Raw genomic sequence first — 230,686 nt, forward strand, 5'->3', positions numbered from 1 at the left:
CAAGTTGATATTCCAGTAACGGTTACTTACCCTGATGGTTCTTCTGAAGTTACTTCAGCTAAAGTTGTTGTTGAAAAACCTGCTGACAAACCTGCTGGTAAGACTCAAGCTGATGACAACACACCTGGATATAGTTCTAAGAATCAAGGTCCTACAACAGTTAAACCTGGTACATCTACTCATATCCCACAAACGGGTGATAAAGAGTTACCACCTGGTACGAAGTTTGAAATACCTTCAGACAAAGTTCCAAGTGGATGGACTGTAACTGTAGATCCTAATACTGGTGACATCACAGTAATTCCACCTAATGATGTAACACCTGGTACAAAGGTTGATATCCCAGTAACTGTTACTTACCCTGATGGTTCTAAACAAACTGTAACTGTTGGTGTAGTAGTTGAAAAAGCTTCTGATAGCACAGATGCTGGTTCTAACAATATGTATGGTATGGATAGCAAAGCTGATGATCATCATGCTGGACATATGGCACAAACTGAACAACAACAAAACACTAGCGGTACAGAAAGTTCTAAAGATAACATGATGAATAAAGGAAACAATACTCAAGCAAATGTATTACCAGACACTGGTGAAACACCTGCTGAAAATGCTACTTTATTCGGAAGCTTATTCGCAGGACTTGGCTCATTATTCTTATTTGGTCGTCGTAAAAAAGAAGAAGAACAATAAAATATAATGAGTAATGAGGGTCTGGAACTTTAATGTTCCAGACTCTTCATTTTTAATTTTAATTAAAATTAAATGAGCATTTTTATATTTGTCTATACATATTTGAATACAGATTGAAAAAAGGTTTATATACATATATTGAAGTTGAAAGGAATGAAAGCACGTGAATATTAAAGAGCAAATCAAGCGTATAATAAATGATCATTCAGATTATGAAAGATTATTTATAAGTATTGGCTATCCTAAAGTTAAAGCCGTTGTTAAAAGCTTTAAATTATCGAACAAGAACCAAATGATTAAATTTATAGAAACATATCGTAAGAAGAGTGGTAAAGCAGCTAAATGGATTAAAATTGATATTGTGACATCTGTTGAAGACATTCCATTTGATGAATTAAAAGAAGATTTGATCCATACAACTAGAAATCATGTTGAGTATGGTTTTACATTAGATTACAACTGGAACCTTGCATTTTTACCAGAAGAAATAAACAGCAATGCTTTTATTAGACCTACAAATGAGAAAGGGATATTCATACTTTCTGAGAAAAATATCAATCATTATTTAAGAAAGTATAAGAAGAATTACAATTTATATTTACACAAAGATTATGCAGGCAAAGTAGTTCAGAAATTCTATACAAAGAGTTTCTTTATTGAAGATGAACAGGTTATAAATTTAGAACAAGAAGGCTATAAGAAAGGGTTAAGACCAGTAGATGATCTTCCAGTTGAAATTGATCGTATGATTCAAACGAATACAGATTATTTGATGAATCTTATACAAGATAATGGTAAGTATCATTATGGCTATTTTCCACACTTTGATATCAATATCAACGCTTATAACAACCTATGTCATAGTTCAACAACATATGCGTTTATCAAATCATTATCTTATTTGAAGAAGAATGTGAGTATTGCTAAGAAACCAATAGATTACATTATTAAACATTATTTATATAAACACGAAGGTGCAACATATGTATTTGATGATACAAACTATATAAATGAAATTAAATTAGGTCAAAATGCTGCATTTATACTAGCTGTATGTGGTTATATACAATACGGTCGTTCGAATAAGAAGTATTTAAAAGCAGCTCAAAATGTTGCGAAAGGCTTAGTAAACATGATTGATGAGAATGGGGAAACAACCCATGTGTTAAACTATCCAGATTTAACAGTTAAAGATTCATTTAGAGTGATTTATTACGAAGGTCAAGCAGCACTAGCGTTATTAAAATTATATCAACTTGATCAAAAGGAAGAATGGTTAAATGTTGCAAAATTACTTTATGAAAAATTTATTCAAAAATCATATTGGAAACACCATGACTATTGGTTAAGTTATAGTACAGAAGTATTGATTCAAATAGAACCAGAAGAAAAATATTATCAATTTACTTTTCAAAATTTAGAAGAACATTTGAAAAACGTACAACAACGTCAATCTACAGATCCATTATTACTAGGCATGTTAATGGCTACATATAATATAGTAGAAAGTGCGAAACAACGTGACAAAACTGACTTGGTTGAACAATTTATAGACGTTGATCTATTGATAGATACGATTCACAGAAGAGCAGATTATATGAGAACAGGTTATTTTTATCCTGAAGTTGCAATGTATTTCCAAAATCCAGAGCGCATATTAGAAGCATTCTATATTAAACATGAAGGTTATCGTGTCGAAATAGATGATATCGAACATTACTTAACAAGTTATGTAGAGTATTTAAAAGTATTCAATCAATAAGAAAATCCTACCTTTTCCATTGTAATGGAGTAGGTAGGATTTTTATTGGATTTGTATGAAATTATTCGCTAATCTTACCATTTCTATACATTGATTTAGCAATGTAACCAAATGGTACGTTAGATAATGTTGTGAGCAGTTTTAAGAAGTATGTCGTAAAGAATATTTCAAATACAACATTGTTCGGTAAGTTACCATAGAACGCAATCAATACAAAAATTGCTGTATCTACAATTGAACTTACAACTGTACTTCCATAAGCTCTTATATAGAAGGTTCTATCTGATGAGAATTTCTTCTTAATTAATGTGAATAGTAATACATCTAAATGTTGACCAATGATATATGCAATGATGGATCCAAGTGCAATTCTTGGTACAATATTAAAGATTGTTTCAAGCGCTTCTTGAGAGATATCTTCCTGTGCAGGAATAAACGCTAAAGAGCACTGTAATAATATAACCATGACGATTACTGAAGAAAATCCAAGCCAAACTGCTTTTCGTGCTTGTTTTCTACCATAGATATCGTTTAATATATCTGTTGCAAGATAAATTGATGCAAACATAACATTTCCAAGTGTTGCACTAACTGAAAAGAGTTCTACTGTTTTAATAACCTGTATATTTGCTATAATAGTACCTATAGCAACCCAAACAAACAGACCAGTCTTCCCAAAAATTCTGTATAGAACGAGCATCAATATAAATGTAACGAAGAAAGTTCCAATACCTATTAATTCATTATACATAACTTTGTTCCTCCTAAATTTTGATATAGCGGGTGTTTAGAAACCGCGATAATCGAACTTATCTATTATACGGCTCAAAGTTATAAAAATCAATAAGCTTTATCGTAAACAATTTGTATGATGAATGTTATAATAACGGTCTAGTAAGGGAGTGACACTCATTTTAGCTCAAGAAGAGAAACAAGCAATTAAACAAATAGACCAATTGATGGAAACATACTGTAAAGGGTGTTTATTAAAGACGCACTATAGGGAAACAAAAGGTAAACATCAAGCCCATCAGTATTGTATATCGGAATGTTCTATCGGTATACGCATTAAACAATTAGGTAACAAGTTGCAATAAGGAGGATATTATGGAAATTGTTAGAGTTGAACCGACACCAAGCCCAAATACGATGAAAATCGTTTTATCTTTTAAGAAAGAAGATAGGTCTTCAAATACTTATACTGAAGTGAATGATCATAATCCAGAATTCATTAACCGTATTCTTCAATTAGATGGTATTAAATCTGTATTCCATGTTATGGACTTTATCGCTGTAGATAAACGTCCAAAAGAAAACTGGGATACTTTACTTAAAGATGTTACATCAGCCATCTCAGGTTCAGATCAAGAAGGGGACTTTGCTGAAAATCAAGTAAATGAACATTTCGGTGAAGTAAAAGCTGAAGTCTTAAAGTTTAAAGGTATACCTTATCAAATTAAATTAACAACTCAAGAAGAAGAAAAACGTAAACAACTTCCTGAAATTTATATTGATAGTATGCTAAAAGCAACGAAAGACTCAGATAACGTTGTCTTTTTAAGAAAATGGGAAGATTTAGGTGTACGTTACGGCGAAGTAGAGGAAGTATTAGCAACCGTTCAAGAAGAAATATTAGCTTTGTACCCTAAAGAGAAATTAGAGGCTTTAGTTGAAGAAGCTTTAACAAGTGACATTACCATTCCTGAAAAGCAATTTGTACATGTTGATAAAGAAACGTTTGAACAAGAAGAGGATTGGAAAGTAAAATTAAGAATGTTAAATGACTTTCCAACACCAACAGAAGACGATTATCCATTATTAGATGTCGCGTTAAATGATGAAAAGCCTCAAGTACGTAGAATGGCAATCGTGCTATTAGGTATGATTGAATCAAAAAAAACATTACCTTATTTATATAAAGGTATGAAAGATAAAGTTGTTTCTGTTAGAAGAACAGCTGGTGACTGTCTAAGTGATTTAGGTTTTAAAGAAGCGTTACCAGTAATGATAGAAGCATTAGAAGACCCTCAGAAAATTGTAAGATGGCGTGCAGCTATGTTTATATTTGATGAAGGTGATGAAACTGCATTAGAAGCATTGAAAAAAAGACAAGACGATCCAGCATTCGATGTTAAATTGCAAGTACAAATGGCAATTGAAAGAATCGAAAATGGTGAAGAAGCATTAGGTTCTGTTTGGAAACAAATGGCTAATAGAAAGAAAGAGGGATAAAATATGAATGCATATGAACAATACATGAAAGAACTCGCTCAACCAATGAGAAGTGAATTAACTGGACAAGGCTTTGAAAGTTTAGAATCAGCAGAGTCAGTTAAAGAATATATGGAGAACGCACAACCGAATGAAACAACATTTATCGTCGTAAACTCTGTATGTGGATGTGCAGCTGGTTTAGCACGTCCTGCAGCTGTTACAGTATCCCAACAAAATGATAAAAAACCTTCTAGAATTGCTACAGTATTTGCTGGACAAGATAAAGAAGCAACTGAAACAATGAGAGAATATATCGCACAAGTACCATCAAGTCCATCTATGGCATTATTTAAAGGTAATGAGCTTAAATACTTCATGCCACGTGAACATATTGAAGGAAGAGATATCCAAGAAATCTGTTTGGATATTAAAGACGCTTTTGATGAATACTGTGACTAATATTCGTATCACAACTGCCGTTAAAACTAATGCATCTCTCTACAAACAAGTAGAAGATGCATTTTCTGTGTTATCTAAATTAAAAACCATACAGAATGTCCAAATCATAAAGCGAAGAAAATTAACGATTAATCAATTGTTTCAACGAGATACGATACCATTAATTGTATTTGAAAGTAGTGGACCTAAACTATATTTCACGCCAGATACACCAATATATTTTCATTTAGATACTGTCAAAGTTAAATTGCATATGATGAAACAACATAAGATGCCCGTACTAATTGAAATGTTAGATGAAATAACAACAGACTTTAAAACATTTAATTTCATAGATGGCACAATGGGATTTGGGCGAGATACTTATTTAATATTAAAGCATTATCAACAAGCAAATGTATATGCAATAGAACAAAATCCACTTATCCATTATGTTATTTCTGAAGGCATGAAACGCTATTTAACAGAAGATGAATTAAGACGAATCCATTATATAAATAATGATTATCACAATTGGATTAAACAACATCCCGAATTGGTCGACATCTTATATTTAGATCATATGTTTGAACAGACACTTGATGAAAACGATAGAATGGGGGAACTTTCACGCAATATTGAATTACCTTCAGAAATCAAAAGTGTATCTCACTTCAAATATTTAATCGTAAAAGCACATTATAAAAGTGAGATTTTCAAAAAGTTTAATACGACACAATGTATTAGGAAAAGTACTAAAACACATTATGGACTGAAAATAAATCAAGATTATAAATATGAGTGATGGTGGAGAATAATATAAGAAAGTCTTCGTGCGCTATGGCCTGTTTTAGTACCTAGTCGCACGATATCTTTGAGTCTTCGTGCGCTATGGCCTGTTTTGGTACCTAGTCGCACGATATCTTTGAGTCTTCGTGCGCTTACATTCATAATTTAAACATCACTTAATTCTATACCATTATATACAAAAACTGGGACAATCTCTTGTCCCAGTTTTTGTATATTACCCCTTATTTATACTATTCTGTAATGCACATACTGATCATATAGCATAATAATAAGAAAAAGCCTAAAGTAGCAAAAATTTCATTCATTGAAATAGCCTCCTTCGTTTTGTTAGCACTTTGTTCATTTATAACCATTATACCTAATAATCAGGAAATTTTCTATATTATATCAGTAGTAAATTATCGCTAATTTCGTTAATATAGTAACAGGAGAATATTAAAAAGAGGTGCTCAAATGAATAACTTTGATAAAGCGTATCACGATTTATGTAAAAGGGTATTAGAAGAAGGCGAGAATAAGGACGATAGAACGGGTACCGGTACGATTTCTATATTTGGTCACCAAATGAGATTTGATTTATCTGAAGGTTTTCCGTTATTAACAACTAAAAAGGTTTCTTTTAAATTAATTGCAACTGAGCTTTTATGGTTTATTAAAGGCGATACAAATATAAGGTATTTATTACAATATAAGAATAACATTTGGAACGAATGGGCTTTTAAAAAATGGATTGAAAGTAATGACTATGATGGTCCTGATATGACGGACTTTGGTCGTCGCTCTTTAGTAGATGATGAATTTAACGAACAATATAAAGCACAACTTGCGATATTCAAAGATAAGATTCTGAATGACGATGATTTTATGATAAAATACGGTGACTTAGGCAATGTTTATGGTAAACAATGGAGAGATTGGAAGGATCAAGATGGTAAACGATTTGACCAACTTAGGACTTTAATTGAAAATATTAAACAAAATCCTAATTCAAGACGCCATATTATTTCTGCTTGGAATCCAACTGAAATAGATACAATGGCATTACCACCATGTCATACATTATTCCAATTTTATGTAAAAGACGGAAAATTAAGCTGTCAATTATATCAACGAAGTGCAGATATTTTCTTAGGTGTACCTTTTAATATTGCGAGTTATAGCTTATTAACACATTTAATTGCTAAAGAATGTGGATTAGAAGTAGGCGAGTTTGTCCATACGTTTGGAGACGCGCATATTTATAAAAACCATATAGACGCAATCAATGAACAACTTTCAAGAGATTCTTACGATGCACCTAAACTTAAGATCAACACTGATAAATCATTGTTTGATATTGAATACGAAGATTTAGAAATTGACGGTTATGAATCACATCCAAGTATTAAAGCACCTATTGCAGTTTAAAAAGGAGTAATTTAAATGAAATCAATAATAGTTTGTCATGATCAAAATCGCGTAATTGGCTTAGACAACAAGATGCCATGGCATCTACCAAATGACTTAAAAAGAGTTAAAGCATTGACGACTGGAAATACGATCGTGATGGGAAGAAAAACATTTGATTCTTTAGGTAAGCCATTACCGAATAGACGTAATGTTGTATTAACGACAAATCCATCATTTGAACACGTTGATGTCGATGTGATTCATTCTTTAGATGAAATCGATCAACTCGAAGGACATATCTTCATCTTTGGCGGTCAAGGTCTTTATGAACAAATGATGGACCGCGTTGATGATATGTATGTAACAGTAATAGAAGATAAGTTTCAAGGTGATGCCTTTTTCCCTCCATACGACTTCAAAGATTGGACGGTTCTTTCATCTGAATCTGGCGAACTCGATGAAAAAAACACTTTACCACACACTTATATGCATTTGGAAAGGAAAAAATAGTATGTTAAGAACGACGAAAACACTTGGTTATATTGTAGGTTATGCTGCACTTGTATCTTCACAATTAAATAAAGTTAAGCATAAGAAGTCATTGATAAATGATATCCGTAAACAAGATGAAATGATCTTTTTATATGCGAAAAGATGGGCTTCACGTATTCTAGATTCAGCTGGTGTTACAACACACTTGTCTGGCAATATAGAACCATTTGATGAGCCTGTATTATACATTTCAAATCATGAAGGTAATTTTGATATTCCTGTATTAATTAATCATTTACCGCAACCATTTGGATTTATTTCAAAGACTGAAGTTCAAAAAATTCCGTTTTTAAATCCATGGATGGAAGAAATGAACTGTATATATTTAGATCGTTCAAATAGACGCGCAAGTTTACAAATGATAAAAGATGGTATTAATAAATTAAAAGAACAACATTCTTTATTAATTTTTCCCGAAGGTAGTAGAAGTAAAGGTGGAGAAATGCAAGAATTTAAAGCAGGTTCTTTTAAATTAGCTAAATCAGCTAAAGTCAAAATTGTACCTATTGCGATTTATGGGACATCTAACATTATGGAAGCTCAAGATTCTAAAAAAATGGTCCCTGGTGATGTTTATGTACACATTCTAGACCCAATTGAGCCTTCAATTTTTGAAGATAAGACCATGCAAGAAGTAAGCCAATTTGTACAAGGAAAAATTAGTAATACTGTTCAATCACTAAAGGAGAATCATTATGTCAAAAATTAAAATAGTTGTTGATTCGACGACAGATTTATCAGCAGAATATTTAGAAGAAAATAACATTACTGTCGTACCCCTAAATATACTTATCGATGGTGTTACGTACGTAGACCAAGAGGATATTAGCTCAACAGAATTTCTAGAAAAAATGAAAGACGCTAAAGAATTGCCTAAAACAAGTCAGCCTCCAATTGGTAAAATTGTTGAAACATATGACGCGTTAGGGACAGATGGTTCTGAAATTATTAGTATTCATATGACTTCTGAGTTATCGGGTACATTTAGTGCAGCTCAGCAAGCAGCTCAAATTACAGAAAGTAAAGTTACAGTTGTGGATAGTAAATTCATTTCATTAGCTTACGGATTCCAAATTGAAGAAGTCGTGAAGATGATCAACGCAGGCAAAACTGTTGAAGAAATCGTCGAAGAAATTGAAGTGATTAAAAATAATTTAAGACTATTTGTAGTCATTGGTAATATCGACAACTTAATTAAAGGTGGTAGAATCGGTAAAGCGAAAGGCTTACTCGGTTCATTGATGAATATTAAACCAATCGGCGAATTGATTAACGGAAAAATCGAAATGATGCATAACGCAAGAACGCAAAACGCTATTGTTAAATATTTAATGAAAGAATTGGATGTCTTTTTAGAGAAGAAAGAACTTATAAAAATAGGTATTGCTGATGCGAATGCAGAACAATTGATGACGAAATTGATGAATACAATTAAAGAAAAGAAAAATTTCCACTTATTTGATACTGCAGTGACGACACCAGTCGTTTCTACGCATACTGGTGAAGGTGCTATTGGCGTGTTCTTCTATGGAAAATAAACATTGGATGAATCATAGAGCTTGGTTTTATGCTTTTATTATATTAATTATTCTAATACTTGGTGCTCTAGCTTATGTATGGTCTCAAATTTCAGACGATACAAACCATCAAACAATCAACACAGAACAAACTAAGAAAGATTTCACCATTTCTTTTGATAATGCACAATTAGAATCGTTAATGAATGCGTCTATGAAAGATTATGACATTCAATCACGCATTACAAAAAAATCATTGTCATTTGATACACGTACTAAAATTTTAGGTAAAGCTATTGATATAACACTTCAAACGAAACCTAAAAAGTTAAATAACGATACAATCTATTTCAAAATTCAATCGATAGATATTGGGAAATTAAATATTTCAAATCCATTTATTCTATCTCAAATCAATAAATATAGTGAACTTCCACCATATATTCATGTAAATCCTAAAGATGAATCATTCAATTTATCTTTAAATCAGTTGGAGATTGATAATGTTGAGTCTATACAAATTCAAACATTAGATATTTCAGACAAAAAATGGTACTTTGATATTAAGTTAAAGTAACTTAACATCATTAAAGGAGGTACAACTATGGCTTATGCTACGTTAGCTGGGGGATGTTTTTGGTGTTTAGTTAAGCCTTTTAATGAATTCCCCGGTATTATTGAAGTGACTTCCGGATATAGTGGTGGTCATGTTGAAAATCCAACTTATGAAGAAGTTTGTACAAATCAAACTGGTCATGTTGAAGCTGTTCAAATTGAATACAATGAAGATGAAACAGACTTTGAAGCTATATTAGATATATACTTTAAGACCTTTGATCCCACAGATAATAAAGGTCAGTTCTTTGATAGAGGCGAAAGTTATGAACCTGTTATTTTCTACCACGATAAAGAACAAGAAGAAATAGCGCATAACAAAATCAATCAATTAAATGAACAAAATATTTTTGATAAACCAGTCATTACGCCAGTTAAACCTTACAAGAACTTTTACCCTGCGGAAGACTATCATCAAGATTATTACTTGAAGAATCCAGCACATTATCAAGGGTATCAACAAGGTTCTGGACGTAAAGCATTTATAGAAAAGTATTGGGGGCGTTAAAATGCTAAAAAAAAGTAAAGATGAATTAAATGAAATGGAATATCTCGTAACACAACAAAATGGTACAGAACCACCTTTTCAAAATGAATATTGGAATCACTTTGAAAAAGGTATTTATGTAGATAAATTATCTGGTAAGCCATTATTCACTTCAGAAGAAAAATTTGAATCTGATTGTGGTTGGCCAAGTTTTTCAAAAGCATTAGATGATGAAGAAATCATCGAACTTGTTGATAAAACACATGGCATGATCAGAACTGAAGTACGCTCTGAAAATTCAGATAGTCATTTAGGTCACGTCTTTAATGACGGTCCTAAAGAATCTGGTGGCTTAAGATATTGTATTAATTCAGCTGCTGTACAATTTATTCCATATGATAAATTAGAAGATTTAGGGTATGGAGAATTAGTAAATCATTTTAAAAATTAGAGGAGTCGATTGTAATGTTTAAAAAATTATTTGGCGGTAACAAATCAAAAGATACAAATGTTGAAGTATTTGCTCCAATTTCAGGTGAATATGTAGCAATTGAAGATATTCCAGATCCAGTATTTGCTCAAAAAATGATGGGTGAAGGATTCGGTATTAAACCAACAGAAGGTGTAGTAGTTGCACCATTTGATGGAGAAGTTGTGAATGTATTTAAACCTTCAAATCACGCTGTAGGTATTAAAGCAGCAAACGGATTAGAAGTATTGGTACACGTAGGTTTAGAAACTGTTCAATTAGGTGGAGAAGGCTTTGAAGCACTTGTTAATACTGGTGATACAGTTAAACAAGGCGACGAGTTATTAAAATTCGACATCGAAACAATCGAATCAAAAGTAAAATCAGTAATCAGCCCTGTTATTATTACTAACACAGATGACGCTGAAGAAATTAATATCGAAAAATTAGAAAGTCTAGTTAAAGGTGAAACTAAGGCTATTGATGTGAAAATGAAATAAATGAAACAATATTCTTTCTATCAATACGCACTAACAAAACGAAGTGAAAAAAGCGAAGTAGGTAAGTTGGCAGATTTAATCTTCCAAGACTTATCATTTCCAAAATTCACAAACGATTATCACACACTTTCAGATTACTTAGAAACAGAAGCCATGTTCACACAACCAATGAGCGTCTTCGATGACTTATTCGAATCATATGAAGAATGGTTGAAATTCTAAGGTAAAATAAAACACCTCATTTTCAAGCGGAAATGAGGTGTTTTTTCGGTTTGTGTAGTTGGATGATGGGGGCTAACTATCATTATTCTGAATTGTGGTAATTAGAACGCTGTAACTTCCATTATTCTGAATTCTGGCAATTAGACGGGCCATTCTTAGAGACATTTCTCAGAATTTCGTCCCTAACAGAACCCGTAATACTCACGATATGAACATTTTTCCATATTAATTCGTTCACTTTGCTGTTTGTCACACCAAAGTGTTTTTATTTATATGATTTAACTGTTAAAATAAATTATATTTGACAAGAAAGTTGTGAGTAAATGAAACCTTTTAAAAAGAAACAAAGTCGACAAATAACGCTTCCTTTATATAAGTTATTAATCATATTATTTGTTACGGTCTTATTAACTGCTGTTGTGTCTTATGCTTCGTATAAATTTGGTTTATATTTTGGCAATGACCAACAAAAAGAGCTTAATAAGATTGAAGAGGCTTATAAACAAATTAATAACGACTATTACAAAGATGTTGATGACGACAAATTAACTCAAGGCGCTATTGATGGTATGATCAAATCTTTAGATGATCCTTATAGTGAATACATATCCGCTAAAGATACAACAAGTTATAACGAAGAAATTTCTGGTGATTTTGTTGGAATTGGTGCAGAAATGGAAATGCACGATGGCTACGTTAGAATTACTAGTCCTATGAAAGATTCTCCTGCTGAAAAAGCTGGCGTAAAATCTTTAGACGTCATTACGAAAGTTGATCATGAATCGATTAAAAATAAATCGTTAAATGAAATCGTCAATAAAGTAAGAGGTAAAAAAGGGACAACTGTTACGTTAACAATTAAACGAGAAGGTAAAGAACCTTTCGATGTTAAGATTAAACGTGACAAAATCCACCTTACAAGTGTCGATTATACGAAGAAAAAAGACACTGGCATAATTGCAATTTCTAAGTTCCAAAATAAAACAACGAAAGAATTACAATCTGCATTGAAACAAGCGAAAAAAGACAAAGTAAAACATGTCATTTTAGATTTAAGAAACAATCCAGGTGGTCTATTAGATGAAGTCGTGACGAGTGTTAACTTGTTTGTTGATAAAAATAAACCTGTTATATATTTAGAAACGAAAGGTGATAAACCACAAGCAGTTGAAACTGAAAACGACAAAATGTCTGGCATAGGTGATATGGACTATACAGTACTCGTTAATAAAGGGTCTGCAAGTGCTGCAGAAATATTCGCTGGCGCATTACAAGATTACAAAATTGCAGATGTCCTAGGTACAACGACTTTTGGTAAAGGTATCGGACAAGTTCATAAAGAATTTAGCGATTCTAGCATTTTAAAATATACAAACATGAGATGGTTAACACCTAATAAATCTTATATTCATAAAAAAGGTATTCAACCAGATAAAACCATTAAAGCACCTAAATATGAAGAAATAGAAATAATCGATCCGAGCAAGACTTATCAAGAAGGCGATCAATCTAAAGAAATTAAATCAATTAAGATTGGTTTGAACGCTTTAGGGTATAATATTAACAATGAAAATGACCAATTTGATGCCCAACTGACATCACAAGTTAAATCATTCCAAAGTGACCATGATTTAACTGAAAATGGTATTTTCACAGATGATACAACAAAGAAATTTATTGAACTTTTACGCAAGAAAATCCGTAGTGAAGATAAACAACTTGATGAAGCAATTCAATATATGCATAAGTAATGGGGGAAAGTAGTTTGAGAAAAGCAACAAGATCAGATATTCAACATATTAATAAATTAACAGAAATGGCTAAATCTATTATGGAACACGATCAGAACCCTCAATGGGATCATCGTTATCCATTAGAGAAGCATTTCTACGAAGATATAGATAATGGAGACTTATATCTATATGAAGAAAACAATGACATTGCAGGATATATATGTGTCAATCAAGTACAAGCCGAATGGTATAAACAATTTGACTGGCCAGCTCGTACTGACCAAGCATATGTTATCCATAGAATGGCTACAAATCCTGAATATAAAGGTGTCGCAATGAAGATGATGCAATTTGCAATTGATATTGCTACTGAAGCAGGCACACCAATTATCATAACGGATACATTTTCACTTAATAAACGTGCACAAAGACTGTTTGAAAAATTTGATTTTATAAAAATGGGTGAATATGAAACAGATGAGTTTCCATTTGATAAGAATGCACCATTTTATGCATATTATAAATTGATAGAGAACGAGGAGAAATAAACATGAAGAAGATAGCATTTACCGGTGGCGGTACGATAGGACATGTTGCAGTCAATTTAGCACTAATCCCTGAAGCACAAAAACGTGATATCGAAACAATATATATTGGATCTAAAAACGGTATCGAAAAAGAAATGATTACTGACTCTGCCAAAGATACGAAATATATTCCGATATCAAGTGGTAAGTTACGTCGATATTTATCTTTTGAGAATTTAAAAGATGTCTTTAAAGTATTAAAAGGTGTATTAGACGCTAGAAAAGTATTAAAGAAAGAAAAACCAGATTTAGTCTTTTCTAAAGGTGGATTCGTCAGTGTTCCAGTTATTATCGCTGCCAAATCATTAAAAATTCCTTCAATTGTACATGAATCAGATGTTACACCTGGTTTAGCAAATAAAATATCCATGAAATTTGCTAATAAAATGTATACAACTTTTGAAGAAACTTTAAAATATGTACCTAAAGAAAAATCAGATTATATTGGTGCTATTATTAGAGAAGATTTAAGAGATGGCTCTAAAGAAGAAGGCTATCAATTAACAGGCTTTAATGATCAATTACCTGTACTACTGATCATGGGTGGTAGCTTAGGTTCTAAAGCATTAAATAAAGCGATTCGAGATAATTTAGATTATTTAACAAAGAAATATCAAATTATTCATTTAACTGGTAAAGGTCATGTTGATCAAAATATTAAAAACGCCAATTATGTTCAATATGAATTTGTTTCAAATGAATTGATGCACTTCTATGCGATTACTGACACTGTCATCAGTAGAGCAGGCGCTAACGCTATTTATGAGTTTGCGACAATGAAGTTACCAATGTTATTAATACCACTTGGTTTAGATCAATCAAGAGGCGATCAAATTGATAACGCTAAAATTTTCGAGAAAAATGGATATGCTAAAGTATTACAAGAAAAAGATGTGAACCAATCTAATCTGATCAGTCAACTTGATAAATTAGAAAACGAACGAGAAGATATTATTGACAAAATGTCACATTTCAAAGAAAGTTATACGAAAGAAACACTATTTAACAAAATTGAATTAGACATAAAGTAAAGGGGGCAATCGAATGAGCCAAGCAAACCGTACTTTACTATTACTCATATTTAGTTTGATATTTGGAGTCATCGCGTTTTTCCATGAATCCAGACTCGGTAAATGGATAGATAATGAAGTTTATAACTTTATTTATTCAACTGAAAGCTTTATAACGACTTCTATAATGCTTGGTTTTACTAAATTAGGAGAAGTTTGGGCTATGATTGCCTTATCACTCATTGTGATTTGTTACTTAAAACTTAAAAAATATAACATTGAAACATTATTTTTTGCAGTTACGATGATTTTATCAGGTACATTAAATCCACTTCTTAAAAATATATTCGACAGAGAAAGACCAACTTTACTTAGACTGATAGATATATCTGGATTTAGTTTTCCGAGCGGACATGCAATGGGATCCACCGCATTTTTCGGGTCACTTATATACGTAATATTCAGAGTGGCAAACAAATCTATACGACCGTATTTGATGGGATTATGTGTCATTTGTATCGCAATGATATCATCGTCACGCGTATACTTAGGTGTTCATTATCCAACTGATATAATCGCAGGCATTATCGGCGGTGTCATTTGTATATTGTTAACTCAAAGTATGTTACGAAAGAAATTATAGATAAGTATGGAACAGCATGAGCTGTTCCATACTTTTTTTGGATTAAATAGGGGATGTGCGGATGTTATTTCGGGCGAGGTAAATAAAGTAGTTCCGTTATGAACAAGTTTGACGAGAAGTGTTCATAAGAGCGCTAGTATTTACACTTCTTATGAGTTTTGTAAATATGGCCCCGTTATTTGCAGTTCTAACCCGAACTGCTCATAACGCTCTCTCATTTAAATAAATCCATACAAAAAACAGCCACAGTGATTTGGACAGAATCACTGCGGCTATTTTACTTTTATGGGCATAAAAGGGGGTTATAGAAAATGTTCAATCCATACTTAGAGGGGGAACTCTTTTATTTGATTGATAATCATTTTCAATTACTATTATAACCAATTGAGAATGAATGTCAATTAGTTATTTAAAATTTTTACTATTTTAAATGATAAAATAGTGATGCTCATATATAATGAACATGTTAAACTCGAAAATGTTATCTTTTACTAGAGGGGGAACTCTTTCATTGATAATCATTTTCAATTACTATTATAACTAAATGAGAATCATTGTCAATTGAAAATTGAAAACTTTTATAATTTTATTACGAGGTGGCATTATGAAAAAAATACTCATCATAGAAGATGAACAAAATTTAGCGAGATTTATAGAATTAGAACTTAAGCATGAGGACTATGAAGTGGAAATATGTAATGATGGAGAAAGTGGGCTAGAGCAAGCTTTATCTGAAGATTACAATTGTATATTACTAGATCTCATGTTACCGAAAATGAACGGTCTTGAAGTATGTAGACGTGTTCGTCGTGAGAAAGATACACCGATTATTATGATAACAGCTAAAGGCGATACATATGATAAAGTTATTGGTCTTGATTATGGCGCAGATGACTATATTGTTAAACCATTTGATATTGAAGAATTATTAGCGAGAATTCGCGTTATTATTAGAAGAAATGTCACGGTTGAACCAGTAAGTCATACAATTACTGTTAATGATTTAACAATCGATAAAAATGCTTTTTCCGTATCTATACATGGTGAATCTGTTGATTTAACGAAGACTGAATACGAATTATTATTATTACTAGCTGAAAATCAAAATTTCGTCTTACAAAGAGAACAGATTTTAAATCATGTTTGGGGTTACGAATCAGAAGTTGAGACAAATGTTGTGGATGTATATATTCGTTATTTGCGTAATAAGCTTAAACCATTCAAAAAAGAGAATATTATCGAAACTGTTAGAGGAGTGGGATACGTGATTAGATCATGAAACAACAATCATTAAAAACTAAATGGATGATGCTCACTACGACGATTACGTTTATTATATTTGCTTTATTTAGTATGTTTATCATTTATTTCATTAGTTTATATTTAAAAGACCAAGAAACAAGCACAGCAACAAGAAGCACATATGACACAATCAATTTATTAAAGACTAAGACACTCGGTCAAATTACTTCAACTGATATAAATGCAACGATTACGGATAATCAAAAGCTTGTTCTCTATGATAGATTTGGTAAACCCATTTTTGAAGAAACACACAATAATGATTTGGATTATACACCTAAGTTTGAACGTGTGAATCAACTTAAAATTTATGAAACGAAACAAGATAATAAATCATATATTGTGGTTTATACACCTGTAAACACAAGTTATTTCAGTGGATATGAAGCCGTTGTTCATCCGCTAGCAAATTATGATGCCATTATTAAATTTATGATTATATTAGCAACTGTGTTTGGATTAACGGCATTATTCTTAATTGCATTAATTAGTTATGTATTCTCATCGCAAATTACAAAACCTATTACGATATTGTCTGATAAAATGAAACAAATTCGTAGAGACGGTTTCCAAGAAAAACTTGAAGTACCCACAAACTATGAAGAAACCGACGATATGATCCAGACCTTTAATAGAATGATGGAACAATTGGAAAGTTCTTTTGACCAACAAAAACAATTCGTCGAAGATGCTTCACATGAATTGAGAACGCCGCTGCAAATTATACAAGGGCACTTAAACCTCATTCAAAGATGGGGTAAAAACAATCCAGAAGTATTAGAAGAATCTTTAGATATTTCTATTGAAGAAATGACACGCATCACGAAACTCGTCGAAGAATTACTTTTATTATCGAAAGATGCGAGATCTAGTACTGGTGATGAAATTGATATTGTCGATATCAATTACGAAATAAATTCTAGAATCAAATCATTAAAGAAATTGCACCCAGATTATACATTTAATTTCGAATCAAATTACAATGCTATTAGAATGAATATCAATCGATTTCATTTTGAACAAATGTTATTAATCTTTATTGATAACGCTATGAAATATGATAAGAAAAATAAAAACATTGAAATTGTTACCAACTTAAAAAACAGAAATATTACAATAGATATTATTGACCATGGTGTGGGCATACCTCAAAAAGACTTAGAATTCATATTTGACCGCTTTTATAGAGTTGATAAATCACGTTCAAGAAAAGAAGGTGGCAATGGACTCGGCCTTTCAATTGCTAAGAAATTAGTCAATTCTTATGATGGAATTGTGAAAGTAGAAAGTGTTGTGAATGAGTACACAAAAATATCAGTTGTATTTAAAGAATCTTTTATAAACAAATAAGTTCAATATTGTCAAATTAGCCTTTAACTCAATACTGTTAAGTGCTAAAATGGAAATGTAAACGGTTTATAATTTTCTTGGAGGGTGGAACATGAAGAATGATAATCATGTCGAAGCACCTGTAAGATTTGGAACTAACTTAGGGTTAATGTTAGAAATGTATGATAATTACGTTAATGATCCAGAGTCAGTACCGGAAGACTTGCAAGTGTTATTCGATGAATTAACAAGTAACAACACAGGCGCTGGCCTACAATCAAGTACTGGGGTGGACAACTCAAGTGTCAAACGTGTAATGCGTTTAATTGATAATATCAGACAGTATGGACATTTAACTGCAGATATTTATCCAGTGTACCGTCCAGAAAGAAAAAACGTACCTAAATTAACACATCAAGACTTTGGACTATCAAAAGAAACTTTGGAAAAACTTCCAGCAGTTATCGTATCAGATCACTTTGATGGAGAATTTAACAATGCATATGAAGCAATAGAATATATGACTTCTTGTTACCAAGGTCCTATCGCTTTTGAGTACACGCATATTAATAATAATGAAGAACGCGTATGGTTGAAGAGATATATCGAATCAACACATACGATTGAAATTTCTAAAGAAGAAAAAATCGAACTATTAAAAAGTTTAGCTGAAGTAGAAGGCTTTGAAAAATATATCCATAAGAATTTCGTAGGCGCTAAACGCTTCTCAATCGAGGGTGTAGATACATTAGTACCAATGTTACAAAGAGTCTTAAAACGTACGAATGCGGCAAACATACCAAACATCCAAATTGGTATGGCGCATAGGGGTAGATTAAACGTTTTAACTCACGTATTAGAAAAACCATATGAAATGATGATTTCTGAATTTATGCATAAGAACCCACTTATTTTCTTACCGAAAGATGGTTCATTAGAAATCACAGCTGGTTGGACAGGCGATGTTAAATATCATTTAGGTGGTACGAAGACAACAAGTAAATACGGTATCCAACAATCGATTACTTTAGCCAACAACCCAAGTCACCTAGAAATCGTTTCTCCAGTCGTTCTTGGTAAAGCGAGAGCTAATCAAGATACAACAGTTGATGCTGGAAGACCAAGTCAAGATGTTAACAAATCACTTGCTATCTTAATTCATGGGGATGCTGCATTCCCTGGACAAGGTATTAACTTTGAATCTATGAACTTAAGTAACTTAGATGGTTACACTACTGGTGGTTCATTACACATCATTACAAATAACAGAATTGGTTTCACAACAGAAGCAGAAGATGGACGCTCAACAACATACTCAACAGATGTTGCAAAAGGCTATGACTTACCAATTATCCATGTAAATGCAGATGATGTTGAAGCAACTGTTAAAGCAATTGAAATGGCAATGGACTTCAGAGAGAAATTTAACAAAGATTTTGTAATCGATTTAGTTGGTTATAGACGTTATGGACATAACGAAATGGACGAACCATCTATTACAAATCCAATGATGTATAAAGCCATTAAAGAACATCCATCTATTGAACATATTTATGGTAAACAACTTGTCGAAGAAGGCATTATTACAGAAGACGAAATGAATGGCATTTTTGACGATGTAACGAAACGCTTAAGAGCTGCTCATGACAAGATTGATAAAGATGCTGAAATGGATAATCCAGAAATGACTTTACCTGACAACATCAGTGAAGGACAAGATTATGAGTTAGCAAATGCTACTTATGAAGAATTAAAAGCGATTAATGATGCAATGTTTGATTATCCAGAAGATTTCACGGTATTCAAGAAGTTAAACAAAGTATTAGATAGACGCCGTGAACCATTTGAAAAAGACGGTCTTGTAGACTGGGCACATGCAGAACAACTTGCATTTGCGACAATTTTACAAAATGGTACACCAATTCGTTTAACTGGACAAGATTCAGAACGTGGAACATTCGCACATAGACACGCTGTGTTACATGATGAGAAAGATGGAAAGTTATTTATTCCATTACATCACGTACCGAATGGAAAAGCATCATTTGATATTCATAACTCACCATTATCTGAAGCTGCAGTAGTTGGTTTTGAATATGGTTATAATGTTGATCATCCACAATCATTTAATATTTGGGAAGCACAATATGGTGACTTTGCAAATATGGCACAAATGATATTCGATAACTTCTTATCAAACAGCAATGCTAAATGGGGAGAAAAGAGTGGTTTAGCTTTATTCTTACCACATAGTAATGAAGGACAAGGTCCTGAACATTCATCAGCGAGATTGGAAAGATTTTTACAATTAGCTGGAGAAAACAACATGACAATAGCAAACTTAACAAGTGCTTCTAACTATTATCACTTATTAAGAAGACATGCTAAATATCTTAACACAGATAAAATGAGACCATTAGTCTTAATGTCACCAAAAAGCTTGTTAAGAAACAAAATTGTTTCTCGTCCAATTGAGGAGTTCACTAAAGGACAATTCGAACCAATTTTAGTTGAACCGTACAAGAAGACTAAAGTTAAGAAAGTAATTATTTCATCAGGAAAAATGTTTATTGACTTAAAAACTGAATTACAAAAAAATCCTAACGATGAACTTTGTTTAATTGCACTTGAACAACTTTATCCATTCCCTAAAGAAGAGATAAAGAACGTTCTTTCTGAATTCAGAAATCTAGAAACAGTTCGCTGGGTTCAAGAAGAAGCTAAAAACCAAGGCGCTTGGTCATTCGTTAGCTTAAAACTTCAAAACATTCTAGAAGATCGCAAAGTAGAGCTTGAATATCACGGTCGTAAAGTACGTTCTTCAACTGCAGAAGGCGACGGCGAAATATACAAACTTATACAAAGTAAAGTAATCCAAGAAGCTTTAAAACATAATTAGGGGGAAATGAATCATGTCAGAGGTAAAAGTACCAGAATTAGCAGAATCAATTACAGAAGGAACAATTTCAGAATGGCTCAAATCAATTGGTGACCAAGTTGAGAAAGGCGAAAATATCGTCGAACTTGAAACTGACAAAGTAAATGTTGAAGTCATTTCAGAAGTTGCAGGTGTTCTAACTGAAATCAAAGCTGAAGAAGGCGATACTGTTGAAGTAGGTTCAGTCATTGCAGTCGTTTCAGACGGAGAAGCACAACCGGCTTCAAACGATGCTAAACCTGAAAAGCAAGAAGAACCATCTAAAGAAGATGCAGGTAAACCAGAAGCAACAGATACTAAAGAAGAATCAGCATCTTCAAATGAAAGAATTCAAGCAACACCATCAGCACGTCGTTTAGCACGTGAAAAAGGTATCGACTTAAGCAAGGTTAAGACTCAAGCAGGTGACGTTATTCGTCCAGAAGACGTTGAAAGTGCAGCTAAACCTCAACCACAAGCTAAACCAGCTGAGAAAAGCCAACCAGCACAAGCTAAATCTAATGACAATCCTTCTAAACCTGTTGTTCGTGAGAAATTATCACGTAGACGTCAAACAATAGCTAAGAAATTATTAGAAGTATCTAATAACACAGCTATGTTAACAACATTTAATGAAGTTGATATGACAAACGTAATGGAATTACGTAAACGTAAGAAAGAAAAATTCCAAGAAGACCATAACGGTACACGTTTAGGATTCATGTCATTCTTCACTAAAGCAGCAGTAGCAGCATTGAAGAAATATCCTGATGTAAATGCTGAAATTGATGGTACTGATTTAGTACTTAAACAATTCTATGATATCGGTATTGCCGTTTCTACAGAAGAAGGTTTAGTAGTACCAATCGTTAAAGATTGTGATAAGAAAAACTTCGCTGAAATCGAGCAAGATATCGTAGACTTAGCTGTTAAAGCTAAAGATAAAAAATTAGGCTTAGATGACATGATGGGTGGATCATTCACTATTACAAATGGTGGCGTATTTGGTTCATTAATGTCTACACCAATCATCAATGGTACACAAGCTGCTATTTTAGGTATGCACTCAATTGTTACAAGACCAATTGCAATTGATAAAGATCGTATGGAAAATAGACCGATGATGTACATCGCATTAAGCTACGACCACAGAATTATTGATGGAAAACAAGCAGTAGGATTCTTAAAAACAATTAAAGACTTAATTGAAAATCCAGAAGATTTATTATTAGAATCTTAAAATAGCAATATGGAAAAATACAACGACGGAAATCGTCGTTGTATTTTTTTGTTTTATAAATTACCTCAAATCTGAGTTGTGGTTTTATTTTTAATTGAAAATGGCTTACTATAAAGAAAGTATTGAATTAAAACAATAATTTTAAATGAGGGATAATATGGTTCAAGTTATTTGTACTTTGAGCCAGAACTACTTATAACGGGGGACATATTTACAATACTCGTAAGAAGTGTAAATACTGGCGCTCTTATGAACACTTTCGACCAAACTTGTTCGTAACGCGGCTCATATGAACACTTTCAACCAATCTTGTTCGTAACGGCGACCACACAACCCAAAAATATATTTTTCATTATTCTCAATTTGATTGATTTGTCATACTTTGAATTTATTTGATATAATTTATAAGAACTCATATATAGGAGAGATATTCATGAATGGACTAAGAAGTGTTACATTATGGACTTTTGATATTAAAGAAACAGAGTCATTTTATAAAGATATTTTAGGGCTTAATACCTTGATGAACCATGAAAAGAATATCTTACATATCGGTGATGCAAAATTAGCGCCTGGTACGAGACTGATTTTCAAGCAATATTCTGGTGATTCAGATCAATTAGATACGCATTTTCACGGGATTGCTTTACGTGTACCAACTGATTACGCATTATATGAATATAAACAACAATTTGATAATCATCAAGTTAAATATGAGTCTGTACAACAATTAAATGGTAAGCATCTGTTTAAATTTTATGATAATAATGGACATGCGTTACATCTTATTTCTGATGAACAAAATTCTGGTGTGCCACTTGGAACTGCTTATGATGGTGGTCCAATTAGTCCTATTCATCAAATTCAAGGATTAGGGCCGGTCATGGTTAAATCACCTGAGACTCAAGCAACTGGCTCATTATTAAATAATATTTTTGAGTTGCAATTGTTTGCCGAATACAAGACAATAGATGATGAGTCAGCTATCGTATTTAAAGTCGGTGCTGGTGGAAATGGCGGAGAGTTACATTTGATTGATTATCCAGATGCGATTGAGTCATTAAATCCACCTATCGAAAGAGTAGCAATCTCCATTGATGATATCGATCATTTTGAAAAAATTGTTAATCACGTTAAAGAAATTGAATTGGAACATCATATTATTCAACATGAAGCCGGCTTAATTTCGTTATATGTGCGTGACTTAACTGGCATCATCATTACAATTACATATGACACAGTGAATTAAAGGAGCGGTTTATTTATGTTACATGAAACTTGGAAAGAAAATCACGTTATTAAACAAGTAGAAGTTACACATACAGATGCACAAAAATTTAAAGTATCTGATATGTTAACAGTAGGTAAAACATATGATGTCGTTAATGAAACAGAAGAATATTATCAAATCATTGATAATTCTGGTCATGTTGGCGGCTACTACAAAACATACTTTAAAGAAGTATAAATATACGATAAGAGTCTGATACATCTATATGTTCCGGACTCTTTTTTAAGTTTATAAAATGTACTAAAGGAGAACACAATGGCTAATTTTAATAAATATTTAAACAACGATGAAACAATATATGATGATGCTTTGTCTATGATAAAGCTTAATAAGAATATACTTTTAAAAGGACCGACTGGTTCTGGTAAAACGAAACTAGCTGAAACACTTGCGAGAGATTTAAACAAACCGATGCATTCTGTAAACTGTTCTGTAGATTTAGATGCAGAAAGTTTATTAGGTTTCAAAACAATTGAAACAAACGAACAAGGTCATCAACAAATCGTATTTATCGACGGACCTGTTATTAAAGCAATGAAGAATGGCGATATATTATATATTGATGAAATCAATATGGCGAAACCAGAAACGTTACCTATTTTAAATGGTGTATTAGACTTTAGAAGATCGTTAACGAATCCATTTACAGGTGAAGTCGTACAAGCTAAAGAAGGCTTTTCAGTTGTTGCTGCAATCAACGTAGGCTATATCGGAACATTACCAATGAACGAAGCATTAAAAAACAGATTCGTTGTCTTGGATATTGATTATATAGATGGCGAAACTTTAAAAATGATTATTAAAGAGCAAAGTGCATTACAAGATGATGAAATTATCGATTCAATTGTTCAGTTTAATAAAGACTTACGCATTATGTCGAGCCAAGGTCAAATTTCAGAAGAGTCAGCAAGTATAAGAGCATTGATTGACTTAGCTGATTTAGCGACTGTTATTCCAGTTAGACGTGCAATTAAACGCGCTATTATAGACAAAATAGACGACGAAAGAGAACAACAAGCTATACAAAATGCAATTGAATTAATTTTCGAGTAAGGAGAATATCATGAGTGATCGTTTTATATTATTTAATGACGAACAAATCGATGCACAACAAATAATGATGTTAACTGATTTAGCAAAATTATTACTTGAAGATCCAAACGTTAAAGTTTCTTTCCAAAAATTCCAACACTATGATCCTATCAACAATACTTGTAATGTTAGTTTCACTTGGTTACATCGACCTGAACACATTATTAATGCAGGACTAAAATCCGACATAATGTTAGATACTTTAGGATTTAAACATACAGATCCAGCTATTTATAAAGAAGTATTAGATGAATCATTTGATCATATGAGCTTTTTTAAACAATTATTTATGCTCATTGAAGAATACCGTCTTTCAAATCTGATTATGGTTAAACGTCCAGTCACTAAAAAGTTGTTCAAACATAGACTGAATGTCAAAATCAAACAAAATAATAGTCAAATCCATGTTTATCAAACGAAGACAACTTATACAGACTTATTATTTTTAGCAATAGAACATGCTATTTTAAATGAAAATTTCATAAACAATATTTCAATAAATGATGACTTTGATGATGCACTTGTACAAGTGTTTAATCGTTTAACGCAAATATTCAACTTGCAATCATCAGAAGATAGTTATGATTTAGCTGTAAGTATCATGATTTTAGTGGATTATTTGTTAAAAGAAGATATGCTCAACCAGTATTATCATATACCTGAGCGTATTTATCGTTCTTATGAAGAAGAATGGACTTTAGAAGATTTAAAACGTCAAGATGTGGCTAACACTGATCAAAGTCATAAACAAGAACATAATCCTGACGATATTGAAACTGAAGATGCTAAAACAAAGACAAACGATAGTCAAACTGACAGCACTTCTTATTTAGAAATGGAACTTCACGAAGGCGAAAATAGCGACATTCTTACAGACAACGATAGAGAAGGTGACGCTGGCGATGATATGACGGATATGATGGAGAAAAAAGGTAAGGGTTCTAATAATACTTTAAATGATGAAGAAGGCGGCGCACAAGGTCTTAATCAGCAATATCAACTTAAAGGTATTAACCAAAATGTTTCTCTTACTTTCAATCGACCAGATATTTTACCGGCGCATGTGTCAGCCTATAAAGAAGCTGTCAATAGTGTTCAGTTTGAAATAAAAGACTTAACAAGCATTATCCAAAAATCAATGAATCATCAATATAGTGATATTAGAGAGAACTTAACTAAAGGTAGATTGCAAAAGAACTTACTAAATTGGTTTATCGATGATCAATATAAACTATTCTTCAAAAAGGATGCATTTAGTAGAAAATTAGATGCAACATTCACATTATTAGTTGATGCATCAGCAAGTATGCACGATAAAATGGAAGAAACTAAAAAAGGTGTCGTCCTATTCCACGAAACACTTAAAAATTTAGATATTAAACATGAAATTCTAGGTTTTAGTGAAGATGCTTTTGAAGCTGATAAATTAAATCAACCTAATACAATCGAAGAGCTCATCTTATATAATGAATCAACACTTAAACAAAATGACGCAAGAATTATGACACTTGAACCACAAGATGATAATCGTGACGGTGTCGCTTTAAGAGTTGCAACTCAACATTTACTTCAACGATCTGAGACACAAAAATTCTTAATTGTATTTTCTGATGGGGAACCTTCAGCTTTTGATTATGCAGAAGACGGCATTATAGATACACATGAAGCTGTGATAGAAGCAGATAAACAAGGAATTTATGTCTTTAATGTATTCCTTAATCAAGATGTGATCGATGAAGCCACGAAAAAGACTGTTCATAACATCTATGGTAAACAAAGTTTATTTGTAGAAGGTGTTGAAAATTTACCATACCAATTGGCACCGTTATTAAAAAAATTACTGTTGCAATCTATATAATTAGCAAAACTAAATAATAACATTCTTTTTTAAATTTTCAGAAATTTCATATAGACGAAAACAAACTCCAATGATAAAATATAAATTATTGTTAGACGCAAAAGGAGTAAAATATATGAACAAGAATATTTTTGTAGTAGGGTTTATGTTATTCGCGATATTCTTTGGTGCCGGGAACCTAATATTCCCACCAGCATTAGGATTATCGAGCGGTCATTTCTTCTGGCCAGCAATATTTGGTTTTGTAATTACGGGAATCGGTTTACCACTTATTGGTGTAATCGCAGGTTCAATTGAGGACAAGGGATACAGAGTTTCATTAAGTAAAATTCATCCAGTCTTTGCAATTATATTATTAATTGCAATTTCTTTAACGATAGGACCACTATTCGCAATACCACGTACGGCAGCAACATCTTTTGAGATGGGTATTACACCAATTTTTGATACAAATAGTTCAATGGCTTTATTTATATTCTCACTTATTTACTTTGTGATTGTTTTTTACTTAAGTTTCAACTCAAGTAAAATGGTCGATAAAGTCGGTGCGATATTAACACCTTTACTATTAATCTCGATTACAGCACTAATTATTAAAGCATTCTTCACATTAGGTGGAGGAGCTACAGTTGAAGGTGATCCTGCAGTATATAGTAGTGCTGGAACAAGCTTTGGTAAAGGTTTCGTTGAAGGTTACTTAACAATGGATGCCATCGCAGCTATTGCTTTCTCACTCATTGTTATTACAGCAATTAAGAGTAAAGGTGTAACGAGAGAAACAGGATTATTCAAACAAACAATTTATGCAGGTGTTATTGCAGCCATTGCACTTGGATTTATTTACATCTCATTAGGTTGGATCGGAAATCACATGAATGTTTCAGCTGAGACACTAAAAGAATTAAACGATAACGGTCAAAATATCGGTACATATCTCTTAACAACAGCCGCGCAATTAGCATTCGGTGAATTTGGTAAATATTTAATCGGTATTATCGTTGCATTAGCTTGTTTAACAACAGCTACAGGTTTAATCGTGTCAGTAAGTGAATTCTTCCATGAAATTATACCTAAAATTTCATACAAATGGTTTGTAACAATCTTTACATTAATTAGTTTTATCCTTTCAAACCAAGGTTTAACTACAGTAATCAAAGGTTCACTACCAGTATTATTAGTGTTATATCCAATCGCAATTACAGCTGTATTATTAATTGTTCTTGCTAAATACGTTGGAACACCACCAATTGCTCAACAATTATCAGTAGCACTTGTAACAATTATTTCATTAATATCAGTTGTAAACCAAATGGGTTGGGCTAAAATTGGATTTATTCAACAATTACCATTATCAACTTACCAAATGGAATGGATACCTTTCGCAATCGTAGGATTCATCATTGGATTTATAATCGGTAAAGTTAAGAATCAAGCACCAATCACATATTCGTAAGTTGTATAAGAATCTTCAAAATTATTTTGAAGATTCTTATTTTTTATGTCATCATATTGATAACAAAATAAAAAGGGGTTGGTATTCATGATATTAAATGCATTCATAAACAAAGATGAAACATGGCTTTTGTGGGCAATTCTAGTAGGTATTGCAGCCATTAGTATCTTTTTAGAACAGAGATATCAATTTGCAGCAAAACTAACAGGCGCTATCATTGCATTAGTTGGTGCGATGATATTATCCAATCTCAATATCATTCCGATTGAATCACCTGTCTATGACCAAGTATGGGAATATGTCATTCCATTAGCAATACCTTTACTTTTATTTAGATCAAACATATTTAAAATTTGGAAAGAAAGTAGAAGACTTTTATTCATATTCCTAATCAGTTCAGTAGGTACTGTAGTAGGTGTTGGAGCAGGATTTTTATTACTTCACCAATTCATACCTGAACTAGATAAAATCGGTGCTATGATGACTGGTAGTTACATAGGTGGTGGTGTAAATTTTGCAGCACTTAGCACGAAATTCCAAACACCAGGCGAATTAGTATCTGCAACTGTTGTAGCCGATAATAGTGTAATGGCATTCTACTTCATTGTACTGATTACGCTACCGAATATGACATTTATTAAAAAATATTTTAAAAGACTTTATAATTCAAACGATGATGCAAACAGTAATCAAGCAGAAGCATATTGGAAACGAAATGAAATAAGTTTAAAAGATATTGCTTATTCAATTTCCATAGCATTTGTATTAGTTGCGATTAGCTTTAAAATTTCAGAAATTGTTAATGAATACATTCCTAAAAACAATCACTTTATGGAAATATTAGTAAGTATCATAGGTGACCAATTTTTATTATTAACGACATTAACACTTATTACAGTGGCTATGTTTAGTAAATTCTTTGAGAATTTAAACGCTTCTGATGAACTCGGTACATTTTTAATATATATTTTCTTTGTCGTAATAGGTGTACCTGCATCTATACCAATCATTATCAAAACAGCACCATTATTATTTATTTTCGTCGCCGTAATTTTGATTTTCAATTTATCTATAACATTATGCTTCGGTAAATTGTTCAAATTCAATATTGAGGAGATGTTACTAGCTAGTAATGCAAATGCCGGAGGACCAACAACAGCAGCTGCATTAGCGATTTCTAAAGGGTGGCAAGGATTAGTGGGACCCATTTTAATCATCGGTACTCTAGGTTATGTAATCGGAAATTACGTCGGAACATTAATGGGGTATTTCTTAAGTCAATTTATGTAAGAGGGTGTAGGGATAAGTAGAGTGATGTAGGAGATGTGAGTTTGTTGGGATTTAACACAGATCTAAAACTATCTCTTGGCTTTATATAGCACTTAAGCCACAACTTAGGCTATCTCTTTGCTTTACTCGGTACTTAAGCCACAACTTAGGCTATCTCTTGGCTTTATTCAGTACTTAAGCCACAACTTAGGCTATCTCTTGGCTTTACTCGGTACTTAAGCCAAGACCTCTACTCCAAAATCATTGTATTGAAATAGCCATTTTCTAATATAGGAAGTATCTATATTGTATTTTTTCGATAAGATATTATATCCTTCGTTTCCACTTTTATATTCTCGAATCAATTTTAATTTGAAATCTAAACTATATTTTTAATTCATAAATAAACACCCCTAAAGTTGAATTTTAGTTCAACTTTAGGGGTGCACTTAATTGTTGGTGGGTCTATTATTTATGATTTAAATGTATTTCTCAATTGCTGCTGTTCGTCTTTGAGTTGTAATAATTTTGTTTTTAAGTCTTGTTCTAAGCTTTGTAATTCTTGTTCTGCTTGCTGACGTTTACGTGTGCCGTCTTCTTGTATGCGTAGTGTTTCTTGAATTGTATCTACTATATTAGTTTGAGTCGTCTTCAATGTTTCGATATCAACGATGCCTCGTTCATTTTCTTCAGCTGTTCTAATCGCATTCTGTTTCAACATTTCAGAGTTCTTCAGCAATAATTCATTAGTTGTATCTGTTACTTTTTTCTGAGCTTCTGAAGCGCCTTGTTGTCTTAAAAGTGTTAACGCGATTGCCATTTGATTTTTCCATAATGGGATACTCGTTAAAATAGAACTTTGAATTTTTTCTGCTAAAGTTTGATTAATATTTTGTATCATTCTGATTTGTGGGGCAGATTGTAATGTGATTTGTCTAGAAAGTTGTAAGTCATAAATTCTTTTTTCTAGTCGATTAATATATTGTTGTAAATCTGCTAGTTCTTGTACATCCATTTGGTTATTTGATGCTTTAACTTTTTGTTCTAATTCTACAAGATTATGTTGTTTCAACTCGTCGCGTTTCTTTTCTGCTGCTGCGATATAAATATTTAATGCATCAAAGTAAGCTTTATTTTCTTCATATAATTGATCTAATAAGCCTACATCTTTCATTAGCATATTTTGTGATTTCTGAAGTTCTACAGATATTCGATCGACTTGTGCACCAACAGATTGATATTTACTAAACATTTCATTTACAGAACGTTCAGCTCTTCTAAAAATGCGTTTCAATCTAGATTGATTTTGTTTTTGTAATTCATCTGGATTTACTTCTTTTAATTTATTCATTAAATTTCTTAATGAATTACCAATAGGTCCTACATCTTTAGATTGTACTTGTGTAAGCATTTGATGTGAGAACTGTGATAATTTATTTTGTGCTTGTTGACCATAGAGTAGAAGACCATCATTATCTAATGGTTTAATTTGCTTAGCAATTTCATCAATTTTACGTTGATCTTCATCTGAGAATGTCTTTTCGTAAGTTGATGTTACATCAGAAGGGGTCTGTTGTTCTGTAATTTCTGAAGTTTGTGGTGTTAATGCTTCTGATGAATCTTTAAATGGGTCATCAATAAGGTCGTCAAATAAGTTCTTATTCGTTTCAGTCATTGTTACGCTCCATTTCATATTCATATTTTTTATGAGTTTTTGTTAAATTTACTTTTTCTTTCGTTGATTCTGGAATGCCTTTTCTATAGCTATTTCTTTGTTTAGCAATATCAGCAAGTTCCATTTCAATATCTAATTGATGATAACTCGATTCATTTAATTCTTTTAAATCTGCAACGAGTGTTCGTTTATTTTCATCAATTGTAAGCTTCGTTTGTTTAAGTTTAGCTTTTTCTTCTTTAGATTTATTCGGCATACGTTGTAAAAGTGTGTAATTATCAATTAAATTCACAGTATTATCTAAGTGAGAGTAGAAGAAGCTTTCGACTTTATAAAATTTCTCAGGTGACTGTTTAACTGTGTTATAAATTGTACGTGCTAATTTAGCTACTTCGTTTAAGTTCTTGAATTCTTTATATGATCTGATTCGCATATAATTTTTATAAAGTCTTTTCAATTTTGGTTGCGCTTCGTTTAATTGTTTTCTAATAAAATGAAATTCTCGTCGTGTTAAACCCATTTCTTTCAAATAACGTCGTGAACTATACCATTGTATTGGTAAAAAGCTAATAACGTAAGTACCTGCAAATACAGCCATATCGATAAGATAATTTAAATCTAATTGAAAAACACTAAATAAAAAAGCAATAAATGATATAGGTACTGCTAATAAAGCACCTAATACATATGATAAATTATATTTCATTGTCATCTTCCTAATTTATAACGTTTTGAAATGCTTAGTTTTTTCGTCTAAAGTGGTATCTTCGATTGTATAATTTTCTACAACTGAAGCTGGCGCTACTCCCTGGATAACACCATTAACAAATTGTGATAATTGTTTTTCTTCGCCACTTGCGTATATTTCTACATAATCGCTGACATTTTCAACGGTACCAACTATTTTATGTTTCTTAGCGAGTTGAGCAGTGAAAAATCGAAACCCAACACCTTGTACGCGTCCAAAAACTTTTATATGTTTTCCGTTCATATTTATCACCTCATATCTTTATTATAAAGGGTTCAGTGTAAAAAAACTAATAATTAGAAACAAATCGACAAGCTATTTTCTTGATTTAATAATCAATAAGATTTAAATTAACTCTAGGGTAATTTTCTAAATAGGGGAGATTTTAAGATGTATAAAATCGTAACAATCCGAACAGATTATGAGGGATGGTGGCTGTTTGACGATTGGAAAGACTATATCATTAAAGAAATTGAATGTCATGACTATGAAGAAATGGTCAATCAATATCATAATCTACTTAATCAATATCAAACGAAGTTTACTAATGAACTTGTAGGTAAACATAACATACATGCTTTCTATAATAATTGTGATCTATCTTACTGTGAAGACTGCGAAGAAGATATGCAAATATTTTATAGTATTCTTATATTAAATGACAATTCAATTTATACACCATTACCAAAATAATAAATTCTGAAAATATCTTAAATGGTATTGCATTTGAATATTCTGTGACGTATAATAAGTAATAGCAATATCGTTATTCCATATTGCAAATAACATTATTAATTAATTGTGTTTTTTGTAATATGCGAATATCGCATATTGAATTTTAGTCTTGGAGGTTTCACAATTATGAAACAAGGTACAGTTAAATGGTTTAACGCAGAAAAAGGATTTGGCTTCATCGAAATCGAAGGAGAAAATGACGTATTCGTACATTTCTCAGCAATTAACCAAGAAGGTTACAAATCTTTAGAAGAAGGTCAAGCAGTAGAATTCGAAGTAGTTGAAGGCGACCGTGGCCCACAAGCTGCAAACGTTGTAAAACTATAATATATATGAATTTGAACGACTAAAAAGAAACCCTAACGATGTTAGGGTTTCTTTTTGCGTTATCATATTGTTATTATTTAATAATAAATTTCATGATTTCAGCTTATTATTTTACGTCATTCATAATCAATTGTTTTAAAGTTTGTCTCTTAATAACTTCTCTTGCTTTTCCATCTTTAACAAATAGAACTGAAGGTTTAAGCATTTGATTATAATTTGAACTCATAGAGTAATGGTAAGCACCTGTAGATAATACAGCTATATAATCACCGATTTTTGTAGATTTAGGAAGTTTCATATCTCTACCAATTAAGTCGCCTGATTCACATAACTTACCAGCAATTGTGACTTCATGTGTATCTTCATCATTTCTATTCACTAACAACGCTTTATATTGTGCATCATAAAGTGCCGTTCTAATATGATCACTCATACCACCATCAATCGATACATACGTATTAACATTAGGAATCTCTTTAATCGTTCCTACTTGATACAACGTAACGCCCGCTTCACCAACAATTGAACGGCCTGGCTCTATAGAGATTTCTGGAATAGCCATGTCATATTTTTGACTATTTTCTTTGATCGCATCTGTAATCAACTTAATACCATCTTCAATAGGGTAACTTTTATCCGCTTCAGTATATTTAATACTAAATCCGCCACCTAAATTTAATATATCAATCTCAATATCATGTTCTTTTAACCATTCAAATACAATTTGGATGGTGTTGATTGTACCATCCGCTTCAAAAATTTGTGATCCAATATGGAAGTGAATACCTTTGAAGTCTATTTTATCTGATTCTTGTAAAGCACTTACACCTTCAAGTGCCGTACCGTGTTTAATAGACAAGCCAAATTTACTATCTTCTTGACCCGTTTGGATAAATTCATGAGTATGTGCTTCAACGCCAGGATTAACTCTTAAAACAGCTTTAATAGGCTTAGAAGCTAATCTATTAATACGTGTGATTTCATCTAAAGAATCAATTACGAAATATTCAACGCCGCTTTCAATAGCATATTCAATTTCTTCATTCGTCTTATTGTTACCGTGAAAATGAATTTTACTTGGATCAAATCCACTTGCTAAAGCTGTATATAATTCACCTTCAGATACGACATCTAGACCCATTTCTTCTTCTTCCATCAACTTAAACAATTGAATACTACTAAAGGCTTTAGAAGCATAAGAGATATTATATGATAATCCACTTTCTTTAAAAGCTTCATGGAATCTTCTACATTGCGTTCTAATTTGTTCCTCATCATATACGATAGTAGGGGTACCAAAACTTGCAGCTATCGTTTGTAATGATACATTGCCTATTGTGAGAACACCTTGGTCATTATATTTAACTGTCATTATCTAATCTCCTTTATTAATGAATGATGGTTTAATGCACTGATTTGCTCAGAATTTGCACCAACACCTTTAAATGTAAATTCATCAATCCTAATATCGTAACCATACATAACGACTTGATCACCACTTTGGATTGTATCATCTACTTCAACGAACATGTGACTCATCATCAACCCTCTAATTGGATAGCGCTTTTGATTAATAAGCGCATCATGTTTCGCTCTTGTCTTAAGTATACCGTCTCCATAGCCAATATCAACTACAGCAATGTTACAATCTTTATCAGCTTTATATTGGAAACTATAACCACAAGTTTCTCCTTTTTTAATAGGGCGAACTTGTATCACATTTGCTGTGACTGTAAAGTTTTGTTCTGTAAGGGAAGTAGGGAGGGTACTATAAGGTCTTGAACCATAAAGTATAATACCGAGACGAGCGTGCGTATGTTGATTTAACAATCCGTCTTCTCGTACATAACTTGCACTATTTTGTGCATGAATAAATTTAAAGGCATAACCTTGGTCTAATATAAATGATAAACAATTAACCCAAGCTTGTCTTTCTGTTTCATATTCATCGCCACCGAATTCATCCGCATATCCGAAATGTGTCCAAATACCTTCCATAATCGCTTGCTCTGCAATAGGTAAGCTTTCATTATGTTTGAGTACTTGCAACATTTCATCTTGGTCTTTCAAACCAGAACGGTGTAAAAGATTTTCAAGTTCTAAATGTAATTTAATGCCCGCTAAATCTTCAATATGTTCATGATAGAATGTTAATGATGGTAACGTCATCGCAATGTTATGTGTCTTTAATGTTTCAAATTCAATAGAAGGGTTCATCAAAAAGATATTCACTTGTTTATCTATTTCACGAATTCTTACCGCTTCATGAAGTGATGTTGTACTGAATGTTTGAATACCTGCTTGAATAAAGGATTTAACTGCGAATTCTAGTCCAAAATGATAAGCATCGTTTTTCACGACAGCCATAACTTTGTTATCTTTAATAACATTTTTAGCATTTTTTATAAAATTTTGTTCATCAATCGTAATACGTGCTACCATTATTTGTCCGCTCCTTGATTTAATAGTGCTGTATAGTAATCAGCGACACTGATTAATACTTCTTCATCGAAATTGAGTCTATTTGTATGTAGACCATAAATATAATCTTTTTCAACATTGCGTGTTCCAAAAAAGACAAAATAACTTGGTGCTAATTGACGATAGAAACTAAAGTCTTCACCAAATAAATAAGGCTTTTCTAGTTCATGTAGTGTTAAGTCTAGGCTCGTTAAAGCTTCTTTAACACCCTCATATAATTGTGCATCATTTGTAGTAGGTGGATACCCTTCAGCAAAATCAACCGTACATGTCACACCAAATAACAATTCAACACTTTCTGCAATTTTTTGCATTTGATTTTTAACAATTTCAAGATCATTCGTATCATATGTACGAATCGTACCTTCTAAGTAACCATTCTCTGGAACGGTATTAATGGCTTCACCAACATTGAACTGTCCAACATGAACAATATTGCGATTTAAACCATTTAAATGAAATTGCTGAATTTGTGTAACTTGAGAAAGGACATGCATCATCGCTTCTGATGCTGCTTTACCATCTTCTTTACTGGCAACATGACTCGAGCTTCCTTTTAAGTAAAATCGATACTCTGTTGCACTAGCTGTAATTTCATCATTTTTAAAGGCTACTGTGCCAACATCTTCAAATGGCATAATATGAACGCCATAAATTTTCTCTATATGATATTTATCAAACACGTTTGATTGGATTAATTGATTTGCACCGGCTTCAGTTTCTTCTGAAGGTTGGAATATAAATACTACATTATGAGGTAATTTACCTTTATCATATAAAGCTTTACAACGTTGCGTAAAAAGCATTAACGCTGTCGTATGACCATCATGACCACATGCATGCATAACTTGATCAACCGTACTTTTATAAGGTACATCGTTTACTTCTTGAATAGGTAAGGCATCGATATCCGCTCGATACGCAATAGTATGACTCGAATTGCCTTCTAAATAACCAATGATACCCGTTTGAATAGGGCGTTCGTAAGGAATATTTAATTGTTTTAAGAAGTCTTCAATGTATGCAGTTGTCTCATATTCTTGCATACTTAACTCTGGATGTTGATGTAAGTATCTTCTTGTATTTTTCACAAATTCTAATTCAGACATTTAACTCAGTCCTTTGTATTATGTATAGAAAGAGGGAGCGGGATAGAAATTTCATTTAAGGAAAATGATATCGCAGTCCCGCCCCGACTAAAATGATATTATTGATTTAAATTACGTAAAGCAGATACAATTTCTTTTTTACCGTCTTGAACATCTGCTGATTGTTTAATAACTTTAGCCGGTGTACCAGCTACTACTGCACCAGCCGGAACATCTTTAGTTACGATAGCACCAGCTGCAACGATTGCACCTTTGCCGACTCTAACACCTTCAAGGATAACAGCATTTGCACCGATTAATACGTCATCTTCAATTACTACAGGTGATGCACTTGGTGGTTCAATAACACCCGCTAATACTGATCCAGCACCAACGTGTACATTTTTACCAGTTGTTGCACGTCCACCTAAAGTAGCATTCATATCTACCATTGTACCTTCACCAACAACAGCACCGATATTGATTGTAGCACCCATCATAACAACCGCACCGTCTTCAATAACTGCATGTTCTCTAATGAAAGCACCTGGTTCGATTCTTGCATTTGTATTCGTTAAGTCTTTTAATGGAATTGCTGAATTGCGACGATCATGTTCAATTTCTAAATCTGTAATAGCTGATTGATTCTCTTCATAAAAGCTCTTCCAATCTTTAGCATCACAGAAAATTGTTTTAGATGTTTCAGAACCAAATACTTTAAATGACTCTGGGAATTCAACATTTTCAAATGCGCCGTTTACATAAACTTTTAAAGGCGTTACTTTCTCTGCCTCACTAATATATTGTATAATTTCTTCTGCCGTAAAATCTTTAACCATGTTAAATTCTCTCCTCATTTAAATTATTGTATGTGTAATATCCGTTTTCTTTATTGACTAGAACATCTGCTACATTAATTGCGCCATTAGCGAAGATATCTTTAGACTGCGCACGATGTGTGATTTCAATCGTTTCGTCATGGCCAGCAAATAATACTTGATGTTCTCCAACAATTGTACCACCACGTTGTGAACTAATGCCAATTTCTGCAGGTTCACGTTTAGTAGTTGATTCATGTCTATCATAAACTGGTACAGATTGTGCTCTTTTTTCTTTAATTGCATCATATAGTTGAACGAGTGTACCACTTGGTGCATCGACTTTCTTATTATGGTGCTTTTCTAACATTTCAATATCAAAGTCTTCTAATAATGGTACTGCATATTGAATAATTTCTTTGAGTATATGCACGCCATAGCTCATATTTGCGCTGAAAAATACAGGCATATTTTGAGATTTTTCTTTTAACTTTTCTATGATTTGTACTTTTTCACCAGTCGTTGCGATAACTAAAGGTAATGTGAAGTCTTCTTCTAATAATGGCAATAATAACTCAGGATTAGAAAAGTCTATCGCCACATCCGCTTCTGGCGCTTCTGAAATAGATTCAAAAGCAGGGTAGGGATATGATTTAGTTGAATCCTTCACGACAACACCAACTATTTCGTTGTCTCTTTCTTCTGCTAATCTTGCGACGCGTTCATTCATTGCGCCATATCCGATTAATAATATCTTCATTGTTTTACACCATCTTTAAACTTAGTAAATGCTTCACTTAAAACTTTTCTTTCTTGTTCTTCCAATGTAACAAGCGGTAATCTTACTTCATAACGACCGAAACCTAATTCAGACGTTAATAACTTAATCGGCACTGGATTAACATCTACACTTAAGTGATTAAGTAATTCTGTAATATCACGATTTAAAGTGTTTGCTTGTTCTAATTGATCATTAACGACATAATCATATAATTGTTGTGTTTCTTGTGGTATAGCATTTGCTACAACTGAAATTAATCCCGCTCCGCCTAATTGATAGTAATCCAACATATTGTCATCATTACCACTATATAATGCAAAGTCACTTGGTAATTGTTGTTTTAAAGTTTTTGCATATTCTAAATCTCCTGTCGCATCTTTTAAAGCCACGATGTATGGATTTTCACTTAGTTTAAGCACCGTTTCAATATCTATCGTCATATTTGTTCTTGATGGGACATTATAAAGTACAACAGGTAATGCAACTTCATCCGCAATTTTTGTGAAATGCGCGATTAATCCACGCTGACTCGTCTTGTTGTAATAAGGTGTGATTAACATAATCGCATCAGCACCTAATTCTTTAGCTTTTATAGAAGCATCGATAGAAGCTTGCGTATTGTTTGTACCTGTACCTGCTATAACTGGAACACGGCCATTGACTTTTTTAATCCCACATTCTAATAACGTATTTCTTTCTTCTGTTGTAAGGGTAGGGTTCTCTGCTGTTGTTCCGTTAATAATAATACTTTTAACACCATTATCTATTAAAAATTCTATATGATTTTCAAAGGCTTCGTAGTCTACATCCTCATTTGTAAATGGTGTTGTAAGGGCAACGCCCACACCGTTAAAAATATGTGACATACTGAACACTCCTCATTATTTTTTATTTAATTCTAATACTTGTTCTAGCACTTGAACGGCATTTAAACTTGCACCTTTTAATAAGTTATCTGAAGTACACCAGATGTGGAATGTATTGTCTAAAGAATCATCTTTACGAATTCTTCCAACGAATACTTCATCTTTACCAGTAGAATGAATCGCTAGTGGATATTCATTATTTTCTACGTTATCTACTAAGACAACACGGTCATCTTCATTAAATAAGTTACGAATATCTTCAACAGCGGCTTCTTTATCTAAAGTTACGTTGATATGCACACTGTGGCTATCTTGAACAGGTACACGCACACAAGTTGCTGTTACATTTAAAGAAGGTTGATCTAAGATTTTTCTAGTTTCATCGATCATTTTTTGTTCTTCTTTTGTATAACCATCTTCTAAGAATACATCTATATGCGGTAACACATTATTATAAATTGGGTGAGGGTAGTTCTTTGGTGCTTCTCCTTTTTCACCATTAGCTAAATCTTCACGACCAGCTAAACCGGATCCTGATACAGCTTGATATGTTGTATAAGCAACACGTTTTAATCCGAATTGATCTAATAAAGGTTTTAAAGGTACAACTGATTGAATTGTTGAACAGTTAGGGTTTGCAATAATTTTACGATTTAATTTAGGTACATTCACTTCCGGAACGATTAAATCAATATCTTCATGCATACGCCATTGACTTGAATTATCGATTACAATTGCACCATGTTGTTCAAATAGTGGGGCGAATTTCTCGCTTGTACCACCTCCAGCACTCATAATAACGTAATCGAAATTGCCATCAGTTTTCTCTTCTGTCAATGCTTCAACCGTATAAGTTTTTCCTTGGAATTCGATTTTTTTGCCTGCTGATCTAGGTGATGAAAATAATACAAGTTCATCAAATGGTACTTTTTTTCTATCTAATACTTCTAATACTTTTTCTCCTACTAAACCTGTTGCGCCTACAACTGCTAATTTTGTCATTTTGTTCACTCCATCATTCATTATATATTAAATGCTTCACTTAAAGTTCGAACGGCAGTTTCTCCTAATTCACGATCAACAACATAAGAAATACTAATCTCAGAAGTTGTTGTTTGATAGAAGTTAATGTCATGACTAATTAAAGTGCGGAATGCTTTTGAAGCTATTCCTGACATATCTCTCATACCTGTTCCTATTACTGAAAGTTTAGCGTAGTTATCTCTCATTTTATAACGTAAATGAGGGTATTCCTCAGTAAGTTGTTCAATGATTTGTTCGATTTGATATACGTCTGAATCTTTAATCGTAAACGAAAGCTGTAATCCTTGTTGATTTTCAATTTGAGATATCATATCAACATTCATTGATTGTTCTTCTAATGAATCAAATAATTTCTGTAACAATGCAAAGTTTTGCATCGGATAAGTTAAAGTAACATGAATCATATGTGTATCAAGTGCGACTCCTGTAACTGCTTTTTTCTCTAATATCTCTGTTTGTGGCATAATCCATGTTCCTTTCACGTTTGATAATGTTCTACCAAGATATAATGGTATGTTATAATTTTTTGCAATTTCGACACTTCTAGATTCTAATACACCAGCACCTAAAGCACTCATTTCCATCATTTCTTCATATGAAACTTCATTGAGTAACTTTGCTTCTTTATAAATTCTAGGATCTGTTCCATATACACCATCAACATCTGTATATATTTCACAAGATGTATCTATACTTGCTGCAATGGCTACTGCAGTTGTATCAGAACCGCCGCGTCCTAAAGTCGTAATTTCTAGATGATCATTCACACCTTGAAATCCTGCAACGACAAGAATGTCATTTGTTTCAAAAGCTTCTTCAAAACGTAGTGCATCAATTTCTGCAATTTTACTTTTCAAATGATGACCAATCGTTTTAATTCCTGCTTGATATCCTGTCATTGCTTTCGTTTGAACACCAATATCATTCAATACCATTGATAAGTATGAAATGGTTTGTTGTTCTCCCGTCGTTAAAAGCATCGCTAAATGCTCATCTTTAGGTTGCGAAGTAAGTGAACTAATATTTTCAAGTAAAGAATCTGTCGTCTTACCCATAGCACTTACAACCACTACTAATTGTTCTCCATTATCAACACGTGATTTCAACATATGTGCGATATTTTTAATTTTGTCAAAATCACCAACGGACGTACCGCCAAATTTTAAAACACTCTGACTCAAAATAATTCCTCCTATAAATCGGAGACGAACGCTGTAATATAAATAAAAAAACAAGTTCGGCATTCGAACTTGTTTTAATTTATATATACAAGTGATGCACTCCATTATTCTTAAGATAATGACAGACAACTAGCTCTTAACCTAAATGTCCAACACCATATTTCTGCAAAAATACAATGTTTCGGCATCGCACCCTTTCACTCCTTTAAGATTGCAGTCCAGTAGGGGAGTTACTAATGATTGATGCGCCTCATCAAAAACATATTCAATTGGTATGCATTCATTATACATACAAAGAATATTGATGTAAAGAGAGAAAACTGATAATTTCAAAAAGTTCTTACTATTTAGACGATAAGCCCTACAAATCAATATTCATTCATATTCATTTTAGAAGATAATGAGGCTGTGTATGTATTTTTTAAGATTGGAGGATGTTGATAAGAAAAGTAGGATTGTATTTATCTTGTTTGATCAGTCTTGATAAATAGGAGGACTGAACATTGCAAGTCAGCTCTCACTTGCAACATTGAACACTCGAACATTGCAAGTCGGCCCTCACTTGCAACATTGAACACTCGAACATTGCAAGTCGGCCCTCACTTGCAACATTGAACACTCGAACATTGCTAGTCGGCCCTCACTAGCAACATTGAACACTCGAACATTGCTAGTCGACGCTCACTTGCAACATTGAACGCCAAAAACACCCCACATTACCTCATTTCCCCATATAAAAAAGCTAGGACTTATAAAAATGTCCTAGCTTCTCTATATGAAAATTAGTTATAAACACCTTGATCTCTCAAGTATTCTTCATAACTGATTTCTTTAGAAATTGCGCCGTCTTCTTTGATTTCAATTACGCGGTTGGCGATTGTATTGATAAATTCAAAGTCATATGAAGTAAAGATTAATGATCCTTTGAAATTCTTCAAGCCATCATTGACTGCAGTGATACTTTCTAAGTCTAAGTGGTTTGTTGGTTCATCTAGTAATAATACGTTAGAGTTTGATAACATCATTTTACTTAACATACATCTTACTTTTTCTCCACCTGAAAGGACACTTGCTTTTTTCTTAACTTCTTCACCACTAAATAACATACGTCCAAGGAATCCTCTTAAGAATGTTTCTGTTTGTTCTTCTGGTGGTGCATACTGTCTTAACCAGTCAACTAAGTTCATTTCAATACCTTCGAAATAATCTGAGTTATCTTTTGGTAAGTATGATTGTGTTGTTGTAACGCCCCATTTAACTGTTCCTTCATCTGGTTCAAGTTCACCAGCTAAAATACGAAGTAGGGTTGTTTTAGCAATCTCACTTTCTCCAATTAATACAGCTTTATCATTTGGATTCATTGTAAATGAAACGTTATTTAATACTTTTTGACCGTCAATTGTTTTTGAAACACCTTGAACTTGTAATAAGTCGTTACCGATTTCTCGTTCAATTGTGAAATTAACGAATGGATAACGTCTTGATGATGGTTGAATGTCATCGAGTTCAATTTTTTCAAGCATTTTCTTACGGCTTGTTGCTTGTTTAGATTTAGAAGCGTTCGCACTAAATCTAGCAATAAAGTCTTGTAATTCTTTAATGCGTTCTTCTTTTTTCTTGTTTTGGTCTTGAGCCATTTGAGAAGCAAGTTGACTTGATTGATACCAGAAGTCATAGTTTCCGACAAATAGTTTAATTTTGCCGTAATCTAAGTCAGCTATATGTGTACAGACATTGTTTAAGAAATGTCTATCATGTGATACGACGATAACTGTATTCTCAAAGTTAATTAAGAAATCTTCTAACCAAGCAATCGCTTTAATATCTAAACCGTTTGTAGGCTCATCGAGTAATAGAACATCTGGCTCACCAAATAAACTTTGAGCAAGAAGTACTTTTACTTTTTGGTTGTTTTCTAATTCAGACATCATTTTGTCATGTAATTCGTCTTTAATACCTAAACCTGAAAGTAATACAGATGCATCCGCTTCTGCATTCCATCCGTTCATTTCAGCAAACTCACCTTCAAGTTCTGCTGCACGCATACCATCTTCATCTGAGAAATCTGGTTTCATATAAATTTCATTTTTCTCAGTCATAACTTGCCATAATTTTTCATGACCTTTTAATACAACATCAATCACTTTTTCATCTTCATGCGCAAAGTGATCCTGTTTTAATACTGCTAAACGTTCATCTTTACCAAGTGAAACATGACCTGATTGAGAATCTAATTCGCCTGATAATACTTTTAAGAACGTTGATTTCCCAGCTCCATTAGCACCGATAAGTCCGTAACAGTTACCTGGTGTGAACTTAATATTTACATCTTCAAAAAGCTTACGATCACCGAAACGTAAACTTACATTCGTAACTTGTAACATTAAATGACTCCTTTTCATTAATACTTCTACCGATGAATTATATCATAAATGAAACAAAAATGGGCAAGAGTTTGAACAGTCGTTACACGAAGCAAAATGCATGTTATAATGAATAAACGAAAAACATATGAATGGAGAATGACATGGCACACGAAAAAGATACGCTTGTAGGTCGCATAGACTTTCTAAAAGTGGATAGATTGGAAGGTTCAACTTATCATTTACTTGGACCAAATAGCGAACCTATTAAAATGAATGCTTCAGAAGTCGAAGATGACGATCAATTAGAAATCGGTGAAGATTATAGTTTCTTTGTATATCCAAGCCGATCTGGAGAATTATTTGCAACACAAAACATGCCAACTATTACAAAAGACCGTTATGATTGGGTAAAAGTATTGAGAGTAGACCGTGATGGTGCTGCAGTAGATGTAGGATTACCTAGAGAAGTACTCATTCCATGGGAAGATCTACCTAAAGTTAAAGAACTATGGCCACAAAACGGTGACATGATATTCTGTACACTTAGAATAGATAGTAATAGTCAAATGTTTGCGAGATTAGCAACTGAAACAATCGTTGATACGATGTACAAAACAGCTGAAGAATCTATACTACATCAACATGTAACAGCAAGACCATATCGTTTATTAAGAGTAGGTACTTTCCTCCTATCTGAAGATGGTTATAAAATCTTTGTACACGAATCAGAACGTAAACATGAACCAAGACTAGGTGAAGAAATGGACGTTAGAATCATCGGCGTAAAAGAAAACGGTGAATTAAATGGTTCATTCTTACCATTGGCACATGAAAGACTTGATGAAGATGGCCAAGTGATATTTGATTTACTTGTAGAATATGACGGAGAATTACCATTTTGGGATAAATCAAACCCAGAAGCGATTAAAGAAGTCTTTAATATGAGTAAAGCAAGTTTCAAACGTGCTATCGGTAGATTATACAAGCAAAAACTGATCACAATCGAGACTGGTAAAATTACCATTACCAAAAAAGGTTGGGCTCAAGTTAAAAAAGAGGACTAATCATATAACCAAACCGACTCTTCAAAATGAAGTAGGTTTGGTTTTTTAATGCATTTATATTCCATTTAATTACAATATTGACATAATTTAAAAAGCGTTGTAAATTATAAATGTAACAATATCGAACATTAATAAACAATTAAATATTTGGATCGTGACTATTCAATTAGGCGAAAACCACAATTCTTGAGGTGCATCAATCACCTCTAAGTCTTGTGGTATTTTTTATTTCAAATGATTGGAGGTATTGCTGCCTATGATAATCAAACAAGTCCTTAACAATAATGTTGCTATTGCCATTACTGAAAATGGTGAAGAAGTTATCGCGATGGGAAAAGGAATTGTGTTCTCAAAAAAGAAAGGTGATTTCTTATCTCATCAAACACCCGAGAAAATATTTAGACTCGATAATCAAGAAGTGAGATTTCATTTACAGTCTTTAGTTAATGATGTCCCCGTATCTATTATTACGACATGTTGTGAAATCATAAATGATGTTCAACTTAAATTTGATTTTACGTTTCAAGATTATATTTATGTCACGTTAACACACCATTTGCATCACGCTGTTAATATTCATCAAAACAATCAAAAAATACAGACATTTTCTATTGATGTTAAAAGCATTCATCCTCGTGCATTTGAATCTAGTTTATACGCATTGACGATTATTAAACGAAATTTAAATATTTCTTTCCCAGCATATGAAGCAAATAATCTAGCATTACATTTTATCAATGCTGAGCAACCTGAAGGTATCGAAAATCAAACTGCTTATAAGAATAAAAATATTCAACTGAACGATTTAATCAATTGCTTAAATCAAATAGGTATTACTCGGAATAAGTCCAATGAATATTATTATGATAGATTCATCCAGCACTTAAAGTATTTAACAGAACACATTCTTGATTATTCTGAAGACTTATCTCAACAAGTTGATATATCATTCCAACAGCATTTAAAAACACACTATCCAAATTCTTATTTGTACGCAAAAGACTTATATCATGCCATATCAAGAAAGTTCAATATTGTTATTAATCAACATCACTTGTTCTATTTTCAGTTGCATATAGAACGCATATTATCATCACAAAAAGGAGGCACAACAAGAGATGAGTAGAGAAGAAAATATGATGGTAGGTTTCACCATTGTTGCGATAGCTGGGGATGCAAGAAGAGAAGTTATGGCGGCTATGGAAAAAGCTAAAAATGGACTATTCGAAGAAGCACGTAGTCATATTGAAAGTGCAAATACATATATAACGGAAGCACATAAAGAACAAACCCAATGTTTAGCTCAAGAAGCAAGTGGTGAATCATCTGAGTTAAGTTTTATTATGGTACACGGTCAAGATCACTTAATGACAACGATGGCACTACGTGATTCTGTAAATTACATCATTGATATTTATGAACAACTTCAAACTTTAAAACAAAATGGGTGATACTTGTGAATAAGATAATTAAATTTATTGAAAAGATGAAACCATTTTTTGAGAAAGTGGCTTCTAATCCATACTTAACGGCAATTAGAGATGGCTTCGTTGCATTAATGCCAGTTATTTTATTTTCATCATTATTTATTTTAGTTGCTTACGTACCGAACGTTTGGGGATTCCATTGGCCAAAAAATATCGAAACAACCATTATGAAAGTGTATCAATTCACGATGGGTATGTTAGCACTTTATATGGCAGGAACCGTTACGAAATCATTAACTGACAATAAAAACTTAAAATTACCTAAAACGAACCAAATCAATGTCATTTCAACATTCGTAGCTGCTGAATCTTCATTACTAATTGTAGCGATGAACCCCGTTAAAGACGGTATAAGTATTGACATGCTTGGTACCAAAGGACTTATCGCGTCATTTATTGTAGCATTTATAATACCAAATATTTACAAATTCTTTATTGGTAGAAATATCACAATCAAGATGCCTCCTCAAGTACCCGGTAATATCGCACAAGCGTTTAAAGATATGATCCCGTTTGCCGCTTCTGTCGGTTTATTCTGAATTATTGATATCGCGATCCGTCAAATTGCGAATGGTAACTTAGCAGAATTGGCGACAATTATACTGTCACCATTATTTACTGCTGCGAATGGTTACTTAGGATTTGCGATTATCTTCGGATTTATTGCTTTCTTCTGGTTTATTGGTGTACATGGACCATCTGTAGTAGGTCCAGCTGTTATTGCAATTATGTATAACAACCAAGTTGAAAACTTAAGATTATTTAGAGAAGGTCAACATGCACATATTGCATTAACACAAAGTACGCAAGACTTTGTAGCACTTATTGGAGGTACAGGTGCCACATTCTTAGTTCCATATATATTCATATTCTTGTGTAAGTCTAAAGAACTTAAAGCTGTTGGTAAAGCGTCATTTATTCCTACAACATTTGCTGTAAATGAACCTTTACTATTTGGTGCACCAATAATTTTAAACCCAGTATTCATGATACCTTTTATTGTTACACCAATTCTAAACTCATGGGTATTGAAATTCTTTGTAGAGAATTTAGGTATGAATGGTTTCATGCATTTCTTACCATGGCCGACACCAGGACCTATAGGTATTTACATGGCATCTAACTTCGCGCCATTATCATTATTATTAATTGCCGTTATTATGATACTCGACTTTGTGATTTGGATGCCATTTATTAAAGCGTACGATCGCATAAAAGTGAGTGAAGAACGCGGTACGATTGAATGTCAAAATATTGTACAGCCTCAATCAAATGCAGAGTCAAACGAAAATAGTCAGTTAGAAACAACTGATACTATAGTTCAATATGACATTAAAGATCACGTCAATGTATTAGTCGTATGTGCTGGTGGTGGTACAAGTGGTATACTCGCTAATTCGTTAAATAAAGCTGCTAAAGAACAAAACATTCATTTAAATGCTACTGCGAGGGCATATGGTCAAGATATGGATTTAATTAAAGATATGAACATTGTTATATTAGCCCCTCAAATGAATTCAATGAAAAATGAAATGAAGAAATATACTGACCAACATAATGCTCTTCTTATGACAACAACAGGTAAAGAATATATTGTTCTTACAAGGGATGGAGAAGCAGCAATAGAGAAGATATACAAACTACTATCAGAAGAAAAATAAAACAAAGGAGTATAAGCATGTTAGAATTACCAAAAACTTTTGTACTAGGCGCTGCAACAGCAGCATACCAAGTCGAAGGGTCAAGCAAAGTAGATGGAAAGGGACGTGTGCTTTGGGATGAATTTTTAGAGAGACAAGGACGATTTAGCCCAGATCCAGCAAGTGATTTTTATAATCGATATGAAGAAGATATTAAATTAGCTTCAGAACATGGTATTAAAGCGTTAAGAATTTCTATTGCTTGGTCTCGCATATTTCCAAAAGGGTATGGGGATGTTAATCAAAAAGGGGTAGAATATTATAAAAATGTATTTGCGACGTGTCGTAAATATAATATCGAACCATATGTGACTTTACATCATTTTGATACGCCTGAAGAACTATTCAAAAAAGGGGATTGGTTATGTAAGGAAAACATCACGCATTTTGTGAACTATGCAGCATTTTGCTTTGAGACATTTAAAGAGGATGTTCAATATTGGATGACAATTAATGAACCTATCGCATATACTTTAGGTCAATATGTAATAGGCGCGTTTCCACCTGGTGAACAATATCAAGTCGTCAAGTGTCTCCAAGCTCAACATAATCTTATTGTTGCGCATAGTAAAGTAGTTAAACTATATAAAGAGAAAGGTTATAACGGAGAAATCGGTATTATACATGCTTTAACTCAAATATATCCAATTAATCAACAACCTGAAAATGTAAAAGCTGCTAAAATACAGGATACATTTATAAATGGACTTTTATTAGATGGTACATTTTTAGGAGAATATTCTAGTGAGAAAATGGAGGTCATTCATCATCTACTCAATATATATGATGGTTCATTAGATCTGACGGAAGAGGAAATGACAATCATTAAAGAAGCTAGTCAATTACAAGATTTCTTAGGTATCAATTATTATCAAAGTAATTGGGTTAAATCAAATGAAGCGGATAGCTTAATACATCATAATGGTACTGGGGATAAAGGTAGTTCGATTTTTAGACTTAAACAAATAGCTGAAATTGTTAAAAACCATGACGTTCCAACGACTGACTGGGATTGGTATATATATCCTAAAGGTTTATATGATATGATTATGCGCATTAAAGAAGACTATCCAAATTATAAAAAGCTTCTGATCACTGAGAATGGACTAGGGTATAAAGATCAATTTATAGATGAACAAACCATCATCGATGATCAACCACGTATAGACTATATAGCTGCTCATATAGAAAGCATTAGTGATGCGATTAAAGATGGTGTAAATGTAGCAGGTTATTTTGTTTGGTCATTGCAAGATATGTTTAGTTGGTCTAATGGTTATAATAAGTGATATGGATTATTCTATATAGACTTTGAAACACAGAAAAGATATATCAAGAAAAGTGCATTATGGTATAAAGCACTATCTGAGTCAATAGAGAAAGAAACAGAATAAAAAATTATATTAAACCCCGCTTCTAGATTAAATAGAAGCGGGGTTTTTAATTAACTTATAGCTGTTGCATATTGTTCAATCATTTTATTTAAATTTTGTATATTGGTTATACCTTCATTATTTAACCAAGCTTTGCATCCTTGTTCACCATCTTTAACATATACTCGAGTAGCGCCTGCCCATGTTGCTCTTCCACATAACACACCGTTAAATTTAGATTCTGATTCATAAGCAAATTTTAACGTTTCTTGGAATAAAGTAGGTGATACGCCTGCACTTAAAAAGATAAATGGTAAATGTGTTGCGTCTGATTGTTCTTTAAAATACTGTTGAGCTTGTGCTTTAGTATATACTGGATAATCTCCAAATCCTTCTACAAAATTCATATTAATTGGCACTTCCACTTTTAATACATCTACTTTAAAACGGTCTTCTGAGAATAATTTCATTGCATCAATAACTTTATGAGGTTTAACTTTTGCGTATGCTTCGCTTAAATTATCATCATTTGTTGCGTCATATGACACGATTTCTAAGAAAAATGGAATATCCAATGCGACACACTCAGCACCGACTCTTTCTACAAAGGCTTCTTTTTGTGCGTTGATTTCTTGTGATTCATCAATATCAAAATAAACGAGTAATTTAATGGCATCTGCACCTTGTTCTTTCAGTGCATGTGCAGACCATGTATTTAATAAATCAGGTAATCGACCAGGTGTCGCTTTATCATAGCCAGTCTTTTCATAAGCTAAGATTAAACCGCAATTAGGATGTCTTTCTTTTGAAGCGGGTAATCCATACTCAGGATCTAATAATATACTTGAAGAATATGCCGTTAATGTCTTAGATATTTGTACTTTAAAATCTTCTATCATTTCTGATTCTACATTTTCACCAAGCATTTTCTTTAATGCACCGCGTTGATCAATGGCAAGTGCAGCAATTTGGCCTAAATCGTTTGTGAGTTTTGATAAATTTTTAACCATTTAAAAACACTCCAATTGTTCAATTTTTATTTTTGCTAAATAATACTCAAAATTCTCTTTCGTTAAGAATCCAGTTTTCTGTTCTAAAGCATTAGCAATTCCAGCAGCCATTGCTGATTTAACAGCATAGTGAACATCTTGTTTATGTATGAGTCCATAACTAAATCCTGCTATAGAACTATCACCAGAACCAACTGCATTAACAGCTTTAATTTTAGGAATATTTACTTTATAAATTTGATGCTGATATTTATATAGTGCACCATTAGAACCAAGTGAAATCATGACACATGAAATTTGGCTTAAAAGAGGGGATTTCAATGCGTTTATAATCTCTTGATGATTATCTTGATCTTTCACATTAAAAAGCTGAGCCAATTCTTCGATATTAGGTTTAATTAAATAAGGTAAGCTTTGACCTTCATGATTTAATAAATCTTTTAAAGTATGACCATTAACGTCCAACAATACTTTCTTACCATGACTAACAGCGATATCGATAAGCGTCTGGTAAGCTTCAACGTTCATGCCTGGTAAAGCACTACCTGATATCGCAATCATGTCATGCGCTTGAATGAGTTCAGTCACATGTTGAATCAATAACTGAATATCTTCTTGCGTAATTGAATCTCCCGGTTCTAGTAATTCTGTTTGATGCGCTCCATTTAAAATCGCTATACATTGTCTCGATTCAATATTTGTTTCATAAAAATCATGTTTAATATGATCTTGATCTAAATCACGTTTAATAAATTCACCAGTAGTACCGCCGATAATGCCAGTTGCTAAATGATCAATGCCTAAAATGTTTGCCACTCTCGTAACATTCAATCCTTTGCCACCAGCCGTTTTAATAACAGTTTTAACGCGATTCGTACGGTTCAATTCAAAATGGTCTATCTGATAGGCGATATCCACTGAAGTATTTAATGTAATTGTTAATAATTTCAATGTTTCACCTCATCCACATATTCTCCTTTATTCCATTTATCAATATATTTGTTAAACTGATTCGCATCATATTGAACTTGGTCGTTTGTTAATAATTGATTCATACGTTCTATTAATTGATCTGATTCCGTTGTTTGGATATACTCTGCATTTATAAAGGTCTCAACGATATCTTTGATTAAATCAATGCCTGAAATCGTTCCACCGACACCGATAATATTGCAATTATATTTTTCTTTCGCTAAACGAGCGCTTGTAATGTCACGTACGAGCGCAACTCTCGCATTAGGTACTTTATTTGCTGAAACACTAATACCTACACCTGTACCACAAAGTACAACACCTAAGTCAGCTTTTCCTTCTGTCACAGCTTTTGCGACATTTACACCATAAATAGGGTAGTGTGTTCTTTGATGATCATAAGTTCCAACATCTATCACTTCATGACCAATACTTTTAATAAAATCTGATACTTTGATTTTTTCATCCGTAACGATATGATCGCATCCAATAGCTATCTTCATTTAACTTCCTCCTTAACACAAACTATTTAACATATCTATTCTGATTTGATGGCGGCCAGCATCATAAGATGATTCACCAAATGCTTTAGCACAATTAACCGCTAGAGTAGGGCCAACAATATCAGAAGCAAGGATCATAATTTTTGTATTGTTGTGACGTGCTGTCATACAAGCAGAACGATCATCTGAAACTGAAGCAGCAATTACATTTTTATGTTTGTTCGCGATAATGAAAGGTGCAATACCATAATCATCGATGATTAAAGCCTTAGCATCTTCATTATTTTTAATTGCTTCTATAGTATTTACAGTTACAGCAAACACATCGTCTTCAAGTGTTTCATCATACAAATCAATCCATTCAATGTTAGAATGAGATAGTTCCTGAATAATCTTGTCTTTTAAAGGGCTGGATTTACGAATACAATTAATAAAAACTTTCATATACATCCTCCTGTGTTTGTAATTGTTCGTTTTTGTTAATTATAATATAAAATCAAACATACTTTCTGTCAACAAAAAAAGCAATATAAAATAGCGTTATGCTATTCTATATTGCTTTTCTTTTTAATATTCATTTTATAACTACTTAATCTTGTTTGGATATGTGTTTAATATTTTTTCACTTACATCATCATCTGATATAACAGCATCGACATCGTTAATATTATAGAAGTTATATAATGCTTGAACACCAAATTTTGTGCTGTCTGCTGTGATATATTTAAGCTTTGCATTTTCTAAAATGATATGAATGCCTTTGCCTTCTTCTTCATTAGCAGTTGTTAATTTCTGACCATATATACCGTTAACACCGACAAATGCTTTTGCTACATGAAAGTCTTCCATCATTTTGTTCGCAAAGTGTCCGATAAATGTACCCGTTTTGGATCTAAATCGACCACCTACGAGTAATACATCAATGTTTGATAAATCTTTATATTGTAAGAATATATCAAGCGAATTCGTAAATATGCTTAAGTTCTTGTCTTTTATAAAATCAAATATAAGTTCATTTGTAGAACCTGAACCGATAAAAATAATATCTTCATTATGAATGAGTTCGCCACACTTTTGAGCGATTTTCATTTTATTAGAAACATTGATGGTTTGCTTTTCTTTATGTGACTTTTCATTATATAAGTTATCTTCAATTAATTTAGCGCCACCATGAATTCTATTTAACAAACCATTGTTTTCTAGTTCTTGTAAATCTCTTCTTATTGTCATTTCAGCAACGTTCATCTTCTCTGAAAGGGAAGATACTTTCACAGACATATTATTTTTAAGTTCATCCATTATAAAACGGTGCCTATCAACTTTTAATTTCACTTGTGATCCTCCTATATATTAACTTTTTAATAAGTTCGAATTTGTTTGATTATATTGTAACACAAATAATATTAAAATTAGAATAATATATAATACGGTTATTTAATAAGGAATGTTTATATTAGACATGAATAGCTTATGACATAAAAATGTAGAGACTGACACCATAAGATGTCCTAGTCTCTACATTAATCTTAGATAAGATATTATTCAATTTCGTTTGTGAGTGATTCTAGCTCATCAATTAAGCGACCGATATACGCGATTGTTTCTTTAAGTGGTTTATCTGTTGTAATATCGATACTTGCCATTTGAGCAAGTTCAACAGGAGATATAGAGCCACCAGCTTTTAAAACGTTTAACCAATCTTCAACAGCAGGTTGTCCTTCTTTTTCAATTCTTTGACTCATAGCAGTTCCTATCGTTAAACCTGCAGAATACGTATAAGGATATAAGCCCATATAATAATGTGGTTGGCGCATCCATGTTAATTCTGCACCTTCTGTTATTTCTACTTCGTCTCCCCAGAAATCAGAAATAACTTGTTTCTTAATACTATTTAAAAGTGGGGCAGTGAGTGCCTCACCTTTATCAACGTGTCTATAAACTTCTCTTTGATATTTAGCTTCTAACAAATGTGTAACCATATTATGATAGTACGTTCTTGAAATAATTGAGCTAATAACCCAACGTTTAAATTTCGGATCATCTGATTTCTTCAATAAACTATTAGCCATTAACATTTCATTCATTGTTGATGGTGCTTTTACAAAATACATAGAACAATCAGCTTGATATACATTTTGATGTGCATTTGCTAAATTAAAGTGTCCTGCATGACCAAGTTCATGTGCTAATACAAATACTTCAGTCATCTTACTTGTCCATGAAATAAATATGAATGGGTTAACACCGTATGGGCTTGCGCAATAAGCACCTGTTTGTTTCCCTTTGTTTTGAGGGAAGTCAATCCAACGTTTATCATAACTATCATTAACCATTTGCATATAATCTTCACCAAGCACACTCAATGCTTCTTTAATATATTCTTTAGAACCTTCAATTGATACATCTGGTTCATAAGTAGGGTCTAACGATATACGTAAATCTTCAAATTTCAATTTATCTAGGTTATTTGTACGTTTAAGTAATTGCGCATATCTTCTCATATGTGGTGCTAATTCTTCTGAAATAACATCAATTTGACGATCGTACATTTCTCTCGTTACATCTTGTGATTCTAATAAGAAATCAATAACAGAATCATAACCACGTAATTCAGATTCAATTTTTTCTTTTTGAACATGAGCGTTGTACGTTGCTGCAGTCGTATTTTCATAACGGCGTAGCGACTCACTAAATTTCTTGAATGCATTACGTCTAACTTCTGTATTAGACTCAACTTCGTAATCACCTTCAAATGATACATAATCTAAAGGTATTTCTTCTCCATTCGCTTCAAAAGTACCAAACTCAATATCTAACATCTTCGTAATACCATATAATTCATATGGCGCACCAAAAGTAGGTGAGAAGGTTGCTAACGCTTTTTCTACTTCAGGATGTAATGTATGTTCTTTTTGACGTTTTAACAACGTTAAATATTTAGGATACTCAGACTGCTTAATTAAAGCATTGAATGCTTCATCATCTAATTGCAAAATTTCTGACTCTACAAATGATAATAAACCAGCTACTTTTCCATATGTAGTAGAAAATTGTGCAGCTACTTTTTGACTTTGTTCATCTGTCGTATCAGTCGAATAAAGTAATTCTGCATATGTACTTAAGTGAATAATACTTACGATAAGATCAGCTTGTTCACGTAAAGCAGATTCAATCGTTGATATTTCATTTAACTGATTCACATATTTGCTATTAAATGCTGTAACGTTCTCAACTAATTCATTTAATGCACTAAAAAATGCATCATTGTCTTGATACAAACTTGAAAGATCCCATGTTTCTTGAACAGGAACTTCACTTCTTAATAATTGTCCCATCAAATCACCCTTTTTTAAAATTTACTTATTTATGTACTTATGTACATATTATACATGTAAACATCTTCTACGTCATATGATACAACGTACCATTCGAACAATTCATCTTGCTCATCATGGTCATAATTGTGCGCTTATGTCCGTAAAATTTAAACAAAATTGCAAATGTACAATTAAATTTATATGAATAAATCAAATTTCTATCTATAATGTAATTAAACATAAATAAAAGGGGTATAGACCAGTACAACTAGATAAAGGAGGCGTGCATCTTGAACATTTTTGATTTTCCAAACTACTTATGGATTTCATTTGTCGTCGTTATTGTTTTTTCTGTATTATCATCATTAATACTAAAAAAACACGTCATCAGTGCAATTTTGACATTTGTCGTATTAGGTATGATCGCATTTATATTACCTAATTTTTATGATATTACATACGAACCATTATTAGGCTATGCCGCATTTATGGCAATCGTAAGTTTATTTGTATGCTTATTAACATGGTACTTAATGAGAAAGAATCAAAAAAGATTAGCTGAAAAACATAGTCAAGATGAAACAATAGAAGATGGACGTCAATTTAATGAATTAAAAAGACGTAATAAATAGGGAGCGGGACAGAAATCTAATTTAGATAAAAAGATTTCGTAGTCCCGCCCCGGCAAGGATGACTAGAATTGAAAAAAGCTTGGTACAAGCGCATTTTCAATTCAGACACCTATTGCCAAGATACTAGAAGAGTCTGAGACATTACATTATGTCCCAGACTTTTTTGATTGATTGGTCGGGCGTTGTCAACACTTCTGGCTAAACTTGTTTATAACAGGGCTCTTGTGAACACTTCTCGCCAATCTTGTTCGTAACGGGGGCGTTATTTACAAAACTCGGCTGAACTGTTACTAAGGATACCCATAGTTACAAAAGTCGGTCGAAGTGTTACTATGGACCGCTATAATTACAAAACTCAGCTGAAGTGTTACTAAGGATAGCCATAGTTACAAAACTTGGACGAACTGTTACTAACACACTCGTTATTTGCACTTCTTATCAAAACTGCTAATAACAACTGAGATATTTCTATATATCCCAGTCGCTTTTTCTTTCTTTATTTAAAATATACAGGTGTCGTGATTGCATAGAGTGCTTCGTTAATAATATTTTGTTGGTCTGCGCTTAAATCTGAGTTCTTTAATGTTCCTTCTCGTTCATACCCACATCTTTCAATGGTGTTAATGCTTCTTATATTTTTAACATCTATGTATGCTTCTATTCTTACAAATCCATGGTTTTCTATAACATGTTGTGTAATATATTGAATAGCTTCTGTTATATAACCTTTGCCTAGACCTGAATTGACTGCCCAATAGCCAATTTCACATGATGGTAATCTTAAATCGATATCTTGAAGGACAACTGATCCTACAAATTGCATCGTATCTTTTTCAAAGATAAAATATCTAAAATATTCTTTGTTATACTGTGGGTCAGTTGATTTATTAAGAAAATCAGTCACTTTATATTCATCGAATTGATAATTGAAGAATGCTACCCAATCTTTCAATGTATTAACTGAGTTAAGCATTTCGTCCTTTATTGTCTCTTTATATGAAAAAACTTGTTCTCCAGCTAGTAGTATTAAACGAGATGTTTCTAATTTTGATTCAAGTTGTATCTCTTTATTCATTATAAAACTCCTGACTTACGTGATATTCTATATGTATTATAACATGTACGAAATTGACTTTATTTATTTTTTTGATTATATTGTTGACTCTAACGTAACGTAAGACTTTATAGTAGGGTTATGAGGAGGTTAAGTAAATGGAAATGACTGTTAAAGAAATTGCTCAATTAGTCGGTATAAGTGTGCGCACGCTTCACCATTATGATGAAATTAATTTACTAAATCCGTCTAATGTATCATCATCTGGTTATCGATTGTATTCAGACGAGAATGTAGACAGATTACAGCAAATTTTATTTTTTAAAGAGCTTGATTTTCCTCTCAAAAAGATAAAAGAAATTCTTGATGATCCTTCGTTTGATAAAGAAGAAGCATTAAATATGCATAAAAAGATGCTCATCAATAAAAGAACAAGAATTGATCAAATGATTCAAACGATAGATCAAACGACTAAACATATGAAAGGAGAAATTAACATGACGAATGAAGATAAATTTATAGGATTTGAGTTTAATCAGAATGAATATGAAGCTGAGGCACGTGAAAAGTGGGGGAATAAAACTGTAGATAAAGCGAACAATCGTATTAATAGTTGGTCTAAAGAAGAAAAAGCTTCAAAAGAAGAAGAAATGAATGATATTTTTAGAGCATTTGCAGCAAACAGAAATGAATCTCCAGACTCAGAAATTGCTCAATCAATTGTACAAAGATGGTACACATATTTAAATTCTAATATTGATTGCGAGTATAGTTTAGAAGTATTTGGTAGTATCGGTGATATGTATGTAAGTGATGAAAGATTTACTAAAAATATCAATAAATTTGGTGACGGTACCGCACAATTTGCTAGTAAAGCAATTGCAAGTTATGTCAAAATGAATCAATAGCATGAACTACTATAAATCGAATTTATTTCGATTTATAGTAGTTTTTATTTATAATGATGTATGATATGCTTTCCTAAAATCTATTTGGAGTGATTTAATGATTTATGTATTAAGACATTGCAAAGCTACTGGACAAGACTTTGATGCAGCTTTAACGATAGATGGCATTAAGTCAGCACAACAATTAGTAACTGTACTAGCTAAACTCAATATTGACCATATATATGTCAGTAAAATGAATCGTACATATGAATCAATCAAACCATATTTAACGAAATACCAAACACCATTAACTTATGATAGCCGTTTAAATGAGCGCATATTAAGTGACTTACCAATAGATAATTGGCTAACTGAGCTTAAAATGACTTTCAGTGACTTTAATTATCGGATACATAATGGCGAAACAAGTTTAGAAGCTCAACAGCGAATTTTAGAAGTATTTAAGTCGATACCAGTAAATGAACATGCATTAATCGTTACACATGGAAACATCATGTCATTATTACTAAATCATTTTGATAAACAATTTGGCTTTGATGAATGGAAAGCTTTAAAGAATCCAGATCTATATGCAATTGATGAATCGTCACAAATAAAACATGTAACAATAAATAGTTAGATATATATGTAGAATAGGCGTCCCCTAAGACAATGTACTTAACTTCCTATAATATATATTATGTAAACTAATTAATCGAATAAATATGATATATGCCACTAACCCTATATTTAACACAAAAAAGCTGAAAGTTGAATTTCAGCTTTTTTTGATTACTTTTTAATTTTAGATCGTACTTTTTGAATTACATTGTGTAAGAAATATTTTTTCTTATTGATTGGTTTATAGAAATCTCCGATTAATTCTTCGATTTGAACGTTAAATCCTCGTTTAAATCGATATACACCGTAATCTTCGCTATCTTCAGTGAAATCTCCTGATAATCCGTAAAAATTGTATCTATCGAATCCATTTTCGAAACAATAGTTAATCATATGCCAGTGCATCATATATGGACCCATAAAGTGATTGTATTTTTCACTTGAGCCACCTGAGAAATAATTGATTTCATATGCATTTTCAAAGAATACACCTGATGCTAAGTTTAAGATTTCGCCATCTGTTTTAATAAGTTCGCTAGTTTCTAATAATTCTTTCTGTGCATGGTCGATTAAACGATCAGTTTCAGCAATTTTCTTTAATTGTTTTTCAGATTTGTTTTCTTTTGCCATCATTTGGTCACGTTTTGTTTCTAATTCATTTAGATTCTCTTGTGTTGATTGAATATATTCATTTAAATCGATATATGCTAATGGTACTAATGCTTTAGAACCATATGTATCAATAAAGTTTAAGAAATATTCATCTGTCTTAGAAATAAAGCCAGCTCTTTCTTCTGTTTCTCTATATAATTTAAAGAATATATCTAATTCATCGCGTTCTAAGAAACGTACTTTAACACCGTAATTATGTGCTTTATTGACGTTACGTTTTCTTTGGCTATCGAATCCTTTTTTAACTTCTGCTAATGTTTTATCTTTTAAGTTCAAGACACCCATCCATCTTACTTGGCTTGATGGATCATATTTAGTCGTAAAGCCGTGATGGTCATAGCCTAGTGATTTAATTAAATCAACGATTTGGTCATTAGCGCCATCTTCTTTAATTTGTTTAATATCTTTATCATATATATTGTAAATCCAGTATGGGTCGACTTTAACATATAGACATTGATGTTGTTTTAAGTACTTTTCAAGTGCTTTGAAGTAATATGTCACTAAATCTAGATTGCTATAATCCATTACCGGACCACGATTTGAATAATACACATAACTACCTAATGTTGGTATTTTTGAGAATAGACTTGCTGCAACTACCTGATTATTCTCATCTTTAACACCTAATAATACAACTTGAAAACCATCATTTTCCCTCGTCTTGATGTTTTCTTTTACTTGAAAGTAGTGACTTTCGTATCGACTATCAGATACGAACTCATCATATTCAGTAACCGTTAATTCTGTAAATTTCATATTATCTAAATTCCTCTCTTACTGAAAATCATTTATTTTTTTAATACTTTTTTTAGTGTTGTATATGCTTTGTACGCTGGTTTATTAATTGGTTTAACGAAATCACCAATATATTCATAAACATCTGCATTGTAACCTTTTTTAAATTTAATAACGCCAACATCAGGTGCATCTTCTGAGAAGTCTCCGCTGATACCATAGAAGTTATAACGGTCAATATTGTGATCTAATGCGTATTTAATCATTTCCCACTGAATTGCATAACTACCTGCAAAGTGACGATATTCATTAGATGAACCACCTGCATAATATACAACTTCAAATGGATTAATAATAAAGAAACCAGCTGCAATTGGTAATGTATCACCATGTTCTTGTTGTAGTTGACGTGCTTCTTCTAATTTAGCTTCATTTGCTTCTCTTTGTTGTTTTAAGTTGTCTATTTTATTAATCGTTTTTTGATTATCTGGTTTCTTTTCTAAATCTTTTTCAGCTTTTGCAATATCTTTGTTGTATTGTTCATGTTCTTTTTCTAATTGTGGAATGTAAGTTTCAAAGTCTATATATGCTAAAGGAATCTTTACATTTTCAAAGTATTTTAATCTATTGTAATAGAAGTCATCGCCACGATCGTTGAAATCTTTCTTCTCTGTAGTATCTTCCATAAATTGACGGAATATTGGCATTTCATCTTTAGATAGAAAACGAACTTTAACACCATTTTTTTGAACTTTTTTAGTATTTCTTTTTCTTAAACTGTCCATGTTCTTGATGAGCGTCTTTTCGTCCATACCTTCTAAATCAAGTACAGAATGCCATCTAATTTGATGTATTGGGTGGAAACCAGTTGTGAAGCCTTGGTGTTCATAACCTAATGATTCAAATTGTTTAATTAAACCATCACGGTTGAATGATTTTTTAATATTGCCATCATGATCTCTTAGTTGATATGGCAAGTAAGGATCGATTCTAAAGAATAATCCTTTATAACTTTTTAAATAGCTCACGATTTCTTTAAAGAAAAAGTCAACAAGTTCTTTGTTGTCATAATCCATTACTGGTCCTCTATTTGAGTAAAAGTAATTAAATTTCTTCATAACTGGTACACTTGTTAACAGACACGCAGCTAATACTTCACCTTGATTATCTTTGACCCCTACTAAATGTGTTGAAGTACCTTCAGATGTTTTTAATTCATAATTACCTACTGCTTGTGTAAAATGCGCGTACGGCATTTTATTTGTAAAAGCTTCAAATTCACCAGTTGTTAAATTTGTAAATTTCATTTATACAATACTCCCAATCTCATTTTTATGTATTTATTACAATTATACAATATTTTGTCTTTATTCTAAAATAATACTCATTACTATACCATTATTTCATAAATAAAAACCTACCATATGGCAGGTTTTTATTTATATTGCTTAACTATTTTAATACATTCACAAATTTTTCGGCAACCTCTTCACTCGAATTTGGATTTTGTCCTGTGACAAATTTACCGTCTGCAACTGTATGCGATTCAAAATCAGCACCTTTAACGAATCGAGCACCTTGTTTTTCAAGTTGTGTTTGTAGTAAAAATGGTACATCATTTTCTAAATTCATTGCTTTTTCTTCACTATCTGTAAAAGCAGTTAATTTAACACCATCCACTAAATAGTTCCCATTAGGAAGCTTAGCGCCTACAAATGCACTTGGACCATGGCATACTGCACCAATCACCTTATCGTTATTTCTATAATATGCTAGCATATCTTCCAAGTCTTCATTATTTGGGAAGTCAAATACTGTTCCATGACCACCAGGTAAGAATATGCCATCATAACTCTCAAACACGATGTCTCTAATACTATATGTTTGTTGTAACTTTTCTAATACGTCATGATATTCTTTAGCTTCGTCATTTTGAGTTGAATTTGGATCTATCGGAACACTGCCACCTTTTACAGATGCAATATCCACTTCTAATCCATTTTTAATAAATACTTTATAAGGAATTGCTGCTTCTTCTAGCCATAACCCAGTTGGTTTACCATCTTTAAATTGAGATGCATTTGTAACAACTATGAGAACTTTTTTGCTCATTAAAAACACTCCTTTTCATTTGTTAATGTCGATTATACATGAAGTGTGTTTCTTTTTCTTCTATTAAGGGTTATGCATTTTTAATCTTCATCTAATGCTTTTCTAATACTTTGCAAATATGCTTGAGTTTGTTCTATTGAATCATTTTTTAATCTTTTAACAATTTCGCTACCAATCACAATGCCGTCACTAAATGCCTTTATTTCTTTAGCATGTTCTTCAGTTCTAATACCAAATCCACAAACAACAGGTACACTAGCGTGTTGTTGTATAAATTTAATTTTATCTTTTAAAGATTCATGGAAGCCTCTGCCATCACCAGTCGTCGCATTCATTGTCACTGTGTAAATAAAGCCTTCCGCATGTTCGGCTATTTGTTTAATTCTTTCATCACTAGAAGTCATCGCAATTAAAGAAATTAATTTAATGTTTTTAGGTTGTAAATACTTTTTAAATCTTTGTCCAAGTTCAAATGGTAAATCTGGAATGATTAAACCGTAAACATTCGCTTCAGCAATTCGTTCTATAAAAGCGTCAACACCATAAGCATCAATTAAATTATAATAAGTCATAAATAAATATGGCGTATTGATTTCATCTTTATGTTCGATCAGTTGATCAATGATTTTATTAACAGACATACCTTGTTTAATCGCTTCTTGTCCAGCCGCCATAATCGTTGGGCCATCAGCTACAGGATCCGAGAAAGGTAAACCAATTTCTATATAATCTGCACCATTTTCGTCCATAAGCTTGACTGAATCTATAAAATCTTTGTTTCCCATGACATATGGTATAAATAATTTACGCATGATGATCCCCCTTCTCTTGCATATACTTTCTAATCGTTTCCATATCTTTATCTCCTCTACCAGAAACTGTCACAACAATAATTTCATCTTTATCCATTGTTGGTGCTAGTTTCTCAACGTAACTCAACGCGTGTGCACTTTCTATAGCTGGAATAATACCTTCTAACTGTGTAAATTTAATAAGCGCATCCATCGCTTCAGTATCACTTGCATTCGGATATTGAACACGACCAATATTGTTATAATAACTATGTTCCGGACCTACACCTGGATAATCTAATCCCGCTGAAATAGAGTGCGCAAGTTCGACTTGTCCATTTTCATCTTGAATTAAATACATTCTAGAACCATGTAATACACCTGGTTTCCCTTTTTCAATAGCTAAAGCATGTTTAGTAGTATCTATACCTTCACCAGCAGCTTCAACGCCGAATAATTTAACAGATTCATCATTTACAAACGGATAAAATGTACCAATTGCATTTGAACCGCCACCAATACATGCAACAACTGCATCTGGTAATCGAGATTCTTTCTCTAATATTTGTTTCTTAATTTCTTTACCAATCACACTTTGTAAATCTCTTACGATAGTTGGGAATGGATGAGGACCTAACGCCGATCCAAGTAAATAATGTGTATCTTCAACATGTGAAACCCAATATTGTAAAGCTTTATTTACTGCATCTGATAACGTACCTTGTCCGTCTGTTACAGGTACAACTTTAGCACCTAATAATTCCATTCTGAAAACATTTAATGCTTGTCTTTCAATATCTTCTTCACCCATAAATACAATAAGTTCCATATCAAACAACGCTGCAATTGTTGCACTCGCTACACCATGTTGACCAGCACCAGTTTCAGCAACGAGCTTTCTTTTACCCATTTTCTTTGCAATAAGCGCTTGTCCTAATGCGTTATTGATTTTGTGAGCGCCAGTATGATTTAAATCTTCTCTTTTTAAGTATATTTTTGCGCCGCCAAGTGCTTCTGTATAACGCTCAGCATATGTTAAAGGTGTTTCTCTACCTACATAATCCTTTAAATAATCATTTAATGTTTCATGAAATTCCGGATCATTTTTTAATTGTTGATACGTATCGTTTAATTCTTGTATAGCTGGCATTAATGTTTCTGGTACATATTGTCCACCAAATTCTCCGAAAAATCCTAATTCATCTGCTTCTAATTGTATATTTTTATTCAATTCAATCATCCCTTTACATATGTTAGTAATGCTTTAATTTTCTCTTTATCTTTTTGACCATTCGTTTCAATTCCACTTGATATGTCATAACCATTATGGTTAAAGTTTAATGATTCAATTTGTTTAATTTTATCTATATTAATACCACCAGCAATTAAATACGGAATATTGTTTAATGCATTTAATATAGACCAGTCATAAGATACTCCTGTACCACCATAATCTTTTGAAGGCGTATCAATTAAAAATAAATCTACTTCATTTTTAAAAGCTTCTATATTAGTAAGTAATTGATCATTAGCGGGTAAAGCTTTATAAATTTTAATATGCGGATACTTTTCTTTAACCTCTTGTATAAATGATACAGATTCATCACCATGAAATTGAAGTGTATTAATAGAAGTTTCTCGAATAAGTTCATCAATTTCTACCATCGTTAAATTCACAACGACAGCTACGATATCAATCGTTTGGGGAATGTCTTTACTTAATGACTTTATTTCTTCAACAGATACATATCGTTTACTTTTTGGATACGTGATAAATCCAATTGCATCGACATGATTTAAGACAGCTGTTTCTATAGTAACTTTTTCTTGAAAGCCACAACATTTAATAAACATGTTGCTCACCTTGTTTTTCTAGTCGTAAACTTGGTAGAAATTCATCTAAGTGTGGATGTTTCATTAGCGACTCCCCAATTAATGCGCCATCAATACCACTGCTGATAATACTTTTTACATCATCTAAAGTACGAATACCACTTTCAGAAATGTATGTTACACCTGGTTTAATTTGCGTTAAGATCTCATTCGTATGTTTAACGTCTGTGACAAATCTTTTTAAGTCACGATTATTAACGCCAATTAATTGTGCACCAATTTCATGTGCAATATTGAGTTCTTCTTTATCATGCACTTCGACAAGTACTTCTAAACCTTTTTCTGTTGCATATGCGTATAAAGTTTCGAGTTCTTCTTTTGATAAAATATTCACGATTAATAATACAATAGAGGCACCAACATGATGTGCTAAATCAATTTGTCTTTTATCAATGATAAAATCTTTACATAAAACAGGTAATGTCGTCTTAGTTGTTAAATTTTGTAATCTCTCATAACTACCATCGAAATATTTTTCATCCGTTAATATAGATATAGCAGAAGCACCGTATTGTTCATATAATTTTATTTGAGTAGCCATATCTCGTTTCGGAATATCTGATACTGTAGGACTTTTTGCTTTTAATTCAGCAATGATATTCAACTTATTATCATGCTGTGTACGACTTAAGAAAGATGTTTTGTGTTGTACATCCACTTTCTCCAATGTGTTTAATTTTTGTTCATAATATTGATTATTTAGTAATGTTTTTTTATATTCTACAATCTCATCCAATATTGTCATAAACTTTTCCTCCTACAGCTTCTAATATATTTAATGCATGTTTATCATCTATTAAAGACTCTACTAACGTAATACCTTCTTTTATAGAGTCTACTTTTTGACCGGCATATAACGCTAAAGCAGCATTTAATACAACGACATCTCTTTTAGGACCATGATCTTGTCCTGTTAATATGTCTAAAGTAATGACTTTGTTTTCTTCAGGTGTTCCACCTTTTAATGATTCGTTAGGTGCTGATTGTAATCCGTATTCTTCAGCATTTACAGTATAATGTTTAATGCCTTCATCTTGAGATACTTCATATATAATGTTGTCACCAGATAAAGTTGCTTCGTCCATGCCACCTGCACCATGCACGATAATGGCACGTTTTCTTCCTAATTTATAAATTGCTTCAGCAATAATTTTAAGTTTCGTTTCATCATAAACGCCCATCACTTGATAATCTAAATGATACGGATGAATCATTGGTCCAAGTAAATTAAATGTTGTTGGTGTTGGTATTGATTTACGAACAGGTTGAACAGTCTTCATAATCGGATACGTTTCAGTTGCACTTAAAAATGCTAAATTTGTTTCGTTTACTTTTTCTGTCGCATCTTTAATAGGTGTTGTTTGAATATTTAAAGCAGATAAGATATCAATGCTACCTGTTTTAGATGTAATACTTTTATTACCATGTTTCAAAACTTTCAAGCCAGCTGCCGCAACAACAAATGAAGCGGTTGTTGAAATATTAAAGCTGCCAGAATGGTCTCCACCCGTGCCACAAACACAAATACTATCTTCTAAATAAGGTCTTTCTTTATATGTTGTTTCGATTAAACTTTGACTTAAGTTCGATAATTCATCTGATGTTTCACCTTTCATACTTAATGCTACTAAATGTGCAACCTTCAATGATACATCTGCTTGTTCATCCATCATTAAATCTACAAATGATTTCATTTCTTGTTGCGATAAATCATGATACTGAATGAGTTGTTTTAACGTGTTCATAATTTGCACCTTCCCTTGTTATATCGATAAAAGCTTTTATAATTTCATTTCCATAATCTGAAGCAAATGATTCAGGATGAAATTGTATTCCGAAATGTGGTTCTAATTTATGTTCAAATGATTGTATGGAATCTCTCGTTCTTCCTGTAATTTTCAAAGTGCTCGGAAATTTTTTTTCATCACTAATTAATGAGTGATATCTCATAATATTAAAATGCTGTTCGCATTCTTGATACAATTTAGAAGTTTCAATAATATCAATTTGATCAACTTTACCGTGCTTAACTTCTTTCCCAACGACAACTTCTCCACCGTAATAAGTCGTTAATGCTTGAGCGCCTAAACAAATACCTAATATCGGTTTATCTTTATATGCTTCTATTAAATTTTTTAAGTCTTCTGTATCATCAGGATGACCAGGTCCTGGAGATATAACCAATCCATCAATATTTAAATTGAACGGTGCCTCATCCGGATGATAGATTAAGACGTCATCATGTTGCTTAATTAAATCTACTAAGTTATATGTGAATGAATCGTAATTATCAATTACTAATATCATGGTGTAACCTCCAATAAACTTTTTGCTTTGATCATCGTTTCTTTTAATTCTTTTTGTGGGTTTGAATCATATACAACACCACAGCCAGCTTCTACATTTACATATTTGTTATCAACAACCATCGTTCTAATTGTTAAAGCAAAATCTAAATCATGGTTGCAATTAATATAGCCAACACCACCAGCGTAAATACCGCGTTTTCTTTTTCTGCTTTCATAAATTCTTGTGATTGCTCTCGTCTTAGGTGCACCAGATACTGTTCCTGCTGGTAATAAAGCTGTAATCATTTGAAGCGGTGTAATTTCTGGTCTAATTTTACCTTCGACGATTGAGACGATATGCATAACATGTTCAAATCTTTCAACAGTCATTAACTTAGGCATATATACTGAACCTGTTTGAGCAATCATATTTAAATCATTTCTTCCAAGATCGACAAGCATACGGTGTTCAGCTAATTCTTTTTCATCTGTAATCAGTGCAACCTCATTTTGTTTATCTTCTTCTTCTGTTTGACCCCTCTTATTAGTACCTGCTATTGGGTTTGTTGTAATGATATTACCTTGTTTCTTAATGAAACTTTCTGGTGAAGATCCAATGATGCTTCTTTCTTCATCGTCAATGTAATACATATATGGACTTGGGTTTTGTCTTTTTAAATTTTTATAAATTTGAAGTTTCAAAGTATCTTTATTTTGTTCATTAAAGTAATGTTTATATTTATAAATTCTTGAAGGTACGACTTGGAACATATCACCTTGACTAATAAGCGATTTATAATATTCGACTTCTTTCATAAAATCTTCTTCACTAATATTAGTTTCAAGTTCACCTCTTGATGTATGTTCAATTTTATTTTGAAATAGTGAAATATCTTTTAATGTTTCAACCATTTTATTGAGCTCATGCTCAACTTGTGCTTCCGTATTCTGACTAAATAAGTTAGATGCGATAACAAACAATTCTTCTTTAAAATGATCAAATACGTATACAGATTCAACAAGATTAAATGAAGCGTCTGGAATATCTGATTGCAATTCAATTTGCTTAAGTAATTTATTTTGATATCTAATTAAATCGAAGCTACAATACCCGATCATGCCAGATACAAATGGTAAATGTGTTAAAACTTCTGGAACTTCGTCAACTTTCATATCATTGATGAAATCCTCTAGTGATTCATATGGACGTTCATTTACAAGTTGTTCTTCTTCATTTATAAATATTTGTAAATAATCATCATATAAATTCACTTTTCCAACAGCTTCGAACGCTACAATTGAAAATCTACCTTTCATTTGGTCTGTGCTTGCACTTTCTAAAATCATTTTCTTACGATTTATTTGTCCTAAAGTTTCTGGGGTAATATCAGCATTTAACTTTTTAAATTTAATAATCATCTTAATCCTCCTTAATAAAAAAACCGCGCATAAACATCCTAATCAAACAGGACGCTTATGCGCGGTACCACCTTCATTAATAAGTATAAAACTTATTCACTCATTAAATATTTAATTATGTCTACATGGTCCCCATTTCTAAATTAAACTGTGTTAGTTTACATCAACCACTAACTTTCTATTTGCTACAGGCTTTAATTTATACTTATGACCACTGATTTAGGTATACAAAAAGACACCACAGTATACGCTATCTGTAAGGACGCGTTACCGTGGTGCCACCTTAGTTAACATTGAATTTCATGTTCACTCTAAATTTCATTTAATTGATGATTTGAAAGCCCAATTCTCTCTTTGTGTGTAGTGCTAATTTACATCAACCATTAGCTTTCTATTTGCTACTATCAACACGAGATACTCATCTTTCAAATTCCGAATGATTTCTTCGGATTAATTAAATATCACTATACGAGAATAAATTTTAAATGTCAACCCTTGAATTCTGATTAGTTTTTAATTTCTGATAAACAATAAGCTCTTAATAACTTTTCACTTTCAAGAATAGAATCTTCATGTGTGCGTTCTAAAGCATGCGAAGATTCAATGCCTGCACCGAATAATCCATGTCTAATATCAGCACCAGCATGTAAAGCAGCAGAAGCATCAGAAACATAATAAGGATATATATCTAATTTATATTGAATATCATTTTCTTTGCATAAATTGACTAAATGATTTCTTAATCCTACATGATATGGCCCTGAAGCATCTTTCACACAAATAGATACTGTGTATTCATCAGAAGCTTGTCCATCTCCTAATGCACCCATATCAAAAGCGATAAATTCTACAACTTTATCTGAAATACTTGAATTTGCACCATAACCAATTTCCTCATTGTTCGAAATATAAAATTGTGTCGTATGTGGTAGTTCAACATTTTCTTCTTTAAGATATTTCAAAAATTGTAAAATCATCGCAACACTTGCTTTATCATCAAGGTGACGAGATTTAACAAATCCTGATTCTGTATGTACAAATCTTGGGTCGAAACTCACTGCATCTCCAATTTCAATGCCTAGTGCTCTTGTATCATCTGGATTAAATGTTTTTTCATCTAATCTTACTTCCATATGTTCGGCATTTCTTGGTATTTCAGTATTATTTTTATATACATGGACACTTGTTTCATGTAAACAAATGGTACCTGTTATTTCTTTTCCACTTTGCGTAGTGATAGTACAATATTCCCCTTCAATCGCATTCCAACTAAATCCCCCAATTAAATCTAGTTGTAATCTGCCATCTTCTTTAATATCTTTAACAATTGCACCTAATGTATCTACGTGTGCTGTAATCAGACGTTGTGCATCATCATTTTTTCCTGGTACGTTGATAAATAATCCGCCTTTGTGTGTTACACTCGTATCATAATTTAAAGACTCAGCAACTTTTCTACAATATTCAACTGCTGGATCAGCAAATCCAGACGGACTATTAATGTAAACAAGTTCTTTAATTGTATCGATCGTTTCTTTTACGTTAATTGTCATCTAACCACTCCTTATACATTTATTATCATTCTATACTTTTAAAAAAATAAATCAATAACACTTGCTTTCTCACACTAACTTACTTTAAACTATTAAAGTATTGGAGGGATTTTATGCAACGCGTATTTATAGTTGGACTAGGATTAATTGGTGGGAGTTTAATACAAAATATTAAATTTTATCATCCCAATTTACATATAACAGGTTACGATTATTTTGAAAAACATTCAGAAATCGCATTATCTATGAAAATTATAGATGAAATTGCAACGGACTTTGATTCTAGTGCTCGTCAAGCAGATTTAATTATATTAGCCACACCCGTACAGCAATCTATTGAGTACGGTAAGCGATTATTAGAAATTGATACTAAACCAGGATTAATCGTTACCGATACAGGTAGTACGAAATTAGGATTAAGTTCACTAGAATCACAATTATTAGAACAAGATATTCATTTAATCGGTGGACATCCAATGGCAGGTAGCCATAAGTCAGGTGTCACGAATTCAAAAAAGCACTTATTCGAGAATGCTTATTATGTATTGATATATGATCAAGCAGACAATGAAGCGGCTTATAGTGAAGTTAAACATTTGTTAGTACCTACTAAAGCAAAATTCATCAAAATGTCAGCAAAAGAACATGACTATGTAACTGGTGTCGTCAGTCATTTTCCACATGTCATCGCATCAAGTTTAATTCATATGAATGAAGAAAACACACAAATATCCGAATATGTCAGAACATTAGCAGCAGGCGGTTTCCGTGACATCACACGTATCGCGAGTAGTAATGCTGATATGTGGCGTGACATCACATTAGAAAATAAAGAACATCTTGTCACACTTATGGAAAATTGGATCGAACAAATGACACATACGAAAGAAATGATAGAAGAAGGAAATCCTGCATTAATTCATGATTTTTATCAATCAGCCAAAACATATAGAGACCAGCTCCCTATTAAAGAACAAGGTGCCTTAACATCAACATTTGATTTATATGTCGATATCCCAGATAAACCAGGTATGATCAGTGAAGTAACAAGAATACTCGGACAAAATCACATCTCTATAACAAATATTCGAATATTAGAAGTTAGAGAAGATATTATGGGTGCATTGAGATTAAGTTTCAAGTCAAGTACAGACAGAGATCGCGCAATAGAAGCCTTACAATCATTTGATACGTATACATTGTAATATCGAATATCGAGATTAGGAACAAAGCCAAGAGAATGAATGTCTCTTGGCTTTGTTTTGATTAGTGGAATAGATTGTGGATGATCTCTTGGCTTAAGTTAGGCGTTAAGCCATGACTTGAGTCATCTCTTGGCTTAAGTTAGACATTAAGCCATTACTTAGGCTATCTCTTGGCTTAAGTTAGACATTAAGCCATGACTTGGGCTATCTCTTGGCTTAAGTTAGGCGTTAAGCCATGACTTGGGTCATCTCATGGCTTAAATAGGTCGTTAAGCCATGACTTGGGTCACTTCAATTGTACATCCTCATTCATTCAAACAAAAAACTGCCCATAAAAGGCAGTTTTTTATATTGTTTCTGATACTTTTTTAGAGTAATACATTGTGTTGACTAAATATAAAATAATCAATAATGACACACTAAAGAATTGATTATTGTTTGATGAGATTGAGAATATTGATGATAATGCTATACATCCGATTATTAATTGTTGGTTCAGTGTATAAGTTTTTTGTAGTGCAATTAATGTAATATATTGTTCTCCACTATCCATCATATCTATTATTTTTTCATTTAATTTTTTATCTCCTGCTTTAGGATAGTTTCGCTCTGGGTATAATTTTCTCAATTTAGATAAATGCATATATGATATTGGTGCTGTTGCTATTAATGAAATCATCGCAATTAATAAAGACAGCATACTTGGTTCTTTTGTTAAGTTAATGACGATATTTAGTATTGTTAAAGCTATTGTCATAATGATACCAAGCAATATGGGTGGATAAATTAATGTTTTTTCTAACTGTATTTCTATTTCATCTTCATTTTCAGGATTTGTTTCAAATTTTCTATATTTTTCAGCTTTTTTATAAACGCTCAATAAAATGATAACTAATATAACTAATACAATTGCTAGAATAATGGCTGTAATATCAGTTTGCACTGTCGTAAGTTCAATTTCTAAAAAGTCATGTCCTTTTTTAAAAATACTTGTAAGTAAGCCACCTACTAAACCACCGATCAGCATATATAATATTAAGTTACCAATTAACATAATTTTATTCTTTTTCATAATTCATCCTCCTCGAATATGAAAACATCTTCAACATTTTCTTTGAGTATTCTTGCTATTCTAACAGCAGTCAATACTGATGGCATAAAGTTATTCCGCTCTATCAAAGAAACTGTTTGTCTTGAAATTCCTGCTCTTTTAGCCAATTCAGTTTGATTAAATCCTTCCCGAGCTCTTAACTCTTTTACCCTATTTCTCATTTGACCACCACCTACATTTATCAATATACACGACTTTAGTCATATTGACAAATATAGTTGTCATTTTGTTATATATAATTGTCACTGTTCTATGTATAAGAATGCATATCATTGTTAATTTATTAAAATCATATTTACTTATTTATAATTATATGTGAAGATTAAATAATTACATATTTCAGAATATTTTGAAGGGGGTATTTTTATGGATCATTTTGGCTTTTGGTCGATTATTCCTCCAATTATAGCCATTATTATGGTATTACTTACGAGAAGTGTTATTGTTTCATTATTTTTAGGATTATTTTCAGGTATACTCTTGTTAACAAGCTTTCATCCAATATCTTCTTTAAAAAAATTACTTGGAGATTATTTGTACAGCACGGTTGCTGATGAATATAATGCGGGCATACTTATCTTATTAGTGTTTATCGGAGGATTTGTGGCGTTGCTTGAGAACTCAGGCGGTGCAAAAGCATTTGCGAATCGATTTATATCAGGTGCAAAAAGTCGTATCAAAATCCAACTTGCTGCTTGGTTTAGTGGTATTATAATATTCTTTTCTGAAATGGGCACACCTTTAATTGTTGGTCCAATTTATGAAAGTTTATTTGATAAAGCGAAGATATCACGAGAAAAATTAGCTTGGATTATTGATTCAACAGCATCGCCAGTTTCTGTAATGGTACCGTTTATTGGTTGGGGCGTTTATATTATGGGTTTAATTGATACAGAATTTAAACGATTAAGTATAGATATGTCCTCATGGGATGCCTTTATGGTTTCATTACCCTACTTTATTTATCCAGTCCTTGCGGTATTAATCGTCCCTCTTATTATTTTATTAAAATTAGATTTCGGACCTATGAAAGCAGCTGAGGATCGTATAATGAATACTGGTCAAATTTATTGGGACAATGCGAAGCCATTAAGAGAAAGTGTAGAAGTTGATAAAGATGTAGAAAATAAAAGTAAACCCATTCTAATTTGGTTACCTATCGTCATTTTAATTGTTTCATTGTTTACTTTATTAGCACCTAAAGGATTCCCGTTCCAAAGTGTAGAGGGTAAAGATTTCAGAATAGCTTTAAGTTTATCTTATTTCTTTGCTGCTATTTCTATTATCCTATTAATGTTATTTTATAAAGTTAAGACAATTAGCCAATCATTAAATATTTATACTACCGGTATGAAAAATATGACAGATATTTTAGTTATTTTAGTATTAGCATGGTCTTTAGGAAGTGTATTGGACAAATTAGGAACGGCTAACTATATCGTTCAAGTTATCGATGGCACGATACCACCTGCTATAGTACCTGCTTTAATTTTCCTTGTTGGTGCATGTATGTCCTTCGCAAACGGAACTTCTTGGGGAACATTTGCTATTATGTTACCTCTCGCAATTCCATTAGGATATCATTTAGACATTTCGTTAGCAGTTTGTATAGGAGCCGTTATTTCTGGAGGTATCTTTGGGGATCATAGTTCTCCAATATCAGATACAACCATATTATCATCAACAGGTGCTGGTGCTGACCATAAAGATCACAATAAGACCCAAGTACCGATTGCAATATTTAACGGTATTGTAACAACGATTGCATTACTTATTACAAGTATGATTGATTTTAAATTCACACTCATTTTAGCTATCTTATTTATGATTTCTGGTGTCTTTATTATTAATCAAGTTCAAAAATATCGGTATAATCATTAAAAAGAGGTGGGAAATTAATCCCACTTCTTTTTATTATTTCCTTTTAAGCGCTCTAAATATTTGTTCAGTTTGTTGTTCAATGAATTTATCACCATTTTTCATAGCATCTTCTAAAGTCATTGGACCATTTGCAATACTAAATGCTGCAGTTAAGCCTTGTTCGTGAAGTGCTGATAATGGCATCTCTACCGTACCACCAATTGCGATAACAGGTATGTCATAAGATTTTGCAATTTGTGCAATTCCTGATATGACTTTTCCACCAGAAGTTTGACCATCTATTTTGCCTTCACCAGTGATAATCAAGTCTATTTCATTTTCTTTAATAATATCTTTAAAATTCACAAAACCTACTACAAGTTCGATACCTCTTTTTAATTCTGCATTTAAGAACGCTAACATGCCACCTGCTGTTCCACCTGCAGCACCAGCACCTTCTATATTGCTTATTTCTTTATCTTTAAATGACTTAATAACATCTGCAAAATGAATAAATGATTGATCTAGCCTCTCTACGATTTCTGGAGTTGCTCCCTTTTGTGGCCCAAATATATAACTTGCACCTTGTTTACCAACGAATGGATTCGTCACATCGCATGCGATTTCAAATTTCACATCATGTATTTGTGGCATCACATCTGATTGATCTATCGCTTCAATATTATGAATATGTTCTGCACCTAATGGTATTTCTACTCCATTTTTATCTAGAAATTGATAGCCTAATGCTTGTAATAAACCAATTCCTGCATCATTTGTAGCACTTCCACCTAAGCATACAATAAAATGTTTAATGCCTTTTTCAATGGCATCTTTAATAAGTAAGCCTGTTCCATAAGTGGTCGTATGTAATGGATTAAGTTCCTCTTGTTTAAGTAAATCAATCCCCGAACTTGTTGCTAGTTCGATAATTGCTGTCTTTCCATCGCCAGTTATACCATAACTTGATTGTATTGGTCTTGATAACGGATCTATACTATTAACTTCAATTACTGTTCCTTTAGTTGCTTGCACTAAATTAATCATCGTACCTTCTCCACCATCTGCCATTGGAAGAAGAAACGTCTTAGTATCAGGATCTACTGTTAAAATGCCACGTTCTATCGCTTGTGCAGCACTGAGTGCATCAATACTACCTTTAAAGGAATCTGGTGCAATTAATACTTTCATGAATAACGCCACCTTCTTTTGATTTCGTTCTAATTATATGTTACAGAAAAAATTTAAAATTAAAAGATTACAAATAATATAATGGAGAAAATTAAAAAACCATAAACTTTACTCAAAAATTGTTTATGGTTTTTCTTTATACTTTATTTTATTGATGTGTATAAGTTAAATCCCAACCTATACCAAATTGATCGATTACTTTCGCATATGTCTGTCCCCAGAAAGTTTGCCCAAGTTCCATTTGAACTTGTCCACCTTCTTTAAAAATATTATAAACTTCATTAATTTGTTCTTCTGTCTCAAATTCTAAAACAATATATATATTGTGATTATTATGAAGTGAATCATCGTCATTTGGTATATCAGAAAACATAAATAAATGACCATTAACTTCTAATTGTGCATGTATAATTCTATTAGGATCTTCGGAGGCATCTACACCTGCGTCACCATAAGTTTGTGATTCTCTTACACTTCCATCTAATGCTTCACTATAAAATGCTAATGCTTCTTCGCAAGTTCCGTTAAAGTAAAGATAAGGTGTAACTTGTTTAATCACCATGCACCACTCCCCATATTTGATTGTTAATCAAAATAAGTATATAAATGTGCAAAGAATTTGTCAAATGTTAATAAAGTTTACATTTTTAACACATAGTCATTATTTATTATATTTCACCTAAAATCGACTAGATTCTGTCTACTTTCATCTTGTCTTCTATACGTGTTATTGTCACTTTGTTCATTTGTAAGCAATGCTAATGCTTCATCACATTCTCGCTCAAATGTATCAATAAATAAATTCAGTTCACGAGCTCGTTCTGGCACGAGTTGTGTAAGTGAAATATTTAATGCTGAATACTTCTCATGTTTATCACATAACTGTTCTGTAAAACTCCAGATTACTCTAAATATATCCATCGTAATATTTGTGCCGTCTTTTAAAGTATAAGATTTAGATATTGTATTGGCATTACTTTTCAGTGAAAAAGCTATTGTCTTAACTAATAAATTTCTAGATCTTAATTGTTTCGTTAAACGTTCCACTTGTTGAAGTATAATTTCTTTCATTTCATAATATTGATATTGTTTTTCAAACGCTACTTCACATTTAATGTCCGGATTATAAATACTATGCGTTTCGCGTACGATATTTGTATCTATACCATTGCTGATTAGATTCAATTCCTTACCCATAGTGCCATATAATTGTGTTAATTTATTAACTGGATAACGTGCTAAATCTCCAACAGTATATAAACCAAGCTCATTTAATTCCTTTTCTAATCGATCATTTATGCCCCATACTTTATGCAACGGATGTATCGGCCACACTTTATCCCTTATATCGCTATAATTTAATAATCCAATTGATTGATCATGTTGATAAGATTCTGTATCTAAAGCCAACTTGCTCAGCAACATGTTCGGTCCAATACCTATATGGCAATTCAATTGCGTTTCTTGTTCAATTTCGGCTCGAATTCTAGCAGCAAATTCACTTGGTTTATCACAATATTGTTTATAATAATCTGTCACATCAATGAAAATTTCATTTACACGATGTTGTTGGATATCATCTGCGTGTACATAATTAAGCAATACTTTATAAATAGTATTTGCATAGTTTATATATTGTTTCATATTTGGATTGATGATAAAGATATCATTTCTATGTGGTATTTCAAATAGTCTTGAACCAGTCTTGATTCCTAATTCTTGTAATGGCTCAGTAGCAGAAATAACAATGGCGCCTTGCCTTTTCGTATCGGAAATAACAGCTAATTTATTTTCATTTGGGTTAATACCTTTAGAAACACATGACACATTCGCAAAAAAGTTATGAAGACTTAAACATAAAATATATCTCTCTTGGAAATCACTGTAATTGTACATCACATCACCTCCCAGAACATTTGTTTGTATCATCATTATATACGAACATACGTTCTATTTCAAGAGATTTATTTGTCTAAATAAAAAAGCCCTACAAAGCTTTAACCTCTTATAGGTCAGCTTTGTAAGACTTGATTATTAATTATCGTACTATACTTAATTTTTCTTCATCATCAGCGCCAATTGACTGATCGATATGAACATGTGTCTTTAAATATATTTCATCTGGTTCACCTTTGAATTCAATTTGTTCTAATTTAAATTCAAATTCATATTCTTGATGGTCTTTCTTCTTAATCAAGAAGGATTGATTAACTTTATGCTTATGCAATTCATAATCAAATTCCGAAAAATCACTATCCTCATTTTGATTATTGACACGTTCAATAAGGGACAATTCGATATATTTAACTTCTAAATCACATGACCCACCTTTAAATATTACTTTACCTTTAATGGGTTCTTCTTCATTAAAAGTCATCTTTTCTAAACGCGTATCGATTGTTAGATTACCGACACCTATAGAGGTAAGTAATTTTTCAAACATAATACAAATCCCCCTTAATCTTCATTAAAGATAGTTTAACCCGATTAAACTAAAATTTAAAGTGATTAAAGAGAATTTTTTAATTATAGTTGATAATTTTTTAACAATCATCAATATTTAAAATAACCTTACTTATATAAACCTAATGCTTTCGAAGTTGATGAATTAATTTCATTAAATAAATCAGGATTATCAGATAAGTTTGTTCTAAATGAAGGTATCATTTGTTTAATCTTATCTTCCCAGTTTACAAATTCATTAGGGAAACAGTTTTCAAGTAACTGCAACATAACATGTACAGCAGTAGAAGCGCCTGGAGAGGCACCTAATAACGCAGAAATAGAGCCATCTTCACTTGTTACAAGTTCAGTACCAAATTGTAATGTACCCTTTCCGCCTTCTTGAGTATCTTTAATGACTTGTACACGTTGACCAGCGATTACGATATCCCAATCTTCTAACTTCGCAGTCGGTATAAATTCTTTTAGTTCTTCTAAACGCTTTTCATCTGACAATAAGACTTGTTCTACTAAATATTTAGTTAATCCCATTTCTTTTAAACCAGCTGATAACATCGTAAAGATATTATTCGGTTTCACTGAACCAAATAAATCTAAGTTAGAGCCAGTCTTCAAGAATTTAGGCGAGAATCCAGCAAATGGTCCAAATAATAATGAACGTTTACCTTCAATGTATCTAGTATCTAAATGCGGTACTGACATTGGTGGCGCTCCAACTTTTGCTTTACCGTAAACTTTAGCATCATGTTTAGCAATAATTTCTTCATTATTACATACCATAAATAAACCACTAACTGGGAAACCTCCTATATTAGAAGCTTCTTTTATGCCTGTCTTTTGTAAAAGTGGTAAACTACCACCACCGGCGCCGATAAACACGAATTGAGTATTATGGTATTCAACCTTTTTAGTTTCAGCATTATAAATCTTTAATTGCCATGAATTGTCTTCATTTCTTCGAATATTCTGAACAGAATGATTATAATTTAACTCAACACCTTGGTCTTTTAAGTCACTTAATAATGAGCGCGTTAAATTCCCAAAGTTTACATCCGTACCAGATTCAATTTTAGTTGCGGCAATTCTTTCATCTTGAGAACGCCCTTCCATCATAAGCGGCATCCAATGCTTTAACGTTTCAAAATTATCTGTAAACGTCATACCAGTGAATAATGGATTTTTTGATAATGCATCACATCTATTTTTCAAAAATTGTACATTTTTGTCTCCATACACAAAACTCATATGTGGTACAGGACGAATAAATGATTGTGGATCTGTTAAACTACCTTTATTTACTAAATATGTCCAAAATTGCTTTGATAATTGAAATTGTTCATTTATTTGAATTGCTTTATCAATATTAACTGAACCATCCGCCTCTTCTTTAGTATAATTCAATTCACATAATGCTGAATGACCAGTTCCGGCGTTGTTCCATTCATTAGAACTTTCTTCAGCTGGTTTTGATAATTTTTCAAATAATTTAATTTCTAAATTTGGTGATAATTCTTTAAGCATAGTACCTAAAGTAGCACTCATAATGCCTCCACCAATTAATATTACATCTGTTTTCTTATGTAAAGCATTCATAATTAACTACAGAGCCCCTTTCAATATTAACCATTTCGACTAAATATATGTCCATAAAAAATATACAAATGAATAATTTGTATGAATTAATCTATGTATTACTACTATTATAAACCTTATACTTTCATTTAAAAAGTGACAACAAGTGCACAATGTGTAATAAGTTAACTTTATTATTAAGTTACATTAAAATAGTCGAGTATTAGTATAACTTAATTAACATATCTATATAAATAGTATAACACATTCCCTAAATGAAGGTTTTAAAAATTTAAACCAACTTTTATAGTTGACATAATATTATTATGATATTTACATAAAAATACTTATATTATAATAAAATTGGGTATTATAGTGGTATAATCAAAACAAAAATATTTTAAAGGAGTTTTTTATGAAAGCTTTCATTAATTTACTAAAAAAAGGAAGCAAGTCTTCGCTTTCTGCTGCAGTTGTTAACTTTATTTTAGGTTGTTTAAAGTTATTCGCTTTTATCTTTACAGGAAACATCGCTATGTTTGCTGAAATGATGCACTCTTTTGGTGATGCAGCAAACCAACTTTTTGTATTTTTAGGATCAGCATTTTCTAAAAGAAGTCCGAATGAAAAATTCCCTCTTGGATATGGAAGATTAATTAACCTCGTTTGTTTAATAGCTGTTATTATTGTAGGTATTTTATCTTATGAGACAGTTAAAGAAGGTTTCCACCATATTGTCCATCCAAATGAAACTGGTGGACCAATATTATTTTTCTGGATTAATATTGCTGTTTTAGCTATCGGTATTATTTTAGAAGGTAGTGTTTTAAGAAAAGCTGGTAAAGAAATCTTAGAGGAAGCTGGTGAAAGCAGTAAAGGATTACTGACACCATTTACTAAAAGTTATTTACTGATTGGTATAGCTAAACCTGCAACAAAATTAGTATTTATGGAAGATACTGTCGCAACTGGCGGTGGTATTATTGCCGTTCTTTCAATCATTATTGCAAGATTAACAGGTTTAGGTATGTTAGAAGGTATTGCTTCAGTCATCATTGGTGTGATGATGTTTATAGTTGTGGGTATTATCTTTATTGAAAATGCACAAGGCGTTCTTGGTATTGCAGATCATGAATCTGAAATACATGCTTCACGTGTCATATTAGACGACAAAGCAATTAGTGATATTAAAAGACTTGCTGTTATTAAAGAAGGAGAAGCACTTCATATAGAATGTTTATTAGAAGTTAATCACAATTATACACTTAAAGAGTTGTCAGATATCAGAAAACGGATTATATTAAAATTGTTAGACTTATCTCATGTTGAAGATGTGAACATTGAATTCATAGAAGATGACGGTCAAACAGACTGGAATGGAGATAGTGGTCCTTCAGCAAATATTCAATATAATAAGGAGCGTTTATAATGCCAATCGTAAACATTAAATTAATTGAAGGTAGATCAGATGAACAATTGAAAGGTCTTGTAAAAGATGTTACAGAAGCTGTTCATCAAAATGCAAAAGCACCAAAAGAAAATATTCATGTCATTATTGAAGAAATGAAACCTGAACACTACGGTGTTGCTGGTACACGTAAATCTGATTCATAAGAACTATATAATTATATAAAAAGCAATAAATGGTCAAAGTGACCATTTATTGCTTTTTTCGTTTCCTTAATGATTAATCGTTAAGAAATTTCTTAATTGCTTCTTTATTTTTTTCTTTGTCGATTTTTAATACTGCCCCATTTTCAATATCATTCTCATTTGTATAAGAACCTTTAACAGGGACTGTTAACGTCTTAATATCTTTATCGCCTCTAGCTAAGAAGCTAGCTCCCGTTTTGTAAATTGTTTGATCATCTAAATTGGTATTAACATAACCTCTAGCAATACCAGCTAATTTCGGTGCTTTAACAACTGAATCTACACTCATCATTTCTGATTTTAGTGCAGTCATGACTTGTTGTTGTCTTCTAACACGACCAAAGTCACCTTCTTCATCGTGTCTAAAGCGCGCATAACCTAATAATTCTTTCCCGTTTAAATTATGTTGCCCTTGTTTTAAAGTAACACCAATTTTGGCAGACATATCTTTTTCAACATCGATTGGAACGCCTTTAGGTGCAATTTCATCGACCATTTCTTCAAATCCATCAAAATCGATAATTGCATAGTATTCCGGATCAATATCAAGGTTCTTCTTCAATGTCTTACGTAATAATTCAGGTCCGCCTAATGAATATGCAGTATTAATCTTATAATTACGATAGCCACCTGGGATTTCTGAATAAATATCTCTCATGACAGATACAATTTTGAGATCTTTTTTCAAGTAATCGTATTGAACAATCATAATTGAGTCTGTTCTAGGTTGTGAATTATCTACTTTGCGGTCCTCACCTAATACGAGCACATTTACTTTACCATCATTCCGCGTTGTACTATTGAATTTATGTAATTGCTGCTTTTTACCATTATCTGATGAAACTTTCAAACCAGATTTATAAGAAGCATTAATGTAAAATCCAAGTCCAATTAAAAGTAAGATGATACCTAAGAAAATAAAAGGTCTTTTTTTAATTCTACGCTTTTTTCTTCTTGTAGGTATATTCGTTTGACGATTATCTTCAGTTTCTGATTGATTATGCGAAGTCATTGTTACCAACCTTTTATCTTCAAAATTGAGTCTAATTATATTATAATGAGACTCATACATTAAGTTAACCAATTTATATACTAAAAATCAAGAAAAATTGCAAAGCTAACTTAAAAATAAGACTTGAGACTGAATAAAGGATGGTAAAAATATCATGAATATGAATAAAGCGTATTTTGCAGGAGGATGCTTTTGGTGTATGGTTAAGCCATTTGACCAATATGAAGGAATAGATAAAGTGACTTCAGGTTATATGGGTGGAACTACTGAAAATCCAACATACGAAGAAGTAAAAAAGGGTGATACCGGACATTATGAAGTTGTCGAAATCCAATATGATGTAGCTTTATTCTCATATAATAGACTGCTAGAAATATATTTTGCAATTATTGATCCTACTGATGCTCATGGACAATTCCAAGACAGAGGTACACAATATGAAACAGCTATTTTCTATACAAATGATGATCAGAAGAAACTTGCTGAACAGTATATCGAACAATTAAATAAAGAATTACCAGAAGGAAAATCAGTCGTTACAAAATTATTACCATATAAACCTTTTTACAAAGCTGAAGATTATCATCAAGATTTCTATAAGAAGAATCCTGAAAGATATCAAGAAGAACAAACAATTAGACAAAGTTTAAAATAAACAAGTATAGCATAACAGTATCGTATACAATTATGCTATACTGTTATTTTTATATAATATCTATCAGTATTTAAGATATAAAAGGAGAACATTATGGAACAATGGATTACTGATTTTATGACGCATTATGGATATATCGGTGTCTTCATACTCGTATTTTTAGAATATGTTATACACCCCTTCCCTTCTGAAATCATATTAACATTTGCAGGCTTTATGACTTCACAGTCAGAGTTGAATATCATAATTGTATGTTTACTTACAATTTTAGGCGCCGTACTCGGAGCACTTGTATTATATAGCATTGGTGCTCTTATAGGAGAAGAACGTTTATATAAATTTATACATAAACGTGGCAAATATATAGGTATCAAAACACAAGACTTAGATAAGACCATTCAATGGTTAGATAAATATGGACATTGGGCTATCTTTTTAGGACGCTTTATCCCAATTGTCAGAACACTCATTTCATTACCAGCTGGTATAACTAAAATGAACTTACCCGTATTTATACTTTTAACAGCAATCGGCACAGGTATGTGGAATATATTTCTTATCATGCTCGGTAAAATGTTAGGCAATCATTGGCATCAAATTCTCATATATGTAGGTATGTATTCTAAAGTGTTTATTGTAATCATCGCGATTGCAGTACTATACGTCCTATACTTATGGTATAAACGCATTAAAGAAACACGTGTTAATTAAATCCAAACAAAACCCAAAACCACTTTTTTACAAGTGGTTTTGGGTTTTTATTTATGATTAATTGTTAAAGATACTCTTATTAAATTCCATAATAGTGAACTATATTTACGATATACTAAATATCTTGGTTCCCATTCTGGATAAAATTTTTGTTTATAATTTCGTAATCCTTGGAAGCTATATAAACCATTCATATTTTCGAATACTTTTGCTGCAAATTTTTCTCTTAAATATGCGTATTGATTATGTCCTACATTGGATAACGTAGCCATTCCCATATTAAATTGTTTGTAGCCTTGTTCTTGTGCCCATAACAACATATGGATATATAAAGCGTCCATCATTGGTAGTTCTACTTCTTTGTTCCATCTAATTAGATCTACGGATATGGAATCATTATAATTTGTATACATTAATGAACAGAAACCTACTATTTCATTGCCATCATTTCTTATAACTGCGATTGGTGCTTTATTTAAATAATCTTCATCAAATGACCCAACTGAAAAGCTCATTTCTTTCTTGTCACCTAACCAGCCGTCACTAATAGATTTCAACATGTCAATATCATCTTTTGCAAATGGCGCTTCTATTATTTCAAATTGATAGCCTTCTGATGCCATTTTATTATGAGTTGCACGCATACCACGTTTTTTCTTACCAGATAAACTGAATGTTTCGAGGTCTATGAGTGCTTCTTCTCCTAATTTGAAAAAGACATTTCCATAATCATGATATAAAGAAAGTAATTTACTTTGTACTTGATAGAAAATAATATCATGACCTAAAAAATGCATTTGATCATAAAATTCTTTTAATACTTCATGATATTTATCAGAGTTACCGACTGGATCACCTAACACGATAACTGCATTCATCTTATGTCGATACATAATAAAGACATCTTCATCTTTATTAACATAAAATGATTTATCTCCTGTAAATGCTAAGTGACTCACATATGAACCTTGATTTTGGTCGATAATAGACTGTATCGTTTCATATGTAGCATTTGTATATAAACTTTTTTGGAATCTTTTTGAGAGTATATATGTTATGCACATACCGATTAAACATAAGATCGCAAGTGCAATTAAGAACATTGTAAACACAGCATATTTATCAAATTTAGTGACTTCATGTGGATATAAATTCAAATAATTTTTAGTGACAATTCTATTGAAAATAAACATTGTTAAAATTAATATACCACTTAAAACTATTTTCATAGGTGTAACAATCTTTTTGACAACGAGCGCATTTTTGTAGCCGATAAATAATAATACTAATAGTATCGTTAACCATAAAAATGCAATGATTGTACTATTCGTTAATATAGATACGACTAACATCACGATGACAGAAATTATGCTCATGAGAATAGATCGCATCGTACCAGACATAACGCCTTTAGCACAAATAAGTAACATAAGTGTAGAAGCTGTATGAAGTGCTAATAAGATTGAATAAAAAGTATAATGATGTGAGTAAATAGCATCATATAAGATTAAAATGTGATTAAAATAAAGTACAAATCCTGTAATACCTGATAACAAACCTAGCGCCAATGTTGGTACTTTGGTCATAAAATCACTCTGTACAGACTTTATGAATGATGTTGTATCAACTGCTGGTGTATAGAATTTACTTTCTTCGATGTATTTTTTAGCGATACTACCAAATTCAAATGTAGATAAACCAAGTGCTATAATAAATGGGAAGAAGTAATAAGCAACTCTATAGAGTAACAACGCTAATAATACTTTTTCTTCAGGTACACCAAGCGACTTAATACCTAATAAGATCACTAAATCAAATGCACCAAATCCCCCGGGTATCATACTAATTAATCCTGATAAGGCTGCAACAACAAATATCCCAACTAAGTGAGCAAAGTCTACATGAATATGTAATGCTTTCAAAATGACAAATAATAAGTAGCTCGCCGCAATCCATTCGAGTGCAGATACAATTGTAAATTTAAATCCAAGCAGTCTGTCTCGACTTATAGAAGGTTTCAAATACGACACAACTATAAATAAAGGAAGAAACAAACTGCCAATATATATGACAATTTTAGCCCATGAAATATCAGCTAGTAATGCATCCGCATTAAAAACACGAAATACAATAAGTACACATAATAAACTTAAACCGCTTAACATGGATAACAATAACAATGAAACACTTTTAACTAAATCTTTCTTATCTTCAACGTCATTTCTATAAGAATAAATTCTTAAACCAGCACCTATTAATCCACCAAATCCTAAAATACTGTTAAACGTGTTAATAATATAGCTAATGGATAAAACTTTATGTATTGGTAAACTAATTTTTAAAGACTGTTTTAGCATCATGTCGTATAGAGATAAAACAGAAACGGAAAGTACACCTAATATAATGATGCCTACAAAATAAAATGTATTCATTTCTCTAAAAAGCACGATTGTCTTTTTAAAGTCGATTTTTCCTAATTCATTATGCAATACAAAGACAACGATGCATAATATGATACATATAAATAAAACTTTTAATATTGGCAAAATTTTCTTTCGATTTAATAGTCTCATATTCTAACCTTCTTTTATTTTGTAATACTCCCAAATAATACCATATAAATATACAAATTAAAATGTTTAAAAAAGACTGCCATTAAGCTTCAAAAAGTTAAAGGCAGTCTATAGTTATAGTTTATTCTTTTTCATGTACAACTTCTTCATCTTTAAACTCGTATGGACCTGAGTCATCTTGATAATACTTATTATAGCGACGTTTAAATAATGTGAAGAGATGTGTCACTGCTACTTTAATAATAGCATATGCTGGAATACCTAAAATAACCCCTAGTATACCTGCTAAATTACCTGCACATAACAATACAAAGATAATTGTTAAAGGATGAATTTGCATTGTTTTACCCATAATATTTGGTGAAATAAAATGTCCTTCTAAAAATTGAACTGCAGCCCAAACAATTGCAAGTTTCAATAACATGAACGGTGAATCAATTGCAGCTAAAATAATTGCTGGTGAAATAGCGATAATTGGACCTAAATACGGTACAACACTAGTCACAGCAGCAATACTTGCTAATGTTAAAGCATAGTCTAATCCAATGATTGAATAACCGATAAATAGTAATACACCAATACAGAAAGCAACAATCATTTGACCTTGAATATAAGAACCAACTTGAACATTCATCTTATCAATTAAATCATGTGTATCTTTTCTGAATTTTGGTGGCATTAATCTAATAAAGTAATTTCTGAATTTCGCGCCATCTTTAAGTAAAAAGAATAATACAAATGGGAATGTAATAATGATCACAACAACATGTGTAATTGTAGATACAAATGTTTGGAACTTATTACTAAAATCTCCTACTGAATTAGATATTTTCTTAGGAATATCGCTAAAGTTCTGTTGGAACCAATTTTGAGCTTGTGTATAGTAATCCGCTACAAATGAATTTTGAGAAAGCTCTTTTAATTTATCACTAAATTCATCGAAATATGTAGGTAAATTTTTAGATAAACTCTCAACTTGATGTTGTACAACAGGTATTAATAACGTCACAATTAGTGTAAATGCTGCGATAATCACACATAATAATATGATGATTCCCCATAATCTAGAGATGTTAAACCTTTCCATAAAATTAATTAAAGGATTAAACAAATAGAATGCAACAAATGCAACAATAATTGGGCCAATTAAAGTTGTCGTAATTGTCACGATAGGTTCAAAAACAAATGAAACATGTTGGAAAATAAATATTGTTAACCCTATCAAAATCAATAATCCTAAAATAAAATAAATATCACGTCCACCGAAAAACTGCATAAAACGTGTTGTTTTATTAAAAGTATTATTGGAATGCTTTTCTTTTTCCAAAATAAGCCCTCCTCTTAAAGATTTATAATCTATTATACCCTAATCGAATCACTTTAAAAACAAAAATTTACATTTATAGTTTACATAATAATATTATAAACGCTTAATTTAGAATATAAAAAGAAGATACACCATGAAGATGTATCTTCTCATCCATAAAAGTCTTATTTAACGACTAATATTTTATCACCTTGTTCAACTGTACCTGTTGTTAATACTTCTAATGAAGAATCACCAAGATTAGTCACTACAATTGGCGTTATAGTACTATCAGCATTTTCTTTAATGAAGTCTAAATCAACTTTCATTAATGGTTGACCTTTAACAATATCTGTATCAGCTTCCGCTAAAATTTCAAATCCTTTACCTTCTAATTTAACTGTTTCTAAACCGAAGTGGATTAATAATTCAACACCGTCATTAGATTCTAAACCAATCGCATGTTTTGTAGGGAATGTCATTTTCAATTTACCATCAAATGGTGCAACAACTTCACCAGTTTCAGGAATAATTGCAACGCCGTCACCCATCATTTTTTCAGAGAATACTTTATCTGGTACTTCAGAGATGTTAACAACTTCACCTTTAATTGGTGCATAAATTGTTGCGCCACCTTCAGCTAAAATAGCAGCACTTTCTTGATCGCCTTCTTCAGTAACAGTTGTTTCATCAGGTTTCGTAATTTCACCTGAAATGATACGTGCCATATCGTGTTTAATTTGATCTGATTTAGGTCCAAAAATAGCTTGGATATTGTTACCGACTTCAAGTACACCTGATGCTCCTAAACTTTTCAGTTCATCTTTGTTTACTTCAGATTTATTTAATACTTCAACACGTAAACGCGTAATACATGCATCTAAATGTTTGATGTTTTCTTTACCACCCATTGCATCTAATACATCGAATGGAAGCTCTGCTACTGAACTATTGCGTGATTCAGATTCTTTATCTTCACGACCAGGAGTTTTTAAGTTAAATTTCTTAATCGCAAATGTAAATAAGAAGTAATAAACTAGCGCATAAATAATACCTACTGGAATAACAAGTAGTGCATTTGTACGATCCCAGTTTAACAAACCGTATAATACGTAATCGATAAATCCACCAGAGAATGTCATACCAATTTGAATATGTAGTAGATGCATCAATAAGAATGATGTACCTGCTAAAATAACATGAATACCGTATAATACTGGTGCTACGAATAAGAATGAGAACTCTAAAGGTTCAGTAATACCTGTTAAGAATGATGTTAAACCTGCAGATAACATTAAACCGCCGACAACTTTTTTACGCTCTGGACGAGCTTGACGATAGATTGCATATGCTGCAGCTGGTAAACCAAACATCATAAATGGATATTTACCAGTTGTGAATGCACCCGCTGTAAATGGTACACCGTCTTTAACTTGTGCCATAAATATTCTTTGGTCACCACGAACTAATTCACCTGCAGAATTTACATAGTTACCAAATTCAAACCAGAATGGTGAGTAGAAAATGTGATGTAATCCAAATGGAATTAAAGCACGTTCGATAATACCAAATATAAATGTTGTTAAAGCTAAGTTCTTATCTAATAAGAATGTAGATAAGTTATTTAAGCCATCTTGAATTGGTGGCCATGCAAATGAAAGAATAATACCTGCAATAATTGCTATTACAGATGTTGCGATAGGTACAAATCTTTTACCCGCAAAGAATCCTAAAAATGGTGGTAAGTTGATATTATAATATTTGTTGTAACACCATGCTGCAAGAGCACCCATTATAATACCACCAAACACCCCTGTTTGAAGTGTTGGAATACCAAGAACTAATGCGTTTGCTGGATCTTTAGCAGTTTGCCCTAAAGTTTTAGCGCCTTCAGCATAACTATAAATGTCATCAATTGAAATACCTTTAACAACTCCCATTGTTGTATTCATAATAAGGTAACCAACTAATGCTGCCAATGCTGCAACACCATCTCCTCCAGCTAAACCTAATGCTGTCCCGAGTGCGAATAGTAATGGTAAATTATCAAAGATAATTTGACCAGATGATTCCATTACTGAAGCTATCATGACAATAACATCAGATTTTAACCAAGGTGCAATTTCAACGAATTGATCGTTCTGCATTGCATTACCAAACGCAAGTAAAATACCCGCTGCTGGTAAAATCGCAACTGGTAACATTAATGCTTTACCAATACGTTGCAATTGTCCAAAGAACTTTTTAAACATAATTAATACCCTCCTAATTGTTTAACTTCGTAAATCACGGCATGAAAAAAGGCATGAGCAAAGAAACTTACCATTACGGTAAAGTCTATTTGCTCATGCCTGATCGTATCAGTAACACGCAATTTATAAGTTATTATTAAAGTGCTGGATGTGCATTGTTAAATATGCCAACTCAGATTGATATACTGGCTTCTTCAATTGTGTTTGCATCATCTTCACTATCTTTACGGATATATTATAGCACAATGGATATTGCGCTTTCAATAGTGTTTCGATATTAGTTGCATCTGGAATTCGTTCATCTGCCAATACTCTTTGAATCGCAAAGTGAAGGTGCCGAACAAAACGACTATAATTAATACTATTTTTATTAATATCAACTTCTAGGCCTTCTTCTATTATAATGATTGCTTTTTGAATAATCGCTTTTATATTGTGTATATCACGAATTGAATGATTCACTTCTGCAGAGTGAATATGTAAAGCAATAAATCCTGCTTCTGATTCAATAAACTGTAAATTTAATTTTTCGTTTAATGCTTTAACAGCTTTTTCTGCTATTTGATATTCCCTCGGATAAAGCAGTTCTGTCTCTTTTAAAAAAGGATTATGAACATGTATACCTTCTTTAATACGCTTGATCGCAAATAACATATGGTCTGTTAAAGATATTAATGTCTTTTCACTAACACTTCCACCCAACTGTTTATCAATACCATTTACAACTTCTAAAACGATACTAAACACTTCATCATTTGTACCATCTAATAATTGCTTATATTTATTTTTATCATTTTCAGATTCTAATAAATATACCTTTTCGATTAAATCTGTATTAATTTCTTCACCTTGTTTTTTTCCGAAACCAATTCCCTTACCAACTAATATAACTTCTTTATCATAATAATTAGCAACTAACACATTATTATTTAATGCCTTTTCGATAATGTATTTTCCCATATCTTAAACCTCATTCTGAAGACCTATTACATATTATACATTTGATGATAATATAATGATAGATATATTTTATATCAATAAATTTGAGGATGTGCAAACATATGAAAAAAACAAAACTATATATAATAAGTGTTCTTGCTGTTTTATTATTATCTACTATTCTATATCCGAAACATCAAGCCCATGCGGTAACTGAAGAGGCTTGGGATAATGCCGTTACTGTTTACGGTGCAGCATTACAAAATAATACAAGTGCTAAAGATACAACTTCAAACTTATTAGGTACTAAAAACAGTGACAAGACAACTTACGTTACTGCTGATGATTTAAATAAATACTTAAATATGCAATCATCAAATGATGTCTTAAAATCAAGTATTCGTATTACAAAGACTTCTAAAGGCAGTGGTCTTAACTTAACGATTAATCAAGACCAAGGTCAAATTACAAAAGTAACAAAAGACACATATAAAAATGCATTAATGACAGCTGGTATTAAAGATGCTGATGTAACAATTGCTTCAAGTGAAGATGTTACAGGTGAAAGTGCATTAGCTGGTGTATACAAAGCATTTGAAGAACAAGGTGAAGAAGTAGATTCAAATAGAACACAAGTCGCTCAAGAAGAGTTATCTACAATTAACCAAATAACTGAAGAAAATAAAGGTCAAGAAGGATTTTCTCAATCACAATTAAACAAAACGATTGCAGAATCTAAACAAGCAGTAGCTGAAAAGTCAGGTAATGTAACAATCAATGAAATTACAAATATCGTTAACCAAAAAATCGAAGACAATGGTTTAACAAACGTTATTAATGATAACCAAATTAATATGATTGTTAATGTTATTGATAAAGCACAAAAAGACGGTGTCTTTAGCGGTGAAAATGCAAAAGATTTTATAAATAACTCGAAAGATTATGTTAATGATTTAGTTAAATCTGATGAATTTAAAGATGCAAAGAAAAAAGCTGAAGATTTAGGTAATGATATTAAAGACAAACTTCAAGACGAAGGTTTCTGGGATAAACTTGTAAATGCCATTAAAGATATCTTCAATTCAATTGTAAACTTATTTAAATAAAATGAAAACGCCATGGACACGTGTCCATGGCGTTTTCATTTTATTTATCTTCGTCTTTAACATCATCTTTAATATTTTCAAATGTATCTTCTTTAGGTTCTTCATACTTTGTTTTTACTTCAGATGATTGTTCTGTTGTTTCTTTTTTATTTATTGTTGCATAAGGGTTTTCACCCCATGCTTCGATATTATTAAAGTTACCTTTTAAGTTTTCAATCTTAAATACCGGATTTAACTTACGCTTTCTTTGTGCACGATAATCTTTAGCAACTTCAAATACGACAGTTGCAAGACCAAATAATGCTACGATATTGATAATCGCCATTAATCCCATAAATAGATCTGCTGTATCCCATACTGTTTGAACTTGTACTACTGAGCCAACAAAGACCATTGCTACAACTAAAAGTCTGAAGACAAACATAACAAATTTATTTTTAGTTAAATATTCAATATTTGATTGACCGTAGTAATAGTTACCAATTATTGAAGAGAATGCAAACATAAATACGGCTAGCGTTAAGAATATACCACCAAATTCACCTACATGTGTTATCAGTGCTTGTTGTGTTACGGCCACACCTTGTGGCGCATCAGCTCCAAATTGTAAATCTGTGTAAAGCAACAACATAATTGCCGTTGCTGAACAAATAATCATTGTATCAAAGAATACACCTAATGATTGTATTAAACCTTGCTTAACTGGATGGCTAACTGCTGCCGTTGCTGCTGCGTTTGCTGCAGAACCCATACCTGCTTCGTTTGAGAACAATCCACGTTTAATACCTTGCATAATTGCAAATCCCATTGCCCCACCAAATGCAGGATGGAAACCAAATGCACTTCTTACGATATTTTGAATCATTGGCCAAATTTGATCAACATTCATAAATAGGATATAACCAACTAAACCAATATATCCAACTGCCATAATTGGAACGATAAATGAAGATACTGTTGCAATACTTCTTACCCCACCAAAGATAACTAATGCTGTAATAATAGCCAAGATAATGCCTGTTATCACATTTGAAAATTCATATTGTTCATTTAAAGAAGCAGCAATCGTATTAGATTGAACTGTGTTAAATACAAATGCAAACGTTACAGTTATGAGAATTGCAAACACAACACCAAGCCATTTCTGACCTAAACCACGTTCTATGTAATATGCTGGTCCACCACGGAACCCACCTTCTTTATCTTTTACTTTATATACTTGTGCTAATGTTGCTTCAAAGAATGCACTTGCTGCACCAATAAATGCAATAACCCACATCCAAAATACTGCACCTGGGCCACCTAATACAATCGCAGTTGCAACACCTGCGATATTACCAGTACCAACACGAGAAGCAGCACTTATTGCAAATGCTTGGAAAGAAGATATACCTTTTCTTCCATCCTCTAATGTTTCAGGCTTTTCAAAAATGACTCTAAACATTTCTGGTAACCATCTAAGTTGTACTACTCTAGAACTTATTGTAAAAAATACGCCAGCTAGTAGTAATAGGAAAATTAAGTTTTGAGTCCAAATTAAATCATTACCCCATTGAACAAAGTTATGAAACCAACCTGGGATATAACTATCAAAATCCTTCAAAGAAATCCCTCAATTCTAATAATATAGTCATAATAAATCGCTATCATGATTTTACCATGTGCCATTCATTATGACTATAATTTTTTAATCTATTGCTTTTTCTTCAAAATATGCATTAATTATGTGACCGAAGTCATTCTCGTCAACAACAAATCGACCATTTGTATATCGTTCACTAAAGTTAAAGTCTTTAGTATTAACTTTGACTTGATTTTTTTCTGAAATCATCACACATGTTTCATCTTCTGCTATTGTTCTAGCAAATACGATTCTATGTGCTTTAGATTTTAGTTCTTTTAAAATCATTAAGCCACGTTGAGATCTTTTAGCAGGTACAAATTGTTCTGCTTTCATTCTTTTAACTGAACCACGATCCGTCACAATAAAAACAGATTGATTATTTGGTAATTTATCTGTCATTACAACTTTATCATTGTCTTTTAAGTTGATAGATTTAACACCTGCTGCTTTCAAACCAATGTCGGATAATTCATCTGTATCATAAGTTAAGCTCATACCTTTTTCAGTAATCACTGTTATAAGTTCATCGTTTACTATTTTCAGTACGGAAACAACTTCATCGTCACCTTTAAGTTTAATGGCAACGAGTGGTTTTGTAATTCTGCTCGCTTTAAATTTATCATTTGTAGACTTTTTGATCATGCCGTTTTTCGTCGCGATAATATAATTAGACGATGGCTTGAAATCTGTTTCTTTATTAACAGAAATGACACGTTCGTCATCATCAATTGGAATCATTTGTGAAATATGTTTACCAAGATCTTTCCACTTTAAGTCCACAATTTCATGTACGGGTATAAATAAGTAATTACCTTTATTTGTGAATACAATTAACGTATCTTGTGTATTCATTTTTTCGTGCATTAATAAGTAATCACCGTCTTTGAGTCCTACCTCATCAACACCGCTTGCGATATAACTTCTATTAGAAGTACGTTTAATGTATCCATCATGCGTGACAGAAACGATTGTTTCTTCACTCGGAACTAAAATTTCTTTTTCAATTTTAATTTCTTCGATTTTTTCTTCGATTTCAGTTAACCGTTCATCAGCAAATTCTTTTCGAACAGCTCTAAGTTCGTTCTTAATGACTTTAAGTAATGATTTTTCATTTTCTAAAATATCTTTTAAGCGTTCGATAGTTTGTTTGAGTTCATCAAATTCATTTTCTAAAGAAACAATATCTGTATTTGTTAATCTATAAAGTTGTAACATCACGATTGCTTCAGCTTGTTCTTCAGTAAATTCATATTTCGCAATTAAATTCTCTTTCGCATCACGTTTGTTTTTAGAAGCTCTAATTGTTTCAATAACTTCATCTAAAATAGACAATGCTTTAATTAAACCTTCGACGATATGCATGCGTTTTTGTGCTTGAGATAATTCATATTGAGAACGTCTTGTTACGACTTCTTTTTGGTGTTCAATATAGCTTTCTAGAATTTGTTTAAGTCCTAATAATTCAGGTCTTCTATTATTGATTGCAACCATATTAAAATGATATAGCACTTGTAAGTCTGTGTTCTTGTATAGATAATTTAGAACACCTTCGCTATTAATATCTTTCTTAAGTTCAATTGCAATTCGTAAACCTTCTCTATCCGTTTCATCACGAACTTCTACGATTCCTTCTATTTTCTTATCAGCTCTGAGTTCATCAATTTTCTTAACTAATGTACCTTTGTTTACTTCAAATGGTACTTCAGTTACGACGATTTGTTCTCTTCCGCCTCTAATTTTTTCTATTTCTACTTTACTTCTAACAACTATTTTACCTTTACCTGTTTTATAGGCTTTCTTAATACCATCTAACCCTTGAATAATACCGCCAGTTGGGAAATCTGGTCCTTTGATATGTTCAATTAATTCATCTACAGTTGTACTTGGTTTATCGATAAGCTTTAATGTCGCATCGATGACTTCTCCTAGATTATGCGGTGGAATATCAGTTGCATAACCTGCTGAAATACCTGTAGATCCATTGACTAATAAGTTAGGATACCTAGCTGGTAATACCATCGGCTCCATCGCTGTATCATCAAAGTTTTGTACATGTTCAACTGTTTCTTTATCTATATCTTGTAATAACACTTCGGCTAGTTTACTTAATTTAGCCTCAGTATAACGCATTGCTGCAGGAGGGTCATTATCAATACTACCGTTATTACCGTGCATTTCTATTAGTACATGTCTCAATTTCCAATCTTGACTCATACGTACCATTGCATCGTAAACAGAAGAATCACCATGTGGATGATAATTACCGATTACGTTACCAACAGTTTTAGCACTTTTTCTAAAGTTTCTATCATACGTATTACCGTCTTTATACATCGCAAATAATATTCTACGTTGTACTGGTTTCAATCCATCTCGTACATCAGGAAGCGCACGGTCTTGAATGATATATTTACTATATCTACCAAATCTATCTCCAATTACATCTTCTAAAGGAAGGTTTTGAATTTGTTCAACCATTATTTAACTTCCTCCTCTAATGATTCTACTTCATCATCAAGTACTTGAATGTCATCACTTTCAAGTATACTTTGATCTTCTTGCATACCAAATTGAACGTGTCTTTCAATCCATTCTCTACGTGGTTCAACTTTGTCACCCATTAATGTTGTCACTCTTCGTTGTGAACGTACTTCATCATCAATACTTACTCTAATTAATGTTCTTGTTTCAGGATCCATTGTTGTTTCCCATAGTTGATCGGCATTCATTTCACCTAAACCTTTATAACGTTGAAGTGTGAAACCTTTACCAATTTTCTTCATTAATACTTCTAAATCTTCATCCGTCCATGCATATTCAACTTGTTTTGACTTACCTTTACCTTTTTCTAATTTATATAAAGGTGGTAATGCAATATATACTCTACCTGCTTCTAATAGCGGTCTCATATACTTGAAGAAGAAAGTTAATAATAATACTTGAATATGCGCGCCATCAGTATCGGCATCTGTCATAATAATCACTTTGTTGTAGTTACTATCTTCAATATTAAAGTCTGCACCTACACCAGCACCTATTGTATGAATAATCGTATTGATTTCTTCATTTTTAAAGATATCTTCAAGTTTAGCTTTTTCTGTATTAATAACTTTACCTCTTAACGGTAATATTGCTTGGAATTTACGATCGCGCCCTAATTTAGCTGATCCTCCGGCAGAATCCCCTTCGACTAAATAAAGTTCGTTTTTCTCTGTATTTTTACTTTGTGCTGGCGTTAATTTACCAGATAATAAAGTTTCTTTACGTTTGTTTTTCTTACCATTTCTAGCTTCTTCACGTGCTTTTCTCGCTGCTTCACGTGCTTGTGATGCCTTAATCGCTTTTTTAAGTAATGCTTTTGATAATTGACCTTTCTCTTCTAAGTAGAAAGGAAGTTGATCTGACATTACAGAATCAACAGCTGCACGTGCTTCTGTTGTACCTAATTTAGACTTAGTTTGTCCTTCAAACTGTAATAAATCTTCTGGAATTCTTACAGAAATAATAGCTGTTAGACCTTCACGAATATCGCTTCCATCAAGGTTTTTATCTTTTTGTTTAAGTTCACCGATTTTACGAGCATATTCATTAAACACACGTGTAAATGCTGTCTTTAAAGCTGTTTCATGTGTTCCACCGTCTTTAGTACGAACATTATTAACGAAACTTAGAATTGTTTCAGAATATTGGTCATTAAATTGAAAACTAATATCTACTTCAATTCCATTTGATTCGCCACTAAACATAGCAACATCATGTAACACGTCTTTGCCTTCGTTTAAATAATTAACAAATTCTTTAATACCGTCTTCATAATGATAAAATACTTCTCTCGGTTCTTCTCCCCTTAAATCCGTTACTTTTATTTTAAGTGCTCTCAGTAAAAATGCTGATTCTTGAAGTCTTTCGCATAACGTTTCAAAGTTAAAATGTGTTGAAGCTTTAAATATTTTAGAGTCTGGTTTGAAATGGACCGTCGTACCTGTTTTACGTGTTTTCCCCTTTTTCTCTAATGTTGTTACAGGTACACCACCGTTTTTGAATTTTTGTTTATAAATATGTCCTTCTCTATAAATCGTTACTTCTAACCATTCACTCAAAGCATTAACGACCGAAGCACCTACGCCGTGTAGTCCACCAGATGTTTTATAGCCACCTTGACCGAATTTACCACCGGCATGAAGGACAGTAAATATAACTTCAGGTGTTGGTTTACCAGTCTTATGTAATCCTGTAGGCATCCCCCTACCGTTATCATAAACAGAAATACTATTATCTTTATGAATGGTCACTTCGATTTCCGTACCGAAGCCATTTAAAATTTCATCAACAGAGTTATCTACTATTTCATATACTAAATGGTGAAGTCCGCGGACATCTGTTGAACCAATGTACATACCAGGTCTTTTTCTTACTGCTTCTAAACCTTCGAGTACTTGTATTGAATCTTCACCATATTGAACTTTTGCTTGTTTATTCAATATTTCTCCTCCTACAAACGTACGTTCGTTTCTTTTACTTTACAATAGTTATTTTGTTATAAATCCCTAGAAAATGCAAGTCCTATCCCTAATTGTGGTACAATTTCCCTTTACATTGTAATGACAATATCATATTTTTAAATAGTAACCGATATACAGTTATGGTAAACTATTAGTACCTGCTATCAAAGGAGTGTTTCAATAATGACATTTGTTGTTATTATACTTAGCTACTTAGTTGGATGTTTCCCAAGTGGCCTTGTGTTAGGTAAGTTATTTTATAAAAAAGATATTCGACAATTTGGAAGTGGCAACCTGGGTGCTACAAATACATTTAGAGTATTAGGAAAAAAAGCTGGATTTATCGTGATGTTTTTAGACATCTTCAAAGGTTTTATTGTAGTTTTCTTCCCAATATGGTTTAATGTAGATATTCCTAGCATATTTGTAGGTATTTGTGCGGTAGTCGGACATGTATTTCCAATATTTTTAAAATTCAAAGGTGGAAAAGCCGTTGCAACAAGTGCAGGTGCAGTTCTAGGTGTACATCCGATACTATTAATTATACTAGCTATTATATTCTTTGTAATTCTATATTTAACTAAATATGTATCATTATCTAGTATTGTAGCGGGTATAAGTTGTTTTATAGGTGCTATTATCATTGGTGATATACCATTCTTAATCGTATCTATTGCAATATTGGTTATACTACTCGTCAGACACCAATCAAATATTATAAGAATATTCAAAGGACAAGAACCAAAAATCAAATGGATGTAAAGGAGAATGCACTATGAATTTAGAAATTACTGAAAAAGCTATCGAATGGTTTAAAGACGAATTAGAATTCAATGATGATCAAGCCTTACGATTTTTCGTTCGTTATGGCGGTGAATTTCAGTTAAAACAAGGCTTCTCACCCGCATTTACTGTAGAAGAATTAAGTTCTTCTGAAGTTGGTTTTAAAGACGTGAAAAACGATATTCCATTTTTTATTGATGAAAAAGATTTATGGTACTTCGATGATAATGACTTAGTAATTGATTTAAATGACAATGGAGAAATTAAATATGAAGTCAAAGCTTCAAGATAAACTATAAAAGCAGATGTATTTCGTGTATTTAGCGAAACACATCTGCTTATTTATTATAGTTTACGGTCTACACCTTGTTCAGTTTCTTCGTGAATTTTTAAATATGCATTATGCCATTCAGGGAAACTTTTATCTAGTCTAATTGGTCTGTTTGAACCTTTTTTCAAGCATACATGTGTTGTAGATCCTGTTGACACAACTTCTCTTTGTTCATTTAATATCTCGTAAGAATAAATTGATCTTATTGGTGAATAATGAGAAATCCACGTTTTAATGATAACTTTTTCTGGATATGTTATAGACTTTTTATAAGTAATATTCAAATCAACAACAGGAGAAATAATACCTGCATTTTCCATATCTGCGTAACTAAATCCTGCTTTATAAATGTAGTCTGTTCTTGCTACTTCAAACCAAATGGCATAATTTGCATGATAAACAACGCCCATTTTATCCGTCTCTGCATATCTAACATCTATTGGTGTTTCACTATAAATCATGATTCAATCCCTCTTTCTAAATTCCTTAACCTAATCATAACATAAATATAATTACGCCTGTGATTATATTCTTTTATATACATATATTTAATGTTTATATAAAAAGCAGTAGACATTCAATTTACAAAGAATATCTACTGCTCTTATATGAATTAGCTTTATATTATTGTGCTAATTTATTTCTTAATACCATTTGTAGTATACCACCGTGTCTGTAGTAGTCAATTTCAACTTCAGAGTCGAATCTTGCTAAAGCTTCAAATTCAGTAACTTTACCATCTTCGCTTGTAGCTGTTACTTTAAGAATATCACGTGGTTTAACACCTTCATGAATATCTACTGAAATTGCTTCTCTACCTGTTAAGCCTAAGCTATCTGCTGAGTCACCTTTTTTAAATTGTAAAGGTAATACACCCATCATAACAAGGTTAGAACGGTGAATACGTTCATAACTTTGAGCAATAACTGTTTTAACACCTAAAAGATTTGTACCTTTAGCTGCCCAGTCACGAGAAGAACCCATACCGTAGTCATTACCAGCAAGCACACATAAACCAATACCATTTTCTTGATATTTCATTGAAGCATCAAAGATAGGCATTACTTCTTCTGTTGGCCAATAAGTTGTAAATCCACCTTCAGTTCCAGGTGCTAATTGGTTCTTAATACGAATGTTAGCAAAAGTACCTCTCATCATAACTTCATGGTTACCACGACGAGAACCGTATGAGTTAAAGTCTCTAATTGCTACATCATGGTCTTGCAAGTATTTACCAGCTGGTGTATCTTTACCGATTGCACCTGCAGGAGAAATATGGTCAGTTGTAACTGAGTCACCAAATTTACCCATTACTCTTAAATCACTTAAAGGTTGAATATCTTTTGGTTCTTTAGATAAACCTTGGAAGAATGTAGGGTTTTGGATATATGTTGAACTTGGATCAAAGTCATATAATGGTTGATCTGTCGTTTCAATTTGATTCCAAACTTCATTAGATTCAAATACTGTTTTGTATTCTTCTCTAAATAATTCAGGTGTAACAACTGATAATACAGTGTCTCTAACTTCTTCAATTGATGGCCAGATGTCTTTTAAGTATACATCTTCACCATTAGATCCTTTACCGATTGGATCGTTTTGTAAATCGATATCAACAGTACCAGCTAATGCATAAGCAACAACTAATTGTGGTGATGCTAAGTAGTTAGCTTTAACTAATGGATGAATACGACCTTCGAAGTTACGGTTACCAGATAATACTGAAGTAACAAGTAAATCTTCTTCAGCAATCGCTTTTTCAATTTCAGGTAATAATGGACCTGAGTTACCGATACAAGTTGTACAACCATAACCAACTAAGTTGAATCCAAGATCATCTAAATACTCTTGTAATCCAGCATCGCGTAAATAACCTGTAACAACTTTTGAACCAGGTGCCAATGAAGTCTTAACGTAATCTGGTACTTTTAAGCCTTTTTCGATTGCTTTTTTCGCTACTAAACCTGCACCTAACATTACATATGGGTTAGAAGTGTTTGTACAAGAAGTAATGGCTGCTATTGCAATGTCACCAGTCTTCATTGAAGTCTTCGTACCATCTTGTAATTCAATATCTACAGATTTATCAAATTCTGATTTATCGAAACCATGACCTTGGTTACCTGCTGGTGCAGTCACTGAATCAACAAATGATTTTTTCATGTCGCTTAATTTGATTAAATCTTGTGGACGTTTAGGACCAGATAATGATGCTTCAACTGTTGATAAATCTAGATCTACAACATCTGTATATGTTGGTTCTACATTTTCAGCATTGAAGAACATATTGTTTTCTTTTAAGTATTTCTCTACGACATTAACTTGTTCTTCAGAACGTCCAGTTAATCGTAAGTAACTTAATGATTCATCATCTACTGGGAAGAAACCACATGTAGCACCATATTCAGGCGCCATGTTAGCAATTGTTGCTCTGTCTGCTAATGGTAATTTTTCTACACCAGGACCAAAGAATTCAACAAATTTACCTACAACACCTTTTTTACGTAACTCTTCAGTTACACGTAAAGCTAAGTCAGTAGCTGTTGTACCTTGTGGTAATTCGTTTGTTAATTTAACACCGATAACTTCAGGAACTGGGAAGTATGAAGGTTGTCCAAGCATACCTGCTTCGGCTTCAATACCACCTACACCCCAACCTAATACTCCAATACCGTTAATCATTGTTGTATGTGAGTCAGTACCTACTAAAGTATCTGGGTAAGTTACAAGTTCATTTTCTTCTTCTCTAATGTGTACAACGCTTGCTAAGTATTCCAAGTTAACTTGGTGAACAATACCAGTAGCTGGTGGTACAGCACGATAGTTATCAAACGATTTTGTTGCCCAGTTTAAGAATTGGTAACGCTCGATATTGCGTTCGAATTCTAATTTCATATTCATTTCTAATGAATTTGGTAATGCATAGCTATCTACTTGTACAGAGTGGTCAATAACTAAATCAACTGGTACTTCAGGGTTGATTTTAGATACATCTCCACCAACATCATCCATAGCTTTACGTAAAGAAGCTAAGTCTACAACTGCAGGTACACCTGTGAAGTCTTGTAGAATAACACGTGATGGTTTAAATGGTACTTCTGCATTAGCATCGTTAGATTTACCCCATTTTGCTAAATTCATAATATGTTCTTCTTTAATGACACGTCCATCAAACTGTCTTAATACTGATTCTAATAATACACGAATAGAATAAGGTAGTTTATCAACATTAGATAAACCTAATTCGTCTAATGTTTTTAAGCTATAAAACGTGTATGTTTTGCCGTTCAATTCAAAAGATTTTTTAGATTGTTCTTTTAAACTTGAGCTCATTATTAGTTCCCCCTTTAAAATTGTGCAAGTTAATGCTTCATATACAATTGTATAATCAATACTTTAGTAAAACAATACATTGCGCTTAAAAATGAATATATTTATCATTCAAGTTTATAATAGGATATTATAAGTTTTTCTTATGTATTTTTAATTATACATAATTTTTAGTTATTAATTGATAATGATTATCAACTATAATTTAAAAAAAGACTGAGACATCAATTTGTCTCAGTCTATCACTTATTAATCTTCCATTTCTCTTGCTAAACGACGTTGTTCTTTTAATTCTTGTTCATATTCTCGTTTAGATTTTTCTACATATTCTTTCATACGATGCTTATTCGGTGTAATCGATAATCCAAGATATTTTCTTTCTTGGTTTGCATCTTTGTAGAATGCAATTATCATCAAGATGATAATAAAACTAAATGGGAATGCTGAAATAATTGCTGCTGATTGTAGTGCATTTAATCCAGTATCTCCACCTGATAATAACAATACAAACGCGATTAATGATTGCGCGATACCCCAAATTACTTTTACCATACCTGATGGATTTAATGATCCATGAGTTGTTTGCATACCAAGTACGAAAGTAGCTGAGTCAGCTGAAGTTACAAAGAATATACATACTAACGCTAAAGCTAATATAGATAATGCGATACCCATTGGCATTTCATTAAACACACCAAACAATTGCGTTTCAGTAGACATTTTGAATACTTCTGGTGCTTTCTTACCTACTTCAATACCTGTTACGCCAAATACACTGAACCAAATAAAGCTAATGATTGTTGGTACAAGCATAACACCTAGAATAAATTCACGAATAGAACGACCTCTAGAAACGCGGGCAATAAATATACCTACGAATGGACTCCAACTCATCCACCAACCCCAGTAATAAAGTGTCCAAGAATTTAACCAAGTATTTTTTTGTTCGCTTAATGGCGCTACATCGAAACTGTTGAATAAAAAGCTATCGAATAATGCACCTGTTGAAGATGTAAACATGTTTAAAATTAAAATTGTAGGTCCTAGGATTAAAGTAACAATTAATAATAATGAAGCTAAAACTAAATTTGTATTACTTAAATATTGAATACCTTTACTTAAGCCACTCCATGCACTTGCAAGGAATAATATTGTTACGATAATGATGATAATACCTTGAACAACAATGTTATTTGGAACACCAAATAAATATTCTAATCCACCATTGATCTGTAAAGCACCCATACCTAATGAAACGGCAACCCCTACAACAGTTGCGAATACTGATAACACGTCAATAATTGTACCAATAGGACCATCCACTTTATCACCTAATAAAGGTCTTAAAGTTTTAGATAATAATCCTGGTTCACCTTTTCTAAATTGTGCATAAGCAAGTGCTAAAGCTACTACACCATAAATGCCCCATGCATGGAAGCCCCAATGTAAGAAAGTTGAACGCATAGATTCAGTCATTGCTGCTTTTGTTTCTGGACTTGCTGTTGGTGGTGATAAGTAGTGTGACATTGGCTCAGCAGCACCGTAGAATACTAAACCGATACCCATACCAGCACTAAATAGCATTGCAAACCATGATACAGTGTTAAACTCTGGTTTATCCTGTGGTCTACCCAATTTCAGTTTACCAATTGGACTAAATATAATAAACACACAGAAGAACACCATACCTATTGTGATAATCATGTAGTACCAACCAAAGTATGTAGAAATCCAACTACTGATATCACTTGTAACATCACCAAATTTTGTAGGGAAAATCGCACCTATTGCTACGATAATACCAATTACAATTGCTGATGCTGTAAAAACATTTGATAATTTTCTGCCGTTAGGTTGAATTGGCGAATTTGACATTTGCATACTCCTTTCAAAATAACAAACTTTTAATTATGTATTCCCGTTTTAACTAATTTTATTCGTGATATTTTCAAATAAATGCTATATGAAAACAGCAACATTCAACACTTTAACAAATATTACACCTAAAATCAAATTGACTATTTCTTTTTATGCTATATTCATGTATGATAAAATTCGATAAGGAGGTGTTTAATATGTCATTATTAAAAGAATTTAAAGACTTTGCTTTGCAAGGTAACGTTTTAGATTTAGCAATCGCCGTTGTTATTGGTGCTGCCTTTAACAAAATTGTTACATCTTTAGTTGAGAACGTCATAATGCCACTTATTGGATTAATTTTTGGAGAAGTAGACTTCGCTGAAAAATGGTCATTAATGGGTATCAAGTACGGTCTATTCATCCAATCTATCATTGACTTCTTAATCGTCGCATTCGCACTATTTGTATTCATTAAAATTGCAAATACTATTATGAAAAAAGGCGAAGAAGAAGAAGAAGTTGACGAACAAACTGTATTACTTACAGAAATCCGCGACGCTTTACGCGAAAAGTAAGTTTTACATATTTAAAAAACCATCGATTATTGATTGTTCAATAATCGATGGTTTTTTAAATGTTTATTAATCTTCTACTGGACCTTCTTCTACTAATGTTTTAACATCAGCTACAATTTCAGATTTAGGGAACTTCTTATCCCCAGCATCCTGTCCGCTATATGATTTAATAATTTTTCCATTCTGATCTATTAAATAGAAACTTGTACCATGTGTGACTTGAGTACTACCTTTAGGTGGTGGCGCAACGATTGATTTAAAGTTATCTTGTGCGTATTGTTTAATAAATTTGAAATCGTAATTCGTCAATAGCGTCCATTTATTATCTGGTACATTATATTGTTTAACGTAATCTTTAAGTTTTTTCGGTGTATCATTTGCTGGATCCACACTAAAACTTAATACCCCATAATTTTTAACACCATCTTTTTCAAGTTGATCAATGACAGTACTCATATTGTATGTCATTGGTGGGCATACTGTTTCACAATTCGTAAAAATAAAGTCAGCTATATACACTTTCCCTTTCATATCTTTTTGTGAAAATTTATGTCCATCTTGATCAGTTACATTGAATGACTGCATTTTATTGCCAAATTGACTGTCTGGTTCAATCGCATTATTACTACATGCACTCATTATCATCATACTTGCAACCAATATTAGAAATATTCCCTTTTTCATCCTAACACTCCCATAACTCTGTTAGTTAAAATATATCAAATAAAAATCTCAACTTAAATACGTAATTTAATCTATTTATGTCTTTGATGTGTCATTCAATTATTCGAAAATACCGTTGTACTTAAAAATCCATTCTTGTTTACATTTAATATGGTTGGAATTCTTGTCTTTAATTCAGATACGTGAGAAATAATACCGACTAAACGACCGGACATTTGGATATTAACGAGTGTATCGAGCGCAGTTTCTAAAGTTTCAGCATCTAATGTACCAAAGCCTTCATCAATAAACATCGATTCTAGATGGATGGCACCCGCTTCTTGCTGCACAACATTCGACAATCCTATCGCTAGCGACAACGAAGCTTGGAATGTTTCCCCACCTGATAATGATGTAATATGTCTCGTTCTATTTGAAAATCTATCAAACACTTCTATTTCCAAACCACTTAACCCTTGTGATTTTTCCTTTCTACGCACGAGTTGATAGCGATTATTCGTCATTTTAAGAAAATGTCTATTTGCATTATCTAATATATGATTTAAATAATAAATCAGCACATAATTCTCCAATGATAATTTCTGGCTATTCTTCCCATTCATAATTCTCGATAAATCAATCATTTCTTCTTGTTCTTTAAGGTCTTGATTAATCTTATCTATCACGTTAAGAATCGCTTTAGATTTTTGGTCATTTTGTTCAACCTTTAATTGCAGTTGATTCAATTGTTTCGTTAAATTGTTTAGAGAATCTTTAGCACTTACTAATTGTTCTTCCGTATTAGTAATATCAGGCATTTCTTGATCTCTTACTTTTTTGCTAAGTTCTTTAACGACCGCTTCAACTTCTATATACTTTTTGTCATATTGCTGAACACTTTCTTCTAATCGATCAATATCCTCTACTTGTAATAACAACTCATCTAACTGAGCATATAAAGAAATGTCATGTTTGTTCATTTCAGTACTTAAATAGTCTTTTGTAGATTTAATTTGTTCTTCAATCATAGATAAACGTTCTTTAACCGTAGCATGTTGCATTTGTAATGTTTGCTTATCATTTTGATATTGTTCTTGTTGTTCATTTAATTTTTTCATACTTTGATCAAACTTAGATAATGTTTGTTCTAACGTATTAACTCGTTCAACAAATGATGATACTTCAGTATACCCCGTCTCTTTATTAAAGTACGCTAAATCATTTTCATATGTAGATATTTTATGGTTTAAATCATTTAATTGTAATGTGTGTTCTGTTATCTGTTTATCTACAGCATTTATTTCTTTTTCTAGACGTTGAATATGCTGACGATTCTCTTGATAAGTTTTTAATTTACTTACAATTTGTTCAACACTTTCGTTTAATGATGCTATATCTTTTTGTACATCATATACATTACTTAACTTGTTTAATTGTTCATTCGTCAAATTAATTCTTTCTTTATAAGTCGTAATGTGTTGATTTACTTCTTGTAACTGCTGTTCAACTTCTAATTGTTTCGCTTTTTCTTGTTTTAAGCTTTCAAAATCAACATCGCCATTGATTGTTTCTATGATTGATCCACATATAGGACAATCTTCACCTTTATGAACATGCTTTTGAATTTTTAATATTTCATCTTCCACATTCAATATATCAAACGCCTTTTCAGCATCAATACGTTGTTCTAGTGATGTTTTTTCATTTTCATATTCTACTAATTGACGATTATATGCTTGTATTTTCTCTTCCAACGCTTGTTTATCTGCATACAGCTTTTGTGTTGTTTCTAGACCTTGTAATGTTAACTTCATTGTTTCTTGTTCTTTTAATTGATTTTGCTCATCTTTTTCGTCATAAGTAATGTGTCCAAGTTTACTATTTAATTGCTCTGTTTCCTTCTTGTCTTCTTCAATTGCATTATTTAGTGCTTTTTGTTTCTCCTTATGTTTTACCAGGTTTTGTTCTGCTTCTATATATTTATCTATATTTACTTTTATATGTTTAGTATTTTGAACAAATGCTCTATATTCTTCGATTTGTTTATGTTCTTTATGCAGATCATTTATTTGTTGTACAATTGATTCTAATTGTTGTGCATTATCACTTATTTGTTTTTGAAGTACTTCATCATTTTTTAATTCGTTTGTATGGTTAGTTTCTTTATCTTTAAGTTGATGATATTGATATGTTAAAGATTGTACACTTTTTAAGTATTTAACTTGTTTCTTTAAATCATTGATTTCTTTCTCTTCACTTTTCAACTGATTTAATTCTGCTTCTTTAACTTGTAACGTTTCAAAGTTTCCTTTTAATGCTTTCTCCTGTTCAAAGACATTTTCAATTTCACTAACTTGTTGCTGCTGTTTAGCTTTCAAATTTGTTAGTTCTTTTAACTTTTCTTGTCCTACCGCTTCATATGACGTTAATGCATCTTGAATCACTTCATAACGATAGCCTTCAACTTGTTTATGTTCTTGTAACGCTTCGTCATCAAAATCATGCATGTCATTTAAATATTGTGTAATTTTTTGATAGTGACTTTCGATTAATGCGATTTCTTTCTTCATTTCTAGTTCTAATTGTTCTTGTAACGACTCAAAACGATTACTATCGAATAGTGTTCTTAATATACTTCTTTTATCTGTGCTGTTCGAAACGAGAAACTGTTTGAATTCACCTTGTGGAAGAATCAATATTTGTCTAAACTGCTTAACATTCATATGTAATAACGCTTTTAAATAATCATTGCTTGTATTAATACTTTTCGTTTCTAATGACCACTTATCATTTATTTTTTTATATACTTCAACAGTTGCATTCGTTGGGTTTTTATTACCTTCTTTAATGTATTTCACAGTTCTTACGACGCTATATTGCTCGTTTTTAATTTCAAATTCAAATTCTACTTTTGTAGGTAACTTAGGATCAGCAAAATGGCTTCGCAAATCAACTTCTTCACGCGATTCTGTCGATGTCTTACCAAACAAAGCATAAACCATCGCATCAAAGATCATCGTCTTTCCTGACCCCGTTTTTCCACAGATTAAAAATAATTGTGATTTAGATAAATGTGTAAAATCAACTTCCTCATTTATAAATGGTCCAAAATATTGCATCTTTAATAATAAAGGTCTCATCTTATTCTCGTGCCCCCTTATTTAAATCATTTTCTAACAATGCAATGATTTTTTCTTTTTTTATGCCTTCTAACGTTTCACCCGTTACATGATCATAAAATGATTCAATAATTTCTAAATCCGTCAAAGTATGAACATCCACATCTATTTCATCATTTGCAACTTCATAATCTTGCCTAGATATTTGAAGTGTATTAGGATATATACTTCTTATCTTCATAAGTGGATCTGTCACATGGTCCATATCAGACAATTTAAAGTGAAAATAGTCTTCACGATGTTTAATGTCTAATTTTTCATGTATGACATCTTCATAACTTGCTTGTATCACTTGAAATGCTCTTCTAGGTTCTATTGGAATAAATGACTCTTTAAATGATTTATAACCAAAATCAAATAGTCTATATCCTTTAGATTGATTAGCCTCTGAAAATGAATATTGCATTGGTGTTCCAGAATAAAATATGTAATCGGACTTTATCGCAAACGGGTGATGTAAATGACCTAATAATACAGCATCGAATATTTCAAATGTATCGGCACTGACTGTCTCTATTGTTCCGATAGATAATGGTCTTTCAGAGTCTGTCGATTCACCACCAGCAACGAATAAATGACCTATTAAAATATTCGTTTCATCTTCTTTTATAACTTCTTTCATTTTATGAACAATAAATTCAGTCGCTTCCTGATGAGTATGAATATCTTTTACTTCAAACACATGTCTAATATCAGCAGGTGTAAAGTAAGGCATTACGTATATATTGACATCATTCACTTTAATAGGTTCAAGTAACTGATCATATCCCGTAATAATTTTTAAGCCTGTTTTTTCGAACCATCTCTCTCCATAGTTTAAACGTTCTTTACCATCATGATTTCCACTTATAGCTATTACTGGCGTGTTAAGTTCTAAGTTGATTGTTGAAAGCGCATCTTCAAGAACAACCATCGACTCTTTATTGGGATAGTGTAAGTCGTATAAATCACCGCTAATGACAACAATATCTGGTTGATGTTCTTTAATTGCATCGAATAATTTTGAAAGTATAAACTTTTGATCTTCTATTAATGATTGACCATTGATGGTTTTACCAATGTGCCAATCAGCAGTATGTAAAATTTTCATTTTAAAGCTCCTTTTATAATATTTATTAGACAGGTTGAAATGCTTCATTTATACTAAATCTAAGGAGTGATTTCATTGAGTAACGCATTTATATTTTTTATTATTTTATGGTGCATCGTATTTATTTCGTTACTTGCAATCGGTGGATTCTTTATGTTTCGTAAATTCTTAAAACGTATGCCTAAAGATAATGGTATGAGTGAACTTGATTGGCAAGACTACTACATTAATAAAGCTTTACCATTATGGAATGATGAAGCACGTAGTTTATTAAACGAACTCGTTTCACCTGTTCCAGAATTATTTAGGGATGTTGCGAAAGAAAAGATAGGTGGACGTGTCTCTAAAATTGCATTAGAAGAACATGCCACAACAATCGAACTTGACCATATCATGAGAGGATACATCGTAGCAACACCAAAAAGAGATCACAAATTCATGAAGAAAAAGCTAACCGAACTTAATATAGATTATACACCATATTTAAAATTGTTCGAATTAGCTGATGATGAGAAGAATAAATTTTCTATATTTGATCATAGAGAAGAAATTTCAAATGCAAAAACAACGCACACTCAATAATTGAGATGTGCGTTGTTTTTTTAATTTACAATTGGCATACGGTCTTTTAATTTTTTATATTTTACATACATGGCTATTCTCCAAGGTACAATCATACTAAATGCGAGTAAGAAAAACATACCTGCTAATTGACCTGGATCGATTGAATCACTTAAGAAAAATTTACCGACTGATCTAATGATTAATAGCGATATTAAAATAACCGGAAATAATTTAGAACGTTTCATATAAATTTCTGTTCCTTTAACTTCAAAGTTAGAAGTAAAGATAAGAAATAGAGAAAAGAACAAACCAACTAAAATTGCTTCTATAATTTCACTGCCATTTAATCTAAAGTACGGTACAACATACATCAATGCACCTGTAGCCATAAAAAATGGCGGTAATACGATCTTTTTAGCATTCGTTGGATAATTTTGTGCTTTCATTCTAACAACAATAACTGCCAATCCCATTAAAGCTGCTATTACAAATGAAAAAAGGAAATACATATCTAAAACCCCTTATAAGTACGAAATATCAATAATATTTAATTTAAACCTAATGATTGGAAGAATATCGTGATCTCCGTTAATAAATCAAAGAACAGTAATATTCCCATAATTATCATAATTATACCACCAAACTTCATGATAGCAACATTGTACTTTTTAATAATTTGTAATTTAGTTATAAAGAATGTCAGTACGAAAAATGGAATGCTGAATCCTAATACATATAACAACATATAAAGTAATGCTTGTGATGAATTAGTAGCAGCTAACGTACCAATCGCTGCAATAATTGGACCATTACAAGGTGTCCATCCCGCAGCAAATGCCATACCTATAAGAAAAGTACCTATATAACCTGTGGGTTTCGTCTTGAAATTTATTTTACGGTCTTTCATTAGAAATTGTGGTTGAAATACACCTAATATAATGAGACCAAATACAATAATAATAATGGCACCTAATTGCCTGATTAACGTTTGATAATTAATCAGCATACCAGAAATATATCCTATCCCCATTCCTAGTATCATATATATAACACTAAACCCAAGCAAAAAGATAATCGTATGTAGGATTGCATTACGACTAAGTCCTTTAGTTTTGATGTCGTCATAACTCATGCCTGTTATATAAGAAATAAACGCTGGATAAATAGGTAATACGCAAGGAGATACGAAACTTAATATGCCTGCACCAAAAGCTACAAATACTGTGATTTCCACAATGATCCCCCTCTCACTCATATTCTATTTTATCAAATAACAATTAAGTTAAAACACCTTTATTTGAACAATAAGTGAAAACTTAAACAAAATAAGAAACGAGCCTTAGACTGTTGTGTACGTCTGAGACTCGTTTAAAAATATCACGGTTATACGTTTTATTTTTACTTATGATTAATATAAGATTATTTAATTTTTTGATCCATATTCTTATTCATCATTGTCATCATTTGATTAATTTTCTTTTGAGATGGTTTTTGACCCATTTGCATCATCATCATACGTAACATTTCTTCGTTAATTGGTGGATTCTTTTTCAAGTAATCCATCATATATTTACGTGCAAGGAAGAATCCAAGTGCAAGCCCACCGATTAATGCCACGACGATTAATAATATTGCTAACCACGTTGCCATTATTTCACCCACTTTCTGTATCCTATAAAAGTTTACTAAATTCATTACATTTTATCAAGATGAAACTTAATGTTTAAAATGAAAAAGCCTCAACCAAGTTTCTTGGATGAGGCTTTTTAAGATTCTTTAGAAGCTTAATACTTGGTTTAATACATTTTCTTTTGTAAATCCGTATTTTTCAACTACTAAGTCGCCAGGCGCACTTGCACCGAATGTATCAATTGTAATGACTTTTCCTTCAATGCCAATATATTTATGCCAACCTAGAGAAGATGCCATTTCGATTGCTACACGTTTAGTGATTGATGCTGGTAATACTGATGCTTTATATTCAGCATCTTGTTGATCAAATGCATGCCAGTTAGGTAATGATACAACTTGCACACCTTTACCTTGTGCTTCGATATCTTTAGCTGCATCAACAGCTAATGAAACTTCTGAACCAGATGCTAGTAGTAAGTATTCAGGTTCGATTTCTGAACGATATACAACATATCCGCCTTTACGAACACCTTCTTCTAACACTGATTCTTCAACATCTAAAGCTGTTAAGTTTTGTCTTGTTAACACTAAAGCTGTTGGTGTCGTTTCAGATTCTAAAGCTACTTTCCATGCTACTCTTGTTTCGTTACCGTCTGCAGGGCGAATAACGTTTAAGTTAGGAATCGCTCTTAATCCAGCTAATTGTTCAACTGGTTCATGTGTTGGGCCATCTTCACCAACAGCAATTGAATCATGTGTGAATACAAATGTTGAAGGTACGCCCATAATTGCTGAAAGTCTTACAGCTGGTTTCAAGTAGTCACTGAATACGAAGAATGTTGCACCATATGGTTTAACACCACCGTGTACTGCCATACCATTAACTGCAGCAGCCATACCAAATTCACGAACACCAAACCAAACATTGCGTCCTTCTGGAGTTTCGCTACTAAAGTCAGCTTCATCTTTAACATTTGATTTGTTTGAAGATGCTAAGTCAGCTGAACCACCAAAGAATGCAGGTACTGATTTACTTAATGCTTGAATCACTTCACCTGAATCCGCACGAGTGGCACTGCTATTTCCAGCTTCATAAACTGGTAATTCTTTATCATAATCAACAGGTAATTCATTAGAAATGGCTTGTTTAAATGCTTGTCCTAATTCTGGATAATCATTTGTATAAGCTTCGACTAATTTTTCCCATGCTACTTCGTCTTCGTTTGCACGTTTAAGCATTGTTTCACTGAAGATATCATATACTTCTTGAGGTACATTAAAGCGTTTAGAAGGATCTAAACCGTATGCTTTTAATGCTAATTCACGTTCTTCTTCTCCTAATGGAGCACCATGCACGCCATTAGTACCTGCTTTATTAGGCGCACCATAACCGATAACTGTTTTAACTTCGATTAATGTTGGGCCTTCTAATGTTTTTGCTTCAGTAATCGCTTTATCAATAGCTTCTAAGTCATTACCATCTTCAACTAAGATATAGCTCCAACCATATGAAGTGAATCTTTCTTTAACATTTTCAGAGAATGCTTTATTTAACTCACCATCTAATGAAATATCATTAGAATCATATAATGTGATTAATTTATCAAGGTTTAAGTGACCTGCTAATGAAGCTGCTTCATGAGAAATACCTTCCATTAAGTCACCATCACTTGCTAAAACATATGTGTAATGATCTACTACATCGTATTTATCTTTATTAAATTTACCTGCTAAGTGTTTTTCAGCCATTGCCATACCAACACTCATTGCAAAACCTTGTCCTAAAGGTCCTGTTGTAACTTCTACACCATCAGTATGTCTAAATTCTGGGTGTCCAGGTGTTTTAGAATCCCATTGTCTGAAGTTCTTCACTTCTTCAAGTTCTAAACTACCTGAAACGTGTAATAAACTATATAGTAATGCAGAACCATGTCCAGCAGATAAAACAAAACGGTCTCTATTAAAATAGTTCTTAGATTGTGGATTGAAATTTAAATGCTTAGTCCATAATGCATATGCCATAGGTGCAGCACCCATTGGTAAACCAGGATGTCCTGAGTTAGCTGCTTCAATAGCATCTATACTTAAAGCACGGATTGAATCTACTGCAAGTTGATCTTTTTCATTAAACATAAATGTAGTCTCCTTTATTCTTGTAATCCCTTTTCATTATACATGAAATTTTTTCAAAAATTAATTATTATTACTTAATTTATACTTACTTTCTTATATTATTATTTTTTTGAATTTCTTTTACCTTATCAGGAGTTACATCATTACCTTCTGGATCAATGATTTTAGTATTCTCGATTGTATTTTTAAAATTCCCGCGGAAAGCTTGTAAATACTCAGCGCGTAATTTTGTTTGTTCTTTAGCTTCACTATCTGTTAAACCTTCAGATTTCTTTTTGTTCGCTAATTCATTAATTCTTTCTATTTTTGCTTTATCTAGCATAATATCCCCACTTTCTTTATACATAAAAGATACCAAAAAACACGAGTAAATCCAAATGGATTTACTCGTGTTTAAATTCAATCTATTGACCCTACTAATGTATTGGAATCAGATATATGGTTATGTTGTTTATCGCTTTGTTGTTTAATTTGATGATCGGTCATTTCGTACGTTTGTTCTGTATTATAAAGATCATTAGACTGAGCTAAATATAAATATCCAATTAATAAAGTCATTAAGAATACTGCTATATACACTAATATTGTCTTCTTAATTGTAATTGTCATACTCAATTCCTCCTAGAACGTTTGTTTGTATTATTATAATAACAGAACAAATGTTCGTAGTCAATAAAAATACGAACAAATGTTTGTTCAAAGGAAACGTATGTGCTATAATAAATTTAAATAATTAATTGGGAGCGTGCGACTATGAAAGAATTAACTAAACGTCAATCTGAAATATATCAATTCATCAAACATATAGTACAAACGAAAGGCTATCCGCCTAGCGTACGTGAAATTGGTTTAGCAGTCGGCTTAGCGTCAAGCTCTACAGTACATGGTCATTTATCAAGACTAGAAGAAAAGGGCTACATTAAACGTGATCCAACTAAACCACGAGCAATAGAAATCACAGAAACAGTTGGAGAGAACATTAACCAAGAGAACACCATTCACGTTCCAGTTATCGGTAAAGTTACAGCAGGTATACCTATTACGGCTGTAGAGAATGTAGAAGAATACTTCCCATTACCAGCACATTTCACATCAACACATAATAGCAATATCTTTATATTAGATGTTGTCGGTGATAGCATGATTGAAGCTGGTATACTAGACGGCGATAAAGTAATCGTACGTAGTCAATCAATCGCTGAGAATGGTGATATCATAGTTGCAATGACAGAAGATGATGAAGCTACAGTTAAACGTTTTTACAAAGAGGAAACGCGATATAGACTTCAACCAGAGAACAGTACAATGGAACCTATTTATTTAGATAACGTTACAGTATTAGGTAAAGTTGTTGGATTGTTTAGAGAAATGTAACATAACAAAAAGGAGATGCGATTGCATCTCCTTTTTTCATATTCCCTTTATCGAGTTCTTTCTTTACTTGTCATATATTTATGATACATCTTTTTTATTTAATAATTCTTTAATACGTTCTAAGACATCTAAATCTTTTCGTTTTATTTCTTTATTTTCCATGTAAAACTACCCCTTTATATGTTATTTCACCAATCAAAATTACTAGAAACAACATGTGTTAAACATTTAAGGAAATATGAAATATTGACTTTTCTCGATTTAATTATATCAACGTTGATAAGATAATATCATTTATCTCTTTTCTATTGTTGCGTGATGTAGTTCTCCGTCCAATATGGCTGTAATTCTTCACCAATATCAACACCTACACCTAATTCTTTATAATCTTTATTTAAAATGTTTTTTCTATGTCCAAGTGAATTCATGAGACCATGATGTGCATATATACTACTGATTTGACCATAAGCCAAGTTTTCCCCAGCTGTTACATATTTAAAACCATCTCGATCTAATCTATCAAATGGAGACATACCTTGTTTGTTATTATGATCAAAATAATCATTATTCACCATGTCTTGACTATGCTTTCTTGCAGTTTCGCTAATACGTTCATTATAAGTTAATGTTGGTAATCCAAACTGTACTCTTTCGGCATTTACAAGATCAAAGTTTTGTAATTCTAAAGCTTTTTTGTATTCATCAGATGCTGCATGATACTGATTCGTTCGCTTATCTTCAGTTGATGATGCAATCTGCATGAGACCTTTAATTTGATTATTTTCATGTTTATCATAAAACACGGTTGTATAGATGTTATCAAATTTGAAAACATCATAATCTTCATCATTTTGTATGAGTTTCACTTTTTCTTTTTCTATTGCTTTCACAGGCTCACCAAGTATAGAACGAACTTTATCTTTGTTCATTTTACTTGTGATACCTTTTTTAGAAGTTATAAGGTCTTGGTTTGTATATAAACCAGTTACTTTGTCATGATCATAACTTACCATCACAAATTCATGATAGTCGTTATGATACACATGCCATTTCTCGTTATATTCATTAACCGTTATACGCTTAGGTTTACCAAGTTTCTTTTCTACTTCGCTTTTTGTTTGATTGATTTGAATATTATTAATCGCAAATTCTTGGTCATCTGGTGTCTTCAGTTCAACCTTTTTAGCTGATTCTTCGTGTTGTAATCCTTGTTGAACATTCAATACTTTTTGCCCAATTTGTCTAGACAAATCTGATTCTGGGACTGGCTTGATAAGTGTTAAGCATAATAGCAACATAAATAAAAAGAATACTTTTCTCAAGTCGTCACCTCTCTTGTTTTAGCCGCGATCACTGTCACCATTAAATATTGAATTACGAACAATTACATAGTCTACTTTTGTAATAGAATGTAGATCTTTTCCACCTGCATATGAAATAGAACTTTGTAAATCTTGTTCGATTTCAATTAACGTATCTTTTAGAGAGCCTTTATGTTCTACAAACATCTTTTTACCCTCTACATTTTTACGCTCACCTTTTTGAAATTCAGATGCACTACCGAAATACTCTTTATATAGTTTACCTTCTAATTCAACTGTTTCACCTGGAGATTCTTCATGTGCAGCAAATAATGAACCAACCATTACCATACTTGCACCAAACCTAATAGATTTAGCAATGTCACCGTTAGTTCTAATACCACCATCAGCAATCATTGGTTTTCTAGCAGCTTTACTACAAGCGTTAATTGCAGCTAATTGCCATCCACCAGTACCAAATCCAGTTTTAATTTTTGTAATACATACTCTACCTGGTCCGATACCAACTTTTGTTGCGTCAGCACCCGCATTTTCAAGTTCACGAACACCCTCAGGTGTACCAACATTACCTGCAATTACAAATGATTCAGGAATATGTTGTTTAATATGTTTAATCATTCTAATAACTTGCTCAGAATGACCGTGTGCAATATCTATTGTTATATATTCAGGAACAAGCCCTTCATTAGAAAGTTGTTCTATAAAAGTATATTCATTGTCTTTAACACCTACAGAAATTGAAGCGAATAAGTTTTGGCTTTGCATTTTTTTGATAAATGGAATACGTCCTTCTTCATCAAAGCGATGCATGATATAAAAATAATCATTACTAGCAAACCATTCAGCTAGTTCTTCATTCATGACTGTTTGCATATTGGCAGGTACTACTGGTAATTTAAATGTCTTTGGACCAAATTTTACAGTAGTATCACATTCAGAACGGCTTTCTACTATACATTTATTTGGTATTAACTGTACATCTTCATAATCAAAAATTTTCATATCAATAACCTCTTTCACAACTATTAATAATAATCCATTAGTTACTATACATGGTTAAGTAGTAAAAGTAAACGAAATAATACTATAAATATTATTTATTTAGAGCTTTATCAAGAGTTTTGATATTTTCTTCCATTAAAGACTGATATGAAATATTTTTTTGTTTTGCTTCATCTTTAGTTAATACTTCTAAATTATGAAATTTTAACGGTTTACTTTTTGTATCTTTCTTTATAATATCTGTCATTTTTGAACTAACATTTTGTTCATATAAAATATATGGAGATTTCGAATTGTTAATATCTTTAATAATTTCTAATATTTCTTTTTGAGTTGGTTCTTCATTATTCATGCCTGTGACACCTTTTTGTTTAAAATGATATCTGTTAGCTAAATAACCTAGAGAATCATGAGAAATAAATACTGTATCTCTTTTTGTATTTTTCGTTATGTTTTGTAAACTTTCATCAATTTCGTTTATATCTTTAATGAGGTCTTGATAATTTTTTTGATAATAATCTTTATGCTCTGGATCCTTTTGAATGAGTTTTTCTTTAATGGATTTAGCCGCTTCTTTATTGACAATTGGGTCTAACCAAATATGTGGATCATTAGCACTTTCTTCGTGTTCATGTTCATGCTCTTCTTCATCATGCTCATGATGATGTTCTAAAATATGACTTTCTTTCAAATTAGCTACCGCTTCTAATTTATGATCATCACTTTTAATAGTAGAACTAATTTTTTTAGCTACTGGATCTAATTCATTTGAAGAATAAATAAATAGATCACTTTTAGCGATATTGAGTATTTCTTTTTGAGTTGGCTCATAGTTATGTAAATCTGTACCGCTTGGGTAAATAGAATTGGCATCTACATATTTGCCACCAATTTGTTTAGCAAAGCTTTCATATGGAAAGTTTGTAGCATAGATTTTAATTTTGTCATCCTTTGATGTTTGGTTATTACAACCTGCAAGGATGAACGCCATCATTAATAGTGCACCAACTATAATATATATTTTTTTCATATTTTAACTCCTACATGATTATTTGTTTTAATTATAACAATATACGCTTTTACACATCATATCGCAATTATATAATACACATATTTTTGCATTGAAAACTCATTTGTATTATGCTAAAATTATAAAACGTAACGATTACTGAATAGAAAGGCTGATGAACATGCGTGTCAATATCACGTTAGCATGTACTGAATGTGGCGACAGAAATTATATTACAACTAAAAACAAACGTACAAATCCTGAACGTATTGAAATGAAAAAATACTGTCCAAGATTAGGTCGTCACACTTTACACCGCGAAACTAAATAATTTCTTATTTTATAAGAAAATATACGACAAAGAAGTCAATTCATACATTTGAAATGACTTCTATTTTTATACATTGAAACTTTATGACTTTAAAGCATTTATGCGTTAAAAGTTTTTGTTGCTTATTTACTGAAATACTAATAAAATAATATGTATATTTTATTTACAGATAAATTGTACTATTAGAAAGCAAGGTGAATTATATGGAAGAAATGAAACGAGGATTAAAGACTAGACACATATCAATGATTGCCATTGGTGGTTCAATTGGTACTGGTTTGTTTATGGCGAGTGGTGCAGTCATCACTCAAGCAGGACCTGGTGGTGCACTTATAGCTTATTCTATTATTGGTGTTATGCTCTACTTTTTAATGACAGCTATAGGAGAACTTGCAACTTTTTATCCAGTTTCTGGTTCATTTAGTGCATACTCAAGTAGATTTATAGATCCGTCAGCAGGATTTACTGTTGGTTGGCTTTATTGGGTAATTTGGGCACTGGTAACAAGCGTCGATATATTAACTGCAGCAAAAATCATTACATACTGGGATATATTCCAAAATATTAACCCGTTTGTATGGAGCATTATTTTCTTAATCATTCTATTTTTATTAAATGCTTTTACAGTTAAAGCATTTGGTGAAGCTGAATATTGGTTAAGTTTTATAAAAGTTGCGACTATTATCATCTTCTTAATAGTTGGTGTTCTTGTGATATTTGGAATATTAGGTGGAAATGAACCATTAGGATTATCAAACTTCACTTATAAAGAAGCACCATTCGTAAATGGTATTTCTGGTTTCTTAGGCGTACTACTTGTTGCTGGATTTAGCTTCGGTGGTACAGAAGTAGTAGCCGTAACAGCTGGTGAATCTGAAAACCCTAAAGAATCCATGCCAAAAGCAATTAGACAAGTATTCTGGAGAATTTTATTATTTTATATTTTAGCAATCGCTGTGATTGCAGCAATTATTCCATATACTGATCCATTGTTATTAAATAAATCAAACACTGTAACACAAAGTCCGTTTACAATCGTATTTGATAGAGTTGGTATAGCATTTGCTGCTTCCATTATTAATGCAGTTATTTTAACAGCACTTATTTCAGCTGGTAACTCAGGCTTATATGCTACAAGTAGATTACTTTACTCACTTGCTCAACATAAGCAAGCACCTAAGTTTATCAATAACTTAAATAGAAACAATATGCCGTTCGTTTCATTATGCGTCACAATCGTATTAATTTTCGCGTCTATCGTATATGCAACGATTAACGCTGATGGTTATTATAGATTGTTGAATATGTTAGGCGCACTTGTTACTTTAGTTTGGCTAATGAGTATTATCAGTCATATTCGATTAAGGATGGCCATTAAGAAACAAGGCAAATCAGCGACAGATACACTTGAATATAAAGCACCTTTATATCCATTAGGACCAATCATCGTAATCGCTGTTATAGCATTCTTATTAATCGGTCAATCATTTGATAGCATTATGACATTGAACTTCCCAGTATTAATCGAATCATTCTTACCGATTATATTAGGTTTCGTAGTATACTTTATTCATAAATTCACAACGAAATCAAAAATTATCAAACTTGAAGATATTGATTTAAGAAAACACCAATATAAGAAATAATTTTTAAAAGCGCCACTCAATCAACTTGAGTGGCGTTATTTATATCTAAAATTTTGTTCGTGCATGCTTTCCTTAGATACACTTCTGCTGACTTTTGTTACTATGGCGCCTCTTAGTTACACTTCTGCCTACTTTTGTAACAATAAATCCTACACAAAATATCATTCCCCTAATCCCGAACTCCCTTGTTCAAAACGTTTATAAAAATTTGCTAACTATAATCTACTTTTTCATATCGCGATATATATAGTATAATAAATATTAATGATAATTTTAGAATAAAGAAGGTGTAAATATGACAGGTCAAACTAATTTATTTGATGATGTTATGGAACAAGATGAACGCTTTGTCATTGTTGTTCAAAGCATTTATGACACACATGCTCAACTCGTTAAGAAGACACTTAGAGAATATACAAGTTTAACTCGGGAACAGATGCAATCATTATTTGATCATCTTAAAGATTTATATTTAAATGAACCATTTGAAGAGAATCAAGCATTTTTTGATATTACTGTTTATACGAACCAAGACTATGCAGCGGACCAAATTTATGCGCATATTAAGAGAAAGAAATTCAGCCATGAATGGACGCATACAAGTAAATAAAGGAGTAATCACATGTCCCAAGTAAGTAAAGTTTTTCCTTTAGATAACGAACAGCAAGTTGAAGTGAAAGTTAAAGAAAATAGATTTGATTTTGAAATAGATGAAATGCTCGCAATTACACAAGAAGAACATTCAGAATTTCCATTTATACCAGTATCTCCTTGTTTAGGATATTCTAGAGGATTATATCCAGAGCATCCTTTACTTGTTGGTTTATTATTAGGATTCTTATATCATGAGTCGTTAACAGGCGAAACGGATGAACGTATTCAAACGATCGCTAAAGCTATTAACAGTAAAAATCGCAGTAAAATGATTCAAGCCTTAAATATGGTTGAATCTAATAAACTTGGTCACTATCCACCAACAAGATTTTTAGGCTTAAGTGAACGTGCTGTCAATTTAGGACAATCGATTTTTAGTTTATTTGATGATGATGTGATGTTCTTAGCTTCTACACGAGATAAGATTATTTCTCATCCACCATTATTAGATCATAGCGATATTGTTGATCCTCAAGAACGTTTATATTTCTATACGAAAGATAAAGACTTCTTTGATAATGATGAACGTGTCGCAATCATTGATAATCATTTATTAAATGGTAATTCTGTACTAAATCTCATTAAAAAGATTTATGATAAATGTCCTGAAAGAGAAACATTCACTGTATTAACACCTATTGATTTAAGATCTCAAAGTGTTAAAGAAGCATTCTCAAGTTTGGAAAAATCTTTAAATATTAAAATCAACATCATTTCACTTATGTCGTTTGATGTAGAAATTACAGCTATTGACCATGAGACGAAAGATTTAATTCAAAATGAACTACTAGATAATCAAAAACACGATACGAAAGTTCAATATTACTCATTAAGAAATGTCATAAATGATCATTTTATTGTAAAAGCACAAAACATGCTGCGTGATGGTACGATTCACGATAATCCATATTTTATTTCAACAGGTAGATTCACTTTAAATGGTAAAGAACAACAAGTATCTGAAGATCTATTTCAACGTATGGGAGAATTATTGAATGACTTTTTAGATGATTCACCTAAATTTGTCATTGGTATAGGAGAATTCTTATACGTTCCACTTCAAATTGCTCGTTATTTACCTGGTAAAGAAATACGTGTACAAGGTACTACTCGCTTTAATTTTGATTCGAGTACATTAAGACACTCTAATAAAAAAATTAGCTTTATGTCTCCATTGGAAAGAACAATCACACATTATTTATACAATTTAGAGATTGATCAGTACGAACAAATCATCGTATTTGTTGAAAGGCTGAGACATAAGACTGAAATTGATGATATTGTACAACAATTAAAAATTCTTGGGGCAAAATCAATTCTAGTAATTGAAATGACTTCAATCGCATTTAATGAAGATCGTCACGAATAATAAAAAGCAGTTCAAATCTTAAAAATTTAAGGTTTGAACTGCTTTATTTTTATGCATTTAATATTTTTTCTAACGCTGTTACAATACCATCATGGTCATGGTCGTCTGTAACAACATCTGCAATACCTTTAATCGTATCGTTCGCATTTCCCATAGCAACACCAACTGCTGCTCTTTCTAACATGTCAGAATCATTTAAACTATCACCAAAAGCTATCACTTCTGAGAAATCCGCATCAATTTGATCAAACAATCTTTGCAACGATTTCCCTTTAGAAACTTCACTATTCATGAATTCTAAAAAGTACGGTTTACTTATTGTTGATGACACTTGGTCATTAAATTTACCATTCAACGCTTCATTTGCACTTGCAATATTCTCCTCGAAATCAACACCCATTATTTTTGGAACATCACCTATAATAGCTTCTTTAATATTATTAACTTTACTCATTGGAAGACCTGTTAATTCACTTTCAATGTTCATATAATCATGTGTCGTATCATGAATAATTTGGTCATTTAAATATGTTAAATAAAAGAAATTATGACTTCTACAATAATCAATAATATCGTGTGCATCTTTTTGACTAATTGTTTGATTAAATAGGATACTTTGGTCTTCAGCATTTATAACAAAAGCACCATTGTAACTTACAATATAACCACCATAGCTTTTTAAATCTAGCACTTCTGCATGCTTAATCATACCTGCAGTTGGTCGCCCCGATGCAAGTATTAACTTCATGCCTTCTTTTTGTTTCTCCATTAAGTATTGATATGTTACTTCACTTATTTCATTCTTAGAAGTCAAAAGTGTATCATCCATATCCATTACGATGTATTTATATGTCATGTTGTTCTCCTTAAATATAATAATGCTTATATTCTATCATACATAGAATATAAGCATCTCACTTTTGTTTATAAGTTTATGATTTTTTGACTAATACCATAACGATTAATGGTTACCAATTCTGATTCGTAATCTTCAAATTCATCTTGTAACGCCCTTACAAGTTTACCACTCAATTCTTTTTTGACGAGCGTTAATACAGTTGGACCAGCACCACTAATAACAGTCGCATACGCGCCATGTTCTATAGCTAATGCTTTAATACGTTCAAAATCAGGGATCAAATGTTGACGATAAGGTTCATGAAAACCATCTTTCATCATCATCTTTCCAGCTAATTCATAATTATGTTGAATTAATGCACTAATCATCGTGTTGCTTATTGCACTATATTTAACGGCATCTTTTAAAGATAGTGTTTCTGGTAATACTTTACGCGCTTTCTCTGTTGATAGCTCATACTCCGGTATTGTAGCAATAACATCAACTTTTGGTATATCTATATATGATACATCCGTATGTTTAGCTTCTGGATCATATACCCCTAAGACTAATCCACCATAAATTGTTGGGGCAACATTATCTGGATGTCCTTCAATTTCAGTTGCAAGTTGTAGTAACTCATATTTAGATAACTTTAAATTCGCAAAATAATTTGCAAGAAATAACCCCGTTACGAGCGCAGATGCTGAACTACCTAATCCTCTCGCAAGTGGAATATCGCTATACATTTTTAAATTTAATGCTGGCATTTCTTTCGAAAATTTCTCTGTAGCAGTTTGTGCAATTTTAGTAATATAATGTTCCTCATTAACAGGTAAACCTTTCAGATGAGGTCCAACATGCTCAAAATGCCATTTTCCATCTTCGGACAGATACGCTTCTACTTCTAAATATTTATCTAGAGCCATTCCGATTGAGTCGAAACCAACCCCAAGGTTAGCAGTTGAGGCTGGTACTTTAAGCTTTAATTTCTTCATTTTAATGCACGCTCAATATAATCAATAATTGCTTGTTCGTCATTTTCTAATGGTGTAATTGGCGAATCAAGTAAATCAATAGCAGTATCAGGATCTTTCAATCCATTTCCTGTTAAAATTGCTACAACAGTTTGATTCGGCTCTAATTTACCTTGTTCATGCAATTTCAACAAACCTGCAATTGAAGCATTACTTGCTGGCTCACTGAAGACGCCCTCTTTACTTGTCATAAGTTTGTATGCTTTAAGAATTTCTTCATCTGTCACACTATCTATTAATCCATTTGATTCATCACGTGCTGCCTCGGCCAATTTCCAACTAGCTGGATTCCCAATTCTAATCGCAGTCGCTACTGTCTCTGGATTTGTTACAACTTTACCTTGTACGATTGGAGATGCACCTTCAGCTTGGAAACCGCACATAACAGGTAGACCTGATTGATTTAATTGATGATATTCTTTAAAACCTTTCCAATATGCTGTTATATTTCCAGCATTTCCAACTGGTATCGCAAATAAGTCTGGTGCTTTACCATCTAATTGCTCTACAATTTCAAATGCACCAGTCTTCTGCCCCTCAATTCTATATGGGTTTACAGAGTTTACAAGTGCTATTTCACCTTTTTCTGCAACTTTTTTAACGATATTTAATGCTTCATCAAAATTCCCTTTAATTGATACAATTTCAGCACCGTACATAACTGCTTGTGCTAATTTACCAAGTGCTATTTTACCTTCAGGAATAACAACAATTGCTTTTAAACCTGCTCTAGCAGCATAAGCGGCAGCTGAAGCTGATGTATTACCAGTAGAGGCACATATCACGATTTTTTTACCTTCTTCTTTCGCTTTTGCAACTGCCATTACCATACCTCTATCTTTAAAAGAACCTGTAGGGTTAAGACCTTCAAACTTAGCGAATAAATTAATATTCAATTTATCAGATAAATAAGGTAAATGAATTAATGGTGTATTACCTTCATTTAAAGTCAATTCTGGTGTTCCTTCGTTCACTGGTAAATATTCTTTATAATTATGAATTAATCCTTGCCATCTGCCCATATTACTTATCTCCTTCAATTGGATAATATTTCAAAATATTAATGCCATTTTCTTTTAATTGATCAAATGGTAATTCATCAATACCTCTGATGACAATACCATACGTATTTTCAGTACGTTGTTCTACTTTAACACTTCTATGAAATTCAATTGTCGCTTTAATATCATCTCTTAAGACATCTTCATCTTTGTCACTTTCAACGATAATAAAATGACTATTTTTCAGTGGGAATTTAACTACTTCATCTTCAACGATTTCTTTCGTACGTTCTGTTTTAAGTTCAAAGTGTGGAGGTAATGTATGTAAATCTGATTCAAATTGTAATGAAACATTTAATAAATCAGAAACAACAGCACTACCAGTAGCTAAACTACCAGCACCTTTACCATAAAACATTGTGTCTCCAACAGCATCACCAATTACATATATTGCATTATATTCATCTTCGACATGCGCCATTTGATGGCTATTTGGTAACAATGTCGGTTTAACACTTGAAATAACACGACCATTCTCGTATTTACCTTGACCAATTAATTTAATTTTATAGCCTAATTTTTCTGCAACTTTAATATCTTCGATTTCAACATCTGAAATACCAACTCTTTCAACATCATTTAACGAAATCACTCTATTAAATGATAAATAGCTCGTAATTACAACTTTACGAGCTGCGTCAATTCCTTCGACATCGTCAGTTGGATCCGCTTCTGCATACCCTAAATCTGTTGCAAGCTGCAATGCTTCATCATAAGATTTTCCTTCACGAGTCATTTGACTAAGAATAAAGTTAGATGTGCCATTAAAGATACCCATAAATTGATTAATATTATTGGCATTTAAACCATTATTAATCGCATTCACAATCGGAATACCACCTGCTACACTCGCTTCATATTTGAGTGCAACTTTATTTTTCTCAGCTAAATCTTCTAAATCTCTTAAATGTACGGCTAATAAATCTTTATTTGCAGTAATGACGTGTATACCTTTAGAAAGAAATGCTTTCAACCATTCTACTGTTGGTTCGATACCACCCATTACTTCAACAACGATATCTAATTCTTCATCTTCTAAAATTTCGTTAATATTTTCAGTTAAATGATAGCTAGAAGTATTAATTGCACGTTTCTTGTTCACAGAACTCACAAGAATATGTTTAATATGTATAGATTTCCCAATCGTGTCTTCTATTTGCTTTTTATTTTCTTCAACAATCTTCACGACACCTGTTCCAACAGTGCCGAGACCTAATACTGCTACATTTAATACTTTCATTTCCTCACTCACCTTAAATATATTGTTCTTGTTAAAAATACAAATGTCTACTTGAAATAGACTCAAGTTTATTATAGTATAAATTCATTAAAGTTTTTTGTAAAGTTTGAATAATTAGAATTAATAGTAATATTATCATTATTTCTCGCTTTGTAAAGAGCTACAATTACATTACCCCCCAGTAAAAGGACTGATAAAATGAAAGTTTCAAAATTTGGCGGAAGTTCCGTCGCTAACAGTGAGCAAATTAAAAAAGTCGTTAACATCATTAACTCTGATGATGAAAGAAAAATTGTAGTCGTATCTGCACCTGGAAAAAGATTTAAAGAAGACATTAAAACAACGGATTTGCTCATACGCTTATACGAAAAAGTTATTAATCAATTAGATTATTCAAACAAACTCAATCAAATCGTTGATCGTTATGAAGAAATTGTGACTGAACTCAACATGGATCGTTCTATTTTAGATGAAATTAAACGTCATTTACTAAATTTGATAGACGTGTACCATGATAAACCTGAACGCTTATTAGACGGTTTAAAGAGTTGTGGAGAAGATTTTAATGCACAACTCATTGCACAATATAATAATCAATTAGGCCACCCTACACGTTATCTATCACCTAAAGAAGCTGGCATAATCGTCACAGATGAACCAGGCAATGCTATGATATTAGAATCGTCGTATGAGAATATTTATAAATTACGTGATTATGATGAAAAATTAATTATTCCTGGATTCTTTGGTTATTCTGAAAATGATGATATCGTGACCTTCCCTAGAGGTGGATCAGACATAACAGGTGCTATCTTAGCCAGAGGTATTAAAGCAAGTTTGTATGAGAACTTTACGGATGTATCTGGTATCTTTAGAGCAAATCCAACAGTTGTATCTCAACCTGAAGTGATTCCAGAAATCACATATAGAGAAATGCGTGAATTATCATATGCTGGTTTTGGTGTATTTCATGATGAGGCACTAGAACCACTTTATAAAGATCGTATTCCAGTTGTCATCAAGAATACAAATAGACCAACTGATAAAGGTACTTACATTGTGAGTGAACGTAACATCTCTCATTTATCTCATATCGTTTCAGGCGTTAGCTGTGATAAAGGATTTACAATTATAAACGTCAAAAAATACTTAATGAATAGAGAAGTTGGATTTACACGTAAAGTACTTAGTATCTTAGAAGAAGAAAATATTTCAATAGAACATATCCCATCTGGTATCGATAGTATTAGTATTATTATGAGATCGACTCAAATTAAAGGAAAAGAAGAAAGAGTTTTAAGTAAAATTCGAGAAAACATACCAGTAGATGAATTAACAATTGATTATGATTTAGCTATTTTAATGATTGTAGGAGAAGGTATGAATAAAGCAGTTGGTACAGCAGCTGGAGCAACTGCAGCACTCAGCAAGAGGAATGTGAACTTGAATATGATTAACCAAGGTTCATCTGAAATTTCTATGATGTTTGGTATTGATGAGCAATATTCTGATATAGCCGTTCAAGCTATATATGATGAATATTTCGCAAATAAAACAACACAACTCGCATAATAACTAAAAGAAGCCAATGATTTAATCATTGGCTTCTTTTATGTATCTGATAAAATAATCTGATTAAGTTTTTCTTTTCCTATCACTTTTCTAAGCATAAAGAATTGGTAATAACTTAAATGTTGTATTAACTTTTGATATTTATAAATATCATCTTGTCTCAGTTCATGATATAGCTTGTACATCATTTGAATTTCTGGTCGTAAATACTTCACATCATGTTCTAAACTATGGAAATATATTTTGTAATCTTCCACTTCTATATTGTGATCATGACTAAATTGCCATTTCTCATCTTTCGTTTCATATATATAAACTTTAAGAATCTTACATTGCTTTTTCTGATTATAAATATAATATTTCTTATATTCTCCAAGTTCTTCAACAGTAATTTCTTTTAGTTCATTCAATGGTGTCTCAACTACTATTTGATAATGGCGTTCTAAAAAGTAGTTTGCTAAAGTAAGCACCTCTTCTCTGCTTACTGTTATGCTCATGATTTCCTTAGTGTGCGTATATTCATTTAAAAATAAATCAATCGCACTTTGTCCACAAACAATATATTGAAATGGATAGTCAGACATTAACTGTTTTAGTTCATCTATAGATAAATATTGTTCGTTTCCTTCCAATATAGCTACCTCCTACGAAAGCGTTTTCATTCCTTTTCATTCTAACAGTTTTGTCATTATTATCCAATAGATAATTGTTTATTATTCTTTACGATTTAGTGAATCTTCTTTTGAAAATCCATTTGGATATCTATTTTTAAGTTTTTCAATATTTAATTGACCAATTTCATCTAAATCTACACCAAGAGCAGAAGCGCAACATGCGATATACCAAAGTACATCACCTAGTTCTTTCTTTAATGCTTCTTTGTCTAATTCATGACCATGAAATACGTATTTCTTAACAACATCTGCAACTTCACCAGATTCTCCTGTTAATCCTAATGCACCATTAATCAAGCTTTTATCAAGATCTCTTTTAACATCAGACATTGTTCTTGATGCAAGGTTTTGATATTCATTTAAATCCATTGTATTACCCCTTTTTAATGTGATCTTTTAATAATTGAATAACAGATTGAGTACCATTATCTTCAAAACCTGCTTCACTTAGTGCATCATATACTTCTTTGGCTTTTAATAATCCAGGCATATATAAGTCTCTTTTTTCACTTTCTTCTATCGCAATTCTCATATCTTTAATGAAATGTTTAACATAAAATCCTGGTGCATAGTCTCCTTTAACCATTCTTGGCCCTAAATTGGATAATGACCAACTACCTGCAGCACCGTGTTCAATAGAACTGAACACTTTATCTATATTTAATCCCGCTTCTTCAGCATATATAATGGCTTCTGCTACACCTAACATACCTGCTGCGATTGCAATTTGATTAGCAAGTTTCGTATGTTGTCCATTGCCACTTTTACCTTGATAGACGACATTTTGTCCAATAACATTAAAAATATCTTCAACTTGATTAAATACTTCTTTATCTCCACCAACCATAATAGTTAATGTAGCATTTTTTGCACCGACATCACCACCAGATACGGGTGCATCTAAACTGTTAATATTTTTTGTTTTTGCTTCATTATAAATCCTCTCTGCAAGAGCAGGACTTGAAGTTGTCATATCTATAATAGTTGTGCCTTCTTTAGCATGGTTTATAATCCCACTTTCATCTAAATAAATAGATTCAACATCTTTAGGATAACCAACTATAGATATAATCACATCACTAGTCTTAGATAAATCTGCAATAGTGTCACACCAAGTCGCGCCGATTTCTACCAATTCATCTGCTTTAGATTTCGTTCTATTATAAACGTTTACTTCATAGCCATTATTAATTAAGTGTGTTGCCATAGATTTTCCCATAACGCCTGTACCTACAAAACCGATTGTTTTTTTAGTCATTTGAATTCCTCCTGCATATTCTAATCATATAAACATTATACAGATTTATCAGAAAAATCTAAACAAACACACTTAGTCTTTTAGCTTAAATTAATCATTATAAAGCAGAAAGGAGACAAAAATATGAAGGCGAATTAACAAATCCTGAAAAAGCTTCATTAACTGCATTAGAAAAAGGAACATACAATGGTCCAGAACAACCTGAACTATTCTATAACGCATTAGTTCAAATACAACAACAATATGCACAATAATTAAAAAGCGTGGGATAGAAATCAAATGATTTCACATCCACACGCTTTTTTAATTCAATATATATTGCTTAATTTGTTCGATAAAATAATCTTTCATTTCATTTATAATCCACTCATCTGGCATGCCATCTAATGTTGTCTTCCAATTCGTATGAATTTCTAATGAACGATGCGGACATTCAGTTTCACTAAACTCCAAATGTAATCTAACAGTATCACGATTAGGTGTTAAATTATAATCAATCATATCTGAAGCGATTGCTCTTAATGTTTCCTGCTCATTTAATAAAAATTCTTCATCCGTACTTGAGAGAGATTCTAATACTTCATAACCTAAATATTGTTCATTACCTATTGAATTAGCGGTATGCCATGCAATACGCTCAGTATCAATCGCTTGCCATTGTTGATTTCTATCGATGTAATAATGCGCGATACCTTGGACATATCTTTCTTCAGGTGCGTCTATTAATACTTCACGCCATTCATTAGCATTTAACTCACTTGCATCGTTATGGATCACAACACCTAGTAAAGGTTGCTTTCTTTTGTCCATTTCATAATGGATATAATCATTTTGTGAAGCGATAATAATCCTCCCCTTTTCAATGCTTTTATTCATTTTAACACATTAAAATATTTTATTTAAAATTGTTTATCAATCGTTATACATGGTATTGTAATAAAAGGTACAATACAGGAGGTATAACGATTATGACACAACATTTTCATAGAGGAATTTTATTTTACCACGAAGCAGCTGGCCAAGGTAATATATATAAAGAACTCGGACAAGTTACAGAAAATTTAACTCAGTTTTGTGATGAATTAACAATAAAATTAAGTAAAGAAGAAGGACAAATCCGTTCTTATTGTAAAACATTAGTTGCCGATACAAACGAACAAGCTTATGATGTTATTTTTGTACTAGGCGGCGATGGAACTTTAAATGAATTAATAAATGGTGTCGTAGAAAATAATCTCCAAATACCCATTGGTGTCTTACCTGGTGGAACATTCAATGATTTCACTAAGACTTTAAATTTATCTCAAAAACCAATGCAAGCTTCTCAAGATTTATTATCGAGTCAAATTAAGTCATTTGATGTATTAGATGTCAATGGTACCTATGCACTTAACTTTGCAGGTATTGGTTTAATGGTTCAAAACGCTGAAAATGTTGAATCCAACCAAAAAGAATTATTAGGTAAATTCAGTTATATTTTTTCTACTATAAAAACGGTAGCTAACCCAGAAATTTATCAATATGAATTAACAGCTGATAACGAAACATATTCAGGTGAAACATCGATGATTTTGATTGCGAATGGTCAACATGTAGGTGGTAGTAGAATACCTTTAGAAGACTTATCCCCTACTGATGGTAAAATGAATATATTTATTTTCGATAAACAAAACTTCAGTATCATCAATGACTTCTTTAAAGTAAAAGATAGCATGAATTGGAATGAGATTAGTGACAGCATACAACATATATCATGTGAAGCAGCTACGTTATCTACTGATCCATCAGCCAAATTAGATATAGACGGTGAAATTCTGTTCGAAACGCCTGTTGAAATAAAAATATTACGTGACCAAGTTAAATTGTTCTATGTAGATTTGAATAATGAATAATTAAAACCCGCTTCACTGAACATATACAGTGAAGCGGGTTTTTCGAAAAATTATTTATAATGATATCTAGAGTTTTAAAAACTTAATAAAAGCATTTCACAACATGCTATGCTTGAATATTACCATGTTCATCAGATTGTCTAAACAATGCAAATATAGCACTGAAGAATGCGATAACATGTGGAATCCCTGTCCAACAGAATGCTAAGTGTAATAGTCCAACAACTGGTTTTTGAGCATAAAATTTATGAACGCCAAAGTTTCCTAATAACACAGCTAATGCGATATAAATCCATTTATTTACGAGCATAATATCCCTCCTTCAACTATAAATATTATTATAGTCTCTCTATAGATATATTACCCAAATATAAACGAACAAAATCAGTAATAGTATGACAATTTTGTCACTTATCAATAAAAAAGCTGCCTCAAGTTTTAAAACTTGAGGCAGCTAAATGCATTAGTTACCTAAATAGTCATTAAAATCAGCAATAAATTGATCTTTGTTCTGTGCTGAAGGATATTGTAATCCACCTAAAATAATAGATTGGCTACTTATTGTAATAAAGTCATAATCAATGGAATGTCTCAAAAATATATTTTTTGCTTCTTCTTGATTGTATTTATTCTCTAAATTCTCAAATACGATAATCTTTTTATCAAAAAACATAACTGCCTCCAAAAAACTTAATATATAAATACTACAAAACTATATTAAGCGAATCTAGAGGGAATTGATGTAAATGCTTATTAATAATGTGTTATTACATATATTTTATAGATTTACAGAACAAATTTAAATGTTTTTAAATGATTATGATTGATTATGAATTTTTGATAAACTCTTTCTCTAAATGATCCATCATGTTCTGGGCTTTTTTTAATCCAGGAGATTCGTTTTCTTCTTCCATTTGTTCGAGTTCCACTATATTAAATTGTACTTCTTTTTTTAAAGTGTCCCACATTTTTTGATATACACGTTCTTCCATTTTATTCAGCCTCCTTAAAATCTACTTTCTATATAATATTTACCCTTTTCAAAGTTACACAATCATCATTAAACTTTTGATTGTTAAATCAATGTAAAATAGTAGATTCTAATAAATACTTTTGATTATATTTCATAGCAAGCTTGTATATAAATGTGATTAAACAATGGTATTGAATTTCATTTTCTTGATATTGAGATTTATACTTCAAATATTGGTTACGTTCTTCTTCAGTAGCAATTTTCTTAAAATACCCCCACATATGATCATAAGTGTTGATGATTGATCCTTTAGTCGGAACAATGGCTTTAGCATCATCAATCATACTTTGTAAATCGTCATATGAGATATCTCCCTTTAAAGACTCTCTTATATCTAAATATGACTTTTGACTATGCATCATGACATTATATTTTTCATGTCTCCATAATTTTTCAATATCTGACCTTTTACGCATGTTATCACCTACTTATATTACACCGAGGTGCAATTTTATCTTCTGTCCATTTCATAAATAATAATTTTTCATATTCTAAATAAGCTTGATCATTCATTAATTTCGTTTCACCATAAACAAATATAGGTGATAATTTTTCAGAAGAAAATGCGCCATCTTTAATACCTTTATCTATCATATCACCCATTTGAGAAATTTGATGTTCAAAGTCTTTAGACCTTTTCCCACCTCTTCTTCTATGTTCTTTATCCATATCTAATAATAAGTGATAAGTGTCCTCTAAATACGGATAGCCATCATTAAAAACATGCTTTACAATAGGATGACTTAAATAACGTGTATTACCTTCAATATATTCTAGCTTCGCTAAACATACATTAATGATTTGATAAAGTTCTAATACTTGTTTAGAAAGACGGCGGTTATCTAAAAATTTTGCACTTATTTGATGATTCTCATGAACTCTAAAAATTTGCATTGCGTAATTCCTCTCTCATTATTTAACAATCATGATGATACCGAAGCAAATCAATAAGATATAAATATATTTAATTAAAGCACGTTGATCAATTTTAGTATTGATGATATGACCCAGCCATAATGTAAGGATTATAAGTGGTAAAATTGCCAATAACAAATACCAAAGTGATATTGACCAAAATCCTGAAACACCATGACTAAAGACAATAAAACAACCTGTAATAAAAAAATGTACTTGTGAAATATTTTTTAAATCTGTTACATGCCATTTTTTTAAAGTTCCATATATAATAATCGGTACACCGTGACTATTATATGCACTACCTAAAACACCTGAAACAATACCTGCAATATAGTCATAAAACTTTGGAATATTCAATTTAACTTGGTATATATTCTTATAATAATTAATAAGATTAATAGCACCGTACAATAATATAAATACCCCTAAAAATTTAATAATCACATCTTCATTTGCCCATTTAACAATTATGATTCCAATCGGTGTCCCAATAATAGAACCAATTAACAAACGTTTAATAATAGACCAATCTAGATTGCCACGGCTTCTAATAAACACAGGAAAAGACACTAATAACCCAACAATTGACACCACAGAAATAGACAATTTAAAATCTAAATTTAATAAAGCGAGTAATGGCATCGTGACTAAAGCCTCACCAAATCCAAACACAATTCTTACCATTGCCCCCAGTAGAATTGAAAAAATAACGAGTGTCCAAATTGTAATATCCATAGAATCCCCTTTAATATGTTTATAAAATAAAAACACCTTCTAAACATTAGAAAGTGTCAAAATCTCATTAATATTCTACTTCCATTATACCTTTTTTAAGAACTAAAAAATATGAAAATGGTTTAAAAACAAGGGAATACTAGAATATTTCAACATCGTATTTAATAGTTCAATCTTTGTTATAATCAATTATGAAAAGTCATATAAGGAGGTTTGCAATTGTTTGATTCAATTGAATTAATAAAAAACTATTTTAATGATGAAGCAATTGAAGACTACAAACTTGAAGAACTTAATATTAAATATGAAGCTTGTAGTTTTCAAATTCAAAATATTACTTATAGAAGTAGACGAGCTAAAAAGACAGCTAATAAAAAAGGTTATTTTGTCGTATTTTGGGTTAAAGATCAAAATGATCAAAACAGACCTTATACATATTCAGAAACACCGGATAAACTCATCATAGCTATATTAGATAACAATAAAAAAGGGCTATTTATTTTTCCTAAAGATATTCTATTTAAGCAGAAAATCATTAGTAATCATGAAATAAAGGGAAAAATGGCAATGAGAGTTTACCCACCTTGGGAAAATCCTTTAAATAAAACTGCTAGTCAAACTCAAAATTGGCAAAAAGAATTTTTCATAGATTTATCTAACATATCATTTATTACCTCTTAACTTGTATATACAAGTTTAACAAGATATAATATGTTCATATTCATATAAAGGGGAATTATGATATGCAGAATGATTTTGATTATAAGCAAATGCTTAAAGGTGAACTATACATAGCGCACGATATTCATGAATCTAATGGTTCGAAAAAAGGAAAAATGCTAGCAGATAAAATTAATTATACACCTATTGAAAATAGTGATGAGATAATTAAGTTAGAAAAAGAACTTTTTGGTAAAACAGGTGAAAATATATATTTACATCCACCACTCTATGTTGATTACGGTAGACATATCAATATTGGTGAGAATTTCTATGCTAATATGGATTGTATATTTTTAGATGTGAATCATATCAATATCGGCGATAATGTTATGTTTGGTCCAAGAGTGAGTTTATATACAGCAGGTCATCCAATTGATCCAACAATACGAAATGAACAATTAGAATTTGGTCATGAGATTAATATTGGAAATAATGTATGGATTGGTGGAAATGCAGTCGTATTACCAGGCGTTTCGGTAGGGGAAAACTCTGTAATCGCATCAGGAGCAGTCGTAACAAAAGACGTGCCACCAAATACAGTCGTAGGTGGAAATCCAGCAAAAGTCATTAAGCATATCACAAGCTCTGATTATGACAAATGGCATCAAATGAAATTAGAATATTATGAGAAAAAACGACAATCAATAGAAAATTCATAGTCTTTAAAAGATCACCTCTATGTAGGTGGTCTTATTTTAATAAAATCCTAATATTCTTCCTACAAATCCTATTATAATGAGAGTTGTGGCAATATACCATTTTATTTGAGTATGTTTCATCTCTTCCTTATTTGCCTTTTCTTTTTCATCAAATAAAGATATAAGATCATCTTTCAAATCTTTTATATCAGTTTTTAACTCTGTTCTTAAATTATTCATATCGCCCTTAATCTCTGATCTTAAATTATTTATATCGCCCTTAATCTCTGATCTTAAATTATTTATATCGCCCTTAATCTCTGACCTTAAATTATTTATATCTGTTTTTAATTCTAATTTTGTTGTAGTTAATTCTTGCTTTACTTCCTTGATATTATCTTCGAGTGTATTAAAGCGTGAGTCCATATGATTTTTATGTTCTTCAAATTCAGGTCTTGTTACAAAGTCCATTTTTATCACCTCTTAGTTGTTAATATTATTTAAGTGTGGTGTGAGATAACTAGCGATATCTCAGTATATTTTATTCTCTATATTTTATATTATTATAAAATATATTTATTTTCAAATCAAGTTTTACTACGCCTATTTGCAGGTATATCATTCTAGTTATTTACACTTGTGTCTACTTCTGTAAATACTGGCTTCCTTAGTTACACTTCGTATGACTTTTGTTACTATAGACGCCCTTAGTTACAATTCCTACGACTTTTGTTACTATAGGCACCCTTAGTTACATTTCGAGCGACTTTTGTTACTATAGGTGCCCTTAATTACAATTCCTCTGACTTTTGTCATTAACTTCTCCCCCATATTTTATCTTCTCAATCACCACCACACACTCCCCCCATAAATTCAAACACAAAAAACCCTCAAAGCTTATGCTTTGAGGGTTAATAGCAATTAGTATTGCTTCATATATTGATCTCTTTCCCATTCTGATACTTGTGTACGGTAATAATCCCACTCTAATGATTTAGATTGTATAAATTGGCGATAGATATGATTACCTAATGCTTTTTTGACAACTGTATTTTCTCTCATTGCTTTAACAGCTGTGTAAAGTGTTGATGGTAAGTCTTGTACACCTACCGCTTCACGTTCTTCTCTATCCATTTCATAGATATTTTGATCTACTGATTCTGGTGGCGTTAATTTATTTTTAATACCATCTAATCCAGCTTCAAGGATAGTAGCTAATGCTAAGTAAGGGTTAGCTGCTGGGTCTACTGAACGAATTTCAACACGAGTTGATAACCCGCGAGATACAGGTATTCTTACTAATGGTGAACGGTTTTGACCACTCCATGCAATATAACATGGTGCTTCGTAACCAGGCACTAAACGTTTGTATGAATTTACTAATGGGTTACATACTGCTGTAAATCCACGTGCATTTTTCAAGATACCAGCAATAAAGTGATAGGCATCATCCGTTAATTGCATTTCTCCATTTGGGTCGAAGAACGCATTTTCTTTACCTTTGAATAATGAAACGTTAAAGTGCATTCCGCTTCCGTTTACACCAAATAATGGTTTTGGCATGAATGTCGCATGCAAGTTATGTTTACGTGCAATTGTTTTTACAACTAGTTTGAATGTTTGAATGTTATCACATGCTGTTATAGCATCAGCATATTTAAAGTCGATTTCATGTTGACCAGGTGCTACTTCATGGTGACTTGCTTCAATGTCAAAGCCCATATCTTCTAATTCTAGAACGATATCACGACGACAGTTTTCACCTAAATCTGTAGGAGCTAAGTCGAAGTATCCACCATTATCATTTAATTCTAATGTTGGTTCTCCTTTTTCATCTAATTTGAATAAGAAGAATTCTGGTTCAGGTCCTAAGTTGAAATCTGTAAATCCTAACTCTTCCATCTCTTTTAATACACGTTTTAAGTTTGTACGTGGATCACCAGGGAATGGTTTGCCATCCGGATTGTAAATATCACAAATTAATCGTGCTACTTTACCTTTTCCTGCTGTCCAAGGGAAAATTACCCAAGTATCTAAATCAGGACATAAATACATATCCGATTCTTCAATTCGCACGAATCCTTCAATTGAAGAACCGTCAAACATCATTTCATTGTTTAATACTTTTTCTAATTGTGCAATTGGTACTTCAACGTTTTTAATTGTACCTAAAATGTCAGTAAATTGTAATCTCAAATAACGTACGTTCTCTTCGTCAGCAAAACGAAAAATATCTTCTTTTGTAAAAGTTTGTTTAGCCATGTGATTATCCTCCAGTTTTTAATTAAAAAATCTTGATAAATCTCCACGGTTAAGTGGTCCCTCTGTTTTAGAAGTTCCTCTAATTACCCGCTCTCTCATCTTCAGTTCTTCATCAGAAAGGTCATTTTCTTCTTCCAAAAGAATTTGTTTAATGCCTTTCATATTAAATCCCTTTTCGATAAGATTTTTAATTTCCAGTAATCGTTCAAGGTCATTTAAAGAAAATAACCGTTGATTACCTTCAGTCCTTTTGGGCGAAACGAGCTCATTGCTTTCATAGTATCTGATTTGTCTAGCTGTTAGCTCTGTTAACTTGATTACGACACCAATCGGGAACACGGCCATGTTTCTTCTGATTATGTCTCTTGACAGCACGACCGCCTCCTTTAGTAAGAACTTGTTATAAATTTAGCACATAAATTTTCAGAAAACAAATGAATGTCAGGAAACCTTACATCTTTTATAATTCAACAAGATTTTGCTTGATTAAATGCTGTACAGCACGCGTTATCGCAATTTTAACATGCTCATAAGTTAAGCCACCTTGAATGTATGCTTCATATGGTGGTCTTATTGGACCATCTGCTGTTAACTCTATTGAAGATCCTTGAATAAATGTACCTGCAGCCATGATGACATCATCTTCATAACCTGGCATATAGCTAGGCATCGGACTAAAATGAGCATTAATTGGAGATGCGTGTTGTATCGACTGACAAAATGCAATCATTTGTTCTTTTGTTTCAAAAGTAACAGATTGAATAATATCTGTGCGTTTATCTTGGTAATGTGGTGTCGTTGTCATATTTAATTTTTCTAACAAGCGAGAAGTAAATAAAGCACCTTTCAAACTTTGACTGACAACATGCGGTGCTAAGAAGAACCCTTGGTACATTTCTGGCAAACTCCCTAAAGATGCGCCCGCTTCTTTACCAATTCCTGGTGCCGTTAATCTGTATGCACAACGTTCTATCAGGTCAGCTTTTCCTGATATATACCCGCCAATTTTAGCTAAACCACCTCCTGGATTTTTAATTAAAGAACCTGCTATTAAATCTGCACCTATTTCAATTGGTTCTTTACCTTCAACAAATTCTCCGTAACAATTATCCACAAATATAATTTTATCTGGATATACTTCTTTAATCGCTTTGATTGCTTGTTCAATTTGTTCAATTGTTAATGAAGGTCGTGAACTATAACCTTTTGATCTTTGTATCGCAATAACTTTAGTATTTTCATTAATATTTTCTAACACTGAATGAATATCTATTTTATTTTGTTTCAATGGTACTTCTCGATAAGCGATACCTTGTTCAATAAAACTTCCAATACCATTACCATTTATACCGATTACTTCTAATAACGTATCATAAGGTGTTCCTGTAATATATAATAATTCTTCCCCATATTTCAGTTGGCTGTTAAGCGCTAATGTTATAGCATGCGTTCCTGAAATAATTTGTGGTCTTACTAAACTGTCTTCAGCTTTAAATACTTTACTATAAACATCTTCTAAATGATCTCGACCTATATCATCGTATCCATAACCTGTTGTACCGATTAAGTCTGATTCAGTGATTTTCACTTCGTGAAATGCATCAAGTACATGTTCTTGAGCGATTAAAGCATTTTGTTCGATTTGATCAAAGTATGGTCTTAATTCTTTTTCTACATCAATAATTAATTCTTTTAATTTCTGTGCCATTTATTTACCTCTTATTTCTGTTTATAACCTTTTATGTGATATGTTTCTGTTTCTTCATCAAAATCCATTTTTTCAACTAAAGTATGTGTTTTTTGCCAATATAATTTGTCAGCATCACTTGATGATATATCCATTTCATAATAATCCATTGTCTCTTTAATCATATCGACTAATTTTTCTTTAAATATAGCTTTATCATTAGAATTTTTTGCTGAAACAAATATAGATTGTCCTGATATTGCCGAATGATTAGAAGGTGCTAAATCTTTTTTATTAAATACGACTAACATCGGAATATGGCCCATATCTAATTGATTGACTAAAGTCATAACCGTTTCATACTGTTCCATATAGTGTGGATGACTTGCATCTACAACATGAACGAGTAGTTGCGCATATTTCGCTTCTTCTAAAGTCGATTTAAATGCTGCAATCAATGTTGTAGGCAACTTCTGAATAAACCCAACTGTATCAGAAAGTATAACGTTAAACCCGTTATTTATCGTAATTGCACGAGATTTAGGATCTAAAGTCGCAAATAACAAATCTTGTTCAAATGTTTCATCATTTGATAACTGATTAAACCATGAAGATTTACCGGCATTTGTATAGCCAATTAATGCAACTTGGTAAGCTTGATTATGTTGACGTCGTTCTCTATATCGTGATCGATGAGAAACAATTGTCTCTAATTGATGTTTTATTTCATTCATTCTAGTACGAATATGTCTTCTATCTGTTTCTAATTTCGTTTCACCTGGACCTCTCGTACCAATACCGCCACCTAAACGAGATAAGCTTTTGCCGTGTCCAGATAATCTCGGCAATAAATAATCTAACTGTGCTAATTCAACTTGCAATTGACCTTCTCTACTTGAAGCTCTTTGAGCAAAAATCTCTAAAATCAATTGCGTGCGGTCTATAATTTTTGTATTAAATAATTCATCTAAATGTTTTGATTGCGCAGTTGTCAATTCATCATTTGCGATAACTGCATTCACTTTAATATCATTCAATTCGATATATTCAATGACTTCTTCTATTTTACCTTTACCAAAATAATATTGTTGATCAGGTCGTTCTCTTTTTTGAGTAAAGACTTCCATTACTTCTAGTTGACTTGTGACAGCAAGAGATTCCAATTCTTGAACTGTTGATTTGAATGTTGCTTCATCATCTTTTTTATCATGAATTGCTAACAGGATTACTTTTTCTATTTCATGTTTTGTCGACTTCATATCGTTTTTCATTTTATCACGCTCACTTTAAATATATTTTAACATATAAACATGCATGCAAATTGATATGACTTTAATAAATTTTTGATTATAATAGAATTAAGAAAAGGAGTGATGGCAATGTCAATTTATGACTTCGTTGTTGCAAAAACGAACGGTGAAGAATATTCATTATCTGAGTATAAAGGAAAAGCAATTTTAATTGTTAATACAGCAAGTGAATGTGGATTCACACCTCAATTTGAAGGTTTAGAGGCTTTATACCAAGATTATAAAAATCAAGATTTCGTGGTATTAGGATTTCCATGTAATCAATTTGGTAATCAAGAACCCGGTGACTCTTATGAAGCATACCAAAATTGTAAATTAAATTATGGTGTAACTTTCCCAATGCATGAAAAAATAAAAGTTAAAGGTTCTGAACAACATCCTTTATATGAATATCTTACTTCTGCTAAAAAAGGTATTTTAAATGGATCAATTAAATGGAACTTTACTAAGTTCTTAGTGAATAAAGACGGAGAAGTTGTGAATCGATTTTCTCCACAAAAAAATCCTGAACAATTAAGAAGTTCAATAGAAGCAGTATTATAGTGAGATTCACATAAATAAACGGCTAAGACATAATAATGTCCTAGCCGCTTATAATTTCAAATACAATTATTGTTCGCTATCTTGATTTAAATCATCTTGAGCGTCTACGAAAGTTGAGATAGCATGTTTGTAAATTAGATGTTCTTTCCCGAGAATATCTAATAATACAACTTTGTCGTCAAAGTCGACAATTTTCCCTTTCATTTGAAATCCATTTAGTAAGAATACTGTAAGTTCAGTTCCTTCTGACTTGAATTTCTTAAGTAAAACTTCTTGAATATTTTCTTTCTCTGCCATATGACTTTCCCCTTCACTTGGATAATTGGATTACGTTGTCTGCGATTTCTGTTAAAGACTGTTTATCCCGTTGAAACCAAGTCACATTCATTTTATTTTTAAACCAAGTCATTTGACGTTTGGCATATCTTCTTGAATTTTGCTTGATTTGTTCTGTAGAGGTTTCTATGTCTATTTCTCCTTTTACTACTGGTACCAATTCTTTATATCCAATTGCTTGCATACTTTGAGAATTTTGATATCCTTTCTCAACAAGATTAGACACTTCTCTTAATAATCCTCGCTCCAACATCATGTCAACGCGCATATTAATCCTTTGATATAATGTTTCGCGCGACATTTCTATCCCAATTAATATTGTACTATATTTTCCAGTAAATGTCTGGCTTTTCTTTCTTTCACTTAAAGTTTTTTTCGTATTTAAGTAATATTCAATTGCTCGTTCCACTCTTTTTCGGTTGTTTGGATGCACTGATGACGCGGTTTTCGGATCAATCTCATGTAAATAATTGTGCAATTCAATATTTGATAATTTAGATAATTTATTTAATTTATTTTTTGTAATTTCCATTTTTTCAGAACTAATTTTCTCTTCTTCAAGGTTATAGTCATATAAAACCGACTGTACATATAAACCTGTACCACCGACAAGTATTGGCAATTTTCCTCTATCATGAATATCTTTAACAATTCTTTCGAAGTCTTGTTTAAATTGATATACTGAATATGGTTCATCTGGTTCATAAACATCTATTAAATGATGAACAACGCCCTCTTTTTCTTCTTCAGTTACTTTTGCTGTTCCAATATCTAAACCTCTATAAATTTGAAAGGCATCACCATTAATAACTTCACCATTTAAAGATTTGGCTAATTTAATGCTTAATTCTGTTTTACCTACTGCAGTAGGACCTACTATTGCAATTAATGGTTTTTCATTCATTGGATATTTCCTCTTTTTCTAATTGTTTAATTTGTATCGTCAACCAATTATATAAATGTTCATACACTGCATAACGGTTTGTCTCAAATAACACTTCGTGACGTTTATTCTTATATAATTGTACTGTGACATGTTTGACTCCAGAACGTTTATAAATAGAAGCTAATTGTTTAATGCCGTTACCAAATCCACCAAAGTGATCTTCTTTACCTGACACTAATAAGATAGGCATATTTATATTTTGTTTTTTTATATAACTGATTTTCTTAGTTTGTACAGCCGCTTTAACTGTTTCTAGTAGTACTTTATGAGAAATTGGAAATCCTGAATACATATCTTTTTCATATTGTTCACGATTTTCATCACTTTGACTTAACCATTTATGATCTTTATTTAAATCTTTATGTTGTCTATTCATTGTCTTAAAAGCAATATTATTAATAAACTTTGATTTTGTGCGACTTCCTAAAAATAAATTCACAAACTTTAATGCATATAAATTTAAATTACCTTGAATTTTAGGATAAACAACCGTCCCAGATAGTATCAAAGCATCTACATCATTAGGATAGTCATGAACATATTGCCTCGCTACTAGCGAACCCATAGAATGTCCAAGTAATATAAATGGCAATTCTGGATTCAGTTCGTTTTTAAACGTATCCCTTACTTCTTTAACGTCGTCGACTAAATCTTGTAATGCATTAAAATGACCTCTTGAAGAAGCTTCTATGTTCATACCATGACCTCTGTGGTTATGACGTAAAACATGATAACCTCTTTTACATAAATATTCTGCTACTGCATCATATCTATCTTTATGTTCAGCCACACCATGCAGTATATGTATAATTCCAAACGGTTTTTCATCCGTTTTATCGATTGTAACTTCTAAAGTTTGTTCTGTAGATAATGTAATTCTATGATTAAATCGTCTCAAAGACATGCGCCTCCCTTATAAGACATTATAGCAAAATCTATAGCGCTTAAAAATATATTCACAAATCAATCATACAATATATAAAAAAACCTACCGACAAAAAATTGTCAGTAGGTATAAATAAATGATTTATAAATTATTTAACAATAGCTGGTTGATCATTTGGATTAACCGCTTCTTTAATAGCTTGTTCTAATTCATCTTTATAAACACGTTTAGTATCATTATCATAATTTAATACTTGAGCCATTACTTCAACAATTGCATCTTTATGATCTAATACATATTGAATATCAAAGTATAAACGTCCAGAACGACGTACTAAGAAGTCAGTTGGTTTATGAACCATTTCTTTTTGAATGCTGTATATAACTTCAGCATATACTTCGATTGGAAGATTAACGTCTGCAATTTGTGTAGCATGTGCAATAGCAAATACTTCATCTACATTAGATCCGTATTTTCTAGCTAAATAACGTGCTGCATCTTCTGATAAGTTGTAATTTTTAGCTTCTTTAACTTTGCTTTCAACGAATGATTCATAATTTTTACTACCACCAACGTTACCGCCAGAAATGTAAGTTTCTTTTGTACGACAAGGTTTGAATGATAATTTATATTCTTCTTTAAGGCGTTTACTTAATAAATCAACAATATCTTGAGCCATATGACGGTAACCTGTTAATTTACCACCAGCAATTGTAAGTAGGCCTGAATCACCTTCCCAAATTTCGTCTTTACGAGAAATTTCTGATGGATCTTTACCTTTTTCAAAGATTAATGGTCTAACACCAGCCCAAGTTGATTCGATATCTTTATCTTCAACTTTTACAGTTGGGAACATATAGTGAATAGCATCTAATAGATATTGACGATCTTCTTCTGTAACTTTAGGAGAAGATTTATCATTATCATAAATTGTATCAGTAGTACCAACATATGCTTTTCCATCTCTAGGAATTGCGAAAATCATTCTGCCATCATTTTCTGTATCAAAGTATACAGCTTGACCTAATGGGAATACGCTTTGGTCAATAACAATATGAACACCTTTAGTTAATCTAAGTTGTTTATTGTTTGTTGAATAGTCTTTACCACGTACTTCATCAACCCATGGACCTGCCGCGTTGATAACTCTTTTACCTTTAATTTCGAAAATTTCATTTTGTAATAAATCAGTTACTTCGATACCTGATACTTTTTTCTTTTTGTTGTATAAGAATTTATTTGATTTAGCATAGTTAATGATATCTGCACCAAATTCACGTGCGCGTTTCATAACTTCAATTGTTAAACGAGCATCATCTGTACGGTACTCAACATAGTAACCACCAGCTTTTAAACCGTCTTGTTTTACAAGTGGTTCTTTCTTAATTGTTTCTTCTCTGTTTAACATTGTACGACGTTCAGCTTTCTTAACACCTGCTAAGAAATCATAAACTTTCAAACCGATTGATGTTGTAAATGGACCCATGCTACCGCCTTTGTGTAAAGGTAATAACATCCATTCCGGTGTTGTTACGTGAGGACCATTTTCATAAACGATTGCTCTTTCTTTACCAGTTTCAGCAACTACGCCAACTTGGAATTGTTTTAAGTAACGTAAACCACCATGAACTAATTTCGTACTTCTAGAACTTGTACCTTGTGCAAAGTCTTGCATTTCAACTAATGCTACTTTCATACCACGTTGCGCTGCATCTAAAGCGATACCTGCACCAGTGATTCCTCCACCGATAACAACTACGTCATATTCAGTATTTTTAAGTTGATCTTTAACTTGATTACGATTTAATGCTGATAATTGTTGCATAACCATTTCCTCCTATAAAATGTAAAAAAATGAGAGACCTATCCCTACAAAAATTGTACGAACAAAGCCTCTCATGTCTCTACGAAATATTAACTTACCTTAATGATAACACAACTTAATCTAATTTAAAAGCTTGAGTGGCTTTTACTGCAGTTTTCCAACCTTTATAAAGTTTTTCACGCTCTTCTTCTTCAAGTTCAGGTTTGAATTCTGTTTCTAATTTCCAACGTTGTTTTATCTCATCTTTAGATTTCCAGAAACCTACTGCTAATCCAGCTAAGTATGCTGCACCTAATGCAGTTGTTTCATTTACTTCTGGTCTTTCTACTGGCGTATTTACAATATCAGCTTGGAATTGCATTAAGAAATTATTCTTAACAGCGCCGCCATCAACTCTTAATGTTTCAACATTAATACCAGAATCTTTTTCCATTGCTTCTAACACATCTCTAGTTTGGTAACATAATGATTCTAAAGTTGCTCTAATGAAATGTTCTTTTTCAGTACCACGTGTTAATCCGAAGATTGCACCTCTAGCATCTGCATCCCAATAAGGTGTACCTAAACCAACAAATGCTGGTACAACGTATACGCCTTCTGTAGATTTAACACGATTAGCATAATCTTCTGAAGCTGGTGCTGATTTGATCATTCTTAAACCATCTCTTAACCATTGAATAGCAGATCCTGATACGAAAATACTACCTTCAAGTGCGTAGTTTACTTTTCCATCTAAACCATAGGCTAATGTTGTTAATAAACCACTTTCAGATTTTACAGCTTTTTCACCAGTGTTCATTAACATAAATCCACCAGTACCATATGTGTTCTTAACTTCTCCACTTTCGAAGCAAGCTTGTCCAAATAATGCAGCTTGTTGGTCACCTGCTACACCAGCGATTGCTATTTTCTCACCGAAGAAGTGATGCTCTTGAGTATAACCATATACTTCACTAGAAGGTTTAACTTCTGGCAACATAGAAGCCGGTACATCAAGATATTCTAATAATTCTTCGTCCCATTTTAAGTCATAAATGTTATACATTAATGTTCTACTTGCGTTTGAGTAATCTGTAACATGAACGTCACCTGTAAATTTCCAGATTAACCATGTATCAATTGTTCCGAATAATAAATCGCCGTTTTCAGCTTTTTCTCTAGCACCTTCAACATTATCAAGAATCCATTTTACTTTTGTACCTGAGAAATATGGATCTAATAATAGACCTGTTTTTTCTTTGAAAATTGGTTCTAAATCTTTAGATTTTAATTCTGTACAAATGTCTTGAGTTTGTCGAGATTGCCAAACAATTGCATGATAAACTGGACGTCCTGTGTTTTTATCCCATACAACTGCAGTTTCCCTTTGGTTTGTAATACCAATACCTTCGATTTGCTTTGGACTAATGTTATTTTCATTAAGTACACTTGAAATAACTGCTAATACTGATGTCCAAATTTCATTAGCATCATGCTCAACCCAACCGCCTTTAGGGAAGTATTGTTTAAATTCTCTTTGACTCACAAATTTGATAGTACCTTCTTTATCAAAAAGTATTGCTCTTGAACTTGTTGTACCCTGGTCAATTGATAAAATGTATTTTTCCATATTAAACACTCCTATAAATTTGTATATTACAGAATTTCTGAAACTTCGTCTTTAAGTATTGATTTATTTAAGAAAATACCAGACAATACGACAATCACAGTAAAGATGATTGAGAAAATAACGAATCCGTTTACAACCCCGTTAAAGAAAATGTTAAATAATGCAGCACCTAACATACCGCCTGAAATAGGCCCTAATAGTGGTACAATCGCATATTTCCAATTTGAACTTCCTTTACCCGGAATTGGTAATAACATATGCATGATACGTGGCCCGATATCACGAGCTGGGTTAATGGCATAACCTGTCGCACCACCTAAACTTAAACCAATTGCTACAATTAATAAACCAACAATTAATGGGTTTAAGCCATCAGTAAATTTATTTGTTCCTATAAATAATAATCCCATAACTAAGATCATAGTTCCAATAATCTCACTCATAAAGTTTGCTACATAGTTTGGATAAGATGGACCAGTAGAAAATACACCTAATTTAGCACCTTGATCTTCAGTTTTTTTCCAATGTGGTAAATAAGTAGCCCATACTAAAGCAGCACCAATCATAGCACCAAGCATTTGTGCCACAATAAATGGAACAACTTTAGACCATGGGAATGATCCATCAATTGCAAAGCCTAGTGTAACAGCTGGGTTTAAATGCGCCCCGGATACATTTCCAACTGCATAAACGCCAAGCATAACAGCTAGTCCCCAACCTAATGATATAACAATCCAATCTGCACCTTTACCAAGTGTACCTTTTAGATTGACGTTAGCACACACACCACCACCAAACAATATTAAGATGGCTGTACCGATTAATTCTCCTAAAAATTCACTCATATTAAACACCCTCCTAAATAAAATATGCTAATACATAAAAATCCCCCTACGTTGAACTACACATAATATTTATATAGTAATTTATACAAATTTAACGCATAGTTTCTTTTCGTAGAGGGTCTCATTTACTCATCTCATATATTAACTTAATTAGAAGTATAATACTTTATGAAAACGTTGTCAAATAGATTTACCAAATTGTAATATCACTAGACGTAACATATTGTGCACCGCTTTCAATTGCTAAATCAATTTCTTCTTTAGTATTAATTAAACCGCCCGCAATAATTCGCTTACCTGTTTTATCACTGATTTCTTTGATTACTTTAGTAGCAACACCTGGTAGAACCTCTACTAGATCAGGGTCTGATTGTTTAATAAGTTCAATACTTCTACTTAACGCAGTGCTATCAAGAATAAATACACGTAATATGGTTAACGTATTTAATTTTTTTGCACGCTTAATAATTTTTGATTTCGTTGATATGATGCCATGTGGTTTATATTGTTGTATAACATATTCAACAGCTGCTTCATCATTTGATAAACCTTTTATTAAATCAATATGAAGCATCACTTCTTTTTGATGCTTTTTCATTTGCTCTAAAATACCTTGCAAATGTCCGATATGTGTATCTAATAAAACGCATCTCTCGTAATCCATCTTAAAGAACTTTTCCATATCTTTCATAGAGCGAATAGCTGGTAATATATGATTATTCATTTTATCCTCCTACATAACGCGTTTAAATAATTTCTCTAATTCATACGTCGTTAATTCAATAATAATTGGTCTTCCGTGCGGACAAGTAAATGGGTCGGTTGTTTCTCGTAACTCATCTATCAAATGACTCATTTCATGGTTTCTTAAATAATGATTAGCTTTAATAGATTTTTTACAACTCATCATAATTGCTGCATCTTCTCTTAATTTTTTAATATCAACTTTTTCATGATTTAACACGTAATCGATCATATCTTTTATAATTTCTTCTGCATCAACATTAGGTAACCAAACCGGATATTCACTGACCATATAATCATGATGACCAATTGGTTCTAAAAATACGCCCGCTTCAGCAAGTGATTGTAAATGCTTTTCAATAATCATGTGCTCGTCTTTAGAAAAATTAAATGTTAATGGCAACAATAAACTTTGTGTTTCATTTGTGACTTCACCAATTTTTTCTTTGAAAAATTCATATTTAATTCGTTCTTGCGCTGCATGTTGATCAATCATAAACATGCCCGTATCATTTTGTGCCACAATATATGTTCCGTGAACTTGACCTACAACTTCCATATACGGTACACGTGGCCCTTCAGATACTTGCTCTTCTTCAATTGGTGTTTGATATGGTGTATCAACATGTTCTACTGTATCTTGGACTTCATAAGTTTCTTCATTATTCTCTACCTGCTCGGGTTCATCATGTAGAACTTCTATATCTCTATTAGCTTCTTGACTGATAGTATCTTCTTGAATAACCGAATGATGTTCAATTTTATCTTTAAATTGCCAAGAAGATGAAGGTTCTCTACTAGTAGAGTCCTTTGTGTTTTCAATTTCTTCAACACTTTCATTTTTATCAGATATGTGCTGATATTGAGTTGTATTTTGATTTCTTTTGGCTTCAAAATCTATTCTTTGTTGCTCAAAAATTTCTTTTTGTGATTTTTTAGGTTTTTGCTTTTCTAAAGATGTATCTGGAATTAATGACATACCTCTAAATGCTTCTTTAATTTTTTGATTAATCAAATCATAAAGTAGTTGTTCTTTAGAAAGTCTTACTTCTAGTTTCGTCGGGTGAACGTTAACATCTACTAAAATCGGATCCATTTCAATATTTAAATAAACGATTGGATACCTGCCAATTGGTAATAGTGTATGATAACCTTCTATAATCGCTTTGTTAAGTACAAAATTCTTAATATATCGACCATTTATAAATATAGAAATATAATGTCTATTACTTCTCGTGTGCTCAGGTTTACAAATAAAACCATTTACGACGTAATCATCTGTTTCTCCATTAATTGGTACAAGGTCTTTCGCAATTTTCATGCCATAAATTTCAGCCATTACTTCATTTGTTCTACCTGAACCATTTGTTGAAATTACTGTTTTATCATCTGATACGAGATTAAATGCGATATTTGGATGACTCATTGCCATTCTGTTCACTATATCCGTTATTTTACCCAGTTCAGTATACAAACTTTTAACATATTTTAATCTTGCTGGCGTATTATAGAATAAATCTTCAACAAGAATATCTGTACCTTTTTTAGCTTTAGCAGGTTGTTTTTTTGTAATTTCACCATTTTCAACGCGTACTTCATGACCAAGCATACCATCTGTACAAGTCTTCATCGTCACTCTACTCACTGATGAAATACTCGCCAAAGCTTCTCCTCTAAAACCAAGCGTACGAATATGAAACAAATCATAATCGTTATTAATTTTACTTGTCGCATGTCTACCAAAAGCTTTGGATATATCGTCTGCTTCAATGCCTGTTCCATTATCTACGACTCTAATAGATTGAATACCTGATTCTTTAATCGTAATATCAATTTGAGTAGCTTGAGCATCAATTGCATTTTCCAACAATTCTTTCACAACAGAAGCTGGTCTTTCTACCACTTCACCTGCAGCTATTTTGTTGGCTAAAGATAATTCGAGCTCTTTAATTTTTCCCAATGCACTCACACTTTCTATTTAAGTTGTTTTTGTAATTCATGCAGTTTTGATAATGCTTCAATAGGTGTTATGTTCATTAAATCAATTGATTTCAGTTTCTTTTCAATTTCAGATTGCCCTTGTTCTTCAAATAATTGGAATGATGGTTGTTCATACTTATCTGCTTCTTTTTCTACTTTAGTATGAGATTCAAGTTCTTGCAAAATAGTATGTGCTCTTTCAATAATTTCATCAGGTAAATCCGTTAACTTCGCTACATGAATACCATAACTTTGATCAACTGCGCCTTCTTTTACTTTATGCAAGAAAATCAATTCTCCTTGATATTCTTGTGCAGCAACGTGAATATTTTTAAGTCCAGATAACGTTTCATCTAAATGTGTTAACTCATGATAATGTGTAGAGAATAATGTTTTTGCTTTTGTATGATGATGTACATATTCAATCATAGACTGAGCAAGTGCTAGACCATCAAATGTTGATGTACCTCTTCCAATTTCATCAAATATAATTAAGCTATCTTCAGTTGCACCAACCATAGCTTTTTCAGCTTCTAGCATTTCGACCATAAATGTACTTTTCCCTGATACTAAATCATCTGCAGCACCAATTCTCGTAAAGATTTGATCAAATATTGGCAATTGCGCATAATCTGCAGGCACGTATGCACCCATTTGAGCCATAATACTAATAATAGCTATTTGACGCATATACGTACTCTTACCAGACATATTTGGTCCTGTTATTAAATAAATAAAGCCTTCTTTATCTAAATAACAGTCATTTGGGACATAATCATTATGATCCATTACGCGCTCAACAACAGGATGTCGCGATGATTTAAGTGATAATGTTTTATCTTCACTAAAAATTGGACGTGTATAATGATATTTTTGAGCAATTTCGGCAAAGCTTTGTAAACAGTCTATTTCTGATAGTAATTTAGCTTGTGCTTGTAACTTTTCAGTATAAGCTTTCACTTCTTGTCTTAAATCCAGGAATAGTTGATATTCTAGTTCGATTGCTTTATCTTCTGCACCTAAAATGATAGATTCTTTTTCTTTCAATTCTTCAGTAATAAATCGTTCAGCATTTGATAATGTTTGCTTACGTTGATATCCTAAAGCATCCGTGTCTATATGATTTAAATTAGCTTTTGTAATTTCAATATAATACCCAAAAACTTTGTTAAAGCTTACCTTTAATGATTTAACACCTGTTCGTTCACGTTCTTTTAATTGTAATTCTGCAATCCATTGTTTACCATTTGTTGAAGCTTCTTTATATTGATCTAGTGTTTCGTTATAGCCTTTTTTAAATATGCCACCTTCTTTAACAGATATCGGTGGATCTTCTACTAAACTTTCATCTAATAATCGTTCTAAATCATTTAATGGCTCTAAATCTTTAAATCGATCTATAGACTTTGAGTCTAATCTTTCAATAATTTCTTTAACATATGGAATTTGCTTTATTGAATAATTCAACTGTACTAAATCTTTAGCATTCACATTGCCATAGCTAACTCTTCCGACTAATCTTTCAATATCATATACCATATTTAAATAGCTTCGAAGTTCATCACGCTCAATAAACCCATTCACTAATTGTTCAACAGCATCTAATCTTTGTTCGATATCTCTTTGATTAATAAGTGGTCTATCTATCCATTGCTTTAATCTTCTTGCGCCCATAGGTGTCTTCGTATCATCCATCAACCATAATAATGTACCTTTCTTAGATTTAAGCCTGATACTTTCTGTTAATTCAAGATTTCGTTTCGCATAAAAGTCCATTTTCATATAATCTAAAGCTCTATATACGACAACTTCTTCTAAATGTGGCATATCGCGTTTACCGTTATCATGAATATAATTTAATAAATAATTTAATGACCTTTTTTGATCGTGAGATGTGCCTGTGACAACTTCATAGTCTCGTTCTTCATAGCTATCAATAACTGTGATGGTTTCAGTTATGAGTTGAATTTGTTTATATAAATTATCTGGTAACACTTTATTAACAATAATTTCATTAGGGTGAATCGTTGTAATTTCATTAATTAAAGTTGTTTCATCTACAAATGATGTTACCTTTAATTCTCCTGTTGTGACATCACAGTAACTTAAATGAAACTCTCCGTCTTCTTTTATAAATCCTAATATATAATTATTTGTTTTTTCGTCCATACCTTTTTGATCCATAACCGTACCTGGCGTTATGACTTGCACTACTTCTCTACGAACCATTCCTTTAGTTTGTGTCGGATCTTCCATTTGTTCACAAATCGCGACTTTATAACCTTTTGAAATAAGTTTTTCGATATATCCAGAAGCAGAATGATACGGTACCCCACACATTGGAATTGGATCTTTCTTAGCATCTCTTCTTGTCAGTGTTATTTCTAATACTCTTGATGCTTCAATTGCATCATCGTAGAACATTTCATAAAAATCACCTAATCTGAAAAATAATAATGTATCTTGATATTGAGATTTTATCTTTAAATATTGAGCCATCATCGGCGTTGGTTTAGACATCTTTATTCACGTTCCTTTTTTTAACTTTCGATTTATCTATTTTATCAAAATTTCTACTATTAAACGAGTATGTTTATTTATTAAAAAAAGAGCGTGATATAGCAATATATGCTTCACACCCTTTAATTTATGATATAACTTTAAGTATCATTTTTTAATTTCTTTAATATGCCTCTTTTTTCAAAAGCTTTTAATAACATATAACTCGCGATAGCGCCTATTAGACTACTAAAGAAAAATGATAAAAATAACGGCCAAAATGCAATTTTCCCTAATTCTAGTAACCAACCTAACGGAATACAAACGAAGCTACCTATCATACCAGTGCCTAGGACTTCTCCTAAAGATGCAATTGATAATTGTTTACGATATTTATAGAGTAAACTTGCTAATAATACGCCTATCATACTGCCTGGAAAAGCAAAAATCGTGCCTAAACCTAATAAGTTTCTAATAAACGAAGATAACAAAGCTTGTGCTAAGCCATACCATGGTCCAAGAAATACAGCTGATATGACATTAATGAAATGTTGCATTGGTAATGCTTTTATTGGGCCTATAGGTATTGTAATAAAAGTACTAAACACCACATTTATCGTTGTTAATATTGCAGTTAAAGTCATTAATTTTGTCTTCTTCATTATATTTCCTCCAAATAAAAAATCATTAGTCTACGTATTGGCAGACTAATGATTAAAAGCATATATAATCTTTAGTTGCACAATCTCTACGCCAGTATTACCTGGATCAAATCTACACGTATCTTCTCAGCCTTTTTAGGCACCGTGTGTGCAATATATTAAATCTTAATTTGAACAGCTACTTGTATTTGGTGCATTTCTAACTGCTGCACCTGTTTCACCAGTAAGTTGATTACCACCTGTTGATTCAATAATTTCATTTGTAACTGTATGGCTAATTGAATGAGATACTATTTGTAAAAGTTCATTAACTTCAACTTGCGCTTCTTTAAATTCACTTACAATTGGCATTTCATCTAATTCTTTTTCAATGTTTTTTATTTTTTCTTCAACCATAGCTAAAGCTTTATCTTTACCATAGTTTTGGAAATTAACTGCTTGTTTTTGTAAAGATTTCAAGCTTGCCATTTTTTCTCTGACTGTTTGATTCTCATGAATTTGCGCTTCTGCACGTTTAAAGAAATCTACTTCTTCTGTTTCTGACATCATTTTTCCGAGTTTACGCGCTTGTTCCAAAATATCATCTTTTGTATACATTTAATGTACCACCTTTTCTTTAGATACAACATCTATAAATTCACCATTTAATGAATATTGTTTTGCTTCAGTAATTTTTACTTTTACGATTTTGCCGATTACATCTTTTGGTGCTTTAAAATTAACTAATTTATTCTTTTCAGTATAGCCTGCTAGTACTGCTTCATCTCTCTTACTTGAACCTTCGCATAAAACAAATACTTCTTGTCCTTCATATGGTTTCAATGATTCTGCAGCATATTCGCCAACTACTTTATTTAATCTTTGAAGTCTTGCTTTTTTCTCTTTATCAGGCACATTATCTTTCATCTTAGCTGCTGGCGTACCTTCTCTCGGAGAATATACATACGTGTAAGCATGTTCGAAACCAACTTCATGATACAACTTTATTGTTTCTAAAAATTGTTCTTCTGTTTCATTAGGATAGCCAACAATGATATCCGTTGTCAATGCTACATCTGGAATTGCTGCTTTTATTTTTTGAACTAATTCTAAATAGCTTTCACGTGTATATTTTCTACCCATAATTTTTAACACTTGGTTATTACCAGACTGTACTGGTAAATGTATATGAGGTACGATATTACCACCATTAGCAATCACTTCAATTAAACGATCATCAAAGTCCCAAGGGTGACTTGTCGTAAAACGTACGCGCGGTATATCGATTTTAGTGATGTCATTTAACAAATCACCTAAACCATAATTTAAACCGTCAATATCTTTACCGTATGCATTTACATTTTGACCTAATAAACATATTTCTTGGTATCCTTGTCTTGCTAAATCTCTTACTTCAGCAATAATTTCTTCAGGCATACGACTTCTCTCTTTACCACGTGTGAACGGTACAATACAATACGTACAGAATTTGTCACAACCGTACATAATATTTACCCACGCTTTAATTCTACCATTTCTTACTTTAGGTAGATTTTCGATGACGTCGCCTTCTTTTGACCATACTTCAACAACCATCGCTTTAGACATATATGCTTCTTCTAAAATTTCAGGCAATCTATGGATGTTATGCGTACCGAAAATCATATCAACATTCTGGTATGATTTTAGAATCTTATTAACGACAGATTCCTCTTGTGACATACATCCACATACACCAATTAAACAATCTGGTCGCGCTTGTTTAAGATGCTTTAAATTCCCAATTTCACTAAACACTTTATTTTCAGCATTCTCTCTTATTGCACATGTATTAAGTAATATCACATCTGCATCTTCTACTGAGTTAGTCGGTCCAAAACCTAACGCCTGTAAGATACCAGCCATTACTTCTGTATCATGTTCATTCATTTGGCAACCATATGTTCTAATATAGAATTTACGACCTTTCCCCATACCTCTATGTCGTTCGTCTATTTTAAAATCATCATGATATTCAATTTGTGATTTCCCTCTTTGTTTAGCGTCCTTTAAATTTGGAGGTTGATAAACATGTTCGAAGTACTTGCTATAATCCTTCTCTAAATTAGGTTCTGTCTTCGCTGTAGCCCCATGTTTTCTTTGCTCTTCATTCAATTTCAAAACCCTTTCTGCCCATATATTTATACCTATATATTATATTAGAGTTCAACATAAAGTGCAAAAATGTTCCGACATTTTTGCACTTTCATTTCATGTAGTCATTATTTAATTTTAAAGATGATTAATCCAAAATCTTCTCGTATTTTCTTGTTCATCTGATTTATAGGGTTCATCTTCTACACCATTATTATTTATAATGACTTTCGCACTTGCATCATTCGATTCATCACAAGTTACAAGAACAGAATTTACACCCTCATTATTCAAATTCTTAACTGCATAATTTAACAACTTTGTCGCGTAACCTTTACCACGTTCGCTTTTTCTAACACCGTAACCAACATGACCACCCTTTTTATTTAAATAGTCATTTAAGGCATACCTAATATTTACAGCGCCAACAATTTTGTCATCGTCAATGAGTACATATGTTTTTGCTTTTACAAAGTTTGCGTCAACTGGGTCTTTTGCTTCTTCTAACATGATCAACATCTTGTCAAATCCACCATGTTGATGGACATCAGTCGCCCATGGAACAACCGGTTCTTCGTTTTCATACCATTCATTTATATATTCTGTGAATAACGATTCAATATCTTTATCTAATTCTCTGAATTCCATAAACGTATCCCCTTTTAGTTTAATTCTTTTATTTGTTCATCATCATTTGTATTTAACATGTGATAATAAATACCTTGTTGTTCAATTAATACATCTTGTGAGCCAGATTCAATCAATTCACCGTGGGATAATACAAAGACTAAGTCTGCTTTTTTAACTGTATTTAAACGGTGCGCAATAATAACACTCGTTCTACCTTGCATTAATGTATCCAACGCTTCTTGAATTTTAATTTCGGTTACTGTGTCGATACTACTTGTTGCTTCATCCAATAAAAGTATTTTAGGATCTTGAAGTAAACATCTTGCGATAGAAATAAGTTGCTTTTCACCTTGAGATAATGAACCAGATTCACCTTTCAACACTGTATCATAACCATTTTCTAAGGCTTCTATAAAGTCATGTGCATTTGCTTTTTTAGCAGCTTCTACAACTTCTTCATATGTAGCATTTGGCGTTCCATACATTATATTGTCTTTAATCGTTCCATCAAATAAATAGGAGTCTTGTAACACAACACCAATAGAACTTCTTAAAGATTCACGTGTTATTTTGTTAATTGGTATACCATCTATTAGAATACGTCCTTTATTCACTTCATAATAATGTAGAATAAGTTGCACGATTGTCGTTTTACCTGCACCAGTGGCACCAACTAATGCAACAGATTCACCGTTATGAATTTTAAAGGATAAATCTTTTATAGTCGGTACTTTTTGGTTAGGATCATATTTGAATTCAACATGTTCAAATTCAATTTCACCGTTAATATTTTGATAATCTTGCGCCTCTTTATCATCTTTTTCACTTGGCTCATCCATAATATCAAAAACACGTTCAGCACCTGCAATTGCAGATAATACTGTATTAAATTGGTTTGCTAAATCAGATAACGGTCTTGTAAACTGTCTCGCATATTCTGCGAAAATCACAATCACCCCAACTGTAACACCAGCAGTTTGATTAAGTGCTAATATACCACCAATACCAGCTACAATGGCAAAGCTTAAATTATTTAAATAGTTCATTACTTTTGGTATTAAACCACCAAATGTGATAGACCAAAAACTATATTCTCTCACGTCTTTCGCTTTTTCATTGAATGTATCTATAACATGTTTTTCTTGAGAAAAAGCTTTAACTACTGTTTGTCCATTTACAATTTCCTCGATATATCCATTCATAATACCAAACTGCTTTTGGCGTAAAGCATATAACACACTTGTTCGTGCTGTAATCCATCTTAAACTTATAAACATGATTGGAATAATAATTATCGTCAATAGTGTGAGTAAAGGACTCAAATAAAGCATGATTGAAAGTGTACCAATGAGTGTAACGACACTAGAAGTAAACTGTATAAATGATGAATTTAATACTTGAGATACATTTTCAATATCATTTTGCATTCGACTCATCAGTTCACCATGTTGCTTTTGATCATAATAAGCGACAGGCAAAGTTTGAAAATGTTCAAAAAGTTGATTTCTTAATAAATATACCGTGCGCTGGGCAATACTGACCATCATAAATGATCCTATATATGATGTAACTGAAAGCATTATATATACAATAGCAAGCAGTAAAATATATTGAGGTAGTCCATTTAATTCTTTCGGTATAATTTTCGTATCAATGATATGTCCGATTAAAAACGGTCCAACTAAACTTAATATGGATGAACATATAATCATTAGAATCACGACAATTAATTGAATTCGTTTTTCGTCTATTAATTTCCATATATTTAATAATGTACCTTTCGTATCTCTTGCTCTTTTTTTCTTTTTAGTTGGATGTTGAGTACGATTTTTATCTTCAAATACTGATTTATGACCATAAGGGTTTCTTAGACTCATGATGAACTCACCGCGCTTTCTTGACTACTTGCAATTTCTTTATACAATGGTGATGTTTCTAATAGTGTTTCATGTGTCCCAATAGCTTCAATTCGTCCATCGACTAGTAACATAATTCGATCTGCTGTTTGAGCAGTTGAAATTTTTTGTGTCACAATTAATTTAGTCGTTTCTTCATCTTCTAATGCATCCCATAAAGCAGATTCTGTCTTAATATCTAATGCTGATGTTGAATCATCTAAAATTAATAAACCTGGTTTCCTAACAAGTGCTCTAGCAATAGATAATCTTTGCTTTTGACCGCCTGATAACGTCACACCTTGTTGGCCAATCATCGTATCATATTGATGATCAAAACGTTCGATAGATTGGTGTATTTGGGCTTTTTCTGAAGATAATTCTAACATTTCACTTTCAGCTGATGGATCTCCAAATTGTAAATTCTCATAAATTGTTCCTGAGAATAACAATGCTTTTTGAGGTACGTATCCAATTGCATCTCTTAAAGATTCAATTTCCCAATCGTTTACGTTTTTATTGTTAAGCAATATTTCTCCTGATGTCGCTTTATACATTTTAGGTATCAAACTGACTAATGTAGATTTACCAGAACCAGTTGACCCCATAATGGCAAAAGTTTCTCTCGGTTTCACTTCAAATGATATATGTTCTAAAACAGGCTTATGACTATTTGGATACGTGAAAGAAACATCTTTAAATTGAATAGGATATGCATAATTGGGCTTATGTTCAACTTCATTATTAAACACTTTTTCATCTGATGGCGTAATTAATACTTCTTCAATTCGTTCACTTGATGCTTTCATTCTACTGAGTGTCATGATTAAGAAAGCAAGCATCCCAAATCCACCTTGCATTCTCATACCATAATTTAATATCGCAACTAATTTACCAACTTCTAAAGTAGAATAATCAACCATATCTGAACCAAACCATACAACAGCTAATATACTGCCATTTATAATCAATAATAATGAAGGATTGATAAATTCCATGAGGCGTAATGCGTATGTATAATTGCTTCTAATATCTTTGATTTTTTCATTAAATTGATTGATTTCTTGTTTGCTCGTTTGGCTCGCTTTGATTAATCTGACCGCTTCTAAATTCTGTTGGAAAAATCTATTCATTTCATCAAATTTTCTTTGAATTTTTGTGAATAGTTTAGATCCTTTTCGAGCAATTACAAATATAATAATAAAAATAATCGGAGAACCTATTACTAAATAAATCGCTAATTTCGGTTCGACTGCAAAACTTAAAATAATGCTCCCAATAATCATTAAAGGCGCTCGTAACATGATTCTAATTGACATATATACTGCTTGATCACAATTGGTTACATCACTTGTTAACCTCGTAATTAAACTTGAAGTCTTAAACCTCTCTAATGTTGCTAAAGAAAAAGACTGGATTTTCTTAAATTGTTCAGTTCTTAAATCATAAGCAAATGCTTGAGATACATGCCCCGCAACAAAACTATTCCATATTCCTGATAAAAGGGCTACTAATCCTGTTACTAGCATAATAACTAAGTACAAATATACGTGATTTAAATCATTCTTTAAAATTCCGTTATCAATGATTTCTGATATAAAAATGGGCTGAATAAGTTCAACCGCTAATTCTACTAACATTAATATTAAACCGAGTATAAACAACCATTTATACGACCTAATAAATTTAAGTACTGTTTTCAATTTACATATCCCCTTTAATATATTTTTCTATAACATTCTCCTTTTCTTATATCTTATTATTTTGAAATTATGATTTATACTTATCCGTTAATGTATCCATTGTTATACCTTCAGGCACATGATAGAACTTAATCTGAGAAATAATGCTGTCACATTCAAGTTCAACCATACGTTCATTTATTTGTTCAATAAGAATAAGACATGCATTTAAATCTCCTTCTATCGTTGTTTCTAAAGGATGTACTTCATATTTAAGACCCGATTGATCGATGATACTAATTGCCTCATCAACTAGAGGAATAACACCTGTCTGTTGATGTTCTGGAATAATTTGAATACTCATTAATGTATTTGTCATTTCGAATCCCCCTTTTCTATGTATAAAAGCTCATAGATAAATCTATGAGCTTAAAGTGGTATTATTATATAATTATTTAAACTGAGAAACAAGTTCATCAAATTGATTTTGTTCAAGTTTAAGAGACTTTTTAACAAGTGGTTGTTCATCAAACTGTTCAATTTGTGATTCATATGATGGTGTATCTTTATCTTGATAAATAATTCCTGTAATCATTGATTCAGTATCTAATACAGTTTGCATTGCTTGAGATTTGTTTGTATTATCATAACCTTCAATATCTGCAAGTTTTGTTAAATTTTCTTTAAACCAGTCATACGTATTAATTTTATTATACGTTACACATGGTGAAAATACATTTACAAATGAAAATCCTTTATGATTAATCGCTTCTTCAATAATACTTGTTAATTCTTTAATATCACTAGAGAAACTTTGAGCAACAAATGTTGCACCAGATGATATCGCCAATTCTAAAGGTGCAATATTTTGTTCGATGTTACCTTTTGGAGTTGATTTCGTTACAAATCCTTTAGCAGAACTTGGTGATGTTTGTCCTTTTGTTAAACCATAAATTTGGTTATCCATAACGATATAAGTCATATCCATATTTCTTCTTAATGCATGAACAGTATGGCCCATACCAATCGCAAATCCATCACCGTCACCACCTGAAGCGATAACAGTTAAATCTTTATTAGCCATTTTAACGCCTTGTGCTAATGGTAAAGAACGTCCATGTATAGAATGAACGCCATATGAATTTACATAACCGCTTAAACGTCCTGAACATCCAATCCCTGTAATAATGGCAACTTCTTCTGGCTCTAGTCCAACATTAGCTGCTGCTTTTTGAATTGCAGCTTGTACTGAGAAATCTCCACAACCTGGACACCAGTTTGGTTTAACATTATTTCTAAAATCTTTAAATGTTGCCAATTAAATCAACTCCTTCATATTACTTACGACTTCTAAAGCTTTATCTTCTATTTCATGTGGTAAGAACGGCGTACCGTCATATTTAGTTTGGTTAATAATTTTATTTTGATGATTAATATTCATCTTAATAATATTAGATAGTTGTCCTTGATAGTTATGCTCAGCTACAACAACTTTTTTAGCTTTATTAAATGCTTCTTGCACAACATCTGAAGGGAACGGATGAAGTTGTCTAATTTGAATGTGATTGACTTTCACATTTTGTTGATCCAATCTTGAAATAGCTTCTTCGATTGCACCAGCTGTTGAAATAAAGCCAACATATAATATATCCGCTTCTTCATATTTTTCATTAGATTCTACTGGATCATTGATCAATAATTGAGCTGTTTTACGCATACGTTTATCCATTTGTTTTTGTCTGTTCTCAGCACTTTCAGAAGGTTTTCCTTCTTCATCATGTTCAACACCTGTAACGTGATGGATTCCGCCTATTGTACCTGGTAAGATACGTGGTGATACACCTGAATCTGTTAAAGCATAACGTTTAAAGTACGCTTTATCTTCTTGTTTTTCTAAATCACCTTCAACCAATGCACCTCTACGAATTTCAACTTTGCTATAATCTAATGATTCTACAGTTTGTTTACCTAATGATAATTGTAAATCTGATAATAGAATAACTGGACATTGATATTCTTCAGCTAAGTTAAACGCTTCTACAGTTAAATAGAATGCATCACTTGCACTAGTTGGTGCCAATACGATTTTAGGAATGTCACCGTGTGTACCATAAATCATTTGCATTAAATCTGATTGTTCTTGTTTCGTTGGCAGACCAGTAGAAGGTCCCCCACGTTGTGTATTTACAATAACAAGTGGTGTTTCAGTCATACCTGATAAACCTATTGATTCCATCATTAATGATAAACCTGGACCTGCTGAAGATGTGAATGAACGTACACCTGCATAGTTTGAACCTATCGCCATTGTACATGCTGCAATTTCATCTTCTGTTTGAATAACTGTTCCACCTAATGCTGGTAAACGATCAATCATATACTCCATAATTTCAGATGCTGGTGTGATTGGATATGCTGCCATAAATCTAACACCTGCTGCAACAGCACCTAAACCAATTGCATCATTTCCTATCATAAATAAATGACCTTCAGAGTCAGTTGGTTCTATGGTATGTTCACTTTGTAAATCGTCCATTTGTTCAGACATTAAGCGATATCCTTCATTTAAAGCTTGAATGTTTAAATCTACAACACTTTCACCTTTTTTACCGAATAGATCTTTTATTAATGATTCAAATACTTTCGTATCTAAATCCATTACGGCACAAGTTGCACCAACTGCGACCATATTTTTCATAAGTGCAGTGCCCAATTCTTTTGCTACACCTGTGAATGGTAAACTAACCAATTGTGCTTTACTATCTTCTGGATTTTGAGGTTTCGCTTTTTCATCTGCAATAATAATACTTCCTTCAAGCATTTCATGATAGTTAACTTCTATCGTCTCTTGATCAAATGCAATTAATATATCTAAATCGTCACTAATAGCTCTTACTGGTTTTGACGATACTCTAATTTTATTATTTGTATGACCGCCTTTAATTCTACTTGAAAAATGGCGATATCCGTATAAATAATATCCTTGACGGTTCATAGCAGTTGCAAAAATTTCACCTGTTGATTCAATTCCTTCGCCTTGCTGTCCGCCCACTTTCCATGAAATTTGTGATTTCATTTTATGGCCTCCCCATGTAATATCTCATGTTATATCATAACAAAAAAACCCTTTTAATCCTATGAAATTAAAGGGTTTTAATAAAAATCAGTCTAATGGACGATACTATTCAAATGGATGATCGTCATTAATTAATATACGTTGTATTTTTTTAGCTTTACCTGCACTATCAAGGTCAATAATAACACCTGACAATACTTTTCTACCTTCATCAGGTAAATTATGACGTTGCGGTAAACTTGTTATAAATCTTTCAATAACTTCATCTTTATTAATACCTAGTATGCCGTCATAATAACCCGTCATACCTACGTCAGTAATATATGCAGTACCTTCATTTAACACACGCTCATCAGATGTTTGAATATGAGTATGTGTACCAACCATTGCACTTACTCTACCATTCAAATACCATCCCATTGCGTTTTTCTCTGAAGTTGTTTCAGCATGAAAATCCACAAATATATACGGTGTTATTTTTGAAGCTTGTTCTATAAGTTCATCTGCTTTTTTGAATGGGCAGTCAATTACTGGCATAAATGAACGACCTTGTAAATTAATGATTGCGATATCTTTATCATTAACTCTAATAATTCTCATACCAAGACCTGGTGCTTCTTCTGGGAAATTCGCTGGACGAACCATTCTATTCGCTTGTCCAATAAAATCATATATTTCTCTTTGACCATAAGTGTGATTACCCATCGTTAAAAAGTCTGCACCCATTCTTAAAATATCTTTATAAATTTTCTCTGTTAAGCCTTTACCGTGTGCAGCATTTTCTGCATTCACAATCGTAAACGTTGGTTTGTAACTTGCTTTAATTTTTGGTAAATATGTTTCTAACTGCTCTCTTCCTAGTTTGCCTACAATATCACCTATAAATAAAATTCTCAATATTGACATCCTCTCTATTCACTCTATATTCTAATTCAAAATAAAAAATTTTAAAAGAGATGATTATTAATTTTTTATTAGGGTAAACATAATACGAGCGTTATTCAAACACATTAGTTTAGTAACGTTACAAAATCTAATAGGAGTGTTTATTTAAACATGGGAATTGAAATCCAACCAGAAAAATTTGCAGAATTAGTGGTTAGAGCAAATCCATCCGTAGAAGAAAATGCAGAAGATATCGCGAAAGACAGTTTAGAACTATACGTTACAGCATTCAAACTCGCTGAAAAATATGGCAGTTGTGGTGTAAATTCACAAGAAACATCCAACATTTTAAAAGAAGCATTAGATTTAGAACTGAACTTAACACGTTAAATTTATTATAAAATACTAATATCAAAAAACCATCGCTATAGACTGTAGCGATGGTTTTTGATTTGTAGAATACTTACTTAAAGATAAAATTTACGAGGTACCCAATCTTGTGTGTTAATGTCTTCATTAACTCACAAGTTCTAAGATAACTATATAAAAATCAACACTTTGTACAAATCTTACTTAAATATATAATTCACGATATTTTCAGTGGTACCTATTTTATCATCTTGTAATAGTTGGTCTGTTATATTTTGATAATCTGGTTGTTTATTTTCTAGTAATTGTCTGGCCAGTATGCGTTCATCATTACTCGCAATTTCTATCGTGACAAGTTCGAATATATCAAAATAAAAGCCTATTTGTTCTGAATAAACTTCTGTATCTTCTTGCAATAAGAAAATGGGTTTATTTAAATGTGCATAATCAAATATCGTAGATGAATAATCTGTAATCATGGCATCTGAAATTAAATATAGTTCTTGAATGTCTACAAGTTCATTATAAAAACAATGAATTCGATCACTTAATTCACTATATGTTACTCTCAAATGTGATTCATTAGGATGTAGTTTAACAATAATTTCATATTCTTCAGGTAATTGTTCTAATAAGATGTTTAAATTGATTTTTGACATTAGTGCTCTTTTTTCTTTTCTCCATGTCGGACAGAACAAAATATATTTTTTATCATTACTTTTAGTAAAGAAATATTTCGTAAGCACACGTTCTTTCTCTGTTTCATCATGCTTCATTAAATATTCATTTCTCGGTGCACCGAGTTGAAGTATTTGTAAGTCTTGCTCTGGTTGAATATTAAATGATGACTCTAGTAACATTGTATTTACTGCTGAAGAAGTTAATAAGTAATCCCACTTCTTCATTCTTGGTTTAAACGCTGCTACTTGAGCATTCCTTTCAGTTTTGTCTTCTAAATCATTCAACATTCTTTTAAGAGGAAAGCCATGCCATGTTTGTACAAATATTTGATCTTTATGTTTAAACACCCTATCTAAAGTATTGCCGTTCACCACAATATATTTGCACGACCTAAATGTTTGATTATAAATATTACTACCAAACCTTACAGGAATTAAATTGTGATTTCTAATTTCCATATCTACTAATGCATTTCTAGAACTTACATACACTTCTTTTTCAGGAAAGTGTTCTTTAATATATAGTGCGATATATTTCGGATCTCCATTAAAATTGTTCCCATGAAACGACTCTATGAACACTTTATTTTCCGAAGGTGTAATGGCGTCGTATTGCTGTTTAAGCTTATCCATTTTCCTTTTTTCGTATTTCTTTTTTGCAAAATTAAAGACTCTCTCATTATTTAACACTGTTCTAATAACTGGTTTAGTCTTATATTGTTCATACAAATCTCTGCCATATTCTAGCTTTGATTTTTTGCGGACTTTTTGTGTAACTTTCGCCTTACTTCCTGATCCTATTTTTAAACCATCCATACATCCTTTAGATGCTTCAATAAAATCAGAAGCATAGTCTCTATCAATAAATGTTGCATTCAATAATGCTACATCTTCAGCTCTTTCTTCCTTTGTATATTTGTCATCAATAAACTCAATTAAACGATTACTATCTTCATGGATATCTTTCTCTAAAAATTGTACTGCATGATACGGTTCATATATACGTTTGAGTACGCCATCTTCTCCAGCATAAATAAACGTTTTATTACCTTCAGCTATAGATTCTAATATAGAATAGCCTAATGTTTCATATGGAGAAGATGATATATAAATATAGTTTTTAGGTTCCCGTTCATTCATATGAACATGTTCCTCTAGTTGATAATAATGAATTAAATTTTTATATAAAATTTCAGATGGTCCATACCCCTTGATATATAAATGTATATTATCATAGCCCTTAACATTGATGATACGATTCATCATTTTTATAACATATGAAATATCCTTTATATTATCTTCAAATCTTGCTTTAATTAATAAATTTCTTCGTGTCACACTAGGTTCTTCATTCGCGATAATATGTGACGCATCGACATATTGATTAAAGACATTTTCTTTTCCATAACGTTCGATGAAATCACGCTTAATATCAATAGAACTCACTCTATAAGCATCAATCGCATCAAAAGCTAAATCTTGATTATCATCAATATATGCTAATGGTCCATGAATCTCCCCTACGACCATTGCATTTGGATTGATTGATTTTATTTCTCTTGCTAAATAAAAGAAGGTTTCTCTCGTTAGTATAACGAAATCTGCATTTACAAAATCTTCACTTGTTCTAAATTCTTCGAAACTTAAATGCTTATCAAATAATTGTTCATTAATCATAGTATTAAATTTCGCTGTCTTATCAAAAGTTTTAAAATTATAATAAACAACTTCATGATTAGCTTTAATAAACGATTTAATTAAATTGATATTACTTCTTGATGTTCCACCTTTAGCAAAAAGATTGAACCCTAAAATTTTAATTTTCATTCAATCTCGCCCCTTTGTAATTGTTTTTATCTTATAATTAAATTTTCATTCATATTAACACTCCTTATATACTTATTCCACAATTTTTAATTATTTTACACAGAATTATTTGTTGGAAATAATTAATTGTATTGAATATAAAAATAGAAGATAATCTATTTTTAGATTATCTTCTATTTTACAATATTAAATTCATGCTCTTTTACTCATCAATCACTTATTAATATATCTTTTTTGAATTGTATAGCTTGAATTACACCCTTTGAAATTTCTTCATTATTAAGCCAACGTTTAGTTCCATCATCATTTATTCGATGACCCAATTTTACTGTGAATACATTAAAGCCTTTATTCTTAAGCTTATTAATAAACTCAGCATCATCAAATTTATTTGTACCGACGACGTGAACATAAATTGGTTCAGCATGCTTATCCACACTTATATATTTCTCAATGAACTTGAGATGATTAAAATAGCCATTACTATGTACCCAACTCACCATAATATTAGTACCTCGTATATTCTCATCACTCAGCACACAATCATTTTCATAATCATATTGTTTAAAATGTATATTTTTCGAATGAAGTAAGTCCTCTGCGTATTTATTTTGATTTCTAGAAAGCAACCAAATATCATCATCAAAATGTTCTTTAATCCATTTCGTTGCATCCATCAACATACCCGATCCACCAACAATCACAATTGTCACTTTATTCACCTACTTTATTTTAAGAATTTTTCTCAAGTATGCTTAATATAACACAAGCTTTCAATAGATTTTCATTTATCTAGTCAAATTTATCTCTCACATTTCACTTTACAAATACGAACACTTGTTCGTATAATAAAAGAAAAGATTCTACGGGAGGTGTTTGTGATGAATAAGTATATTAACTTAATGATTCATAAATTTGAAACTTACATTTACATGTTAGATAGCGTTGAACCGACTAATGATACGGCGATATTTTTAAATGGTGAAGTCATTTATAAAGAAATAAACAAAGTTGAACGCTACCTTCAATCATTTGATTATCGAACTGAGAAGTTCATTTTATTTACGGGATATTTAAAGATTTTACACGTCATTTATCGTGATGTTTATACATCTTCAACACAACGAAATACGATGATCGTTTCTTTGAATAACGCAATCCATTGCTTAAATAAAATGAATAAGGAGCTTGTATATGAAAATTATTAATCCTGACTTACCAGAACCTTATAAATATGAGACAGATTATCGCAAAATTCCTAATCATTATCTACAACGTAATATTCCTAAAGGAAGAGGTATGATTAAATGGGCACCATTTGCAACAATGCCCGAGCAATATGAAATGATTAAACAGTTTATAGCCGATCAAACAAAAGTAGAGAAACCTATATTAGAAGAAACTGCATTAAATGATTTGAATAACGTATTAGCAGAAAAAATATTTTATAATCCACAAGCACTTATTAAATATTGGGAAGATAGTTATTTTAAAGAAATAGCATGTGAAATTCATAAATTTGATAGTGAACATAAGAAGTTAGAAGTCATTGCAGAGGATAAGAAAGTACGATTAAGCATGGATTGTATTGTTAGTATTGAATAGTCTAAAACCATTTTCTTCGCTTATGCTATGATGTGTAAATGGGGGTGGCATAATTTATGATAACGATTGAACGTATTACTAAAAATAATGAGCATGCACTTAAATTACCTAATGAAGCATTTGAACTGTTCGGTAAACTTGTCGTTACGAGAACTGCTAATGTATGGCAGTATCATGAAGTATTAACGGATTCTGATACGATGATTTTTCCTGATGAAGATTATCAGCTTGATTCAATTGATCAGAAAGGTTTTGCAATAGGTGCGTTTGATGATAACAAATGTATTGGTTTAGGTATTTTTGAAAAGTATTGGAATAAATATTTGTATTTAAGTGATTTAAAAGTCTCTTCTTCTTACCGCGGTCAAAATGTTGCATCAACATTGTTAAATGCAGCGATAGAATTAGCAAAAGATGAAGGAATGAAAGGGATTTATACAATTGCTCAAGACAATAATTTAAATGCTAATCGCTTTTATTTAAAATATGGCTTTGAAATTGGAGGATTAAATACCAAATCATATCAATTCACACAACAAAAAGATAAATTTGATATTTACTATTATTTGGATTTTAATGCATAACTAAAAAGTGGGACAGAAATCTTTTTAAATAAATTAGATTTCTATCTCACTCTTATTATTACTATATTACATTTAGTTTATCTTCTTCGCTTTAAATATGATCATCATAGGTCTTCTTAATTCATCTTTCATACCATCTATATTCATCATATGTTGAGGTCGTATTGGCTCAACAATATTTTCAATGATAAATTGATTATTTTTAAGCGCTGCAAAATATGAAGTTAATGTATGATGATATTTTTTTATTTCGCTACCTAAGAAATGCGTATTTCTTTCCCCTTCTACAAAATAATGATCAACAGGGAAATGCTCAATTTCTCCATCTTTATATATCCATTCTTGAGAACCATGAGCAGTAAATATAGGATGCTCTACTGAAAATATAAATTCTCCATTATGTGATAATGCTTTTGATACTTTCTTAAACAGTGACTCAATATCTTCTATATAATGAATCACTAATGAACTTAATATTACGTCATAAGTATTAGGTTCCATAAAATACTCATCAATGAGATCAACCAAATAGGTTATTTTAGAATCATGATTGACCGCTTCTGCCTTCTCTATCATTTTTTTAGAAGCATCGATGCCTACCACTTCTTTAGCGCCTTGCTGAACAGCATATTTACAATGCCAACCATAACCACAACCTAAATCCAATACTTTTTTATTTTTAAAGTCAGGTAAATTGCTTTGTAATGTTTCCCATTCTCCTGCACCTTCCAAGCCGTGCTGACTTCTCGCCATTTTGGCATATTGATCAAAAAATGCTTGATCATCATATTGATTCTCCGGTTTCATCTTATCACCTCATACTCATGATATCAGAATGAAAGCAATAAATTTAATGTTTTAATAACGCCACTATCGTTATGATTGATCGCGATGAGGTTTGCCTCTTTTTTCAATTCTGGATATGCGTTATCCATTGCTACTTTATATTTAGCTGATTTGAATAAATCTATATCATTAAGTCCGTCTCCAAAAGCAATTGTTTCAGCAGGATCAATGTTTAATATGCTTTGTATTTTATGAATAGTCGTTCCTTTATTCACACCTAACTTCGTAATATCAATCCAGTAATCTTCAGATGCAATAATATACACTTCGTTATTAAAGTAATCAATTTGTTGTGCTGTTTGTTTACATTTACCTGAAGCGTCATGAACCGTGATTTTCAAGAAATCACTTTTAATTTCTGTGAAATCTTTAATGTATGTAACGTTTTGATATGAACCGTGTACAAATTTTCTTTCTTCTTCATAAACAGTATCTAGAACATATGCTACATCTTCCGTACATGCAATAATTGTTTGCTCTGGATCTATTTTTGTTAAAGCATCAATAATATTTAATCCTAGTTCATTTTGTATCGTTGCTGTGTAAAGAAATTCACCGTTATATTTTATACGTGTTGCACTATCTCCAATGATAAATGTATCTTTCGTTAAATCCCCTACAATATTTTCAACTCTTTCACATTGTTTCCCCGTACAGAACACAAATCTAATATTGTGTGTATCTAAATTTTCTTTTAATATGCCAAACGCTTCTCTATCAAACTCGCTATTCCCATCTAAAAAAGTACCATCCATATCTGTGACGACTAATTTTATATCCATCTAATTATCCCCTTTACTTTATAACTGTTTAATCATATTGTATCGGTATAATTATAGTTTTTCAATAGGAAGCGTTTACTTTTTTATTTGTTTAAGAAATTGTTTTGGTGTTTGGCCATACCTTTCTTTAAACTTTTGTATAAAATAACTCGTTGTTGAAAAGCCACATGCGTATGAAATATCTGTAATAGACTTATCTGTATGTTTATTTAATAAACTCACACTTTTTTCTAATCTATAGTTTAAGATATATTGAAATGGCGTTTGATGAACATATTTACTAAACAGTCGAACAGTCTCAGGCTTACTCATATGGATATTGTCACTTAAATCATTCAACGTTATTTTAGACTGATAATGAACTTGTATATAGTTAATCAATGTTTTGATACGTTGATCGAAATAGTAATGTGCATCTGTTTCAATTTGCGACATGATATTTATCAAATGTTTCAATGACTCATAATAGTAAATTGAAATATCTAATTTAAAATGTTGTTCTTTTTTAATAAATTTTTCACCTGCATCTTTAATGATATTAATTAGCATTTGATGTTCGGATAGATTTGGAGACAAGTAAATATAAGGTATTTTATGTGCTAATTCTAATACTTGCGTTAAATATTCCATCTCTATCTGTTTATACATATCAGCGAGATCAATATTCCAACAAAAATATTCTGTATCAGACACACTTTCATTTATTTCATGAACAACTTGAGAATTTATAAATAACCCGTGCCCTTTTGGAACATAAATCAATTCTTCACCTATTCCAACTTTAAGTTCACCATTAATGACATAAACATATTGCAAAGCACTGTGCCAATGAATGGGGATGTATCCATATAACGTTTTGTTTAGAAAGGTATGTAAAATAATGTGATGCCAATTTTTATAAGGATATTGAATTAATTCTTCTCTTGTTTCTTCAACAATAATTTCAGTATACAATCAACAATCACCTCAATATTTTGATATTATTACACAATATTTATGTATTATATCATGTTTTAAATCACTATAATCAATATATAATTATAAAATGAAGGTGAAACATATGGACAAGTATAATCGCATTAAAGGTATAAGTTTAGCAATAGTTGGTGCAAGCTTTTGGGGACTAGGTGGTACAGTTTCTGATTATTTATTTCAACATCAACATATTGATATGAATTGGTATGTAACAGCAAGACTGCTTATAAGTGGCTTATTACTATTATGCTTGTTTAAATTAACGCATAAACAACATAGCTTGTTTATTATATTTAAAGATAAGGACAGTATCATTCAGTTGTTACTATTTTCAATTTTTGGCATGTTTCTCGTTCAATACTCATACATGGCATCCATCAATTATGGTAATGCAGCAGTAGCAACACTTTTACAATATATAGCACCAGTCTATATCATCATTTGGTATGTGTTAAGAAAGAAAGACACTTTTAAAGCATTTGATTTAATAGCTATTATTCTAACAATCACCGGTTCTTTTTTATTATTAACAAATGGGAGTATTCACAACTTAATGGTTGCTAAAAGCAGTATTATTTGGGGCATTATATCTGGTTTATCATTAGCTTTTTATACGATTTATGTTGGTAATTTATTAAAAAAATATCCGTCAGTTCTCGTCGTTGGTTGGTCAATGCTCATATCCGGAATATTTATCAATTTTAAAGCGCCTATTTGGGATATTGATATTCAACTATTAAATGGCCAAACTATTTTTTATCTCTTATTTGGTATTATTGCAGGTACAACAATCGCATTCTTTTTCTTTATTTCTAGTTTGAATTATTTAAGTGCTAAAGAAACCGCATTTTTCGGAACAATTGAACCTGTAATCGCAATATTAAGCAGTGCTATTTGGTTAAATGTCGCGTTTTTACCATTTCAAATATTAGGGATATTGTTAATATTAGTATTAATACTCACAATATCATTAAAAAAGGGAAATACTTCTGAAGTTTAAAAATTAAAAAACCATACTGAAACAATATTTAATGTCTCAGTATGGTTGTATATCACTTATAAGAATATTTGATAAAAATCTAAATCTAACCACTTATCAAATTTATATCCTACTTTTTCAATTTTACCACTATATTTAAATCCTAATTTTTTATGTAAATCAATACTACCTTGATTATCACCATCAATTCCTGCAACAATCGTTTTATAGCCATTTTTCTTTGCTAAATCAATAATTTCTAATAATAATTTTGAAGCAATACCTTGTCTCCTGAAATCTGGATTTACATAAATAGAATGTTCAATTGTATATTGATATGCTGGCCAATCTCTGAAAGATCCGTATGTTGCAAAACCAGCAACTTGGCCACCCACTTCATACACAATAACAGGTTGGTTATTTTCCACTTTAGTATTAAACCATTTATGACGTTCTTCTAATGTTGTTTCATCATATGTGTATACAGCTGTTGTATTCTTAATTGCATCATTATAAATATATAAGATTTCTTTTAAATCTTCTGCTTTTGCTAATCTAATCATCTTTCCATCCTCCTCAATTATATTTAGTATACATAAGGAATACAATGACACAAATGTATGTGAATATAACTGACACGACTGTACAATTATTTAACAACATTAATTTGTTAACATAATATTATTATTTGAAATTTTTTGATATCCATTTTTTCAAACGTAATCTATTTGGATTTATATGATCCATTTTTTCAAAATCTACAACGTATCCTTTTTCTTCTAGCCAACTTTTTTCAGCAATTTGACTAGAAAATTGACCTTTTATTTCAGTTTTTTTATTTGTAACAGATGTAAATGTATCAACAACTTCGTTTAAGGTTAATTCATCAGAAGCAATTTCAATAGATTGATGATTGTATTCATCTACATTTTTAAATATTTGAGCTGTTATTTTTGCGATATCATCAGAAGGAATCATCGCAAATTTTATATCAGGTGAAATAAATTCTGGAATATATATGTTATCCGCTTCTACTTTGGCAATGCGCAGAAAATTATCCATGAAAAATGATGGTTTAATAATTGTATAATTTAATGGAGATTCACTGAGCATGTCTTCAATTTTAGCTAACGCTTCAAAGTGTGGACCTGTACGATTTCTGTTAACGCCTCCTGCAGTACTGTATACAACATAAGATATATCTTGTTTTACTGCTGTATCGATAATAGCTTTACCTTGTTGTAATTCTTGTTCCACATCATTCTGTATAATTGGCTGAACACAATATACACCATATTGTTCATTCATCGCTTGTTTTAAATCACTTTGATTACTTAAATCACCTTCAAATATTTCTAAATTATCATCTTTAATATTTGCTAATTTTTGATTATGTTTGTTACGCGTAAATGCTCTAACTTTCCATCCTTCACTTAGTAATTCTCGAACGACCGCACTACCTTGCTTACCTGTAGAACCTATTACTAATATACTTTGAATCATCAATTTCCTCTCCCTTGTAAAAAACTATAATTCTCTTTATTAACTTTTAAATACGTATATTCAATCGGTTCATTTCCTTGTTCTTTAATTTCTTTATTTATAAAATCTCGAACGTCCCATACTAAATGAATAAAATCCATTAATCTATTTCTCATTAATCCATTTGGTGCTTCCATATTTAATGCTTTATGAATATCTTTAGTTGTTACATTTAATGCATCAGCAATTGTTTCCTCAGATAAATGAGATGCTTTAAAATGGTCAATTAATTCTTTGCTCGTAACTTTTCTTTGTTCTTTATTTAAAGACATGATATTCCTTCTTTCAATTCAAATTCTTTGAACTTTAACTTTGTATTTTATACAATAAACGGACAGGTATCCGATTGTCAATTTATAAGCAAGGAGGCGTCAACATGAGGAGAGATGCCGAAGAAAATAAACATCGTATAGAAACCAAAGCTAAAGCACTTTTTACTGAATTTGGTGTTGAAAATATCAGCATGAAACGAATTTCTAATGAGCTCAATCTAGGTATGGGAACACTTTATAGACATTTTGAAGATAAAAGTGCTCTTTGTTACAAATTAATCTCAAATGATTTTGAAATGTTCGTGACAGATTTAAATACAATTTCACAAAAAGAGAAGTCAAACAAAATGATTTTTATACAGTCAATCGATCGATTTTTACAGTTCAAAATAGAACATCAAGCATTACTGAAATGTGTTGAAAATAGTACAAGTAAAAAAGATTTCAAACAAACTGAATTCTATCAGTTGTTGCATGATTATTATTCAAACCTATTTAATTATGAAGAAAATGAATACTTCATTACATTCAAAGTAGATATCCTATTAAATGCACTTACGACTAAAAATTATGAATTTTTAACAAAAAATAGGAAAATGTCTAATGAAGAATTTCGTAATGCACTTGTCCAATTATTTTATAACAATTACCAAGGAGACGATTAACAATGAGAAATGTACTTATTACAGGTGGAAACAAAGGGTTAGGATTTGAAACAGCGCGTGTTTTGAAAAATCAAGGTTATAAAGTATATATCGGTTCTCGCGATGAATCACGTGGTAAAAAAGCAGCAGAGGATATTGGTGTTGATTACGTTCAATTAGATGTAACAGACGATCAATCAGTTAAATCTGCTGCAGAAACAATTCTTGATCAAGAAGGACATTTAGATATTCTCATTAATAATGCTGGTATCTCAGGTGGTTTTACTAAAGTTAGAGATATTAAACCTAAAGATATGGAAAAAGTATATCAAACAAATGTATTTGGTATCGTACGTGTGACAAATCAATTCATTCCATTATTAGAGAAATCTGAACAACCTGTTATTGTCAATGTTAGCAGCGGTTTAGGCTCATTTGGAATGGTTACTAATAAAGAAACGATGGAATCCAAAGTTAACTCACTTGCTTATTGTTCTTCAAAATCTGCCGTCACAATGTTAACGGTACAATATGCAAAAGGATTACCACATATTCAAATAAATGCAGCAGACCCAGGTTCAACAAATACAGATTTAGTTGGAGATGCAAGTAACCAATCAAAACCTGTTTCTGAAGGCGCTAAAGCAATCATTGAACTTGCAACAATTGATCAAAACGGTCCTACAGGTACATTTATAGATTCTAATGGAACAATGCCTTGGTAAGATAAACAAATTATATTTCAATCAATTTTAAAAGGAGTTCTAACAATGAAAAGTATTAATTTCGAAGAACATTTTGTATTAAAAGAAGTTCAAGAACAAATGAGTCAAATTATTCAACCATCAAAAAACGGTGTGCCATTAAAAGCAATGTTAGAAGCACTTGAACACCAAACTGGCTTTACGAATGAAGATGAAATTAATCAACATGAACAACGCATTAAATTTATGGATGAACAAAATGTTCAAATGCAAGTGTTGTCTTATGGTAATGGTTCACCTTCCTTACTTTCTGGTGATAAAGCAATCGAATTATGTCGTTATACAAATGACACTTTAAAAAAATATATTGATCAATATCCTGATCGTTTTCTAGGATTTGCTACATTACCTATTAACGAGCCACAAGCTGCTGCTGAAGAATTTAAAAGATGTGTGAATGAACTCAACTTTAAAGGTGCGCTCATCTTTGGTCGTCCAAATGGTAAGTTCTTAGATAGTCCTGAATTCCATACTATCTTTGAAACTGCAGAAGCTTTAGATGTACCTATTTATTTACATCCAGCACCAATAAGTGACGAAGCATATCAAGCTTATTATCAAAGTGATCAATATTCAGACGCTACTGCTGGATCATTTGCTTGTTTTGGTTATGGTTGGCATGTTGATGTCGGTGTCCATGCAATGCGTATTATTTTAAGTGGTATTATGGACAAATATCCAAACTTAAAAATGATTATCGGACACTGGGGAGAATTCACACCATTCTTCTATGAAAGAATGGATGAAACAATTCATGCACCAAACTTAAAACATAAACCAAGTCACTACTTCAAAAATAATTTCTTTATTACACCAAGCGGTATGTTAACTAAACCTCAATTTGAAATGGTTAAAAATGCTGTTGGTGTTGATCATATATTATATTCTGCAGATTATCCTTATATACAACCTGAAGAATTAGGTACATTCTTAGATGAATTAGATTTAACAACTGAAGAAAAAGAAAAGATTAGTTTTAAAAATGCACAAAAATTATTAAAACTTTAAAAATGGAGGAAATATAATGAATAAATTAAAATTACAAGGCGCAAATTTAAATTACTATAAAGTTGGAGAAGGACCTGTCTTAATACTTGTCCCAGGTGCTAATGGTACTGGCGATATATTCTTACCTTTAGCTGAACAATTAAAAGATCGATTTACAGTTGTAGCTGTTGATAGAAGAGATTATGGACAAAGTGAATTAACAGAGCCACTTCCAGAACGTGCACAAAGTCCAGACGATGACTATCGTGTTAAACGAGACGCACAAGACGTCGCAGAACTTGCGAAACATTTAAGTGATGAGCCAGTATATATTTTAGGTTCAAGTTCTGGTTCAATCGTTACAATGCACGTATTAAAAGATTATCCAGAAATTGTTAAACAAATTGCATTCCATGAACCACCAATCAATACTTTCCTTCCAGATAGTCAATATTGGAAAGAAAAAAATGATCAAATCGTAGAGCAAATTGCATCTGAAGGATTACAAAAAGGCATGCAAACATTTGGAGAAACATTAAACATCTCAGCAATTGACGCTAAAGACATGTCTAAACCAGTTTCAGAAGACGACGAAGCACAAAAAGCACAATACGAACGTATGATTTTCTGGGCAAATTATGAAATCAGACAATATACACATTCTGATATTACATTAGAAGATTTATCAAAACATAAAGATATTGTCACATTATTAAACGGTACAGATTCAGTAGGTTCATTCCCACAAGACGTAAACTTCTATATAGAAGAACAAACAGGTATAAAAATCGTCGACATACCTGGTGGACACTTAGGTTATGTTCAAAAACCAGAAGGATTTGCAGACACTTTAACAAAAATGTGGTTATAAAAATTAATATATAATATCACAAAACATCGCATGTCAATCATTAACGAATGACATGCGATGTTTTTAATAACCAATGTTTAATTTTATAAAACTTTATCTTCAATCAACTTTTCAATAACTCTTTTAGTATTTTGATTATCTTTAAATTCGTTAATTTCTTCATAATTATGATTATGTTCTTCATTTAGAATATAATTTCCATCAATTGCTTTGTTTATCACGTCAATTAATTCCGCTTCATCGTATGCAATTGGTCCTGGTGCATTTGATTCATTTAGGGGTGGCGTTGCTTTATAATTTTTGATTAAGTAATCTTTTTCTTTCCAATAAAATATTGGATATGCACCTCTATAAATAGCATCATATATAATCGACGAATAATCTGTAATAAAAATAATAGAATTTTTTAATGCTTCTGTTGGATTAGTATCAATAATATGAGCGTACTTTTTAAAGTTTTCTTTAAAGTACTGGGCAAATTTATTATGAGGTACGATCAATAATCTATCGAGTAAACCTGCTTTTTCAAATGCATCGATTACTTCAATAATTGACTGATAGTATGAAGTTTTTTCTATCTCATTATTTACAACATACATTTCTTCCCAATATCTCCAAGTTGGCATAAATGCTATTTTGTTTGCATTTTTATTAAGATATGCATGATCTAATTTAGGCAATCCTGTTTTCATAAGATCCTCTTTATCATATCCCATTTTATAAAATTCTAAAGCTTCTAGTTCAGAACTAATAACACTCTTTACTAAATTATTATTTTGATTTTCTTTATAAAAACTCCTACCTTGTGGATTTTCTACAGGTTTGGCAAACATAATACCATGTTGTAAAAAGTACAATGGTGTCTTTTTTATTTTATTAGAAAGTAAATTATCAAAAGTTTTGGTTGCTATAACATGATTGCTAAGTTCACTTGAAATAAAATGATCAGCCATAAACACATAATAATAATGTTTGAATGAGAAACGTTTTAAAAGATCATGTTTATATTTCTTTCGTAAAATTTCATAACTACTAGATTTCTTATCGATAACAAATTTATTCACTGAGTTTAAATGCTCTAATTTTTTAATAGCTTCAAATGTCACAAATCCTGATTCAGAAGCACTTGAGGCATCTTTTTCAAAATACAAATTTACATTTTTCTTTTTAAATTTCAAAACAGAATCAGCAATCATTTTCGATAAGCGAATTTTAAATTGATTGAATTGATTATAAATAGGTAATTTAGGTATTGCCGTAATAACTGCTTTATCAACTGCACTTATTCTCGAAATATATGATGTTTTTTTATGATTTTTTGTACATAATACTGTATTCTTTAAATCATCTGGTTTATCTACAATAAGCGGATGTATCATGATTTCGTTATAAGCAAAGTATAAATTATTATGAACTTCTTTTAATTCCTTTAGTTTATATTTGGAAACTTCAAATTCAAAATCCCCGTTATCTTCCCATTGAATTTTGGCTAAGATAAGTCCGTCACTTGTCACTACGTTATTAAAAAGAATATTAAAATGATACTTATAATCTATATGTCCTCTAAATTTAATTCCATGCCTTGTATTACTCGAATTAATATGTGAAACATTGAAAGTCGGTTGTTCAACAAGATCTTGTTCTATATTTATTAAATCTGGACGATTGTACGAAATAGTAAATAGTCTATTATTTAATTTAACAATAACAGGATTAAAATTTTGCAAAGCAGTTTTTGATTTTATTTTTAAATGTTTTTCTTTAATAAGTTCGCTTATCTTTATGACTTCATTTGATAAATTAGAAAGTTCAAAGGTGTTGTTAGATATCAAATTAAAACCTGAGCGCCCTTCCAAATCTATCATCTGAACATATGACGTTTTTATCGCAAATTCCTTTCTAGCAATCGTATATTCTAATAAACTCACTATGTGATGATATCTAATCTTTAAATAAATATAAGGGTCATTAGAACGAATTCTTTCTAATGAATCGATTTTTGAATACCCCTTTAAAAAAATTGATTCATTTAATTCATATTTATTATTATTCTCATCTAATACTTCATAAGCATATTTTGTCTTTTGAATTTTGAATTTGTCATAATATGATTCAATGCTAATATCTAAACTTTTTTCCGTGTTACCATTTAAATAAGGTGAAATATAAATCATGCCATTCTTAATATGAACATACAAAGCCTTTTGATCGATTTCTAATATCATTAAAATATTATCTTCAAAATTAGTCTTCTTAATGGCATGTTCACGCAAATCTAAATATTTTGAAGTGATATAGAAAAATTCCTTGCTATCAAACATTTTAATTTTTAAAAAATCATTTGTATTTTTTTCTATTAAACAAACTTCATTAAAAACCTTTTTTATATTCATTACATATCTTCCCCATTGTTTTGATTTGTACAAATTTTAATTTCAACTTAATCATTATATTAACATACATACAATTTTAACTTTATGACTTAAGAATTAATACCTACTTCTAAAAGTTTACTTTTTAAATTTGTCACATTTTAGACACAACGAATATAAATTCATTTTTCAAACTCACCCTCTTGTATTAACAATAAATACATGTTTATTTATTCATCATTAAGTGACTTTATAATATTCATAAAATTTTAATGTGTTCATATATTCAATAAACCACAATTTATTAATTTATTTATCTTGCTCAGTTCATATCTCCAAATGTATACTACTAAAGTTATTATTTTAAGGAGACAAATTATGAAAAAATTAAATTATGTATTTTGGTTATGCTTTTTAGCTTTGATAACTATTATACCAATGCTTTGGGGAGGGCAAGGTTTATTAGTTATTATATTTATAGGATTAATGCTTCTATCATTTTATTTCACAATTGTATATTCATATAATATGATTGTTTCATTTTTTGGATTTAAAAACATAAAAAGAGATTATCTCATTAAACAAGATAGAACAAAGTTTTTAATTTTAGTTGCTGCTCATAATGAAGAAAGTGTGATTCGGGAAACGATTAGAAATCTTAAACAAATTAATTACGATAAAAATTTATATGATATATGCATCGTTAGTGATAACTCTACTGATCTTACAACACAAATTGCTTTGAATGAAAATGTACTTGTTGTAGATACTATTAAAAATGAATTTGAACGAGAAGGTGTTGGTAAACCAGCAGGTATTCAATACGCACTTAGAAAATTAGGTTTTGAAAATGTTAAACGTCAATATGACATGATTATGGTTTTAGATGCTGATAATTTTGTTAGTAAAAATATTTTAAAAGAAGTCAATTCACAATTTATTACTAAAGGTAGACCAACAGCTATTCAAACTTATCTTGATAGTAAAAACTACTCTAAATTTATGAGTTTAGCCTACTCAGTTGTATTTTGGACAAACAATCGGTTTATGCAATTAGCAAAATATAAATTAAACTTACCTAATTCAATTGGTGGTACAGGTTTTTTTGTGAAAACAGATTGGCTAATTGATAAAGGCGGATTCAAATTTGATTCACTTACAGAAGATTTAGAAATGGAAATTGAGATTATCAATGATGGCGGACGTATATTATGGAATGATTATGCGTCTATTTATGATGAAAAACCAGAAGAAACAAAAGTGAGTATGATACAAAGACATAGATGGATAAAAGGTCATTGGTACGTTGCTTTCAAACAAATTTTACCTTTAACTAAGAGATTTATTATGACTTTAAACATTAAATACTTAGACAAAATATTTTTCTTAATGAGTATGGGTAAAGCATTTCATATATTCTTAATATTTATAGTGCTAATCAGTAATATTATATTATTAACCCATCATCACCTGTTGCTATCAACTTTAGCAGCTTTGAATATATTTGGCGCATTGCATTTATTGAATGATTATATGTTCTATATTACAGGGCTAAATGCATTACTTATTATTTATAGTTTCGTCATTTTACCAATGTATAGTGTCTATGCAAAACTTAGAAATATTAATCCAATCAAAATTGTACTATCTTTACAATGGTTTATGATAACTGATTTTATCGTACAATTATTCGGTTTATTTACATGGTCAAATCAACAAACTTGGATTAGAACACCCCACTCTAAAGTTAGTATAGAAACAAGTGAAGAAGCTTACCATACACCAGGTACTTATGAACACGATAACCAACCTGCAATACAAGTCCCTGAAGTTGGTTTAAATGCAAGTAATCATATTGTAGAGCAACATAAATAAATAAAATCCCTTATGACTAATTGAAACATCAATCATAAGGTTTTTTTTACTTACTTATATTCTCAGATAATAAACTATACATAAATTGATCACTAATTTCATATATTACAGGTTTACTTTTAATTTTTATTAATTTTTCTTCATGGCTAGAAATAACATTATTAATCTTTCCTCTTGAATAACCTGAAGCTTTTTGTAGTTCTTTCAAAGTAATTCTTGAATATTTACTGCCAAATACTTTATCTTGTAGCAAAATATATAATATTTTATATTCATACTTATCATAATGTTTGTTGTGTAATGCTAGTTGTATTTTATTGATAATATTAATATTCTCTTCAAAATTGTCGATTATATTTTCTTGTCCTTCGATTAAAATACTCAACATATCATCAATAAAATTAGTTAATTCACCTTTATTGAAATAATTTGAAGTATCAGCAAAAGCTTTATAATATTTAGACTTGTTATTATTTACAGAATATGAAAATGAAAGTGCTGTATATGGGTCTAATAAATCGTTTAATTTTCTAGCTATTATATATCTACCAATACGCCCATTCCCATCATAAAATGGATGTATATATTCAATAATATAATGACTTGCCAAAGTTTTAATAAGTTCAGGTGATTCATGACTTTTTATATAATCTATAAGCTTTGTTAATAATTCTATCACTTTCGATTCACTATATTCATTTCTATGAACCCATATATTTTTAGAATGATCAAATACGCCTATACTACTAGCTCTAAACATCTTACCGTCCGGATGTTCATCTTTTTTGATTTCATCAGAAATAATTTCATCGTATATTTTTCTGAAATCCGCAACAGAATTTAGATCAAGTTCTCCAAATTTCATCATTAAATACTGAGTCACTAATCCAGTAAACCTTTTATCTTTCTTACTTGTATTATTTAATGCTTCAGCTATTTCTTTTTTAGTACTTTTAATATTTTCAGTTTCGTTCGTACTTTGTAATTCGTTAATTAATAACTTATTAATATATGCATGCGTTGCTATTCTAGGAAGATTAGCAGATAATTTTTTGATTTTAGATGAATTTAATAGAATTCTTTCATACTGCTTAAACAGGCTTTTATTTATTGAATAAAATAATGGATATTGTATATCGAGTAATTGTTTCTCACCTTGCATGGGACTAATGTTTATATCTAATAAGTAACTTGAATAATGTCTGATTCTCATATCATATTCTTCTTGCATAACATCTGTTCCAAACATATGAAAAATCGTTTTAAGTGATTTATACTTCATTAACTTCACTCCTATTTAACATATATGCCGAATATGTTCATTAGATATATTCATTATATACTCAAAATAACTAAAATCATAGAATTAGTTCAATAGCTATAATACAAAAGTCATTTTGATAACAATAAAAAACCCTAACCGCTTTCGGTTAGGGTTTTAAAATTTGAGAACTATTCTACTTAGCGTATTCAGTAGCTCTCATTTCCCGGACAACTGTCACCTTAATATGCCCTGGATATTGTAATTCGCCTTCTATTTGATCTTTAATATCTCTAGCTATTCTATGTGCTTTCAAGTCGTCAATATCTTCAGGAGAAACAATTACTCTAATTTCTCTACCTGCTTGTATTGCGAATGCTTTTTCAACACCTTGATAACCTTCTGATATTTCTTCTAATCTTTCTAAACGTTTCACATAATTTTCTAAAGTTTCTCGTCTAGCTCCAGGTCTTGCAGCACTTAACGCATCTGCTGCTGCTACCAGTATAGAAATAACTGATGTTGGTTCTACATCCCCATGATGTGAGTGTATTGCATTTATGACTGTATCATGTTCATGATATTTCTTTGCAAGTTCTACCCCTATTTCAACATGGCTACCTTCAACTTCGTGATCAATAGCTTTACCAATATCATGTAATAAACCTGCACGTTTTGCTAAAGTAACATCTTCACCTAGTTCAGCTGCTAACATTCCTGAAAGTTGTGCAACTTCTACTGAGTGTTTCAGTACACTTTGGCCATAACTTGTACGATATTTCATACGTCCTAAAATTTTAACCAATTCTGGGTGTAAGTTATGAATACCTAATTCAAATGTCGCTTGTTCACCGGATTCTCTCATTAGGTCATCCACTTCTCTTCTCGCTTTTTCAACCATATCTTCAATTCTACCTGGATGTATACGTCCATCAGATACTAAATTAGTTAAGGCTGTCTTAGCGATTTCTCTTCGAATTGGATCAAATCCAGATAATATAACCGCTTCTGGTGTATCGTCTATAATTAAATCTACACCTGTTAATGTTTCTAAAGTACGAATATTACGACCTTCACGACCGATAATACGCCCTTTCATCTCATCATTTGGTAAATTCACAACGGATACAGTCGATTCTGAAGTATGATCTGCTGCTAACCTTTGTACAGTAATAGACAACAGTTCTTTAGCTTTTTTATCGACATTTGTTTTTAGTTCTCTTTCTTTTTCTTTTACAAGTACAGCAATATCATGTGACAGTTCTTCTTCTACTTGTGAGAATTGCTCTTTACGAGCTTCTTCACGTGTGAGTCCGGAGATGCGTTCTAGTTCTTGTTCATGTTTCATTATTATTTCTTGAACATTACTCTCTTTTGCATCTACCTGTTGTTGTCGCTCTTCAATTTTAGCTTCTTTGTTTTCTAGAATTTCATCTTTTTTGTCTAAAAGATCAGATTTGCGCTCTAAATTTTCTTCTTTTTGAAGTAATCTTGCTTCTTGCTTTTGTAGGTCACTTCTTCTCTCTCTAATTTCACTATCAAGATGATCTCTAATTTGTTGATTTTCTTCTTTTGCTTCAATCAACTTTTCTTTCTTAAGACTCTCAGCTTCTTTGTTAGCTTCACTTATAATATAGTGAGCAGACTGACGAGCTTGATCTTGCTTTTTCGTTAAGCTATTATGTGCGAAAAAGTATCCTACAACAACACCTAGAATAACTCCTAGCAAAATGAGTAAGAGGGTTAATAAGTCCACATAAACACCTCCTTCTATCTAGGTTCTACGTCTTATATATACAAAAATATGATTAAATGAAACTATGGAATCATACAACTCAATTGTACGTTTAAATTTGTACAAGTGTCAAGGACATGGACTTTAATTTTTAATTCTATTTTTATAAAAAAACATTCTATAGATTACACAATGAAACGTAATCTATAGAATGTTTAATTTAATGACAAAATACTATTTAGTCTAGTAAAGTTTCTTGTTCAGGTTCATTAGGTTTATCTTCTTTTTTAGCTTCTTCTTTCTTCTTACCGTTAAAGCCTAATTGATCTCTTAAGATTCCATCAATTTCTTCAATAATAGCTGGATTTTCTTTTAAGTAAGTCTTAACGTTTTCTTTACCTTGACCCATACGTTCTCCGTTATATGAATACCAAGCACCTGATTTATCTACAATATCAAATTCAACTGCTAAGTCGATTAATTCACCTTCACGTGAAATACCTTCACCGTACATAATATCAACTTCTGCTACTCTGAATGGAGGCGCAACTTTGTTTTTAACAACTTTAATTTTAGTTCGGTTACCAACTACTTCTTGACCTTGTTTCAATTGTTCAGCACGACGTACTTCTAAACGAACAGAACTATAGAACTTCAACGCACGTCCACCTGGTGTTACTTCAGGATTACCGAACATAACGCCAACTTTTTCACGAATTTGGTTGATAAAGATAGCTGTTGTATTTGATTTAGAAATAGCACCTGATAATTTACGTAAAGCTTGACTCATTAATCTTGCTTGTAAACCAACGTGTGTATCTCCCATTTCACCTTCAATTTCAGCTTTAGGTGTTAATGCAGCTACTGAGTCGACAATAACAATATCAACTGCACCACTACGAACAAATGCTTCTGCAATCTCTAAACCTTGTTCACCGTGGTCAGGTTGTGATAAATATAGGTTATCAATATCTACGCCTAAGTTTTTAGCATAAACAGGATCTAGTGCGTGCTCAGCATCAATAAAAGCAGCTACGCCACCTTGTCTTTGCGCTTCAGCGATAGCGTGTAAAGCTACTGTTGTTTTACCAGAACTTTCTGGACCATATATTTCAATGATACGTCCTTTAGGGTAACCACCAACACCTAATGCTTTATCAAGTGTGATTGAGCCACTAGAAACTGCTGATACTTCTCTGCTTGTATTATCCCCTAGCTTCATTACTGCCCCTTTACCAAAGGATTTTTCCATATTCTTAATTACTGTATCGAGTGCTTTTTGACGTTCGTTCACGCGATAACCTCCTATATATATAAAATGAATTTACTTGTTTAATTAGCTATTATTACTATAAATGCTTTTGTTCTAAAATGCAAGTATAAAGCGAATATTTGTTCGTGTTTTTGTACGCATTTTTTAAAATTAAGCGAACATAAGTACCGATTTTATAAATTATCGCAAGTTATCTTAATTGGTTCAAAAACTTTATAAGTGCTATATTGCTTATTCTATCACGTCTTCCAGCATATGATTGACTTATTGACGAAATAAATTTTTCGTTTTTTTGCATATGTGAAATATATACTGTTGATTCTTTATGATCTTGTTTTAAAACAATAACACTTTCTACTTTAAATGTTGATTTTAACTTGTTAGCAATTTGTTCAACTGATTCATCTTGACTAATATTCAACATTTCGTCTGTCCATGAATTTTGTAAAATATATGATTTTAAATATTGTTCGCTATCTTTAGATAGTTTAAGTCGAGCATTTAATACACCATCTGTAATTTCATCATATATAACAAATGGTTGATCTAATTCATTAAATACAGCATCTTCAACTGTTAAATCATCGCTACCATAATAAAATTCGCCTATTCTATTTAATATTTCTGTTTTAACAGGCTGGATTAAATCTATCGCTTGTTGTTTAGTATTCGCATTAGCCGTAATGCGGAGTGATACTTCATGTTGACCAGCAAGTGGTGCAATTGTAGGATTGGATTGATTATCTATTAAATCAATCAGCTCTGTTTCCAAACTAGATTCACCAATACCCATAAATTTCAATGACTCAGAAAAGATGACACGTTCTTCATTTAAGAAAAATGGTACAAGATATTGATTGACCATTGGTTGAAGTTCTTTCGGGGGACCAGGTAATAATACGACTTTTTTATCATCCACTTCTAAATACATGCCTGGTGCCATACCAAGGTCATTCTTCAGTACTTCACTACCTTCAATAACAAGTGCTTGTTGTCTATTATTAGGCGTCATCGTACGGTTTTCATTTTTGAAATATTGTTCAATCTGATCCATAGCTTGTTTATTTGTTTCTAGTGATTTACCTACTACTTTACCAACAGTTTGTTTTGTTAAATCATCTTTCGTTGGTCCTAAACCACCTGTTAAAATTACAACGTCATGATGCGCTAATTCTTCTTTAAAAGTACGTTCTAACCTTCCAGGATTATCGCCTACAGCAACGTGTCTCATAACACTTGCACCGAGTTCATTGAGTACTTTTGATATAAACTGTGCATTTGTGTTAGCAATTTGTCCTAATAAAATTTCAGTACCTACGCTTAAAATACTAACTTTCATATTTTTGCCTCCTACAGAAAAACCTACAAACGAAATGTTGTAGGTTAAATGTTGTTATTATTTTGATCCTTTAAATACATCTCTACCATGATAAAAATACTCTATACCAGATAGAATTGTAAAGAAAGTAGCAATATACATGAGCCATTGCCCAAGATTAATTTGCCATAAAGTAGAGAATGGTTCTTGTAATAGGATAAATACAATTGCGACCATCGTTACAGCCGTTTTAATTTTACCTAATTGACCAGCTGCACTTACAAAGCCTTGTTCAATTTGAAGTAATCTTAGTCCTGTTACAGCAAATTCTCTAGCAATGATGATAATAGCAATAACTGATGATACTTTATCAAGTTCTACTAATGCAATTAATGCACTCGCTACTAATAATTTATCAGCTAGAGGGTCTAAAAATTTCCCCATGTTTGTAACAAGTTCCCATTTTCTCGCTAAATAGCCATCAAACCAATCTGTAACAGAAGCTAAAATAAATATAATACCAGCTATAAATTGTTCTATTCTCATTTCTTGTCCAAATAAGAAATGCATGTCACCCATATTAAAATCTACAAGTAAAAATAAAACAAATACAGGTATTAAAATAACACGTAATACTGTTAATTGATTAGGAATATTCATATTCGTTCTCCTTCTTTTCTTACAACTGCATAATAATACTATTATAAATCAATACTATATATAATTAAATGATAATTATTAATAATATCCAACCGATTAAGCATACACCAAAGAATGTAATCATTTGTGTTATGAGTTTAGCTACCATTTTATTCTCTGATATTTCAGTTTGACTTCTTTTTTCTTGCGTAAGCTGTCTAAAAGCTTCTTTAGCAGAAGGTGCTGTTTTAGGCAACTCACTTTGATGTTTATCAATTAATTCTGGTGCACTCATATTGATTGCAGAAGCATATTTCGTTATGAAACCTCTTGTATAATCGGGATTTGGTAGATTTTCAAATTCATTCTTTTCAATCATCATTAAAAATGGTCTTTGTATCTTTGTTTTTTCTTCAAGTTCAACTAAAGTCATCCCTAATTGTTCTCTTTTACTTCTTAACGTTTCTCCAATATATTTCAAATATATTCACCTCAAACAATTTATTCAAAAAATCCAAATCCATCTCCAAATGCCATATTGTCATTTGTAAATAAATCATTTTTATTTAATTGCTCATATGTAATTTCTTGGTCTTCTGTTTCTCTTAGTTCAATAATATAATCAAAATCTTCAAGGCTATATTCAGAGCGTTGTACAAATAGATCAGGATGTTCTACTACTTTAATTGTTGGTAAACTCATAACTTCTCTAACGAGTTGTTTATGCTTTTCATCAGTTTGCTTAGATGTTACAGCACCATCAATAATATAAACATTTTCATCACTATATTCACCTTTTAATAAAGAGCTTCTTACTGTTTGCTTAATAAGCGTCGAACTAATAAACAACCATTTTTTATGGGCACACACACTAGCGGCAACAACAGATTCTGTTTTACCTACTCTTGGCATACCTCTCACACCAATCAGTTTATGACGGTTCTCTTTAAAAAGTTCTGCCATAAAATCAACTAATAAACCTAAATCTTTTCTTTCGAATCTAAAGGTCTTTTTGTCATCAACATCTCGTTTAATATATCTACCGTGTCTTACCGCTAATCGATCTCTTAAGCCTGGTGTACGTAACTTTTTAATGGTAATATCATCAATTTCTTTAACAATATTTTCAAAGCGTTTAACTTTATTCATATCATCTGTCTTAATGAGTAACCCTCTTCGACCTTGATCGACACCATTTATCGTAATGATATTAATACCTAAAATACCAAGCAAACTAGAGATATCCCCTAATAAACCTGCTCTATTTACTTGTATATCGTATTCTAAGTACCATTCTTTTTTAATGACTTCTTCCATAATATCCACCCCAATATTAAATATACCATCCTCCGTTTACACGTAGGACTTGACCGGTCACACTTTGAGATAACGGATTTAATAAATATCCCACCGTTGCCGCAACTTCTTTAGTTTGAACAAACCGACCTTGTGGTATTTCATCTTTTAATTGTGTTTGTGTAATTTCATCAAGTTCATCTGTCATTTTACCATGAACGACACCTGGACATATAGCATTTACTGTAATAGATGTTAAAGCAAGTTCTTTTGCTAAAGATTTAACAAGACCAAGTTGAGCAGCTTTCATTGTTGAATAGATTGTTTCGTAACTTGCACCAGTCTCTCCCCAAATAGATGATATAACGATTATTCTGCCATTTTCACTCTTTCTAATATCATCAACAAATAATTGAACAATTTTTATGAGCGCATATACATTCAAGTTATATTGAACATCAATTTCATCATCTGTAAAATCTTGAATCGCACCAAATGACGATTGCCCAGCTGCATATATTAATTGATCAATATGTCCGATTGATGTTAAGAATTGTAAATTATCTTTGTTTGTTAAATCGAATTGTAGAAAAGTAACAGGTTGTCCGCCATATCTTTGTTTGAGTTCATTAATATTAGATCGGTTATAATGTAGTATCACTTCATGCCCTAGTGATAAACATTCATCAACAATTGATAATCCAATGTCACCACTACCACCAACAATAAATGTTCTAGCCATTTTGTTTCACCAAACGACTTTCTACAACATGATCGAAGTCTATTAATGAAGCCAATGTTTCTTGTACACTTTCTACTGTTATAGATTCTAAAATGTTTACAAGTTCAAATAGTTCTACACCTTCGAAATAGAATTTAGTATATTGATTTGCAATATATTCTGGAGAATTTAAGCTTGATACAATTTCGCCTAAAGTTTGTTTTTTCACTCTCTCTAACTCTTCTAAAACAAAAGCATTTTCTATATATTTTTTAAGTTCTGCTTTAACCGATTCTTTAAATTCATTATGATAATCAGTTGTCACAGCTAGAATCAAATAACTATATGTCATTTCGTTAGCAAATTGATAACCAAACGTATCATCAATCACTTCTTTTTCTAAATTTGATTGATAAAATTCAGTTTGTTCACCAAACATTAAATCTAAAGCAATCATCATTTCCATATCATTTTTTACGCGTACTTTATCAGAAATAGTATTAGGCTTGAACTTATATGCCAACATTGTTTTTTCTTGAACAATGTCCATTTTCGTTTCGACATATGGTGTATGGACGGATGTCGGTTCGTCTATTACTTTTCTCGTAATAGGTGGCATTTCGTGCATATTTCTTTTGTCTTCATGTTCGCGTACTAATTGTATAGTTTCTTCTGGATCGACGTCTCCAACAATGATTAACACCATATTTGCTGGATGGTAAAACGTTTCATATGATAAATATAAATCTTCAGCTGTAATATCATAAATACTTTCAACAGAACCTGCTATATCCACTTGTACAGGATGATTATGATAGAGTGCGCCTAAAGTTTGGAACATTAATTTATAATTAGGCTGTTCTTGGTACATCTTAATTTCTTCAGCGATTATACCTTTTTCTTTTTCTACTGTTTTCTCAGTAAAATACGGACTTTCAATCATTTTTAATAAACGAATAATATTATCGTGCACATTTCCAGTCGCACTAAATAAATAACTTGTTCTATCAAATGTCGTAAATGCATTAACTTGTGCATCATTTTCAGCAAAACTTGTAAAGACATCGCCATCTTCTTTTTCGAACAATTTATGTTCTAAGAAATGTGCTACCCCGTCCGGAACAGTCACAAAATCATCTTTGCGATGTGGCTTAAATGTATGATCAAGAGAACCGAAATGTGTTGTGTATGTCACAAAAGTCTTTGAAAACCCTGCTTTTGGAATGACAACTACTTTTAAACCATTTTCTAAAGTATCTTCGAATACAGTTTCATCAATCTGTTTATAATATTGATTACGCATTGTTATCACCTTCAGTCAGTATATATATTGTATCTAATTGTCCAAGTTGTGCGGTCTTTTTAATATCTTCAATTGTGATAGATTCAATTTCTTTAATCCAATCATCATAGTTATAAACGGATTGATATCTCGCATGTGTATGCAATAAGTCAATCATTTGTCGTTGTTTATCAAACATTTCTCGTGCGTGTGAAATTAAGACTTTCTTCGCTAACGTCAGTCTCTCTGTTTCAATTTCACCTTGTTGAATATCTTTAAAAATATTTAAAATTGTTTCTTTAGCGACATGTACTTTATCTTTAGAGATGCCACCAACTATATATAAGAATCCATTTCTTGCATCGATTTGAGAATGTATTGAATAGGCTAAACTTTGTTTTTCACGTACTTCACTAAATAAAATTGAAGAAGCATCTCCACCTAGCAACATATTTAACACTAAGAACGAATAATATTCTTTAGAATGGAATGTTATTGGGAACCTATATCCCATATTTAATTTTGCTTGATCAATCTTTGTATAATCTACTATTTCTTTTACTTCTTTAATATCTTTTAATAATGTCGTTTCGATTTCTAATTGACTATTATGATCAAAATTAAAATATTCATGACACAATGATTTAACTTCATCTAATTCAACATTTCCAATAATATATGTAGATATCGCATTCTCGTGTAACAAATCATGGTATGTATTGACTAAAGATTCAGGTGTTACGTTATCAATGTCTTCTAGTCGACCAGATGCTAAATATTTATATGGCTCATCTTCAAACATATGATTCATAAATTGAATAAATGCACGTTGAGATTTGTTGTCTTCAATTGCAGTTAATTTTTTATGTAATAAAGACTTTTCTTGCTTCGTGTATTTTTCATTAAATTTACCATTTTCAATCAGTGGATTAAAAATCACTTCATGCAATAATTTAACGGCTTGTTCGAATAGTGGAAACTCACTATTTAAATATTTTTCATTTACGATTTCAATACCAATTGTCATGATATGATTATTAGCTTGTTTAATGACATAGCTAAATAAATGCGCACCATATAAGTCCGCAAGCAAATTATTCATTTCTTTATCAGTTTGGTATTGTTTTGTAACACGTGTAATTAATTTACTTAAAATTGACCTAGATGTAATCGTCTCACTGTTTAAAGGTGCTACAAATTTAAAAACGATAGTCGTTGTTTTAAATTTTTCAGTTGGTATCACATAAACGTCATTTGAAGATAATTGTATATGTTCTGTTGTTATCATAATAGATACCTCTCTTATATGTATGTATATAGAGAAACAAAGCAACAATTGTTACTTTGTTTCTCTCAATATATTTATTATATCCTATTTCTTGTAATTCGAAACTTTACAAGACTGCTTTTAAAATAATTTAGTGAATAAAGTACAGGTGTGCCATGTTCGTTATAATGAACTTGTGTTAATAACATCATTGCATCGTCTGGCTCAGAGTTCAATATTTCACTAATATACGGCTCATAACTAATGGATTCTATAGATGTATTAGCATGTGTAATTTTAAATTCTACTTTACTTTCAATTGCGGATAAAATAGATGAATTGGATCTATAGTCACTGCATGCAAATAAATCAGTAGCAATTTTATCTAGACAATACACGACTGGTTCACCATTTGCTGTACGTACTCTTTCTATTACCGAAATAGATGCATCTTTTTCTAAGTTTAATACTTCTATATCTTTTAAAGTTGCAACTTCTTCATCTAAACTAATAAATTCTGTTCCAGCAACTTCACCATTTTTTTCAATCATTTTTGTAATACTTACTAATTCGTCTAATGGATAATAATATGGTTGTGTAGGTTTCACCACTGTTACGTCGCCTGTTTTTTGAGATAAAATTTGTTCCGTGACAAGTTCATGTATGGCTTTTTCGATTTCATCATAATTTATATTTAACAACTTTTTAATTTCAAACTCATTCGGAATAGCATCTCCCGGTTTAAGTTCAGCTGTTTGAATTTTATCTAATATCCAATTTTTAACGAAATTTGTACTTGCATTTGTAGACATAATATCCCCCTATTCGTCTTGATAAATATCAACCAATACTTGTCTAGGTTTACTACCTGATTGAGGACCAATAACACCATTACTTTCCAAATCATCCATTAACCTAGATGCCCTATTATAACCTATTCTAAATCTTCTTTGTAATAAACTCGCACTTGCTTTTTGTTCTTCTACAACAAATAAATATGCTTCTTTGTATAAAGCATCTTCACTTTCCATTTCATTTGCTTCTGTCGGTTCGTCAGGTTCCATCTCTTTAACATAGTTCGCTGTTTGTTCTCCAACAACATGTTGAACAACTGATTCAACTTCACCATCAGAAAGAAATGCACCTTGTATTCTTGTTGGTTTTGAAGAGTCTCTAGATAAGAATAGCATATCACCTCTACCTAGTAATTTTTCAGCACCACCACTATCTAAAATTGTTCTAGAATCAGTTGCAGAGCTTACTGCAAACGCAATTCTAGAAGGTATATTAGCTTTAATACTACCTGTTATAACATCAACGGATGGTCTTTGTGTCGCAATAATTAAGTGTATACCTGCTGCACGTGCAAGTTGTGCGATTCTCATAATGGATGATTCAACATCTTTACCAGCAACCATCATTAAGTCAGCAAGTTCATCAACAATGACGACAATATACGGTAATTGCGCTTGTTTTTCTTCCATTTCTTGATTTGTACGTTCAATAAATTGATTATATCCTTCAATATTTCTTGCACCAACGTGTTGGAACAAGTCATATCTTTTTTCCATTTCGGATACAATTTTTTGTAATGCTTGATTTGCCTTTTGAGGATTTGTAACAACAGGTGTTAACAAATGTGGTATTCCGTTATACACATTTAATTCAACCATCTTAGGGTCAATAAGCATTAATTTTACTTCATGTGGTTTAGCATTCATTAATATACTTGTGATAATACCATTAATACAAACAGATTTACCACTCCCTGTAGCACCTGCTACGAGTAAGTGAGGTAATTTGTTTAATTCTGCTGTAATTGGTTCACCTGAAATATCTCTTCCTAATGCAACTTCAAGTTTATTTGATGTTGGTTTTGCCTCATTCAGTACTTCTTTCAGCGTTACCATTGAAATATGTTCATTAGGCACTTCAATTCCAACTGCCGACTTACCTGGAATAGGCGCTTCAATTCTAATATCTTTTGCTGCTAAATTCAGTGCAATATCATTACTTAAATTAACGATTTTGTTTACTTTCACACCTTGAGCTGGCTGTACTTCGTATTGAGTAACAGCTGGTCCAATCCTAATTTGAGTCACTTTCGCATCGACATTAAAGTTTCTTAATGTAGCTTCAAGTAGTTTTCCTTTTTCTTGAACTGTCTTTTTAGACACTGATTGAGATTTAGGTGGATCATTTAAAATTGTAATCGGTGGTAATTTATAATTTAAATTCTCAGTCTCATCTATAGTTGATTCATTCATTTCAGATTCATGATTATCATGATCTTGTTGAACGGGTTGTTTAGGTTGTTGTGTTCTTTTGGATGCTAACTTTTCTTGCGATTCAAAGATTGGAATTTCTTCATTAGTTTGTTGTTTGTCAATTTTAGAAATTTCTTGAACTGGTTCAACTTCTTCTAAATGTGAAACGTCTTTAGGCTGCTCTTTTTGACGCTTTTCTTTTTCTAGTTGTTTAGCTTTCGCTTTTTCTTCTCTTTTTTGTTCAAGATTTGTCATTTTTGATTTAGTTTTACTTTGCGCCATATCAAATGCTGATTTAGTAATATCACGATGTCTTTTCTTCATGATTAAAATAACACTAGATAGTAAAACGAGTATCGTTAATAAACTATATCCAAAGACGGAAATAAGCTTGCTTATGACATTAAATGCATAATAACCAATATAACCACCACCGTTAAAGTAAAATGCATTTCGTTCTAAACTTGAATATGTTTCACTCAAGGTTGTCTTAAACGTATTAAACGATGGATCTTTGAAATATAATACTAACTGCATAATGAATAGCAATGCTACTTGAAAGACGAGCAATCCGTTTACTCTTCTTGTGAATTTTAATTTGCCGTTCACTGTTATTAATAGTGAAATAATCGCTATCAGTATATAGGTGAAATATTTTGAGAATCCAAATAAGAAATGAAAGAAGCTATCAATCATTAAACCTATAAATCCTAATTGAAAAATACCTAACACGATTAAAAACAACACAATCATCTGTATGACATATTTTAATGTATTATCTTTTTGCTTTTTCTTGCCACGTGTTGTTTTTCTTTTACGTGTTGCTGGCTTCTTCTTTTGTACCATTTTTGAAATAGCCTCCTTATCTATAATGCAAAAAGAGGCTGGGACATAAATAGATGTCTCAGCCTCATATAGTATGTAGGCAGTTAATGAACAAATAGCGTGTATGACACATTATTTGTTCATCTTTGCCGAGATGGAAAAACTCATTGTATTGATATAGAATTTAATCTCATCTCTTGACTGTTAAAAATCATCCATAAAACAATTCATTAGATTTCTGAAATAATTGGAATAATCATCGGGCGACGTTTCGTTTGTTCATATAGATACTTACTGAGTTTATCACGCATATTTTGTTTCATTTCAGACCATTCAATTTTCTTTTGAAGTAAACCTTCTTCAACAATTTCACGGACTTTTTCTGAAGCGTCGTTTAATAACTCTTCACTTTCTCTAACATAAACGAATCCACGTGATTGAATTTCAGGTCCACCAACGATTTTTCTATTTTTAGGATCTAAAGTTACAACAGCTATAAATATACCATCTTCAGCTAATAAGTGTCTGTCTCTCAAAACAATATTACCTACGTCTCCAACACCGATACCATCAATTAATACGTTACCAGCTGTAACTTTTTCATTAGCAATCATTTTTTCGCCATCAAAATTAACAACGTCACCTTTTTCTAGTAAGAAAATTTTCTCAGGATCTACGCCTGTTTCAGCTGCTAATTTCGCATGTGCGATTTGCATTTTAAATTCACCTTGTACTGGAATAAAGTATTCAGGTTTCATTAAATTAAGCATCATTTTAAGTTCTTCCATACAACCATGACTAGATGCATGTGTTTTTTTGTTATTAGGCATAATGTGTGCGCCAGCTTTAACTAATTCATTTAAAGTCTGACCAATAATCACTTCCATATTAGCAGAAGCTGTTGTAGAAATATAAACATTATCGCCTTCTAAAATATTTAAAATAGGATGTCTTTGTTGAGCCATTTGACCTAATGCTTCAATTGGTTCACCTTGCATACCTGTAGCAATAATAATTAATTCATTTTTAGGATATTTACTAATGTCATGCACGGGTACTAAAAGATTTTCTGGAATATTAAAGTAACCTAATTTACGTGCAACATTGAAAGAACTTTCTAAAGAACGTCCTAAGAATGAAACTTTACGGTTTAATTTACTAGCCGCATTCAGCACTTGTTGAATACGAATAAAGTTAGATGCATAACATGAAACGATAATGCGCCCATTTGCTTTTGCAAATTCATCGACCATGTGACTTTCGATTACATTTTCTGGAACGTTGTAACCAGGTTTTTCTGCTTCTGTTGAATCACTAATCAAAGCAAATACACCATTTTGACCAATTTCAGTCATCTTAGCGATATCTGGTGCATAGGCACCTTGTAAACTTTGGTCGAATTTAAATTCTCCAGTATAAACGATTGAACCATATGATGTATGGATACATACACCTAAACTATCTGGTATTGAATGCGTTGTATTAAAAAATGTCACGTTAACGTTTTTAAATCTCATGACTGAATCTTTATTTACTGTATAATAACGTACTTTTTTATTGATTTTTCTTGCTTTCATGTGATCTTTAACTAATGCAATCGTCAATCTTGATCCGTATATTGGTGCATCAAGCTTTTCAAGTATATAACTTACAGCACCGATAGAATCTTCATGTCCGTGTGATAAAAAGATACCTTTAAGTTTATCTTTATTCTCAATAACATATTGTATGTCTGGTATAACAACGTCTACACCTAACATTTCGTCTTCTGGAAACATTAAACCAGCGTCTAACATGAACATTTCTTCGTCCACTTCAACGATATACATGTTTTTTGCAATTTCTCCTACACCACCGAGTGGTATGATACGAATTTTATCATTTTTCTTTTTTATTAAACTCAAAATTGTTCCTCCTAAATGTAGTCCCGTCCATAATATATTTATTTAATCATACCATTTATATAATCGATTATACAAGCACATACAACAGTCTTATACATATTTTAAATTAAGGAAGACAATAATTTTTATATCAGGTCATAACTTTATGATTTCTCTGTCAAAATAAACTCAGAATAAGGTGCATCCAATAATCTTTTCGTAGCTAATTTAATATCATTTAACTGGATTTGATTGATTTCGTGCTCGAACTGCTCATTCGTAACTAATTCATTATGAAACATGATTGAACGTGCATTTCTCGTCATTTTATTTTGGTTAGATTCAGATGCCATTAAAAAGCTTGTGATTATATGACTTTTAGCATCATCTAGTTCATTCTGTGTGATACCGTCATTTAATAATGACTCGAGCACTTCAGTAATAAGTTCACTTGATGCATCAACATTTTCTTTATCAGTTGCTACATAAATTGTCAGTAAACCATCATTGTGAAAACTTTGGAAATCTGAGTAAACATTATAACATAATCCATGTTCTTCTCTTAGAACTTGGAACAATTTAGAGCTCATTGTTTCGCCTAAAATCGTGTTCAATATATTCGTTGCATAATAGTGTTCATCATTATAACTTGGTGCATCATAACTTCTCATAAAATGCGTTTGCTCTAGCTCGTTTTTATAATAAGTTTCTTTCTTCTCAATAAAATTCATGCTTTGTTCTTGTTGATTAAGCGGTATTTCTACCCCATCAGATAATTGCTTAAGCAATGTTTCTTTCATAGATTCACTATAGGCACCCGCAACTGAAACAATTAAGCGATTACTTTGATAATACTTTTTATGGAAATCAACTAATGTATCTCTATCAATTTGATTGACACTATCAGGCGTACCAAGGATCATTCGTCCTAATGGTTGGTCTTTATAAATTTCATGTTCTAATTTATCCATTAACCATTCTTCTGGTGTATCTTCAATCATTTTAATTTCTTCTAAAATGACTTTTTTCTCACGAACAATTTCTTCTTCAAGAAATAGTGGATTTTTAACCATATCTATAATTAAATCAATTGCTTTATGTTCAAATCTTTTTAATGTCTTACAGAAATAACAAGTGTACATTTTTGTCGTATATGCATTGTTATAGCCACCAATTTTATCAAATTCATTTGATAATTGCTGTCTTGTATAGTGTTCACTACCTTTAAATAACATATGTTCCATAAAATGAGCAATACCTTCCGGATAATCACCTTCATCACCCGTTCCAGTATTGACATAAACACCTACACTAATTGTTTCACTGTTTGGAATTTCTTCAAAAATCACAGTCGTTCCATTATTCAGTCGTTGTAAATCAGCCATATTTATTCACCTCAAAATAAATAGGGACACGTCAATGTCCCTATCTGAATCATTTCATTTATTATTTTTGTTCTTTTTCTTCGTTTAACAATACTTTGCGTGATGCGTTTACGCGTCCTTGACGGTCAATTTCAGTTACTTTTACTAAGAATTGGTCACCAATTTTAGCTACATCTTCAACTTTGTTAACTCTCTCGTTAGAGAATTGAGAAATATGAACAAGTGCATCTTTACCTGGGAAGATTTCAACAAATGCACCGAATTTTTCGATACGTTTAACTGTTGCCATATAAATTGCACCGACTTCAGCTTCTCTTGTAATATCTTCAATAATTTGTCTAGCACGGTCGATCATGTCTTTATCTTTAGATCCAATAAATACTGTACCGTCTTGTTCGATATCTAATTTAACACCTGTTTCATCAATGATTTCATTGATTTTCTTACCACCAGGTCCAATAACATCTCTAATTTTATCTGGTTTAATATGCATAATTTCAATTTTAGGTGCATATTGGCTAAGTTCTTCTCTAGGTTCTCTTAAAGTTTCAAGCATATGATTCAAGATATATAATCTACCAATTCTTGCTTGCTCAAGTGCTTCTTTTAAGATTTGTTCACTTAAACCATCGATTTTAATGTCCATTTGAATAGCAGTGATACCTTTTTCTGTACCTGCAACTTTAAAGTCCATATCACCAAGTGCATCTTCCATACCTTGAATATCAGATAAAATTGTATAGTTATCATCTTTAGTAATCAAGCCCATTGCAATACCTGCAACTGGTGCTTTAATTGGCACACCTGCATCCATTAAAGCTAAAGTTGAACCACAAATTGAAGCTTGTGATGATGAACCATTTGATTCAAGTACTTCTGAAACAACTCTTATTGTATAAGGGAATTCTTTTTCATCTGGAATAACTTGTAGTAAAGCACGTTCACCTAATGCACCGTGACCAATTTCACGACGTCCTGGCGCTCTCACTGGACCTGTTTCACCAACTGAGAAGTTAGGGAAATTATAGTGATGCATGTAACGTTTTTGTTCTTCTGTACCTAAGCCATCAATGATTTGATGTTCACCTAATGCACCTAAAGTCGCAACTGAAAATGCTTGTGTTTGTCCACGTGTAAATAAACCTGAACCATGAGCTCTTGGTAATAATCCAACTTCAGAAGATAATGGTCTGATTTCTTCAGGATTACGTCCATCTGGTCTTACTTTATCTTCAGTAATTAAGCAACGCACTTCTTCTTTTACAAGTGCATCTAATACTTTACTTACATCTTTGAGTACTTCTTCATTATCTGGATCTTCTTCGTTTGTAAAGTCATTTAGAACTTCTTCTTTAACTGCAGAAATATTAATATCTCTTTGTTGTTTTTCTTCAGTTCTGATTGCTGAAATAATATCTAAAGCTTCTGCTTTAGCACGAACTGTTTCTTCAAATGAAGCTTCAATTTCAACCGGTATAAATTCAGCTTTTTCAGGTTGAACATCTCCAATAATAGCTTCTTGGAATTCAACTAATCTTTGAATTTCTTTATGACCAAATAAAATAGCATTTAACATTGTTTCTTCTGTTACTTCTTTAGCACCCGCTTCAACCATGTTAATCGCATCTTTATGACCCGCTACTTGTAAATCTAATAAAGAAACTTCTCTTTGTTCAACATTAGGATTGATGACAAATTCACCATCTACTAAACCTACGTTCACACCTGCAATTGGTCTTTCAAATGGAATATCTGATACAGATAATGCCATTGAAGAACCAATCATTGCTGCCATTTCTGGTGAACAGTTTGGATCAACACTCATTACGATAGAAATAACTTGAACATCATGTCTGTATCCTTTAGGGAATAATGGACGAATTGGTCTATCAATTAATCTACTTGTTAAAGTAGCATCTTCACCAGGTCTACCTTCACGTTTATTAAAGCCACCAGGAATTTTTCCTGCTGCATACATTTTTTCTTCATAGTTAACCATTAATGGGAAAAAGTCTACATTTCTAGGTTCTTTTGATGCAGTTGCTGTTGATAATACAACTGTATCCCCATATCTTACTAATACTGCACCATTAGCTTGTTTTGCTAATTGGCCCGTTTCAATTATTAATGGACTTCCTGCCCATTCTGTCTTAAAGACTTTCTTCTCTTGAGACATTTATGAATCTCCTCTCATACACTTAATCTCTTATATCATACCATTATACACATATTTTTTATATTTATTTATAAAAAAATCGAAAGAAATCTGATTGATTTCCTTCGATTGAAATTACGATTAGCGACGTAATCCTAATGATTTAATTAAATCACGGTAACGTTGAACATCATTTTCACGTAAATATGTTAATAAATGTTTACGACGACCAACCATTTTTAATAATCCACGACGTGAATGATGGTCTTTCTTGTGAGTACGTAAATGTTCGTTTAAAGCAGTGATTTCTGCTGTTAAAACTGCGATTTGTACTTCTGGAGAACCAGTATCAGTTTCATGTACGCGGTATTGTTCGATTAGTTCGTTTTTTCTTTCTTGTGAAATTGCCATTGTCAATTTCCCTCCTATAATTGTATTCACCGTAAACCTGAGCTGATCGTCGGAGTGTCGATAAGCCAAGGATTAGGCACTCAAATCATTATACATAACTCTTTATGTTCTTTCAAGTGATAATAACGCTTTTGCTTCTTCTTTATCTTGCTTAATTTGATTAACAAGTGCATCAATGCCATCAAATTTTTGTTCTGGTCTAATAAAATGGTGCCAATATACTTCTACACGTTCACCATATATACTCTCTTCAAAATCAAAGATGTTAACTTCAATACTTATTTGAGAAACAGACGGATCATGGAATGTTGGTTTCACACCAACGTTACACACACCTTTATATGACTTATCTCTTGATTTAATGAGTAATGTTACAGCATAAACACCTTTTCTCGGTAATACATAGTCATCACTAGGTTCAACATTAGCTGTAGGAAAACCAATTGTACGCCCTCTTTTTTCACCTTGAACAACCATACCTTTAATAACATATGGACGTCCTAAAGCTAAATTACAAGCTTCTATTTCTCCTAGTTCAAGTGATGTTCTAATATTCGTAGTTGAGATTTTTTCATCCTCATGTAATGTTTGCTTAGATACGACAAATACATCAAATGGATAATCATTCTCTTGTAATGAAGCCATATTACCTTTTCCATATTTACCAAAACTAAAATCATAACCTGCAATAACAGCTTTCACATGATTTTGAATAAAATATTGGTCAATAAAATCATCTGCAGACACATCTGCAAATGTTGATGAAAAGTTAACGACGAAACAGTAATCTACGCCTAACTTTTCAATTGCTTCAATTTTATCAGCAATAGGTGTTAAATACGTTGTTCTTTTCTTTTCAGGATTTAAGACAACTGAAGGGTGAGGATCAAATGTCATAACAGCTTTTTTTAAATGTTTATCTTTAGCTACTTTAATCATTTTTTTAAGAACTTGTTGATGACCTAAATGTATGCCATCAAAAAAACCGATAGCTAAAGCAATATTTTCATTTACAAATTGTTTAGATTTAATTGGGTGTGTAATTTCTATAACTTCCATCAATATACTCCTTTAAAGAAAAACTTTTTTCGGTTTATAAAGTGTTTCATTTTTATCGTAAGTATCCATAATAGCAATTGCTTTGTCTTCATACCAAACAACAAATTCGCCATCATGTTTACTTTCATCTATTAAAGATTTTTCTATTTTTTGTCCGTTTTGAATACGCGTTACGATATCTTTATCATGTACGGTAACTTTCGTTAAACCATTCAATCCATATTCTAATGGAAGAATCACATCTTGTAACTTATCTTGCTCAACTATTTCTCTTAAGTCATCTAATTTAATAGCCTGTTCTAAAGAGAAACCGCCACTTTTCAACCTAATTAAATGAGACATATGAGCAGGATAATTAAGTAACGCACCAATTTGAGTTGCTAACGTTCTAATATATGTCCCTTTGCCACATTCAACTTCAATTTCAAATTTACAAGTATCATTCTCATAAATAATATCAGAAATTAAATCAATACTGTTAATATGTACTCTTCTGACAGGACGTTCAACTTCAATATTTTGTCTAGCATATTCATATAATTTCTTACCATTAACTTTAACAGCAGAATACATAGGTGGAATTTGTTCAATGTCACCTTCTAATTGTTTTAAAGTCGCAATCATTTCATCTTTGTCCCATAAATTTTGATCAACACGCTTCTGATCAACTATCTCACCAGTTTGGTCTTCAGTCGTTGTACTAACACCAATCGTTACTTCAGCTCTGTAGGATTTGCCACTTTCCATCACATAATCACTTACACGCGTCGCTTTCCCTACACAAATCGGTAGTACACCACTTACCTCAGGATCTAAAGTTCCAGTATGGCCAACTTTTTTTGTTTTTAAAATTTTACGAAGTTTAAATACGACGTCATGACTTGTCATACCAACTTCCTTATGAATTGCTAGAATGCCATCCAAATTTACGACCTCCATAATGTTTCTATTCTTTTTAATTTTACATGAAAATATTCATAAAAAGAAGAAATAACTCAATTCGCATAAAAAAACGATGGTGTTAGAAACAGAATTACGAGAAATGTCCATAACGAAGACGTTTTCTTACTACCACAATTCGGAATTATGGTAGTTACAGCTTTCTTATTACCAGAATTCTGAATAATGGTAGTTACAGCCCCTCTAATCAAAAAAAGACCAAGACACCTTATAGTGTCTTAGCCTAAATTTGGATTAATCATTACGATTTAAATCTTGAATCATGCGTTCAATTTTATTACCGTAATCGATTGATTCATCATATTCAAAATGCAATTCTGGTAAAATACGTAATTTCATACGATTACCTAATTCTGATTTAATAAAGCCTTTTGCTTTTTCTAAACCTTTAAATGTATCTTCTTTTTCTTTATCAGAACCTAATACAGTTAAATAAACTGTAGCGTGAGACAAGTCTCCTGGAAGTTCTACATCTGTAATTGTTAAAAATCCAACTCTTGGATCTTTAAGTTTATTGTTGATAATATCCATTAATTCTTTTTTCATTTGTTCGCCTACTCGTTCAGAACGAATACTCATATATTTCACCTCTTAACATTCTCATCTCTCTATATACATTAGTACATTATAGCACATGCTTGAATGCTTAAAAAGATAATCACTCGATATAAATATATTATGTTTCAATACTTAACTTTAGTCGCTCTAATCCTTCTAATACTTTAGACTTTGGGCATCCAACATTGTATCTCAAAAAGTGCTGACCGTTACCGCCATATGTTTGACCATCCATTATCGCAACTTTGCCTATGTTAATAAGTCGGTGTTGCAATTCATCCATCGTCATATTTAGATCTGAAACATCTAACCATATAAGATATGTTGATTCTGGATAGACAACTTTAATTTCTGGTATGTGCTCTTTTAAGAATAATTGAACTGCATGTATATTGTCATCTAAATATTCGTTTAAAGCATCTACCCAATCACTCGCTTTTTCATAGGCTGCTATTGTAGATTCCATCCCCATAATGCTTGGTGATGATAAACCGTCTTGCTTTTTCAAATGATTTAAAAATATATCCCCATCTTCTTTATTTGGAATTAAAGTATACGCAAAAAGTAACCCCGGAAAATTAAAAGTCTTACTACCACTTGTCACAATTGCTATATCATTTTTACTTTTATCTAGTATTGGAATGTGGTTGTTTCCTTTTCGAACGATATCCATATGAATTTCATCAGAAATGATATAAACATGATGTTCCTGACATAGTTTAATGATTGTAGTCAGTTCATCTTCAGTCCATACTCTACCTGTTGGGTTATGAGGAGAACATAATAACAAAATTTTATTTTCAGGTTTCGCTAATTGCATCTCTAATTGTTTAAAGTCAATTGTATAATAACCCTCTTCGTAGAAAAGTTGATTCTCCACAACTGTACGATGATTCTCTTTAATCACATTGTAAAATGCGTCATATGCTGGTGTTTGAATAATCACACCATCATTCAAATTAGATTTCATATAAATTAACTGTGAAACTGCATATATCACAGTTGGTGTATAATAAATCCAATCTTCATTAATTTCAGTATTAAAACGTTTTTTATACCAATTCGTAACGGTTGATTTAAAGTCTATATGATTCCATCTCGTATAACCGAATATAGGATGCTTCATACGATTATTTAAATGTTCCATAATTGTATCTGGTAGCGCGAAGTCTGTATCTGAAATCGTAAATGGCAACAAGTCACTTTGCCCAAAACGGTCTTGGACATAATCCCACTGAGTACAATTTGTCCCTGTTCTATCAATCACCTTATCAAAATTATACATTACAAAAATCCCTTCTTAACTTAAATAATGGCATCTAATTGTTTTCGAACAGTTGTTACTCTCGTTCCGATGATAATTTGTACATTTTGTTTGTCTAAATGTACGACACCTAATGCACCGAGTTCTTTTAACTTTTCATCATCAACAATTTCCGCATCTTCCAGCACTAATCTTAAACGTGTAATACAGTTATCAATGCTTATAATATTACTGGAACCGCCAATCGCTTGAAGCATATCAGAAGCCATATCGTCTGTATGATTTGTACGATTTTGTGTCGCATTACTTTCATTATTATCGTTCTTTTCAACTGTTCTACCTGGTGTTTTTAAGTCGAATTTCAAAATAACTGTCTTGAAGACTAAATAATAGATAACAAACCATATTAATCCAACAATTATGACGAGCCACCATTTCGTATAACTACCTTGCATGACACCAAATATTAGAAAGTCTAGTACGCCACCATCTGTATTACCAATTGTCACACCTAGAATATTCATAACCATAAATCCTAATCCTGTCATAATGACATGGAAGATCCAAAGTAATGGACTAATGAATAAAAATAAAAATTCAATTGGTTCAGTAATACCTGTAACAAATGTTGCTACAAATCCTGAAATTAATAAGCCTTTTATTTTATGCCTATTCTCTTTAGGCGCTGCGTGATAAATTGCTAAAGCCGCAGCTGGTAAACCAAACATAAATGTTGGCATTTTACCTTGTGATAAAAATGCAGTTACATTTGGAGATATTGGTAAATTATTTTGTAATTGCGCATAAAAAATATTTAATGCGCCAAATACATCTTTACCTTCAATAATAGAATGTCCACCAACTTCAGTAAATCTAACCATCGATACTAAAATATGATGTAATCCGAAAGGTAATAATAACCTTTCACCAGCACCAAATAAAAATGGTCCAAATACACCAGAATGTTGAATTAGTGCCCCAACACTTCCAATGATCATACCGAAGAACGGCCAAATAATTGGAATAATTAACCCGACTACTGCTAATGCGAGAGACGTTACAATTGGTACAAACCTTGACCCTGAGAAGAACGCAAAGCTGTCAGGTAACTGTGTATAGCTAAATTTATTATGTAATTTATAAACGATAAGACCAGAAATGATACCACCGAGCACACCCATTTCGAGTGTTTGAATACCTAATACCATACTTTGTCCAGCTTGTTGTAATTTATCTGTATCTGCTAATTGATGTGTCTCAGTTAAATAGAAATTAATCGTTAAATTCATAACTGTATAACCTACAAACCCTGAGAAGGCAGCTACACCTTTTTCATGTTTAACAAGTCCGATTGGTATAGCAATCGCAAATAGTACAGGTAAATATGTAAACGCAAATCCCCCAACTGTTGCTAAGAACTTCAATGCTAGCTGTATCATGTTATTCTCTAAAAATGGAAAGACATCAATCATTGATTCACTTGTAAATGAACTCCCTATCCCTAAAATCAAACCCATAAAAGCTAATAAAGCTACTGGAAGCATAAATGTCTTCCCCATATTTTGAAGAAAATCCCACACATTACTTTGCTTCTTCTTTTTACTCATACTCAATAACACCCCTTTAATACATTTATGTTATTTAAATATACAAATGTATTAAAGGGGCATCAATAGTATATAATCATTTTGGACGCGCTTTCATCTTATGAATGTCGTTACATTATAATTGTCTACCATACATCATTAATAGAAAATCTATCATAAACATAGCAGCGTGCCTCGAACTTAAATCTACATTTCCAATATAGATACTATTTGTCTTAGCGATTAAAGTTATGGTCGATAACTGTGCCAACTTAGAATGCCTATTACTAACAATAGAAATAATTGGTACTTGGTTATCTCTTAACTGCTGTGCATAACGAACAATATGTGAGGTTTCACCACTTGAACTTACACAAATTGCTAAACTTTCCTGATCTAAATTATGCGTTACCGCTTCTAATTCATCCCAATCAGTTCTCGCATGTGCTACTTTACCTAGAAATGTTAATTTTCTACTTAAATCAATCCCGTTTACTAAACTTGCTCCCACGCTTATGATTTCTATTACACGTGCATCACGTATAAAAGCTACTGCTTTTTCGATATCTTGGATATTGATCTCATTCATTGTATTCTGGAGGTTCGCCAAATTTTCATTCATAAAATCATCCATTTCAACATCAAAACTTTGCACATTGTTTACTTTATTTAAATCAGGTTGATTTTGTAATAAGGCATATTTCAGTTCTCTATAGCCTTGATAACCTAATTTTTGAGAACATCTACTGACAGTTGCAGTCGACACAAACAACTTTTCAGCAATATCATCTATGTTCATATTTGCTATCGACGTATAATCATTCAAAATAAAATCCAATACCCTCTTCTCTAATTCACTTAAATCATTTCTTCTTTTTTGTAATTTTCCTACAAGTGCATTTTGTTCCATTTTAACCCCTCTTAATATTTTCACTTTTACTCCATAAACTATCAATCAATAATTCACTATATACCATCTTATGCATGCTTAAATATGATAATAAATGAAACAATAAATAATATTTGCAAGAATGCTCTTAAATAAATATTTGTTGGTGCTTTGTCACCTAATGATATGTTTTTAGCATGTGCTTTTATATTGCCAGGAAACAATACAAAACATAGAATAATACCAATTACACTGAATACCATATTAAATTTAGGAATAAATACACTTATCGCAATGACAAATTCCAACCATCCTGTTACATACACAATCATTTTCGGATTTGGAACACTACTCGGAACCATTTTTATAAGAGAATTTCGAATAGAAGGCATAAATCTACCAATAAATGTATACATAAACGCAAAAAATATTGAAAATTGAGCGACATTCATCCACATACTTTCAGTTTGAAATATACGATGTACAATAAATCCGATAAAGCAGCCGACAAAATAAACAATCATTGTTTGCATAAGAACCACTCCAATACGTCATATTTGTAGTTCATGTTTAACTTTACTGCATCCAATCTATTTACTTACCTATTCCCTTATTATAGTGTAAATATACATCAAAAATAATGATTCGTACTTTAGTGAATGTCATTAACTGTCACATAGCAAGTCATCATCCATAACACAAATTTCACTTTTCTCAATAAACAGTTATGCTATATATATCAAGTATATTTATATACTTGAAGAGAATCCGTATTCTCGACTCAACAATAAAAGTGCTTATCTTCCAAAAATGGGAAGTATATCTCCAGCTAAGGTATACTTCCCATTTACATGTCAGTAAATCCAGTTATTTGATTATGATTATATTTAATAACCTTATTTGCTTCCGCGGTTTCTAGTTCCATATTTAAATCTTTGGCTATTTCAACTGATAAAATATAAAATTGCTCTGTAATACTTAATAATGAATTTGTTATATCTACAACTTCACCATGTGGATATGATTCCAACAATTTATTCCATTCAGACTTAGAAATGTATTTTTTTAATAATTTATGATTTTTTCCCGTTGAGATTTGCCAATTAAATTTGTTACCGACTTTCCAGTCATACATAGTCAAAAGTAAATCACGCATCATATTTAAATGATCAATAGCATAAAAAATTTCTTCTCTTTTAATGCCTTTAACAACATACGTTGATAACCACCAAAATTCATTACAAACAAAATCAAACCCCTTCTGGTTAGGTTGCATAATATGATATTTTTTATCACTTGGTTCAATTTGTTCACTAAAATAGTTATCCTTATCAATTAATACCTTCAGTAAATAATCTTCATGTCTATATGCTTCTATACATTCAATTGGTATAAATCTGAAATCTACTCGCATGTGATTTTCAAACAACACCATATAAAATAATTGATCCTTTATACCACTATCAGAACGCTCTCTATTACACTGAGAAATAATAGGCTCTCCAAAATTTTTAATAAATGATACATGTTGAATAAACGACTCATAATTCTTTACGATAAATGCAATATCAAAATCTTGATATTCATCCGGTTCAATAAATTTATTAACCCTAGACCCATTCATGCAAACTGCTCTAATATCATCTTCAATCGAAGCATTATTAAAAATTTCTTCCAATACCTCACGTTCAGTTTTCATAACATCACCTACTACTCATTATGATAAATTAATTGTATAACACCTGATTTAAATTTTCTTGAATGTACTAGTTTAAGTTGTTGTCTATCTTCAATATCTATAAATAGTGGTTTTCCTTTTCCTAAAACTATAGGATGTATAGATAGCCTATATTCATCTACTAATCCATAATTTACAAATGTCGTGATTAAGCTAGATCCACCATATAACCATATATCTTTACCTTGCTTACTTTTTATTTCATTTACATGTTCTACGATATTATCTTTAATAACATTGACATGTTTATCTTCAAACTTAAATTTTTTTGAAAAGACATATTTTTCTTTGGCATGTATGTTTTTCCACATTAATTTATCATCTTCTGAATCTTCTAAACTCGGTTGAAAATCTCCCCATGCTTCGTAACTTTTTCTTCCATAAAAGATTGTATCGACTTGATTTAAAAAATCATCAAAATTCATTTCAGGATCCATAATACACCAGTCAATCTCGCCATTTTCACCTTCGATAAGCCCATCTAATGTAACAGCTAAATCTAAAATGACTTTCCTACTATTATCATCACTACTCATATATTGACCCCCAATCACTTCTTTCTATTATCATACACGAAATGATAATAGAAAACACACCTCATTATTTATGATAAATGGGTGTGTCTTGATTCTAACTCTAATAATGATTGCTTCATTTCAAGTCCGCCTCTATAGCCTCTTAGTTGTCCGTCTTTGCCTATTACACGATGGCAAGGTATCACAATGTTTAATGGATTTTTACCGATTGCTGATGCAACGGCTCTAACTGCATTTGGTTTATTTATTTTATTGGCTAACTCTGAATAAGTTGTTGTTTCTCCATATGGTATTTTAGTCAATGCTTGCCACACGGTTTCGTTAAATGGGCTGGAATTTATATCTATTTTTAAGTCAAAAGAATTTCTTGTTCCATTAAAGTATTCATTCAATTGGTCGATAAATGGTTTAACTTTGTCTTGATTTTCTTTGATTTCTATATTTGAAATAAACTGATGTATTTCATTTTCTTTATCAAATGAGCCTACAAATGCGAGACCTTCATCACTTGCATAAATATCGAGTTTTTTATTAAGATGCTTAAGAATACCATGATAAATTATTTTCATCGTCTCCCTCCTTTGGTGAAAGTTTAAATGAATTTATTTGTAAACTCAATATAAATAGTCGTTATCACAATTAGATAGCAATATAAGGATATTTTTATATGTTATGATATTTTTGAGGTGATAGATTTGGCAATGTATTTAACTGAGAAAAGATGGCAAGACATTAAAACAAACAATAAATTAGCGAATGATGATTTTGTATATGCAGTTAAGACGACAATGATATTCTGTAAACCTTCATGCAATGCTAAATTACCTAATAAAGAAAATGTTTCAATATATCGAGACTATCACGAAGCTATAGAAAATGGTTATCGTCCTTGTAAAAAGTGTAATCCAACAGGTCAATTATTAGAAGAAGAAGAATGGGTATTACAAATAAAAAATTTCATTCATCGATATTATCATTTAAATCTTACATTAGATGAAATTTGTAACCAATGTCACGGTTCAAAGTTTCATTTATCAAGACTTTTCAAACAAGTAACACAACAAACCATTATGCATTATTTATATGAAATAAGAATTAGAAAAAGTATCACACTGCTTGCTGATAACACACTAACAGTTCAAGATATTAGTAGAAAAGTTGGTTATAAAACAACATCACATTATATCAAAGTATTTAAGCAATTCTATTTTATGACACCCTTACAATATCGCAAACGGAAAAACAGTTAAGATAGCTTCCTATCTTAACTGTTTTTTAAAAGATTAACAAAGTTAAATACAATCCTACTAATGTAATGAATAATACAGGTATCGTTATGATAATACCTGTTTTAAAGTATGTGCCCCAAGGTATTTTAACACCTTTTTGTGACAATACATGTAGCCACAATAATGTCGCTAATGAACCGATGGGTGTAATTTTTGGACCGAGATCTGAACCGATAACATTTGCATAAACCATGCCTTCTTTAAGGAGACCAATAACATCTGATTGATGGATAGCGAGTGCATCTATGAGAACGGTTGGTAAGTTATTCATAATCGATGATAGAAATGCTGCTATAAATCCCATTCCCATAATACTTACAAATAATCCATGTTGAGAAATGTCTGTTAGTATATGACTTAAAATTGCAAGGATACCTACATTTTTTAGTCCAAAGACAACAAGATACATACCAATTGAGAATACGACAATATTCCATGGCGCACCTTTGAGTACTTTTTGAGTATGAACTGCAGGAGATTTTCTAGCAAACCATACAAATATAATCGCTACTATTCCTGCAATAATTGATACAGGTATGTGTACAAACTCACTGATAAAATATCCGATGAGTAAAATGGATAGTATAACCCATGACATATGAAACAGTTTCAAATCTTTAATTGCTTCTTTTGGTTGTTTTAAATGATGATCATCAAATGTACGTGGTATAGACGATTTAAAGAATAACCACAATACGGCAATACTAGCCAATAACGAGAAAATATTGGGTATGAACATATGTAAAAAATATTCAACAAAACCAATATTAAAATAGTCTGCAGAAACAATATTAACTAAATTACTCACTGTAAATGGGAGCGAAGTTGTATCTGCTATAAATCCACTTGCTATCACAAAAGGAAAAATGATTTTCTTATTAAATCCTAGATGACGTACCATTGCCAATACAATAGGCGTAAGTATCAAAGCCGCGCCATCATTCGCAAAAAATGCAGCAACAATTGCACCTAATATCATGATATAAACGAACATCTTTACACCATTTCCACGAGAGGCTTTAACCATATGAATCGCAGACCATTCAAAGAATCCAATTTCATCAAGAATAAGTGAAATGATAATTATCGCTATGAATGTCAATGTTGCATTCCAAACAATGCTGGTCACTTCAAATATATCTTCTATTTGTACAACACCAGTTATAATGGCAATTAATGCACCTATAAAAGCTGTTAGGCCGATATCTAATCCTTTCGGTTGCCAAATAACGAAAGTCAATGTCAATACAAAAATTATGATTGCAAGTATGGTCATCATCATTTCCCTCCTTTCGTGAAAATCTCAAAATTATAAACTATATCATGAAAAAGACTGAGACAATAAATAATGTCTCAGTCTCAAAAGATTTATATTAAAATATTCACTTTATTTTCTTTCAATTTCAACCATTTTGAAAGCTTCGAAGATGTCGCCTTCTTTAATATCATTGAATTTTTCAATTGTGATACCACATTCATATCCAGCTGCTACTTCTTTAGCATCATCTTTGAAACGTTTAAGTGTATCTAATTCACCTTCAAAGATCACAATGCCGTCACGAATAATACGTACACTTGCATCTCTAGTAATCTTACCGTCTGTTACGTAACTACCAGCGATTGTACCGACTTTAGATACTTTAAATGTTTGACGTACTTCAGCTTGACCAATAACTTGTTCTTCATATTCAGGGTCTAATAGACCTTTCATAGCTGATTCGATTTCTTCGATTACTTTATAAATAATACGATGCAATCTCATATCAACATTTTCTTCTTCTGCAGCACGTTTAGCACCTGCATCTGGTCTTACGTTAAATCCGATAATAATACCGTTTGATGCTGCTGCTAATGTAACGTCTGATGCATTAATCGCACCAACTGCTGTATGAATAATACGTACATTAACACCTTCAACGTCTATTTTCATTAATGATGCTGCTAAAGCTTCTACAGAACCTTGAACATCACCTTTAATGATGATATTTAAATCTTTCATTTCACCTTGTTTCATTTGTTCAAACAAGTTATCTAATGAAACGCTCTTACTATCTTGACGTTGTTTTAAGATATTTTCTTGTTGACGTTTTTCACCGATTTGACGAGCTTGTTTTTCATTTTTGAATACAACAAATCGATCACCAGCTTGTGGTACATCATGTAAACCAGTAATTTCAACTGGTGTTGATGGTCCAGCTGTTTTAATTCTTTTACCTAAGTCGTTAACCATCGCACGTACTCTACCGTATGTGTTACCCACTACTAATGAGTCACCTACTTCTAAAGTACCGTTTTGTACTAATAGAGAAGCTGCAGGTCCACGTGATTTATCAAGCTCAGCTTCGATTACAGTACCTACTGCAGCACGGTCAGGGTTAGCTTTTAGTTCTTCTACTTCAGAAACTAAACCAATCATTTCTAATAAATCATCGATTCCGTCACCTTGAATTGCTGAAAGTTGAACGAAGATTGTATCTCCACCCCAGTCTTCAGGATAAAGACCATATTCACCTAATTCTTGCATAACGCGATCAGGATTTGCTGTTGGTTTATCAACTTTGTTTACCGCAACAATAATTGGTACTTCTGCTGCTTTAGCATGGTTGATTGCTTCAATTGTTTGAGGCATTACACCATCATCAGCTGCAACAACTAAAATTGTGATATCTGTTACTTGAGCACCACGCGCTCTCATTGTTGTGAAAGCAGCATGTCCTGGTGTATCAAGGAATGTAATTTTCTTGTCGTTGTTAACAATTTGGTATGCACCAATATGTTGTGTAATACCGCCTGCTTCACCAGCTGTAACACGTGTATTACGGATTGAATCTAGAAGTGTCGTTTTACCATGGTCAACGTGTCCCATGATTGTAACAACTGCAGGTCTTTCGATTAAGTCTGCATCATTTTCATCAACTTCAAAGTAATTTTCTAAGTCAGTTGCATCTACATGTACTTCTAACTCAGCTTCAATATCATAATCTGCACAAATTAATTCAACAGTTTCAGTATCTAATGCTTGGTTAATATTAGCTACAACACCAAGTAAGAATAACTTCTTAATAATTTCAGAAGCATCTTTGTTGATTTTATCAGCTAATTCACCAACTGTAATACCTTCTTCATACGTAATTAAAGATGGTGTTTCTTTAACTTCCGGTTTAGGTTGCTGTTGTTGATTATGTTGTTTTTTGTTATTTTGCTTTTTATTCTTTTGATTTTTTTGATTCTTTTGTTGATGATTAGGTTTATTGTTTTGTTTGTTATTCTGTTTGTTGCTATTTGATTTATTTGTATTTGCGTGAGTAGTTGTTTGGTCTTTTTTAGCAGAATCCTGCTTTTTAAATGCTTTATCTAAAATTTTAATGTCATTCTCCTCTAATGCTTGCATGTGATTTGATACTTCTATGTTATTCTTTTTTAATTCGTCTATGATTGCTTTACTCTTTACATCGATTTCTTTTGCATACTCATATATTCTCTTTTTACTCATATACTCACTCCTCATGAAAATCATGAATCATCGTTTTTAGCTTTTTGCTAAATCCAATGTCAGTTATGCCCAACACCACTCTGCTTTCTTTTCCAATTGCGTAGCCTAATTCATAGCGTGTAGCAAAAGTTAAAAGTGTTACATGATAAGTTGCACATTTATTTTTTATTGTTTTTGTAACATTTGCTGCAGCATCTTCAGAAAGAATGACAAGTTTTACATTGCCTTTTCTTAACTCACTTATGACAATTTCTTCGCCAGTCTTAATCTTTCTAGCTCTTGTTGCCAGACCAAGAAGATTTAAAATTTGATCTTTCTTTTCTATACTCATTTAGGTATACGCTCACGGTAAATTAAACGAATAATTTCTTTATAGACAGGTTCAAGCGTTTCTTTATTACTGTCAAAATAACGTTCTAACTTTCCTTGTTTCTGTGCAATTTCGATAACTTCTAAATCTTTAGAAACATACGCACCGCGACCTGGCGCTTTACCTGTCGCATCTGCTGTTATTTCGCCTTCTTTATTTTTAACGACACGAATCATATCATTTTTAGGTTTCATTTCATTTGAAAGTATACATTTACGCATTGGTATCTTTTTCTTTTTCATGATAAAAGCACCTCACTTTATGATTCTTCAGTTGAAATAATGCCTGCTTCTCTTGCATCAGTTTCTGATTTAATATCAATCTTCCAACCTGTTAATTTTGCAGCAAGTCGTGCATTTTGTCCACGTTTACCGATTGCTAATGATAATTGGTAATCTGGTACGACAACAGTAGTCGATTGATTTTCTTCATCTACGATAACTTCTACAACTTGTGAAGGACTTAAAGCATTTCTTACGAATACTTTTGGATCTTCGTCCCACTCAACGATGTCGATTTTTTCGCCACCTAATTCATTAACAACTGCTTCAACACGAACGCCTTTAGCACCAACACATGCACCTACAGCATCGATATCGCCATTTTCTGAAGTCACACTAATTTTAGAACGGTCACCAGCTTCACGTGCTACAGATTTAACAATTACAGTACCATCATAAATTTCAGGAACTTCTTGCTCGAATAAACGCTTTAATAAACCAGGATGTGTACGTGATACAAAGATTTGAGGACCTTTAGTCGTTTGTTCAACTTTATTCACATATACTTTAATGCGTTCATTTGGTAAATATTGTTCATTTGGACTTCTCTCAGCTTCAGAAAGTACAGCTTCAGTACGACCTAAATTAACATATACATAACGATGATCGACTCTATCAATAACACCTGTTACAATGTCATCTTCTTTATCAATAAACTCATCATAAAGAATGCCTCTTTCAGCATCTCTTAAACGTTGCATAACTGCTTGTTTAGCTGCTTGAGCACCAACACGACCGAAATCTTTAGGTGTAACGTCTTCTTCAAAGACATCTCCAATTTCATACGCTGGATTTGTAACTAATGCTGTATCTAATGCTACTTGATCTCTATAATCTTCAACATCTTCAACAACGTCTTTTCTTGAAATAACTCTATAAGTACCTTCATCAAGATTCAATTCGATTCTAACATTTTTGGCACTGTCATAGTTCTTTTTGTAAGCTGTGATTAAAGCCGCTTCTATTGCATCAATAAGTACCTCACGAGGTATTCTTTTTTCCTTTTCAAGGTATTCAATTGCAAGTAATAATTCATTACCTTTCACAATGTATCCTCCTTTATATTATAACATTACTGATCGACGTGCTTTAGCGATTTTCTTGCGTGGCAACGTGACATTCTTAGTTCTTGTTTTAATTTTCACTTCTAGCGTTATAGATGTTTCAGTAACTTCTTTTAAAACGCCTAACCATTCTTTATCTCCTTCAACAGGTTCGTATAACGAGATAAATACAGGTTGTTCAATTGCATTTTGATAGTCTTTTTCTTTTTTCAATGGGCGTTCTGCACCAGGTGAAGATACATCCATGAAATAAGGTTCTTTAATAGGATCTTCTTTGTCCATAACTTCACTAATCTTTTCAGAGGCAATTGTGCAGTCGTTCAAATCAACGCCACCGTCTTTATCAATTGCAATACGTAGATAATAGTCTGATCCCTCTTTGACATATTCGACATCTACAAGTTCATAATTTAAATCTTCAAGTATTGGTTGAATAATTTCCTCAACGTGTGCTGCAACTTTACTCATAATGACCTCCCTCTTAATACAAACAGAAAAGAGCGGGAAAGGTCCCACTCTTTAAACGTCAGAGTATTATTTTAAGCAATAACAGTATATCACATAATGGCGCTATGCTCAAGAACATGCGTTATAAATCAAATATTGACAGCTGAGCTTTATCAGGCATATTTGGTAATGATCCAAGTTCATCGAGATATTCGATGATTTTTTGTGATACACCTGCTTTTTTATTAAGATCTTCTTTAGCTAAGAATGGACCTTCTTCTCTTGCTTCAACGATACGTTTCGCAACGTTTTCACCTAGTCCAGGTACTGCGATAAACGGTGGAATAAGTGAATCACCTTCAATTTTGAATTCAAACGAATCACTTTTTTCTAGGCTTACTGGCTGGATTTTGTAACCTCTATGTGCCATTTCATTTGTAATTTCTAAAACTGTTAATACATCTTTCTCTTTTTTAGCTAATTCATGGAATCGGCTATAATATTCTTTCACCGTTGCTTTAATAGACTCTTTATCTTTCGTCATCGTTTTTAAATCAAAGTCTGTCGCACGTACTGTAAAGTAACTTGCATAATAGAACAACGGATGATGAACTTTAAAGTATGCAATTCTTAATGCCATTAGAACGTATGCAGCAGCATGGGCTTTAGGGAACATGTATTTAATTTTTTTACATGAATCTAAATACCAATCTGGCACATTATTTTCTTTCATAGCTTCTTCGAATTCATCTGTTAAACCTTTACCTTTACGAACTGCTTCCATAATTTTAAAGGCAAGTGATGGTTCTAAACCGTTATACATTAAGTAAACCATAATATCATCACGACAACCGATAACACTTGATAAATCACATGTACCTGTTTTGATTAACTCTTGTGCGTTTCCTAACCAAACGTCTGTACCGTGTGATAACCCAGAAATTTGAACAAGCTCAGAGAAAGAAGTTGGTTTCGTATCTTCAAGCATTTGTCTAACGAAACCTGTACCGAATTCAGGTACGCCAAATGTTCCAGTCTTACAAAGAATATCTTCTTCCGTAACACCTAATGATTCAGGTGTACTAAAGATTTTCATTGTTTCTTTATCATCTACTGGAATTGTCTTAGGATCAATGCCTGATAAATCTTGTAACATTCTAATCATCGTTGGATCATCGTGTCCTAATATATCCAGTTTCAAAATATTATCATGGATAGAATGGAAGTCGAAATGCGTTGTTTTCCATGGTGATTTTTGATCATCGGCAGGGTATTGGATTGGTGTAAAATCATAAATATCCATATAATCTGGTACAACAATGATACCCCCTGGATGTTGCCCAGTCGTTCTTTTAACACCGGTACAACCTTTAACAAGTCTATCAACTTCAGCTGCTCTTTTATGAATGCCTTGATCATTTAAATATCCTTTAACATAACCGAAAGCTGTTTTTTCAGCTACAGTACCTATTGTACCTGCTCTGAACACTTTATCTTCACCAAACAGTACTTTCGTATAATTATGGGCAACTGGTTGATATTCACCACTAAAGTTCAAGTCAATATCCGGTACTTTATCTCCTTTGAAACCTAAGAATGTTTCAAACGGTATATCTTGTCCTTCTTTAATCATATCAACATGACATTTTTCACATTGTTTATCTGGTAAGTCGAAACCTGATCCGACTGAACCATCGTCAAAGAAATGACTTTCTTTACAAGATGGGCAAATATAATGTGGCGGCAATGGATTTACTTCAGTTATTTCAGTCATTGTCGCAACAAAACTAGATCCGACTGAACCACGTGAACCAACTAAATAACCATCATTCAAGGATTTCTTAACTAACCTTTGCGAGATTAAATAAATAACCGCAAAACCATTTCCGATAATACTTTCCAATTCTTTTTCAAGTCTATCAATTACAATTTGTGGTAAGTCTTCACCATATAATTTTCTAGCATTCTCATAACTCATTTCACGAATTTCTTCATTCGCACCTTCCATATTAGGTGTATATAATTCATCCCTAATAGGTATCACTGTTTCGAGTCTATCTGCTAGTTCGTTAGTATTTTTAACAACAATTTCATATGCTTTTTCTTCACCTAGGAAGTGGAATTCGTCTAACATTTCATCTGTTGTTCTAAAATGTGCTTCAGGTAATGTTTGTCTATTCAATGGATTACCTGGTTGTGCGGCAATTAATATTTTTCGTGCAACAGCATCATACTCATATAAATAATGGGCATTTCCTGTAGCGATAACTGGAATATCAAGTTTCTCACCAACACTTAATATACGACTATATATTTCTTCCATCGTTTCATTATCTTTAATCAATTCTCTATCAATTAAATCTTGATATAACCCTTTTGGTTGAACCTCTATATAGTCATAATATTTCGCAACTTTTTCAACTTCATCTTGGTCTTTTTGCATAACCGTTGTAAATACTTCACCTTCATCACATGCACTGCCTACTAAAATACCTTCTCTATATTTGTTTAATAACGAGCGTGGTATACGTGGTGTACGGTAAAAGTAATCAACTAATGAGGCACTTACAATTTTGAATAAATTTTTCAGTCCGACTTGGTTTTGTACGATTAACGTTACATGAGAAGGTCTTGCACGTTTATATGCTTCGTCATTTGATAGTTTCTCGTTTATTTGATTATGATTATGAACATTGAGTTCTTCTAACTGTTTCAACATCTTAATAAAGATATGTGCTGTTGTTTCCGCATCATAAATCGCTCTATGGTGTTGCGTAAGTTCTACACCATATTTTTTAGCTAAGAAATTCAAACCATGTTTTCCATATTCAGTATTAACTGTACGTGATAATTCAAGTGTATCGATGACACCATTTGTCGTAGCACCAAGTCCGATACGTTCAAATCCCGTATCTATAAAGCCCATATCAAATGATGCGTTATGCGCAATATATATTGCGTCTCCAACCCATTCATGGAAATCTTTTAGAACTGTTTCAATATCAGGTTGTCCACGTAACATTTCATCTGTAATACCTGTTAAATTTTTGATTGTTTCTGATAGACGCTCTCCTGGGTCCGAAAAACGTTCAAAGGTGTCTATTACTTCGCCATCTTTAACCTTAACAGCCGCTAATTCTATAATTTGATCATATTGACTTGAAAGTCCTGTTGTTTCGACGTCAAATACAATATACGTTGCTGTCTTAAGCGGAATATCTTGTGACTTGTACGCAATCGGCACACCATCATCTACAAGCATACCTTCCATACCATAAATCATTTTAATACCATTTTTCATGGCAGCTGCATGCGCATCTGGATATCCTTGAACACCATTATGGTCAGTTATCGCGATTGCTTTATGTCCCCATTTAGCAGCTTGTTCAACATACTTACCGATATGTGTAATGCCATCCATTTGACTCATAGATGTATGTAAGTGAAATTCAACTCTTTTTTCATCTGCTTTATCAAGTTTAGGAGACTTCTTAATTTCATGGATATCCGTCATCATCATCACTAAATCACGTATAAATTGATCTTGTTCAATTCTACCTTGTGCTCTTACCCATGTACCTACTTTTAAAGCTTTAAAATGTTCAAGGTCATCTTTACCTTTTCTCGTAAACATCTTAAGTATAAGTGAATCGGTATAGTCCGTAATTTTTAATGTGACAATATGTCTACCACTTTTCAGTTCTTTCATTTCGATATCAAAAATAACACCTTCAAGTGCTACTTTGAATTCTTCTTCGATAATATCTTCTATTTTGCGAATAGAATCTACAGGAATGTCTTTACCAATTTGACATCGTGATACAGCATTTTCGCTATCGCTAGATTCTGCTTTTTCTTTCTTCATACGTTCCATTTTTTCTGATGCAATTCGTGCTGCTTCTTCATCTTCTTGTTGGATGTGCGCTTCAAATGATTCAAGTTCTCTTCTCATTTGTTCTTCATTATCCATCGTTTCGAATATAACACGACTTATTTGAAAACCACACTTTTGGAGCGCTTTTACTAATGAACCATTGACACGCTTATCGAAATAGTCACGTTCAATATCATTGTTCACTTGAACTTTCACGATATCATCAGCAAATATAATAGGCTTTTGTTTAAGTTGATGTTTTACTTTATCACTTAATTCAGTACCCTCAATACAATGCGGAATATATTTCAGTATATGTTCATCTATTTGTTCTTTAGTTGTCACTTCAATCGTCCAATCAACTTGTGCAATACTACTAAAAGTATTTTTCAGTTGATTTGTAAAAACAAGATACATTTCACTTGATAAATAATATGGCAGCTTAATGTAGAAATGCCACAATCTTTTTGATTGAGACACATCAATTCTTGTAAGTTCACCTTGTTCTACGACATCTTTATCAAGTTCATCTGTCATGTTCATTTGCGTGAGAAGCGTTTGGAATTTCTCTTTCCCTGTCATTGACACTTATACGACCACCTTCATCAAAATGAAAAAGAGGCTAATCATTAAATAGCCTCTTTAAATATCTTATATTATATCAGATTTAGTTGTTTTTATCAGTCTATTTTACTGCATCATAAAAAGTAGCAAGTACTTCATTTAATTCATCAATATGGACTTCTTTACTTTCTGAATTATCACGACGTTTTACTTCTACGATACCTTCTGAAGCTTTTTTACCAACCATTACGCGTACTGGTAAACCTATTAAATCTGCATCATTAAATTTAACACCAGCACTTTCTTTACGGTCATCATACAAGACATCATATTTATTTTGCAATTGTCCATAAAGTTGATCTGCTAATGCTTGTTGTTCTTCTTTTTTAGGATTAATCGCAATTAAATGTACTTCATAAGGTGCAATAGCTTTTGGCCAAATAATCCCTTTATCATCATGATGTTGTTCGATTGCTGCTGATAATGTTCTAGAGATACCAATACCGTAACAACCCATTATAAGTGGTTGCGCTTTACCTTGTTCATCTAAGAATGTTGCATTCATGCTTTCAGAGTATTTCGTTCCAAGTTTGAAGACTTGACCAACTTCGATACCTTCAGCGAATTTCGCAGTACCTAAATCACCTGGTAATGCTTCTCCTTCAAGAATAAATCTAAAGTCTCCATATGCTTCAATCTCAAAGTCTCTATCTACGTTCGCATTAATAAAATGATAACCTGTTTCATTTGCACCAACAGCTAAATTATTTATATCTTGAACGAAATTGTCTGCATAAATTTTGATTTGGTCTACGTTAACTGGTCCTAGACTACCAGGTTTAGCACCTAAAATATTAACGATTTCAGACTCAGTTGCCATTTCGATATTATCTGTTTTGAAATATGATTTTAATTTAACATCATTTACTTCATGATGTCCTCTAATTAATATAATGACATATTCATCATCAACTTTAAGAATCATTGATTTAATAATCTTATCTAAAGTCACATTTAAAAAGTCTGCCAATGCTTGTGCTGTTGTAACATTAGGCGTTTCCACTTTTTCTATATCTTTTAATGGTATATGTTCATGATTAGGTGTGTATGCTACTTCAGCTTTTTCAATGTTTGCAGCATAGTCACTTGTTTCACTATAAACAATTGTATCTTCACCAATATCAGCTAAAGCCATAAACTCATGTGTGTGGTCTCCACCGATAGCACCAGAGTCTGCAAGTACTGGTCTAAAGTTTAAACCTACTCTTGTAAAGATATTATGATAAGCATGATACATATCTTGGTAAGTATCATCTAATGAATCTTCATTAGCATGGAAAGAATAAGCATCTTTCATAATAAATTCACGGCCACGTAATAATCCAAATCTTGGACGTTGTTCGTCTCTAAATTTAGTTTGAATTTGGAATAAAGTGATTGGTAAACGTTTATAAGATTTCAATTCATCTCTTACAAGAGAAGTCACAACTTCTTCATGTGTTGGTCCTAAACTAAATTCACGTTTATTACGATCGTGCAATCTCATTAACTCTGGACCGTATGCATCCCATCTACCTGATTCTTTCCAAAGTTCAGCTTGTTGTAACACTGGCATAAGTACTTCTACGCCATCTATTTTTTCCATTTCTTCACGTACAATTTGCTCAATTTTATTAAGTACTCGCTTTGCAGTTGGTAAATAACTATATATACCTCTTGCATTTTGTTTAATCATACCTGACTTTAATAAAAGTTTATGACTAATTGCTTCCGCTTCTGCAGGAACTTCTCTTAATGTTGGTATAAATATTTTCGACTGTTTCATAAGTTTCCTCCTATAAGCTACATGAAGTATCTTTGAATATCATTCCATGTAACCATAATCATTACAAATATTAAAAATACAGCACCAATTGAAAGCATAACCATTTCTGCTTTTTTATTAATCGGTCTTCTGAAAATCATTTCATAAATAACAAATAATAATCTTCCTCCATCTAAAGCTGGAATAGGTAGTAAATTCATAATACCTAAGTTAACACTTAATAACGCTGTGTATCCCATCAATGTAATAAATCCTTGCTTCACAATAGAATCTACATTGCTATATATACCAACAGGTCCATTTAACATATCAAAGGAGAATCCACCCGTGAATATGCTCGTAATCAAGCCAAGAACTGCTTGGAATATTAATTGACCTGCCACTATTGTTTTTTCAATACCCGCAATTAATGGACCAAACACAGTGTGTTCTGTCGGTTGTGCAACACCGATAATGTATCGTGTTTCATATTTACCTTTACTAACTTCTAGTTTATCTTTTTTAGCTGCTACTTTGAAAGTCTTTTCTTGACCATCACGATCAACTTTGATTTCTACAGGTTCAGTTTTCTTCTCTTTAAAAATAGGTTGTAAATCTGTAAACTTTTGAATTTTTTGTCCGTCTACTGATAGAATTTCGTCGCCTTTTTTAATACCTGCAGTTTGTGCAGGTGCACCATCTTCTAAATCTCCAAATACTGGTTCATTCGTTGGTACACCATTCCAATAAGCAAGCCCAATAAAAATAACAAAAGCAAGAATAAAATTAAATAACGGACCTGCAAATAAAGTTAGGAATCTTTGATATGGCTTTTTAGACATTAATTGTCTATCTTTAGGTGCAATTTGTATTAAATCTCCACCTTGAACAAAGTAAGCTTCTCTCGCTAATTTAAAATGATGTCTTTCTTCATCGCTTGCTGTAATACCTTCTATGAAAATATCATTTTCGAAATCACTATCTTTAATTTCAATATGTTCAATTTGTTGGAATTTATGTTGATCGTCCATAATAACATGTGTTATTTCGTTTTGATCGTTTAATTTAATTGCGATATGCATACCTGGTGTTAATGGATTTTGTTCTAATCCATCTCCAGCCATTCTGACATAGCCACCTACTGGAAGTAGTCTAATTGTATAAAGTGTTTCATTTTTCTTATATGAATAAATTTTAGGTCCCATACCTATGGCAAACTCTGGGCACATGATACCTGCACGTTTCGCAAAGAACATATGTCCATATTCATGTACTGTCACTAATAGTCCAAATACAAAAATAAATGCTAATATTGTATAAATCACGCCTACACCCCGTAATCCTTAGATTTATATGTAGCATCAATTTTTAGAATCGTTTCTAAATCTGGATGCTCAATAACTTCATGGTTTTGCATTGCTTCCCCAATCATGTCTTCAATTTCCAAAAATGTTATTTCATTATTCAAGAACTTATTTACAGCTACTTCATTTACAGCATTCAAAACAACGGGCATTGTACCACCTATTTTAATTGCTTCATAAGCATACTGTATACATTTAAAGCGCTCGAAATCCATTTCTTTAAAATTTAACTGTCCAATTTCAGCTAAATTTAATTTCTCTGCATCTCTTGTATATCTTTCTGGATATGTAAATGCATATTGAATGGGTGTTCTCATATCTGGTGTACCCAATTGTCCAATCACACTTGTATCCTTAAATTCAACCATAGAATGAATAATACTCTCTTTATGTAAGACAGTTTCAATTTGGTCAATATCTAAATCAAATAACCATTTTGCTTCAATGACTTCTAAACCTTTATTCATCATTGTTGCAGAATCTATCGTAATCTTTTGCCCCATAGACCAGTTAGGATGGTTGAGCGCTTCATCACGTGTTACAGACTTTAATTCTGCTCGTGTTAAATCACGAAATGATCCACCACTCGCAGTTATGATTAATTTATTAACCTGCTCTTTCTTCTCACCATTTAAACATTGAAATATTGCTGAGTGTTCAGAATCGACAGGTAGAATGTTAACATTATGTTCTCTAGCTTTTGACATCACAAGTTCACCAGCTGCAACTAATGTTTCTTTATTCGCTAGACCGATATCTATACCAGCTTCTATAGCTGCAATAGTAGGTCGTAAACCTATACTACCGACGATTGAATTTAATAATATATCAGTATTTTGACAAGTTGCAACTGCTAATAAACCTGCGTCCCCATGTACAATTTCAATATTTAAATGTTTAAGTTTATCTATATCTTCTACATTTTGAACAGATACGAGTTCTGGATGAAATTCTTCAATTATATTCTGTGCATAAGCAATGTTTTTACCAACTGAAAATGCAACTAAATTAAATTGTGATGCATGTTCTCTTATAACATCTAATGCTTGCTGTCCAACAGAACCACTAGCTCCTAAAATAGCTATATTTTTCAAAGACTTCACCCCAATTTACAATTGAAATAGGAATAGATTTAACAATGGTAATACAAAGATAAAGCTATCAAATCTATCTAATATACCACCATGTCCTGGCATAATATTCCCTGAATCTTTCACACCGAAATGTCTTTTAAGCCCTGATTCTACTAAGTCACCTAATTGTCCAAACATACTTAATAACATCGTTAATGGAATTAATAACCATAATGATACATCCATATCAAAATATTGTCCAAAAATAACTGCAACGATTAAACTTGAGAAAATTCCTCCAATAAATCCTTCAATCGTTTTGTTCGGACTAATTAATGGCCAAAGTTTATGTTTACCGAATAATCTACCAAATATATATGCACCCGTATCAGTTAACCACACTAATAATAATGCGAATAAGATAAATTGTAAGCCATGTTCTCTTGTCTCATAGAAATACATAAAGCCAATTCCGATATATGTAACAGACATGACACAGAAAGAGGCATCCATAAAGTTAAATCTATTTTTAGACATTACAGTATAACTCAACATTAAGAAACTCATAACGATTAGCAGTCTAAGTTGAACACTAATATCGTTATTAATGAGTTCTTGAGGCAATAATATTATACATAGTGAAACAACGGACAAAAAACCTGGTATAGAAATAATTGATAAATTATTCATATTTAAAATTTCTTTTAAAGCAATAATCGCTAATAAATACGCTAATGCTATTACGGGTAATCCACCATATATAACGACTGGAAGAAAAACAGCCATAGCAACAATTGCCGATATTGTTCTCGTCTTCATTTTTATCTCCTTTACAGCCCACCAAATCTTCGTTGTCTCGACTGATATATTTTTAAACAGTCTATCAGTGATTGTTCATCAAAATCTGGCCATAATGTCTTAGTAAATATAAACTCACTATAAGATGATTGCCATATTAAAAAATTACTTAATCTTTCTTCACCTGATGTACGAATGAGCAACTCTGGATCTGGAATATCTGAAGTGAATAAATATTTCTTTATATTATCTTCACATAAATCATCAATTGTTAAATTGCCTTCTTCAACTTCATGGTAAAGTTCTTTTACAGCATTTAGAATTTCTGCTCTACCGCCATAGTTCAACGCAAATACAAGATTGAGTCCTGTATTATGTTTCGTTTTTTCGATAGCTTCTTCAATTGCATTTTTAGTATGCTTAGGCAAAGCTTCAGTAAAACCAATTGTTGTAACTTTAACGTTTTTTTCGATCAATTCTGGTAGAAAAGTCTTTAAAAAATCAACCGGTAATTTCATTAAATATTTCACTTCATCTTCTGGTCTCGACCAATTTTCCGTAGAAAAAGCATATAAAGTCAAATATTTCACACCTAAATCATTTGCTTTACGTGTTATTTTTTTTACCGTTTGCATACCTTCATAATGTCCTTTTATGCGAGGCATTTTTCTATTTTTAGCCCATCTACCATTTCCGTCCATAATAATTGCTACATGTTCAGGTATCGATAATTCATTGTCTTGATTATTTATTTGTTGTTTTTGCTTTATAAACTTTTTTATCATAGCGTCCTCCATCAAACAAACGCGAATTTATATGTAAAATTAATTAAACATATCGTAATACATTTTATCACAAAAAGAGTGATTCTGTTATATATAAAGAAAAAACCGTACCAAAGTCTGATTTGGTACAGCTCTTATCTTTAAACTTCCAAAATGTCATTTTCTTTTTGAGTCGTTAAATCATCTATTTGTTTGATGAAATCATTTGTAATGTTTTGAACTTCTTCAGTTTGATTTCTTAAATCATCTTCTGTAATTTCGCCATTTTTTTCTTGTTTCTTCAAATCTTCATTTGAATCACGACGAACATTACGAATTGCAACTTTAGCATTTTCAGCTTCTTTTTTAGCTTCTTTTACTAATTCTTTTCTGCGTTCTTCAGTTAATGCTGGTACTGAAATTCTAATAACTGTACCATCACTTGTTGGATTAACACCTAAATTAGCTGCATTTATTGCTTTAAGTACATCTTCAACTGATGATTTGTCATATGGTTGAACAACTAACAAACGCGCTTCAGGTACTGAGATACCTGCTAATTGTTGAATAGGTGTTGGAACACCGTAGTACTCAACATTTACTCTTTCTAAAAGATTTGCATTTGCATGTCCAGTTCTGATTCCAGCTAAATCTCTATTGAAACTTTCAATAGTTTTGTTCATTTTTGACTTCGTTTCTTGAATAACATCTGCCATGGAATTACACCTCAAGTTTATTTTGTAATAATCGTACCGATTTCTTCACCTTGAACAGCACGTTTAATATTTCCTTCTTCCATAATTGAGAATACAACAAGTGGGATATCATTGTCCATACAGAATGATGAAGCAGTTGAATCCATAACTTGTAATCCTTCTTGTAACATTTGAATATATGTTAATCTTTCGTATTTTTCTGCTTTAGGATCTACTTTAGGGTCAGCAGAATAAACACCATCAACATTGTTTTTACCCATTAAGATAACGTCAGCCTCAACTTCAGCTGCTCTTAAAGCTGCAGTCGTATCAGTAGAGAAGTAAGGATTCCCTATTCCCGCTGCAAATATAACGACTCTCTTTTTCTCTAAGTGACGAATCGCACGTCTTCTAATATATGGTTCAGCAACTTGTTTCATTTCGATTGAAGTTAATACACGAGTATCACAATCTAATTGTTCTAAACTATCTTGTAATGCTAAAGCATTCATTACAGTGGCTAACATGCCCATATAATCAGCAGTTCCACGATCCATACCTAAATCGCTTCCAGTTTTACCTCTCCAAATGTTTCCGCCACCAACGATTACAGCAACTTCACAATCCATTTGAGCAACTTCTGACACTTGTTGAGCGATACTTTTAATTACGACTGGGTTAATGCCAAAGCCTGAATCTCCTGCTAAAGCTTCACCACTTAGTTTTAATACGACGCGTTTATATTTAGAATTCTTAGTCATCTTGATCCCTCTCTATGCTTATAATTAGGTCTTTATATATAACGAAAGAAGACACAAAGCGTGTCTTCTTTCTAAAAAGCAATCTTAGTTGCCTTTCATTTGTCCTTTTACTTCATCAGCAAAGTTATCAGAACGTTTCTCGATACCTTCCCCAACTTCGTAACGAACGAAATCTACAAGCACGCCACCGTCTGTTTTTAAGAATTCAGCAACAGTTTGGTCTGGATTTTTAACGAATGCTTGGTCAACAGCACAGATTTCTTCTAAATATTTACGCATTCTACCTTCAACCATTTTTTCAACGATATTTTCAGGTTTACCTTCATTTAAAGCTTGTTGTTTTAAAATTTCTTTTTCGTGCGCTAATTCTTCATCAGATACTTGGTCACGAGAAACAAATTTAGGGTTTAATGCAGCGATGTGCATAGCAACGTCTTTAGCTGCTTCTTCATTAGTTGAACCTTCAACAACAGTTAATACACCAATACGTCCACCCATGTGTAAGTACTCACCGAATGAATCGTTATCAGTTTTTGTTTTTAATGTAAATCTACGTAAAGTTAATTTTTCACCAATAGTAGAGATAGCTTCGTTCATTTTTTCTTCAACAGTTTGACCGTTAGCTAATTTTGAAGCGTTTAATGCATCAACGTCAGCTGGTTTAACATCAAGAATATGATCAGCCATTTCTTTAACTAAGTTTTGGAAACCTTCGTTACGAGCAACGAAGTCAGTTTCTGAGTTTAATTCAAGAATTACTGCATCATTACCTTTAGATGCAACAAAAGTAGTACCTTCTGCAGCAATACGGTCTGCTTTCTTAGCAGCTTTAGCGATACCTTTTTCACGTAAGTAATCTACCGCTTTATCGATGTCACCATCAGTTTCTGTTAAAGCTTTTTTACAGTCCATCATACCTGCGCCAGTTTTTTCACGTAGTTCTTTAACAAGTTTAGCTGAAATAGCCATAATCTAATTCCTCCATTTATTTAAATAATATATTGTTTATCTTAAATCTTTCTAAAAAAAGGTGATAAGTTATAGAACCTTATCACCTTTTTGAAATTATGCTTCAGTAGTTTCAGTTGATTCTTCTTTAGGTGCTTGTTCTGTTTCGTTTAAGTCGATGTTTTGCTCTTCAGCAACATCTTCATTTGAAACGCCTTGTTGACCTTCTAAAATAGCATCAGCCATTTTACCAGTTAACAATTTAACAGCACGAATAGCATCATCGTTCGCAGGGATAACATAGTCGATTTCATCTGGATCACAGTTTGTATCAACAATACCAACGATTGGAATGTTTAATTTACGTGCTTCAGCAATCGCATTACGCTCTTTACGAGGGTCTACTACGAATAATGCTTGAGGCATTGATTTCATATCACGAATACCGCCTAAGAATTTGATTAAACGGTTATATTCTTTTTTAAGTTCTACAACTTCTTTTTTAGGTAATACATCAAACGTACCGTCTTCTTCCATTTTTTCAATTTCAGAAATACGTTTTACACGTTTAGAGATTGTTTTATAGTTAGTTAAGATACCACCTAACCA

218 protein-coding genes, 3 pseudogenes and 2 riboswitches (1 of these 223 cut by a window edge) are annotated in these 230,686 nt (G+C 31.9%); of the genes and pseudogenes, 71 read left to right on the forward strand and 150 right to left on the reverse strand.

Features of this window, described 5'->3' with window-relative positions:
- Positions 1-693: YPDG domain-containing protein (locus ACJTHF_RS06780; protein ID WP_407812603.1), on the forward strand; the 693-nt coding region annotated here is incomplete at its 5' end.
- 163 nt (positions 694-856) lie between these two features.
- A complete protein-coding gene (locus ACJTHF_RS06785; RefSeq protein ID WP_078355797.1) occupies positions 857-2,455 on the forward strand; it encodes a poly(glycerol-phosphate) alpha-glucosyltransferase in 1,599 nt (532 codons plus the stop codon).
- Positions 2,456-2,516: 61 nt separating this feature from the next.
- On the opposite strand, the gene ACJTHF_RS06790 is transcribed toward ACJTHF_RS06785, so the two are convergent.
- Positions 2,517-3,206: a queuosine precursor transporter gene (locus ACJTHF_RS06790; protein WP_048542951.1), complete on the reverse strand. Its 690-nt coding sequence runs from the start codon at positions 3,204-3,206 to the stop codon at positions 2,517-2,519.
- A 151-nt stretch (positions 3,207-3,357) separates the two neighbouring features.
- On the opposite strand from ACJTHF_RS06790, the gene ACJTHF_RS06795 reads away from it, so the two are divergent.
- The 27 genes from ACJTHF_RS06795 to ACJTHF_RS06925 all read left to right on the forward strand — a co-directional run bounded on the left by ACJTHF_RS06795 (position 3,358) and on the right by ACJTHF_RS06925 (position 29,413).
- Entirely contained in the window at positions 3,358-3,552 is a 195-nt protein-coding gene (locus ACJTHF_RS06795; RefSeq protein WP_049318859.1) for a zinc-finger domain-containing protein, read from the forward strand.
- A 10-nt stretch (positions 3,553-3,562) separates the two neighbouring features.
- A complete protein-coding gene (locus tag ACJTHF_RS06800; RefSeq protein ID WP_078355796.1) occupies positions 3,563-4,687 on the forward strand; it encodes a virulence factor in 1,125 nt (374 codons plus the stop codon).
- A 3-nt stretch (positions 4,688-4,690) separates the two neighbouring features.
- The gene (locus tag ACJTHF_RS06805; protein ID WP_048542954.1) at positions 4,691-5,128 is read left to right on the forward strand and encodes a BrxA/BrxB family bacilliredoxin; all 438 of its coding nucleotides are present in this window, start codon (positions 4,691-4,693) and stop codon (positions 5,126-5,128) included.
- Positions 5,112-5,912: a class I SAM-dependent methyltransferase gene (locus ACJTHF_RS06810; RefSeq protein ID WP_232157153.1), complete on the forward strand. Its 801-nt coding sequence runs from the start codon at positions 5,112-5,114 to the stop codon at positions 5,910-5,912. Before ACJTHF_RS06805 ends, ACJTHF_RS06810 begins: the two co-directional genes overlap by 17 nt.
- Before the next feature lie 458 nt (positions 5,913-6,370).
- A complete protein-coding gene (locus tag ACJTHF_RS06815; protein ID WP_078355794.1) occupies positions 6,371-7,324 on the forward strand; it encodes a thymidylate synthase in 954 nt (317 codons plus the stop codon).
- A 15-nt stretch (positions 7,325-7,339) separates the two neighbouring features.
- A complete protein-coding gene (locus tag ACJTHF_RS06820) occupies positions 7,340-7,816 on the forward strand; it encodes a dihydrofolate reductase (protein ID WP_048542960.1) in 477 nt (158 codons plus the stop codon).
- Between the two features lies 1 nt (position 7,817).
- Positions 7,818-8,567 carry a lysophospholipid acyltransferase family protein gene (locus ACJTHF_RS06825; RefSeq protein WP_078355793.1) on the forward strand — a complete coding sequence of 250 codons (750 nt, stop codon included), beginning with the start codon at positions 7,818-7,820 and terminating at the stop codon, positions 8,565-8,567.
- Positions 8,554-9,396 (forward strand): DegV family protein, encoded by an 843-nt coding sequence (locus ACJTHF_RS06830; RefSeq protein ID WP_107609517.1) that lies wholly within the window; start codon positions 8,554-8,556, stop codon positions 9,394-9,396. The genes ACJTHF_RS06825 and ACJTHF_RS06830 overlap by 14 nt, the downstream gene beginning before the upstream one ends.
- Positions 9,386-9,952 carry a DUF2140 family protein gene (locus ACJTHF_RS06835; RefSeq protein ID WP_208182982.1) on the forward strand — a complete coding sequence of 189 codons (567 nt, stop codon included), beginning with the start codon at positions 9,386-9,388 and terminating at the stop codon, positions 9,950-9,952. The genes ACJTHF_RS06830 and ACJTHF_RS06835 overlap by 11 nt, the downstream gene beginning before the upstream one ends.
- A gap of 27 nt (positions 9,953-9,979) precedes the next feature.
- Positions 9,980-10,498, forward strand: a complete 519-nt coding sequence (msrA, locus tag ACJTHF_RS06840) for a peptide-methionine (S)-S-oxide reductase MsrA (RefSeq protein WP_048542967.1) — start codon at positions 9,980-9,982, stop codon at positions 10,496-10,498.
- A gap of 1 nt (position 10,499) precedes the next feature.
- Positions 10,500-10,928: a peptide-methionine (R)-S-oxide reductase MsrB gene (msrB, locus tag ACJTHF_RS06845; protein ID WP_058591266.1), complete on the forward strand. Its 429-nt coding sequence runs from the start codon at positions 10,500-10,502 to the stop codon at positions 10,926-10,928.
- Between the two features lie 14 nt (positions 10,929-10,942).
- On the forward strand, positions 10,943-11,446 hold the full coding sequence (locus tag ACJTHF_RS06850; protein WP_025906286.1) for a PTS glucose transporter subunit IIA: 504 nt from the start codon (positions 10,943-10,945) through the stop codon (positions 11,444-11,446).
- The gene (locus tag ACJTHF_RS06855) at positions 11,447-11,668 is read left to right on the forward strand and encodes a YozE family protein (RefSeq protein WP_025906287.1); all 222 of its coding nucleotides are present in this window, start codon (positions 11,447-11,449) and stop codon (positions 11,666-11,668) included.
- A gap of 323 nt (positions 11,669-11,991) precedes the next feature.
- Positions 11,992-13,419, forward strand: coding sequence for a S41 family peptidase (locus ACJTHF_RS06860; RefSeq protein ID WP_078355789.1), 1,428 nt, complete (start codon positions 11,992-11,994; stop codon positions 13,417-13,419).
- Positions 13,419-13,949 carry a GNAT family N-acetyltransferase gene (locus ACJTHF_RS06865; RefSeq protein ID WP_078355788.1) on the forward strand — a complete coding sequence of 177 codons (531 nt, stop codon included), beginning with the start codon at positions 13,419-13,421 and terminating at the stop codon, positions 13,947-13,949. The genes ACJTHF_RS06860 and ACJTHF_RS06865 overlap by 1 nt, the downstream gene beginning before the upstream one ends.
- 2 nt (positions 13,950-13,951) lie before the next feature.
- Positions 13,952-15,019, forward strand: coding sequence for an undecaprenyldiphospho-muramoylpentapeptide beta-N-acetylglucosaminyltransferase (locus tag ACJTHF_RS06870; RefSeq protein WP_078355787.1), 1,068 nt, complete (start codon positions 13,952-13,954; stop codon positions 15,017-15,019).
- A 13-nt stretch (positions 15,020-15,032) separates the two neighbouring features.
- A complete protein-coding gene (locus ACJTHF_RS06875) occupies positions 15,033-15,641 on the forward strand; it encodes a phosphatase PAP2 family protein (protein WP_058611288.1) in 609 nt (202 codons plus the stop codon).
- A gap of 604 nt (positions 15,642-16,245) precedes the next feature.
- Positions 16,246-16,920, forward strand: coding sequence for a response regulator transcription factor (locus tag ACJTHF_RS06880; protein ID WP_048542978.1), 675 nt, complete (start codon positions 16,246-16,248; stop codon positions 16,918-16,920).
- Positions 16,917-18,293 (forward strand): HAMP domain-containing histidine kinase, encoded by a 1,377-nt coding sequence (locus tag ACJTHF_RS06885; protein ID WP_025905221.1) that lies wholly within the window; start codon positions 16,917-16,919, stop codon positions 18,291-18,293. Before ACJTHF_RS06880 ends, ACJTHF_RS06885 begins: the two co-directional genes overlap by 4 nt.
- A 91-nt stretch (positions 18,294-18,384) precedes the next feature.
- Complete coding sequence (locus tag ACJTHF_RS06890; protein ID WP_078355786.1) at positions 18,385-21,171, forward strand: 2-oxoglutarate dehydrogenase E1 component; 2,787 nt, start codon at positions 18,385-18,387, stop codon at positions 21,169-21,171.
- Between the two features lie 13 nt (positions 21,172-21,184).
- Positions 21,185-22,429 carry a 2-oxoglutarate dehydrogenase complex dihydrolipoyllysine-residue succinyltransferase gene (odhB, locus tag ACJTHF_RS06895; RefSeq protein WP_084754617.1) on the forward strand — a complete coding sequence of 415 codons (1,245 nt, stop codon included), beginning with the start codon at positions 21,185-21,187 and terminating at the stop codon, positions 22,427-22,429.
- Positions 22,430-22,862: 433 nt separating this feature from the next.
- The gene (locus ACJTHF_RS06900; RefSeq protein ID WP_058591274.1) at positions 22,863-23,678 is read left to right on the forward strand and encodes a VOC family protein; all 816 of its coding nucleotides are present in this window, start codon (positions 22,863-22,865) and stop codon (positions 23,676-23,678) included.
- Positions 23,679-23,693: 15 nt separating this feature from the next.
- Positions 23,694-23,897, forward strand: a complete 204-nt coding sequence (locus ACJTHF_RS06905) for a DUF6501 family protein (RefSeq protein WP_025905040.1) — start codon at positions 23,694-23,696, stop codon at positions 23,895-23,897.
- A 78-nt stretch (positions 23,898-23,975) separates the two neighbouring features.
- Positions 23,976-24,773 (forward strand): ATP-binding protein, encoded by a 798-nt coding sequence (locus tag ACJTHF_RS06910; protein ID WP_025905039.1) that lies wholly within the window; start codon positions 23,976-23,978, stop codon positions 24,771-24,773.
- A gap of 10 nt (positions 24,774-24,783) precedes the next feature.
- The gene (locus ACJTHF_RS06915; RefSeq protein ID WP_078355784.1) at positions 24,784-26,670 is read left to right on the forward strand and encodes a vWA domain-containing protein; all 1,887 of its coding nucleotides are present in this window, start codon (positions 24,784-24,786) and stop codon (positions 26,668-26,670) included.
- 115 nt (positions 26,671-26,785) lie between these two features.
- Positions 26,786-28,123 carry a branched-chain amino acid transport system II carrier protein gene (gene brnQ, locus ACJTHF_RS06920; protein WP_058591276.1) on the forward strand — a complete coding sequence of 446 codons (1,338 nt, stop codon included), beginning with the start codon at positions 26,786-26,788 and terminating at the stop codon, positions 28,121-28,123.
- 87 nt (positions 28,124-28,210) lie between these two features.
- Positions 28,211-29,413, forward strand: a complete 1,203-nt coding sequence (locus ACJTHF_RS06925; RefSeq protein WP_078355783.1) for a DUF819 domain-containing protein — start codon at positions 28,211-28,213, stop codon at positions 29,411-29,413.
- A gap of 451 nt (positions 29,414-29,864) precedes the next feature.
- Here the strand turns inward: ACJTHF_RS06925 and ACJTHF_RS06930 are convergent, their stop codons facing one another.
- The 3 genes from ACJTHF_RS06930 to ACJTHF_RS06940 are packed head-to-tail and all read right to left on the reverse strand — an operon-like array spanning position 29,865 to position 32,058.
- The gene (locus ACJTHF_RS06930; RefSeq protein ID WP_058591278.1) at positions 29,865-31,067 is read right to left on the reverse strand and encodes a toxic anion resistance protein; all 1,203 of its coding nucleotides are present in this window, start codon (positions 31,065-31,067) and stop codon (positions 29,865-29,867) included.
- Positions 31,060-31,773, reverse strand: a complete 714-nt coding sequence (locus ACJTHF_RS06935) for a 5-bromo-4-chloroindolyl phosphate hydrolysis family protein (protein ID WP_048543020.1) — start codon at positions 31,771-31,773, stop codon at positions 31,060-31,062. The genes ACJTHF_RS06930 and ACJTHF_RS06935 overlap by 8 nt, the downstream gene beginning before the upstream one ends.
- A gap of 15 nt (positions 31,774-31,788) precedes the next feature.
- Positions 31,789-32,058 carry an acylphosphatase gene (locus tag ACJTHF_RS06940; RefSeq protein WP_058591280.1) on the reverse strand — a complete coding sequence of 90 codons (270 nt, stop codon included), beginning with the start codon at positions 32,056-32,058 and terminating at the stop codon, positions 31,789-31,791.
- A gap of 147 nt (positions 32,059-32,205) precedes the next feature.
- Between ACJTHF_RS06940 and ACJTHF_RS06945 the strand changes: the two genes are divergently transcribed.
- Both ACJTHF_RS06945 and cspA read left to right on the forward strand, forming a co-directional pair.
- Positions 32,206-32,508 carry a DUF1033 family protein gene (locus tag ACJTHF_RS06945; protein WP_048543023.1) on the forward strand — a complete coding sequence of 101 codons (303 nt, stop codon included), beginning with the start codon at positions 32,206-32,208 and terminating at the stop codon, positions 32,506-32,508.
- 168 nt (positions 32,509-32,676) lie between these two features.
- Positions 32,677-32,877, forward strand: a complete 201-nt coding sequence (gene cspA / locus ACJTHF_RS06950; protein ID WP_016912585.1) for a cold shock protein CspA — start codon at positions 32,677-32,679, stop codon at positions 32,875-32,877.
- Positions 32,878-32,983: 106 nt separating this feature from the next.
- Here cspA and lysA read toward each other — a convergent pair whose 3' ends face one another.
- From lysA to ACJTHF_RS06995, 9 genes are all read right to left on the reverse strand, one after another.
- Entirely contained in the window at positions 32,984-34,249 is a 1,266-nt protein-coding gene (lysA, locus tag ACJTHF_RS06955) for a diaminopimelate decarboxylase (RefSeq protein ID WP_107616942.1), read from the reverse strand.
- Positions 34,249-35,319 carry an alanine racemase gene (gene alr / locus ACJTHF_RS06960; RefSeq protein WP_107616941.1) on the reverse strand — a complete coding sequence of 357 codons (1,071 nt, stop codon included), beginning with the start codon at positions 35,317-35,319 and terminating at the stop codon, positions 34,249-34,251. The genes lysA and alr overlap by 1 nt, the downstream gene beginning before the upstream one ends.
- Positions 35,319-36,467, reverse strand: a complete 1,149-nt coding sequence (locus ACJTHF_RS06965; protein ID WP_232157155.1) for a M20 metallopeptidase family protein — start codon at positions 36,465-36,467, stop codon at positions 35,319-35,321. The genes alr and ACJTHF_RS06965 overlap by 1 nt, the downstream gene beginning before the upstream one ends.
- A 98-nt stretch (positions 36,468-36,565) precedes the next feature.
- Positions 36,566-37,285 (reverse strand): 2,3,4,5-tetrahydropyridine-2,6-dicarboxylate N-acetyltransferase, encoded by a 720-nt coding sequence (dapD, locus tag ACJTHF_RS06970; RefSeq protein WP_106417343.1) that lies wholly within the window; start codon positions 37,283-37,285, stop codon positions 36,566-36,568.
- Position 37,286: 1 nt separating this feature from the next.
- Positions 37,287-38,024, reverse strand: a complete 738-nt coding sequence (dapB, locus tag ACJTHF_RS06975) for a 4-hydroxy-tetrahydrodipicolinate reductase (protein ID WP_232157157.1) — start codon at positions 38,022-38,024, stop codon at positions 37,287-37,289.
- Positions 38,021-38,911: a 4-hydroxy-tetrahydrodipicolinate synthase gene (gene dapA, locus ACJTHF_RS06980; RefSeq protein ID WP_058591285.1), complete on the reverse strand. Its 891-nt coding sequence runs from the start codon at positions 38,909-38,911 to the stop codon at positions 38,021-38,023. Before dapA ends, dapB begins: the two co-directional genes overlap by 4 nt.
- 15 nt (positions 38,912-38,926) lie before the next feature.
- A complete protein-coding gene (locus ACJTHF_RS06985; protein ID WP_106417344.1) occupies positions 38,927-39,913 on the reverse strand; it encodes an aspartate-semialdehyde dehydrogenase in 987 nt (328 codons plus the stop codon).
- 20 nt (positions 39,914-39,933) lie between these two features.
- Positions 39,934-41,136, reverse strand: a complete 1,203-nt coding sequence (locus tag ACJTHF_RS06990) for an aspartate kinase (RefSeq protein WP_078355778.1) — start codon at positions 41,134-41,136, stop codon at positions 39,934-39,936.
- Between the two features lie 86 nt (positions 41,137-41,222).
- Positions 41,223-41,398, reverse strand: a riboswitch (Lysine riboswitch).
- A 520-nt stretch (positions 41,399-41,918) separates the two neighbouring features.
- Positions 41,919-43,520, reverse strand: a complete 1,602-nt coding sequence (locus ACJTHF_RS06995) for an ABC-F family ATP-binding cassette domain-containing protein (protein WP_058591288.1) — start codon at positions 43,518-43,520, stop codon at positions 41,919-41,921.
- A gap of 143 nt (positions 43,521-43,663) precedes the next feature.
- Here ACJTHF_RS06995 and ACJTHF_RS07000 point away from each other — a divergent pair, with 143 nt between their 5' ends.
- From ACJTHF_RS07000 to lacG, 5 genes and pseudogenes are all read left to right on the forward strand, one after another.
- Positions 43,664-44,566 (forward strand): S1 RNA-binding domain-containing protein, encoded by a 903-nt coding sequence (locus tag ACJTHF_RS07000; RefSeq protein ID WP_048543042.1) that lies wholly within the window; start codon positions 43,664-43,666, stop codon positions 44,564-44,566.
- Between the two features lie 256 nt (positions 44,567-44,822).
- Positions 44,823-45,692: a CAT RNA binding domain-containing protein gene (locus tag ACJTHF_RS07005; RefSeq protein WP_078355777.1), complete on the forward strand. Its 870-nt coding sequence runs from the start codon at positions 44,823-44,825 to the stop codon at positions 45,690-45,692.
- Positions 45,685-46,017, forward strand: coding sequence for a PTS lactose/cellobiose transporter subunit IIA (locus ACJTHF_RS07010; RefSeq protein ID WP_037588016.1), 333 nt, complete (start codon positions 45,685-45,687; stop codon positions 46,015-46,017). The genes ACJTHF_RS07005 and ACJTHF_RS07010 overlap by 8 nt, the downstream gene beginning before the upstream one ends.
- A 5-nt stretch (positions 46,018-46,022) precedes the next feature.
- A pseudogene (locus ACJTHF_RS07015) lies at positions 46,023-47,714 on the forward strand (lactose/cellobiose PTS transporter subunit IIB).
- A 17-nt stretch (positions 47,715-47,731) separates the two neighbouring features.
- A pseudogene (lacG, locus tag ACJTHF_RS07020) lies at positions 47,732-49,147 on the forward strand (6-phospho-beta-galactosidase).
- Positions 49,148-49,197: 50 nt separating this feature from the next.
- Here lacG and lacD read toward each other — a convergent pair.
- From lacD to pepF, 6 genes are all read right to left on the reverse strand, one after another.
- The gene (gene lacD, locus ACJTHF_RS07025) at positions 49,198-50,136 is read right to left on the reverse strand and encodes a tagatose-bisphosphate aldolase (protein WP_106417349.1); all 939 of its coding nucleotides are present in this window, start codon (positions 50,134-50,136) and stop codon (positions 49,198-49,200) included.
- Entirely contained in the window at positions 50,137-51,087 is a 951-nt protein-coding gene (locus ACJTHF_RS07030) for a 1-phosphofructokinase family hexose kinase (RefSeq protein WP_106417350.1), read from the reverse strand.
- On the reverse strand, positions 51,084-51,611 hold the full coding sequence (lacB, locus tag ACJTHF_RS07035) for a galactose-6-phosphate isomerase subunit LacB (RefSeq protein ID WP_058591294.1): 528 nt from the start codon (positions 51,609-51,611) through the stop codon (positions 51,084-51,086). The genes ACJTHF_RS07030 and lacB overlap by 4 nt, the downstream gene beginning before the upstream one ends.
- 12 nt (positions 51,612-51,623) lie before the next feature.
- Complete coding sequence (locus ACJTHF_RS07040; protein WP_106417351.1) at positions 51,624-52,055, reverse strand: RpiB/LacA/LacB family sugar-phosphate isomerase; 432 nt, start codon at positions 52,053-52,055, stop codon at positions 51,624-51,626.
- 141 nt (positions 52,056-52,196) lie between these two features.
- Positions 52,197-52,943 carry a DeoR/GlpR family DNA-binding transcription regulator gene (locus tag ACJTHF_RS07045; RefSeq protein WP_181294736.1) on the reverse strand — a complete coding sequence of 249 codons (747 nt, stop codon included), beginning with the start codon at positions 52,941-52,943 and terminating at the stop codon, positions 52,197-52,199.
- Positions 52,944-53,149: 206 nt separating this feature from the next.
- Positions 53,150-54,946 (reverse strand): oligoendopeptidase F, encoded by a 1,797-nt coding sequence (pepF, locus tag ACJTHF_RS07050; protein WP_407812604.1) that lies wholly within the window; start codon positions 54,944-54,946, stop codon positions 53,150-53,152.
- 272 nt (positions 54,947-55,218) lie between these two features.
- On the opposite strand from pepF, the gene ACJTHF_RS07055 reads away from it, so the two are divergent.
- Entirely contained in the window at positions 55,219-55,560 is a 342-nt protein-coding gene (locus tag ACJTHF_RS07055; RefSeq protein ID WP_025906054.1) for a hypothetical protein, read from the forward strand.
- 496 nt (positions 55,561-56,056) lie between these two features.
- On the opposite strand, the gene ACJTHF_RS07060 is transcribed toward ACJTHF_RS07055, so the two are convergent.
- Complete coding sequence (locus ACJTHF_RS07060; RefSeq protein WP_058591297.1) at positions 56,057-56,635, reverse strand: GNAT family N-acetyltransferase; 579 nt, start codon at positions 56,633-56,635, stop codon at positions 56,057-56,059.
- 137 nt (positions 56,636-56,772) lie between these two features.
- Between ACJTHF_RS07060 and ACJTHF_RS07065 the strand changes: the two genes are divergently transcribed.
- Both ACJTHF_RS07065 and ACJTHF_RS07070 read left to right on the forward strand, forming a co-directional pair.
- Positions 56,773-57,522, forward strand: coding sequence for a MerR family transcriptional regulator (locus ACJTHF_RS07065; protein WP_088592370.1), 750 nt, complete (start codon positions 56,773-56,775; stop codon positions 57,520-57,522).
- Positions 57,523-57,619: 97 nt separating this feature from the next.
- Positions 57,620-58,144, forward strand: a complete 525-nt coding sequence (locus ACJTHF_RS07070) for a histidine phosphatase family protein (protein ID WP_232157159.1) — start codon at positions 57,620-57,622, stop codon at positions 58,142-58,144.
- Between the two features lie 152 nt (positions 58,145-58,296).
- Here ACJTHF_RS07070 and ACJTHF_RS07075 read toward each other — a convergent pair whose 3' ends face one another.
- From ACJTHF_RS07075 to ACJTHF_RS07125, 11 genes are all read right to left on the reverse strand, one after another.
- Complete coding sequence (locus ACJTHF_RS07075) at positions 58,297-59,556, reverse strand: aminoacyltransferase (protein WP_049318918.1); 1,260 nt, start codon at positions 59,554-59,556, stop codon at positions 58,297-58,299.
- A 32-nt stretch (positions 59,557-59,588) separates the two neighbouring features.
- Positions 59,589-60,842, reverse strand: a complete 1,254-nt coding sequence (locus ACJTHF_RS07080; RefSeq protein ID WP_058591300.1) for an aminoacyltransferase — start codon at positions 60,840-60,842, stop codon at positions 59,589-59,591.
- A gap of 145 nt (positions 60,843-60,987) precedes the next feature.
- A complete protein-coding gene (locus ACJTHF_RS07085) occupies positions 60,988-61,647 on the reverse strand; it encodes a type 1 glutamine amidotransferase domain-containing protein (RefSeq protein ID WP_037587994.1) in 660 nt (219 codons plus the stop codon).
- A gap of 80 nt (positions 61,648-61,727) precedes the next feature.
- On the reverse strand, positions 61,728-62,459 hold the full coding sequence (gene trpA / locus ACJTHF_RS07090; RefSeq protein ID WP_058591302.1) for a tryptophan synthase subunit alpha: 732 nt from the start codon (positions 62,457-62,459) through the stop codon (positions 61,728-61,730).
- A complete protein-coding gene (gene trpB, locus ACJTHF_RS07095; protein ID WP_088592736.1) occupies positions 62,452-63,669 on the reverse strand; it encodes a tryptophan synthase subunit beta in 1,218 nt (405 codons plus the stop codon). Before trpB ends, trpA begins: the two co-directional genes overlap by 8 nt.
- A 5-nt stretch (positions 63,670-63,674) precedes the next feature.
- Positions 63,675-64,292 (reverse strand): phosphoribosylanthranilate isomerase, encoded by a 618-nt coding sequence (locus ACJTHF_RS07100; RefSeq protein ID WP_232157160.1) that lies wholly within the window; start codon positions 64,290-64,292, stop codon positions 63,675-63,677.
- A complete protein-coding gene (gene trpC, locus ACJTHF_RS07105) occupies positions 64,282-65,076 on the reverse strand; it encodes an indole-3-glycerol phosphate synthase TrpC (protein ID WP_058591304.1) in 795 nt (264 codons plus the stop codon). Before trpC ends, ACJTHF_RS07100 begins: the two co-directional genes overlap by 11 nt.
- Positions 65,060-66,076, reverse strand: a complete 1,017-nt coding sequence (gene trpD / locus ACJTHF_RS07110) for an anthranilate phosphoribosyltransferase (protein WP_058591305.1) — start codon at positions 66,074-66,076, stop codon at positions 65,060-65,062. The genes trpC and trpD overlap by 17 nt, the downstream gene beginning before the upstream one ends.
- Positions 66,042-66,638 (reverse strand): anthranilate synthase component II, encoded by a 597-nt coding sequence (locus ACJTHF_RS07115; RefSeq protein WP_078355765.1) that lies wholly within the window; start codon positions 66,636-66,638, stop codon positions 66,042-66,044. Before ACJTHF_RS07115 ends, trpD begins: the two co-directional genes overlap by 35 nt.
- Positions 66,635-68,038 (reverse strand): anthranilate synthase component I, encoded by a 1,404-nt coding sequence (locus ACJTHF_RS07120; protein WP_232157163.1) that lies wholly within the window; start codon positions 68,036-68,038, stop codon positions 66,635-66,637. The genes ACJTHF_RS07115 and ACJTHF_RS07120 overlap by 4 nt, the downstream gene beginning before the upstream one ends.
- 506 nt (positions 68,039-68,544) lie before the next feature.
- Positions 68,545-69,591, reverse strand: coding sequence for a M42 family metallopeptidase (locus ACJTHF_RS07125; RefSeq protein ID WP_106417678.1), 1,047 nt, complete (start codon positions 69,589-69,591; stop codon positions 68,545-68,547).
- Between the two features lie 113 nt (positions 69,592-69,704).
- Here ACJTHF_RS07125 and ACJTHF_RS07130 point away from each other — a divergent pair, with 113 nt between their 5' ends.
- Entirely contained in the window at positions 69,705-70,796 is a 1,092-nt protein-coding gene (locus tag ACJTHF_RS07130; protein ID WP_058591309.1) for a prephenate dehydrogenase, read from the forward strand.
- A gap of 346 nt (positions 70,797-71,142) precedes the next feature.
- On the opposite strand, the gene ACJTHF_RS07135 is transcribed toward ACJTHF_RS07130, so the two are convergent.
- Both ACJTHF_RS07135 and ACJTHF_RS07140 read right to left on the reverse strand, forming a co-directional pair.
- Entirely contained in the window at positions 71,143-71,868 is a 726-nt protein-coding gene (locus ACJTHF_RS07135) for a DUF3169 family protein (RefSeq protein WP_084754655.1), read from the reverse strand.
- Positions 71,865-72,068, reverse strand: coding sequence for a helix-turn-helix transcriptional regulator (locus ACJTHF_RS07140; RefSeq protein ID WP_025905978.1), 204 nt, complete (start codon positions 72,066-72,068; stop codon positions 71,865-71,867). The genes ACJTHF_RS07135 and ACJTHF_RS07140 overlap by 4 nt, the downstream gene beginning before the upstream one ends.
- Positions 72,069-72,273: 205 nt before the next feature.
- On the opposite strand from ACJTHF_RS07140, the gene ACJTHF_RS07145 reads away from it, so the two are divergent.
- Positions 72,274-73,788: a Na+/H+ antiporter NhaC family protein gene (locus ACJTHF_RS07145; RefSeq protein WP_058591310.1), complete on the forward strand. Its 1,515-nt coding sequence runs from the start codon at positions 72,274-72,276 to the stop codon at positions 73,786-73,788.
- Between the two features lie 33 nt (positions 73,789-73,821).
- Here ACJTHF_RS07145 and ACJTHF_RS07150 read toward each other — a convergent pair whose 3' ends face one another.
- The 5 genes from ACJTHF_RS07150 to mqo form a co-directional block, all read right to left on the reverse strand.
- Positions 73,822-74,958 carry a glycerate kinase gene (locus tag ACJTHF_RS07150; protein WP_106417679.1) on the reverse strand — a complete coding sequence of 379 codons (1,137 nt, stop codon included), beginning with the start codon at positions 74,956-74,958 and terminating at the stop codon, positions 73,822-73,824.
- A gap of 148 nt (positions 74,959-75,106) precedes the next feature.
- A complete protein-coding gene (locus tag ACJTHF_RS07155; RefSeq protein WP_181294758.1) occupies positions 75,107-75,520 on the reverse strand; it encodes a VOC family protein in 414 nt (137 codons plus the stop codon).
- A 113-nt stretch (positions 75,521-75,633) separates the two neighbouring features.
- Positions 75,634-76,854: a DNA repair protein gene (locus tag ACJTHF_RS07160; protein WP_088592375.1), complete on the reverse strand. Its 1,221-nt coding sequence runs from the start codon at positions 76,852-76,854 to the stop codon at positions 75,634-75,636.
- Between the two features lie 142 nt (positions 76,855-76,996).
- Positions 76,997-77,401, reverse strand: a complete 405-nt coding sequence (locus ACJTHF_RS07165; protein WP_048543099.1) for a sporulation protein — start codon at positions 77,399-77,401, stop codon at positions 76,997-76,999.
- 128 nt (positions 77,402-77,529) lie between these two features.
- On the reverse strand, positions 77,530-79,014 hold the full coding sequence (mqo, locus tag ACJTHF_RS07170; RefSeq protein ID WP_058591313.1) for a malate dehydrogenase (quinone): 1,485 nt from the start codon (positions 79,012-79,014) through the stop codon (positions 77,530-77,532).
- Between the two features lie 394 nt (positions 79,015-79,408).
- On the opposite strand from mqo, the gene ACJTHF_RS07175 reads away from it, so the two are divergent.
- The gene (locus tag ACJTHF_RS07175) at positions 79,409-80,422 is read left to right on the forward strand and encodes a cation diffusion facilitator family transporter (protein WP_232157164.1); all 1,014 of its coding nucleotides are present in this window, start codon (positions 79,409-79,411) and stop codon (positions 80,420-80,422) included.
- Positions 80,422-80,607, forward strand: coding sequence for a 2-hydroxymuconate tautomerase (locus ACJTHF_RS07180; RefSeq protein ID WP_037560206.1), 186 nt, complete (start codon positions 80,422-80,424; stop codon positions 80,605-80,607). The genes ACJTHF_RS07175 and ACJTHF_RS07180 overlap by 1 nt, the downstream gene beginning before the upstream one ends.
- A gap of 73 nt (positions 80,608-80,680) precedes the next feature.
- Here ACJTHF_RS07180 and ACJTHF_RS07185 read toward each other — a convergent pair whose 3' ends face one another.
- Positions 80,681-81,658, reverse strand: a complete 978-nt coding sequence (locus tag ACJTHF_RS07185) for an LCP family protein (RefSeq protein ID WP_106417866.1) — start codon at positions 81,656-81,658, stop codon at positions 80,681-80,683.
- Between the two features lie 154 nt (positions 81,659-81,812).
- On the opposite strand from ACJTHF_RS07185, the gene msrA (ACJTHF_RS07190) reads away from it, so the two are divergent.
- The gene (gene msrA / locus ACJTHF_RS07190) at positions 81,813-82,313 is read left to right on the forward strand and encodes a peptide-methionine (S)-S-oxide reductase MsrA (protein WP_037587960.1); all 501 of its coding nucleotides are present in this window, start codon (positions 81,813-81,815) and stop codon (positions 82,311-82,313) included.
- Between the two features lie 93 nt (positions 82,314-82,406).
- The gene (locus ACJTHF_RS07195) at positions 82,407-83,024 is read left to right on the forward strand and encodes a DedA family protein (protein WP_048543107.1); all 618 of its coding nucleotides are present in this window, start codon (positions 82,407-82,409) and stop codon (positions 83,022-83,024) included.
- A 47-nt stretch (positions 83,025-83,071) separates the two neighbouring features.
- On the opposite strand, the gene mprF is transcribed toward ACJTHF_RS07195, so the two are convergent.
- The 4 genes from mprF to glcT all read right to left on the reverse strand — a co-directional run bounded on the left by mprF (position 83,072) and on the right by glcT (position 90,115).
- Positions 83,072-85,597, reverse strand: coding sequence for a bifunctional lysylphosphatidylglycerol flippase/synthetase MprF (gene mprF, locus ACJTHF_RS07200; protein WP_088592379.1), 2,526 nt, complete (start codon positions 85,595-85,597; stop codon positions 83,072-83,074).
- Between the two features lie 121 nt (positions 85,598-85,718).
- Positions 85,719-86,873, reverse strand: coding sequence for an AI-2E family transporter (locus ACJTHF_RS07205; RefSeq protein ID WP_078355977.1), 1,155 nt, complete (start codon positions 86,871-86,873; stop codon positions 85,719-85,721).
- Positions 86,874-87,088: 215 nt separating this feature from the next.
- Positions 87,089-89,155 (reverse strand): glucose-specific PTS transporter subunit IIBC, encoded by a 2,067-nt coding sequence (gene ptsG, locus ACJTHF_RS07210; RefSeq protein ID WP_232157166.1) that lies wholly within the window; start codon positions 89,153-89,155, stop codon positions 87,089-87,091.
- A 123-nt stretch (positions 89,156-89,278) separates the two neighbouring features.
- The gene (gene glcT, locus ACJTHF_RS07215; protein WP_078355759.1) at positions 89,279-90,115 is read right to left on the reverse strand and encodes a glucose PTS transporter transcription antiterminator GlcT; all 837 of its coding nucleotides are present in this window, start codon (positions 90,113-90,115) and stop codon (positions 89,279-89,281) included.
- A gap of 101 nt (positions 90,116-90,216) precedes the next feature.
- Here glcT and ACJTHF_RS07220 point away from each other — a divergent pair, with 101 nt between their 5' ends.
- Positions 90,217-91,200, forward strand: coding sequence for a DUF1002 domain-containing protein (locus tag ACJTHF_RS07220; RefSeq protein ID WP_058591318.1), 984 nt, complete (start codon positions 90,217-90,219; stop codon positions 91,198-91,200).
- Positions 91,201-91,240: 40 nt separating this feature from the next.
- On the opposite strand, the gene ACJTHF_RS07225 is transcribed toward ACJTHF_RS07220, so the two are convergent.
- The 3 genes from ACJTHF_RS07225 to parE all read right to left on the reverse strand — a co-directional run bounded on the left by ACJTHF_RS07225 (position 91,241) and on the right by parE (position 97,305).
- On the reverse strand, positions 91,241-92,803 hold the full coding sequence (locus tag ACJTHF_RS07225) for an alanine/glycine:cation symporter family protein (protein ID WP_058591319.1): 1,563 nt from the start codon (positions 92,801-92,803) through the stop codon (positions 91,241-91,243).
- Between the two features lie 84 nt (positions 92,804-92,887).
- Positions 92,888-95,302: a DNA topoisomerase IV subunit A gene (parC, locus tag ACJTHF_RS07230; RefSeq protein WP_106417741.1), complete on the reverse strand. Its 2,415-nt coding sequence runs from the start codon at positions 95,300-95,302 to the stop codon at positions 92,888-92,890.
- A complete protein-coding gene (gene parE / locus ACJTHF_RS07235) occupies positions 95,302-97,305 on the reverse strand; it encodes a DNA topoisomerase IV subunit B (protein WP_058591321.1) in 2,004 nt (667 codons plus the stop codon). The genes parC and parE overlap by 1 nt, the downstream gene beginning before the upstream one ends.
- A gap of 201 nt (positions 97,306-97,506) precedes the next feature.
- Between parE and plsY the strand changes: the two genes are divergently transcribed.
- Both plsY and ACJTHF_RS07245 read left to right on the forward strand, forming a co-directional pair.
- Positions 97,507-98,088, forward strand: coding sequence for a glycerol-3-phosphate 1-O-acyltransferase PlsY (gene plsY / locus ACJTHF_RS07240; protein WP_048543123.1), 582 nt, complete (start codon positions 97,507-97,509; stop codon positions 98,086-98,088).
- 13 nt (positions 98,089-98,101) lie between these two features.
- On the forward strand, positions 98,102-98,401 hold the full coding sequence (locus tag ACJTHF_RS07245) for a HesB/YadR/YfhF family protein (RefSeq protein WP_048543125.1): 300 nt from the start codon (positions 98,102-98,104) through the stop codon (positions 98,399-98,401).
- Positions 98,402-98,454: 53 nt separating this feature from the next.
- Here the strand turns inward: ACJTHF_RS07245 and menI are convergent, their stop codons facing one another.
- From menI to ACJTHF_RS07260, 3 genes are all read right to left on the reverse strand, one after another.
- Positions 98,455-98,901 carry a 1,4-dihydroxy-2-naphthoyl-CoA hydrolase MenI gene (menI, locus tag ACJTHF_RS07250; protein ID WP_058591322.1) on the reverse strand — a complete coding sequence of 149 codons (447 nt, stop codon included), beginning with the start codon at positions 98,899-98,901 and terminating at the stop codon, positions 98,455-98,457.
- A 163-nt stretch (positions 98,902-99,064) separates the two neighbouring features.
- Positions 99,065-101,773, reverse strand: a complete 2,709-nt coding sequence (gene acnA, locus ACJTHF_RS07255) for an aconitate hydratase AcnA (RefSeq protein WP_048543131.1) — start codon at positions 101,771-101,773, stop codon at positions 99,065-99,067.
- A gap of 246 nt (positions 101,774-102,019) precedes the next feature.
- The gene (locus ACJTHF_RS07260; RefSeq protein WP_048543133.1) at positions 102,020-103,645 is read right to left on the reverse strand and encodes a glycine betaine uptake BCCT transporter; all 1,626 of its coding nucleotides are present in this window, start codon (positions 103,643-103,645) and stop codon (positions 102,020-102,022) included.
- Between the two features lie 200 nt (positions 103,646-103,845).
- Here ACJTHF_RS07260 and mscL point away from each other — a divergent pair, with 200 nt between their 5' ends.
- Positions 103,846-104,205: a large conductance mechanosensitive channel protein MscL gene (gene mscL / locus ACJTHF_RS07265; RefSeq protein WP_048543134.1), complete on the forward strand. Its 360-nt coding sequence runs from the start codon at positions 103,846-103,848 to the stop codon at positions 104,203-104,205.
- Between the two features lie 66 nt (positions 104,206-104,271).
- Here mscL and ACJTHF_RS07270 read toward each other — a convergent pair whose 3' ends face one another.
- From ACJTHF_RS07270 to sbcD, 3 genes are all read right to left on the reverse strand, one after another.
- On the reverse strand, positions 104,272-104,889 hold the full coding sequence (locus ACJTHF_RS07270; RefSeq protein WP_048543136.1) for an SCO family protein: 618 nt from the start codon (positions 104,887-104,889) through the stop codon (positions 104,272-104,274).
- A gap of 95 nt (positions 104,890-104,984) precedes the next feature.
- Complete coding sequence (gene sbcC, locus ACJTHF_RS07275) at positions 104,985-108,008, reverse strand: exonuclease subunit SbcC (RefSeq protein WP_084754671.1); 3,024 nt, start codon at positions 108,006-108,008, stop codon at positions 104,985-104,987.
- A 1-nt stretch (position 108,009) separates the two neighbouring features.
- A complete protein-coding gene (gene sbcD / locus ACJTHF_RS07280; protein WP_078355752.1) occupies positions 108,010-109,137 on the reverse strand; it encodes an exonuclease subunit SbcD in 1,128 nt (375 codons plus the stop codon).
- Between the two features lie 75 nt (positions 109,138-109,212).
- Here sbcD and ACJTHF_RS07285 point away from each other — a divergent pair, with 75 nt between their 5' ends.
- Entirely contained in the window at positions 109,213-109,719 is a 507-nt protein-coding gene (locus ACJTHF_RS07285; protein ID WP_025905909.1) for a DUF2621 family protein, read from the forward strand.
- 20 nt (positions 109,720-109,739) lie between these two features.
- Here ACJTHF_RS07285 and ACJTHF_RS07290 read toward each other — a convergent pair whose 3' ends face one another.
- The 6 genes from ACJTHF_RS07290 to sosA all read right to left on the reverse strand — a co-directional run bounded on the left by ACJTHF_RS07290 (position 109,740) and on the right by sosA (position 114,075).
- Complete coding sequence (locus tag ACJTHF_RS07290; RefSeq protein WP_037587925.1) at positions 109,740-110,210, reverse strand: CcdC family protein; 471 nt, start codon at positions 110,208-110,210, stop codon at positions 109,740-109,742.
- Positions 110,211-110,248: 38 nt separating this feature from the next.
- The gene (locus tag ACJTHF_RS07295) at positions 110,249-110,935 is read right to left on the reverse strand and encodes a cytochrome c biogenesis CcdA family protein (protein WP_078104443.1); all 687 of its coding nucleotides are present in this window, start codon (positions 110,933-110,935) and stop codon (positions 110,249-110,251) included.
- Positions 110,936-111,120: 185 nt separating this feature from the next.
- Positions 111,121-111,351, reverse strand: coding sequence for a YneF family protein (locus tag ACJTHF_RS07300; protein ID WP_025905903.1), 231 nt, complete (start codon positions 111,349-111,351; stop codon positions 111,121-111,123).
- 126 nt (positions 111,352-111,477) lie between these two features.
- Entirely contained in the window at positions 111,478-113,466 is a 1,989-nt protein-coding gene (gene tkt / locus ACJTHF_RS07305) for a transketolase (protein WP_058591457.1), read from the reverse strand.
- Between the two features lie 85 nt (positions 113,467-113,551).
- Entirely contained in the window at positions 113,552-113,788 is a 237-nt protein-coding gene (locus ACJTHF_RS07310; RefSeq protein ID WP_025905900.1) for a DUF896 domain-containing protein, read from the reverse strand.
- Positions 113,789-113,865: 77 nt separating this feature from the next.
- Complete coding sequence (gene sosA, locus ACJTHF_RS07315) at positions 113,866-114,075, reverse strand: DNA damage-induced cell division inhibitor SosA (protein WP_058591456.1); 210 nt, start codon at positions 114,073-114,075, stop codon at positions 113,866-113,868.
- A 144-nt stretch (positions 114,076-114,219) separates the two neighbouring features.
- Between sosA and lexA the strand changes: the two genes are divergently transcribed.
- Entirely contained in the window at positions 114,220-114,840 is a 621-nt protein-coding gene (gene lexA, locus ACJTHF_RS07320; RefSeq protein WP_025905896.1) for a transcriptional repressor LexA, read from the forward strand.
- A 305-nt stretch (positions 114,841-115,145) separates the two neighbouring features.
- On the opposite strand, the gene ACJTHF_RS07325 is transcribed toward lexA, so the two are convergent.
- The 3 genes from ACJTHF_RS07325 to ACJTHF_RS07335 form a co-directional block, all read right to left on the reverse strand.
- On the reverse strand, positions 115,146-116,162 hold the full coding sequence (locus ACJTHF_RS07325; RefSeq protein ID WP_106417270.1) for a CAP-associated domain-containing protein: 1,017 nt from the start codon (positions 116,160-116,162) through the stop codon (positions 115,146-115,148).
- 18 nt (positions 116,163-116,180) lie between these two features.
- A complete protein-coding gene (gene guaC, locus ACJTHF_RS07330; RefSeq protein ID WP_025905892.1) occupies positions 116,181-117,164 on the reverse strand; it encodes a GMP reductase in 984 nt (327 codons plus the stop codon).
- A 91-nt stretch (positions 117,165-117,255) separates the two neighbouring features.
- Positions 117,256-118,194 carry a metal ABC transporter solute-binding protein, Zn/Mn family gene (locus ACJTHF_RS07335; RefSeq protein WP_106417582.1) on the reverse strand — a complete coding sequence of 313 codons (939 nt, stop codon included), beginning with the start codon at positions 118,192-118,194 and terminating at the stop codon, positions 117,256-117,258.
- Positions 118,195-118,354: 160 nt separating this feature from the next.
- Here ACJTHF_RS07335 and rpmG point away from each other — a divergent pair, with 160 nt between their 5' ends.
- From rpmG to ACJTHF_RS07355, 4 genes are all read left to right on the forward strand, one after another.
- Complete coding sequence (gene rpmG / locus ACJTHF_RS07340) at positions 118,355-118,504, forward strand: 50S ribosomal protein L33 (RefSeq protein ID WP_049318964.1); 150 nt, start codon at positions 118,355-118,357, stop codon at positions 118,502-118,504.
- Positions 118,505-118,707: 203 nt separating this feature from the next.
- Positions 118,708-120,150: an amino acid permease gene (locus tag ACJTHF_RS07345; protein ID WP_048543154.1), complete on the forward strand. Its 1,443-nt coding sequence runs from the start codon at positions 118,708-118,710 to the stop codon at positions 120,148-120,150.
- A gap of 295 nt (positions 120,151-120,445) precedes the next feature.
- Complete coding sequence (locus tag ACJTHF_RS07350) at positions 120,446-120,760, forward strand: hypothetical protein (RefSeq protein WP_025905885.1); 315 nt, start codon at positions 120,446-120,448, stop codon at positions 120,758-120,760.
- A gap of 12 nt (positions 120,761-120,772) precedes the next feature.
- Positions 120,773-122,173, forward strand: a complete 1,401-nt coding sequence (locus ACJTHF_RS07355; RefSeq protein ID WP_048542740.1) for a phosphoribosyltransferase domain-containing protein — start codon at positions 120,773-120,775, stop codon at positions 122,171-122,173.
- A gap of 49 nt (positions 122,174-122,222) precedes the next feature.
- On the opposite strand, the gene ACJTHF_RS07360 is transcribed toward ACJTHF_RS07355, so the two are convergent.
- The 4 genes from ACJTHF_RS07360 to ACJTHF_RS07375 all read right to left on the reverse strand — a co-directional run bounded on the left by ACJTHF_RS07360 (position 122,223) and on the right by ACJTHF_RS07375 (position 126,349).
- Positions 122,223-123,029 (reverse strand): Cof-type HAD-IIB family hydrolase, encoded by an 807-nt coding sequence (locus tag ACJTHF_RS07360; RefSeq protein WP_088592385.1) that lies wholly within the window; start codon positions 123,027-123,029, stop codon positions 122,223-122,225.
- A 68-nt stretch (positions 123,030-123,097) separates the two neighbouring features.
- The gene (thrB, locus tag ACJTHF_RS07365) at positions 123,098-124,009 is read right to left on the reverse strand and encodes a homoserine kinase (RefSeq protein WP_058591451.1); all 912 of its coding nucleotides are present in this window, start codon (positions 124,007-124,009) and stop codon (positions 123,098-123,100) included.
- On the reverse strand, positions 124,006-125,070 hold the full coding sequence (gene thrC / locus ACJTHF_RS07370) for a threonine synthase (RefSeq protein ID WP_058591450.1): 1,065 nt from the start codon (positions 125,068-125,070) through the stop codon (positions 124,006-124,008). The genes thrB and thrC overlap by 4 nt, the downstream gene beginning before the upstream one ends.
- A gap of 1 nt (position 125,071) precedes the next feature.
- The gene (locus ACJTHF_RS07375) at positions 125,072-126,349 is read right to left on the reverse strand and encodes a homoserine dehydrogenase (RefSeq protein WP_058591449.1); all 1,278 of its coding nucleotides are present in this window, start codon (positions 126,347-126,349) and stop codon (positions 125,072-125,074) included.
- Positions 126,350-126,547: 198 nt separating this feature from the next.
- Here ACJTHF_RS07375 and ACJTHF_RS07380 point away from each other — a divergent pair, with 198 nt between their 5' ends.
- Positions 126,548-127,921, forward strand: coding sequence for an aspartate kinase (locus ACJTHF_RS07380; protein ID WP_058591448.1), 1,374 nt, complete (start codon positions 126,548-126,550; stop codon positions 127,919-127,921).
- Between the two features lie 38 nt (positions 127,922-127,959).
- Here ACJTHF_RS07380 and ACJTHF_RS07385 read toward each other — a convergent pair whose 3' ends face one another.
- The 4 genes from ACJTHF_RS07385 to ACJTHF_RS07400 form a co-directional block, all read right to left on the reverse strand.
- Positions 127,960-128,553: a hypothetical protein gene (locus ACJTHF_RS07385; RefSeq protein WP_058591447.1), complete on the reverse strand. Its 594-nt coding sequence runs from the start codon at positions 128,551-128,553 to the stop codon at positions 127,960-127,962.
- A gap of 81 nt (positions 128,554-128,634) precedes the next feature.
- Positions 128,635-128,964: a nucleoside triphosphate pyrophosphohydrolase family protein gene (locus ACJTHF_RS07390; protein ID WP_078355746.1), complete on the reverse strand. Its 330-nt coding sequence runs from the start codon at positions 128,962-128,964 to the stop codon at positions 128,635-128,637.
- Positions 128,965-128,968: 4 nt separating this feature from the next.
- Positions 128,969-129,853 carry an NAD(P)-dependent oxidoreductase gene (locus tag ACJTHF_RS07395; RefSeq protein WP_078355745.1) on the reverse strand — a complete coding sequence of 295 codons (885 nt, stop codon included), beginning with the start codon at positions 129,851-129,853 and terminating at the stop codon, positions 128,969-128,971.
- 303 nt (positions 129,854-130,156) lie between these two features.
- Entirely contained in the window at positions 130,157-130,729 is a 573-nt protein-coding gene (locus ACJTHF_RS07400; protein ID WP_153653375.1) for an N-acetylmuramoyl-L-alanine amidase, read from the reverse strand.
- Positions 130,730-130,821: 92 nt separating this feature from the next.
- Between ACJTHF_RS07400 and ACJTHF_RS07405 the strand changes: the two genes are divergently transcribed.
- Positions 130,822-131,745 (forward strand): diacylglycerol/lipid kinase family protein, encoded by a 924-nt coding sequence (locus ACJTHF_RS07405; protein ID WP_232157168.1) that lies wholly within the window; start codon positions 130,822-130,824, stop codon positions 131,743-131,745.
- Positions 131,746-131,851: 106 nt separating this feature from the next.
- On the opposite strand, the gene ACJTHF_RS07410 is transcribed toward ACJTHF_RS07405, so the two are convergent.
- The 6 genes from ACJTHF_RS07410 to ACJTHF_RS07435 form a co-directional block, all read right to left on the reverse strand.
- The gene (locus ACJTHF_RS07410) at positions 131,852-132,055 is read right to left on the reverse strand and encodes a TM2 domain-containing protein (RefSeq protein WP_058591443.1); all 204 of its coding nucleotides are present in this window, start codon (positions 132,053-132,055) and stop codon (positions 131,852-131,854) included.
- A 153-nt stretch (positions 132,056-132,208) separates the two neighbouring features.
- Positions 132,209-132,418, reverse strand: coding sequence for a hypothetical protein (locus tag ACJTHF_RS07415; RefSeq protein WP_048542719.1), 210 nt, complete (start codon positions 132,416-132,418; stop codon positions 132,209-132,211).
- A 154-nt stretch (positions 132,419-132,572) separates the two neighbouring features.
- Positions 132,573-132,737 carry a hypothetical protein gene (locus ACJTHF_RS07420; RefSeq protein WP_162841924.1) on the reverse strand — a complete coding sequence of 55 codons (165 nt, stop codon included), beginning with the start codon at positions 132,735-132,737 and terminating at the stop codon, positions 132,573-132,575.
- Positions 132,738-132,825: 88 nt separating this feature from the next.
- Positions 132,826-133,194 carry a YbgA family protein gene (locus ACJTHF_RS07425; RefSeq protein ID WP_078355743.1) on the reverse strand — a complete coding sequence of 123 codons (369 nt, stop codon included), beginning with the start codon at positions 133,192-133,194 and terminating at the stop codon, positions 132,826-132,828.
- A 4-nt stretch (positions 133,195-133,198) separates the two neighbouring features.
- Complete coding sequence (locus tag ACJTHF_RS07430; protein WP_058591441.1) at positions 133,199-133,672, reverse strand: pyrimidine dimer DNA glycosylase/endonuclease V; 474 nt, start codon at positions 133,670-133,672, stop codon at positions 133,199-133,201.
- Between the two features lie 18 nt (positions 133,673-133,690).
- Positions 133,691-134,431, reverse strand: coding sequence for a sulfite exporter TauE/SafE family protein (locus ACJTHF_RS07435; RefSeq protein ID WP_232157170.1), 741 nt, complete (start codon positions 134,429-134,431; stop codon positions 133,691-133,693).
- Between the two features lie 219 nt (positions 134,432-134,650).
- On the opposite strand from ACJTHF_RS07435, the gene ACJTHF_RS07440 reads away from it, so the two are divergent.
- Together ACJTHF_RS07440 and ACJTHF_RS07445 are read left to right on the forward strand one after the other, a co-directional pair.
- Positions 134,651-135,112 (forward strand): MepB family protein, encoded by a 462-nt coding sequence (locus ACJTHF_RS07440; protein WP_058591439.1) that lies wholly within the window; start codon positions 134,651-134,653, stop codon positions 135,110-135,112.
- Positions 135,113-135,174: 62 nt separating this feature from the next.
- A complete protein-coding gene (locus tag ACJTHF_RS07445) occupies positions 135,175-135,813 on the forward strand; it encodes a sugar O-acetyltransferase (RefSeq protein WP_058591438.1) in 639 nt (212 codons plus the stop codon).
- A 36-nt stretch (positions 135,814-135,849) separates the two neighbouring features.
- Here the strand turns inward: ACJTHF_RS07445 and ACJTHF_RS07450 are convergent, their stop codons facing one another.
- The 5 genes and pseudogenes from ACJTHF_RS07450 to hflX form a co-directional block, all read right to left on the reverse strand.
- Positions 135,850-136,263: a DUF1640 domain-containing protein gene (locus ACJTHF_RS07450; protein ID WP_058591437.1), complete on the reverse strand. Its 414-nt coding sequence runs from the start codon at positions 136,261-136,263 to the stop codon at positions 135,850-135,852.
- Positions 136,264-136,713: 450 nt separating this feature from the next.
- Positions 136,714-138,054: a type I glutamate--ammonia ligase gene (gene glnA / locus ACJTHF_RS07455; RefSeq protein ID WP_048542707.1), complete on the reverse strand. Its 1,341-nt coding sequence runs from the start codon at positions 138,052-138,054 to the stop codon at positions 136,714-136,716.
- A 137-nt stretch (positions 138,055-138,191) separates the two neighbouring features.
- A pseudogene (locus ACJTHF_RS07460) lies at positions 138,192-138,429 on the reverse strand (MerR family transcriptional regulator); the annotation flags it as partial.
- An 85-nt stretch (positions 138,430-138,514) separates the two neighbouring features.
- Positions 138,515-139,762, reverse strand: a complete 1,248-nt coding sequence (locus ACJTHF_RS07465; RefSeq protein ID WP_217843826.1) for an aminotransferase class I/II-fold pyridoxal phosphate-dependent enzyme — start codon at positions 139,760-139,762, stop codon at positions 138,515-138,517.
- Positions 139,763-139,773: 11 nt separating this feature from the next.
- Entirely contained in the window at positions 139,774-141,012 is a 1,239-nt protein-coding gene (gene hflX / locus ACJTHF_RS07470; protein WP_075577914.1) for a GTPase HflX, read from the reverse strand.
- A gap of 108 nt (positions 141,013-141,120) precedes the next feature.
- On the opposite strand from hflX, the gene ACJTHF_RS07475 reads away from it, so the two are divergent.
- A complete protein-coding gene (locus ACJTHF_RS07475) occupies positions 141,121-141,594 on the forward strand; it encodes a glutathione peroxidase (RefSeq protein WP_232157173.1) in 474 nt (157 codons plus the stop codon).
- A 66-nt stretch (positions 141,595-141,660) separates the two neighbouring features.
- Here the strand turns inward: ACJTHF_RS07475 and hfq are convergent, their stop codons facing one another.
- From hfq to ACJTHF_RS07570, 19 genes are all read right to left on the reverse strand, one after another.
- Positions 141,661-141,891 carry an RNA chaperone Hfq gene (gene hfq, locus ACJTHF_RS07480; RefSeq protein ID WP_058591434.1) on the reverse strand — a complete coding sequence of 77 codons (231 nt, stop codon included), beginning with the start codon at positions 141,889-141,891 and terminating at the stop codon, positions 141,661-141,663.
- A gap of 13 nt (positions 141,892-141,904) precedes the next feature.
- Entirely contained in the window at positions 141,905-142,834 is a 930-nt protein-coding gene (gene miaA / locus ACJTHF_RS07485; RefSeq protein WP_084754690.1) for a tRNA (adenosine(37)-N6)-dimethylallyltransferase MiaA, read from the reverse strand.
- Positions 142,827-143,774, reverse strand: coding sequence for an alpha/beta hydrolase (locus tag ACJTHF_RS07490; protein ID WP_158259731.1), 948 nt, complete (start codon positions 143,772-143,774; stop codon positions 142,827-142,829). The genes miaA and ACJTHF_RS07490 overlap by 8 nt, the downstream gene beginning before the upstream one ends.
- 136 nt (positions 143,775-143,910) lie before the next feature.
- Entirely contained in the window at positions 143,911-145,587 is a 1,677-nt protein-coding gene (locus tag ACJTHF_RS07495; RefSeq protein ID WP_058591431.1) for a glycerol-3-phosphate dehydrogenase/oxidase, read from the reverse strand.
- Positions 145,588-145,702: 115 nt separating this feature from the next.
- Entirely contained in the window at positions 145,703-147,196 is a 1,494-nt protein-coding gene (gene glpK / locus ACJTHF_RS07500) for a glycerol kinase GlpK (RefSeq protein ID WP_049318999.1), read from the reverse strand.
- Between the two features lie 26 nt (positions 147,197-147,222).
- Entirely contained in the window at positions 147,223-148,041 is an 819-nt protein-coding gene (locus tag ACJTHF_RS07505) for an MIP/aquaporin family protein (protein WP_048542691.1), read from the reverse strand.
- A gap of 190 nt (positions 148,042-148,231) precedes the next feature.
- Positions 148,232-148,765 (reverse strand): glycerol-3-phosphate responsive antiterminator, encoded by a 534-nt coding sequence (locus ACJTHF_RS07510; RefSeq protein ID WP_048542689.1) that lies wholly within the window; start codon positions 148,763-148,765, stop codon positions 148,232-148,234.
- Positions 148,766-148,774: 9 nt separating this feature from the next.
- Complete coding sequence (gene mutL, locus ACJTHF_RS07515; RefSeq protein ID WP_078355738.1) at positions 148,775-150,745, reverse strand: DNA mismatch repair endonuclease MutL; 1,971 nt, start codon at positions 150,743-150,745, stop codon at positions 148,775-148,777.
- Between the two features lie 14 nt (positions 150,746-150,759).
- The gene (gene mutS / locus ACJTHF_RS07520; protein ID WP_058591429.1) at positions 150,760-153,285 is read right to left on the reverse strand and encodes a DNA mismatch repair protein MutS; all 2,526 of its coding nucleotides are present in this window, start codon (positions 153,283-153,285) and stop codon (positions 150,760-150,762) included.
- A gap of 140 nt (positions 153,286-153,425) precedes the next feature.
- Positions 153,426-153,926, reverse strand: coding sequence for an energy coupling factor transporter S component ThiW (thiW, locus tag ACJTHF_RS07525; protein ID WP_208182964.1), 501 nt, complete (start codon positions 153,924-153,926; stop codon positions 153,426-153,428).
- Between the two features lie 65 nt (positions 153,927-153,991).
- A riboswitch (TPP riboswitch) is annotated at positions 153,992-154,083 on the reverse strand.
- A gap of 8 nt (positions 154,084-154,091) precedes the next feature.
- Positions 154,092-154,523 carry a RicAFT regulatory complex protein RicA family protein gene (locus ACJTHF_RS07530; protein ID WP_232157176.1) on the reverse strand — a complete coding sequence of 144 codons (432 nt, stop codon included), beginning with the start codon at positions 154,521-154,523 and terminating at the stop codon, positions 154,092-154,094.
- Positions 154,524-156,059, reverse strand: a complete 1,536-nt coding sequence (gene miaB, locus ACJTHF_RS07535; RefSeq protein WP_084754698.1) for a tRNA (N6-isopentenyl adenosine(37)-C2)-methylthiotransferase MiaB — start codon at positions 156,057-156,059, stop codon at positions 154,524-154,526. It abuts the gene before it with no gap.
- A gap of 117 nt (positions 156,060-156,176) precedes the next feature.
- Complete coding sequence (locus ACJTHF_RS07540) at positions 156,177-156,686, reverse strand: GNAT family N-acetyltransferase (protein ID WP_106417850.1); 510 nt, start codon at positions 156,684-156,686, stop codon at positions 156,177-156,179.
- Positions 156,687-156,700: 14 nt separating this feature from the next.
- Positions 156,701-158,545, reverse strand: coding sequence for an ABC transporter ATP-binding protein (locus ACJTHF_RS07545; protein WP_107603450.1), 1,845 nt, complete (start codon positions 158,543-158,545; stop codon positions 156,701-156,703).
- The gene (locus ACJTHF_RS07550; RefSeq protein WP_232157178.1) at positions 158,542-160,266 is read right to left on the reverse strand and encodes an ABC transporter ATP-binding protein; all 1,725 of its coding nucleotides are present in this window, start codon (positions 160,264-160,266) and stop codon (positions 158,542-158,544) included. Before ACJTHF_RS07550 ends, ACJTHF_RS07545 begins: the two co-directional genes overlap by 4 nt.
- Positions 160,267-160,333: 67 nt before the next feature.
- Positions 160,334-160,624 carry an MTH1187 family thiamine-binding protein gene (locus ACJTHF_RS07555; protein WP_025905601.1) on the reverse strand — a complete coding sequence of 97 codons (291 nt, stop codon included), beginning with the start codon at positions 160,622-160,624 and terminating at the stop codon, positions 160,334-160,336.
- Positions 160,625-160,696: 72 nt separating this feature from the next.
- Positions 160,697-161,563, reverse strand: a complete 867-nt coding sequence (locus ACJTHF_RS07560; protein WP_025905600.1) for a 2-oxoacid:ferredoxin oxidoreductase subunit beta — start codon at positions 161,561-161,563, stop codon at positions 160,697-160,699.
- Positions 161,564-163,321, reverse strand: coding sequence for a 2-oxoacid:acceptor oxidoreductase subunit alpha (locus ACJTHF_RS07565; protein WP_078355733.1), 1,758 nt, complete (start codon positions 163,319-163,321; stop codon positions 161,564-161,566). It lies immediately after the preceding gene.
- Positions 163,322-163,426: 105 nt separating this feature from the next.
- Positions 163,427-164,218 carry a TIGR00282 family metallophosphoesterase gene (locus ACJTHF_RS07570; RefSeq protein WP_084754702.1) on the reverse strand — a complete coding sequence of 264 codons (792 nt, stop codon included), beginning with the start codon at positions 164,216-164,218 and terminating at the stop codon, positions 163,427-163,429.
- Between the two features lie 159 nt (positions 164,219-164,377).
- Here ACJTHF_RS07570 and ACJTHF_RS07575 point away from each other — a divergent pair, with 159 nt between their 5' ends.
- The gene (locus ACJTHF_RS07575) at positions 164,378-164,596 is read left to right on the forward strand and encodes a hypothetical protein (RefSeq protein ID WP_048542667.1); all 219 of its coding nucleotides are present in this window, start codon (positions 164,378-164,380) and stop codon (positions 164,594-164,596) included.
- Between the two features lie 179 nt (positions 164,597-164,775).
- Here the strand turns inward: ACJTHF_RS07575 and ACJTHF_RS07580 are convergent, their stop codons facing one another.
- Together ACJTHF_RS07580 and ACJTHF_RS07585 are read right to left on the reverse strand one after the other, a co-directional pair.
- Positions 164,776-167,082, reverse strand: a complete 2,307-nt coding sequence (locus tag ACJTHF_RS07580) for a CDP-glycerol glycerophosphotransferase family protein (RefSeq protein ID WP_078355731.1) — start codon at positions 167,080-167,082, stop codon at positions 164,776-164,778.
- A 209-nt stretch (positions 167,083-167,291) separates the two neighbouring features.
- Positions 167,292-167,795 carry a hypothetical protein gene (locus ACJTHF_RS07585; RefSeq protein ID WP_058591422.1) on the reverse strand — a complete coding sequence of 168 codons (504 nt, stop codon included), beginning with the start codon at positions 167,793-167,795 and terminating at the stop codon, positions 167,292-167,294.
- Positions 167,796-167,963: 168 nt separating this feature from the next.
- Between ACJTHF_RS07585 and ACJTHF_RS07590 the strand changes: the two genes are divergently transcribed.
- Genes ACJTHF_RS07590 through ACJTHF_RS07600 form a run of 3 tightly spaced genes read left to right on the forward strand, consistent with a single transcriptional unit; the run spans position 167,964 to position 169,271 of the window.
- Positions 167,964-168,290 carry a hypothetical protein gene (locus ACJTHF_RS07590; RefSeq protein WP_049319020.1) on the forward strand — a complete coding sequence of 109 codons (327 nt, stop codon included), beginning with the start codon at positions 167,964-167,966 and terminating at the stop codon, positions 168,288-168,290.
- Positions 168,277-168,687 carry a YolD-like family protein gene (locus tag ACJTHF_RS07595; protein WP_407812605.1) on the forward strand — a complete coding sequence of 137 codons (411 nt, stop codon included), beginning with the start codon at positions 168,277-168,279 and terminating at the stop codon, positions 168,685-168,687. Before ACJTHF_RS07590 ends, ACJTHF_RS07595 begins: the two co-directional genes overlap by 14 nt.
- Before the next feature lie 56 nt (positions 168,688-168,743).
- Positions 168,744-169,271, forward strand: coding sequence for a GNAT family N-acetyltransferase (locus ACJTHF_RS07600; protein WP_119650474.1), 528 nt, complete (start codon positions 168,744-168,746; stop codon positions 169,269-169,271).
- 72 nt (positions 169,272-169,343) lie between these two features.
- Here the strand turns inward: ACJTHF_RS07600 and ACJTHF_RS07605 are convergent, their stop codons facing one another.
- The 3 genes from ACJTHF_RS07605 to ACJTHF_RS07615 all read right to left on the reverse strand — a co-directional run bounded on the left by ACJTHF_RS07605 (position 169,344) and on the right by ACJTHF_RS07615 (position 171,853).
- Positions 169,344-170,078 carry a class I SAM-dependent methyltransferase gene (locus ACJTHF_RS07605; protein ID WP_232157180.1) on the reverse strand — a complete coding sequence of 245 codons (735 nt, stop codon included), beginning with the start codon at positions 170,076-170,078 and terminating at the stop codon, positions 169,344-169,346.
- A 23-nt stretch (positions 170,079-170,101) separates the two neighbouring features.
- The gene (locus ACJTHF_RS07610) at positions 170,102-170,899 is read right to left on the reverse strand and encodes a Cof-type HAD-IIB family hydrolase (RefSeq protein ID WP_058591419.1); all 798 of its coding nucleotides are present in this window, start codon (positions 170,897-170,899) and stop codon (positions 170,102-170,104) included.
- A gap of 75 nt (positions 170,900-170,974) precedes the next feature.
- Entirely contained in the window at positions 170,975-171,853 is an 879-nt protein-coding gene (locus tag ACJTHF_RS07615) for a helix-turn-helix domain-containing protein (RefSeq protein ID WP_078355728.1), read from the reverse strand.
- Between the two features lie 106 nt (positions 171,854-171,959).
- On the opposite strand from ACJTHF_RS07615, the gene ACJTHF_RS07620 reads away from it, so the two are divergent.
- Positions 171,960-172,874: a DMT family transporter gene (locus tag ACJTHF_RS07620; protein WP_107603468.1), complete on the forward strand. Its 915-nt coding sequence runs from the start codon at positions 171,960-171,962 to the stop codon at positions 172,872-172,874.
- A gap of 56 nt (positions 172,875-172,930) precedes the next feature.
- Here the strand turns inward: ACJTHF_RS07620 and ACJTHF_RS07625 are convergent, their stop codons facing one another.
- The 3 genes from ACJTHF_RS07625 to ACJTHF_RS07635 all read right to left on the reverse strand — a co-directional run bounded on the left by ACJTHF_RS07625 (position 172,931) and on the right by ACJTHF_RS07635 (position 174,667).
- Positions 172,931-173,416 (reverse strand): GNAT family N-acetyltransferase, encoded by a 486-nt coding sequence (locus ACJTHF_RS07625; RefSeq protein ID WP_058591416.1) that lies wholly within the window; start codon positions 173,414-173,416, stop codon positions 172,931-172,933.
- Positions 173,417-173,537: 121 nt separating this feature from the next.
- Positions 173,538-174,356, reverse strand: a complete 819-nt coding sequence (locus ACJTHF_RS07630) for an NmrA/HSCARG family protein (protein WP_208182951.1) — start codon at positions 174,354-174,356, stop codon at positions 173,538-173,540.
- Complete coding sequence (locus ACJTHF_RS07635; RefSeq protein ID WP_058591414.1) at positions 174,356-174,667, reverse strand: DUF2316 family protein; 312 nt, start codon at positions 174,665-174,667, stop codon at positions 174,356-174,358. Before ACJTHF_RS07635 ends, ACJTHF_RS07630 begins: the two co-directional genes overlap by 1 nt.
- 104 nt (positions 174,668-174,771) lie before the next feature.
- Between ACJTHF_RS07635 and ACJTHF_RS07640 the strand changes: the two genes are divergently transcribed.
- Genes ACJTHF_RS07640 through ACJTHF_RS07655 form a run of 4 tightly spaced genes read left to right on the forward strand, consistent with a single transcriptional unit; the run spans position 174,772 to position 177,933 of the window.
- A complete protein-coding gene (locus ACJTHF_RS07640; protein WP_058591413.1) occupies positions 174,772-175,332 on the forward strand; it encodes a TetR/AcrR family transcriptional regulator in 561 nt (186 codons plus the stop codon).
- Between the two features lie 2 nt (positions 175,333-175,334).
- Complete coding sequence (locus tag ACJTHF_RS07645; protein ID WP_058591412.1) at positions 175,335-176,036, forward strand: SDR family NAD(P)-dependent oxidoreductase; 702 nt, start codon at positions 175,335-175,337, stop codon at positions 176,034-176,036.
- Between the two features lie 45 nt (positions 176,037-176,081).
- Positions 176,082-177,083 carry an amidohydrolase family protein gene (locus ACJTHF_RS07650; protein WP_084754712.1) on the forward strand — a complete coding sequence of 334 codons (1,002 nt, stop codon included), beginning with the start codon at positions 176,082-176,084 and terminating at the stop codon, positions 177,081-177,083.
- Between the two features lie 16 nt (positions 177,084-177,099).
- Positions 177,100-177,933 (forward strand): alpha/beta fold hydrolase, encoded by an 834-nt coding sequence (locus tag ACJTHF_RS07655; RefSeq protein ID WP_058591410.1) that lies wholly within the window; start codon positions 177,100-177,102, stop codon positions 177,931-177,933.
- Between the two features lie 83 nt (positions 177,934-178,016).
- Here ACJTHF_RS07655 and ACJTHF_RS07660 read toward each other — a convergent pair whose 3' ends face one another.
- The gene (locus ACJTHF_RS07660; protein ID WP_232157182.1) at positions 178,017-180,326 is read right to left on the reverse strand and encodes a CDP-glycerol glycerophosphotransferase family protein; all 2,310 of its coding nucleotides are present in this window, start codon (positions 180,324-180,326) and stop codon (positions 178,017-178,019) included.
- A gap of 357 nt (positions 180,327-180,683) precedes the next feature.
- Here ACJTHF_RS07660 and ACJTHF_RS07665 point away from each other — a divergent pair, with 357 nt between their 5' ends.
- Positions 180,684-182,180 carry a glycosyltransferase family 2 protein gene (locus ACJTHF_RS07665; RefSeq protein ID WP_142397482.1) on the forward strand — a complete coding sequence of 499 codons (1,497 nt, stop codon included), beginning with the start codon at positions 180,684-180,686 and terminating at the stop codon, positions 182,178-182,180.
- 46 nt (positions 182,181-182,226) lie between these two features.
- Here ACJTHF_RS07665 and ACJTHF_RS07670 read toward each other — a convergent pair whose 3' ends face one another.
- The 26 genes from ACJTHF_RS07670 to ACJTHF_RS07795 all read right to left on the reverse strand — a co-directional run bounded on the left by ACJTHF_RS07670 (position 182,227) and on the right by ACJTHF_RS07795 (position 211,057).
- Positions 182,227-183,462, reverse strand: coding sequence for a Fic family protein (locus ACJTHF_RS07670; RefSeq protein WP_119469331.1), 1,236 nt, complete (start codon positions 183,460-183,462; stop codon positions 182,227-182,229).
- A gap of 175 nt (positions 183,463-183,637) precedes the next feature.
- Positions 183,638-185,197 carry a ribonuclease Y gene (gene rny / locus ACJTHF_RS07675; protein WP_048542634.1) on the reverse strand — a complete coding sequence of 520 codons (1,560 nt, stop codon included), beginning with the start codon at positions 185,195-185,197 and terminating at the stop codon, positions 183,638-183,640.
- A 217-nt stretch (positions 185,198-185,414) separates the two neighbouring features.
- The gene (recA, locus tag ACJTHF_RS07680; protein WP_048542786.1) at positions 185,415-186,428 is read right to left on the reverse strand and encodes a recombinase RecA; all 1,014 of its coding nucleotides are present in this window, start codon (positions 186,426-186,428) and stop codon (positions 185,415-185,417) included.
- Between the two features lie 211 nt (positions 186,429-186,639).
- Positions 186,640-187,788 carry a CinA family nicotinamide mononucleotide deamidase-related protein gene (locus tag ACJTHF_RS07685; protein ID WP_232157184.1) on the reverse strand — a complete coding sequence of 383 codons (1,149 nt, stop codon included), beginning with the start codon at positions 187,786-187,788 and terminating at the stop codon, positions 186,640-186,642.
- 57 nt (positions 187,789-187,845) lie between these two features.
- Entirely contained in the window at positions 187,846-188,427 is a 582-nt protein-coding gene (gene pgsA, locus ACJTHF_RS07690; protein WP_037587820.1) for a CDP-diacylglycerol--glycerol-3-phosphate 3-phosphatidyltransferase, read from the reverse strand.
- Positions 188,428-188,491: 64 nt separating this feature from the next.
- A complete protein-coding gene (locus ACJTHF_RS07695) occupies positions 188,492-188,887 on the reverse strand; it encodes a helix-turn-helix domain-containing protein (RefSeq protein ID WP_048542627.1) in 396 nt (131 codons plus the stop codon).
- A 20-nt stretch (positions 188,888-188,907) separates the two neighbouring features.
- Positions 188,908-189,723, reverse strand: coding sequence for a YmfK family protein (locus tag ACJTHF_RS07700; RefSeq protein WP_025905363.1), 816 nt, complete (start codon positions 189,721-189,723; stop codon positions 188,908-188,910).
- Between the two features lie 16 nt (positions 189,724-189,739).
- Complete coding sequence (ymfI, locus tag ACJTHF_RS07705; RefSeq protein ID WP_058591405.1) at positions 189,740-190,444, reverse strand: elongation factor P 5-aminopentanone reductase; 705 nt, start codon at positions 190,442-190,444, stop codon at positions 189,740-189,742.
- On the reverse strand, positions 190,437-191,726 hold the full coding sequence (gene yfmH, locus ACJTHF_RS07710; protein WP_107603046.1) for an EF-P 5-aminopentanol modification-associated protein YfmH: 1,290 nt from the start codon (positions 191,724-191,726) through the stop codon (positions 190,437-190,439). The genes ymfI and yfmH overlap by 8 nt, the downstream gene beginning before the upstream one ends.
- Positions 191,719-192,993, reverse strand: a complete 1,275-nt coding sequence (gene yfmF, locus ACJTHF_RS07715; RefSeq protein ID WP_058591403.1) for an EF-P 5-aminopentanol modification-associated protein YfmF — start codon at positions 192,991-192,993, stop codon at positions 191,719-191,721. Before yfmF ends, yfmH begins: the two co-directional genes overlap by 8 nt.
- Before the next feature lie 77 nt (positions 192,994-193,070).
- On the reverse strand, positions 193,071-193,784 hold the full coding sequence (locus ACJTHF_RS07720) for a GntR family transcriptional regulator (RefSeq protein WP_058591402.1): 714 nt from the start codon (positions 193,782-193,784) through the stop codon (positions 193,071-193,073).
- Positions 193,785-193,793: 9 nt separating this feature from the next.
- Positions 193,794-196,085, reverse strand: coding sequence for a DNA translocase FtsK (locus ACJTHF_RS07725; protein WP_107603047.1), 2,292 nt, complete (start codon positions 196,083-196,085; stop codon positions 193,794-193,796).
- Between the two features lie 209 nt (positions 196,086-196,294).
- Entirely contained in the window at positions 196,295-197,968 is a 1,674-nt protein-coding gene (gene rnjB, locus ACJTHF_RS07730) for a ribonuclease J2 (protein WP_107603048.1), read from the reverse strand.
- Positions 197,969-198,111: 143 nt separating this feature from the next.
- Positions 198,112-199,332 carry a M16 family metallopeptidase gene (locus tag ACJTHF_RS07735; RefSeq protein ID WP_107603049.1) on the reverse strand — a complete coding sequence of 407 codons (1,221 nt, stop codon included), beginning with the start codon at positions 199,330-199,332 and terminating at the stop codon, positions 198,112-198,114.
- 61 nt (positions 199,333-199,393) lie between these two features.
- Positions 199,394-201,508, reverse strand: coding sequence for a polyribonucleotide nucleotidyltransferase (gene pnp / locus ACJTHF_RS07740; RefSeq protein WP_407812606.1), 2,115 nt, complete (start codon positions 201,506-201,508; stop codon positions 199,394-199,396).
- A gap of 120 nt (positions 201,509-201,628) precedes the next feature.
- Entirely contained in the window at positions 201,629-201,898 is a 270-nt protein-coding gene (gene rpsO, locus ACJTHF_RS07745) for a 30S ribosomal protein S15 (RefSeq protein WP_025905354.1), read from the reverse strand.
- Between the two features lie 102 nt (positions 201,899-202,000).
- A complete protein-coding gene (ribF, locus tag ACJTHF_RS07750; protein ID WP_025905353.1) occupies positions 202,001-202,957 on the reverse strand; it encodes a riboflavin biosynthesis protein RibF in 957 nt (318 codons plus the stop codon).
- A gap of 12 nt (positions 202,958-202,969) precedes the next feature.
- Positions 202,970-203,881: a tRNA pseudouridine(55) synthase TruB gene (truB, locus tag ACJTHF_RS07755; protein ID WP_088592392.1), complete on the reverse strand. Its 912-nt coding sequence runs from the start codon at positions 203,879-203,881 to the stop codon at positions 202,970-202,972.
- Between the two features lie 270 nt (positions 203,882-204,151).
- The gene (gene rbfA / locus ACJTHF_RS07760; RefSeq protein ID WP_048542606.1) at positions 204,152-204,496 is read right to left on the reverse strand and encodes a 30S ribosome-binding factor RbfA; all 345 of its coding nucleotides are present in this window, start codon (positions 204,494-204,496) and stop codon (positions 204,152-204,154) included.
- Between the two features lie 97 nt (positions 204,497-204,593).
- The gene (locus ACJTHF_RS07765) at positions 204,594-205,760 is read right to left on the reverse strand and encodes a MalY/PatB family protein (RefSeq protein ID WP_107603050.1); all 1,167 of its coding nucleotides are present in this window, start codon (positions 205,758-205,760) and stop codon (positions 204,594-204,596) included.
- Positions 205,761-205,780: 20 nt separating this feature from the next.
- Positions 205,781-207,346 carry a maltose/glucose-specific PTS transporter subunit IIBC gene (malX, locus tag ACJTHF_RS07770; protein WP_058591395.1) on the reverse strand — a complete coding sequence of 522 codons (1,566 nt, stop codon included), beginning with the start codon at positions 207,344-207,346 and terminating at the stop codon, positions 205,781-205,783.
- A 115-nt stretch (positions 207,347-207,461) separates the two neighbouring features.
- Positions 207,462-208,235, reverse strand: a complete 774-nt coding sequence (locus tag ACJTHF_RS07775; RefSeq protein WP_058591394.1) for a MurR/RpiR family transcriptional regulator — start codon at positions 208,233-208,235, stop codon at positions 207,462-207,464.
- A 68-nt stretch (positions 208,236-208,303) separates the two neighbouring features.
- Positions 208,304-208,747: a hypothetical protein gene (locus ACJTHF_RS07780; protein ID WP_107603051.1), complete on the reverse strand. Its 444-nt coding sequence runs from the start codon at positions 208,745-208,747 to the stop codon at positions 208,304-208,306.
- A gap of 314 nt (positions 208,748-209,061) precedes the next feature.
- Positions 209,062-209,913 (reverse strand): aminoglycoside 6-adenylyltransferase, encoded by an 852-nt coding sequence (locus ACJTHF_RS07785; RefSeq protein ID WP_084754733.1) that lies wholly within the window; start codon positions 209,911-209,913, stop codon positions 209,062-209,064.
- An 11-nt stretch (positions 209,914-209,924) separates the two neighbouring features.
- Positions 209,925-210,488 carry a dihydrofolate reductase family protein gene (locus ACJTHF_RS07790; protein WP_058591390.1) on the reverse strand — a complete coding sequence of 188 codons (564 nt, stop codon included), beginning with the start codon at positions 210,486-210,488 and terminating at the stop codon, positions 209,925-209,927.
- Between the two features lie 68 nt (positions 210,489-210,556).
- Entirely contained in the window at positions 210,557-211,057 is a 501-nt protein-coding gene (locus tag ACJTHF_RS07795; RefSeq protein ID WP_106417514.1) for a methylated-DNA--[protein]-cysteine S-methyltransferase, read from the reverse strand.
- 132 nt (positions 211,058-211,189) lie between these two features.
- On the opposite strand from ACJTHF_RS07795, the gene ACJTHF_RS07800 reads away from it, so the two are divergent.
- Positions 211,190-211,738, forward strand: coding sequence for an Ada metal-binding domain-containing protein (locus ACJTHF_RS07800; RefSeq protein WP_078355712.1), 549 nt, complete (start codon positions 211,190-211,192; stop codon positions 211,736-211,738).
- A 25-nt stretch (positions 211,739-211,763) separates the two neighbouring features.
- On the opposite strand, the gene arsB is transcribed toward ACJTHF_RS07800, so the two are convergent.
- The 16 genes from arsB to rpsB form a co-directional block, all read right to left on the reverse strand.
- Entirely contained in the window at positions 211,764-213,053 is a 1,290-nt protein-coding gene (gene arsB, locus ACJTHF_RS07805; RefSeq protein WP_107603055.1) for an arsenite efflux transporter membrane subunit ArsB, read from the reverse strand.
- 111 nt (positions 213,054-213,164) lie between these two features.
- Complete coding sequence (infB, locus tag ACJTHF_RS07810) at positions 213,165-215,270, reverse strand: translation initiation factor IF-2 (protein ID WP_407812607.1); 2,106 nt, start codon at positions 215,268-215,270, stop codon at positions 213,165-213,167.
- A gap of 4 nt (positions 215,271-215,274) precedes the next feature.
- Positions 215,275-215,601, reverse strand: coding sequence for a ribosomal L7Ae/L30e/S12e/Gadd45 family protein (locus ACJTHF_RS07815; RefSeq protein ID WP_025905336.1), 327 nt, complete (start codon positions 215,599-215,601; stop codon positions 215,275-215,277).
- Positions 215,598-215,882 (reverse strand): RNase P modulator RnpM, encoded by a 285-nt coding sequence (rnpM, locus tag ACJTHF_RS07820; RefSeq protein ID WP_048542581.1) that lies wholly within the window; start codon positions 215,880-215,882, stop codon positions 215,598-215,600. Before rnpM ends, ACJTHF_RS07815 begins: the two co-directional genes overlap by 4 nt.
- A gap of 17 nt (positions 215,883-215,899) precedes the next feature.
- A complete protein-coding gene (nusA, locus tag ACJTHF_RS07825; protein WP_037587793.1) occupies positions 215,900-216,967 on the reverse strand; it encodes a transcription termination factor NusA in 1,068 nt (355 codons plus the stop codon).
- An 18-nt stretch (positions 216,968-216,985) separates the two neighbouring features.
- Positions 216,986-217,453 (reverse strand): ribosome maturation factor RimP, encoded by a 468-nt coding sequence (gene rimP, locus ACJTHF_RS07830; protein WP_037587791.1) that lies wholly within the window; start codon positions 217,451-217,453, stop codon positions 216,986-216,988.
- A gap of 121 nt (positions 217,454-217,574) precedes the next feature.
- Positions 217,575-221,888: a PolC-type DNA polymerase III gene (locus ACJTHF_RS07835; protein ID WP_182679437.1), complete on the reverse strand. Its 4,314-nt coding sequence runs from the start codon at positions 221,886-221,888 to the stop codon at positions 217,575-217,577.
- 103 nt (positions 221,889-221,991) lie between these two features.
- Positions 221,992-223,695, reverse strand: coding sequence for a proline--tRNA ligase (locus ACJTHF_RS07840; protein WP_407812608.1), 1,704 nt, complete (start codon positions 223,693-223,695; stop codon positions 221,992-221,994).
- 17 nt (positions 223,696-223,712) lie between these two features.
- Positions 223,713-224,999, reverse strand: coding sequence for an RIP metalloprotease RseP (gene rseP / locus ACJTHF_RS07845; RefSeq protein WP_048542575.1), 1,287 nt, complete (start codon positions 224,997-224,999; stop codon positions 223,713-223,715).
- A 2-nt stretch (positions 225,000-225,001) separates the two neighbouring features.
- A complete protein-coding gene (locus ACJTHF_RS07850) occupies positions 225,002-226,132 on the reverse strand; it encodes a 1-deoxy-D-xylulose-5-phosphate reductoisomerase (protein ID WP_407812609.1) in 1,131 nt (376 codons plus the stop codon).
- 15 nt (positions 226,133-226,147) lie between these two features.
- The gene (locus ACJTHF_RS07855) at positions 226,148-226,930 is read right to left on the reverse strand and encodes a phosphatidate cytidylyltransferase (RefSeq protein ID WP_048542570.1); all 783 of its coding nucleotides are present in this window, start codon (positions 226,928-226,930) and stop codon (positions 226,148-226,150) included.
- Between the two features lie 11 nt (positions 226,931-226,941).
- Complete coding sequence (locus tag ACJTHF_RS07860; RefSeq protein ID WP_058591382.1) at positions 226,942-227,694, reverse strand: isoprenyl transferase; 753 nt, start codon at positions 227,692-227,694, stop codon at positions 226,942-226,944.
- A gap of 140 nt (positions 227,695-227,834) precedes the next feature.
- Entirely contained in the window at positions 227,835-228,389 is a 555-nt protein-coding gene (gene frr / locus ACJTHF_RS07865; protein WP_025905326.1) for a ribosome recycling factor, read from the reverse strand.
- A gap of 17 nt (positions 228,390-228,406) precedes the next feature.
- A complete protein-coding gene (pyrH, locus tag ACJTHF_RS07870; RefSeq protein WP_025905325.1) occupies positions 228,407-229,129 on the reverse strand; it encodes a UMP kinase in 723 nt (240 codons plus the stop codon).
- A gap of 84 nt (positions 229,130-229,213) precedes the next feature.
- Entirely contained in the window at positions 229,214-230,101 is an 888-nt protein-coding gene (tsf, locus tag ACJTHF_RS07875) for a translation elongation factor Ts (RefSeq protein WP_171992080.1), read from the reverse strand.
- A gap of 93 nt (positions 230,102-230,194) precedes the next feature.
- On the reverse strand, positions 230,195-230,686 hold the 3' portion of the coding sequence (gene rpsB / locus ACJTHF_RS07880; protein ID WP_048542565.1) for a 30S ribosomal protein S2. It continues 285 nt past the right edge of the window; only the last 492 of its 777 coding nucleotides appear in the window; its start codon lies beyond the right edge, outside the window; it ends in the stop codon at positions 230,195-230,197.

The sequence above is a fragment of the Mammaliicoccus sp. RAM2 genome, assembly GCF_045897195.1.
GTDB classification, from domain to species: domain Bacteria; phylum Bacillota; class Bacilli; order Staphylococcales; family Staphylococcaceae; genus Mammaliicoccus; species Mammaliicoccus sciuri.

Bases quoted from the DNA above. Each gene is read 5' to 3' on its own strand.
- ACJTHF_RS06790 (WP_048542951.1), bottom strand. From the start codon at position 3,206: ATGTATAATGAATTAATAGGTATTGGAACTTTCTTCGTTACATTTATA.
- ACJTHF_RS06800 (WP_078355796.1), top strand. From the start codon at position 3,563: ATGGAAATTGTTAGAGTTGAACCGACACCAAGCCCAAATACGATGAAA.
- ACJTHF_RS06805 (WP_048542954.1), top strand. From the start codon at position 4,691: ATGAATGCATATGAACAATACATGAAAGAACTCGCTCAACCAATGAGA.
- ACJTHF_RS06810 (WP_232157153.1), top strand. From the start codon at position 5,112: ATGAATACTGTGACTAATATTCGTATCACAACTGCCGTTAAAACTAAT.
- ACJTHF_RS06815 (WP_078355794.1), top strand. From the start codon at position 6,371: ATGAATAACTTTGATAAAGCGTATCACGATTTATGTAAAAGGGTATTA.
- ACJTHF_RS06820 (WP_048542960.1), top strand. From the start codon at position 7,340: ATGAAATCAATAATAGTTTGTCATGATCAAAATCGCGTAATTGGCTTA.
- ACJTHF_RS06825 (WP_078355793.1), top strand. From the start codon at position 7,818: ATGTTAAGAACGACGAAAACACTTGGTTATATTGTAGGTTATGCTGCA.
- ACJTHF_RS06830 (WP_107609517.1), top strand. From the start codon at position 8,554: ATGTCAAAAATTAAAATAGTTGTTGATTCGACGACAGATTTATCAGCA.
- ACJTHF_RS06835 (WP_208182982.1), top strand. From the start codon at position 9,386: ATGGAAAATAAACATTGGATGAATCATAGAGCTTGGTTTTATGCTTTT.
- msrA (WP_048542967.1), top strand. From the start codon at position 9,980: ATGGCTTATGCTACGTTAGCTGGGGGATGTTTTTGGTGTTTAGTTAAG.
- msrB (WP_058591266.1), top strand. From the start codon at position 10,500: ATGCTAAAAAAAAGTAAAGATGAATTAAATGAAATGGAATATCTCGTA.
- ACJTHF_RS06850 (WP_025906286.1), top strand. From the start codon at position 10,943: ATGTTTAAAAAATTATTTGGCGGTAACAAATCAAAAGATACAAATGTT.
- ACJTHF_RS06855 (WP_025906287.1), top strand. From the start codon at position 11,447: ATGAAACAATATTCTTTCTATCAATACGCACTAACAAAACGAAGTGAA.
- ACJTHF_RS06860 (WP_078355789.1), top strand. From the start codon at position 11,992: ATGAAACCTTTTAAAAAGAAACAAAGTCGACAAATAACGCTTCCTTTA.
- ACJTHF_RS06865 (WP_078355788.1), top strand. From the start codon at position 13,419: ATGGGGGAAAGTAGTTTGAGAAAAGCAACAAGATCAGATATTCAACAT.
- ACJTHF_RS06870 (WP_078355787.1), top strand. From the start codon at position 13,952: ATGAAGAAGATAGCATTTACCGGTGGCGGTACGATAGGACATGTTGCA.
- ACJTHF_RS06875 (WP_058611288.1), top strand. From the start codon at position 15,033: ATGAGCCAAGCAAACCGTACTTTACTATTACTCATATTTAGTTTGATA.
- ACJTHF_RS06880 (WP_048542978.1), top strand. From the start codon at position 16,246: ATGAAAAAAATACTCATCATAGAAGATGAACAAAATTTAGCGAGATTT.
- ACJTHF_RS06885 (WP_025905221.1), top strand. From the start codon at position 16,917: ATGAAACAACAATCATTAAAAACTAAATGGATGATGCTCACTACGACG.
- ACJTHF_RS06890 (WP_078355786.1), top strand. From the start codon at position 18,385: ATGAAGAATGATAATCATGTCGAAGCACCTGTAAGATTTGGAACTAAC.
- odhB (WP_084754617.1), top strand. From the start codon at position 21,185: ATGTCAGAGGTAAAAGTACCAGAATTAGCAGAATCAATTACAGAAGGA.
- ACJTHF_RS06900 (WP_058591274.1), top strand. From the start codon at position 22,863: ATGAATGGACTAAGAAGTGTTACATTATGGACTTTTGATATTAAAGAA.
- ACJTHF_RS06905 (WP_025905040.1), top strand. From the start codon at position 23,694: ATGTTACATGAAACTTGGAAAGAAAATCACGTTATTAAACAAGTAGAA.
- ACJTHF_RS06910 (WP_025905039.1), top strand. From the start codon at position 23,976: ATGGCTAATTTTAATAAATATTTAAACAACGATGAAACAATATATGAT.
- ACJTHF_RS06915 (WP_078355784.1), top strand. From the start codon at position 24,784: ATGAGTGATCGTTTTATATTATTTAATGACGAACAAATCGATGCACAA.
- brnQ (WP_058591276.1), top strand. From the start codon at position 26,786: ATGAACAAGAATATTTTTGTAGTAGGGTTTATGTTATTCGCGATATTC.
- ACJTHF_RS06925 (WP_078355783.1), top strand. From the start codon at position 28,211: ATGATATTAAATGCATTCATAAACAAAGATGAAACATGGCTTTTGTGG.
- ACJTHF_RS06930 (WP_058591278.1), bottom strand. From the start codon at position 31,067: ATGACTGAAACGAATAAGAACTTATTTGACGACCTTATTGATGACCCA.
- ACJTHF_RS06935 (WP_048543020.1), bottom strand. From the start codon at position 31,773: ATGAAATATAATTTATCATATGTATTAGGTGCTTTATTAGCAGTACCT.
- ACJTHF_RS06940 (WP_058591280.1), bottom strand. From the start codon at position 32,058: ATGAACGGAAAACATATAAAAGTTTTTGGACGCGTACAAGGTGTTGGG.
- ACJTHF_RS06945 (WP_048543023.1), top strand. From the start codon at position 32,206: ATGTATAAAATCGTAACAATCCGAACAGATTATGAGGGATGGTGGCTG.
- cspA (WP_016912585.1), top strand. From the start codon at position 32,677: ATGAAACAAGGTACAGTTAAATGGTTTAACGCAGAAAAAGGATTTGGC.
- lysA (WP_107616942.1), bottom strand. From the start codon at position 34,249: ATGACAGTTAAATATAATGACCAAGGTGTTCTCACAATAGGCAATGTA.
- alr (WP_107616941.1), bottom strand. From the start codon at position 35,319: ATGGTAGCACGTATTACGATTGATGAACAAAATTTTATAAAAAATGCT.
- ACJTHF_RS06965 (WP_232157155.1), bottom strand. From the start codon at position 36,467: ATGTCTGAATTAGAATTTGTGAAAAATACAAGAAGATACTTACATCAA.
- dapD (WP_106417343.1), bottom strand. From the start codon at position 37,285: ATGGTTAAAGATTTTACGGCAGAAGAAATTATACAATATATTAGTGAG.
- dapB (WP_232157157.1), bottom strand. From the start codon at position 38,024: ATGAAGATATTATTAATCGGATATGGCGCAATGAATGAACGCGTCGCA.
- dapA (WP_058591285.1), bottom strand. From the start codon at position 38,911: ATGTCACATATTTTTAACGGTGTGGGCGTTGCCCTTACAACACCATTT.
- ACJTHF_RS06985 (WP_106417344.1), bottom strand. From the start codon at position 39,913: ATGACAAAATTAGCAGTTGTAGGCGCAACAGGTTTAGTAGGAGAAAAA.
- ACJTHF_RS06995 (WP_058591288.1), bottom strand. From the start codon at position 43,520: ATGTTACAAGTTACGAATGTAAGTTTACGTTTCGGTGATCGTAAGCTT.
- ACJTHF_RS07000 (WP_048543042.1), top strand. From the start codon at position 43,664: ATGGCACACGAAAAAGATACGCTTGTAGGTCGCATAGACTTTCTAAAA.
- ACJTHF_RS07005 (WP_078355777.1), top strand. From the start codon at position 44,823: ATGATAATCAAACAAGTCCTTAACAATAATGTTGCTATTGCCATTACT.
- ACJTHF_RS07010 (WP_037588016.1), top strand. From the start codon at position 45,685: ATGAGTAGAGAAGAAAATATGATGGTAGGTTTCACCATTGTTGCGATA.
- lacD (WP_106417349.1), bottom strand. From the start codon at position 50,136: ATGGTTAAAAATTTATCAAAACTCACAAACGATTTAGGCCAAATTGCT.
- lacB (WP_058591294.1), bottom strand. From the start codon at position 51,611: ATGAAGATAGCTATTGGATGCGATCATATCGTTACGGATGAAAAAATC.
- ACJTHF_RS07040 (WP_106417351.1), bottom strand. From the start codon at position 52,055: ATGAAAGTTTTTATTAATTGTATTCGTAAATCCAGCCCTTTAAAAGAC.
- pepF (WP_407812604.1), bottom strand. From the start codon at position 54,946: ATGGGACAATTATTAAGAAGTGAAGTTCCTGTTCAAGAAACATGGGAT.
- ACJTHF_RS07060 (WP_058591297.1), bottom strand. From the start codon at position 56,635: ATGAATAAAGAGATACAACTTGAATCAAAATTAGAAACATCTCGTTTA.
- ACJTHF_RS07065 (WP_088592370.1), top strand. From the start codon at position 56,773: ATGGAAATGACTGTTAAAGAAATTGCTCAATTAGTCGGTATAAGTGTG.
- ACJTHF_RS07070 (WP_232157159.1), top strand. From the start codon at position 57,620: ATGATTTATGTATTAAGACATTGCAAAGCTACTGGACAAGACTTTGAT.
- ACJTHF_RS07075 (WP_049318918.1), bottom strand. From the start codon at position 59,556: ATGAAATTTACAGAATTAACGGTTACTGAATATGATGAGTTCGTATCT.
- ACJTHF_RS07080 (WP_058591300.1), bottom strand. From the start codon at position 60,842: ATGAAATTTACAAATTTAACAACTGGTGAATTTGAAGCTTTTACAAAT.
- ACJTHF_RS07085 (WP_037587994.1), bottom strand. From the start codon at position 61,647: ATGAGCAAAAAAGTTCTCATAGTTGTTACAAATGCATCTCAATTTAAA.
- trpA (WP_058591302.1), bottom strand. From the start codon at position 62,459: ATGCGTAAATTATTTATACCATATGTCATGGGAAACAAAGATTTTATA.
- ACJTHF_RS07100 (WP_232157160.1), bottom strand. From the start codon at position 64,292: ATGTTTATTAAATGTTGTGGCTTTCAAGAAAAAGTTACTATAGAAACA.
- trpC (WP_058591304.1), bottom strand. From the start codon at position 65,076: ATGACAATATTGGATGAGATTGTAGAATATAAAAAAACATTACTAAAT.
- trpD (WP_058591305.1), bottom strand. From the start codon at position 66,076: ATGAACACGTTAAAACAACTCATTCAGTATCATGATTTATCGCAACAA.
- ACJTHF_RS07115 (WP_078355765.1), bottom strand. From the start codon at position 66,638: ATGATATTAGTAATTGATAATTACGATTCATTCACATATAACTTAGTA.
- ACJTHF_RS07120 (WP_232157163.1), bottom strand. From the start codon at position 68,038: ATGATTATTAAATTTAAAAAGTTAAATGCTGATATTACCCCAGAAACT.
- ACJTHF_RS07125 (WP_106417678.1), bottom strand. From the start codon at position 69,591: ATGACAATTAACGTAAAAGAAACGATCGATACAATTAAAGAACTTGTT.
- ACJTHF_RS07130 (WP_058591309.1), top strand. From the start codon at position 69,705: ATGCAACGCGTATTTATAGTTGGACTAGGATTAATTGGTGGGAGTTTA.
- ACJTHF_RS07135 (WP_084754655.1), bottom strand. From the start codon at position 71,868: ATGAAAAAGAATAAAATTATGTTAATTGGTAACTTAATATTATATATG.
- ACJTHF_RS07140 (WP_025905978.1), bottom strand. From the start codon at position 72,068: ATGAGAAATAGGGTAAAAGAGTTAAGAGCTCGGGAAGGATTTAATCAA.
- ACJTHF_RS07145 (WP_058591310.1), top strand. From the start codon at position 72,274: ATGGATCATTTTGGCTTTTGGTCGATTATTCCTCCAATTATAGCCATT.
- ACJTHF_RS07150 (WP_106417679.1), bottom strand. From the start codon at position 74,958: ATGAAAGTATTAATTGCACCAGATTCCTTTAAAGGTAGTATTGATGCA.
- ACJTHF_RS07155 (WP_181294758.1), bottom strand. From the start codon at position 75,520: ATGGTGATTAAACAAGTTACACCTTATCTTTACTTTAACGGAACTTGC.
- ACJTHF_RS07160 (WP_088592375.1), bottom strand. From the start codon at position 76,854: ATGTACAATTACAGTGATTTCCAAGAGAGATATATTTTATGTTTAAGT.
- ACJTHF_RS07165 (WP_048543099.1), bottom strand. From the start codon at position 77,401: ATGTTTGAAAAATTACTTACCTCTATAGGTGTCGGTAATCTAACAATC.
- mqo (WP_058591313.1), bottom strand. From the start codon at position 79,014: ATGAATGCTTTACATAAGAAAACAGATGTAATATTAATTGGTGGAGGC.
- ACJTHF_RS07175 (WP_232157164.1), top strand. From the start codon at position 79,409: ATGAAAGCTTTCATTAATTTACTAAAAAAAGGAAGCAAGTCTTCGCTT.
- ACJTHF_RS07180 (WP_037560206.1), top strand. From the start codon at position 80,422: ATGCCAATCGTAAACATTAAATTAATTGAAGGTAGATCAGATGAACAA.
- ACJTHF_RS07185 (WP_106417866.1), bottom strand. From the start codon at position 81,658: ATGACTTCGCATAATCAATCAGAAACTGAAGATAATCGTCAAACGAAT.
- msrA (WP_037587960.1), top strand. From the start codon at position 81,813: ATGAATATGAATAAAGCGTATTTTGCAGGAGGATGCTTTTGGTGTATG.
- ACJTHF_RS07195 (WP_048543107.1), top strand. From the start codon at position 82,407: ATGGAACAATGGATTACTGATTTTATGACGCATTATGGATATATCGGT.
- mprF (WP_088592379.1), bottom strand. From the start codon at position 85,597: ATGAGACTATTAAATCGAAAGAAAATTTTGCCAATATTAAAAGTTTTA.
- ACJTHF_RS07205 (WP_078355977.1), bottom strand. From the start codon at position 86,873: ATGCAGTTTTTCGGTGGACGTGATATTTATTTTATTTTAGGATTATTG.
- ptsG (WP_232157166.1), bottom strand. From the start codon at position 89,155: ATGTTTAAAAAGTTCTTTGGACAATTGCAACGTATTGGTAAAGCATTA.
- glcT (WP_078355759.1), bottom strand. From the start codon at position 90,115: ATGGGAAAATACATTATCGAAAAGGCATTAAATAATAATGTGTTAGTT.
- ACJTHF_RS07220 (WP_058591318.1), top strand. From the start codon at position 90,217: ATGAAAAAAACAAAACTATATATAATAAGTGTTCTTGCTGTTTTATTA.
- parC (WP_106417741.1), bottom strand. From the start codon at position 95,302: ATGGTTGAACAAATTCAAAACCTTCCTTTAGAAGATGTAATTGGAGAT.
- ACJTHF_RS07245 (WP_048543125.1), top strand. From the start codon at position 98,102: ATGAATTTAGAAATTACTGAAAAAGCTATCGAATGGTTTAAAGACGAA.
- menI (WP_058591322.1), bottom strand. From the start codon at position 98,901: ATGATTTATAGTGAAACACCAATAGATGTTAGATATGCAGAGACGGAT.
- acnA (WP_048543131.1), bottom strand. From the start codon at position 101,773: ATGAGCTCAAGTTTAAAAGAACAATCTAAAAAATCTTTTGAATTGAAC.
- ACJTHF_RS07260 (WP_048543133.1), bottom strand. From the start codon at position 103,645: ATGTCAAATTCGCCAATTCAACCTAACGGCAGAAAATTATCAAATGTT.
- mscL (WP_048543134.1), top strand. From the start codon at position 103,846: ATGTCATTATTAAAAGAATTTAAAGACTTTGCTTTGCAAGGTAACGTT.
- ACJTHF_RS07270 (WP_048543136.1), bottom strand. From the start codon at position 104,889: ATGAAAAAGGGAATATTTCTAATATTGGTTGCAAGTATGATGATAATG.
- sbcC (WP_084754671.1), bottom strand. From the start codon at position 108,008: ATGAGACCTTTATTATTAAAGATGCAATATTTTGGACCATTTATAAAT.
- sbcD (WP_078355752.1), bottom strand. From the start codon at position 109,137: ATGAAAATTTTACATACTGCTGATTGGCACATTGGTAAAACCATCAAT.
- ACJTHF_RS07290 (WP_037587925.1), bottom strand. From the start codon at position 110,210: ATGTATTTCCTTTTTTCATTTGTAATAGCAGCTTTAATGGGATTGGCA.
- ACJTHF_RS07300 (WP_025905903.1), bottom strand. From the start codon at position 111,351: ATGGCAACGTGGTTAGCAATATTATTAATCGTCGTGGCATTAATCGGT.
- tkt (WP_058591457.1), bottom strand. From the start codon at position 113,466: ATGTTTAATGAAAAAGATCAACTTGCAGTAGATTCAATCCGTGCTTTA.
- ACJTHF_RS07310 (WP_025905900.1), bottom strand. From the start codon at position 113,788: ATGCTAGATAAAGCAAAAATAGAAAGAATTAATGAATTAGCGAACAAA.
- sosA (WP_058591456.1), bottom strand. From the start codon at position 114,075: ATGACAATTACAATTAAGAAGACAATATTAGTGTATATAGCAGTATTC.
- lexA (WP_025905896.1), top strand. From the start codon at position 114,220: ATGAAAGAATTAACTAAACGTCAATCTGAAATATATCAATTCATCAAA.
- guaC (WP_025905892.1), bottom strand. From the start codon at position 117,164: ATGAAAATTTTTGATTATGAAGATGTACAGTTAATACCAAATAAATGT.
- ACJTHF_RS07335 (WP_106417582.1), bottom strand. From the start codon at position 118,194: ATGAAAAAAATATATATTATAGTTGGTGCACTATTAATGATGGCGTTC.
- rpmG (WP_049318964.1), top strand. From the start codon at position 118,355: ATGCGTGTCAATATCACGTTAGCATGTACTGAATGTGGCGACAGAAAT.
- ACJTHF_RS07345 (WP_048543154.1), top strand. From the start codon at position 118,708: ATGGAAGAAATGAAACGAGGATTAAAGACTAGACACATATCAATGATT.
- ACJTHF_RS07350 (WP_025905885.1), top strand. From the start codon at position 120,446: ATGACAGGTCAAACTAATTTATTTGATGATGTTATGGAACAAGATGAA.
- ACJTHF_RS07355 (WP_048542740.1), top strand. From the start codon at position 120,773: ATGTCCCAAGTAAGTAAAGTTTTTCCTTTAGATAACGAACAGCAAGTT.
- ACJTHF_RS07360 (WP_088592385.1), bottom strand. From the start codon at position 123,029: ATGACATATAAATACATCGTAATGGATATGGATGATACACTTTTGACT.
- thrB (WP_058591451.1), bottom strand. From the start codon at position 124,009: ATGAAGAAATTAAAGCTTAAAGTACCAGCCTCAACTGCTAACCTTGGG.
- thrC (WP_058591450.1), bottom strand. From the start codon at position 125,070: ATGGGCAGATGGCAAGGATTAATTCATAATTATAAAGAATATTTACCA.
- ACJTHF_RS07375 (WP_058591449.1), bottom strand. From the start codon at position 126,349: ATGAAAGTATTAAATGTAGCAGTATTAGGTCTCGGCACTGTTGGAACA.
- ACJTHF_RS07380 (WP_058591448.1), top strand. From the start codon at position 126,548: ATGAAAGTTTCAAAATTTGGCGGAAGTTCCGTCGCTAACAGTGAGCAA.
- ACJTHF_RS07390 (WP_078355746.1), bottom strand. From the start codon at position 128,964: ATGGATTTAAATGAATATCAAAACCTTGCATCAAGAACAATGTCTGAT.
- ACJTHF_RS07395 (WP_078355745.1), bottom strand. From the start codon at position 129,853: ATGACTAAAAAAACAATCGGTTTTGTAGGTACAGGCGTTATGGGAAAA.
- ACJTHF_RS07400 (WP_153653375.1), bottom strand. From the start codon at position 130,729: ATGAATAAAAGCATTGAAAAGGGGAGGATTATTATCGCTTCACAAAAT.
- ACJTHF_RS07405 (WP_232157168.1), top strand. From the start codon at position 130,822: ATGACACAACATTTTCATAGAGGAATTTTATTTTACCACGAAGCAGCT.
- ACJTHF_RS07410 (WP_058591443.1), bottom strand. From the start codon at position 132,055: ATGCTCGTAAATAAATGGATTTATATCGCATTAGCTGTGTTATTAGGA.
- ACJTHF_RS07415 (WP_048542719.1), bottom strand. From the start codon at position 132,418: ATGTTTTTTGATAAAAAGATTATCGTATTTGAGAATTTAGAGAATAAA.
- ACJTHF_RS07420 (WP_162841924.1), bottom strand. From the start codon at position 132,737: ATGGAAGAACGTGTATATCAAAAAATGTGGGACACTTTAAAAAAAGAA.
- ACJTHF_RS07425 (WP_078355743.1), bottom strand. From the start codon at position 133,194: ATGCGTAAAAGGTCAGATATTGAAAAATTATGGAGACATGAAAAATAT.
- ACJTHF_RS07430 (WP_058591441.1), bottom strand. From the start codon at position 133,672: ATGCAAATTTTTAGAGTTCATGAGAATCATCAAATAAGTGCAAAATTT.
- ACJTHF_RS07435 (WP_232157170.1), bottom strand. From the start codon at position 134,431: ATGGATATTACAATTTGGACACTCGTTATTTTTTCAATTCTACTGGGG.
- ACJTHF_RS07445 (WP_058591438.1), top strand. From the start codon at position 135,175: ATGCAGAATGATTTTGATTATAAGCAAATGCTTAAAGGTGAACTATAC.
- ACJTHF_RS07450 (WP_058591437.1), bottom strand. From the start codon at position 136,263: ATGGACTTTGTAACAAGACCTGAATTTGAAGAACATAAAAATCATATG.
- glnA (WP_048542707.1), bottom strand. From the start codon at position 138,054: ATGGCTAAACAAACTTTTACAAAAGAAGATATTTTTCGTTTTGCTGAC.
- ACJTHF_RS07465 (WP_217843826.1), bottom strand. From the start codon at position 139,762: ATGGCACAGAAATTAAAAGAATTAATTATTGATGTAGAAAAAGAATTA.
- hflX (WP_075577914.1), bottom strand. From the start codon at position 141,012: ATGAAAAACGATATGAAGTCGACAAAACATGAAATAGAAAAAGTAATC.
- ACJTHF_RS07475 (WP_232157173.1), top strand. From the start codon at position 141,121: ATGTCAATTTATGACTTCGTTGTTGCAAAAACGAACGGTGAAGAATAT.
- hfq (WP_058591434.1), bottom strand. From the start codon at position 141,891: ATGGCAGAGAAAGAAAATATTCAAGAAGTTTTACTTAAGAAATTCAAG.
- miaA (WP_084754690.1), bottom strand. From the start codon at position 142,834: ATGAATGAAAAACCATTAATTGCAATAGTAGGTCCTACTGCAGTAGGT.
- ACJTHF_RS07495 (WP_058591431.1), bottom strand. From the start codon at position 145,587: ATGCAACAATTATCAGCATTAAATCGTAATCAAGTTAAAGATCAACTT.
- glpK (WP_049318999.1), bottom strand. From the start codon at position 147,196: ATGGAAAAATACATTTTATCAATTGACCAGGGTACAACAAGTTCAAGA.
- ACJTHF_RS07505 (WP_048542691.1), bottom strand. From the start codon at position 148,041: ATGAGTGAATTTTTAGGAGAATTAATCGGTACAGCCATCTTAATATTG.
- ACJTHF_RS07510 (WP_048542689.1), bottom strand. From the start codon at position 148,765: ATGAATAATCATATATTACCAGCTATTCGCTCTATGAAAGATATGGAA.
- mutS (WP_058591429.1), bottom strand. From the start codon at position 153,285: ATGTCTAAACCAACGCCGATGATGGCTCAATATTTAAAGATAAAATCT.
- thiW (WP_208182964.1), bottom strand. From the start codon at position 153,926: ATGAAGAAGACAAAATTAATGACTTTAACTGCAATATTAACAACGATA.
- ACJTHF_RS07530 (WP_232157176.1), bottom strand. From the start codon at position 154,523: ATGTATACAAAAGATGATATTTTGGAACAAGCGCGTAAACTCGGAAAA.
- ACJTHF_RS07540 (WP_106417850.1), bottom strand. From the start codon at position 156,686: ATGGAATTCAGAGAATTAGATAAAGATATTGAATCGTTATTCACAGAA.
- ACJTHF_RS07545 (WP_107603450.1), bottom strand. From the start codon at position 158,545: ATGAGTCTAAGAAACCCTTATGGTCATAAATCAGTATTTGAAGATAAA.
- ACJTHF_RS07555 (WP_025905601.1), bottom strand. From the start codon at position 160,624: ATGACAAATACATTAATGAGTATTCAAATTATTCCAGAACATCAACAG.
- ACJTHF_RS07565 (WP_078355733.1), bottom strand. From the start codon at position 163,321: ATGAAATCACAAATTTCATGGAAAGTGGGCGGACAGCAAGGCGAAGGA.
- ACJTHF_RS07575 (WP_048542667.1), top strand. From the start codon at position 164,378: ATGGGAATTGAAATCCAACCAGAAAAATTTGCAGAATTAGTGGTTAGA.
- ACJTHF_RS07580 (WP_078355731.1), bottom strand. From the start codon at position 167,082: ATGAAAATTAAAATTTTAGGGTTCAATCTTTTTGCTAAAGGTGGAACA.
- ACJTHF_RS07590 (WP_049319020.1), top strand. From the start codon at position 167,964: ATGAATAAGTATATTAACTTAATGATTCATAAATTTGAAACTTACATT.
- ACJTHF_RS07595 (WP_407812605.1), top strand. From the start codon at position 168,277: ATGAAAATTATTAATCCTGACTTACCAGAACCTTATAAATATGAGACA.
- ACJTHF_RS07600 (WP_119650474.1), top strand. From the start codon at position 168,744: ATGATAACGATTGAACGTATTACTAAAAATAATGAGCATGCACTTAAA.
- ACJTHF_RS07605 (WP_232157180.1), bottom strand. From the start codon at position 170,078: ATGAAACCGGAGAATCAATATGATGATCAAGCATTTTTTGATCAATAT.
- ACJTHF_RS07610 (WP_058591419.1), bottom strand. From the start codon at position 170,899: ATGGATATAAAATTAGTCGTCACAGATATGGATGGTACTTTTTTAGAT.
- ACJTHF_RS07620 (WP_107603468.1), top strand. From the start codon at position 171,960: ATGGACAAGTATAATCGCATTAAAGGTATAAGTTTAGCAATAGTTGGT.
- ACJTHF_RS07625 (WP_058591416.1), bottom strand. From the start codon at position 173,416: ATGATTAGATTAGCAAAAGCAGAAGATTTAAAAGAAATCTTATATATT.
- ACJTHF_RS07630 (WP_208182951.1), bottom strand. From the start codon at position 174,356: ATGATTCAAAGTATATTAGTAATAGGTTCTACAGGTAAGCAAGGTAGT.
- ACJTHF_RS07635 (WP_058591414.1), bottom strand. From the start codon at position 174,667: ATGTCTTTAAATAAAGAACAAAGAAAAGTTACGAGCAAAGAATTAATT.
- ACJTHF_RS07640 (WP_058591413.1), top strand. From the start codon at position 174,772: ATGAGGAGAGATGCCGAAGAAAATAAACATCGTATAGAAACCAAAGCT.
- ACJTHF_RS07645 (WP_058591412.1), top strand. From the start codon at position 175,335: ATGAGAAATGTACTTATTACAGGTGGAAACAAAGGGTTAGGATTTGAA.
- ACJTHF_RS07650 (WP_084754712.1), top strand. From the start codon at position 176,082: ATGAAAAGTATTAATTTCGAAGAACATTTTGTATTAAAAGAAGTTCAA.
- ACJTHF_RS07655 (WP_058591410.1), top strand. From the start codon at position 177,100: ATGAATAAATTAAAATTACAAGGCGCAAATTTAAATTACTATAAAGTT.
- ACJTHF_RS07660 (WP_232157182.1), bottom strand. From the start codon at position 180,326: ATGAATATAAAAAAGGTTTTTAATGAAGTTTGTTTAATAGAAAAAAAT.
- ACJTHF_RS07665 (WP_142397482.1), top strand. From the start codon at position 180,684: ATGAAAAAATTAAATTATGTATTTTGGTTATGCTTTTTAGCTTTGATA.
- ACJTHF_RS07670 (WP_119469331.1), bottom strand. From the start codon at position 183,462: ATGAAGTATAAATCACTTAAAACGATTTTTCATATGTTTGGAACAGAT.
- recA (WP_048542786.1), bottom strand. From the start codon at position 186,428: ATGGAAAAATCCTTTGGTAAAGGGGCAGTAATGAAGCTAGGGGATAAT.
- ACJTHF_RS07685 (WP_232157184.1), bottom strand. From the start codon at position 187,788: ATGAAAGTTAGTATTTTAAGCGTAGGTACTGAAATTTTATTAGGACAA.
- pgsA (WP_037587820.1), bottom strand. From the start codon at position 188,427: ATGAATATTCCTAATCAATTAACAGTATTACGTGTTATTTTAATACCT.
- ACJTHF_RS07700 (WP_025905363.1), bottom strand. From the start codon at position 189,723: ATGGAAGAAGTCATTAAAAAAGAATGGTACTTAGAATACGATATACAA.
- ymfI (WP_058591405.1), bottom strand. From the start codon at position 190,444: ATGGCTAGAACATTTATTGTTGGTGGTAGTGGTGACATTGGATTATCA.
- yfmH (WP_107603046.1), bottom strand. From the start codon at position 191,726: ATGCGTAATCAATATTATAAACAGATTGATGAAACTGTATTCGAAGAT.
- yfmF (WP_058591403.1), bottom strand. From the start codon at position 192,993: ATGATAACAACAGAACATATACAATTATCTTCAAATGACGTTTATGTG.
- ACJTHF_RS07720 (WP_058591402.1), bottom strand. From the start codon at position 193,784: ATGTCTACAAATGCAAGTACAAATTTCGTTAAAAATTGGATATTAGAT.
- ACJTHF_RS07725 (WP_107603047.1), bottom strand. From the start codon at position 196,085: ATGGTACAAAAGAAGAAGCCAGCAACACGTAAAAGAAAAACAACACGT.
- ACJTHF_RS07735 (WP_107603049.1), bottom strand. From the start codon at position 199,332: ATGGCTGATTTACAACGACTGAATAATGGAACGACTGTGATTTTTGAA.
- pnp (WP_407812606.1), bottom strand. From the start codon at position 201,508: ATGTCTCAAGAGAAGAAAGTCTTTAAGACAGAATGGGCAGGAAGTCCA.
- rpsO (WP_025905354.1), bottom strand. From the start codon at position 201,898: ATGGCAATTTCACAAGAAAGAAAAAACGAACTAATCGAACAATACCGC.
- ribF (WP_025905353.1), bottom strand. From the start codon at position 202,957: ATGGAAGTTATAGAAATTACACACCCAATTAAATCTAAACAATTTGTA.
- rbfA (WP_048542606.1), bottom strand. From the start codon at position 204,496: ATGAGTATTCGTTCTGAACGAGTAGGCGAACAAATGAAAAAAGAATTA.
- ACJTHF_RS07765 (WP_107603050.1), bottom strand. From the start codon at position 205,760: ATGTATAATTTTGATAAGGTGATTGATAGAACAGGGACAAATTGTACT.
- malX (WP_058591395.1), bottom strand. From the start codon at position 207,346: ATGAGTAAAAAGAAGAAGCAAAGTAATGTGTGGGATTTTCTTCAAAAT.
- ACJTHF_RS07775 (WP_058591394.1), bottom strand. From the start codon at position 208,235: ATGGAACAAAATGCACTTGTAGGAAAATTACAAAAAAGAAGAAATGAT.
- ACJTHF_RS07780 (WP_107603051.1), bottom strand. From the start codon at position 208,747: ATGCAAACAATGATTGTTTATTTTGTCGGCTGCTTTATCGGATTTATT.
- ACJTHF_RS07785 (WP_084754733.1), bottom strand. From the start codon at position 209,913: ATGAAAACTGAACGTGAGGTATTGGAAGAAATTTTTAATAATGCTTCG.
- ACJTHF_RS07790 (WP_058591390.1), bottom strand. From the start codon at position 210,488: ATGAGTAGTGATGATAATAGTAGGAAAGTCATTTTAGATTTAGCTGTT.
- ACJTHF_RS07795 (WP_106417514.1), bottom strand. From the start codon at position 211,057: ATGAAAATAATTTATCATGGTATTCTTAAGCATCTTAATAAAAAACTC.
- ACJTHF_RS07800 (WP_078355712.1), top strand. From the start codon at position 211,190: ATGTATTTAACTGAGAAAAGATGGCAAGACATTAAAACAAACAATAAA.
- arsB (WP_107603055.1), bottom strand. From the start codon at position 213,053: ATGACCATACTTGCAATCATAATTTTTGTATTGACATTGACTTTCGTT.
- infB (WP_407812607.1), bottom strand. From the start codon at position 215,270: ATGAGTAAAAAGAGAATATATGAGTATGCAAAAGAAATCGATGTAAAG.
- ACJTHF_RS07815 (WP_025905336.1), bottom strand. From the start codon at position 215,601: ATGAGTATAGAAAAGAAAGATCAAATTTTAAATCTTCTTGGTCTGGCA.
- rnpM (WP_048542581.1), bottom strand. From the start codon at position 215,882: ATGAAAAAGAAAAAGATACCAATGCGTAAATGTATACTTTCAAATGAA.
- rimP (WP_037587791.1), bottom strand. From the start codon at position 217,453: ATGAGTAAAGTTGCAGCACACGTTGAGGAAATTATTCAACCAATACTT.
- ACJTHF_RS07835 (WP_182679437.1), bottom strand. From the start codon at position 221,888: ATGACAGGGAAAGAGAAATTCCAAACGCTTCTCACGCAAATGAACATG.
- ACJTHF_RS07840 (WP_407812608.1), bottom strand. From the start codon at position 223,695: ATGAAACAGTCGAAAATATTTATACCAACATTAAGAGAAGTTCCTGCA.
- ACJTHF_RS07855 (WP_048542570.1), bottom strand. From the start codon at position 226,930: ATGAAGACGAGAACAATATCGGCAATTGTTGCTATGGCTGTTTTTCTT.
- ACJTHF_RS07860 (WP_058591382.1), bottom strand. From the start codon at position 227,694: ATGATAAAAAAGTTTATAAAGCAAAAACAACAAATAAATAATCAAGAC.
- frr (WP_025905326.1), bottom strand. From the start codon at position 228,389: ATGGCAGATGTTATTCAAGAAACGAAGTCAAAAATGAACAAAACTATT.
- pyrH (WP_025905325.1), bottom strand. From the start codon at position 229,129: ATGACTAAGAATTCTAAATATAAACGCGTCGTATTAAAACTAAGTGGT.